Source organism: Variovorax sp. P1_G12, from assembly GCF_056405555.1.
In genome coordinates this window covers 1-222,089 of record NZ_JBFUBW010000008.1, presented here as the reverse complement: position 1 = coordinate 222,089, position 222,089 = coordinate 1, and the positions used below count along the sequence as shown (strand labels likewise).

The following is a 222,089-nucleotide window of genomic DNA, read 5'->3' as shown; positions in this document are numbered from 1 at the left end:
GCTCGCCGATCTCGCGCGCGGCGAGCCGCACCGCCTTGTCGAGCAGCACCGGATCGGACAGGGTGCGCAGGGTGAAGCTGGTGCGGTCGGAGCCGGCGCCGGCGTCGAAGCTGGCGCCGAGGTCGGCCCAGGCCTCGCCCAGCGCATTCTGGTCCAGTGCCGGTTCATTGACCCCTTGGGGCGGCCCGGCGGCGGGACTCCCATGGGCCCGAATGCCCTTCTCGACCATCGCCGCGGTCACCGAGGCCAGACCGGCTTGGGCCGGCGGGTCGCGCCGGCCGCCGGCGTCGAAGTCGACCTGGACGTCGACGATCGGCAGGGCGTTGGTGGCGGCCAGGTAGACCTTGGCGCCGCTGGGCAGGCTCCAGTGCTGGATCGGGATGGCGGCCTGGGCGGCGGCGCCGAAGAAGATGGCGGCGCCGGCCAGCAAGGTGCGCAGGGCGAAGTCTCGGGAATCGAACATGGACATGCAGCCTTCTTTCAACGCAGCTCGCCCGCAGGCGCTGCAAAACCGCGCGGCCGGCGGTTCGGTTCGGGCGGCAGGGGCCGCAGGGTGGCGGCCGTCATCTGGTCGTCGCCGAAGTACTTCGCCGCCACCGCCTGCACCTGCTCGGCCGTGACCGCCTGGAGCCGGGCGATGATCCGTTCGCTGGCGTCCAGCGGCAGGCCCTGCACCCAGTTGCTGCCGAGCTCGCGCGCCTGCGCCATCACCGAATCGAGCTTGTAGGTTTCGCTGGCCACCCACTGGGTCTTGACGCGGGCGAGTTCGGCCGCGCCGACGCCTTGGCGCGCCACCTTCGCGACCTCCGCGCGCAGCGCGGCCTCCACCGCCTCGGGGGTCTTGCCCGCCGCCGGGACGCCGTCGAGCACGAACAGCTGCGGCCCGCGGCCGACGAAGCCCCCGTAGGCACCGGCCGAATCGGCCACGCGGTCCGGCCCCTGCGTCAGCGCGCGGTCGAGCCGCGCGCCGGGATAGCCGTCGAGCAGGGCCGACAGCACCACCAGCGCATAGGCGTCGCTTTCCGCGGCGCTGTCGAAGGTGTCGCCGGTCCCGATCTGCGGCGTGCGAAACGCCAGCGACACGTAGGCCTGCTCGGCCGGCGCCTTGAATTCGACGCGGCGCACGCCGCGCTGCGCGGGCTCGGTGCGCGGCTTGCGCTGCGGCACGGCACGCGCCGGGATCGAGCCGTAGTACTTCTCGGCCAGGGCTCGCACCTTGGCGACATCGACGTCGCCCGCGACGACGATCGCCGCGTTGGATGGAACGTACCAGGCCTGGAAGAAAGCGCGGGCGTCGGCCGGCGTCATCGACTCCAGGTCGCTCATCCAGCCGACCACCGGACGGTGGTACGGCGAGGCGGTGAAGATCGCGGCGTTCTGCTGCTCGCCGAGCAGCGCGCGCGGCTGGTCGTCGGTGCGCATGCGGCGCTCCTCCTTGACGACCTCGATCTCGCGCTTGAACTCGTCGTCGGGCCACTGGTTGCTGGCGAAGCGGTCGGATTCCAGCTTCATGACCTGCTCCAGCTGCTCCGCCGGGATCTGCTGGTAGTAGCCGGTGTAGTCGCGGGTGGTGAAGGCGTTCTCGCGCCCGCCCAACGCGGCCACGCGGCGCGAGAACTCGCCGGGCTTCAGGTTCTTGCTGCCCTTGAACATCATGTGCTCGAGCACGTGCGCGACGCCCGAGGTGCCGTCGACCTCGTCCATCGATCCGACCCGGACCCAGAGCATCTGGACCGCGGTCGGGGCCCGCCGGTCGGGCTTGACGATCAGGGTCATGCCATTGGAGAGCGTGAACTGCTGGGCCGGGACCGGCGCTGTGGCGGCGGTCGCAGTGGTGGCGGGATCGGCAGGCGCGGGGGCGTTCTGGGCCAGGGCGGGCAGGCCAGCCAGCGCCATCAGCACCGAAGCCAGCACCGCACCCGACGCAGCGCGGCGTGGCAAGGGGTGTTTCATAGAATGGCTCGGATTGTAAAAAGCGCCCAATGTTCAGTTTCTTCAAGAAAAAACCTGCGGCCGAGAGCCCGGCGCCGGTTCCCGAGCCTGCGGCCCCGCCGGCCGAAATGCCTGCGGCAGCCCCGAAATCGGTCTTTTCGCCCTCCAGCTGGTTCGGCGGCAAGCCGGCGGCTGCGCCGGCACCCGTGGCGGCACCTGCACCTGCACCTGCGCCTTCGCCTTCGCCTTCGCCTGCACCTGCAGCGGCACCCGTGACCGCGCCAGCGCCGACGCCAACGCCGATGGCCCCCGCCCCTGCACCGGTGGAAGTGCCGGCCCCCCCCCCTCCTCCCGCATCGGCGCCGCTTCCGGCGCCGGCCCCGACACCTGCGCCCCCGCCCGAGCGCAGCGGCTGGCTCGGCAAGCTGCGCAATGGCCTGCGCAAGACCGGCAACAGCATCACCGCCGCCTTCGTCAACGCGCAGATCGACGATGCGCTCTACGAGGAACTGGAGGAGGCGCTGCTGATGGCCGATACCGGCGTCAAGGCCACCGAGCACCTGCTTGAGGACCTGCGCCGCCGCGTCAAGAGCCAGATGGCGACCGACGCCGCGCAGGTCAAGCTGCTGCTGGCCGACGCGATCACCGACCTGCTGCGGCCGCTCGAGAAATCGCTGGTGATCGGCGAGCACACGCCGACCGTGATCATGGTCGCCGGCGTCAATGGCGCCGGCAAGACCACCTCGATCGGCAAGCTCACCAAGCACCTGGCCAACGAAGGTGCCTCGGTGCTGCTGGCCGCGGCCGACACGTTCCGGGCCGCGGCGCGCGAGCAATTGCTGGTCTGGGCCGACCGCAACACGGTCGAGATCGTGAGCCAGGAAGGCGGCGACCCGGCCGCCGTGAGCTTCGACGCGGTCAACGCCGGCAAGGCGCGCGGCAAGGACGTGGTGCTGGTCGACACCGCCGGCCGGCTGCCGACCCAGATCCACCTGATGGACGAACTCAAGAAGATCAAGCGGGTCGTCAACCGGGCCGACCCCACGGCGCCGCACGAGGTCCTGCTGGTGATCGACGGCAACACCGGCCAGAACGCGCTGGCGCAGGTCAAGTCCTTCGACGAGGCGCTGGGCCTGACCGGGCTGGTCGTGACCAAGCTCGACGGCACCGCCAAGGGCGGCGTGCTGTGCGCGATCGCGCGCGAACGGCCGATCCCGGTCTATTTCATCGGCGTCGGCGAGAAGCTCGAGGACCTGGAAACCTTCGACGCCCGCGAATTCGCCCAGGCATTGCTCGGATAGCGCGCCAGCGGCCTTCGGTGGCGGCCAGCCTGGTCTATTACGCGACGCTGCGCTCCCCGGCCTTCCTCGCGACCATGCTGGTCGGCACGGTCGCCCTGCTGGCGCTGGTGCACGCGATGGGCGATCTTGTTTTGCCGGTGTCCGCCGTCATCTTCGTGGTGGCCTGGATCTTCCAGTTCATCGGCCACAAGATCGAAGGCCGGAAACCTTCCTTCTTCGAGGACATCCAATACCTCTGGGTCGGCCCGCTGTTCGTACTGTCCAGGCTTTTCGAGCGTCTCGGCCTCCGCTGGTAGGCCTGGAGGCTTGTGGCCCAGGCTATCGACCCCATAGAAAATAAGGGGGAACCCTTGCCTTAGCACTCCCTCTAACCGAGTGCTAATATGGCCATGAAAGAAGGAGTTTCCCGAATGACAACACTGTCTGGAGCCTCTGCCAACCAGCTCGCCGTCGCCAATCCCTGGTCGATGGTGCCGCCGCTGGGTAACTTGGACGCCTACATCTCGGCAGCCAACCGCCTGCCTTTGCTGACGCTCGAAGAGGAGCAGGGCTTCGCGCGCAAACTGCGCGACGACAACGACCTCGAAGCCGCCGGTGCGCTCATCTTGTCGCATCTGCGCCTTGTCGTCTCTATTTCCCGCCAATACCTGGGTTATGGCCTGCCGCACGGCGACCTGATCCAGGAAGGCAATGTCGGCCTCATGAAGGCCGTCAAGCGCTTCGATCCCGACCAGGGCGTCCGGCTGGTGAGCTACGCCATGCACTGGATCAAGGCCGAGATCCACGAGTACATCCTGAAGAACTGGCGCATGGTCAAGGTCGCGACGACCAAGGCCCAGCGCAAACTGTTCTTCAACCTGCGCTCGATGAAGCAGGGTTTCAAGGCCGATTCGGCCGCCGCCGACGGTGGCACCCACCGCGAGACGCTGAGCCCGGACGAGGTTTCGCAGATGGCCACGCGGCTGAACGTGAAGCCCGAGGAAGTGCTCGAGATGGAAACCCGGCTCTCGGGCGGCGACGTGCTGCTCGATCCGAGCCCGTCCGACGACGGCGACGACGGCTTCGGCCCGATCGCCTATCTGGCCGACGCCACGCAGGAGCCAACCGCACAGCTCGAATCGCGGCAGCGCGACCGGCTGTCGACCGACGGCATCTCGACCGCGCTGGAAGCCCTGGACGAGCGCAGCCGCCGCATCGTCGAGGAGCGCTGGCTCAAGGTCAACGACGACGGCTCGGGCGGAATGACGCTGCACGACCTGGCTGCGGTCTACGGCGTGAGCGCCGAGCGCATTCGCCAGATCGAGGTGGCAGCGATGAAGAAAATGAAGAAGGCCTTGGCCGAATACGCCTGAAGCGCCCTTCTCCCTCGCATCAAGCCCGGCCCCGTGCCGGGCTTTTCTTTTTCAGGCCGCCTCGGGCGCCCGCTTCGCCAGCGTCCTCGACGCCCGACGCACGATGTAGCCGGTTTCGGCCGAGTCGCTCTCGGCCAGCCAACGGTCGCAGGTGGCTTCGACCCAGTCCGGTTGCGTGCGGCTCGCGTCGTTGAGCCAGTTGGCGACCGAGTTCTGGACATAGCGGCTGGGGTCCGACCTGAGCGGCTCCAGCAGCGGCAGGCCGAGCCAGGGCTCGGCCTTGAGGCGCTCGATCTGGGCGCACCAGACGCCGCGCGGCCGAGTCAGTTCGCTGGCGAAGCGGCGAATGTTCGGGTCCGGGTCCGCCGTCCAGGGCTGCAACCGCTCCAGGGCCTCGTCGAGCGAGCGGATGGTCGCGTCGCGCACCGCCATCCACGCCATCTCGCGCACGCCGAAATGCGGATCGGCCGCAAAGCGCCGGGTGGCCTCCAGTTGCCCGGCCAGCGACAGGCCCGACATCGGGATCCACTGCGTCGCCCAGCAACGCGCCACGTCGCTCGGATGGGTGGCCAGCCGATGGGCCACCGCGTCGCGCTCGGGATGCGCGGCCGTGAGGTCGTAGAGCGCCCGCGCGATGTGGCCGTGGCGCTGCATCGGCTTGAAGGCTGCCAGCATTGCGAAGGTGTCGCCCAGGCGTTCGCTGGCCGCATCGAGCCCGATCTGCGCGGCCACGCTGCGCGCCAGCCTCGGCAGCTCCAGCGCCATGAATTCGTTGAGATTGACGGTCTCGAGCAGGCCGTCGTTGAGTGCCTCCAGCACCTCGGGCGGGATCAGCGCCATGCGGAAGGCGCCCTTGCGCTGCAGCAAGTGATCGACCGAGGCCACGGCGCTCAGGACTTGAGCAGGGCCTGGAGGTCCGCCACCATCGGCGCCACGCCGGCGCCATAGCGCGCGTAGAGCCGCAGCCGGCCCTGCGGGTCGTAGACGAAGCTGGCCGCCGAGTGGTCCATCGAATAGCTCGTCGGGGTCTTGCCGTCGACCTTCTTGAAGTAGACCTTGAAGTCCTTCGCGAGCGCCGCGAGCTGGTCGGGCGTCGGGATCAAGGCGACGAAGGAAGGGTCGAAGGCGCCCATGTAGGCCTTCATCACTTCCGGCGTGTCGCGCGCCGGGTCCACGGTGACGAACAGCACCTGCAGCTTGTCGCCATTGGCACCCAATTGCTGCTTGACCTGCGCCATCTCGCTCATGGTGGTCGGGCAGACATCCGGGCACTGGGCATAGCCGAAGAACAGCACCACCGCCTTGCCCTTGAAGTCGGCCAGCGTGCGAGTCTTGCCGTCGGCATCGGCCAGCGAGAAATCCCTGGCGTAGTCGGCGCCCGTGATATCGATCGCATGGAAGCTGGGCTTGGCTTCGGAGCAACCCGCGAGCTGGACGCCCGCGAACGCGGCGACGCCGGTCCAGGCCAGGGTTTGGAGCAATTGCCGCTTGTTCATGGGTTCGATCATCGGAGGTAGTGGTCGACCAGCAGCGCGGCGAACAGCACGCTCAGGTGGATCAGCGAAAAGCGGAAGGTCTTGCGTGCGAGCGCGTCGGAATAGTGGCGCCACAGCGCGAAGGCATAGCCGGTGAAGCCGATGCTGACGCCGATCGCGACCACCAGGTAGAGCCAGCCGCTCATGCCGTAGATGAAGGGCATCAGGCAGGCAGCGAACAGGATGAAGGTGTAGAGCAGCACCTGAAGCCGCGTGAACTCATTGCCGTGGGTCACGGGCAGCATCGGCAGTCCCGCCTTGCGGTAGTCCTCGACCCGGTAGAGGGCCAGGGCCCAGAAGTGCGGCGGCGTCCACAGGAAGATGATCAGGAACAGGATCAGCGCCTCGGGGCCGACGTCGCCGGTCATCGCGGCCCAGCCCAGGACCGGCGGCATCGCGCCCGAGGCGCCGCCGATCACGATGTTCTGCGGCGTCAGCGGCTTCAGGATCACGGTGTAGATCACCGCGTAGCCGACGAAGGTCGCGAAGGTCAGCCACATGGTCAGCGGGTTGACCGTGAACCACAGCAGGGCCGAGCCCGCCGCGCACAGCGCCGCCGAGAAGCTCAGCGCCTGCCGGTCGCTGAGCTGGCCGCGGGCCGTCGGCCGCCAGGCGGTGCGCTTCATCTTGGCATCGATGCCCTTCTCGACCAGGCAATTGAAGGCCGCCGCCGCACCGGCGACCAGCCAGATGCCGAGGCAGGCCAGCGCGCCCTGCTGCAGGTCGGCCAAGGTCGGCACGCCGGGGACCGCGAGCACCATGCCGATCAGGGCACAGAAGACGATCAGTTGCACCACGCGCGGCTTCGTCAGCGCATAGAACTGGCGCAGCACGCTGGCGGTGGTCGGGACGGGAACAGACACGGGGGCGCTCATCGGGCCACCTCCATTTTGGGAACACGGGCGCCGGCGCCGGCCGCACTGCGGGCGCCCTCGCGACGGCTTTCGCACAAGGTCCAGGTCAGCACCACCGCGAGCGCCGCGGCGCCGCCGGTGTGCAGCAGTGCCGCCGCGAGCGGCCAACCGAGCAGCACGTTGCCGAGGCCGCTGGCGAGTTGCAGCAGCGCCAGCACAGCGAGCCAGCGCGCCTGGGCGCGCAGCGGCTCGATGCGATACAGACGCCAGGCCAGCAGGCCGATGGCGGCGAACACGAGGTAGGCCATCAGGCGGTGCGCGTAGTGGATGGCGGTGAGCGCGGCAAAGTCGATCGGGGCGCCGGCGGTGGTCTCGCCGAGATGGCGCCAGATCTCGAAGCCCTGGGCGAAGTCCATGGGCGGCCACCAGCTGCCCTGGCAGGTCGGGAACTGGGTGCAGGCCAGCACGGCATAGTTGGTGCTGACCCAGCCGCCCAGGGCGATCTGCAGGCCCAGCAGCGCGGTGGTGGCGATCAGCAGCGTGCGCAACGCCGACGGCAGGGCCGTGGGCAGGCGCTGCAGCGCCGCCTGCTGGTAGCGCACGGCCTGGATGCAGAGCAGCGCCAGCAGCGCCACGGCGCCCAGCAGGTGCAGCGTGACGATGGCGGGGAAGAGCTTCCAGGTCACGGTCATCGCGCCGAAGGCACCCTGCAGGCAGACCCAGGCCAGCGTGGCGGCGGGCCACCAGGCGCTCAGCGCGCGCTCGCCGCGGTGGTCGGGCAGGCGCTGCCGCCGGCGTGCGACCCAGGTCGCGATCGCCAGCACCAGGATCAGGAAGCCGACCCCGGTGGCCAGGTAGCGATGGACCATCTCGACCCAGGCCTTGCTGTGGGTCACCGGCCCGGTCGGCTGCGCGGCTTGCGCCATCGCGATGTCGTGGCGCGCGCCGAGCGGGCTGGCGTTGCCGTAGCAGCCGGGCCAGTCGGGGCAGCCCAGGCCCGAGTCGCTCAGCCGGGTGAAGGCGCCGAACAGCGTCAGGTCGAAGGTCAGGAACAAGGCGAGCACGGTCAAGGCATGCAGCCGGCGCGCGGCACCGGCGCCCGCGTTGCGCCGCCAGACCCAGATCAAGGGCCCCAGGGCCAGCAGCACGCCGACCGCCAGCAGCCAGGCGATCGGCTTGAGGTCGTAGAGCGAGGTCGTGTCCATGGCGGGATCAGCGGCCTGCGTCGTCCCAGGACGAGGAGGCGCGCAGCAGCCGGTCGAGGTCGCGCTTGCCGCGGCTGGCGCCGGCGGCGTCCATGCGGGCCGGAAAGCGCATCATCAGGTTGCCCAGCGGGTCCACCACGAAGAGGTGTTCCGCCGGCGCGTGGCCCGCGCTCGCGGGCAGCCACTTCGCGATCTCGGCGGCCGGCAGGCGCAGCACGGTCGCGCCGCGCAGGCCGTTGGCCAGGCGTTCGGGCAGCGGTTGCGCATCGCTGACCAGCCAGACGCGGTCGAGCCGGTCTTTTTCGCGCCCCAGGCTCTCGCGCAGTTGGCGCTGCAGATAGAGCTGCTGTTCGCACAGGGCGTCACAGGCCGCATCGGCCACGGTCAGCAGCAGCCACTGGCCCTTGAGCGACGGCAGCCGGACCGTCTTGCCGTCCGGCTGCGTGCCCTCGATGTTCGGCAGCGGCCGCTGCGGATCGATCAGCTCGCCGTAGACGCTGCGGCCCTCGGGACGCACCACGTAGTAGGTGAAATAGGAGGCGACCACCGGTGCCGCGCAGCACAGCAGCACGAAGATCATCTTCCAGCGGCCCTGGACCGTGCGCCGGCCTTCGGCGCCCGCGAGCGCCTGGCGCGGCGACGGCATCGAGTGGACGGTCAGGCCGAGCGGCTCGTCAGCCACGGCGGGCAAGGCGTGCGCGGCGGAAGGGGGCGATGAATTGAAACCAGACATAGAGGAATACCACGAGGGCCGAGAGGCCGAACCACTGGAATGCATAACCGTAGTGCTTTTCGACACCCAGCGCAGGGGCCGGCCAGTCGCGCTGCAAGCCCTCGGACGCCGAGCCGGTCTGCTGCAGGGAGACATCGGTCCGCAGGGGCAGACCGGTTTCGGCGCGGAACGCTTCAAGACCGAGATTCTGCCGGATGAGCGAAGACCCCGCGGGCGCTGGCGTCGTCGCGGCGGAATCGGCCTTGCCCAGTTCCAGCAGATGAGCCGGCGGCGGCGCGATCCTGGCGGTCACTTCGACCAGGCCGGCCGGCGTCTCGATCGCCTCGAGCCGGGTCCGGTCGGTGAAGTTGCGCTGGATCCAGCCGCGCTGGATCAGCAGGGTCTGGTCGCTGCCTTCGAGCGCGAAGGGCGTCAGCACGTAGAAGCCGGGCACGCCATGCATCTGGCGGTTGTCGAGGTAGACCGTGTGCGGCGCCAGCCAGAGTCCGTGCAGCCGAACCGGCCGGTGCATCTGGGCGGCCGCATCGCCGAGCGCCAGGAAGGCCTCCTGGTCGAGCGGCGGCAGGTTGTTCTGGGCGTCGATCTCGGCCTGCAGCGCTTCTTTCTGCGCCGCCCGCGACAGCTGCCAGCGACCCAGCGAGACCGTGGCCGCGAGGGTCAGCAAGGCGACAGCGGTGACGAGCCAGAAGCGGCCGGTGCGCGGGCCGCGAACCGTGTCCGGGACATCCGCGTTCAAGGCCGCGGGCGGCGCCGACGGCCGATAATGTGGGTCATGAAATACCTTGTCGCCCTCGCCTTCCTGGGCATCCTGGGCAGTCTCGCGGTGGCGCTGTTCTTCATGTTGAGGGACGGGCGCGAGGGCCGCGCCAAGAGCAGCGGCATGGCGCGCGCGCTCACGGTTCGGATCGGACTTTCGGTCGTTTTGTTCCTCTGCGTCCTGCTGGCGTGGAAATTCGGCTACATCCAGCCGGGGGGCCTCCCGATCGGCAAGTAGGTGATGCTCGTTCCACGAAATCCATGAAAAAAGCGCCTCGCGGCGCTTTCTTTTTTTGCCGTCGCTGAAGCTCAAAGCCAATAGACCAGGAAGTACAGGCCGAGCCACACGACGTCGACGAAGTGCCAGTACCAGGCGGCGCCCTCGAAACCGAAGTGCCGCTCGGGCGTGAAGTGGCCGCTGCGCAGGCGCAGCGTGATGAAGAACAGCATCAGCATGCCGATGAACACGTGCAGACCGTGGAAGCCCGTGAGCATGAAGAAGGTCGATCCGTAGGCGCCGGAGCTGAGCTTGAGGTTCAGCTCGGTGTAGAGGTGGTAGTACTCGTAGCCCTGGACGCTCAGGAAGCTGAAGCCCAGCAGCACGGTCAGCCACATGAAGCGAATGGTCTGCGCACGATGGCCGGCACGCAGCGCGTGGTGGGCGATCGTCAGCGTGACGCCGGAGCTCAGCAGCAGCGCGGTGTTGATGGTCGGCAGCCAGAACGGGCCGACGGTCTGGAAGGGCTCGACGATGCCGGCCGGCGAACCGGTCACGCCGACCGCCGCCGTGGGCCACACGGCCTTGAAGTCGGGCCACAGCAGCGCGTTGTCGAGGCTGCCCAGCGCGGGCAGCGCATGCGTGCGCGCCCACCACAGTGCGGTGAAGAAGGCGCCGAAGAACATCACTTCGGAGAAGATGAACCAGCTCATGCTCCAGCGGAACGAGAGGTCGACCTTGTGGCCGTACAGGCCGCCTTCGCTTTCGCGGATCGAGGCGCTGAACCAGACGTAGAGCGTGCCGAGCCAGACGATCATGCCCGCCAGCAGCGACCAGGCGCCCCACTGGTGGCCATTGATCCATTGGGCCGCGCCCAGGATGACGAAGAGCAGGCCGGTCGCGGCCATGACCGGGTAGGCCGATGGCCCGGGCACGAAGTAGTAGGGCGTGGTGCCGTGGGTGGTTGAGCTCATATCAGATCCTGGCTTTCTTCTCTCGATTCGAATTCTGTGGGATGTGTGTGTTCAGGTTGCGGCCACCCAGCGCACCAGCAGGATCAGCCCGGTCACGAACAGTGCGACGGCGACGAAGGCGACCGCGATGATGTGCAGCGGATTGAGCTTGGCGAGGTCGTCCTGGTAGCCGCTCTTCTTGCGGACACCGAAGAACGACCAGCAGACGGCCTTCACCGTCCGCCACAGCGACCCCTTGTGCGCGACATCCGAGGCGCTCACGAGCGCGGCTCCATGACGACGGCGCCATTGGCCGCCACCGGTGCCGGCGGGGTCTTGCCGCCGACCTCGAAGAAGGTGTAGGACAGCGTGATGGTCTTCACGTCCTTGGAGATCTTGGGATCGATCACGAACGCCACCGGCCACTGCTTCTTCTCGCCGGCGTCGAGCGTGTACTGGTTGAAGCAGAAGCACTCGAGCTTGTTGAAGTAGGGCGCGGCCTGCTGCGGCGCGTAGCTCGGGATCGCCTGCGCCGCCATGCGGCGGTTCTGCACGTTCTGGAACTCGTACATCACGGTGTTGAGCTGGCCCGGATGGACCTCCATCGAACGCTGCGCGGGCTTGAAATCCCAGAGGCCGCGCACGTTGGCGTCGAACTCGACCGTGATGGTGCGGCTCATGTCGACCTGGGTGTTGTCGGGCACGCGAACCTTGTCGCCGCCGGTCGCACCGCCCGGGACCTGCAGCTCGGACAGGGCCAGGATGTTGATGCCGGTCATCTCGCAGATGGCGCGGTACATGGGCACCAGCCCATAGCCGAAGGCGAACATGCCGGCCGCGACGACGGCCAGCTTGCCGACCATGCGGACGTTCTCGCGGCGGATGCGTTGGCCGATGCCCATACTGCCCTTAGCGGCCTATCCAGACCATGCGGACAATGAAGCCGATGAAGAACAGCACGGCAATGGAGGCCAGCGTGAGCCCCATGCGGCGGTTGTTCCTCTTCTGTTCGGGTGTCATGAGGCGCTCGAGGTTCAGCCGATCACGCGGGTGGCGGTCGCGTCCAGCTTGGGCGGGGTCTCGAAGGTGTGGAACGGCGCCGGCGACGGCACTTCCCACTCGAGGCCTTCGGCGGCTTCCCACGGCTTCTGCGGGGCCTTCTCGCCCTTGCCCATCATCGTCGGCAGGACGATGAAGAAGAAGAAATAGACCTGCGCGAGACCGAAGGCGAAAGCGCCGACGCTGGCCACCGCATTGAAGTCGGCGAACTGCATCGGGTAGTCGGCATAGCGGCGCGGCATGCCCGCCAGGCCCAGGAAGTGCATCGGGAAGAAGGTGATGTTGAAGGAGATCAGCGACCACCAGAAGTGGACCTTGCCGCGGGTCTCGTTGTACATCACGCCGGTCCACTTGGGCGCCCAGTAGTAGTAGCCCGCGAACATCGCGTACAGCGAGCCGGCCACCAGCACGTAGTGGAAGTGGGCGACGACGTAGTAGGTGTCCTGCAGCTGGGTGTCGATCGGCGCGACCGCCAGGATCAGGCCGGTGAAGCCGCCCATGGTGAACACGAAGATGAAGCCGACCGCGAACAGCATCGGCGTCTCGAAGGTCATCGAGCCCTGCCACATGGTGGCGACCCAGTTGAAGATCTTCACGGCCGTCGGCACCGCGATCAGCATGGTCGCGTACATGAAGAACAGCTGGCCGGTGAGCGGCATGCCGGTCGTGAACATGTGGTGCGCCCAGACGATGAACGACAGGATCGCGATCGACGAGGTGGCGTACACCATCGAAGCGTAGCCGAACAGCTTCTTGCGCGAGAAGGCCGGGACGATCTGGCTGATGATGCCGAAGGCCGGCAAGATCATGATGTAGACCTCGGGGTGGCCGAAGAACCAGAAGATGTGCTGGTACATCACCGGGTCGCCGCCGCCGGCGGGGTTGAAGAAGCTGGTGCCGAAGTGGCGGTCGGTCAGCGTCATCGTGATGGCGCCGGCGAGCACCGGCATCACGGCGATCAGCAGGTAGGCGGTGATGAGCCAGGTCCAGCAGAACATCGGCATCTTCATCAGCGTCATGCCCGGGGCGCGCATGTTGAGGATGGTCACGATGATGTTGATCGAGCCCATGATCGACGAGGCGCCCATGATGTGCATCGCGAAGATGCCGGCGTCCATCGAGGGGCCCATCTGCAGCGTCAGCGGCGCGTAGAGCGTCCAGCCCGCGGCGGGTGCGCCGCCGGGCATGAAGAACGAACCGACCAGCATCAGCGCCGCCGGGATCAGCAGCCAGAAGCTGAAGTTGTTCATGCGCGCGAACGCCATGTCGGAGGCGCCGATCTGCAGCGGGATCATCCAGTTCGCGAAGCCCACGAAGGCCGGCATGATGGCGCCGAACACCATGATCAGGCCGTGCATGGTGGTGAACTGGTTGAACAGTTCGGGGTTCACCAGTTGCAGGCCGGGCTGGAACAGCTCGGCGCGGATCAGCAGTGCGAGCACGCCGCCGACCATCAGCATGGTGAACGAGAACAGCAGGTACAGCGTACCGATGTCCTTGTGGTTGGTCGCGAACACCCAGCGACGCCAGCCGGCCGGTGCGCCGTGGTGGTCATCGTGATGGTGGTCGTCGTGACCGTGTGCGTGGCCGTGGGGGTCGAGGACTGCGCTCATCTTGGTATTCCTTGCAAACTCTTCGTCGTGGGCGCCGGCTTATTGCTTGGCGCGCTCGGCCAGCACTTCGGACGGCTGCACCAACTGACCCGTCTTGTTCGACCAGCTGTTCTTGGTGAAGCTCACCACGGCTGCGATGTCGGTGTCGCTCAGCTGCTTCCAGGCCGGCATGGCGCCGCTGTTCTGCCCGAAGAGCACCACATGAACCTGCTTCTGGTGATCGGCGTCGAGCACGGTCGGCGAGCCGTCGAGGGCCTTGATCGGGCCGGCGCCACGGCCGTTGGCCTGGTGGCAGGCCGCGCAGTTGGCGGCGTAGACCTTCTCGCCGCGCGCCAGCAGTTCGGGCAGGGTCCAGACCTTGGTCGGATCGTCCTGCTTGGCCGCGGCTTCCTTGCGCTTGCCGTCGACCCAGGCGGTGTAGTCGGCCGCCGCGAGCACCTTCACGTGGATCGGCATGTAGGCGTGTTCCTTGCCGCAGAGCTCCTGGCACTGGCCGTAGTAGTCGCCGACCTTGTCGGCCCGGAACCAGGTGTCGCGCACGAAACCGGGGATCGCGTCCTGCTTGACGCCGAGCTGCGGCACCGCGAAGGCGTGGATCACGTCGTTGGCGGTGGTGATGATGCGCACCTTGGCGTTGACCGGCACCACCAGCGGGTTGTCGACCTTGAACAGGTAGTCGTCAGGAATGTCGCCCTTGGCGCCGGCGTTGGACATGGCGCGCTGCGAGCTGTCGAGCGTCGAGATGAAGGAAAGGCCCTCGCCTTCGCCCTTCAGGTAGTCGTAGCCCCACTTCCACTGGTAGCCGGTGGTCTTGATCGTGAGATCGGAATTGGTGGTGTCCTTCTGGGCCACCAGCACCTTGGTCGCCGGCAGCGCCATCAGGATCACGATGAGGAAGGGCACGATGGTCCAGATCACCTCGACCACCACCGATTCATGGAAGTTGGCCGACTTGTGGCCAACCGACTTGCGGTGCTTCCAGATCGAATAGAACATGACCGCGAACACGGCCACGAAGATGACCGTGCACAGCACCATCATCACGTTGTGCAGGAAGTGCTGCTCTTGCGAGATCTTGGTGACGCCCAGGGGCAGGTTCAACTGGCGCACCGACGGGCCGCCGGGCAGGTCGTTGACCGCGTGTGCCGCGCCGCTGAAAGCCGCGCCGGCCGCCAGCAGCAGATTCGCCGGCCAGATCTTGTTGCGCCAATTGCTCTTCATCGTGTTCACTTCTTCATTTCCTGTTAACCCCACCGGTCCCCACGGTGCGACACCGCGCTCGCCCCCTCAGGCGCTGCGCAATGCCATGCGAATCTCGCGCGCCAGCGCCGCACGCAACTCCGGGCGCACATAGCGCCCCACCCTGACCGAACGACCCTGACCCGAAACCTCGATCAGCGAACGATCGCTGTCCTGCGGCTCGACCCGCACCTGGTGCGGCAAGAATTCCGTGCGCTCATAGTGCCCACCGTTCTCGAGCTCGACCACCAGCCTGCCGCCCTGCAAGGCGATCTTCTCGCCGTCGGTCGCATGCCGCGCATAGAGCACGAACGCAAACCCGACCGCGGCGAGTTCGAGCCATGCGAACGGCAGCACGAGCCGCGCGCCGTTCAGCCAGAAGACCGTCCCGATACCGAGCGACACCACGCTGAGCGACGCATAGAGCCAGCCGAGCTGGCTCGGCGTGACCGAGCAGTTGCGCTTCAGGAACCAGTGGATGCTCTGGCCAGAAACAGTGGCAAAACGAAACACGGAATTCGACACGGGCGAGTTCTGCAAATCGGTGCGTCGATGCGCTGCCAAACAGGGGTCGGACAGGCCTCGATCACGGGACAATACCCGGGAGTTCACGCAGCGCCGGATTGTAGCGGGTCGGCCGGGGCAGACTCAGTTGCTTACACGACCGCGCTGGAGCATGGAACGCATTTCGCGCAAGGAAACTGCACTTTCTGCAGACAGCGCGACCCGCGGCGCGGGTTTGAAGGCGTGGCCGTAGATGATCTCGAAGGTCAGCGCGATCCGCCCGCCGCCGTCCTCGGCCGGCGCGAGTTCGGGCAGGGACGCGCCCAGGGCACGCCGCCAGGCCTTGCCGCGCAGCGCCGGGAAACGACTCGGATGCAGGTTGCGCCCCAGCGTGCGCAGCTCGGCCAGGGCGGCATCGGCGCTGGCCCAGGTGAGCACGATGCGCTCCATGTCCATCACCGGCTCCGCGAAACCGGCGCCGACCAGCATGTCGCCCCAGTCGTGCATGTCGGTGAACTCGTGGCTGGCGGGCGGCCAGCCGAGCTGCCGGTGCAGGGCGCGCAACTCGCGCAGGGTATCGGGCCCGAAGCAGGAGAACATCAGGAAGCCGTCGGTCGCAACCAGCCGGTGCCAGCGCGCGATCAGCGCCTGCGGATCGGCCGCCATGTGCAGCGCCATGTTGGCCCAGAGCAGGTCGACGCCGTCTTCCGGCGGCGCCTCGAAGCTGGGCTGGGCGCCTTGCCAGCGCCGCGCGGTCCACCACGGCGCGGTCAGCGACCGGGCCGTCGCGGCGGCCAGCGCGGGCCGGGGCTCGATCACGAAGGGTGCGGCGTCGCGGTAGCGGCGGGCGACCAGGGCATGCGCTTCGAGGCCGCCGCGCAGGGGCGCCCAGTCGGCCCAGTGGCGCGGCCGCGCCTTGATCCACTGCAGACGGTCCTCCATGCGACGACCGATTTCCTCGTGCAGCCAGGGCGATTCCGAAGCCGGCGCGAGCCGGCTCCAACGGTCGGCCGCCGTGGCATCGATGGTCGGCGGGCGCTGTGCGGGGTCGGTGGGCATGGGCCGCTCAGTATATTGAGGGATGTTCAAGCCCTGGACCGGACGGCCTTTCTCGTCGTTGCTTGCCCGCCTGCCGAGCGAGTGCGTGGTCTGTCGCGCCTGGCCCGCGGAGCCGGTGTGCGAGGCCTGCGTCGCGCGCTTCGCGCCGCCGGTCCCCCGCTGCCGGACCTGCGCGCTGCCGGTCGCGTCGGGAACCGCGCTGTGCGGCGACTGCCTGCTGCACCCGCCGCCGCTCGACGCCTGCCTGGCCGCCTGCGCCTATGCCTGGCCGTGGCCGGAATGCATTGCCGAATTCAAGTTCCGCGGCGACGCGGGGCGCGCCGCGCCGCTGGCCACCCTGCTGCGCAACGCGCCCTGGGTCGAGCCGGCGCTCGAACGGGCCGACCTGCTGCTTCCGATGCCGCTGGCGCCTGGCCGGCTGCGCGAACGCGGCTTCAACCAGGCGCACGAACTGGCGCGGCGGCTGGACGCGGCCAAATGCGACCCCGGCCTGCTCCTGCGCACGCGCGAGACGCCGCCGCAAAGCGGTCTCGATCGCAAGCAGAGGCTGCGCAGCCTGCGCGACGCCTTCGCCGTGGAGCCGTTGCGCGCCGCGGCGCTGCATGGTCGGCGCCTGGTCCTGGTCGACGACGTGATGACCAGCGGCGCCTCGCTGTTCACGGCGGCCCGCGTGCTGCGCGCGGGCGGCGCCGCCCACATCACGGCGATCGTGCTGGCCCGCACGGACCCACCCGAGTAATGTGCCCCCACGCTCCCCCACTTCGTGTGGGCCGCTGCCCCCCAAGGGGGCCGCAGGCCGCCTTGGGGCGGCCCGGCGCCGGCCTGAGCGCTGGCTGGGTGCAACCGACAATCGCGCCATGTTCCATATCGTCCTCGTCGAACCCGAGATTCCGCCGAACACCGGCAACGTGATCCGCCTGGCCGCCAACACCGGCTGCACCCTGCACCTGGTCGAACCGCTGGGTTTTTCGATGGACGACCGCCTGCTGCGGCGCGCCGGGCTGGACTATCACGAGTACGCGACGCTGTTGCGCCATGCCAATTGGCAAGCGCTTCTCGATAGCCAGCAGCCACCGGCCGACCGGATGTTCGCACTCACGACGCGCGGCACGCGCCGGGTGCACGACGTGGCTTTCCGCCCCGGCGACTGGCTGGTGTTCGGTTCGGAAACGCGCGGACTGGCGCCCGAACTGCGCGAGAGTTTCGCGCCCCCGCAGCGGCTGCGCCTGCCGATGCGCGAAGGCCAGCGCAGCCTCAACCTGTCGAACGCCGTCGCGGTGACCGTCTTCGAGGCCTGGCGCCAAAACAGCTTCGGCTAGCGGGACCGGCGCAGCCCGGTCCCCCTTCGTGAAACACCGCGGAACTGGCTTTGCCAGGCCGCTGGTGTTGCCCCCGGTAGGGGGTGGGCGGGCTACACGAAGTGAGCCCAACCTGGGGGCGAGCTACCTATACCGTCTGACCACCGACTCGGCGACGCAGGCCGGCTTCGGCGAGCCATCGAGCTCGATGGTCGTCTCCCAGGTCATCTGCAGCCCGTCGTTGGGGATCGGCTCCGAGCTCAGCAGCTTCATGCGGCCGCGCACCCGGCCGCCGACCGGCACCGGCGACATGAAGCGCACGCGGTTCAGGCCGTAGTTCACGCCCATGCGCGATTCGGCGACCTCGAAGGCCGTCTCATAGAAGCGCGGCAGCAGCGACAGGGTCAGGAAACCATGCGCGATCGGTCCGCCGAACGGGCCGGCCTTGGCGCGCTCGACGTCCACGTGGATCCACTGGTGGTCGCCGGTCGCCTCGGCGAACTGGTTGACCTGGGCCTGCGTGATGGTGATCCAGTCGCTCACGGCGACTTCCTGGCCGACGCACGCGGCGAGATCCTGAAGGGTCTGGAAGGTCTTTTTCATCGTTTCACTTTAGCGGCGCGCGGGCGCTGCTCCTGTCCACGTCGTGACATGGGGGCTCGGGGTAAACACGGGCTCAGGCGTCCAGCCATTGGGTGATCGGCTGCCATTGCTCGAGGTCGCGCTGCACCCGACCCGGCGCGATGTCGAACAGCGTGAGCCCACGGGCCGCGAGCTGGACGTAGTTCTGGGTGTCGCGCAGCTCGCCGAGCACCGGCACGTCGAGTCTGGCGACGAACTCGCGCAACCGGTCAGCGGCCAGGGTGCGGGCGTCGACCCGCATGCCCACCAGGGCGATCTCCGCCTTGGCCGCATGGCGGTTCGCGAGCAGCTTGTCGAGGAAGTCCCGCGTGGCGTAGATGTCGAAGATGCTGGGCTGCAACGGCACCAGCACCTTGTCGGCCAGCGCCAGCACCTCCTTGAAGCGCGATCCGTGCAGCCCGGCCGGGGTATCGATGACGGCATGGGTGGTACCGCGCGGCGGCCGCACCACGCTGCCATCCTCCGACGCTTCCCAGCTGCGGATCTCGCGCGCCTCGGGAGCGCGCAGCCCGAGCCAGAGCCGCGACGACTGCTGGCGATCGATGTCGCCCAGCATCACCGGGTGTCCGCGACTGGCGAAATAGCCCGCGATATGGGTGGCGAGCGTGGATTTTCCGACTCCGCCCTTGGGATTGGCGACCAGGACTACCGGCATATGAAGCTCCGACAGGCTGAACAAAGGCGCCATGGTAGCCGCGCGCGGGGCGCGCCGGAGTGCGCTAATGTTCGCGCCATGTCGACTTCAACGAACAACAACAGCTCGGCGCGGATCTACGTGATCGCCGCCCATCCGCACTGGCGCGAATCGCGCGTCAACCGCCAGTTGCTGAAAGCGGCCCAGGCCACGCCCGGGGTCGAGGTGAACGACCTCTACAACAGCTATCCCGACTACGCCATCAACATCAAGGCCGAGCAGGCCCGCCTGGCCCGCGCCGACCTGGTGGTGCTGCTGCATCCGATCCAGTGGTACTCGATGCCGGCGCTGCAGAAGCTCTGGATCGACGAGGTGCTCGACTACGGCTGGGCCTACGGCACCGGCGGCCAGGCGCTGCAGGGCAAGGACTGCTGGCTGGTCGCCACCACCGGCGGGCCCGAGGGCAGCTACCACCCACAGAGCTACAACCGCTACTTCTTCGACGCCTTCCTGCCGCCCTACGAGCAGACCGCCGCGCTGTGCGGCATGCGCTTCCTGCCGCCGCTGCTGTTCCATGGCGCGCGCCGTGCGTCGGAGGGCGAACTGGCGGCGCACGTCGAGGTCTTCAAGCAGCGGCTCCAGAGCTACCCCGACTGGCCGGAACTCGAGGAGCTCGACGCCTGCATCAGCTGCCCGGTGCCCGAAACCGACCGGCCGGCCGGCCACGAGGAGGCCTGAGCATGGAGCACGCACCGGCCTGGCTCGTCAACTCGCTGATCTATCTGGGCGCTGCCGTGCTCGTGGTGCCGCTGTCGAAGGCCCTGGGGCTGGGCTCGATCATCGGCTACCTGGTGGCCGGCATCGCGATCGGGCCCTGGGGCCTGGGCCTGGTCACCAACGTCGAGGACATCCTGCATTTCGCCGAATTCGGCGTCGTCCTGATGCTGTTCCTGGTCGGCCTCGAACTGGAGCCCAAACGCCTCTGGAGCCTGCGCCGGCCGATCTTCGGCTGGGGCTCGGCCCAGGTCCTGGGCTGCGCCGCGGTGCTGTTCCTGGCCGGCTGGGCCGCCGGCGCGAGCTGGCGCGTGTCGCTGGTGGCGGCGCTCGGGCTGGCACTGTCGTCGACCGCGATCGCGCTGCAGGTGTTCGGCGAGCGCAACCTGCTCCTGACGCCGAGCGGCCAGGCCGGCTTCTCGATCCTGCTGTTCCAGGACGTCGCGGCGATCCCGATCCTGGCGCTGCTGCCGCTGCTGGCCGTCGGCTCCGACGCCGGACCGGCCATGACCGGATGGGACCGGACGCTCGAGGGGCTCAAGATCGTGGGCGTGATCGCCGCCATCGTGGTCGGCGGCCGGCTCGCCTTGCGACCGCTGCTGCGCTGGATCGCGCGCAGCAACACGCCCGAGATCTTCACCGCCACCTCGCTGCTGCTGGTGGTGGCGATCGCCGCGCTGATGCAGTTCATCGGCCTGTCGATGGCGCTCGGCGCCTTCCTGGCCGGCGTGCTGCTGGCCGAAAGCGAGTACCGGCGCGAGCTCGAGACCGACATCGAGCCCTTCAAGGGGCTGCTGCTCGGCCTCTTCTTCATCGCGGTCGGCATGAGCATCGACTTCGGCGTGCTGCTCGAGCGGCCCGGCCTCATGGCGCTGGTGGTGATCGGCTTCCTGCTGATCAAGTTCGGCGTCATCTACGCCCTGGCCAAGGCGATGGCGGTGCCCTACCAGCAGCGGCCGGTGTTCACGCTGCTGCTGGCGCAGGGTGGCGAGTTCGCCTTCGTGGTGTTCCAGGCCGCCGGGCCCAACGTGCTTCCGCATGGCGTGGCCTCCTTCCTGATCGCCGCGGTGGCGCTCTCGATGCTGGTCTCGCCGCTGTTGCTGGTGGTGATCGACAAGTGGGTGCTGCCGCGCTACAGCGCGCATGCGCCGACCACGATGGAGGAGATCTCCGAGCAGCAGGATGCCAAGGTGGTGATCTGCGGCTTCGGCCGCTATGGCCAGATCATGGGCCGCATGCTGTTTGCGCAGAACCTCGATGTCACGGTGCTCGACCACGACCCCGACACCATCGAGAGCCTGCGCGAGTTCGGCTTCCGGGTCTTCTACGGCGACGCCACGCGGCTGGACCTGCTGCGCACCGCCGGCGCCGGCACCGCCAAGGTGCTGGTGGTGGCGGTCGACGACATGGAGCAGTCGCTGAAGATCGTCGACCTGGCACAGGAGCATTTCCCGCAGGCCCGGCTGGTGGTGCGCGCGCGCAACATCACGCACCTCTACCAGTTGCTCGATCGCAAGGTGGAGTTCATCGAACGCGAGGTCTTCGAGTCGTCATTGCGCAGCGCGCGCTCGGTGCTCGAGGTGCTGGGCTGGCCGGCGCACGAGGCGCGCGAGACCGCGATGCGCTTCCGCTTCCGGAACATCCAGTTGATGCACGAAACCTACCCGCACTACAAGGGCGACCGGGCCAAGCTGATCGCGGTCGCGAAGAAGGGCCGGCAGCAGTTCCAGGAACAGATGGCTCGCGAGCGCGAGGAGCGGCGCCGGCGCTCCTGGGACCCGGAGAGAACCGAACAGGAACAGCTCCCCTGAGCCCGGGCGGGGCTACTGGTCGAGCTTCAGCAGCCGCACCGCGTTGCCCTTCAGGATGCCTGGCATCACCTCGGGCTTGAAGCCGGCGTCCTCGAAATCCTTGAGCCAGCGGTCGGGCGTGATCAGCGGATAGTCGCTCGCGAACAGCACGCGGTCCTTCAGCAGCGTGTTGGCGTATTGCACCAGCTGCTTCGGAAAGTACTTGGGGCTCCAGCCCGACAGGTCGATCCAGACGTTGGGCTTGTGGGTCGCCACGCTGAGCGCCTCGTCCTGCCACGGGAAGCTCGGGTGCGCCATCACGATCTGCATGTCAGGGAAGTCGATCGCGACGTCGTCCAGGTGCATCGGGTTGCTGTACTCGAGCCTGAGGCCGCCGCCGCAGCGCATGCCCGAGCCGATGCCGCTGTGGCCGGTGTGGAAGACGGCGGGCAGCGCGTATTCGGCGATCACCTCGTAGATCGGCCAGGCCATCTTGTCGTACGGGTGGTAGCCCTGCACCGTGGGGTGGAACTTGAAGCCCTTGACGCCGTATTCCTCGATCAGGCGGCGGGCTTCGCGCGCGCCCATCTTGCCCTTGTGCGGGTCGATGCTGGCGAAGGCGATCATGATGTCCGAGTTCTTCTGCGCGGCCTCGGCGATCTCCTCGTTCGGAATGCGGCGACGGCCCATGTTCGACTCGGCGTCGACCATGAACATCACCAGCCCGATCTTGCGCTCGCGGTAGTAGTCGACGCTCTCCTGGATGGTCGGGCGGCGGCCCGACTTGAAGTACTTGTCGGCGGCGCGGTCGTACTCCTCGCCGTAGTTGTCGAAGGGATTCCAGCAGCTCACCTCGGCGTGCGTGTGAGTGTCGATCGCGATCAGGTTCTGGTGGTCCATGGGGGTTGTCTCCGAACGGTTTGCAGCCTAGGGTAAATCCTTACGCCGCACACCATCATGCGGCTTGAATTGATTATTTTTCATAACCATAATCGATCGTACTCCGGAATGCAATCATGACCTCCACCGACCTCCATCTCGACATCCAGGACGACATCGCCATCATCCGCCTCGCGCGCGGCGCCAAGCGCAACGCGCTGTCCGACGGGCTGATCCTGGCGCTGCGCGACGCCTTCGAAAAACTCCCCGCCACCGTGCGCGCCGCGGTGATCGATGGCGAGGGCCCGCACTTCTGTGCCGGCCTGGACCTCTCCGAACTCCAGGAGCGCGACGCCGGCCAGGGCCTGCAGCATTCGCGCATGTGGCATGCGGCGCTCGAGTTCGTGCAGCACGGCCCGGTGCCGGTGATCGCGGCGCTGCACGGCGCGGTGGTCGGCGGCGGGCTCGAGCTGGCGAGCGCCTGCCACATCCGCGTGGCCGACAGCACCACCTTCTACGCGCTGCCCGAGGGCTCGCGCGGCATCTTCGTCGGCGGCGGCGGTTCGGTGCGGATCCCCAAGCTGATCGGCGCCGCCCGCATGACGGACATGATGATGACCGGCCGGGTCTACAACGCCGAGGATGGCGAGCGCGCCGGTTTCGCCCAGTACCTGGTGCCCGAAGGCACGGCCTTCGACAAGGCGCTGGAACTGGCCAAGCGCGTGGCGACCAATGCGCCGCTGACCAACTACGCGCTGATGCACGCGCTGCCGCGCATCGCCGAGCAGCCGGCCGACCACGGCTTCTTCACCGAAGCCCTGATGGCCGGCATCGCGCAGAGCGCGCCCGAGGCCAAGGAGCGCGTGCGCGCCTTCCTGGACGGCAAGGCGGCCAAGGTCCAGAAGAGCTGAGACAAACCGAGGATTTCCCATGCAAGCCCCCCGTCCGACGCTCCAGACGCCAAGCTACCGCCCCGTCACCTTCGGCGTGCGCCGCGTCAACGTGCGCGACGGCGCGGCGGGCGTGCGCTACCTCGAGGCGGCCGAGCCGCTCCAGAGCTACGCCGAGCGCATCACCGATCGCTTCATGCACTGGGCCGAAACGGCACCCGACCGCAGCTTCATGGCACGGCGCGAACAACTGCCCGACGGCAGCACCGGCGAGTGGCAGCACCTGAGTTACGCCCGGGCGCTGCAGGACGCACGCCGCATCGGCCAGGCGCTGCTCAACCGCGGCCTCGACGCCGAGCGGCCGGTCATGATCCTGAGCGAGAACAGCCTCGAGCATGCCCAGCTGGCGCTCGGCTGCATCTACGCCGGCGTTCCATACTGCCCGGCCTCGCCCGCCTACTCGACCGTCAGCCAGGACTACGAGAAGCTGCGCCACATCGTCGACACGCTGACCCCCGGCCTGGTGTTCGCGAGCGATGCCGCGCGCTTCGGCCGCGCCATCGCCGCGGTGGTTCCGGCCGATGTCGAGGTGGTGCTGCAGCGCGGCCACGGCGGCGCCGGCGACCCGGGCACGCCCGCGCCCGAGCTGGCCGGCCGCGCCCTCACCTCCTTCGACAGCCTGCTCGCCACGCCCGCCACCCACGCGGTCGACGCCGCCATGGCGGCCACCGGGCCGGACACCATCACCAAGTTCCTGTTCACCTCGGGCTCGACCAAGATGCCCAAGGCGGTGGTCAACACCCAGCGCATGTGGTGCGCCAACCAGGTGCAGATCGCGCAGTCGATGCCGGCCCTGGCGGAGGAGCCGCCGGTGCTGGTCGACTGGCTGCCGTGGAACCACACCTTCGGCAGCAACCACAACGTCGGCATCACGATCTACCACGGCGGCACGCTCTACATCGACGACGGCAAGCCGACGCCGGCGCTGATGGGCGAGACGCTGCGCAACCTGCGCGAGATCGCGCCGACCGTGTACTTCAACGTGCCGACCGGCTTCGAGGCCATCGCGCAGGCCATGCAGACCGATGCGCTGCTGCGCAAAACGCTGCTGTCGCGCGTGCGCATGTTCTTCTACTCCGGCGCCGCGCTGGCGCAGCCGATCTGGGACCTGCTGCACCAGATCCAGGAAGCCGAGATCGGCGAGCGCATCGTGATGGCGACCGGCCTCGGCATGACCGAGTCGGGCCCCTCGGCGATGTTCATCAACAGCCCGGACGTGCGCGCCGGCGACGTCGGCGTGCCGACGCCCGGCATGACGCTCAAGCTGATCGATGTCGACGGCAAGGTCGAGGTGCGCTACCGCGGCCCCAACGTCACGCCAGGCTACTGGCGCTCGCCGGAAGCCACGCGCGAGGCCTTCGACGAAGAGGGCTTCCTGTGCACCGGCGATGCCGTGCGATGGATCGACGACGCCGACATCCACCGCGGCCTGCGCTTCGACGGCCGCATTGCCGAGGACTTCAAGCTCGCCACCGGGACCTTCGTGAGCGTCGGCCCGCTGCGCGCGAAGATCAACACCGCCGGCGCCCCCTACGTGCACGACGCGGTGCTGACCGGCATCAACCTGAAGGAAGTCGGCGCGCTGATCTTCCCGACCCCGGCGCTGCGGACGCTGGCCGGCCTGGCGCCCGACGCGACCCTGCAGCAGGTGGCCGAGAGCGCGCCGGTGCAAACCTGGCTGCAGCATCTGCTGGACACGCTCGCGGCCGCCAGCACCGGCAGCGCCAATCGCATCGCGCGCGCCCACATCATTGCCGAGCCGCCCTCGATCGACAAGGGCGAAGTGACCGACAAGGGCTCGATCAACCAGCGCGCCGTGCTCAAGCACCGCGCCGCGCTGGCCGACGCCCTGCATGCCGGGACGCTGCCCTTCACGCTCAAGCCCCACTGAGACCCAACCCACAAGGAGACGAAGCATGAACATCCAGGGACAAGCCGCACTCGTGACCGGCGGCGCATCCGGCCTCGGCGAAGCCACGGCGCGCGAGCTCGCGCGGCTCGGCGCCAAGGTCGCGGTGCTCGACGTCAATGCCGGCCTGGCGGAGAAGGTCGCCGCCGACATCGGCGGCGTCGCCTGCATCTGCGACATCACCGACACCGACAGCGTCAACGCCGCGCTCGACAAGGCCGAGGCCGCGCACGGCCCGGCCCGCATCCTCATGAACGTGGCCGGCATCGGCAGCGCCAAGCGGATCGTCGGCAAGGACGGCCAGGCCGCGCCGCTCGAGGACTTCGTGCGGGTGGTCCACATCAACCTGATCGGCGCCTACAACGTCAGCCGCCTCTATGCGGCGCGCTGCGCCAGGCTGGCTCCGAACGAAGGCGGCGAACGCGGCGTGATGCTGTTCACCGCCTCGGTCGCGGCCTTCGACGGCCAGGTCGGCCAGCAGGCCTACAGCGCCTCGAAGGGCGGGCTGGTGGGCATGACGCTGCCGATGGCGCGCGACCTCGCGCAGCACGGCATCCGCGTCTGCACGATCGCGCCGGGCCTGTTCGCGACGCCGCTGCTGAAGACCCTGCCGGAGCCGATCCAGCAGTCGCTCGCCGCCTCGATCCCGTTCCCGCCGCGCCTGGGCGATCCGGCGGAGTTCGCCGCCCTGGCCTGCCACATCGTCACCAACGGCCACCTCAACGGCGAGGTGATCCGCCTCGACGGCGCCCTGCGCATGGCGCCGCGCTGAGCCGCCCACCACCCCGTTTTCCCGTTCGCCCTTCCTGGAGACACGTCATGAACATCAAGAAAAGCATCCTCGCCGCCGCCCTGGCCGCCGGCCTCTTCGGCGCCGCCCATGCCGACCTCACGGTCGGCGTCGTGCTGCCGCTGACCGGCCCGGCCTCGGGCCTGGGCATCCCGGTCAAGAACCAGATCGCGCTGTGGCCCAAGACCATCGCCGGCGAGAACCTCAAGGTCGTGGTGCTCGACGATGCCACCGACCCGACCACGGGCGTCAAGGACACGCAGCGCCTGGTGACCGAGGACAAGGTCGACGTCATCATCGGCTCGGCCGCGACGCCGGTGGCGATCCCGATGGCCGACGTGGCGGCGGAATCGGGCACGGTGCAGCTCGCCGCCTCGCCGGCTGGACTGCCGCCCGGCAAGGACAAGTGGACCTTCCGGCTGCCGCAGTCCAACGACGTCATGGCCTATGCCGTGGTCCAGCACATGAAGTCGCAGAAGGTCAAGACCATCGGCTTCCTCGGCTACACCGACGCCTACGGCGAACTCTGGCTCAAGGCGCTGACCGCCGAGGCCGAGAAGAACGGCATGAAGGTGGTCGCCACCGAGCGCTTCGGCCGGGCCGACACCAGCGTCACCGCCCAGGTGCTCAAGCTCACCTCGGCCAACCCCGACGCGATCCTGATCGTCGCCTCCGGCAGCGGCGCCGGCATGCCGCAGAAGGCGGTGATGGAGCGCGGCTTCAAGGGCAAGGTCTACCAGACGCACGCCGCCGCCACGCAGGACCTGATGCGCACCGCCGGCAAGGATGCCGAAGGCACCTTCGTCGTCTCGGGCCCGGCCACCGTGGCCGAGCAGCTGCCCGACGCCCACCCGTCGAAGCAGGCGGCGGTGGCGTTCGTGCAGCAGTACGAGAAGGCCTACGGCCCGGCCTCGCGCAACCAGTTCGCCGGCCACGGCGCCGATGCGCTGACGGTGCTCGAGAAGGCGGTGCCGATCGCCCTCAAGAAGGGCAAGCCCGGCACGCCGGAATTCCGCGCCGCGCTGCGCGACGCCATGGAGACCATGGGCCGCACCGTGCTCGCGCACGGCGTGCTGAACTGGACGCCCGACAACCACTGGGGCTACACCAACGAGACCGGCGTCATGCTGAAGGTCGTCAACGGCCAGTTCAAGGTCGAGCAGCCGCAGTAAACGCGCAACGCAGCCAGCGCCGAAGCCCCGCCATGGATTTCTCAATCGCCAGCATCCTGACGCTGGACGGACTCACGAACGGGGCGATCTACGCGCTGCTGGGCATGGGTATCGTGCTCGTGTTCACGGTCACCCGCGTCATCTTCATTCCGCAGGGCGAGTTCGTCGCCTACGGCGCGCTCACGCTCGCCATCTTCCAGACCGGCAAGGTGCCCGGCACGGTCTGGCTGCTGCTGATTCTGGCGGCCGTCGCCGCGCTCATGGAGCTCGTCGGCACCTGGCGCCACCGCGGCCGGGCCGGGCCGGCCCTGGTGGCCGCCGCGCGCATGTTCGTGCTGCCGGCTGTCGTCTGCGCCGTCTCGGCGTGGGCGGCACCGCGCAATCTGCCGCTGGCCGTCCAGGCCTTTCTCACGCTGTGCATCGTCACGGCGTTCGGGCCGCTGGTCTACCGCGTTGCCTACCAGTCGCTCGCCGGCGCCAGTTCGCTGGTGCTGCTGATCGTCTCGGTCGGCGTGCATTTCGCCATGACCGGGCTCGGCCTGCTGTTCTTCGGGGCCGAGGGCTTTCGCAACCCGTCGTTCTGGGACGACCGGTTCTCGGTCGGCCCGCTGAACGTCAACGGGCAGGCCGTGATCATCTTCCTCGCCTCCGCGGCGCTGATCGTGATGCTGTGGCTCTACTTCGAGCGCACCCTCTACGGCAAGGCCCTGCGGGCGACGGCCGTGAACCGGCTCGGTGCGCGACTGATGGGCATCTCCACCCAGGCGGCCGGGCAGCTCACCTTCGCGATGGCGGCGCTGATCGGCGCGCTGTCGGGCCTGCTGATCGGGCCGACCACCACGATCTTCTACGACTCCGGCTTCCTGATCGGCCTCAAGGGCTTCGTCGCCGGCGTGATCGGCGGCCTCGCGAGCTATCCGGGCGCGCTGCTCGGCGCGCTGGCGGTCGGCGTGATCGAGTCCTTCGGCTCGTTCTGGGCCAGCTCGTTCAAGGAAGTGATCGTGTTCACCATCATCCTGCCGGTGCTGCTGTGGCGCTCGCTCACCAGCGCCCACACGGACGAGGAACACTGAAATGAAACACCCCCCGAAGCGCCTGCGGCGCCTCCCCCCTCAAGGGGGGCGATACCGGCGGCCCGGCAAAGCCGGTTCCGCGGTATCCCTGGCATTTGGCTGCGCCGGTTTCACGCGTCGCGGGTCACGCGATCACGTGGTGGAGCACTGACATGGACGCCATCCTGAATCCCGCGGCCGCCACGCGGCCCGCCAGGAGCCGCTTGCGTACCTGGGGCCCGCTGGCGCTGGTCGCGCTGCTGGTCGCCCTGCCGCTGCTGCCGCTGCCCAACTTCTGGATCATCCAGCTCAACTACATCGGCATCTACACGCTGCCGGTGCTGGGGCTGGTGCTGCTCACCGGCGTCGGCGGGCTGACCTCCTTCGGCCAGGCGGCGTTCGTGGGCATCGGCGCCTACACCACCGCCTACCTGAGCGTGAACTTCGGCTTCTCGCCGTGGCTCACGCTGTTCGTCGGCCTGGCGCTGACCGGCATCAGCGCCGCGATCATCGGCGGCATCACGCTGCGCATGTCGGGACACTACCTGCCGCTCGCCACCATCGCCTGGGCGCTGGCGCTCTACTACCTGATGGGCAACCTCGAGGCGCTGGGCAAGTACGACGGCATCCTGGGCGTCAAGGGACTCACGCTGTTCGGCCTGGAAGTCGGCCAGCAGCGGGTGTTCTATGCGGTGGTCTGGACCTTCTCGCTGGTCGCCTGCTTCGCGGTGATCCGCCTGCTCGATTCGCGCAGCGGCCGGGCCATCCGGTCCCTCGCCGGCGGCTCGCAGATGGCCGAGGCGATGGGCGTGAACACGCTGCGCTTCAAGGTCGGCATCTTCGTGCTGGCGGCGCTGCTGGCTTCGCTCTCGGGCTGGCTCTTCGCGCATTTCCAGCGCACCGTGAACCCTTCGCCCTTCGGCCTCAAGATGGGCATCGAGTACCTCTTCATGGTGGTGCTCGGGGGCGCGGCCCACGTCTGGGGCGCGATCGCCGGCGCCGGCGTCGTCAAGCTGCTCGAAGACCAGCTGCAGGTGCTGCTGCCCAGGCTGATCGGCACCAGCGGCAGCTATGAGCTGATCGTCTTCGGCATCCTGATCGTGCTGGTGCTCAAGTACCTGCCCGACGGCCTGTGGGACTTCATCGACCGCCGGCTGCCGCGCCCGCAGCGCCCGGTCGACTGGCGCGATGCGGCCGACCTGCCGGCGCGCGCCAAGCCGGCCGCCGGCGAGGTGGTGCTCGACGTGCAGGCGATCCGCAAGACCTTCGGCGGCCTGGTGGCGGTCAATGACATCAGCTTCCAGACCCGGGCCGGCCAGGTGGTCGGCCTGATCGGACCCAACGGCGCCGGCAAGTCGACCACCTTCAATCTCGTCACCGGCGTGCTCGGCCTGAGCGGCGGCGCCGTGCGATTTCGCGGCGAGGCGATCGGCGGCCTGTCCTCGCGCGCCATCGCCGAGCGCGGCGTCTCGCGCACCTTCCAGCACGTGAAGATGGTGCCCGACATGACGGTGCTCGAGAACGTCGCACTCGGCGCCCACCTGCGCGGCCGCAAGGGCGCGATCGCGGCCATGCTCCACACCGACCGCGCCGAGGAGCGCGAGCTGCTGCGCGAGGCCGAGCGCCAGCTGCAGCGCGTGGGCATGGGCGAATGGATGCACGAGCTGGCCGGCAACCTGGCGATGGGCCAGCAGCGCCTGCTGGAAATCGCGCGCGCCCTGTGCGCCGACCCGGCCCTGCTGCTGCTCGACGAGCCGGCCGCCGGCCTGCGCCATAAGGAGAAGAAGGCACTCGCCGACGTGTTGCGCAGCCTGCGCGCATCGGGCATGAGCATCCTGCTGGTTGAACACGACATGGACCTGGTGATGGACATCTGCGACCGCATCGTGGTGATGGAATTCGGCACCCACCTGATGGAGGGCACGCCGGCCGAGGTGCAGCAAAGCCCGAAGGTGCGCGCCGCCTACCTTGGGACCGAACACTAGGATGAAACACCCCCGAAGCGCCTGCGGCGCCTCCCCCTCAAGGGGGCGATACCAGCGGCCCGGCAAAGCCGGTTCCGCGGTATCCCTGGCATTTGGCCGCGCCGGTTTCATGCGTCGCGGGTCACGCGATCGCTTGTTGGAACACTGACATGAGTACTCCCCTTCTCCGAATCCACGACCTGCGCGCCGGCTACGGCCGCGCCGAGGTGCTGCACGGCATCGACCTGCAGGCGGGCGAAGGCAGCGTCGTGACCGTGATCGGCCCCAACGGCGCCGGCAAGTCGACCCTGCTCAACGCCCTCATGGGCGTGCTGCCCGCCAAGGGAACCATCGAATTCCGCGGCCAGCCGATCGGCGGCCTGTCGCTCGAGGAGCGCGTGATGCTGGGCATCGCGCTGGTGCCCGAGAAGCGCGAGCTGTTCGCCACCATGCCGGTCGAAGACAACCTGGTGCTCGGCGCGTTCCGGCAGGTGCGACTGCGCAACCGCGAATGGCGCGACCAGATCGAGCAGGTCTACGCGCTCTTCCCGCGCCTGAAGGAACGCCGGGCGCAGCTGGCCGGCACGCTGTCGGGCGGCGAGCGCCAGATGCTGGCGGTCGGCCGCGCACTGATGTCGCGGCCCACGCTCCTGATGCTCGACGAGCCCAGCCTCGGACTCGCGCCCCTGGTCGTGCAGGAGATCTTCCGCACCGTCAGCGCGCTGCGCGCCACCGGCGTGACGATCCTGCTGGTCGAGCAGAACGCGCGCGCGGCCCTCGAGGTCGCCGACCACGGCTACGTGCTCGAGATGGGCAGCGTCAGCGCCGAAGGCGAGGCCCGCGCGCTCGCGGGCGACTCGCGCGTCATCGACACCTACCTGGGAGCGGCCCGGGCCTGAGCGACTGCAAGCAGGAGACACGATGAAGACCACCCCACGCAGCCATCTCCGACTCGGCGCCGTGGCGCTGGCCGGCGCTGCCCTGCTCGCCGCCTGCGCCGGCGGCGGCCGGACGGCACCGACCCCTCCGCTCGCCGCGGCCCGGCCCGGCACGCTGCTGTCATGCGGCGCGCTCGCGGCCAGCGAAGCGCCACCGGGCACGGTGTACACCCAGGCCGTGGCGGTGCCGGCCGGCACGGTCGCGCTGGGCAACGCCAGCGTGCCGGTTCCGGCCCACTGCCTGGTCCAGGGCCGCATGAACGAGCGCATCGGACCGGTCGACGGCAAGCGCTACGCGATCGGCTTCGAGATGCGGCTTCCGGTGGCCTGGAACGGCCGCTTCTTCTACCAGGCCAACGGTGGCCTCGATGGCGTGGTCGTGCCGGCGGTCGGCGGCATCGGCGGCGGTGCGCCCGTGACGAACGCCCTGCAACTGGGCTTCGCGGTCATCAGCTCCGATGCCGGCCATGCCGGCTCGCTCGGCCCCGCCTTCGGCCTCGATCCGCAGGCGCGGCTCGACTACGGCTACAACGCGGTCGCGCAGCTCACGCCGATGGCCAAGAACCTGATCAACCAGGCCTACGGCCGCGGCCCCGACCGGTCCTATTTCGGCGGCTGCTCGAACGGCGGCCGGCACGCGATGGTGGCCGCCGCACGCGCATCCAGCCAGTACGACGGCATCCTCGCGGGCGATCCCGGCTACAACCTGCCGCGCGCCGCGGTGGCGCAGCTCTATGGCGCCCAGCAGTACGCCAAGGTGGCGACCGCGACCACGCCCGCCGGCCTGCCAGACCTGCAAAGCGCGTTCACGCCGGCCGAGTTGCAGCGGGTGTCCGAGCGCGTGCTGGCGCGCTGCGATGCGCTCGACGGCCTGGCGGACGGCATCGTTTCCGACGTCAAGGCCTGCCAGACGCGCTTCGACCTGCAGCGCGACGTGCCGACCTGCACCGGCGCGCGCGACGGCCAATGCCTGACGGCCGCGCAGAAGAGCGCCCTTGGCAACGTGTTCACGGGTGCGCGCAACAGCGCCGGCAAGCCGATCTACAGCAGCTTCCCCTTCGACGCCGGGATCGGCGGCAGCAACTGGCGCGAATGGAAGTTCTCGAGCGCCCAGACCCGGGACCCGGGCGCCGTGGGCTTCATCTTCACATCGCCGCCGCTGGCCACAAGGCCGGGCGGGCTCGCCTTCGCGCTCGGCTTCGACATGGACCGGGACGCGCCGCTGATCGACGCCACCGACCCCGTCTACCGCCAATCGGCGATGGCCTTCATGGCACCGCCCGACGCCTCGAAGCTGACGGCCCTTCGCGAGCGCGGCGGCAAGCTGATCGTCTACCACGGCACCAGCGACCCGGTGTTCTCGTCCGACGACACCGCCGCCTGGTACGAGCGGCTGCAGGCGAGCCATGGCGGCGACGCCTCGGCGTTCGCGCGCTACTTCCCGGTTCCGGGCATGAACCATTGCGCGGGCGGCCCCGCCACGGACCAGTTCGACATGCTGAGCGCGCTGGTCGACTGGGTCGAGCGAGGCCAGGCGCCCGCGTCCGTGGTGGCTAGCGCGCGCGGCCCCGGCACGGCGAGCGTCAACCCCGAAGTGCCGGCCAGCTGGTCGGCGCGGCGCACGCGTCCGCTGTGCCCCTACCCCCAAGTCGCGGTCTACACCGGCGGCGATGCCGAATCCGCGGCCAGCTTCGCCTGCCGCGCGTCCTGAGATACCCCTGACGATGAACTACCGACCCCGCCCCGACGACGTGCGCGCCATCCTGGACACGGTGCTCGGCAGCGTGCCGCGCCTGAGCGCGCTGCCTGCGTTCGCCGAATTCGACCAGGCCCTGCAGGCGCAGGTGCTCGACGAGGCCGGCAAGTTCGTCGCCGAGGTCATCGCGCCGCTGAACCGCAGCGGCGACGAGGTCGGATGCCGCCTTGTCGATGGCAGCGTCCTCACGCCGCCTGGTTTTCGCGAGGCCTACCGGGCCTTCGTCGACGGCGGCTGGCCCGCGCTCGCCGCCGCACCCGAGGACGGCGGCCAGGGCCTGCCGGCGGTGCTCGAGGCCGTCCTGTTCGAATGGCTCAGCGCCGCCAACCACGGCCTCACGATGGCCCCGGGGCTGCTGCATGGCGCCTACGAGTGCCTCAAGCACCACGGCAGCGAAGACCTGAAGCAGCGCTACCTGTCGAAGATCGCGACCGGCGAATGGCTGGCTACCATGTGCCTGACCGAAGCCCATGCCGGCAGCGACCTGGGCCAGGTGCGCACTCGCGCGGCGCCGCAAGCCGACGGCAGCTTCCGCGTCGCCGGCGGCAAGATCTTCATCTCGGGCGGCGAGCACGACCTCACGGACAACATCGTGCACCTGGTGCTGTGCCGGATGCCCGATGCACCGGCCGGTCCCAAGGGGCTTTCTCTGGTTCTGGTACCCAAGCGGTTGCCCGACGGGTCTCGCAATGCGGTGCACTGCGAGCGCATCGAGGAAAAGATGGGCCTGCACGGCAGCTCGACCTGCGTGATGCGCTTCGACGATGCCACCGGCTGGCTGATCGGCGAGCCGAACCGGGGGCTGGCGGCGATGTTCGTGATGATGAATGCGGCCCGGCTGCATGTGGCGCTGCAGGGCATCGGCCTGCTCGACGCCGCCTGGCAAAAGGCCGACGCCTACGCCCATGAACGGCGCCAGATGCGGGCACCCGGCCCGGCACCGGCGAGCCGGGGCAGCGAGGCCGCCGACCTGGTGGCCGAGCATCCGGCGATTCGCCGCATCCTCGACACGCAGCGCGCCTGGATCGACGGCGCCCGCGTGATCGCCTACCGCACGGCGATGCAACTCGACGTCGCGCGCCACGACAGCGATCCAAAGGCGCGGGATCGCGCGCAGCGCTGGTGCGCGCTGGTCACGCCGGTGCTCAAGGCGGCCTGCACGCAGCAGGCTTTCCACGGCGCCAGCGAGTGCCTGCAAGTCTTCGGCGGCCATGGCTATGTGCGCGAATGGGGCATCGAGCAGGTGGTGCGCGACTCGCGCGTGACGATGATCTACGAGGGCACCAATGAAATCCAGGCGATCGACCTGCTGGTGCGCAAGGTGCTGGCCGATGGCGGCGCCGGCATGTCGGGCCTCTTGATCGAGCTGCGCGACGAGCTCGACGCCGCGCGCGACATCGATGCCGACGTGCAGCGCCGCCTGGCGCAGTTGCGCTACCTGACGACCACCGTCGCCATGGCTTCGCAGGCCAACGCCGCCCTCCCCTTCGAGGTCGCCGACGACTACCTGCGGGTGGTCATGCTCGCGCTGCTGGCCTGGGCCTGGGCGCGCATCGGGCGCACCTCGCCCGACCCCGCCCGCGGGTCGGCCCCCGAAGCGGCCTTCCGCCGCTGGGTGCTGCCGGAGTTCGAGATGCGGCTCGGCATCGTCAAGCGGGCCTGCGAGGCACAACAGGCTTCTGCCTGAGTCACACACGACGGGCCGCCGAGCAGTTACCCTCGCGCCATGGCACTCCTGCACAAGAAAACCCCCTCGGCCGTGCACCACCACCCGGCGCCGCGGTCCGATCGTCTCGATACGCGGGTGCTCGAAACCTTCGTCGGCTACAACGCGCGCCGCGCGTGGCTGATCGTCAGCCAGGTCTTTGCCGAGCGCATGGCGGTCTACGGGCTCAAGCAGGTGGACTTCTCGGTGCTGTCGCTGCTCGCGCACAACCCGGGCGCAACGTCGCGCCAGCTGTGCTCGACCCTCGACATCCTGCCGCCCAACCTGGTGAGCCTGATTGCCGCCATGGACGCTCGCGGATTGATCGAGCGCCGGCCCCATCCGCATGACGGCCGCGCCATCGGCCTGTACCTGACGCCGGCCGGAGAGCAACTGGTGCGCGAGGCCGAACAGACCGTGATGCAGCTCGAAGCCGATACCAGCGCCCGCCTCACGGCGCGCGAGCGCGAGACGCTGATCCGGCTGCTGCAGAAGGTGTACCACCAGGCGCCGGGTGCCCCCGCGGAGGCCGACGGCAGGGCAAAGGCTAGAAGCGCTCCGTGAACGGCATGCCGCCGGCGCCGCGGCTCACCAGAACTTCCACCAGGGTCCCCGCATCGGCGAAGAGGCGGGCGTCAGGAGCTGCAGGCCCGAGTCGCGAATGCGGCGCCGCTGCTCGGCTTCAAGCGCCTGGGCCATGCGGTGGGCCAGCTGGTCGCCCTGCATCGCACGCATGCGCCACTCCGTCGCGAGGCTCTGGAGCTCCTGATCCTGCAAGGTCGCGGGCGACATCGGGGTTTCGGACATGCCGAAATTCTGCCCACGGCCGATCGCGGCGGCAACGTAGAGCTTTGACTTACATCGCCATCCGGCTTCAGGCCGGCGCCGGGCCGCCCCGGGGGCATCGACCCCACGAAGTGAGCGAGCGTGGGGGCCAGGCCGGCGCCGGGCCGCCCCAAGGCGGCCTGCGGCCCCCTCGGGGGGCAGCGACCCACACGAAGTGGGGGAGCGTGGGGGCTCGCTAACCCAGAAAACCATCCCAGCTCAGCTTGAGCCCGGTCAGCAGCATGCCGAGATAGACGAAGCGGTAGAACCAGACCGGGTCGATGCGGCGCGCGATGCGAATGCCCACCCACACGCCCAGTGGCGCGATCGGCAGCAACACCAGCGAGGTCGCCATGTTGCGCCAGTCCAGCAGCCCGAGCCAGGCATAGGGCACCCACTTGCTCAGGTTCACGACGAAGAAAAAGTAGGCCATGGTCGCCGTATAGGCCACGGGCCCGAGCCGCAGCGGAATCACGTAGGCGCTGACCGGCGGCCCGCCCGCATGGGCGATGAAGCTGGTGAACCCGCTGAGGGTGGTCAGCACGGCACCGCCCGCCCTGGAGGGCGGCGGATCGCCCGGACGCGGCGGGAACAGCAGGCGCTGGGCGAGAAAGAGCAGCGTGAAGACGCCGACGATGCCAGCCACCTTGTCCGCCGGCAGCGCCTTGAAAAGAAGGGCGCCGATCACCGTGCCCGCCAGGCCATACGGAATCAGGAAGCGCAGCAGCCGGCGATCGAAGTCGCGGCGGAAGGCGGCGAGGCCCAGCAGGTCCATCAGCAGCAGCACCGGCATCAGGATGGCAGCCGCCTGCGGCACGCTCACCACCAGGGCCATGAAGGGGACCGCGAGGGAGCCGAAGCCGGCGCCGAAGCCGCTCTTGCTGACGCCGAGCAGCAGCACGGCTGGAACGGCGACCGCATAGAAATGCAGGTCGGTGATGATCGGGAGATTCAAGGCGGGGGAACTGGGGGTGCGTGAGCGCTACATTGTCCACGCCGCATCCCAACGTCCGCCATGATCATCCTCGACGCCGACCAGACCCGTGCCCAGCTGAATTTCGAGCGCCTCGTCCCGGCCCTGCGCGCGGCCTTCGCGAGCGAGGCGACGGTGCCGCCGCGCCACGTCCATGCGGTGGCGGCCGGCGCCGACCGCGGCACCGTGCTGATCATGCCGGCGTGGAGCGAGGCCGGCTTCCTCGGCATCAAGACCATCAACATCTTTCCGGGCAACAGCGCGCGCGGCCTGCCCGGGCTGCATGCGACCTATGTGCTCTACGACGCCCACACGGGCGTGCCGCTGGCGCAGCTGGACGGCAACGAGATCACGGCCCACCGGACCGCCGCCGCTTCGACGCTGGGCGCATGCTTCCTCGCCCGCGAAGAAGCGTCGACGCTGCTGGTGCTCGGCACCGGGCGCGTGGCACGCCTGCTGCCGGCGGCTCATGCGAGCGTGCGGCCGATCCGCGAGATCCGCTGCTGGAACCATCGCCCCGAAGGCGCGCAGGCGCTGGCCGCCGAATGGCGGCAACAGGGCTGGAACGCGCAGGCGGTCGGCGATCTCGCGGCGGCGGTCGCGGCCGCCGACATCGTCTGTTGCGCCACGCTCGCGACCGCGCCGCTGGTGCGCGGCGAATGGCTGGCGCCGGGCTCCCATCTGGACCTGATCGGCAGCTTCACGCCGGCGATGAAAGAAGCAGATGCAGCCTGCTTCGCCGGCGCCCGCGTGTACGTCGACACCGACGAGGCGCCGACCAAGGCCGGCGACCTGCTCGACGCCATCGCCGCGGGTGCGGTGTCGCTGGAGACGATCCAGGGGACACTGGCACAGCTCTGCCAGGGCGAACGGCAAGGCCGCCGCTCCCCTGGCGAGCGCACGGTCTTCAAGGCCGTCGGCAGCGCGCTCGAGGACCTGGCGGCCGCGACCCTCGTCTGGCGTGCCTGCGCCGGCTAGTCGAGGCTGGCGCCCGACTCCTTCACGACCTTGCCCCACTTCACCGTCTCGCTCTCGATGAAGGCCGCAAACTGCTCCGGCTTCTCGCCATGGGGCTCGGCGCCCTGCTCGGCCAGCTTCTTCTTCACTTCCGGGTCGGCCAGGGCCTTGAGGATGGATGCATTGAGCTTGGCGACCACCGGTGCCGGTGTGCCGGCCGGCGCCAGCAAGCCGAACCACGAGGTGGCCTCGTAGCCCGGCACGCCGGCCTCGGCGATGGTCGGCACGTCGGGCAGCGCCGGCGAGCGCTTGGCCGTGGTCACCGCGAGGGCTCGGAGCTTGCCGCCCTTCACGTGCGGAATGGCGGAAGGCATGTTGTCGAACATCACCGAGATCTGCCCGCCCAGCAGATCCGACACCGCAGGCGCGCTGCCGCGGTACGGCACGTGCTGCATGTCGACGCCGGCCATCTGCTTGAAGAGCTCGCCCGACAGGTGGATGGAGCTGCCATTGCCCGATGAGCCGAAGTTGATCTTGCCCGGGTTGGCCTTGGCGAAGGCGATCATTTCCTTCACGCTCTTGAACGGCTGCGACGGATTGGCCACCAGCAGGTTCGGCACCATGGCCACGCGCGAAAGCGGCGCGAAGTCCTTGATCGGATCGAAGGGCATCTTCCGGTAGAGGCTCTGGTTGATGGCGTGCGTGCCGACGGTGCCCATGAACAGCGTGTAGCCATCGGCCGGGGCCCGCGCCGCGGCCTGGCCGCCAATGTTGCCGCCGGCACCGGCGCGGTTGTCCACCACCACCGTCTGGCCGAGGTCGCGCCCCATGTACTGGCCGATCACGCGAGCCAGGATGTCGGTGGTGCCGCCGGCCGAGAAGGGCACGATGATCGTGATGGGCTTGGCGGGAAACTGGGCCTGCGCCGAAGCGGCGAAGGGCGCCAGCGACACGGCTGCGGCTGCAGCGGCGAGGACGAAGGTGCGGCGCTTCGGCGCGGCGTGGGAAGGGAAACGTGACATGGAAAGCCTGGGAGAAAGTTGAATCGAAAAGGACGGCATTCGGATCAGACCGGTGCGACGCCCAGCGTGGTGCCGCCGCAGACGTAGAGCACCTGGCCGGTGACGAATCCGTTGTCGGGCGAAAGGAAGAACATCGCGGCTCGGGCCACGTCGTCCGCCGTACCCAGGCGCTTCACCACGATGCTGTCGATGATGCGCCGGGTCTGCGGCGCCCCTTCGGGGTTGCTCTGGCGAAAAAGTTCCGTCGCGATCGGGCCCGGCGCGACCGCATTGACGGTGATGCCGTCGCCGCCGAGTTCCATCGCCAGCGTCCGCGTGAGGCCGATCAGTCCGGCCTTGGTGGCCGAGTACACGATGCGCTCGGGCTTGCCCAGCGCCGCACGGGACGACACGTTCACGATCCGGCCTCGGCCCGATGCGCGCAGCGCCGGCAGCGCCGCCTGGATCAGGATCATGCTGGCCTTGAAATGCAGGCCGACGACGTAGTCGAGGTCGGCCATGGTCGCGCTGTCGATCGTGCCGGGGCGCGTGGCGCCGGCGTTGTTGACCAGCGCCGTGACGGCGTAGGTCGACGTGATCCTCTGCGCGATCGCCTGCGTATCCCCTTCCTGCGTCAGATCGGCCTGGAAGGAGACGAGATTCTCGTGGCTCCAGTCAGGCTTCTTGTGGTCGAGATTGACGACGGTGCGTCCTTGCGCGAGCAATGCTTCGCAGGTGGCCCGGCCAATGCCGGAGCTGCCGCCCGTGACCAGGGCGACTTCTTGTTGACTCATCTTGCTTTCCAGATTTCAAGGCGGGCCGCAGGGGCGCGGCCCGCGGGGGAACGCGCTCAGACGCGTTCGAGGATCAGCGCGATGCCCTGGCCGACGCCGATGCACATCGTGCACAGCGCATAGCGCCCGCCGCCCTTGTGCAGCTGGTTCACCGCGGTGGTGGCCAGTCGCGCCCCGCTGGCACCCAGCGGATGGCCGAGCGCGATCGCGCCGCCGTTGATGTTGACGCGCGCATCGTCGTCCTTCAGGCCCAGCAGGCGCAGCACGGCCAGGCCCTGGGCGGCGAAGGCCTCGTTGAGTTCGATCACGTCGATCTGGTCGAGCTTCAGGCCGGTGAGCTTCAGCACCTTCTCGGTCGCCGGCGCCGGACCGATGCCCATGACGCGCGGCGGCACGCCCGCCACCGCCATGCCGACCACGCGCGCGCGCGGCGTCAGGCCGTGCTTGGCCGCGCTGGCCTCGTCGGCCAGCAGCAGGGCGACCGCGCCGTCGTTGACGCCGCTGGCATTGCCGGCGGTGACGGTGCCGTCGGGGCGCACCACGCCCTTGAGCTTGGCCAGCGCCTCGAGGCTGGTGTCGCGCGGATGCTCGTCCTTGTCGACGATGATCGGGTCGCCCTTCTTCTGCGCCACGCTCACCGGCACGATCTCGGCATCGAAGAAGCCGGACTTCTGCGCCGCCACGGCGCGCTGCTGCGAAGCGAGCGCCATGCGGTCCTGCGCCTCGCGCTCGATCTTGTAGTCGGTGGCGACGTTCTCGGCGGTCTCGGGCATCGAGTCGACGCCGTACTGCGCCTTCATGAGCTTGTTGACGAAACGCCAGCCGATGGTGGTGTCGTAGACCGCGTTGTTGCGGCTGAAGGCGCTCTCGGCCTTGGGCATCACGAAGGGCGCGCGGCTCATGCTCTCGACGCCGCCCGCGATCATCAGGCCGGACTCGCCGGCCTTGATGGCGCGCGCCGCCGTGCCGAGCGCATCGAGCCCCGAGCCGCACAGGCGGTTGATGGTTCCGCCGCCGACTTCGAGCGGCAGGCCGGCGAGCAGCGCGGCCATGCGCGCGACGTTGCGGTTGTCCTCGCCGGCCTGGTTGGCGCAGCCGTAGAGCACGTCACTGACCGCCTGCCAGTCGACGTTCTTGTTGCGTGCCATCAGCGCCCGCAGCGGCACCGCGCCGAGGTCGTCGGTGCGCACACTGGACAACGAACCGCCGTAGCGGCCGAAGGGCGTGCGCACGGCGTCGCAGATGAAGGCTTGATTGCTCATGGTGAAGTCTCCTGTGGTTCAGATGGCGATCGGCAGGCCGACCAGTTGTTCCAGTTCCGCGTGGCCGAGGCCCTCGACCTTGTCGATCAGCTTCAGGCCCGAGGGCGTGCATTCGAGGGTAGCAAGGTCGGAATACACCCGCTTCACGCAACCGAGGCCGGTCAGCGGATAGCTGCATTGCGCGACGATCTTGCTCTCGCCCTTCTTGGTCAGGAGATCCATCATGACCCAGGTCTGCCTGGCGCCGATGGCCAGATCCATGGCGCCGCCGACCGCGGGGATGGCGCCTTCCTCGCCGGTGCTCCAGTTCGCGAGGTCGCCGGTGGCCGAGACCTGGAAGGCGCCGAGGACGCAGATGTCGAGGTGGCCGCCGCGCATCATCGCGAAGCTGTCGGCGTGGTGGAAGAAGGCACCGCCCGGCAGCAGCGTCACGGGCTGCTTGCCGGCGTTGATCAGGTCGTAGTCCTCCGCGCCCGCCGCGGGTGCGGGACCCATGCCGAGGATGCCGTTCTCGCTGTGCAGGATGACCTCGCGGCCGGCCGGCAGGTGGTTCGCGACCAGCGTCGGCTGGCCGATGCCGAGGTTGACGACGGCGCCGTCGAAGATGTCCTGCGCCACGCGCGCGGCGAGTTGGTCCTTGGTGCGGCGTTGGTAGCTTGCGGTGGGGATGCTCATGGTCATGCTGCCTTCTTGAAACCGCCGGCCTGCGTGGCGACGCGCTCGACCTTGACGACATGGTGGACGAACACGCCGGGCGTCACGACCGCCTCGGGGTCGAGCGCGCCGAGTTCGACGACCTCGTGCACGGTCGCGATGGTCTTCTTCGACGCCATGGCCATCACCGGCCCGAAGTTGCGCGCCGCCTTGCGGTAGACCAGGTTGCCCCAGCGGTCGCCCTGCTCGGCCTTGATCAGCGCCACGTCGCCGTAGATCGGGTACTCCAGCACGTAGGGCTTGCCGTCGATCTCGCGCGTCTCGCGGCCTTCGGCCAACTGCGTGCCGTAGCCCGTCGGGCAGAAGAAGGCGCCGATGCCTGCACCCGCGGCGCGGATGCGCTCGGCCAGATTGCCCTGCGGCACCAGTTCGAGTTCGAGTTGGCCGCAGCGGTAGAGGCCGTCGAACACCTGGCTGTCGGCCTGGCGCGGAAAGCTGCAGATGATCTTGCGCACGCGGCCGGCCTTGAGCAGCGCGGCCAGGCCGGTCTCGCCGTTGCCCGCGTTGTTGTTGACCACGGTGAGGTCACGGGCGCCCTGCTCGATCAGGCCGTCGATCAGTTCGATGGGAATGCCGGCAGTGCCGAAGCCGCCGATCAGCACCGTGGCGCCGTCCTTGATGCCGGCCATGGCATCGGCGACCGAGCGTGCGATCTTGTTGATCATGGAATCTGTCTCCTGGAAGGGGAAGAAGCCGAACGCCTTGCCTCGCGATTTGTCGGCGGGTGCGCGGAATTTGTTCGCATGTCGAACAGTTGTTCGTATAATGAATTCTAAGGACGATACCACGCCATGGCAACCCAGCAGACACAACCCGTTGCACCCGCGCCCGGCGACAGCTACGTGCAGTCCTTCGCGCGCGGGCTGCAGGTGATCCGCTCGTTCAGCGCCGGCGCGCCGCGCCAGACGCTCAGCGAGGTGGCGGCCGCCAGCGGTCTCACGCGCGCCGGCGCGCGCCGCATCCTGCTCACGCTGCAGACGCTGGGTTATGTGACGAGCGACGGCAAGCATTTCGGCCTGACGCCGCGCATCCTCGACCTGGGCTTCGCCTACCTGTCGTCGATGCCGATCTGGAACCGGGCCGAGCCGGTCATGGAGGCCTTGGTGCGGCAGGTGCAGGAGTCGTGCTCCGCCGCGGTACTCGACGCCACCGACATCGTCTACGTGATGCGGGTGCCGACCCACAAGATCATGCGCATCAACCTGGGCGTCGGTTCGCGCCTGCCGGCCTATTGCACCTCGATGGGGCGGCTGCTGCTGGCCGACCTCGACGAAGAAGAACGCCATGCGCGGCTCGCGGCCTCGACCCGCGAGGCCTTCACCAAGCACACGCTGACCGACATCGACGCCTTGCTCGCCAAGGTGGCGCAGGCGCGGCGGCAAGGCTGGTGCCTGGTCAACCAGGAACTGGAAGAAGGGCTGGTCTCGATCGCCGCGCCGATCGTCGATCGTGCGGGCCGCACCGTGGCCGCGCTCAACATCAGCGGCCAGGCCAACCGCACCAGCGCCAAGGTGATGCAGGACACGATGCTGCCGGCACTGCTGGCCTCGGCGCGGGAGATCTCGCGCCTGCTGTAGGCCCTAGCCGCCCTTGCTCTCTGCCTGCCGCTGCAACTGCGCGCGCACGTAGTCCACATGCTGGCGCAGCGTGTAGACCCGGTCCGTGAAATCGAGCGGGAACTTGGTCCGGACGACCTCGTCCTCGATCCGGTCGAGCTTCGCCCGGGCCTCCAGCCGCTCCTGGTCATCGAGCTTGCGCGAGGCCAGGTCCTGCTCGAGGAACTTCAGTTCGCCGTAGCGGCGGTACAGCACGCTCTGGCGGCGCCAGGCGATGAGTTCGGGCAGCACGCGGACCAACGGCAGCAGGATCGCCGCCAGCGGCACCAGCAGCAGCAGCAGGCGCTGCACATAGTTCGCGGCCCAGAAGGGCAGGTAGCTCTGCAGGAACGGCCGGCCATTCTTGAAGTAGCGCTCGGCTTCGGACGCGAGCGGGAAATCGGTGCCGATGGGACTCGGGAAATCGCCGGGCCGGTCGATGATGCTGGGCTGCCGGTGCACCTGCCGCGCCGCCTCGAGCAGCAGGTAGGCCAGCGCCGGATGCAGTTCGTCGCGCACCACCAGGTTGGCGGTGGTGGCAAGCAGGTGGATGTCCTGGGGCGGCAGGTCGCGCCTCGGATCGACCGAGCCGCGCTTGAGGGTCACGGGCTGGAAGTACGGAAAGCGCCGCGCCAGGCCATCCACATGGTCTAGCGAAGCCAGCCGCACGCGGTCGTCCGCGAGCAGCTTCTGCACCGCCGGGGCCTGCGCCGCGGCGATGATGATCGCGGCATCGACCTGGCGGCCGGCGAGCAGGTCCGCCGCCGCCATGCCGCCTTCGCTCACGAAGGTCGTGCCCTGCGGGCCGTTGGGGACCACGCCGTAAGCCGCCAGCAGTTCGGTCGCGACCTTGTGGTTGCCGCTGCCCGGGACACCGATGGCGATGCGCCTGCCGGCCAGGGGTCCCAGCCCCTTTGTCAGGTCGAGGGTGTGGGTGAAGATCCAGACCGGTTCGAAGGCGACGGTGGCCAGCGAGCGCAACGGCGTCGACTCGGGCGGGGCGTCGGGATCCTGCGCCAGCAGGCCGATGCCGCCCTGCACGAAGCCGACGGACACCGTGCCGTCGTTGAGCCGCTGCAGATTCTCGACGCCGCCGCTCGACGTGCGCAGGTCGAGCCGTATGCCGTTGGCGCGCAGGATCTCCTGATAGCGCTCGCCGAAGTGGTGGTAGGCGCCGTCGGCCGGGCCGGTGCTCATCACGAGCGATCGCGGCGGCGCCGGGCTGACGTAGCGCACGACCGCCCAGCCCAGGGCGGTGAGGACGGCGACCCCCAGGATCCAGTACAGCAAGCGGCGGCGGGAGGGCAGGACGAACGGTGCGGGTGACTTCATGCCGGGTGCCGGAGGCTGGGTTGGGGAGCCTGATTCTGGCCGCATTCCGGCCGGCCGCGCCGACCCTCAGGCCGGCGGCTTGATCGCGCTGTACTCGGAGAAGATGCCGAGTTCGGTGTGCCGCTTCACCCCTTCGAAGCCGGCGGCACGCAGCGCCGCCAGCACCGACTCCGGCGCGATGCAGGCTTCGATCGTGTCCCAGTAGTAGCGCCAGAGTTCGGCCGTGTCATGGCCCTGTGCCACCACGCGGGCGATCAACGGCACCACGCCGCGCATGTAGGCCTTCAGCACGGCCGTGCCGGTTCGCCCCGCAGGCTTGCTGATCTCGAGCACCAGCAGCCGGCCGCCCGGCCGCAGCACCCGGAAGAACTCGGCGAAGGCGGCGTTCACGTCGGCGATGTGGCGCAGCGCATAGCCCATGCTGATGAAGTCGCTGCTGGCGTCGGGCCGCGGCAGCGCCTCGGCCCGGCCGCGAACCAGTTCGACACCGGGCAGCGTGACCTGCCCCATCATCCCGGGGCTGGGGTCGACCCCCACCAGCAACCCGCGCGGGCCGATCAGCGTGAGCGCCTCGCGCGCGACCAGCCCGGTGCCGATGCCGACGTCGAGCACCTGCGCGCCGGCCACCAGACCGGCCCGCTCCAGCGCCTTGCGCCGATACCACGGCCCCGAGCCGAGCGCGAGCACCCGCTCGATGCGGTCGTAGTCGGGCGCGGTGTCGTCGAAGATGCGGAGCAGGAACTGCTGGTGCTCGGCCTCGTCCCCGTAGTAGGCGGGCAGCGGCGTGTGCGGCGCGAGCGCCTCGGTCGGAGGGGGCGACGGGCTGTGGCTTTGCATCGGCGATTATGGCCACAGCTCAGGGGTTCGTGGCGGGCTCCAGCACGAAGTCGAAGGCCAGCGTGTGAAACGGCCGGGTCTGCAGGCTGCCGTCCGGCGCGGTGCCGCCCTCGGGGTGCGATGCGAAGTCGCCGATCAGCGAGCTGCGCACGCCGAAGACCGCGTCACTGTCGAGGTAGCGATCGCCATCGCGAAACACGTGCGTGATCAGCGTCTCGTAGCCCGGCGCCTCGATCATGAAATGAACGTGTGCGGGCCGCCAGGGATGGCGCCTGGTCACCCGCAGCATCGCGCCCACCGGACCGTCGGTCGGAATCGGATAGGCCACCGGCATCACGCCGCGGAACCACAGCCGGCCCTCGGCATCGGTGCGGAAGACGGCCCGGCCCTGCGGCCGGTCCAGCCCAGCCCGCTGCACGTCGTAGAAACCCTCGGCGTCGGCCTCCCAGACATCGACCTCGGCATCGGCGACGGGCTCGCCGTCGCGGCCGCGCACGGTGGCCTGCACGAACAGCGGCTCGCCCTTGGCGCCACCCGAGATGTCGTCGCCGAGCGCGAGACGCGGCGCCCCCTGTACATGGAAGGGGCCGAACACGGTCGCTTCGGTGGCCTGCGCGCTCTTCGCATGATTGAGCGCCACCGTGAGCATCGACAGGCCCAGCGTGTCCGACAGCAGGATGAACTCCTGCCGCTTGTCGCTGCACTTCTGACCCGTCGCGGTCAGGAACTCGATGCCGGCCGCCCACTCGGCTTCGGTCAGTTTCACCTCGCGCGCGAAGTCGTGCAGGTGGCGCACCAGCGCCGAGAGCACCTCCTTGAGCCGCGGGTCTTCGCAGCCCGCCATGCGGTCGAGCACGGCGGCAGTGATGGTGTGTTCATTGATGTTTCGCATGGGGATGGAGCTCCAGTTCGGGGGGACGTGCGGCGGGCAGCGAGCGCTTCGGGGCCACCGGGTGCGCCGACAGCCGGCGCTGCGTGGGAAACAGCGACCAGCCCCAGCGCTGCTGGGCGAAACCCCACAGGCCCTGCTTGAAGAAGATGGTGACCAGGATCGCGAGCAGGCCGAGCCCGAGCAGATACCAGGTGCCGTAGTCGCTCAGAAACTTGTTGAGCGCCCAGAAGATCAGGGCGCCGAGCATCGGTCCTTCGATGCGGCCGATGCCGCCGATCACCACCATGAAGATCGCGAACGCCGTCCAGTTGACACTGAAGGCCGCGTCGGGGCTGATGCGCAGGTTGCCCACGAAGTACAGCGCGCCCGCCAGGCCGGCGCCGAAGGCCGCGACCACGTACACCGCGAGCTTCATGCGCACGACCGGGATCCCCTGCGACTCCGCCGCGACCTCGTTGTCGCGGATCGCCAGCAGCGCCAGCCCGCGCTTGCTGCGCAGGAACAGGTAGACCAGCGCGATCGCCGCCACCACGCAGGCCAGCGCCATCCAGTAGGTGACGCTCTCGCGCGTCGCGCGCTCGATGCCGCGCAGGGCCGTGAGCGTGGTGCCCGAGCCGCCGCCGACCGCCGACACGTTGGCGAAGCTCAGCCGGAACACTTCGGCGATCACCCAGGTGCCGATGGCGAAGTAGCCGCCCGAGAGGCGGAAGGCGACGAAGGACACCGGCACCGCGATCACGCCCGCCGCCAGTGCGCCCAACGGAATCGCGAGGAAGGGATTCAGCCCCGCGAAGTTGCCGAGCATCAGCATCACGTAGCCGCCGAAGCCGAAGAAGGCCTGCTGCCCGATGCTCACCATGCCGCCGTAGCCCGCCAGCAGGTTCCACATCATCGCGAAGATGAAGTAGCAGGCGATCTCGACGAATTCGCGCATCCAGCTCGACTCGCCCCAGAACGGCAGGCTGGCCGCCAGCACCACCAGCGCGCCCGCAGCCCACAGCGCCGAGCGGCTCGCAGGGGTGCTGCGCACCACGTCGAAAGTCTTGTTCGTCATGACCGGTTCCATGGTTGCGGGCCTCAGCCACGCGTCTTGGGGAAAAGGCCTTGCGGCCGCAGCACGAGCACCCCCAGGAAGACCAGGTGGCCCATCCAGATGCCCCAGCCCGGATCGAGCCGGAAGCCGATCTGCTGCGTGATGCCGAGGATCATCGCGCCGGCCAGCGTGCCCCAGAACGAGCCCATGCCGCCGATGATCACCGCCTCGAAGGCAAACAGCAGCAGGAGCGGCCCGTCCGATGGCGACACCGTGGTACGCATGCCCTGCAGCGCACCGGCGATCGCGATCAGCACGAAGGCGATGCCGGTGGCCAGCGCGTAGACCTGGTTCGCCTTGAGCCCCATCAGCTCGGCGATCTCGCGATCGTCCGAGACGGCGCGGAAGGTCCGGCCCAGCGGCGTGCGCGCGAACATCCATTGCATCGCCGCCGTGGCCGCCAGCGCGACGGCCAGCACGACCAGCGGAAGCACGCCGACCGCCAGCGAATCGGTGAGCTGCAGCGACCGGGTGGCCAGCGGACCGATCTCGAGGGCGCGCGGATCGGCCGAGAACAGCTCCAGCAGAAGGTTCTGGATCACGATCGAAAGGCCGAAGGTCACGACCAGCGAGGGCAGCGGATCCTTGCCCAGCGTGCGGTTGAGCACGTGGCGCTGCAGCAGGTAGCCGAAGCCGAACGCGATCGGCAGCACCGCCAGCACCACCCAGATCGGCGCGCTGCCGGTCAGCGAGACGCCGGCGATGGCGGCGAAGGCCGCCAGGATGATGAAGTCGCCCTGCGCGACATTGGTCAGGCGCATCACGCCGAACATCAGCGACAGGCCGAGCGCGAACAGCGTGTAGAGGCCGCCGAGCAGCAGGCCCTGGATCAGGGTCTCGATCATGGCGCGGCCGCCTCCGCGTGCGTCTCGAGGCCGAAGTACGCCTGCGAGATCTGCTCGCGCGTGAGCTCGCGGGAGCGCCCGGTCAGCGACACCCGCCCCTCCTGCAGGCAGTACACGCGCTGCGAGACCTGCTGGGCCATGCCCACGTCCTGCTCGACGATCACGACCGTCATGCCCTCGGACGTGATGCGCGGCATGGCGGCATAGATCTCGCGGATCACGATCGGCGCCAGGCCCAGCGAGAGCTCGTCGCACAGCAGCACCTCGGGGTTGCTCATGAGGGCGCGGCCCAGCGCCACCATCTGCTGCTGGCCGCCCGACAGCGCCATCGCGGGCTCGCGCCGCTTCTGCGCAAGGATCGGGAACATCTCGTACAGCCGCTGCAGGTTCCAGGGGCCGGCACGGCCGCTCGCAGCGCCCATCAACAGGTTCTCCTCGACGCTGAGGCTGGCGAACAGGCGCCGGCCCTCGGGCACCATCGCCAGGCCGTGCCGCACGATCTCGCCGGGCGGCAACCCGCCGATCGCCTCGCCCTTGAACCGGATCGCCTCGCGCGGCGCGCGCACCAGGCCGGTCAGGCACTTCAGGAAGGTCGACTTGCCGGCCCCGTTGGCGCCGATGATCGCCAGCAGCTCGCCGGGGTGCAGCTCGAAGTCGATGCCGAACAGGGCCTGGGCATCGCCGTAGAAAGCCTGGAGGCCCTCGGCGCAAAGCAGTGCCGTCATATCTCCATCCCCATGTACACCCGCCGCACTTCGGGATCGTTCATCACCGCGCGCGGGCCGCCCTCGGCCAGCTTCTGCCCGAAGTTGATGACGAACAGCCGGTCGGCCAGCGACAGCAGCGCATGCACCACGTGCTCGATCCAGATCATCGTGACGCCGCGCGCCTTGATCTGCTGCAACTCCTCGACCAGCTGGCGCGCCTCGGGCTCGGTCAGCCCGCCCGCGATCTCGTCGAGCAGCAGCAGCTTCGGCCGCGTGGCGAGCGCGCGGGCCAGTTCGAGGCGCTTGCGGTCGAGCAGGGTGAGGCCACCGGCCGGCTGGTTCGCCCGCGCCATCAGCCCGGTCTGCGCGAGGACTTCGTGCGCGGTCTGCCAGGCTTCCTGCTCGCGCTCCTGCGCGCCGAAGCAGGCCGCGGTCACCAGGTTCTCGAACACGCTCATGTGGCCGAAGGGCTGCGGCACCTGGTAGCTGCGGCCGATGCCCGCGTGGCAGCGCTGGTGCGGCTTGAGCGTGGTCACGTCGCGCCCCTCGTACTCCACCCTGCCCGCATCCACCCGCACGTCGCCCGAGATCAGGTTGAACAGCGTGGTCTTGCCGGCGCCGTTCGGCCCGAGGATGCCCAGGGTCTCGCCCTCGGTCACCGCGAGCGTGATGCCGTCGGTGACCTTGAGCGCGCCGTAGGACTTGCTGACGGCGTGAAGCGCGAGCAGGGTCATCGCGTTCAGCCCGGCATCGGCCTGAGCGCGCCACCGACGGGGATGTCCGGCGCGGCCTCGTTGCTCACGATGGTGAGCTCGTACTTGTACTCCTTGCCTTTGCCCCATTGGCCCAGCACCAGCGGCGTCTTGCTGACGTTCTTGAAGGGACCCTGGCCGCCCCACTTGACCGGCCCGACCACGGTCGCGAGCGACGTCGCGGCCACCGCATCGCGCACATCCGGCGCCTTGGACGACTTGGCCCGCGACAGCGCGTCTGCGGCCACCTCGAACAGGGCATGCGCAAAGCCGATCGGCTGCGTCCACTGCTTCTTCGCGCCGGTCTCGTAGGCCTCGGCCAGTGCCTTCGCGCTCTGCTTCGTCAGGCTCGAGGTGAAGGGATGCGAAGGGCTCCACCAGACTTCGGTCGACAGGCCGTCGCCGAGTTCGCCCAGCGCATCGATGGCGCCCGGGAACAGCAGCGCCTTGCCGAGCGTGATGATCTTCGGCCTGAAGCCCTGCTGCCGCGCCTGCGTCAGGAAGGTCTTGGCATCGGGCGGGATCACGACGCCGGTGACGATCTCCACGCCGTCCTTCTTGAAGGCCGCGATCTGGGCGCTGAAGTCCTGCGTGCCGTTCTGGAAGCGGCCCGGGTCGACCAGCGTGAAACCCATCTGCGAGAGCGGCTTCGGGAAGCCGAGTTCCTTGTCGCCCCAGGCGTTGCCGTCGCCGTCGTTGGGGAAGAGGCCGCCGACCTTCTTGTTGGTCGGGATCGTCTTCCAGCCGTTGGTGAAGTTCGCGATCACGTCTTCCAGGCCCCAGAACAGGTGGTAGGTCCACGCGAAGCCCTTGGCCGGATCGCCCTTGCGGCCGAAGAACCAGGGCTGCCATGGCACCACGCTGGAGATGCAGGGCACCTCGTTGAGCTCGCAGGCGTCGCTCACCGGATTGGCGGTCTCGGGCGTGCCGGCGGTGAGCACCAGCGCGACCTTGTCCTTGAGGATCAGGTCATTGGCGACTTCGCCCGCGCGGTTCGGGTTCGACTGGCTGTCCTTCAGCACGATCTGCACCGCGTATTTCTTGCCGCCGACGCCGATGCCGTCCTTGAAGGCGATCTTCATCTGGTCGATGACCCACTTGTCCGCTTCGCCGAACGGCGCGAGCGGGCCGGTCTGCGGCGACACGTAGCCGATCTTGAGCGTGTCGGCCGCGAAGACCCGCGGCGCGGCGCCGGCGGCGGCCAGTGCGGCCGCGGCCTGGGTGAACTGCCTGCGATTGAATGTCATGGTTGTCTCCTTTTCTTTCTCTTCCTGCACAAGGAATCGCCGGCAGCGTCAGCCGGGCGGGTCGCCGTCGAACGCGCGTTGGAGCAGCGCGCGGATCGCGTCGCGCGCGGCCGGCCCGAAGGGCCTCGGGTTCCAGTAGGGGTTGCTCACCGCAAGATCGGCCGCACGGTCGAGGTCCTCGGCGCGCATGCCGATGTCCCTGAGCGCAACGGGTGCCGCGTTGTCGCGTGCGAGCGCGTAGAGCCCCTGCGCCGCGGAAGCGGTGCCTAGCGCGCGCGCGATGCGCTCCATCGCACGCGGCGCCGCCTCGGCATTGAAGGCGATGGCATGCGGCAGCACCACGGTGTGCACCTCGGCATGCGGCAGGTTGAAGCTGCCGCCCAGCGTGTGGCAGAGCTTGTGGTGCAGCGCCATGCCGACGCCGCCGAGCACGCTGCCGCAGAGCCAGGCGCCATAGAGCGCGTCGGCGCGCGCCTCGATGTCCCCGGGCTGCCGCCGGATCGCCGGCAGGGCGCGCGCGATCGCGGCGATGCCTTCCTGTGCCATCAGGTCCATCACCGGGTTGCTGTCCTGCGCATAGAGCCCCTCGGCCGCATGCGCGATCGCATTGATGCCGCTGGTCACGCTGAGGCCCGCGGGCAGGCCGCGCGACAGCTCGGGGTCGTAGATCACGGTGCGCGGCAGCACCCGCGGGTCCTTGCCGGTCTTCTTGAGGCCGGCTTCGGTGAGGCCGTAGATCGGCGTCATCTCGCTGCCGGCGTAGGTGGTCGGGATCGCAAGGATCGGCAAGCCCGAATCGAGCGCGATGGCCTTGCCCAGCCCGGTGGTCGAGCCGCCGCCGATGGCCACGGCGCAGTCGGCACCCAGCCGCCGCGCGACCTCGCGGGCTTCGCGCGCGGTCTCGATCGGCACGTGCATCACGGCGCGGTCGAAGATGCCGGCCGCCCGCACGCCGAGCATGTCGGCCACGCGCTCGGCCTGTCCGCGCTGCCCCGGCGTCGAGAGCACGAGCGCGCGCCGCGCGCCCAGCGCCTCGATCTCGCGCGCCAGGTGCCGCAGCGAGCCGGCACCGAACACGACGCGCTGGGGATGGCTGGTGTAGACGAAGTCACGCATGGTGTTCAGCGCACGAAGTGCGGTGGAATCTGGGCGTCGATGTTCACCCACACGCTCTTGACCTGCGTGTACTCGCGCATCGCATCGAAGCCCATTTCGCGCCCATAGCCGCTCTGGCCGACACCGCCGAAGGGCGAGCCGGGGTTCACGCGCTTGTAGCTGTTGATCCAGACCATGCCCGCGTGCAGGTCGCGCGCGACGCGGTGGGCCCGCTGCAGGTCGCGGGTCCACAGGCCGCTGCCCAGGCCGTAATCGGTGCCGTTGGCGATCTCCATCGCCTCCTCGTCGTTCTTGAAGGTGAGCACCGTGACGAAGGGACCGAACACCTCTTCCTGCGCGACACGGTCGCGAAACGACTTCGCGCGCACCACCGTCGGCTCGACATAGCAGCCGCGCGCCAGGTCGCCGCCCGGCGACCGGCCGCCCGCCAGCACTTCGCCGCCCTCGCCCTTGGCCACCTCGACATAGCTCAGCACGCGCTCGCGGTGCTGCGCGCTCGTGAGCGGGCCCATCTCGGTCGCGTCGTCGATCGGGTTGCCGAGCCTGATCGACTGCGCCAGCGGGATGAACTGCTCGAGGAAGGCGTCGGCGATCTTCTCGTGCAGCATCAGCCGCGAGCCCGCGATGCAGGCCTGCCCCTGGTTGTGGAAGATGGCCCAGGCGCTGCCGTTGACGGCGGCCGGCAGGAAGGCGTCCTCGAACACGATGTTGGGCCCCTTGCCGCCGAGCTCGAGCTGCACCTTTTTGAGGTTGCCGGCGCTGGCCTGCACCACGCGCCGGCCGGTCGCGGTGCTGCCGGTGAAGGCGATCTTCGCGATCTCGGGGTGCTCGGCGATGTACTGGCCCACGACGCTGCCGAGGCCGGGCACCATGTTGACCACGCCGTCGGGCATGCCGGCCTCGGCCATGAGCTCGACGATCCTGAGCGAGCTCAGCGGCGTGATCTCGGCCGGCTTCATCACGATGCAATTGCCGGCCGCGAGCGCGGGCCCCATCTTCCAGCTCGTGAACATCAGCGGGAAGTTCCACGGCACCACCTGGCCGACGATGCCGACCGGCTCGCGCAGCGTGTAGTTGAGGAAGCCGGCCTCGACGGGAATCGTCTCGCCCTGGAACTTGTCGGCCATGCCGCCGAAGTAGCGGAAGCAGGCCGCGGTGCGCGGCACGTCGAGCTTGCGCGAATCACGGATCGGGTGCCCGGTGTCGAGCGACTCGAGGCGGGCCAGATCCTCGGTGTTGGCCTCGATGAGATCGGCGAGCTTGAGCAGGATGCGGCCGCGGTCGGCTGCCGCCATGCGGCTCCAGGCCGGAAAGGCACGCTTCGCCGCGGCCACCGCGCGGTCGACGTCGGCCTTGCCCGCCAGCGCCACGTCGGCGATGGTCGAGTTGTCGTGCGGGTTCAGCGTGGCGAGCGTCTCGCCCGACTCCGCGTCGACGAAGCGGCCGTCGATGAAGAGCTGGTGGCGGATGGGCGTCTTCAGGCCGGCGGCCTGCTGGATGTCTGCGAGGGTCATATGAGGATCTCCAGCTTTGACTGCAAGTTCAGGAACACCGCGGAACCGGCTTTGCCGGGCCGCTGGTGTTGCCCCCTGGAAGGGGGTGGGCGGCTACACGAAGTGAGCCAACCTGGGGGGGTGTCATTTCAGCCATGGGTAGCGGGCGGTGTCCTTGCCGGCGTAGTCCGGGTCGAGGTAGATGAAGCAGCGCTGAATCAGGAAGTCGCGGATCTCGAAGACGTCGCACCAGCGGCCTGCGCCCCACTCGGGCACGCCGGCGCGCCACGGGCCGTCGGCGTGCTCGCCGAAGCTCGTGCCTTCGCAGGCGAACAGATCGGTGCCCGTGAAGATCCAGTTGAAGCCCGCGTAGTCGTGCCGGATGGACTTGCCGCGGCTACCCACGTCGCCGAACAGCTTGCCGATCTGTTCCTTGCCGTTCGCCAGGCCCCATTTGGGGAAGTACACCTGCGCGTCATCCGCGAACAGGTCGAGGATCGAGCCGCCGGTGGAGGTGACGCCGCCGTTGTCGTAGGCCTTGAGGTATTCGAGCGCCACCGACTTGCGTTGCTCGTCGGTCATGGTTTGACGGGTGAGTGCCATGGTGTGTCTCCTTCTTCGCCTGAAGCGGTGCGGGCCGTGCGCGGCGCGACGCCGCACCGGCACGGGGCCGGTCGCGGCTTGCCACACGCGTCGTCTCCTCGTGGCGAGGGCTGCGCGGCCTCCCGCGCAGCCTTCGCCCATGTCCTAGAACTGAACCGGGATCTCGGGGCTCTCGCCCTTCTGGATCTCGTAGACCAGGCTGGGCGAGCCGTTCTCCCAGACCAGCAGCATCGAGCGCTTGGGGCTGAAGCCCTGATGGCGGCAATAGGCGGGCATCGCGGCCATGTCGCCGGCCTTCATGATCACGCGCGCCATCGGCCGGCCGGTGTTCTTGTCGCCGCAGTCCCAGTGGATCTCGTCGGTCATCTGGAAGAACCACTCGACGCGGTCGTTGCCGTGGATGATCGGCAGGATGTGCTCCTCGGTGGTCGGGCACATGTAGCTGTGTTTGACGACCGAAGTGAAGCTCGGATTCCACGTCACCTGCGAGCGGCTCAGGAAGCCGAACAGGTTGAAGGCATGCACGTCGTTCTCGAAGCCGGGCTCGGGATGCAGCTCGGGCTCGCCCTGCGGCACGTCGGCGAAGGCGCGGTTGATCGGCGCGCCGCGCGCGTCGCTGCGCAGGTCGAGGTCGCCCTTCAGGCCGACGCAGCGGGTCGCCAGCTCGCGCGCCCGGGTGATCTTGGCCGTGTTGTTGCCCTTCTTGCGGCCGTAGGGCGAGCCGGTCTCTTGCGGCGCTGCGAACGGGTCGAAGCTCTCGTTGGTCCAGTCGTCGAGCATGGCCTCGAAGGTGGCGCGGATCTGCGCGGTCGGGAAGTTCTCGAGCAGGTCGATGCCGGCCTCCTTCATCGTGCCGTTGAAGCTGCCGGCATAGAGGTCGACCGACTGGTAGTGGTTGACGGTGCCGATCACGTCGTCGAAGTTGACCCAGCCGTAGAAGAAGCCCCAGGCGACGTCGCGCATCAGGGCGCGCAGGTAGTTGCCGACGTCCAGCGTGTGGCTCATCGGCCGGCCGTCGCGGGTCTTCCAGGTGATGTGGGCGAAATACTCGTCGCGCCGGAAGCCGAAGCTGCCGAGCGAAAAATCCTTGTAGCCGAGCGTGGCGTCGGGTTGCGACGCGATGACCTTGGCGAGTTCTGCGGGTGCGTTCATGGCGGTGCTCCTCGGCGGCTCAATGCGACTGGCAGATGTCTGCCCACTTCTCGACGGAAAGATCGCCCTTGCAGGTCTGCAGCACGATCACGCCGGGCGCGCCGGCGGTGCGGAACTGGTAGGCCGTGTTCTTCGGCAGCAGGCCCTGGTGGCCGCGCGAGAGCTTCATCCAGCCCATCTTCGGGCCCTTGGGTTCACCCTTCACGAGCACGGCGCCGTTCTTCTCTGCGTCGGCCACGGTCTGGCTGGCGTCGAGCTGGACCAGGTGCACCTCGACCTCGCCATCCATCACCAGCGCGAACTCGTCGTGCGCGCTGGTGTACCAGGGCGACGTGCCTTCGGCGCGCAGCGTCTCCAGCACGTAGATCTGGTTCTGGCCGAACACCACCTTCTCGTAGGGACTGCTCTTGCTCGCAATCTCGAAGCAGTTGGAAAACGCATAGTGGCGCACGTCGTCGGCGATCGGCTCGACGTGGCCCTTCTCGAAGTGCTGGAGGGACCCGAAGCGGGTCTGGTAGGCAGCGGTCATGGTGTGTCTCCTGAAGTGCCAAACAGTGCAGCGATGGACTGCGATGAATGGACTGTAGGAAACGGCGGGCCGCTCCGGTAGGCCTCAAATGCGGGCCGCATTGTTCGGCGATTCCGGTCAATGCGCAGGGTTTACCCGCGATCGCCTAGCCGTCGGCGATCAGTCCCGGCGGCAGCATCCCTCGCTCGATCATCGCGGCGTCCCAGGGCGGCACCTTCGCGAAGGCCGCCGTGATGTGCTCGATGAAGAGTCGGAGCTTGAACGCGTTGCGCGAGGTGCCCGCATAGACCGCGCTCAAGGAGAACGAGGACAGCTGGTGCTCCGGCAGCACGACCTGCAGGTCGCCGCGCAGGATGGCGTCGCCCGCCACCAGCGTCGGCAGGCAGACGATGCCGGCGTGCTCCAGCGCGTACTCGCGCAGCAGGTGGACGCTGTTGGTGAGCAAGGCGGCGCTCATGTAGATCGTCACCTGTTCGCCGCCATGGTGAAAGGTCCAGCGGTCGCGTGTCGGGTAGCCCGAATAGAGGCCCAGCGCGTGCTTGTGCAGGTCGCGCGGGCTCTGGGGCATGCCGTGCGCGGCCAGGTACTCGGGCGTGGCGCAGAACACGCGGCGCACCGGGAACAGCGGCCTCGACACCAGTTCGGTGGAAGCCGCCGGGAAGATCTGCAGCGCGCAATCCACGCCCGCCTTGACCGGATCCACCACCGCATCGCTCACGATCAGCTCCAGATGGATGTCCGGAAAGCTGACCTGGAAGGCGCGCAGCAGCGCCGCGAAGTGGCCGAGCACGAAGCCGGTGAGCGCATGGATGCGCAGCGTGCCGGTGGGCCCGGCCCTGGCGTCGCGCATCTGGTCCATGATGTCGTTGGCCCGGCCGACCAGCTCGGTGCAGTCGCGCAGGAAGGCCTGGCCGACGTCGCTGAGCCGCACCACGCGCGTGCTGCGGTGGAACAGCGGCGCGCCGACATGGTCCTCGAGCTGCTTCACGCGGCTGGTGACCACCGACTTGGACACCCGCATCTGCCGCGCGGCCTCGGCGAAGCTCTGGGTCTGCGCGACGCGAACGAATGTCTCTATGTTTTCGAGGCGGTCCATGGCTCAGCAATGTAGCGGCCCGGCGCCGCCTGTGGGGCCGGTGCTAATCTTGGCGGATGTTCAATCCCTCCCAAGAGGAAGTGCGTCGCTTCTTTTGCGACGTCTTCGCCAAGAGCCGCCGCGGCGAGCCGATGGAAGCGCTCGAGATCATCGCCAGCCGCTGGATCGACGAGCACCCCGAATACCACGCCGACCTGGCCGACGCCGACGCCGCGGTGGCGCGCGTCTACGACGGCAAGGACGGGCGCGAGAACCCCTTCCTGCACCTGTCGATGCACCTGTCGATCAGCGAGCAGTGCTCGATCGACCAGCCGCGCGGCATCCGCCAGGCGGTCGAACTGCTGGCAGCGCGCCGCGACTCGCTGCTCGACGCCCACCACGAAGCGATGGAGTGCCTGGGCCAGATGATGTGGGAGAGCCAGCGCGCCGGCCGCCCGCCCGACGGCGAGGCCTACGTGGCCTGCGTGCAGCGCCGCGCCACGCGGGACTAGTGGTGCCCCCACGCTCCCCCACTGCGTGTGGGTCGCGGCCCCCCGAGGGGGCCGCAGGCCGCCTTGGGGCGGCCCGGCGCCGGCCTGGATGACCCCCACGCTCCCCCACTGCGTGTGGGTCGTTGCCCCCGAGGCCCACGTGCGGCCGCGCCAGAAAGCACAAAGCCCGCAGCAAGCGGGCTTTGTCTGGGGCGCAGCGCCGTTCAGTCGGCGTGGTGGAAGCGCGACTCCGGCACCGTCTTCAGTTCGCCGGGCAGCGAGCTGATGTAGGCGGCGAGTTCCTTGATCTCGGGGTTGGTGTACTTCTTGGCCTGTCCGCTCATCACGCCGTTCGAACGGCCGAGCTGGGCATGGTTCTGCGCCTTGTACGACTTGAGCGCCACATAGAGGTAGTCGGCGTACTGGCCCGCGAGCTTCGGCACGGTGCCGTCGTTGGGCGTGTTGAAGTTGGCGCCATGGCACTTGGTGCAGGCGTTGTCCTTGTCGCGCGAGATCAGGGCCTGGACCTTGTCGCTGGGCGCCTTGGCGGTGGCCGGCGGCGCGTCGCCCTCCTTCAGGCCGAGCTGGCCGTAGTAGGCGCCGAGGTCGGCCATGTCCTGCTCGCTCAGCGAGTCGGCGATGGCGCGCATGGTCGGGTGCTTGCGCTCGCCGCCCTTGTACTGCGTGAGCGCGGAGACGATGTAGCTGGAACTCTGGCCCGCGATCATCGGCACCTTGTGGATCTCGGGAAAGCTCGCCTGGTAGCCGATGATGCCGTGGCAGCCCACGCACATCGCAGTCTTCTTGGCCCCGGCTTCAGCATTGCCGGTGATCTTCTGGGCCTGGGCCGAGACCGTCACGCAGGCGACAGCCAGGGCAAACATCGTGGTCAACAACTTGTTCATTTTGCGCGCACAATCTCGTGGAGAAACTTGTTTCAAATCAACATTTGATTATATGGGGGCTCCTCGCGGCCCCCGCGGACGAAGAATCGATGTTGTGTTCTTTCAACCACCCTCCGCACCACGCCATTCCATGAAATTCAAGGGTTCAGACAACTACGTTGCCACTCAGGATCTGATGCTCGCGGTCAATGCCGCCATCACGCTCAAACGTCCCCTGCTCGTCAAGGGCGAGCCCGGCACCGGCAAGACGATGCTGGCCGAGGAAGTGGCCCAGGCCCTCAACCTGCCGCTGCTGCAGTGGCACATCAAGTCGACCACCAAGGCGCAGCAGGGTCTGTACGAATACGACGCCGTGAGCCGGCTGCGCGATTCGCAGCTCGGCGACGAGCGCGTGAAGGACATCCACAACTACATCGTCAAGGGCGTGCTGTGGCAGGCCTTCACTGCGGACGAACCGGTGGCGCTCCTGATCGACGAGATCGACAAGGCCGACATCGAATTCCCGAACGATCTCTTGCGCGAGATCGACCGCATGGAGTTCTACTGCTACGAGACGCGCGAGCTGATCCGCGCCAAGCACCGGCCGGTGGTGTTCATCACCTCGAACAACGAGAAAGAGCTGCCCGACGCCTTCCTGCGCCGCTGCTTCTTCCATTACATCAAGTTCCCCGACGCGGAAACGATGAAGAGCATCGTCGCGGTGCACTTCCCGGGCCTCAAGCAGGAACTCCTGACCGCGGCCATGAAGACCTTCTACGACGTGCGCAACCTGCCCGGTCTCAAGAAGAAGCCCTCGACCTCCGAACTGCTCGACTGGCTCAAGCTGCTGGTGGCCGAGGACATTCCGCTGGAGGCGCTGCAGAGCAAGGACGACAAGGTCGCGGTGCCGCCGCTGGTCGGCGCGCTGCTCAAGAACGAGCAGGACGTGACCTTGTTCGAGAAGCTCGTGTTCATGCAGCGCAACAACCGATGAACGCTGGAAAGCACCCGACCAGGCAGTTGATGCTGTTCGGCGTGGCGCAGGCGGTGCTGTTCGTCGCCGGCGCGCTGCTCGGCCGCTGGATCGGTCTGCTGCTGGGCCTCGACGCCTTCGGCCCCGGTGGCTACACCAATAACGCGATCTTCGGCATCCTGCTGATCGGCCTCGGCGGTGGCGCCGGTGCCCAACTCGCGCGCGCCTGGTACGTGCGCAAGTACGGCAACCCCAGGAGTTGAGGATGGCATTCGTCGAGCCTGCCACGTTGCGGTCGCGCGGCATCGCGCTGGTGCCGCTGTCGCTGGCCCACGAGGACGGCCTGCGCGCAGCGGCCGCCGACGGCGAGCTCTGGAACCTCCGAGTGACCTCGGTGCCCGAGCCCGAGGACACGCGCGGCTACATCGTGGCGGCGCTGAAGATGCGCGAGGACGGCAACCGCTTCGCCTTCGCCGTCACCGACGAAGCCAGCGGCACGGTGCTCGGCAGCACCAGTTTCCACGACATCCTGCCCGCAGTGAAACGGGTCGAGATCGGCTACACCTGGTATGCGAAGCGCTGCCAGCGCACGCACGTCAACACCACCTGCAAGCTCTTGATGCTCACGCATGCCTTCGACGCCCTGGGATGCCATGTGGTGGGCTGGCGCACCGACAACTTCAACCATGCCTCGCAGCGCGCAATCGAGCGGCTCGGCGCCCGCAGGGACGGCGTGATCCGCGGCCATGCGATGCGCCGCGACGGCACCATCCGCGACACCGTGATGTACAGCCTGCGCTCGGGCGAATGGCCCGAAGTGCGGGCGCAGTTGCTCTACCTGCTGGACAAGCCCCGAACCCCTGCTTCCGACCGGGAGTGATTCGCCATGCTGATCGACTTTTTCTACACCCTGCGTTCGGCCAAGCTGCCGGTATCGGTCAAGGAATACCTGACGCTGCTGGAGGCGCTGCAGGCCGACGTGGTCGGCCCGAATTCCGACGGCGCCTTCGGCCTCGACGACTTCTACTACCTCTCGCGCACCGCGCTGGTGAAGGACGAGAAGCACTACGACAAATTCGACCGCGCCTTCGCCGCCTACTTCAAGGGCGTCGAGATGCTGGCCGACTTCACCAAGGAAGTGCCGCTCGACTGGCTGCGCAAGACGCTCGAGCGCGAGTTCACGGCCGAGGAAAAGGCCAAGATCGAGAAGATGGGCTGGGACGAGCTCATGGAGACCCTCAAGAAGCGCTTCGAAGAGCAGAAGGAGCGCCACGAGGGCGGCAACAAGTGGATCGGCACCGGCGGCACCTCGCCCTTCGGCCACGGCGGCTACAACCCGCAGGGCGTGCGCATCGGCGGCGCCGGCAAGAACAAGAGCGCGGTCAAGGTCTGGGACCAGCGCGCCTACAAGGACTACGACGACAGCCAGGAACTCGGCACCCGCAACATCAAGATCGCCCTCAGGCGCCTGCGCAAGTTCGCGCGCGAGGGCCACGAGGAAGAGCTGGACCTGGACGACACCATCCGCTCGACCGCGGCGAATGCGGGCTACCTCGACATCAAGATGGTGCCGGAGCGGCACAACAACGTGAAGGTGCTGCTGCTGATGGACGTCGGCGGCACGATGGACGAGCACATCCAGCGCGTCGAGGAGCTGTTCTCGGCCGTCAAGACCGAGTTCAAGCACCTGGAGTTCTATTACTTCCACAACTGCGTCTACGACTTCATGTGGAAGAACAACCGCCGCCGCTTCTCCGAGAAGTTCGCGACCTGGGACATCATCCGCAAGTACAACAAGGACTACAAGCTGATCTTCGTCGGCGACGCGACCATGAGCCCGTACGAAATCCTTCAGCCGGGCGGCAGCGTCGAATACAACAACGAAGAGGCCGGTGCCGAGTGGATGCAGCGGCTGACCCACGCCTTCCCGAAGTTCGCCTGGATCAACCCCGAACCTCAGGGCGTCTGGCAGTACCGCCAGAGCATCGCCGTGATGCAGCAGCTGGTGTCCCACCGCATGTACCCGTTGACGCTGCGCGGCCTCGAGGACGCCATGCGGCTGCTCTCGAAGTAGCACACTCCGGGCCGGGCTGCCGCGGCAGCGCCAACAGACATGTAAAAAAAGTGCAGGCGTCGAATCTTTACGTTACAGTTAAAACTTAAAGATTCAAAAAACGTCCACCCCACATTTCGGAGGGGATCATGTCTGCCTTGCTGTCGCATCACGTCGACATCCCGGTTCATGCGAAACCGATACCGGTGGTGTCGCTGGCTCCCCTGCTGGGGCCGCGAGAAGACTATCTCTGCATCCGGGGAGTGCGTCTGCCGCTGGCCGAGCTCGTCGACCACACGCTTTTTTCTGCCGCGCGACGCGACAGCCTGCGCCAGCAGATGCGCGACGCCAAGCCATTTCCGCACCTGGTCCTGGACGGCATCTTTCATCCGCTGTTGCTCGATCTCGTGGCCGAAGAATTCGACCTGCTGCCGCGGGAGAACTGGGTCGACATCAAGAGCAGATACGAACTGCTTCGGCGTTCAGGGTTCAATGTCCAGCTGGGCCCGGCCTCGCAACTCTATTTCGACCTCATCAATTCGGGCTGGTTCAGCGAATGGCTGTCCTCGATCAGCGGCGTGCCCTATCTGCTGCCCGATCCCAAGCTGTTCGGCGGCGGGCTGCACGAGAGCCGGACCGGAGCCACCTTCGCCATCCATCGGGACTTCAATCGCCATCCCCACCTGGGTCTGAAGAACGAGATGGTCTTCATCACCTACCTCAACAAGGGCTGGGATCCCGCCTGGGGCTCGGCGCTGGAACTCTGGGACAAGAACAAGAAGCGCTGCGTCAGCAACGTGCAACCCGAATTCGGCCGCACGATCGTGCTGCCGCACGGCCCTGCCAGCTACCACGGCCATACCCAGCCGCTGCAGGCGCCCGACGGACGCCCGCGCCGCTCGGTGGCGGCCTATTACTACAGCAGCCCGCTCGCCGGCAAGCAGCACGGCGTCGAAGCCGGCACCGTCTTCATGCAGAGGTACCGGGTCGACCAGGCCAAGGCCATCGCCCGGATGCTCATGCCGCCGCTGCTGTGGTCGCTGGCGCGAAAGGCCGTTCGGCGCTGAGCGAAGGCGGCCTTCAGGGCGCCTGGAGCCCTTGAGCATGCTGTCAGAATCGCCGCATGCTTTGGGTGGTCCGATCGTATGCGCCGGCGTGGTTGCCGGCGTTGTTGTTTGCAGCCGTTCTCTTTTTGCCAGGTTGCAGTCTGTTGCCCCAGAAGGACGCAGCAGAATCGGACGCGACCGCCAGCCCCGTGGCGAGCGAACGCCGGGCCGCCGGCGATGCCTTCACGGTCGACGTCCAGGCGCCGAAGATGGTGCGCGACTACCTCGAGCGCCATCTGGAGATCCAGCGCTTTCGCGAGGTCGACGATCTCGGCGCCATCGAGATCTCGCGGCTGATGGTCGCCGCCGAAGCCAATGCGCGGGAGCTGCTCAACACCCTCGGCTATTTCACGCCGACGCTCACGCTCGAACTCCGGGAGACGCCCGGCGGCAAGGCGCCGCGGGAGGTGAGGATCACGGTCGAGCCCGGCCCGATCACGCACGTGAGCAACGTCCAGATCGGCTTCAGCGGGCCGATCGCGGAGGACCCCGCCTCCGAGTCGCAGCGCGATGCGATTCGAACCGGCTGGGCGCTGCGCGCAGGCCAGCCGTTCAACCAGCAGGCCTGGGACAACGCCAAGGCCGCGGCCTTGCGCAGCCTGACGGCCAGGCGCTATCCCACGGGCAGCATTCTCACGAGCCAGGCCGACATCGACGCCGACCGCAGCGAGGCAAAGCTCAGCGCGACCTACGCCTCCGGCCCGGCCTTTCGCTTCGGGCCGCTGGTGGTGAACGGCAGCCAGCGCTACCCCGCCGACGACGTGCGCCGGCTCGCGCGCGTGCCCACCGGCGCCGACTACGACCAGCAGCAGTTGCTCGACGCCCAGCAACGGCTGGCGAGCAGCGGCTACTTCAACTCGGTGTTCCTCACGATCGACACCCAATCCGACCCACTCGCGGCGCCCGTGATCGCCCAGGTGCGCGAGGCGCCGCTGCAGCGGGTGGTGCTGGGCGTCGGCTTCACCACCGACAGCGGCGCTCGCCTGTCGATCGACCACTCGCACAACGACATGCCGCTGCTCGGCTGGCGCGCCGTGTCGAAGCTCACGCTCGACCGCGACACGCAATCGCTGGGCACCGAGTGGAGCGCGATCCCTGACGACAGCGGCTGGCGCTCCTTTTCGTCGGCGCTGCTGAAGAGCGAGGTGTCGGGCAGCTTCACGGTCGACAGCGGGCGTCTGCGGGGCGGCCGCAGCAAGGCCGGCGACCACATCGACCGCAGCGCCTTCCTGCAATACGACTATGCGCAGAACCACGGTTTCAATCCACCGCCATCGGCCTCGGCACTGAGCCTCAACTGGGGCTGGACCGGCCGCTATTTCGACAACGCGGCGGCACCGACGAGCGGCCAGGGCGTTGCGCTCGAACTGGCCGCCGGCTACACGCTGAGCGGCGAGCAACTGCCCTTCGCGCGCACCTACGTGCGCTGGACCGGCTTCATTCCGGCCGGCACGGTGAGCAACGCCGACCGAACCCAGACCCGCAGTGCCCGCGTCCAGCTGCGCGCCGAAGCCGGCGCGGTGAACGCCGCGGACCGCGCCCAGATTCCGTCGACCCTGAACTTCCTCACCGGCGGCGACACCACGGTGCGCGGCTACGGCTACCGTTCGATCGGCGCCGTCAAGCCCGACGGCCAGGTCATCGCCGGGCGCTACCTCGGCGTGGCGAGCGTCGAGTGGCAACGGCCCTTCGTCTACGACGGCCAACTGACCGCCTGGGACAGCGCCGTGTTCGTCGATGTCGGCGCAGTGGCCGACCGGCCCGCCGAAATGGCAGCGAAGGTGGGGGTGGGCGTCGGCGCACGCTGGGCCAGCCCGATCGGGCCGGTGCAGATGGATCTGGCCTACGGCATCCAGGTGCACGAATTCCGGCTCCACCTGCGTCTGGGCTTCACGTTCTAGATGCCAACTCGCCTGCTTCATGACGACTGACCACCACACGGCAACCATGCCCGCACCGGCGGTGCGGCGCTCGCGCGGCCAGCGCGCCTTGCGCGCGCTGGCGTGGGGGGTCACCGGGCTGGTGGTGCTGGTGCTTCTGCTGGGCGCAGGGGCCTGGTGGTGGCTGGGGTCGGACCAGTCGCTGGCCTTCGCATTGGCGCGCACGGCACGCTACCTGCCGGCCGGTCAGTCGCTGGAGAGCCGAGAGGTGACCGGATCGTTGCGCGCCGGCGGGCGCATCGGCTGGCTGCGCTGGGAGAGCGAAAGCCTCGCCGTCGAGGTCAGGGATGCCCGCATCGGCTGGCAGCTGGCGCCGTTGCTGCGGCGCCGGGTGCAGCTCGGCGAGGTGCACGCGGCGCAGGTGGTGATCGAGCGTCGCACCCCAGCCGAGAGCACGCCGGTGGAGCCGATCGAACAGCTCGTTCTGCCGGTGACGGTGGACCTGCCTTTCAAGATCGACGAACTGCGCTGGGCCGGCCCCCCTGCCCTGCAGGCGACCCAGCTCGAAGGCAGCTACCGCTACGCCGACGCACACCACCAGCTCGAGATCGCCGGCGTCGACATCGCCGACGGCCACTACGACGCACAGCTTCGCCTGCAGGGGCCGGCGCCGATGGCGATCGACGCCACGCTGAACGGCCGGGTGCGCGCGCCGCTCGCGCAAGACCGCAGCATCGACGTCCGGGCCGAGGCGAGCGTCAAGGGCGCGCTGGCCGGTGCGGATGCGCGCCTTGCGGTGGCCGCCGAACTCCACCCCGTCGAGGAAGGCGGGGAAAAGCCGATGCAGGCGCGGCTACAGGCCAACCTGGCACCCTGGCAGCCGCAGCCCGTGATCGACGCCAAGGCCGCGTTGCAGAACGTCGACCTGGGGCGCCTCTGGCCGGAAGCACCCGCCACGCTGCTGAGTGGCGAGATCGAGGCCGGTCCCGACGCCACGGCCACGGGCGGCGCGCAGGCCTGGCAGGCCAGCGCGCAGATCCGCAACGCGTTGCCGGGTCCCTGGGACGAGGCGAAGCTGCCGGTCGAGCAGCTCGATGCCCGCGCCCGGTTCGACGGCAGCACCTGGACACTGCCGCAGGCGAGCCTGCGCGCCGGTGGCGGCCGCATCGAGGCCGAAGGCAGCTGGAGCCCCGCGCCGGCCCCCTGGCAGGCGAAGGCCACCGTGCGGGGCGTGAAGCCCGGCGCGCTCCACACCCGGCTCGATGGCGCGCCGGTGAGCGGCCGCATCCAGGCCGAGCAGGCCGGCCAAGCGCTGCAGTTCGACCTCGCGCTGCAGGCCGAGGGCGGCGCCGGCGCCGCAGGCGACCTGCAGGGCCTGCGGCTGGAGCGCGCGCTCGCCAAGGGCCAGTGGCAAGACCAGGTGCTCGACCTGCGCAGCCTGCGCATCGAGGCCCAGCGCGCCAGCGTCGAAGGCCGGCTGCAACTGCGCGTCGACGAAGAGGCCGCCAGCGGCAGGCTGAACCTGGTCGTGCCGGGCGCCACGGCGCTGGTCGATGGCCGCATCGCGCCGGCCACGGGCGGCGGCGAAGTCCAGGCCCGGGTCGAGGACGCGGCCGCGCTGCAGCACTGGATCGAAGCGCTGCCCGAACTCGAGGGCCTGTTCGCCGGCGCGGCGCTGCAAGGCAACGCCCGGCTCGACGCCAGCTGGCGCGGGGGCTGGCAGGCGATCCAGCGACGGCTGCAGAGCGCCGGCGAACCGGCCCCGCGCGGCGCGGCCGAGCCGACGCTGCAGGCCACGCTGACCGTCCCCGAGCTCGAACTGAAGCTGCCGCCGCCCGAGACCGGCACCCCCCGCGACCCGGTCAACGTGAGCGGTGTGCGCGCCGAGCTGTCGGGCAGTCTGTCCCAGGCGACGCTGGCCCTGAAGGGCGAAGCCACCAGCGGCAGCCGCAAGCTCACGCTCGACACCCGCGCCAGCGGTGGCATCGAACGCAGGAACCAGTGGAATGCGACGCTGGCCAGCGTGCGGGTCCAGGCGCTCGACAGCGCGCGTCCCGACGCCAAGCCGTGGGTACTGGAACTCGCCAGCCCGGTCAGCGCCAAGGTGCGCACCGTCCCGGGCGACAGCCCGAGGCTCGACGTGGAAGCCTCCGCGGCGGCCGCGACGCTCAAGGGCCCGGTGCCCGGCACGGTGAAGATCGACTGGCAGCCGCTGCGCTTCAGCCGCACCGGCAGCGAGGCGCTGCGCGCCTACCGCCTGCAGTCCAGGGGCCGGTTGCAGGGCTTGCCGATGGCCTGGGCGGAGCTGCTGGGCAACGGCGACACGCTGGCGCAGGTCGGCTTCAGCGGCGACCTGCTGTTCAACGGCGAGTGGGACATCGACGCCGGCGACACGCTGCGCGCGAAGGCCCGCCTGATGCGCGAGAGCGGCGACCTCCGGGTCCAGGCCGGCGAAGCCGCGCTGGTCACGCGCATCCACAGCCATGGGACGGGAACGGCCAGCGAACGCACCATGGATGCCGCCGCCGGCCCCGGCACCAGCACGCCGGCCGGCCTGCGCCGCGCCGAGCTCACGCTGGACGCCGAAGGCGACACCGTGCGCGCCAACCTGGCCTGGGACAGCGAACGGGCCGGCGAGATCCGGGTCGAGGCGAGCACGCGGGTGCAGCAGCGCCAGGGCGGCTGGCAGTGGGGCGACGACGCGCCGCTCGCGGGACGGGTCACGGCGAAGATGCCGAACCTGGGCGTCTGGTCGATGCTGGCGCCGCCAGGCTGGCGGATGGCGGGCACGCTGGAAGCCGACGCCACGCTCGCGGGCAGCCGCCGCGACCCGCGCTGGAACGGCACCCTGGGGGCCGACCAGCTGGCGCTGCGGGCGCTGGTCGAGGGGCTGGACCTGCGCGACGGCCGGCTCCGGGCCACGCTCGCGGGCAACCGGGTCGAGATCAGCGAATTCACCCTCAAGGGCGGCACCGGGGCCCAGACGCGCATCCCTGGCCAGAGCGGGAACCTCAGCACCGCGGCCAGCGAGGCCGCGCGCGACGGCGGCACAATCTCGGCGCGCGGCGAACTGGCCTGGGGCGCCGCGCCGGCCGCCGGCGCCGGAACCGGCATCCGCATGTCGGTCCAGGCCCAGTTGCGCGCCCTGCGCGTGCTGGTGCGCGCCGATCGCCAGGTCACGCTGTCGGGCGACCTGCAGGCCCGGCTCACGGACGGGCAGTTCACGGTGCGCGGCGATCTGAAGACCGACCGCGCCGTCATCATCCTGCCCGACCAGACCGCGCCCGGCCTGGGCAGCGACGTGGTGATCCGCTCGGCGGCGATCGATCGGGAAGCCGCGGCGCAGGCGCAGCGCCGGGCGGCCGAAAACCAGACGGAAGTCGCCCGGGCCCAGACCGCGAAACCGCCGGACATCGCGGTGAAGTTCGATCTCGGCACCGATTTCGCCGTCCAGGGCCGCGGCATCACGACCCGGCTGGAGGGCCGGCTCGACATCCGCAGCACCGCGTTGAACGCCCCGCCGCGCATCACCGGCGAGATCCGCACCGTCGCCGGCCAGTACCGCGCCTACGGGCAGGCGCTCAACATCGAGACCGGTGTGGCACGCTTCAACGGCCCCTTCGACAACCCGCAGCTCGACATCCTCGCGATCCGGCCGAACATCTCGCAGCGCGCCGGCGTCGCGATCACCGGCACCGCGCAGTCGCCCCGCGTGCGCCTCTATTCGGAGCCCCAGCTGTCGGACCAGGAGACCCTCACCTGGCTGGTGCTGGGACGCGCCTCGGCCACCAGCGGCGGCGAGTCGGTGCTGCTGCAGCAGGCCGCGCTGGCGCTGCTCGGCGGCCTCGGCGGCGGCAGCGGCAGCGGACTGGCGAGCCGCTTCGGCCTCGACGAGATCGGCTTCAAGGGCCCGGGCAGCGGCGGCGACGTGCGCGATTCCGCGGTCACCGTGGGCAAGCGCGTCGCGCGGGACTTCTACATCACCTACGAGCACAGCCTCGGCGGGACGCTGGGCTCGCTGTTCATCTTCTACGACCTGACGCGGCGGCTCACGCTGCGGGCGCAGGCGGGACAGCAGAGCGCGATCGACCTCATCTACACCGTGCAGTTCGACTAGATGTTGCTCGCCCCCAGGTTGCCCCGCACTGCGTGTCGGGGCACCCCCCTGCCGGGGGCAACACCAGTGGCCCGGCAAAGCCGGTTCCACGGTGGCACTGTTGCTCGCCCCCAAGTTGCCCGCACTTCGTGTCGGGCGCCCACCCCCTGCCGGGGGCAACACCAGTGGCCCGGCAAAGCCGGTTCCACGGTGTTTCACCCACGGGCCTGGCTACGCCGGCCGTCGAACGGAGGGACGGCGGGGCGAACTGGTAAAGTTCGGTCGCTCTGGTCCTCGTAGTTCAATGGATAGAACGGGGTCCTCCTAAGACTCAGATACAGGTTCGATTCCTGTCGAGGGCACCAGGCAATATCGCAACGGCTTGCGGCCGTTGTTCAGCTTCCGATCAGGCAGCCCCGCCGTTTGATGTAACAATAATGTGTTACATATCGGAGAGCTGGGGACGCATGCCGAAACTAATTCTGATGAAGGGTCCCGCCAGGACCAAGCAGGTTGCCCTGTTCACGGGGGAAACCACCATCGGTCGGGCTTCGACCAACGACATTGCGCTCGACTCGATGCAGGTGAGCCGGCGACACGCCGTCGTCACGATGGACGGTCCGTTCGCAACGATCCACGACCTCGGCAGCCGCAACGGCGTTTACGTCAACAGCGTCAAAGTGCAGTCGTTCGTCCTGGCCAGCGGCGACGAAGTCTCGATCGGTACTTTCAAGCTCCGCTTCCTCTCGCACGGCGACGAATCCTCCGAAGTCGACGCCATGCGCCTCATGACGACCCCGGAACTTCTGGCGGACCTCGACCGCAGTCGCGAAACCTCGCTGGCCCGGGCCTGACCGGATCCCCGGCATCGAGGGCCCGCAGGACTACGGAGCGGCGGCGCAGCCCGCGAGCGTGAAGACGCGCTCGCCCATACCAAGGCTCGCAAGGCGCTGACGCCGCTGCAAGCCGGTTCCGGCCGGAGCTAGGGCGCCAACGGCGCGCTCGGCGCCATGCCCCGTTCCGGCGCCCGGTGGCGGATCAGTTCGGCGTGCCGCCCTGCGGGTTCACCTTGCGGTTCGGATGACGGGCGTTGCGCGTGGCTTCGCGCTTCTGGCCCGCGGCGGCGGACTTGCCGGTGCCGATCGCACCGCCCTCGGGCGTGTTCAGGGTGTCGCCGCCCACGGGCTTGATGTTGCCCTGCGGCCGGGCGTCGACCTTGGCTTCGGCGCGCTCCTGGGGCTTGCTGTTCATGATCGGAGCACTTTCCGACGAGGCGCCCTTGGGGGCTTGCGCGTGGGCGCCCGCGGCGAAGAGGCCGGCGATCATGATGGCGAGAATTTTGCTCATGGGGTTCCTCAGAGAGTTTTTCGAGTGAAAGCCTCCTGCAGGGGGCAGGAAGGCCAGCGGCAGCATAAGGCCATGATCGCTTGATGGATATAAGCACTTGGTGCAAATCGCCCATGAAATCCCCCTCAAACAACAACTCGCGCGGGAGGCCACGCGACTGACTTTTGGCGAAAGCACTAGCTCAGTTCGCGGCGCAGCGCCTGGACGTCGGTGTGCAAGGTCTTCGCCCAGACGCGGCGATCGCGGCCCAGCGATGACTGGGGCTCGCCGAATCGCACGATCGCCAGCAGCGGCGGCGCCTTCAGCGTGGCCCACAGCGAGCTCACCAGGTTGTCGTCGCCGATGTAGCGCGGCGCATGGCTGGTTTCGCCGCTGGTCGCATCGGCAAAGCGCAGCGCGGCCGGCTGCACCGGCGCGCCGGCCGAGATCGCCGCCTGCAGCAGGTTGGCGTGGAAGGGCAGCAGGCCGCCGCCGTCGCTGGTGGTGCCCTCGGGAAAGACGGCGATCACATCGCCTGCGCGCAGCGCCTCGGTCATGTGATGCACCACGCGCACCGCATCGCGCCGGCGCTCGCGCTCGATGTAGAGCGTGCCGGCGCCGGTCGACAGGGTGCCGATCAGCGGCCATTGGCCCACCCCTGCCTTGGAAACGAAGCGCACATGGCGCGCCGCATGGATCGCCAGGATGTCCAGCCAGGACAGATGGTTCGACACCACCAGCACCGGCCCCTGCGTGGGCGGTGTGCCCAGCACCGTGAGGCGGACGCCCATCAGGTTCAGCATGCGCTCGGCCCATTGCTGGACATGCTGTTCGCGCTCCGCGGGCGAAAGCCGGGGAAACCGGATCCGGATGGTCCACCAGCCGGCCAACGCGTGCGCGATCGCGCGCAGCAGCTTCAAGCTGGCGGACAGGCCGTGCATCAGCCGTGCACCACCCGCCCGCCAACGAGCGTGAAACGGGCTCGGCCGCGCATCGCGTAGTCGCCGAAGGGCGTGTGCTTGCCCTGGCTCTTGAGCGTCTCGGGCCGCACCAGCCACTCGTGCGTCGGGTCGACCACGCAGAGGTCGGCCGCACCTCCCGCGGCCAGCCGGCCCACGCCTTCGGCGTTCAGCAGCCGCGCCGGCGCGGCGCTCACGACCTCGATCGCGCGCCGCAGACCGGCGCCGCTCTGCTCACCCCACAGCAGCGCCAGAGGCAGCAGCAGCTCGAGACCGGTCGCGCCGGGCTCGCTTTCGGCGAAGGGCAGCGTCTTGGCATCGGCTTCCACCGGCGTGTGGTCGGACACCAGCGCGTCGATGGTGCCGTCGGCCAGTCCGGCCGACAGCGCGTCGCGGTCGCGCTGCTGGCGCAGCGGCGGGTTGAGGCGCGCGCGGCTGTCGAAGAAACCGATGTCGGTGTCGGCCAGATGCAGCGAATTGATGCTGACGTCGCAGCTGATCGGCAGGCCCTCGGCCTTGGCCGCGCGCACCTGCGCGACCCCGGCCGCGCTCGACAGGCGGCACAGGTGCACCCGGGCGCCGGTGCTGCGCATCAGCTCGACGATGGTGAAGATGGCGATGGTCTCGGCCGCGACCGACACGCCCGACAGCCCGAGGCGCGTCGCCAGCGGCCCGCTGGCGGCGACGCCGCGGCCGAGGTCGCGGTCCTGCGGCCGCAGCCACACCGTGTAGCCGAAGGTGCTCGCGTACTGCAGCGCACGCTGCAGCACCTGCGTGTTGCCCAGCGGCACCTCGGCCTGGCCGAAGCCGATGCAGCCGGCCTCGGTCAGCTCGGCCATCTCGGTCAGCACCTCGCCGGCCAGCCCGCGCGTCAGCGCACCGAGCGGGAACAGGCGCGCGCGCTGCATCTTCTCGGCCCGGAACTTGAGCATCTCGACCAGCCCCGGCTCGTCGAGCACCGGGTCGGTGTCGGGCGGGCAGACCAGGCTGGTGACGCCGCCGGCAACGGCCGCGCCCATCTCGCTCTCGAGCATGCCTTCGTGCTCGTAGCCGGGCTCGCGCAGCCGCGCCGCCAGGTCGACCAGGCCGGGCACGACGAGGCAGCCCTGGGCGTCGAGCGTGCGCTCGGGCCGGAACTCGGGCGAGACATCGCCGATGGCCTGCACGACGCCGTCGGCAATCGCGATGTCGGCCTGGCGGTCGAGGTTCGAAGCCGGGTCCACCACGCGCCCGTTGACGATAAGAATATTCATGTTGGTTCTCTACTCAGCGACGGGAAATGGCGGGGGAGCGGCGTAGCGAGCGGCCCGAGGTCGCGTCGCGCAGCGCCCGTACACGCGTACGGCGAGCAGCGCAGGCGCGAGATCGGGGCGCGCAGTAGCCGAGCACCCGCCATTTCATGCTTCGTTACCTGCGACGATGCTCATGACCGCCATTCGCACGGCGATGCCGAAAGTGACTTGCGGCAGGATCACGCTCTGGCGGCCGTCGACCACCGCCGAGTCGATCTCGACGCCGCGGTTGATCGGTCCCGGGTGCATCACGATCGCATCCGGCTTGGCGAGCTGCAGCTTCTCGGGCGTCAGGCCGAAGGTCTTGAAGAACTCCTGCGACGAAGGCAGCAGCGCCCCGCTCATGCGCTCGTTCTGCAGCCGCAGCATGATGATCACGTCGCAGTCCTTGATGCCTTCCTCGAGCGTGTGGCACACGCGCACGCCCATCTGCGCCATGTCCGACGGCACCAGGGTCTTGGGGCCGACCACGCGCACCTCGGCGCAGCCCAGCGTGGTGAGCCCGTGGATGTCGGAGCGCGCCACGCGCGAATGCAGCACATCGCCGACGATCGCCACCGTCAGGTTGGAGAAGTCCTTCTTGTAGTGGCGGATCGTGTACATGTCGAGCAGGCCCTGCGTCGGGTGCGCATGCCGCCCGTCGCCCGCGTTCACCACGTGCACGTGCGGCGCCACGTGCTGGGCGATCAGGTAGGGCGCGCCCGACTCGCTGTGGCGCACCACGAACAGGTCGGCGGCCATCGCGCTCAGGTTGGCGATGGTGTCGAGCAGCGACTCGCCCTTGGTCGCCGAGGAGCGCGCGATGTCGAGATTGATCACGTCGGCCGACAGCCGCTTGGCCGCGATCTCGAAGGTGGTGCGGGTGCGCGTCGAGTTCTCGAAGAACAGGTTGAACACGCTCTTGCCGCGCAACAGCGGCACCTTCTTGACCTCGCGGTCGCTGACGCTCGTGAAGTTGGCCGCGGTGTCGAGGATGTGGGTGACGATGTCCTTGGGCAGGCCCTCGATCGACAGCAGGTGGATCAGCTCGCCGTTCTTGTTGAGTTGGGGGTTGCGTTTGTAGAGCATCAGGCCTCCCCCCGGGCCGCCCCAAGGGAGGCCTGCGCCCCCTCGGGGGGCAGCGAATACACGAAGTGATGAGCGTGGGGGTGGTTCATTTGCTTTCTTCTACCTTGAACGCGAAGGCGCCGCTGTCGCTGCGGGCCAGGGCCAGCAACTGCGTCGCAGGCAGCGCCAGCTTCTGCGCCGCGAAATCGGCCGCCACTGGCAGCTGGCGGCCGCCGCGGTCGATCAGCACCGCCAGCCGCACGCAGGCCGGGCGGCCGAAGTCGAACAGCTCGTTGAGCACCGCGCGGATGGTGCGGCCGGTGTAGAGCACGTCGTCGAGCAGCAGCACGTCGGCGCCGTTGACGTCGAAGGGCAGCGTGGTCTGGGCGCTGGCGGCCAGGCCGCGGCGGGCGAAATCGTCGCGGTGCATGGCCGAGGAGATGATGCCGGGCGTGCCGGCCAGGCCCAGGTCCTTCTGCAGCCGCTCGACCAGCCAGGCGCCGCCCGAGGTGATGCCGACCAGCCGGGTGTCCGGGCGCATGAGGGGTTGGACGCCGCGCAGCAGCTCGACATAGAGCGCTTCGGCGTCGGGGATTGCGTTCACGGGAGACTCCTCAGGAACTGTTCAAGGATGATGCAGGCCGACGCGGCATCGGCGTCGCGCGCGCCGCCGGCCAGCGCCTCGGTGGTGCTGTAGCGCTCATCGACCTCGTACACCGGCAGATGGAAGCGGCCATGGAGCTGCCGGGCGAAACGCTGGGCGGCGCGGGTGTTGTCGTGCGGTGCGCCGTCGGGGTGGAAGGGCACGCCGACCACCAGCGCGTCGGGCTGCCATTCGCGGATCCGGGCTTCGACCTGCGCGAAGCGGGCATCGCCCTCGGCCTTGATGGTGGCCTGCGGCGTGGCCGTGCGCAGCAGCCGGTTGCCGCTCGCGACGCCGGTGCGCTTCTGGCCGTAGTCGAAGGCCAGGAAGCTTTGGAAATGGGAGGGGACGGACAGAGCAGGAACAGCGCGGTCAGGCATCGCCGGAACGCTCATGCGTGCCCCGCATCGGGCGACAGCGTCCAGGCCTCCAGGCCCAGCAGCGACAAGGCCTTGTCGTAGCGCTGCTCGACCGGCGTGTCGAAGATCACGGCCGGGTCGGCGCCCACCGTGAGCCAGCTGTTCTCGGCCAGCTCGGATTCGAGCTGGCCCTCGCCCCAGGCCGCGTAGCCGAGCGAGACCAGCACCTTGCGCGGGCCGGCGCCGGTGGCCATCGCTTCCAGCACGTCCTTGGAGGTGGTCATCTCGAGGCCGCCCGGGATCGTCATGGTCGAGGCGTAGACCGACTCGTTGGGCTTGTCGGCGTCCGCGAACACCGGCTCGTGCAGCACGAAGCCGCGCTCGGTCTGCACCGGGCCGCCCTGGAACACGGGCGCGTTGCCGAGCTCGGGGCGCGACAGGTGCAGCTCGATCTTCTCGAACAGCACCTTGAGGTTGATGTCGCTGGGCTTGTTGATCACCAGGCCCAGGGCGCCGCGCTCGCTGTGCTCGCACAGGTAGACCACGCTGCGGCTGAATGCCTTGTCTTCCAGACCCGGCATCGCAATCAGGAAATGATGCGTGAGGTTCATGGGGGCAGAATCGAAGGCCATGCCGCCGATTTTACTGGCCGTCGACAAAATCTATCCCAGGGGCCTCATGTGGTTTAGGCGCGATCTGCGCGTGGACGACAACGCGGCGCTCTACCAGGCCCTGCGGGCCTGCCGGCAGGTGGTCTGCGTGTTCGTTTTCGACCGCGCGATCCTCGACCCCCTGCCCCGCGCCGACCGGCGCGTGGAATTCATCCGCGAGTCCCTGGTGGAGCTGCAGGCGGAGCTCGAGGCGCTGGGCGGCGGGCTGATCGTGCGCCACGCGGCGGCCGAGGACGAGATCGCGCAACTGGCGCGCAGCCTGGAAGCGCAGGCGGTGTTCGCAAACCGCGACGACGAACCCGGCGCACTCGACCGCGACGCCAGGGTGCTGGGCGCGCTGGCCAACGCCGGCGTGGCTTTCCACACCTACAAGGACCAGGCCATCTTCGAGCGCGACGAGCTGCTGGCGCAGGCCGGGCAGCCCTACACCGTCTTCACGCCCTACAAGCGCGCCTGGCTGGCCAAGGTCGACGCCTTCTATCTCAAGCCGTATCCGGTTCGCAGCCACGCCGAGGCGCTGGCGCCGCCGCCCCACGCGCTGCGCGCGCCGGTGCCGACGCTGGCCGCGCTGGGCTTCGAGAAGACCAACCTGTCCGGACTCGAGATCCCGACCGGCAGCCAGGGCGGCGCCGCGCTGCTGGGCGACTTCCTGCAGCGCATCGACCGCTACGACACGGCGCGCGACTTCCCCTCGGTGCGCGGCCCGAGCTACCTCGGCGTCCATCTGCGCTTCGGCACCGTCTCGATCCGCCAGCTCGCAGGCCTGGCATACCCGCTGTCGCAGCAGGGCAATGGCGGCGCGGCGACCTGGCTCGGCGAGTTGATCTGGCGCGACTTCTATTTCCAGATCCTGGCCCACCACCCGCGCGTGGCCGAAGGCGGCGAATCGCACAGCTTCCGGCCCGAGTACGACAAGATCCAATGGCACCATGGCAAGCACGCCGACCAGCTGTTCGACGCCTGGTGCCAGGGCCGCACCGGCTATCCGCTGGTCGATGCCGCGATGGCGCAGATCAACCAGACCGGCTACATGCACAACCGGCTGCGCATGGTGGTCGCGAGCTTTCTCTGCAAGGACCTGGGGCTGGATTGGCGGCGCGGCGAGCGCTATTTCGCCCTGCACCTGAACGACTTCGAGCTGGCCTCGAACAACGGCGGCTGGCAATGGGCAAGCTCGAGCGGCTGCGACGCCCAGCCCTATTTCCGGATCTTCAACCCGGTCACGCAGAGCGAACGCTTCGACCCCGAGGGTAAGTTCATCCGCCGCTACGTGCCGCAGCTCGCGAAGCTGTCGGACGGCGCGCTCCATGCACCCTGGACCGCCAAACCGGTCGAACTGCTGGCGGCGGGCGTCGAACTCGGCGTGAACTACCCGAAGCCGGTGGTCGACCACGCCGAGGCGCGCGAGCGCACGCTGCAGCGCTATGGAGTGGTGCGGCAGGCGGAGCGCGCGGCGGGAAACGGTCGGCTCCGGTCATAGGGCAGGCGCCCGGCGAGCCCGCAGCTGCTCGCCGACTTCCATCCCTCGAGTGATTGTCCAGAGCCCGCTTGCTGCGGGCTTTGTGCTTTTGGAGCGCCCGGGCTGTGCGGCCCCACGCCTTGCCATTCACGCAAGCCCCCATCCATCAAGCTGATGGAAACCCTGAGAAGATATTTCAAATATCTTTCTAATATATTAACAACTCACTTCGCCCTCTCACCATTTGCAGGAGCACCGCAATGAACCATCCCCGCTGGCAAGGCATCTTCCCTGCCGTCACCACCAAGTTCCACGCCGACGAGCGCATCGATGCCGAAGGCACCGCGAAGCACATCGACTTCCAGATCCGCAACGGCGTCCACGGCATCGTCACCTGCGGCTCCCTGGGCGAAGCCAGCACCCTGACGCTCGAGGAAAAGCTGGACGTCGCGAGGATCGCGCTGGACGCGAGCGATGGCCGCGTGCCGGTGCTGGCCAACGTCTCCGAGACCAGCACGCGCGAAGCGCTGCGCTACATCGACGGCGCCAACAAGCTCGGCGTGGCCGGCTTCATGGTGATGCCCTCGGTCATCTACGTGGCCGACGCGCGCGAAGCCATGCTGAACGTGCGCACCATGGCCAACGCAGCGCAAAAACCGGTGATGGTCTACAACAACCCGATCGCCTACCGGGTCGACCTGTTGCCCGCGCACATGGCCGAACTGGCCGACTGCGAATGGATCGTCGCCATCAAGGAAAGCTGTGGCGACACCCGCCGCATCACCGACCTGCGCAATCTGCTGGGCGACCGCTACCAGTTGTTCCTCGGCGTCGACGACCTGGCCTTCGAAGGCCTGGCGCTGGGCTGCGATGGCCTGCTGGCGGGCGTCGGTTGCACCTTCCCGCGCGAAACCGTGGCGCTCTACGATTTGATGAAGGCGGGCCGGTTTGCCGAAGCGCTCAAGCTGTACCAGTGGATGACGCCGATGCTGCACCTGGACGTCTCGACCAAGCTGGTGCAAAACCTCAAGCTGATCGACCTGCTGGCCGGTGTCGGCACCGAGCACATGCGCCGCCCGCGCCTGCCGCTGGTCGGCGAAGAGCGGGCATTCATCGAAAAGGTCGTGAGGCAAGCGCTCGCGACCCGGCCGCCCGAATACCGATCGGTCAGCTGAATCCGTTCCAAGCCGCCCATTCACCGCCTCCCAACCAAGGAAAAAGCATGAAGACCGTCGCACACACGATTCCGCTTCTCGGCCTCGCCTTACTCGCCCTCGCGGGTCCCGCGCAGGCCCAGGAGCAGGTGGTCAAGATCGGCCACAGCGGTCCGCTGTCGGGCCCCAACGCCTATGCGGGCAAGGACAACGAAAACGGCGCGCGTCTCGCCATCGAGGAGCTCAACGCGAAGAAGATCGTGGTCGGCGGCAAGACGCTGAAGTTCGAGCTGCATTCCGAGGACGACCAGTGCGACGCCAAGACCGGCGTCAGCGTCGCGCAGAAGTTCGCGGACGAGGGCATCAAGTTCGTCATGGGGCCCTACTGTTCAGGCGTGGCCATTCCTGCTTCGCGGGTCTACAGCGACGGGGGGGTGCTGCTGTCCACCGTGGGCACCAACCCCAAGGTGACGCAGGGCGGCTACAAGAACCTCTACCGCATCATCGCGAGCGACAACCAGATCGGCTCCGCCATGGCGGTCTATGCGGCCAAGGTGCTCAAGGTGAAGACGGTGGGCGTGATCGACGACCGCACCGCGTTCGGCCAGGGCCTGGCGGAGGAGTTCACCAAGGAGGCGAAGGCGCAGGGCCTCACCATGGTGCGGCAGGAGTTCACCACCGACAAGGCGGTCGACTTCACCGCCATCCTGACCAACCTGAAGGCCAGGCAGCCCGAAGCGATCTTCTTCGGCGGCTACGCACCGCAGGGCGCACCCATGGCGCGCCAGATGAAGCAGCTCGGGATCGCCGCGAAGCTGCTCGGCGGCGACACGCTGTGCAGTCCGGAGATGGGCAAGCTGGGCGGCGATGCGGTCAACGACGCCGTCTTCTGCGCCCAGGGCGGCTCGATCCTCGAGAAGGCAGTGAGCGGCCCGGCCTTCAAGGCGAAGTTCAAGAAGCGCTTCAATGTCGATGCCGACGCCTATGCGGCCTCGTACTACGACCAGCTCATGTTCATCGGCGAATCCATGCAGAAGGCCAACTCGGTCGACCCCGACAAGGTAGGCGCGGAACTTTACAAGGCGACCTACAAAGGCGTGGCTGCCAGCTACAGCTACGACGACAAGGGCAACCTGAAGCAGGCGCCCATCACGGTGTTCACCTTCAGGAACGCCGCGCCGGTGCCGCTCGACAGCTACTGAGGAGCACGGCCATGCAACGCATCCAGGTCATCGACTCACACACGGGCGGCGAGCCCACCCGGCTGGTCATCGGCGGGTTTCCCGATCTCGGCGGCGGCAGCATGGCCGAACGCCGCGCGCTGCTGGCCGGCGCGCACGACGCGTGGCGCTGCGCCACGGTGCTGGAACCGCGCGGCAGCGACGTCGTGGTCGGCGCGCTGCTGTGCGAACCCGTGGCATCCGATGCCGCGGCGGGCGTGATCTTCTTCAACAACGCAGGCTATCTCGGCATGTGCGGGCACGGCCTCATCGGCCTGGTCGCGAGCCTGGCCCACATGGGCCGCATCGGCGCCGGCAGCCACCGCATCGAGACCCCGGTGGGCACGGTGACGGCAACGCTGCACGAGGACGGCCAGGTCAGCGTGCGCAACGTCGCCGCCTACCGGCACCTGCATCAGGTCGCGGTGGCCGTGCCGGGCCATGGCATGGTGCATGGCGACGTGGCCTGGGGCGGCAACTGGTTCTTCCTGGCGAGCGATCATGGGCAGCGCGTGGCGAGCGACAACCTGGCCGCGCTCACCAGCTATGCGTCGGCCCTGCGTCATGCACTGGCGGCGCTGGGCATCCAGGGTGCCGATGGGGCGGAGATCGACCACATCGAGCTGTTCGCCGACGACGACCAGGGCGCAGACAGCCGCAACTTCGTGCTCTGCCCCGGCCTGGCCTATGACCGCTCGCCGTGCGGCACGGGCACGAGCGCCAAGATCGCCTGCCTCGCAGCCGTCGGAAAGCTGGCACCAGGCGAAGTCTGGCGCCAGGCCAGCGTGATCGGCAGTCGCTTCGAGGCCAGCTACGAACTGGCCGATGGGCGGGTCGTTCCGACCCTTCGCGGCCGCGCCCACATCAGCGCCGAAGCCACGCTCCTGATCGAGGACGACGACCCCTTCGGCTGGGGCATCCGCCCCTGAAGCATCGCAGATGAAAGCCGACGACGTTCTCGTGATTGGCGCCGGCATCGTGGGCGCGGCCTGTGCCCATGCGCTGGCTCAGGCCGGCCTTCAGGTGAGAGTGGTCGATGCCGGCCTGGGCGGAGCGACGGGCGCCGGCATGGGGCACCTGGTGCTGATGGACGACAACCCGGCCGAACTCGCGCTCTGCCGGCACTCGCTCGCGCTGTGGCATGCGCTGGCGCCGCGGATGGGCAGCGACTGCGCGTTCACGCGCTGCGGCACGCTCTGGCTGGCCGCCAACGACGACGAGATGGCGGCCGCCGAGGACAAGCGCGCGCGCCTTGCCGATCACGGCATCGGCTGCCGCCTGCTGGGGGCCGACGCGCTGGCCGCGGCCGAGCCCGCGCTGCGCTCCGGTCTGACGGGCGCACTCGAGGTGCCCGGCGACAGCATCGTCTATGCGCCCAACGCAGCGCGCTGGCTGCTCGCGCACACCGACGGCCGCGTCGAGGTCGAACGCGCCGAGGTGGTGGCGATCGAAGAGGACGGCGTCCGGCTCGCCGACGGCAGCCGCCGCCATGCGCCCCACATCCTGCTGGCCAACGGCATCCAGGCCACCACGCTGTGTCCGGAACTGCCGATCAGGCCCAAGAAGGGCCACCTGCTGATCACCGACCGCTACCCCGGCACCGTGCACCACCAACTGGTCGAACTGGGCTATGTGACGAGCGCGCACCACAGCGACGGACCCTCGGTCGCGTTCAACCTGCAACCCCGACCAACCGGCCAGTTGCTGTTGGGCTCCTCGCGCCAGTTCGACACCACAGACCCTGCCGTGGAAGCGGCCATGCTGGCGCAGATGCTGCAGCGCGCACTGGGCTACATGCCGGGCCTGGCGGAACTCAACGCGATTCGCGCCTGGACCGGGCTGCGCGCCGCCACGCCCGACGGACTGCCGCTGCTGGGCCGGCATCCCCGGCATGACAGGCTCTGGCTGGCCGTCGGCCATGAAGGCCTGGGCGTCACCACGGCCACCGGCAGCGCCGATCTGCTGGCCGCCCTCATGACCGGAGGCACGCCGGCTTTCGACCCCGCGCCCTACGCCCCGACGCGCTTCCTGGAGGCCGCATGAGGACAACCGCGCCGGCCATGCTGGCCCTGCACATCGATGGCTGGCCGGTGTCCGTTCCCGCGGGCAGTTCGGTCGCCTCGGCACTGCGCATCGCCGACGCCTGCGGCCTGGGAACCGCGCGCCATTCGGTGCGGGGCGAGGCCCGTGCGCCTTTCTGCGGCATGGGCATCTGCCAGGAATGCCGGGTCGACATCGATGGCCGGCGACGCCTGGCCTGCCAGACCGCTTGTGCCGAGGGCATGCGGGTGGAGACGCTGCGATGAAACCCACCCCCGTTGCCGGCTCACTTCGTGTAGCCGCCTCCCCCTCAAGGGGGCAACACCAGCGGCCCGGCGGAGCCGGTTCCGCGGTGTTCCTGGCCTCTGGCTGCGCCGGTTTCATGCGTCGCGGGTCACGCGATCGCATGGTGGAAAATTGATGAGCGCGCTGACCGAGCACTGCGACGTTCTGATCATCGGCGCAGGGCCGGCCGGCATGGCCGCGGCCGTGGCCGCTGCGCCCAGCGGCGCCCGCATCGTGGTGGTCGACGACAACCCGGCGCCGGGCGGCCAGATCTGGCGCGACGGACCCGGCGCGCACCTGCCTGCGGCCGCCGTGAAATGGCGCGATGCGGTCTCCCGTTGCGCCCACGTGCGGATCTGCAGCGGGACGCGCATCGTCGCCGCGACCGGTCCGAACGAACTGTTGCTGGAGGATGCGCAACGCGGCTGGCGGCTGCGATGGAAGAAGCTCATCCTGTGCACCGGCGCCCGCGAATTGCTGCTGCCGTTTCCGGGCTGGACGCTTCCCGGCGTCACCGGTGCGGGCGCGCTGCAGGCCCTCATCAAGTCCGGCTTGCCCGTGGCGGGCGAGCGCATCGTGGTGGCCGGCAGCGGTCCGCTGCTGCTGGCCGCCGCAGCCGCCGCACGCCAGGCCGGCGCGCAGGTCGTGCGCATTGCCGAACAAGCCGGCTTCGCAGCGGTCGCCGGGTTCGCGCTGCGGCTGGCCGGCTGGCCGGGCAAGTTCGCGCAGGCCTTGCCCCTGGTCGACCCGCAGTACCGAACCGGCGCGCAGGTCGTCGCGGCCCTGGGCAGCGGCCGGGTCAGCGCAGCGCGCATCCAGCGCGGCGGCCGCCAGACGGACATGGCCTGCGAACGCATCGCCTGCGGCTTCGGTCTGGTGCCGAACACGGAGCTCGGCCGGGCGCTGGGCTGCGCCATGGCGCCGGTCGCAGGCGGCATGCAGGCGCTGGCCGTCGATGGCATGCAGCAGTGCTCGGTGGCCGACATCTACGCGGCGGGCGAGTGCACCGGCATCGGCGGCAGCGAGCGCGCGCTGGTGCAGGGCGCGATCGCCGGTCACGCGGCCGTCGGCCATGCCGCCGCGGCGCAAGCCTGCGGGCCCGAACGCGCGCGCTGGAACGCCTTCGCCGCGCAGTTGCAGCGCAGCTTTGCGCTGTCCCCCGCACTCAGGCGGCTACCCGCGCCCGACACCCTCGTGTGCCGCTGTGAAGACGTGCCGTATGCGGCACTGGCGCCCTGCGCCGGCTGGACCGAGGCCAAGCTGCACAGTCGCTGCGGCATGGGCGCATGCCAGGGCCGTGTCTGTGGTGCGGCGGCGCAGATTCTCTTCGGCTGGACAGCGCCCGAACCGCGCCCCCCGTTCTCGCCGGCCCGCATTGCGACGCTGGCGGGCATTTCGAATTCCCATTCCGACTGAACACGCCATGCCCAGCCTGCAGGCCTCACCCGGGTTGGGCGGACAATTCCCCGCAAACTTCCACAGCACGCCGCCTCCGACCATGCCCCTCGCCTTGAAATCGTCCCAAGCGACCGCACCCAAGCGGCGCGCGGCGGATTTGGCCTATGACGCCATCGAGACGCTGATCTCGACACTGCAACTCGAGCCCGGCAGCCCAGTGGTCGAAGCCGACATCGCCGACTCCACGGGTCTCGGCCGCACCCCGGTGCGCGAAGCGCTGCTGCGCATGATCTCGATCGGCCTCATCGTGCAGCAGCCCCGACGCGGACTGCTGGTCTCCCAGATCGTTCTGGCGGACCATCTCGACGTGGTCCAGACACGCAGGGTGCTCGAAAACCTGATCGCCGCCTGCTCGGCGCGCCGCGCCACCGTCGTCCAGCGCAAGGAAATCGTGCGCTGCGCCGAGCGAATGGTGAAAGCGGCCGCGCGCGGCAACCTCGACGACTACATGCTGGCCGACCAGGAACTCGACCAAGCCAATCATCGGGCGAGCCACAACGACTCCGCGGTCAAGGCCGTCGTGCCGTTGATCGTCCAGTGCCGGCGCTTCTGGTATGCCTACCAGCATGAAGGCGACATCACCGAAGGCGCGAACGCGCACATGGAGCTTGCGCAGGGGATCGCGACCTGCGACGAAGCGGCGGCGGTCGCCGGCGCCAATCGGCTGATGGACTACCTGGAGCGATTCGCGCGCCGGGTGATCGACAAGTAGCGCGCCGATTTCCTTGGCTTGACGATGCTCCAGTTCAGAGCAAGCCCATCGATGCCCTGTTGGTCGACCGCCGCCGAATTCGATCATCAATTGACCAATCACACTCACTGACCCGTCAGCCGAAAGCGAAAACGCCTGAACAACTCCGTCTCTCCAGACCGGCAGCCGCGTAGCCGGAGGGCATAGCTGATCAGTGCGTGATTGAGCATATAGAGCCGGCTACCCTCCGCTACGCCGTTTGGGGAAAGGTTGCCCACGATCCACTCCATGGCTGATTGGCCGTCGTAGCGGGCTCGCGGCGCGAAGAGACGATCTGCACTGCCGATTTCGCCGTGCATGTTCAATGCATAGGCGAACGGATAGGGGCGACTGGCGCATTCCATGTCATTGCGGGTCATATCGGCAAAGGCATCGACATGCCGCTCCAGCATCTCGTCGGGGATCAGGTCCGTCCGTCCAGTGACGACGGCGGTCTCGATCAGATACGAGTACGCGATTCCATGCAGGAAGAAGTTCTTGCTCGGATCGATTTGCCGCCACTGCCCCACGAAATTTGTCACAAAGTCGTTAAAGTCCGGCAGTTCGTCGTGCAGTTGACCCAGGTTGTGTAGTGCCACGATGTAGTACAGCCCCATGTGGGTGCGTTCAACTTGGCCTATGACAGCCAGGAGTTGCCTTGCTTCCGCGAGCCAGTCTTTGCGGTATGCGAGGTACTCTCGCCGCCCGGATATGGCGATGGCGTTCAGCATCGTGAGGAGCGGGTAGATTTTCGGAAACGCCGGTGACATTGCCTGGGGAAACGCGGGCGGGTTGTTCAACTCGTCGGCCCGGTCCAGACAGTCCAGCACCTCGCGCATGTAGTCCCGGTCACCATCGAACATCAATGCGTCATACCCAAGCAATGAAATCGCCGAAAACAGTATCGATCCACCGCGCCCGCGGAAGAACGGCGCCGGGATCCGCTCCAGCACGTTCAGCGCTTCGCAAATGTAATTGCGCTTGCCCGCGACCAGCCGCTCCTGCTCGCCGGCTTGGCCAAAGGCGATGAACACGGCGGCAAAGGCAGAAAGCTTCTCGTATTCGCCGTGGCGACCGGCATTCTCATCCTTGATCTGGTTCGGCTGGATCTCGTCCAGCATGGCGAGCAGCTCGCCCGGAAAGTCCAGCTTGTCATTGTTCAGCAGCGCCGGATTGAGACCGAGCTTGGCAAAGGCGTCGATAAGAATGCAACCGGCCATGAGGCGCCAGTAGGGATTCGCCTCCGCCCGCACGGCTTGCAGCAAGGGGGTGAGGCTGGACTCGACTGCCACGCTGGCGACATCGCTGGCTGGATCGACCACGATCAGGATCTGCTCGGTCAGCAAGCGCGCGAACAGCGTATAAGCGTTGGAGGCCGGGACCTTTTCTGTCAGCAGCCCGAAGGCATGGCGAATGTGCCCCGCAACGGCCGCATCGTACTCGACCGGATACTGCCCCAGGCCGATGCCGCGCACGATGCGGCTCCACGGGGTGGTAATAATGCGGGATTCATTGGATAGATCGTTCAGCCCGAACACGGGCGAAAACAGCGAAGTACTGACCATGCGCGCCTCTTTTTTTGTGGTTGTTTGTGTGTAATGAACGGCTGTGTCGCGGCTAAGAGCCTGCGGCGCGTCCCCCCCCCCGGGGCGGGGGTGCCCCTCAAATAGGCGAGCCCCGCAACCCCAGCCATCTCGGGGCTTGTGCGGCGCTCCCGAAGGCGGAAAGGGTGGCGCTCCAGCTTGGTGAAGACTCGGCGCCCCTCTGCGCTTTTTTGGGCTCATCAGGTCGTAGTCGTTTCCCGTTTCAGCGGAGCATCGGGATGCTCCCCGTGCAAGCGCGCAGCCACGTGCCCGGGAGGGTTCGGAACCAGATGCGGCAGTGGCGGAACCGGCACGCCGAGGAATTCCGTGCGCCGACCCTCCAGCATGTCTAGTGCCCAGTTCAACCATTTGACGCCTTCGCAATAGATCGCGATCGGCCGGCGTTGCGTCTGCCAAGTGTCGTGTAGCGCCCCGTCCAATTCAGTCTGAAAGTGAAAGGGCGGCATCGCGGCAAAGTGGGTGCCCATGACGAAGACGAAGCGGATCAACCAATAGGGGTCATCCTGCAGGTAGGGGGAAGTCGGGTCATCGAGCGCATACACCGAGGTCATGACTGGTCCGAAATAGTCTTCTATTCCTTGCGGCGGCGCGGTGCGGTCCACCGTCCCGCGCCGCTCTGCCAAGTCATTGACGCGGTAGGCGTTCTGAAACGGGTTCTGTTCATTGAAGGTAATGGTGATTTCCGGCGCTTGCCCTTCTTCGGGCTGAACCTGCAGCTCGAAATGCTCATAATGAATTTCGTCGTAGTGGGCGAGGCTGTTGTGCCAAGGCTTGTTGTCATACATGGCGTCATCCAGCGTATTACCGCCCTCGCTTTTGAAACCGATGGCGCGTGGATCGAGGAATTTGATTCCCAGAGATTCGGCTGTGATGTTCTTCAAAGCGGCATTTATTTCCGCTTCCTGCGCGCCAGTTTCGATCAATTTCTGCACTTGCAGCAGAGGCTGAACATCCACTATTTTGATATTTTCCGTATTCGCGTCTCCCATCACGAGCGAATGAAATCGCGGCTCCAGAATTTCGAGAAACTCCGGATGAGTGCGAAATTTTTTTACGATGGCGAGCAAATTTGAATAACTACGACCATTGATAGTGATCCACTCGGAATCGAGGAAATTCCGGTCGAAGGTGCCGGGTGCGGTACGCCGGCACAAGCCGAGGCGATCCTCTATTTTTCTGAAATATGAGATATCCAGCGTGTTGCCTGGCGCTGGGGCGCGCTTCACGGAATGCACGTGCTGCGCCAGGAAGCGATAGATCTGCTCGTAGAGGCGAGCGATGACCGCCGGCGGCGGTGAATGCTCCTCGATGAAACGGCTGACCTCCTTACCAGAAATGAAGCTCATTTCATAGATGACTTCTTTGTGGGTGGTCTTGCCATCCCTTTGCAAGTGGGCGGGGATGGGAATGTCCCGCTCCAGCACGGAGTACACCTCAGGGAAGTATTGCCGCAACGAATCCGGCAACGCTTGTAGGTACTCGGCCTGCTTCTTGGCCTTGGCGAAGGGCGGCAACATCACTCCTTCGCCTTCCTGATCCCAATGTGCCGCGATCAGCGCCTCGCTCAGAATCTTGCGTACAACAATCTCGCGCCGGATTCGCATCGCTTCAGAACTGATGGACATGGTCATCCCATTGCCTCCCTTGTGAGGAATATCGTCATGGATTCGCTACCGCCCTTGCCGAAACCCACAATCCGCTCACCGACGTTGACATAGGTGTAAACAGTACTGCTGAGAAGTCGGCGGCTTCGGGCGTAGCGCAGCACTTTTTCGTTGTCGGCGGTCAGGGTCGAGATGCACAGCGCCTCAAAGGTGTCGAGGGCGGAGTTCTCTCGCCTTCCGAGATCGACCGGAGAAAGCACGGAGATGACATTCGATTTGTGGGGCGCTGCGCTCACCCGGCCCGGCAGCAAAGCAGATCCCAGCGAAATGACTTGGCAGTTTCCATTGAGATGTAAATGGTGCACTTCGGCTTCCCCGCCCTCGCGGCGCAGCACGCCGCGGGTAGCGGCCTCCAGCGTCTTTCTGTCATAAACCGGCATGCCTTCTCGCGAAATGACGGGAACTGCTGGTTTCACGAGCGAGGCGATCAGCTGCTCCAATGCGGCCTGCATGCCGTTGCCACCCGCCCCGTCCCGGAGCCAAGCACAGTACAGTTCCACGATTTCCGCCAGCGACGTTGCGCCCGATGCCGCCAAAGCGATCAACCAGCCCATGAGGTCGATTCCTTGAAGGAAATAGTCGCGCTGGGCAAAGATGGCCGGGCGGTAGTGGCGCAAAACATGGAAGAGCGCGTATTGGTAGACGATGTGGCTTATAGCCAATTGCTCGACCGTGAGCGTGCCGCCCCCCGGCAACGCTGCGGCCACGGCATCTTCGATGCGGAGTTTGTGCGCAACCTGAGCGTAGATGTCGCGCGCCAGTGGTTGCGTATCCAACAAGAGCAATGTATGGCGGGAGAGCTCCGCCAGCTTCAGATCGGCAAGCGGTCCGAAATGGAACACCACCAGTTCCGGGTGCTCGATGTTGCGCACGCTCTGGTCGGTAACGCCACCCGTGCCGTCGATGACCTTGAGCTCAGCATAGACTTGACCGAGCCGTTCCTGGCCGCCGATGATCTTTTTCTTCAGATGCGCCTGCAGGATCAATTCACCTTGGTGAACGTCGATGCTTTCCCGGTGAAGCCAGGTGTGCTGAAAAATCTCTAGAAATCGGTAAAAGGCGAGCGACCGCTGGCGCTCAATTCGGAGCATCTCTTTGGTAATGACGCGGCTCATGCTGCGATACAGGTAGCGCTCGCAGAAAGGACTGGTGGCAGCTAGCCGGAACAGATCTCGCAGCACGTTGTAGTGCCGGGCGGTCATGCGACTATCCGGGTTGTGCAGATTCGCAATCTCGGCCAACAGATTTTCAAGCAGCGTCACCGCGCGCAGCAGCAGACCAGTCTCCTCCGGTGCTCCGGTACAAGCCATCACCGGGATCTCGGTGTTGTTGTCGGTCAGCAATTTCACGGATTTGCCGCCCAAGCCCAGTTCCAAGACGAGATCCGGGTTGAGGCTTGCCAGGGTCTCCACGGTGGTCCGGGAAGTCATGATTTCGTCTGTCATGGCCAGCACGGCGCTACGCACTTCGACGGCGCTGGTGAGCAAACCAGCCCCGTGGTTGGAAATCACCGGGGTGTGCGGCTCCTTGAAGACGATGCCATTTTCATCAATGAAGCGTTCCAGCGCGCGGCGAACACAACGCAAACGGCTGGAGTGAGCCAAGAAAGTGGTCGGTGATTTCAACTCCTCCGTCTGCACGGCGGGGAAGTTTTTCATGAATAGATTAAAGGCGGGCTTGATACCGGAGCGGACGTAGATATTCGTTTGCCTCCACGAGTACAACTTGTGCACTTCTACGTCCATCTGGGGATAGAACATCCCGATCCCCTTCAGGGCCTTAGCCAGATCGGCGGGATCTCCCTTGAGCGCCACAACATGGAACGGCTCTGGCACCAGCGCGATTCCTTGCAAATATTCGGGCAAATAAGCAGCGACGGTCCGGGCAAACGGTTCGTCGCCGCGAACGCCTTCGGCCGCCTGTACCAGTAATGGCACGAACGCCCGCGAAATCTTGATGCCGTCGCCGCATGAGAGTGCGCCACTCGCAACCGCGGCGGCAATGATGCCGAAGCTTTCGCCGGTATACGCCATGAAGCTCAGCGGCACCGCGCACTGCTCCGCCGCAGCCCTCAGCCAAGCCTCCAGTGCCAAGTTGTGCACCAGAAATGCGGCGCCAATGAATCCCTGTCGCTCAAAACGGCCTTCAGGAAGATTTTCCCGGACTAGCACCAGCTGGCCGAGTCGTCCAGCGCAGCCGAGTGCCTGCGCGGCTTCCGAATAGATTTTCAACACGCCAGGCATTTTGCAATTCAACAGGGTCCGGTCCAGATTCCGGTATGCATCCCGACTACCAAGCCCCGGGAAGAAACCAACGATGCGACTCCCAAATGTTTTTACGGGGAAGGCTCTTGCCATCGATTTTGTATTCACGCATTGGCCCCTTTTCAAGTATTAGGCGACGGCATCGAAATATCGCCATATTCAACGATCTGATCCGATATTGAATTTTTCAGCACTGCAGCCCCACGCAGAGCCACGTTTGCCAGCAACAAGAGGTTGCTGCCACATGTACAGAAACATTTCAAGGAATCATCCGGGTTGCCAGGCCGCCAAAGGCGTCCTGTGCATCCAGCGTGATGTTCGTTTCACGCCGCCGTCGACGCACACGCCATGGGTTTCGCCCGCGATCCCGCTAAAAGGACCAGCAGCCCCACAAAGCTGAGCGCTGCGCCTGCCCACAGCGGCGAGGCATACCCGAAGCCTGCCTGCAGGGCCATCCCGCCCAGCCACGCGCCAAGCGCATTGCCGACGTTGAAGGCGGCGATGTTAGTGCCGGAGGCCATGGTGGGCGCATCGCTAGCGAACTTCATGATCCGCAGCATCAACCCCGGCGCAGTTGCAAGCCCGATGGACCCCATTAACAGGAGCGAGACGATCGTCATGATCTTGTTTTGCGCAGTCAGCGCAAACATGATGAGTACAGCAGTGAGCAAGGCCAGGAACACGCTTAGCGAGGCGTTCAGGGCCTTGTCCGCGGCCTTGCCGCCGACAATGTTTCCTACAAATGTCCCGATGCCGAACAGCACCAGCAGCCACGGTACGGCAGCGTTTGCGAAGCCGCTGACCTTGGTCACGGTGAAGGCGATGTAGGTGAAGCCGCCGATCACCCCGCCAAAGGCAAAGATGCTGACCGCCGCGGAAATCCATACCTGCGGCCGACCGAACACCGCGAGTTCACTGCGCAGGCTGGTGTTGGCAGGCGCCGGGAGCCTCGGCACCAGCAGCCGGATGCCGAGCATGGTGACGATGCCGATAAGCGCGAGGGCCCAGAACGTCGACCGCCAGCCGAGTTGCAGACCGAGGAACGTGCCAAGTGGAACGCCGAGTACGTTCGACACGGTGAGGCCCGCAAACATCAGTGAGATGGCGCTGGCCTTCTTGTTGACTTCGACCATGTCGGAGGCGACGACCGCACCGACACTGAAGAAGGCCCCATGGCAGAGTGCTGCCACGATCCGCCCCATGAGCAGTGTTTCGTAGTTCGAAGCCAGTGCGCAAATCAGATTGCCGGCGATGAACAACCCCATCAGCATGAGCAACGCGCGCCGGCGATCGAACCGGGCTATCAAGGCGGTGAGGACGAGCGCGCCAATCGCTACGCTTAGCGCATAGCCGGACACCAGATAGCCGGCCACCTGCTCGGTGACGCCAAAATCAACAGTCACCTGGGGCAGCAGCCCGACAATACCGAACTCAGTAAGCCCTATACCGAAGGCCCCCAGAGCGAGGGCAATAAGTCCAATTGGCATGTAAGCCTTCCTAATTAAATTTAAATGCAACTATTTGCGGAATTGTGATTCGTTTACCGCTTTTGTTATCAGTCTGCGTTCTAAACGCCTTGCCCCCACTGTCTCCATGACCGTTCTGTTGCATCCGCGCACAGCATTTGCCCCTACAGCCAGAGAGCGCTGCTTTAAACTGTTCTATAAATTCGAAAATTAAAGCGCAGGCAATACTAAATCCACAGGCAACCTTAAATGTGCAAGCTATGAATATCACAGTGCCGAAAAATGGATAAATCGGACGTGACCCTGGATCGCATGCGCACATTCGTGCGCGTGGCCGAGCGCGGCAGTCTGTCAGCGGTAGCGCGGGAACTGGGGGTCGGCCAATCGACGATCACGCGGCATCTGCGTGAGCTTGAAGAGGCGGTGGGCGTGCCTTTGCTCAGCCGGACCACTCGGCGCGTAACACCGACTGAAGAGGGCAGCCACTACTACGCCAGCAGCGTGCAGATCCTGAGGCTGGTGGACCAGGCCGGTGGGGAGGCGCGCAGGATGCGCGAAGCGCCGTCCGGCACGATCCGCATCTCGTGCACGGCCGCATTCGGCGTCTTGCATCTCAGCAGGCTGATCTTCGCCTTTCAAGAGCGCTATCGCGACATCTCCGTCGATCTCAGCCTGACTGACGAGCGCATCGACCTTATCCAGGGAGGGGTCGATATCGCGCTACGCCTGGGCCCGCTGAGCGACAGTTGCATGAAGCATCGCTCGCTCGGCCAGAGCCGGCGCTTGCTGGTCGCGGCCCCGGGCTACCTGGCCGCCCACGGCACGCCGGTTGTGCCGCAGGATCTGGCCGGCCATGGGGGTATCCGAATGTCAAACGTCGCCGGCAGCGACACGCTCACCTTGTTGGGAGCAGACAGCCAACGCCACGTGGTGCCGCTTGGCGGGCGTTTGCGGGTCGATCACGGGCTGGCCGCCCGCGAGGCCTTGGCGGCCGGGAGGGGCATTGGCGCCGCCCATGAGTGGCTGGTCGGCGACCTGCTGGCTGCAGGGCAACTCGAGGTCATCCTGCCGGACTATTCGTTGCAGCCCGTGCCGTTGAACATCTTGATCGTGCCAGAGCGATCCGGCATTTCCCGCGTGCGGCTGCTGGTTGACTTTCTGGCCAGGAAGATCTGCGACGTCCCGGGGATCGGAACGGCACAATCGACGTAGCCGCCGGCGAGAGCCGAGCCGAGTGCACCCTTTTCAGCATCGCCGCAGGCCTTTTGGCCGCTCAGGCCGCCAGCACCGCCGGCAGTTCCACCCCGGTGTAGCTGCGCACCAGCCGCAGCAGCTCGTCTTCCGAATACGGCTTGCCGAGGTAGTGGTTGACGCCCAGCGCGCGCGCGTGATCGTGGTGCTTCTCGGCGATCCGCGAGGTGATCATGATGATCGGCAGGTCGGCCAGCGACTGGTCGGCGCGGATGTTGCGCGCCAGGTCGAAGCCGTCCATGCGCGGCATCTCGATGTCCGACAGGACGACCGCCGGCCGCTCCTGCTGCAGCCGCTCGAGCGCCTGCAGGCCGTCGGCCGCCAGCGCCACACGGTAGCCCTCGCGCTGCAGCAGGCGCTGCGTGACGCGCCGAACCGTGATCGAATCATCCACCACCAGCACCAGGGGCACCTGCGGCGCCACCGCCGGCAGCGAGGCCGCGGGCTGCGCGCCGCGCGCTGCGGGCTGGCGGCGCGCGGCGGCCTGGTACTCGCGCGCCTGCTCGCCGTGCACCGCAGCGAGGGCCACGGGGTTATAGATCAACGCCACCGCGCCCGAGGCCAGCACCGAGATGGCAGCCATGCCGGGCAGCCGCGACAGCTGCGGTCCGAGGTTCTTGACCACCACTTCCTGGTTGCCCAGGACTTCGTCCACGTGCAAGGCGACGCGCTGGGCGGCGCTTCGCACGATGACGATCGTGTTGGCCTTGGACGGCGCGCGCTCGCTGCGCGCGGAGGACTGCAGCAGCGCTCCGGCCCAGTAGAACGGCACCTGCTCGCCGCCGAAGGCGTAGCGCTGTTCGAGGTAGGCGGACTCGAGGTCCGAGGCGCTGGCGCGCAACACCAGCTCGACCAGGTTGGAGGGCACGCCGACCGAGGTGCCGCCGGCGCGCAGCATGACCACGTGCGTCACCGCGGTGGTCAGCGGCAGCACCAGCTTGAAGACCGTGCCCTGGCCAGCCTGGCTGTGGATCTCGATGCGGCCGCCGAGCGCGGCGACTTCGGCCCGCACCACGTCCATGCCGATGCCGCGACCGGCCAGTTCGGACACCTGCTCGGCGGTCGAGAAGCCGGGCTGGAAGATCAGCTCGGCCGCATCCGCGTCGCTGATCGGCTGCCCTTCGGCGACCAGCCCGAGCGCGCGCGCGCGGGCCGCGATGCGCGCATGGTTGAGGCCGGCGCCGTCGTCGCGGAAGCTCACCGAGACGTCGTTGCCTTCATGGTGCAGCTCGATGACGATCAGGCCGCTGGCGTCCTTGCCGGCCTTCTCGCGCGCCGCCGCGTCCTCGATGCCGTGTGCCACGCAATTGCGCAGCAGGTGCTCGAAGGCGGGTGTCATGCGGTCCAGCACGCCGCGGTCCATTTCGATCGAACCGCCGGTGATGTCCAGGCGCACCTGCTTGCCGGTCTCCTTGGAGGCCTGGCGGACCACGCGGTACAGCCGCTCGGAGATGCCTTCGAATTCCACCATGCGCGTGCGCAGCAGTCCGCGCTGAAGCTCGCGGGTCTGGCGCGCCTGGGCGCTCAGGTCGTCTTCGGTCGCCTGCACGGTCTTCTGGAGCGTGCGCTGCACGGTCGCCACGTCGTTGACCGACTCGGCCATCATGCGGGTCAGTTCCTGCACCCGCGTGAAGCGGTCGAACTCGAGCGGGTCGAAGCCCTGCTGCGAATCCTTGGCCTGGGCCAGGCGCGACTGCATCTGGCTCTCGGCCTGGACCTCGATGTCGCGCAGTTGCTGGCGCAGGCGATCCAGGTTGCCGGTCAGGTCGCCGAGCGAGCTGCGCAGCTGGCCCAGCTCGGCCTCGAGCCGCGAGCGCGTGATGATGACCTCGCCGGCCTGCGCCACGAGGCGGTCGAGCAGGTGGGTGCGGATGCGCACCGCCTGGCTCGAGACTGCGCGCAGCGGCGTGAGGGCCGATGGCGATGGCATCGCCACCGTGCCGCGCGCAACGGCGGACTCGGCGGCGGCCTCCGGCAGCGCGTCGCGGACGAGCGCAGCCGCGGCCGACACCGATTCCGCGGGCTTCGCGGGGGCCGGCGGCGCCACCGCGCGCTGCACCAGCTCGGTCTGGATCGCATCGTCGGCGGCGCGCAGCGCATCGAAGGTCGCCTGCAGCGCATCGAAGCGCGTCATCAGCCGTTCGATGGACGAACGCTCGCCACCCGCGGCGCCGAGCGATTCGATCTCGGACTCCATGCGGTGCGCGCGCTCGCCCAGGCGCATCGCGCCGGCCAGCCGGGCGCTGCCCTTGAGGGTGTGCAGGGTGCGCAGCGTGGACGCGCGCGGCGCCATGTCGTCGGGACGCTGGGCCCATTCGCGCAGCGCGGCGCCGAGCTGCGGCAGCAACTCGGCGGCCTCTTCCTCGAAGATCGGGAACAGGTCGACGTCGACCGCATCGGCCATGTCGACGGCATCCTCGGAGTCGTCGAGCGCGACGTCCGCCATGCCGTCGCGCACCAGGTGCGGATAGACCGGCCGCGCGTCAGTCGCCTCGGCCGGCAGCACGGAGGCGGCGACTTCGCGCAGCGCCCGCAGCGTGCCTTCGGCCGGATCCTTGAGGACGCCGGCCGCGAACTGATGCAGCAGGCGCCGCAGTTCCTCGGCCGCGCCGACCAGCACCGTGCCTTGCTGGGGCGTGCCGCGGCCCTGCATCTGCAGGTGCTGCAGCGCGGCCTCGAGCAGGCGCGCCATGCCCGACAGGCTCTGGAATCCCACCGTCGCCGAACTGCCGGCCAGCGAATGCGCCAGCCCGATCGTCGAGTCGGACACCCGCTGGTGCGATTCGAGCGCCCATTCACCGACCTCGGTGGCCAGTTGCCGCGACCATTCGTCGGCTTCGTTGAGATAGACGTTGTAGAGCGCAATGCCGATGCGCAGCGGCCCGATGACCTTGACCTGCTCCTCGGCGCTCGGCAGTGACGGGCGTTCGGGCTCGATCTCGGCCGGCGGCGCGGTCGCCGCCGCCACCGATGGCGCGGCGGCCTCGGGCGGCAGCTCTTCCTCGGCGGCTTCCGCCACCGGCGCCAACGCCAGCGGTTCGACCACGGGTTCGGGCTCGAGGCTGATGGCCGGCGGCGGCGGCTCGGCCTGCGCTTCGGGCTCCAGGCTCAAGGCGAAGGACAGCTCGGGCTCGGGGACGGGCTCTGGCTCTGGCTCTGGCGCAGGGACGAAAACCGGGGACTCGAAGCCCTTGGGAGCTTCGGCTTCGGCTTCGGCTTCAGCGTCGGCTTCCGGCTCGGGCCGCGGGCTGCTCGCGAGGGGCTCGAGCGAGGTATGGACGGTCTCGAGGAAATCGACCTCCTCGAGTTCGCCCAGGTCCGCCGGCGCTTCCGGTGCGGGGCCGCCATCGAAATCGAGAAAATCCGTCGAGGCGAAATCGTTCGGGGTGCGTGGCGCCTCCTCGTCCCTGGAGGGCTCGATCAGGCCCGGCCACACGGTGGCGGCTTCGGCGGACGGCGTCGCTGCGGCCGGCTCTTCGGTCGGCGGCAGATCGGACGCGACAGGCCCGAGGTCCAGATCGGGGAGCTCCAGATCGGGAAGCTCCGGCAACGCTTCGGGCGCGGCGGCGGGCGGCGCCTCGGCCAGCGATTCGGCGGCGATGTGGCGGGCGGCCGCGACCAGTGCGCCGGCATCGGCCACGCGGGCGGGCGCCACCAGCGGTTCCCCCGTGCGCAAGGCCTCGGCCACGCTGCGAAACGGCGCCGAGTGCCAGCTGTGCGGCTGGTTGGCTGCAATGGCCTCGACCCATTTCGCGAAATCCGTCAGCGCACTGCGCGTGCCGGCAACCAGTTCCGGCGTCGCGGGGCGCTGGTCGGCCAGCCAGGTGTTGAGAACCTGCTCGAAGGACCAGGCGGCTTCGCCGAAATCCATCAGCCCGACCATGCGCGAGCTGCCCTTGAGCGTGTGGAAGGCGCGCCGCAGCACGGTCAGCTCACCATCGTCGTCCGGACGGGCGCTGAGCGCAGACACCGCGGCCAGGCCGTTGTGCAGCACTTCGCGCGCCTCGTCGAGGAAGATGTTCTGGAGGTCGTCCTCCTCGAGTTCGGTGACCTCGGTGTCGGGCAGCATGCCTTCCAGCGGCGCCGGACCGGTGATCTTCGAGGTCCAGCTGGCGGTCGCGCGGCTGAACTCCTCGATCGGCGAAGGTGGCGGCTTGCGGCTGGCCGGCGCGGCGAGCGCCGCCAGCTTGGCTGCGATCTGCGCATCCACCTCCTCGACGCTCAAGACGGCTTCGGTCACGGCAACCGGGCCGGACGCCGCGGCGAAGGACGCCGGGGCTGCCGCTTCCGACGTACTGCCCTCGGTTCCTTGCCGCCCCATCAGCGGCTTGAGCTCGCCCAATTCCGCATCGAACACGAACAGCCGCTTCGCCAGCGCCGGCTGGTAGCTCAGCATGTCGATCAGGAAACCGAGCGCGCCCAGGTTGTTGCCAAGCGAGTCGAAGGCCCGGATCTCGTCGGCCGGCGATTCCTCGGCCAGCAGCTGATCGACGTTCTCGCGCATGCGCTGCACGGTCTGCGCCGCCTGGTCGAGGCCGAGCACCGAGAACACGCCGCGCATCTGCAGCAGCTGGCTCGGCACGGTGCGCAGCAGGCCCTTTTCGGTCGGCCTGCGGAAGAACTGATCGAGCGACTTCTCGAGTTCGCCCAGGTGGCTGCGCAGCTCGCCGACCACGGTGCCCATGGTCTGGCGATCGCTGACGCGGCGGTAGAGCTCCTCCATCCAGGGCTCGAGCGGCTCGGAGCGGCCGCCGTCGCGGGCCCGCTCGATGCGGCCCGCCAGCTGCACGGTGCGCGCGGTAAGTTGGCGGTCGTGCGGATCGAGGTCCTCGAAGGCGGCCTCGAGGTACAGCACCGAAGTCGCGACTTCCATCGCCAGCTCGGTCGCCGGCGGCTGGCCCGACCCCATCGAGGCCTCGACCGCATTGTTGAGCGCCTGCACCATCGGTGCGCTGGGCGGATGCAGCTTCTGGAGCGATTCGCCGAGCTGCGCGAAGGTGTCGGCGACCTGCCGCGTGCGGCTGGTGTCGCCGCCCGACAGCGCCGACCACATCTCTTTCGCGGCCTCGATGCGCTTGCGCGCCTGCGCCAGCACCAGCGGGTCGAAGCGGCCGAACTGCTCGATCGTGTAGTCGACCGACTGTTCGTTGGCGACGCCCCAGGCGACGCGCACCGCGCGCAGGGTGGCGGCCTCGTCGCGCGGGCCGGGCGCGGCCTGCGCGCAGAAGAACAGCAGGTCCTGGCCCAGGCGATCGGACACGGTGTTGTCGCCGCGTGCCAGGGTGGCGTATTGCAGCAGCACGCGCGAAGCGGCGCGCTTCACATGCGAGTCGGTCGGTATCAGCGCCAGCGCCAGGGCCTCGAAGAAGCCGGCGGCCAGGGTCCAGAAGCTCGCGACCCGCGGCATCGACGCGCCGCGCCCGAGCCCGAGGCACAGCGCCTGGAGCCGGCGGGCGGCGTGGTCGTCGCCGCTCTTGACGACCTTGAGCACCTCGCGGTCGAGCTTGGAGCGCACCGCCGGGTCATAGACCAGCGCAGACTGGGTCGGCGCCGGCTTGATCTCGACCCAGCGCCAGGTCATGCTCCAGAGGTCGGCCGGATGCACCCGTTCGTTGCCGACCAGCTCGAGCACCTCGCGGTACTGCGGGAACAGCGCCACCGACGACACCACCTTGCCGGCGATCATCGCGTTGAGGAAGTCGGCCACCGCGAAGCCCGCGCGATCGATCTTCTCGACCGCGCTCTCGTTGCAGCGCAGCGGCTCCGTGACGAAGCTCTGGACCGCGAACTCCATCGCGCCCAGCACCAGGGCCGGCGCCGTGTGGCCCACCATCTGGAGCGCACCGACGGCCTGGTGCAGATGCTGGCGCGTCAGGCGCAGCGGCGCGGTGTCGATCTCCGTGCCCGGCGCGGCGGCGGCGGCCTCGCGGGCGAAGCGCCGCAGCGTCTTGCCGACTCCGTCGAGCGACTTCTGGATCTCTCCCAGGACCCAGGCCAGCGGCCCGAGATCCTCGGTGGCCGGCGCGTTGCCGGCGGTGTGGGCGACGGTGGGGCTTTGGATCGACACGTTGGGCGCTCGGCGTTCAGGCAATCTTGAAACGAGACACGGACTGACGCAGTTCCTCGGCCATGTGCGAGAGCTCGCGAACCTGCTGCGCGGTGGTCCGCGTGCCCTCGCCGGTCTGCTCCGTCACGGCGAAGATGTGCTGGATGTTCGCGGCCACCACGTTGGCCGAATCGGCTTCGCGGGAGGCGGACTGCGAAATCTGCTCGATCAGTTCGGCCAGCCGGCGCGACACGCGGTCGATCTCCGACAGCGCGGTGCCGGCGTTGTCGGACAGCTTCGCGCCCTCCACCACGCCCTGCGTGGAACGCTCCATGGCGCCCACCGCATCCTGGGTGTCGGTCTGAATGGCCTTCACGAGCGCCGAGATCTGGCGCGTGGCGTCGGCCGAGCGTTCGGCCAGGCGCTGCACTTCTTCCGCCACCACCGAGAAGCCGCGACCGGCTTCGCCGGCCGAGGCGGCCTGGATGGCGGCGTTGAGCGCCAGCACGTTGGTCTGTTCGGTAATGTCCGAGATCAGCTCGGTGATTTCGCCGATCTCCTGCGAGGACTCGCCCAGGCGCTTGATGCGCTTGGAGGTCTCCTGGATCTGGTCGCGGATCGAGTTCATGCCGCCGATCGCGTTCTGCACCGCCTGCAGGCCCGACGAAGCGGCTTGCAGCGATTGCCGCGCCACCGTGGCCGATTCCTGCGCCTGCGAGGACACGCCGTTGATTCGCTCGGCCATGGTCAGCACCGACTGGCCGGTCTCGCGGATCTCGCGCAGCTGTTCGGTCGAGGCCGCCAGCAGTTCGGTCGAGGTGCTTTCCACCTGAGAGGTGGTCTGCGCCACGCGGGTCGCCGTGTTCTGCACGTTGCCCACCAGCAGGCGAAGCTCTTCCACCGTGTAGTTCACCGAGTCGGCGATGGCGCCGGTGATGTCCTCGGTCACCGTGGCTTCCTGCGTCAGGTCGCCTTCGGCCACCGTCTGCAGTTCGTTCATCAAACGCAGAATGGCGGCCTGGTTGGCAGCGTTGACGCGGCTCGCGTCCTCGCTCACGCGCTCGGCCTCGACCCGATCGCGCTCCGCCGCGGCGGCACGCTCGCGGCCTTCGCGCACCTGCACGAAACCGATCGCGCCGGCCAGCGCCAGGGCGGCCAGCGACAGCACGAACAGCATCACCACCGTGCCGGCGCCGAGGCCGGTGCGGGCCGAGAGCTTTTCCTGCAGGTCGCCGAGCGCGGTGCGCAGCGGTTCGCTGTCGGCCAGGATGGCGGCTTGCGCCTCGCGCGCCGCCACCAGGCCCTGCAGATTGCCCAGGATGGCGCCGGCTTGGGTACGGGTCGATTCGTAGGTCTTCAGGATGGCTTCGAGCTGCTGGCGCGTCTGCGCGTCGCGCGTGCCCGGCAGGCGCTGCTGCGGGCTGCCGTCGAGCAGGCCGCGGGTGATTTCCTGGAAGCTGTTCAGGTCCTTGCCGAGCAGGAACACGGCGTCCGGGCTCACGCCCTCGACCGTCAGGAACTCGTTGGCCGACTTGCCGATGCGCTGCGTCAGCATCACCAGCTGGCCGGCGGCGGAGATTTCCGGGATGGTCGCGTTCTGCTGCATCTTCAGGGAAGCCACGGTCTCGGCCATCTCGAGCAGGTCCGAGGACTGGCGATTGATGTCGCGCAGCGCGGTGCCGACCTGGGTCAGGATCTTCTGCTGGGCGAGCACGGCCTTGGCATTCTTGTCGGCCCGCTCGACCAGCGGGCCGATCTTGCCGAGCTCGGCGTCGTACTGGCTGCCCGCGCGCTCCAGCTTGAGGGCATCGTCGCCGTGGGTCAGGCCCTGCACGCGGCGGGTCAGGTCGTCCGCGCTGTCGCGCACTTCGACGAAGGCGGCGACGTTGCCGACCAGCGCCTGCGACACCGACTTGGCGAGTCGCTGCGACTGCATCAGCGACTGGCCGGTGGCCGCCACCTGCTGCGCCAGGCGTTCAGCACGCAGGATGGCGGAGCCGGCGACCAGCAGCAGCAGCAGCACCACGCCCGCCAGCGCCAGCGCGAGGATCCGCTGCTGGCGCGCCGGGCTGGATCGCCGCGAGCGCCTCGATCGGGTCGCGCCCGGCGGCGGCACGGCGCCGGAACCGTCGGCCGGTGGCACCTCCCCCGCGCTCTGCAGCGCGGCATCGGCCGCCGCCGGCGAGGCCTCGGGCTCCGGCACGGCATCGCGGCGCACCGGCTCGGCCCTGTCGTCGCCCGTCTGCACGGTTTCGATGCTGTCCAGCGACAGGGTGGCTGCGCTGTCGGCGCCCACGGTGACGCTGTGGCCGCCTTGGGGCAGGAGTTTCTTGAACTTGTCGGCGATCGAGCTCACGGTCGGTCCTTCAGGTTGTAGTCGGTGCTCGGCAGGCCGCTCAGGCGCCGATACTCAAAAACTGGGGTTGCTGCGAAAGCGCCTGCAGGTTGATTTCCTGCCAGCGCCCTCCGGCGGCGTCGGTGTACGAATTCCCGAACCAGGGCGGCGCGTCGCCCTGCGGCGCCTCCGAGGCGACGAAGGCTTCCACGCCGCGCAGTCCGACCAGGCGGTCGATCAGCAAGGCGCAGTTGACTTCCAGCATTTCGTTGAGCGCCACCAGCCGCGATTGCGCGCGGGCGGCGTCGTTCACCACGGGTGCCGTGACGGCGCCGCCGGCGAAGCTCGACAGCTGGACCACGCCGTAGAGGCCGCCGCGCAGGTTGGCCACGCCCAGGAACCAGGGCGCGGTGTAGGGCACGGACTGCGGGGCCACCCAGGGAAAGATCTCGCCGGCGTGGCCGAGCGGGAACAGATAGTTCGATTCGCCCGCCTCCACGGCAAGCCAGGAGGCGGACACGTCCGAGGTGCGCGCCGCCTGCAGGCGGCTGGCGAGCCGGGACTGGAAAGCGCGGAGAGCGTCGCGGTTGGCCATGGGCGGCAGGGAGCTCGATCAGGCCAGGGCGCTGATCTTGGCCATCAGCTCGGCGGCGTTCACCGGCTTGACGATGTAGTCGCGGGCACCCTGGCGCATGCCCCACACGCGATCGGTTTCCTGGTTCTTGCTGGTGCACAGGATGATCGGCACGGCCGCGTACTGCGGATTGCGGGCGATGGCGCGCGTGAGCTGGAAGCCGTTCTGCCCCGGCATCACGACATCCATCAGGATCAGGTCGGGCTGCTCCTCTTCGAGCCGGCGCATCGCGTCATCCGCGTTCTCCGCCGTCTTGACCGAGAAGCCGTTCTTCTGGAGCAGGTCGGTCAGGAACACGAGTTCGGTCTTGGAATCGTCGACCACGAGCACTTTGCGAATCGCCATTACTGCGTTTCCTGGACGAGACCGAACTGCTGCACGGCGTGGAGCAGCTGGTCCTTGGTGAAGGGTTTGGTGAGGTAGTCCTGGGAGCCGACCATACGGCCGCGCGCCTTGTCGAAGACGCCGTCCTTCGAGGACAGCATCACGACCGGGACATTGGAAAAGGTGGCGTTGCGCTTGATGATGGCGCACGTCTGATAACCGTCGAGCCGCGGCATCAGGATGTCGCAGAAGATCAGATGGGGCTTGTGGTCGTTGACCTTGGACAGCGCATCGAAGCCGTCCTCGGCGAGCAGGACTTCATGGCCGCCCTGCTTCAGGAAGATCTCGGCGCTGCGCCGAATGGTGTTGCTGTCGTCGATGACAAGCACCTTGTAACCAGATCCATTCGCGCTCATTCGAACCGCTCCTCGTGTGACACCCGGGTGTAACTGCGCCCCCTCGGGAGCGCAAGAAGCGCGGCCCTATGCCATGCTTCAGATCTCAACCATTTCGAAGTCTTCCTTGCGCGCCCCGCACTCCGGACAGGTCCAGTTCATCGGAACATCGGCCCAGGCCGTACCGGCCGCAATACCATCCTCTGGCACGCCCACCGATTCGTCATAGATCCACCCACAAATCAGGCACATCCAGGTTTTCGTATTCATCGCAGCTTAAGGTCCCTGTTCATCAAATGCAACGATCGTATCCAAACGTATCAACTATTCACGTGACAAGCGTCTCAGATATGCCACCATCTGGTGAGCCCTGATTCGAGTATGAAAACTTACTTACTACCACCAGAGCACGATCGCAAAATCAGCGATCTTACCGACCCCTCGGACGAAGAGAGCGCGGCGGAAGCTGATTTGAATCCGCCCTGTGTGCTGGTCTTCAATGCGAGCGATCCGAGCGGCGCGGGCGGCCTGAGCGGCGACGCGCTCGCCATGGCCTCGGTCGGCGCCCACATGCTGGCGGTGGTCACCGGCGCCTACGCGCGCGACACGGCGGAGATCTTCGACCATTTCAGCTTCGACGAAGAGGCCGTCGCCGAGCAGGCGCGCTCGATCCTCGAGGACGTGGAGGTGCAGCTGATCAAGGTCGGATTCGTCGGCTCGCCCGAGAACCTCAGCACGGTGGCCGAGACCGCGACCGACTATCCCGAGGTGCCCGTGGTGGCCTACATGCCGAACCTCTCGTGGTGGGAGGACAGCCAGATCGAGGCCTACCTCGACGCCTTTCGCGAACTGGTGCTGCCGCAGACCACGGTGCTGGTGGGCAACCACAGCACGCTCTGGCGCTGGCTCCTGCCCGACTGGAGCGGCGAGCGGCCGCCGACGGCGCGCGACATCGCCAAGGCGGCGAGCGAGTACGGCGTGCCCTACACGCTGGTCACCGGGCTGGTGCTGCCCGACCAGTTCATCGACAACGTGCTGGCCTCGCCGCAGTCGGTGCTCGCGAGCGAGAAATACGAGCGGCTCGATGCCGTGTTCGCGGGCGCCGGCGACACCCTGTCGGCCGCGCTGTCGGCGTTGCTCGCGAGCGGCACCGATCTGGTCGCCGCCACCAGCGAGGCCCTGAGCTACATGGACCGCTGCCTCGACGCGGGCTTTCGCCCCGGCATGGGCCACGTGCTGCCCGATCGGCTGTTCTGGGCCCAGCCGGAGGACGACGACGACGACAATGACGACCTCGCGTCGCCGACCGACTTCGCCCTTCCTCCCCATGACACTCGACACTAGCTCGCCCCCAGGTTGGGCTCACTGCGTGTAGCCCGCCCACCCCCTGCCGGGGGCAACACCAGCGGCCCGGCGGAGCCGGTTCCGCGGTGTTTCACGAAGGGCGGCCGGGCTGCGCCGGCCGCGCAGGACCTGATCGCACATGAACAATGAACGCAAACGCAATGAACGCCACTGACCAGAACGAGATCCTCTTCGAGCGCGCGCGCGCCGTCATTCCCGGGGGCGTCAATTCGCCCGTGCGGGCCTTCAAGGCCGTCGGCGGTACGCCGCGCTTCGTGAAGCGCGCGCAGGGCGCCTACTTCTGGGATGCCGACGACAAGCGCTACATCGACTACATCGGTTCCTGGGGGCCGATGATCCTCGGCCATGGCCACCCGGCGGTGGTCGAGGCGGTGCAGCGCGCCGTCACCGAGGGCTTTTCCTTCGGCGCCCCGACCGAGCGCGAGATCGAACTCGCCGAAGCCATCCTCGCGCTGGTGCCCTCGATGGAGATGGTGCGCCTCGTGAGCTCGGGCACCGAGGCCGCGATGAGCGCGCTGCGCCTGGCCCGCGGCGCCACCGGCCGCAAATACATCATCAAGTTCGAGGGCTGCTACCACGGCCACGCCGACGCGCTGCTGGTCAAGGCCGGCTCGGGCCTGGCGACCTTCGGCAATCCGACCTCGGCCGGCGTGCCACCCGAAGTGGTGCAGCACACGCTGGTGCTCGAGTACAACAATCTCGCGCAGCTCGAGGAAGCCTTCGCGCTGCACGGCCACGAGATCGCCTGCCTGATGATCGAGGCGATCGCCGGCAACATGAACTTCGTGCGCGCCAGCGCGGCCTTCGCCAAGCGCTGCCGCGAGCTGTGCACGCAGTACGGCGCGCTGCTGGTGTTCGATGAGGTGATGACCGGATTCCGCGTCGGCCTGCGAGGCGCCCAGGACGTGCTCGGCGTCACGCCCGATCTGACGGTGCTCGGCAAGGTGATCGGCGGCGGCATGCCGCTGGCGGCCTTCGGCGGACCGCGCGCGATCATGGAACAACTCGCGCCGATGGGGCCGGTGTACCAGGCCGGGACGCTCTCGGGCAATCCGGTGGCGACCGCCTGCGGCCTTGCGACCCTCCACGAAATCGCCAAGCCGGGCTTCTACGAAGCCTTGTCGAGGAAGACACGCTCGCTGGTCGAAGGGCTGAAGGCCGCGGCAGCCGCTGAAGGCGTGCCGTTCAGCGTCGACAGCGAAGGCGGCATGTTCGGCTTTTTCCTGCTCGACGCGCTGCCGCAGAACTACACGGCCGTGATGAAGAGCGACGGCGCAAAGTTCAACCAACTGTTCCATGGCCTGCTGGACCGTGGGGTGTACATCGCGCCGGCGCTCTACGAGGCGGGCTTCGTGAGCGCCGCGCACAGCGAGGACGACATCGCCGCCACCATCGAGGCGGCACGCCAGATCTTCAAGACGCTGTAGGCGCCGTGAAGCTGCCTTCGCTCCTGGCAGGCGCGAGCCTGCTCCTGCCCGCCCTGGCCTGCGCCCAGGTCGATATCAGCCAGGTCTGGATCAACCCGGGCTTCTATTCGCTGCATTTCGATCGCAACAAGGGGCTGGAAGACGCCAACCCCGGCATCGGCATCGAGTGGCCGATCGACAAGACCTTTTCGCTGACGGCCGGCGCCTTCCGCAACAGCGACCGTGACCGCTCGCACTACATCGGCCTTTACGTGATGCCCTTCGAATTCCACGGCGTGAAGCTCGGCGCCGTGGTGGGCGGCTTCGACGGCTACCAGATGACCAACAACGGTGGCTGGTTCCCGGCGCTGATCCCGACCGCGGCGATCGAGGGCAGGCACTGGGGACTGAACATCGCGATCATCCCCAGCATCAAGGACAAGCTCTACGGCGCGATCAGCTTCCAGCTGAAGTACCGCTTTTCGGAATAGGCTCGCCCCCAGGTCGGGCTCACTTCGTGTAGCCCTCCCACCCCCTACCGGGGGCAACACCAGCGGCCCAGCAAAGCCGGTTCCGCGGTGTTTCACCAACGGGCCTGGCTGCGCCGGCCAACAGCAACCCGGCGCGGTGTTGTTCCACGGCGGCGCGCAGCGCCCGCCTGTGGGTGGGCAGTCGCGGAACCGGCTCCGCCGGGCCGCGGACTGCGCCCCCGGTAGGGGGTGGGCGGCTACACGAAGTGAGCCAACCTGGGGGCGAGCTGACTAATGCCGGAAGTGGCGCACGCCCGATAGCACCATCACCACGCCGCGCTCGTCGGCGGCGTCGATCACTTCCTGGTCGCGCATCGAGCCGCCCGGCTGGATGACCGAGGTGGCGCCGGCGTCGACCACCACGTCGAGGCCGTCGCGGAACGGGAAGAAGGCGTCGCTCGCGACCGCGGTGCCGGCCAGCGACAGGTTCGCGTGCTGGGCCTTGATGCTGGCGATGCGCGCCGAGTCGAGCCGGCTCATCTGGCCGGCGCCGACGCCCATGGTCATGCCGTCGGCACAGAACACGATCGCATTGCTCTTGACGAACTTGGCGACCTTCCAGGCGAACAGCAGGTCCTGCAGCTGCTGCGGCGTCGGCTGCTTCTTGCTCACGACCTTGAGCTCGTCGATGGACAGCTCGCGGTTGTCGGCGGTCTGCATCAGCAGGCCCGAGCCGATGCGCTTGACGTCGACCGCGTTGCGGCCGTTGTCCCAGTCGGTCTTGCCGCCCGGCGGCAGCGCGATCTCGAGGATGCGCACGTTGACCTTGCTCTTGAACACCTCCAGCGCTTCGGCCGAATAGCCCGGCGCCATCAGCACTTCGACGAACTGCTTGCTGACCGCTTCGGCGGCGGCACGGTCCATCGGCCGGTTGAAGGCAATGATGCCGCCGAAGGCCGAGGTCGGATCGGTCTTGAAGGCCTTGCTATAGGCCTCGAGCGGGTCTTTCCCGGTGGCAACGCCGCAGGGGTTCGCATGTTTCACGATCACGCAGGCCGGCGTGTCGAAGCTCTTCACGCATTCCCACGCCGCATCGGCGTCCGCGATGTTGTTGTAGCTGAGCTCCTTGCCCTGCAGCTGCTTGGCCGTCACCAGCGAGCCCGGCGCCGGATACAGGTCGCGGTAGAACGCGGCCTGCTGGTGCGGGTTCTCGCCGTAGCGCAGGTCCTGCAGCTTGACGAAGCGGCCGTTGCTCTGGGCCGGGAACAGCGCATGGGCGCCGTCTTCCTGGATGCGCGAGAGATAGTCGCTGATCGCTCCGTCGTACTGGCTGATGCGGTTGAACGCGGCCACCGAGAAAGCAAACTTGGTCTTGTCGCTGAGCTTGCCGTCGGCCTTGAGTTCGGCCAGCGCGGGGCCGTACTGCGACGCATCGGTCAGCACGCCGACGTCCTTCCAGTTCTTGGCCGCGCTGCGCACCATCGCGGGGCCGCCGATGTCGATGTTCTCGATTGCATCCTCGAGCGTGCAGCCGGGCTTGGCGACCGTGGCCTCGAACGGATAGAGGTTGACCACCAGCAGGTCGATGGTGGCGATGCCGTGCTCCTTCAACGCCGCCATGTGCGCCGGCAGGTCGCGCCGCGCCAGCAGGCCGCCGTGCACCTTGGGGTGCAGGGTCTTGACGCGGCCGTCGAGCATCTCGGGGAAGCCGGTGTGGTCGGCCACTTCGGTCACGGGCAGGCCGGCATCGGCCAGCAGCTTGGCGGTGCCGCCGGTGGACAGCAGCTTGACGCCCAGCGCGTGCAGCGCCTGGGCGAATTCGAGGATGCCGGTCTTGTCGGATACGGAGATCAGTGCGTTCATCAGGATTACTTCAACAGTTTGTGTTCGACCAGCTTCTTGCGCAGCGTGTTTCGGTTGAGGCCGAGCCATTGCGCGGCCTTGGATTGGTTGCCCTCGGCGCGTGTCATCACGACGTCGAGCAGGGGTTTCTCGACGACCCGCACCAGCATCTCGTACATGCCGTCGGGTTCGGTGCCGCGCAGGTCGCGGAAATAGCTGTCCAGGCTGCTGCGTACGCAGTCTTCGATGTGTTTCTTGCTCATGGCCTTCTCTTCTTCTCCTCGTTCTCAGCCTTCTCTCATGTTCGCTTCGGCGTCATGCGATCGCGTCGGCCGACTGCGCATCAAGCGGTTCGAGCGTGTCGTCCGCCGAGGCCGGCGGAATGCGGTCCATGCGTTGCGCCAGCGCGTCGAAGAATGCGGCCACCGCGCGCAGTTGCGCATCGCAGTCCTCGATCAGGTTCATCTCGCTGCGGAACGCCTCGCCGCCCGGCAGTGCCCGCACATACCAGCCGATGTGCTTGCGCGCCGTGCGCACGCCGCTGTAGTCGCCGTAGAGCGCGTAGTGCTGCTGCAGGTGGTCCAGCATCAGGCGCCGCACCTCGGCCACCAGCGGCGGCGCCAGGTGCGTGCCGGTCGCCAGGAAGTGCGCGATCTCGCGAAAGATCCACGGCCGGCCCTGCGCCGCGCGCCCGACCATCACCGCATCGGCCCCGGTCGCCGCCAGCACGTCGCGCGCCTTCTCGGGCGATGCGATGTCGCCGTTGGCGACCACCGGGATGCGCACGGCAGCCTTGACCGCGGCGATGGTGTCGTATTCGGCCTGGCCCTTGTAGCCCTGCTCGCGCGTGCGGCCGTGCACCGTGAGCATCTGCACGCCGGCCGCCTCGAAGCGCCGTGCCAGCGTCACCGCGTTGCGACGGTCTTCGCTCCAGCCGGTGCGCATCTTGAGCGTCACCGGCACCCGGTGCGGCAGCGCGGCACGCACCACGGCTTCGACGATCTCGAGCGCCAGCGGTTCGTCGCGCATCAGCGCCGACCCGGCCCACTTGTTGCAGACCTTCTTGGCCGGGCAGCCCATGTTGATGTCGATGATCTGCGCGCCGCGGTCGATGTTGTATTCGGCGGCCTCGGACATCATGGCCGCGTCGGTGCCTGCGATCTGCACCGAAATGGGGCCGGGCTCGCCCTCGTGATTGGCCCGCCGCGAGGTCTTCAGCGTGCCCCACAGTTCCTTGCGCGAAGTGACCATCTCGCTCACTGCATAGCCGGCGCCGAGTTCGCGGCACAGCATGCGGAACGGCCGGTCCGTGACACCCGCCATGGGGGCGACGAACAGGCTGTTGTCCAGCGCGATGTGGCCGATCTGCAGGGTCATGGGGGAAATTGGCACGCGCCGGGCTGCTGAAAAATGAGGCACGATTGTAGCGGCGCGCCGATCCTTCGGCTGAAACGATTTGCACTCCCGCATCCATCGGCGAAGGTACCCATCAGTGATCTTGCCGATGCCCGGGCCGGTCTGGTTCCTATACTTCGCGCACACATGCAAGCCTGGCTCGACTCCCTCCTTGCGCTTCTGGCGCTTCCGCAATACGGGCTCAGCACGGTGTTCATTGCCGCCTTCGTGTCGGCAACGCTGCTGCCGGTGGGTTCAGAGCCGGTGCTGTTCGGGCTGCTCAAGCTCAATCCCGACATGTTCTGGTCGGCCATCGCGGTCGCCACCGCCGGCAACACCCTGGGCGGGATCGTCGACTGGTGGATGGGCTACGGCGCCCACAAGGTGGCCGACAAGTATTCGCACTCCAAGCACCATCTGCGCGTGCTGGGGTGGCTGGAGCGGCTCGGGCCCAAGGCCTGCCTGCTGGCCTGGCTGCCGGTCGTCGGCGACCCGCTGTGCGCGGTCGCCGGCTGGCTCAAGCTGTCGTTCTGGCCCTGCGTCTTCTACATGGCCATCGGCAAGTTCGCCCGCTACGTCACGATGACGGTGGCGCTGCTCTATATCTGGCCGAACTGAGCGTCCCCACGGCCGTCACGGTTTCAGCTCAGTGCTCCACCACGCGATCACGTGACCCGCGACGCATGAAACCGGCGCAGCCAAATGCCGGGGATACCGCGGAACCGGCTTTGCCGGGCCGCTGGCATCGCCCCCCTTGAGGGGGCTGAGGTCCGCGGCTCCAAGCCTGCCTGCGCAGGCTTGGACGGACCCGAAGAGCCGCTGCCTCTGGCAGTGACTCGGGACGCCGCAGGCGCTTCGGGGGGTGTTTCATGCTAGCAGCCCGTAGGGGCCGCCGCGCTCCAGCGCGCGCTGGTAGGCCGGCCGCGCATGGATGCGCTCGAGCCAGGCCATCAGCTTCGGCCGCGAAGCATCGAGCCCGCCACGGGCCCGGGCGGCTTCCACCGGGAAGCTCATCTGGATGTCGGCGCCGGTGAACGCATCGCCCGCGAACCACGCGCTCCTGCCGAGTTCCCCTTCCATGAAGTCGAGGTGGGTCTTGAGGTTCGGCAGGATGAATGCGGTCCGGGCCTTGTCTGCAATGGCCCGGGCGATCGGCCTGGCGAAGAAAGGCATCTTCGACTTCTCGACCCGATCGAACATCAGCTTGAGCAGCAGCGGGGGCATGGCCGAGCCTTCCGCGTAGTGCAGCCAGTAGCGATAGCGCAAGGCTTCGGGGCTGCCGGCCGCGGGTGCGAGGCGGCCCTTGCCCTCGCGCTCGATCAGGGTCTCGATGATCGCGCCGGATTCGGCCAGCGTCAGACCTTCATCGGTGGTCACCACCGGCGACTTGCCCAGCGGATGCACCGCCTTGAGCGTGGGCGGCGCGAGCATCGTCTTCGGATCGCGCTGGTAGCGCACCACTTCGTAGGGGAGTTCGAGTTCCTCGAGCAGCCAGAGCACGCGCTGCGAGCGCGAGTTCTCGAGGTGGTGGACCGTGATCATGGCGCGGGTTCAGGAGCTGAACAGGAAGTTCATCACGTCGCCATCCTTGACGACGTATTCCTTGCCTTCCGCGCGCATCTTGCCCGCGTCCTTGGCGCCCTGCTCGCCCTTGTAGGCGATGAAGTCGTTGTAGGCGATGGTCTGGGCGCGGATGTAGCCCTTCTCGAAATCGGTGTGGATCACGCCGGCAGCCTGGGGGCCGGTATCGCCGGTGTGGATGGTCCAGGCGCGCACTTCCTTGACGCCGGCCGTGAAGTAGGTCTGCAGGCCCAGCAGCGTGTAGGCGGCGCGGATCAGGCGGTTCAGGCCCGGCTCCTCCTGACCGATCTCGGCCAGGAACATCTTGCGGTCCTCGTCGTCCATGTCGGCCAGCTCGGCCTCGATCTTGGCGCAGATGGCCACCACCGGCGCGTTCTGCGCCGCGGCGTATTCGCGCAGGCGATCGAGGAAAGGGTTGTTCTCGAAGCCGTCTTCGGCGACGTTGCCGACGAACATCGCGGGCTTGGCGGTGATCAGCGAGAACTGCTTGACCAGCGGCTTGTCTTCCTTGCTGAACTCGATCGAGCGCACCGGCTTGTTCTCGTTCAGCGAAGCCTGGCACTTCTCGAGCAGCGCCACCAGCTTGATGGCTTCCTTGTCGCCCGAACGCGCGGTCTTGGTGTGACGATGCAGCGCCTTCTCGACCGTCGACAGGTCGGCCAGGCAGAGCTCGGTCTGGATCACCTCGATGTCGGAAATCGGATCGACCTTGCCGGCCACGTGGATCACGTTGTCGTCCTCGAAGCAGCGCACCACGTTGACGATCGCGTCGGTCTCGCGGATGTGGGCCAGGAACTGGTTGCCCAGGCCTTCGCCCTGGCTGGCACCGGCCACCAGGCCCGCGATGTCGACGAACTCGACGATCGCAGGCACCACGCGCTCGGGCTTGACGATCTCGCTCAAGGCGTCGAGCCGTGGATCCGGCACCTCGACCACGCCCACATTGGGCTCGATGGTGCAGAAGGGATAGTTCTCGGCCGCGATGCCTGCCTTGGTCAAGGCATTGAAGAGAGTGGACTTGCCGACGTTGGGCAGGCCGACGATGCCGCACTGGAGGCTCATGGCGGGTGCTTTCAGAATGCTGGGGGGAACCGGGTATTTTAGGCGCCCGGCGCACCAGGCCGGCGCCGGGCCGCCCCCAAGGCGGCCTGCGGCCCCCTTCGGGGGGCAGCGAGTACACGCAGTGACGCAGCGTTGGGGGCTACGTTTTTCACTCGAAACGCAGGTTGGCGCCTACCGGCTGGCCGACTCTGAGGGCATGTTCGACCCCCTGCAGCACGATCGCGTTCATGCCGAAAGTGATGGCCCCGTCGACCCGCGGATCGGCGCGGTAGGTGCGCAGCATGTCGCCCACCTCGGGGCTGCTGACCGCGCTCTGCGGGTCGATGTCCGGGATCGGACAGCGCGCGCAGGGCTTGACCGGACGCATCAGGACCTCGCCCTCGGCGGTGGCGACGTGCATCGTGTCGACCCGGTCCTCGTCGTGCGCCTGGATGCCGGCCAGCACGATGTTGGGACGAAAGCGCTCGATACCGACGGCCGCATGGCCGGCGGCGACCAGCTTTGCATTCAGCTCCGCGAGCGAGCCCTCACTCGCCACCAGCAGCGGGAATCCGTCGGCGAACTGGTTCGGGGCCTCGACGCCCCCGGTCCATTTCAGGCTCGACAGCCGCTGCTGCTCGGGGTCGAACCTCACCATGCGCAATTGCCGCGGCCGGCCCGGTTCCGACAGGAAGTCGCTGAACCACTGGGCCGCGATATCGCCCATGTCGTAGGCCGCCACCTCGTCCTTCCAGACCTTGACGCGGGCCGGCTGCTCGACCCGGTCGAAGGCGATGTGCAGCGCCAGCATGCCCGGCGCCCGCAGCACCATCTCGGTGTGCTTGAGCTGCGGCCGGATCAGCGCCATGCGGGGAAGCTCGCGCTGACTCACGAATTCGCCCGCGGCGTCGACCACCATCCAGGCGCGGTCGAACTCCAGCCCGGTCTCGATCAGCAGGGCCTCGTCGAGTTCGACGCCGGCGCAGGACTTGACCGGATAGACGAACAGGCGGGCGATGGTGGCTTGGAGGTCGAAATCGGAGGCGTTCACGGTCGGGTCCTTGTGGCTGACCGAAGATTGTGCGGCACCGGCCAGCCGCCCCCTCTGGGGGTGGCGATCGACACGAAGTAGCGAAGCCACATCCTTACAATGGCCCGATGGCCCTTCCCCCCGAAGTTTGCATTCGCGGCGCCGGCATCGTCGGCCGTACGCTGGCGCTCTTGCTGGCGCGCGAGAGAGTGCGCGTGGCGCTGGTGGCGCCGGCCGCGGCGCCGGCCGGACCGGACGTGCGCGCCTACGCGCTCAACGCCGCCTCGAAGTCCCTGCTCGAATCGCTGCGCGCCTGGCCCGAGTCGGCGCATGCCACGCCGGTGCGCGAGATGGTGGTGCACGGCGACGAAGGCGGGCGGGTGCAGTTCTCCGCCTTGCGCCAGAAGGTCGATGCGCTGGCCTGGATCGTCGACGTGCCCGCGCTCGAACGGCAACTGGGTGACGCCGTGCGCTTCCAGTCCCGGATCGAGGTCGTGACCGCACCCGTGCCGGCAGCGCTGACGGTCGTCTGCGAAGGCCGCATCAGCACCACCCGCGAGGCGCTCGGCGTCGGCTACGAAGTCACGCGCTACGCCCAGCACGCGATCGCGGCCCGGCTCGAGGCCGATCAGCCGCACGACGGCACCGCGCGCCAGTGGTTCAACGACAAGGGCGAGGTGCTGGCACTGCTGCCGCTGGGCGATACGCCCCGCTCGCTCGCCCTCGTCTGGTCGGTCGACCAGTTCCGGGCACCGACCCTGCTCGCGCAGTCGGACGACGCGTTCAACGCCTCCCTGCGCGAGGCCAGCCACAATGCGCTGGGCGCGCTCAGGCTCGCCAGCGAACGCGCCGCCTGGCCGCTGCAGCGTGCCATCGCCGACCGCTGGACCGGCGCCTTCGGCGACGGCTCGGCCTGGGCCCTGGCGGGCGATGCCGCCCATACGGTGCATCCGCTGGCCGGCCAGGGACTCAACCTCGGCCTGGCCGACGTCGCCGCGCTGGCCGAGCTGATCCGCACCCGCGACTACTGGCGCAGCGTGGGCGACGCCCGGCTGCTGCGCCGCTACGAACGTGAACGCCGCACCGCCGTGCTGTCGATGAGCCTCGCCACCGACGGCCTTCAGCAACTCTTCGCCCACAGCGCCGACCCCCTGCCGACGCTGCGCAACTGGGGCATGCGCGGCTTCGACCGCACACGGCTCATCAAGAACTGGATCGCGCGCCAGGCCATGGGCCTGCGTTGAATCCCCGGAACACCACCATGAAGCATCCCCTGCGTCCCCTCTTCGCCGCGCTGGCGGTCCTCGCATTCGGCTCGGCACTGACCGCGACGGCCGGCGAAGCCGAGATCCGCAAGAACCTGGCCGCGCGCATTCCGCAGTTCGCCAAGGTCGACGAGGTCACGAAGGCGCCGATCCCCGGCCTCTATGAAGTGCGGGTCAACGGCTTCGAGATCTTCTACACCGACGAGCAAGGCAACTACCTGCTGCAGGGCAACCTGATCGACGTCAAGGAGCGCCGCAACCTGACCGAGGAACGGGTCGAGAAGCTCAGCCAGGTGGCCTTCGACAAACTGCCGATGAAGGACGCCATCAAGATCGTGCGCGGCAACGGCAAGCGCCGGCTGGCGGTGTTCGCGGACCCGAACTGCGGCTACTGCAAGCAGTTCGAGCGCGACCTGACCAAGGTCGACAACGTCACGATCCAGCTCTTCCTCTATCCGGTGCTGGGACCCGATTCGGTCGTCAAGTCGCGCAACATCTGGTGCGCCAAGGACAAGGGGAAAACCTGGGACGACTGGATGCAGCGGGGCGTCGCGCCCGCGGCCGCCGAGTGCGACACCGCCGCGCTCACGCGCAACCGCGAATTCGGCCAGAAGTACAACATCACCGGCACGCCGACGCTGATCTTCAGCGACGGCACGCGCACCCCGGGCGCGATCCCGGCCGCGCAGGTCGAGAAACAGCTCTCCGCCCTCAATTGATGGCCACGCCGGCCATCCACTGCCGCGTCGAGTGCGCGGACCGCAAGGCGCACCTGTTCGCGGTCACGCTGACCATCGCGGCGCCCGCCGAGCTGCAGCGCGTGGCGCTCGCGGCCTGGATCCCGGGCAGCTATCTGCTGCGCGAGTTCTCGAAGAACCTGCAGCAGCTGCGGGCGCTTCAGGGGCGGCGCAAGCTGGCCGTGCGGCAACACGACAAGTGCACCTGGGACATCGCCTGCACGCCCGGCAAGCCGCTGGTGCTGCGCTACGAGGTCTGTGCCTACGACAACTCGGTGCGCACCGCCTGGCTGGACGCCGATCGCGGCTTCTTCAACGGCACCAGCCTGTGCCTGCAGGTCGAGGGCCAGGTCGACGCGCCGCACGCCCTCGAAGTGGTGGCGCCGCCTCTGATCGCCGACGGCGCGCGCTGGTCCTGCGCCACCGCGCTGCAGCCGACCAAGGTCGACCGCCAGGGCTTCGGCAGCTACCTGGCCGCCAGCTACGACGAACTGGCCGACAGCCCGGTCGAGATGGGGCCGTTCTGGAGCGAGGAATTCGAGGTCTGCGGCGTGCCGCACCGCTTCGTGGTCGCCGGCGCGCCGGCCTCCTTCGACGGCGAGCGGCTGATTGCCGACACGCGCGCCATCTGCGAGGCGCAGATGCGCTTCTGGCACGGCGACAAGGTCGGCAAGCGCGGCGGGCCGAAGCCGCCGCACGACCGCTACGTGTTCATGCTCAACGCGGTCGACGACGGCTATGGCGGGCTCGAGCACCGCCGCTCGACGGTGCTGATCTGCACCCGGCGCGACCTGCCGCAACTCGGCGCCAGGAAGCAGTCCGAGGGCTACACCACGCTGCTCGGCCTGGTCAGCCACGAGTACTTCCACACCTGGAACGTGAAGCGGCTGCGGCCCGCCGAATTCGCGCGCTACGACTACGGGCGCGAGAACTACACGCAGTTGCTGTGGCTGTTCGAGGGCTTCACCAGCTACTACGACGACCTGCTGCTGCGCCGGGCCGGCTGCATCGACGACGCCGCCTACCTTCGGCTCATCAACAAGACCATCAACCAGGTGCTGCAGACGCCGGGCCGGCGGGTGCAATCGGTGGCCGAGGCCAGCTTCGACGCCTGGATCAAGTACTACCGCCAAGACGAGCAGACGCCCAACTCGACGGTGAGCTACTACACCAAGGGCGCGCTGGTCGCTATGTGCTTCGACCTCACGCTGCGCAGCGAGGGCAAGGGCTCGCTCGACGACGTGATGCGCCTGCTGTGGAAAGAGAGCGACGGCGGCCCGATCGCCGAAGCCGATGTCGCCGCCGCGCTCGAGGCGGTCGGCGGGCGATCGTTCGCCAGGGAAATTGCGAGCTGGGTCCATTCGACCGACGAACTGCCCTTGTCCGACCTGCTGCGCCTGCACGGTGTGGCGGCGCTCGACGATCCGGCCCAGCGCGCGCAGGAACTCGGCCTGCGCGTCGCCGAGACCGGCGGCAGCGTGCAGGTCAAGGTGGTGCTGCGCGGCGGTGCCGCCGAACAGGCGGGCTTCTCGGCCAACGACGAATGGATCGGCATCGAGCTGCCCGCGGCCAAGGGCCGGCCGGCCCAGGCCTGGCGCCTGGCGCGGCTCGACGATCTCGCGCTCTACCTCGGCCCGCTGCGAAAGGCGACGGCCCTCGTGGCGCGCGATCGCCGCCTGCTGCGCCTGCCGCTGAGCCTGCCCGCCAACGTCACGACCTGGCGCCTGTTCGCCCAGGATCCGGCGAAGATGGCGGCCTGGCTGCATCCGCGATAGCCGGCACACCACCCCACCATTTGTTCGTTCCAAGGAGACACGCATGAGCTACGAGAACATCGAAGTGCGCATAGAGGCCGAGAAAGTCGGCATCGTCACGCTGAACCGCCCGAAGGCGCTGAACGCCCTCAACGATGCGCTGATGACCGAGCTGGGCCAGGCGCTCAAGGCCTTCGACGCCGATCCGGCGATCGGCTGCATCATCCTGACCGGCAGCGAGCGGGCCTTCGCGGCCGGGGCCGACATCGCGGCGATGGCGAAGTACAGCTTCCTCGATGTGTACAAGGGCGACTACATCACGCGCAACTGGGAAACGATCCGCCAGATCCGCAAGCCGGTGATCGCCGCCGTGAGCGGCTTCGCGCTGGGCGGCGGCTGCGAGCTCGCGATGATGTGCGACTTCATCATCGCGGCCGACAACGCGAAGTTCGGCCAGCCCGAGATCAAGATCGGCGTGATCCCGGGCGCCGGCGGCACCCAGCGCCTGCCGCGCGCGGTGGGCAAGTCGAAGGCCATGGACATGGCCCTGACCGCCCGCATGATGGACGTGACCGAAGCCGAGCGCGCCGGACTGGTGAGCCGCATCGTGCCTTACGAAAGGCTCGCCGAGGAGGCGCTCGGCGCCGCGCTGGTGATCGCGAACTTCTCGCAGGTCGCGGTGATGGCGGCCAAGGAATCGGTCAACCGGGCCTTCGAGAGCGGCCTGTCCGATGGCGTGATGTTCGAGCGCCGGCTGTTCCACGCGCTGTTCGCCACCGCCGACCAGAAGGAAGGCATGGACGCCTTCCTGGCCAAGCGCACGCCTGACTTCAAGCACGAATAGATAGGGCCCCCACGCTCCCTCACTTCGTGTGGTCGCTGCCCCCCGAGGGGGCCGCAGGCCGCCTTGGGGCGGCCCGGCGCCGGCCTGGGGCCCCCACGCCCCCTCGGACTTCGCCGCGTGGCGGCCCGGCGTCGGCCTGGAGACTCTTCCTAGGGATTGCGCGGCGGCGCTGCCACGGATCCGGCGGGCACCGCGTCCGGGGGCTGCACAGCGACCCGCAGCGCCTCGCGCAAGGCCGCCAGCGCCGGCGCCGGCGGCACGCCCGTGGCGGCCGGTGTGCGGCCCTCGCGCCAGCGCACCTGAGACCCGGCGACCTCGAACACCGCCAGCACCTCGCCGCTGCGCTCCAGCGTGACCCGCCACTCGGGTGCGCCGGCCAGCGGTCGAGGCCCGACCGCCGACAGCGCGGCCGATCCCAGCAAGGCATTCAATTCGCGCGCTTCGGCCCGCGGCAGGCTCCGGCTCTCGCCGCCGCGCCGGCTGATCGTGATGCGGTTCCACGTCGACAGCGCCACGAAGGTGGGCGGCTCGGTCTCGTCGGTGCGAACCGCCGGCGGCGCTTTCCGGGCCGCGTCCGGCGCGGTGGGTGCGACGGGTGCGGTGGGTGCGACGGGTGCGGCCCTGGGTACCACCGGGGCGGCCGGCGCACGATCGACGGCGGCGGGCGCTTGCGCGATCGCCTCGGGCTCCTTGCGTGATCGGGCCGGCGGCAGTTCCTGCGGCGCCAGGCGCGCGGCACTGTCGGCCGCGGGCGGCGCTTCCGGGCGCGCAGGGGCAGCGGGTGCCGGCGGCGGCGACGGCGCAGCGACGGACTCGGCCGATGACGCCGCCGAACCGGCATCGGGCCGGGCGGGCGCAGCGCTCGGCGCGGGCACCGGCGGCGAAGGCGCGCTTATCGGCGCTTCGGGATCGAGTCCTGACCGGGGCACCGGTTCGCGCTGCCAGAGCAGGGCCGCCAGCACCGCCAGCAGCACGGTCGCGAAGACCGCGCGCCAGGGCATGCGGTTGCGCTTGGCCTCCGCTCCGCCGTGGTCCGCGGCACGGCGCCACCACGGGCGGGCCGCTCGTTCCAGTTCGGCCGCATCGGTGTCCGGGTCGGTCGCGCCGATGGCATCGTGCGCCCTCCTCAGGATCGCCTTGCGCAGCCGCCAGTCGGGCACGGCACTGTGGTCGGGCGCATGCGCGAGCGCGCGCCGCAGGTGCTCGTCGCGCAGATCATCGGTTTCGTCCGGCATCGGGTTCATGCGCGCCGCCCCAGCACCGACAGGTAGCGCTCCATGCAGCCGCGCAGCTTCTTCAACCCGTAGCGCAGGCGGCTGCGGACCGTTTCGAAGCCGATGTCCAGGGTGGCGGCCATCGCCTCCACCGTGAAGCCGTCTTCGTGGTGCAGCAGGAAGGCGGCGCGCTGGTCGTCCGGCAGTTCGTCGAGGCAGGCCAGCAGGCGCCTCCCGGCGGCGCGCCAGAACGCCAGCTCCTCGGCCGACGGGTGCGCGGCATCGCCGACCGCGGCGCTGTCGCGCAGCAAGCCGCGGCTGAAGAGCTGCGCGGCCTCGAGGCCGTCGCCGTCCTCGTCGTGGGCATAGAAGGCGACCTCGCGGCCGCTCATGCGCAGCCGGTCCATCGCGACGTTGTGCGCGATCGTGAAAGCCCAGGTGCGCCAGGTGGCCCCCCGCGGCGAAAAGCTGTCTCGCGCGGCGACGATCCGCATCCAGGTCTCCTGGAACACCTCGTCCGTTTCGGCCGCAAGCCGCATGCCCAGCAGCCGCCGGACAAAGCGGTACAGCGCGCTTTCGTGGCGCGCGTAGAGCACGTCGAAGGCGCTGGTGTCGCCGCCGGCATAGGCCAGCATCAACTGGTCGTCCGGCATGGCATCGAGGGCGTCGGAAATCGCGGCGGGCGAAAGCATCGGCAGATTCTCACCTCACCTTCTACGGACCGGACCGTCGCCTGGAGTTGTCAGCCGTTCGAGTGAGCGACGAACTCGCGAAACTTCCGCGGGGCGGCTGAAGGCGGTTTTGAACAGGCTATAATCCTGGGCTCGGCTCTTTAGCTCAGTCGGTTAGAGCGATGGAATCATAATCCACAGGTCCGCGGTTCGAGTCCGTGAAGAGCCACCAAAAATCAAGAAGGCCCCGTGAGTCAACGACTTGCGGGGCTTTTCTTTTTCAACGCCCGGATGCCTGTTCCTTCGGACGCCAGCCGCTGAGAAACTCTGCCAGCTTGTTCTCGGGCTGCCAGGTGACGACGACCGGCGTCGGCGCTGGCACCAAGGTCGTCGAGGCATCGCCTGACGCCGCGGTCCGGGTGCCGCCCTCGCAGCCGGTCAACGACGCCGCCAGGATCACGAGGCCAGGGAGTACACGCCCGCATGTCTTTTTCACAGTCTTCTCCTCGGTTGCTCCGAGGCGAGTGTAAGCTTTTGTAGCTACAAAGTTCTACTTTCAAGCTTGCGCCGAGACGGGCTCGAAGGCAGGGGCCTCCGCCCGGGCGAGGACTTCCTGCAGGATCGCCGGCAACTCGAACATCGCGCGGTTCTGCACCTTGCGCGTCGCCGCCTGGTAGCGGTCCAGTTGGCCGGTCAGTTCATCGACCGCCTGCGCCACCCGGGCGAAGCTGCTGCAGACCAGCCCCACGCCCTGCTCGCGCACCCACTGGGCGTTGTAGCGTTCCTGCGGCAGCGTCCAGCGGTTGCGGACCACGATCACCGGCAACTGCATCTGCACCGCCTCGCTCAGGCTGCCCGGGCCGGGCTTGCCGATGAAGAAGTCCGCCAGGCGCATGTAGTGGGCGATGTCGGGCGTGAATTCCAGCACCAGCCGGGGCGCCCGCGCCGGCAACGCGCGCAGCGCCCGCGCGAGCGCGGCGTTGTGGCCGCAGGCGAGGATGAGCGGGGTCTCGGGCAGGCGCTTCGCGATCCCGAGCATCGCCTTCGAGCCCTGGCCGCCGAACAGCACGATGCCGGTCGGCCGATCCGCATCGAGCCCCAGCCGGCGGCGTTCGGCGGCGCGGTCGATCGTGGGCAGCGCATGGAAGGCCGCGCGCATCAGCATGCCCGAGCTGGCGTGGATCCGTTCGTCCGCATAGCCGGCCGAGCGCGCCTGCTGGACCGCCTTCGGCGAGCCGCAGACCAGGTGCTGGTCCAGCCCCTTCTCGATCCAGAAATGCGGCGGGTGATCGGCCAGGTCGGTCAGCACGGTCACGTAGGGAACGCCCGGCAGCGTCGAGGCCAGCGACTCGCACAGCGCGCGGTTGAAGTTCGGGATCAGCGACACGACCATGTCCGGCTCGGTCGCCAGCCAGTACTGCTGCAACGGCCGGACCAGCGCCGCATGGCTCCATCGGATCATGCCCTGGAGCAGCTTGAGTTCCTGCGCCAGTCCCAGCGTCCAGCCGCGTGCGAGCCGCTTGTTGTAGACGTCCTCGGGGTCCATGCCGGTCAGCTTGCGGAAGCTGTCTCTGGGGTCCAGCACCTCGCGCAGATTGACCCGCCGCACGGTCCACGGCAGGCCGGCGCGCTGGATCGCGGCCTCCAGCGCCAGCGCCGAGGCGCGGTGTCCGCCGCCGGCGTTGAAGTAGACCAGGTCGACGGTCCGGGCGCCGGCCATCCCGGTCATGCGTGCACCGGCGCACGCCGCGAAGCCGCAGTGCCGACACCGGACCGGGCCGGCAGCTGTCCGGACCAGTGCAGGATCTCGAGCGAGCCGTCGGCGTGTTCGGCCAGCGCGGTCAGGCTCTCGACCCAGTCGCCGTCATTGGCATAGAGGATGCCGTCGATGTCCCGGAGTTCTGCGTGGTGGATATGGCCGCAGACCACGCCCTGCACGCCGCGCCGGCGGGCCTCGCGCGCCACCGCGCTCTCGAAGTCGCCGACGTAGCTGACCGCCCGCTTGACCTTCTGCTTGAGGTACTTGGACAGCGACCAGTAGGGCAGCCCCATGCGTGCACGCAGCGAGTTGAGATGCCGGTTCAGCTTGAGGGTGAACTCGTACAGCGAATCTCCCACGTGGGCCAGCCACTTGGCGCACTGGATCACGCCGTCGAACAGGTCGCCGTGCATGACCCACAGCTTGCGGCCGTCGGCGGTCTCGTGGATCCATTCCTCCGCGACGTCGATGCCGCCGAAGTTGTGGTGCAGGTACTTGCGCGCGAACTCGTCGTGGTTGCCCGGGATGAAGATCACCCGCGTGCCCTTGCGCGCCTTGCGCAGCAGCTTCTGGATCACATCGTTGTGCGCCTGCGGCCAGTACCAGTGGCGGCGCAGCTGCCAGCCGTCGATGATGTCGCCGACCAGGAACAGGGTCTCGCACTCGGTGTGCTTGAGGAAATCGAGCAGCGCCCGCGCCTGGCAGCCGGGCGTGCCCAGGTGCAGATCGGAGATCCACAGGGTGCGGTAGCGCTGTGGCGGCCGTGTGACTTCGTCATCGGCCACGGCACCAGCCGGACCGGTCGTATCGCGCCATGCGCGAAGAAAGGCGTCGTCGCGTTGCATGGAAGGGCACGATCGCAGCCGCGCGTGACGCGCCGGTGGCGCCGCGGTGACGCGTCCGTGACAGGGGAAGCCTGGGGGTGATTCGCCTTTCGTGCCGCCGAGAATCGCTGTCATGCGACCTGGCCAGATCATCGTTCTCGCGACCCCTGTCTTCTTCCTGCTGATCGGGATCGAGTTCCTGGTCGGCTGGCTGCGCGCGCGGCGCGGCACCGGCCAGGACACCTACCGCCTGCCCGACACGCTCAACAGCATCGGCCTGGGCATGCTGAGCCAGATCAGCGCGGCCCTCACCGGACTGCTGCGCATCGGCATCTACACCGCCTGCTGGTCGGCCTTCGCGCTGTTCCCCGACGAGGATTTCTGGATGCGCTGGTACGGCTGGCTGGCGGCGCTGGTCTTCTACGACTTCTGCTACTACTGGCTGCACCGCTTCGGCCACGAAAGCGCGGTGCTGTGGGCGGCGCACGTGGTGCACCACCAGAGCCAGCACTACAACCTTTCGACCGCGCTGCGCCAGACCTCCAGCGGCGCGCTGTTCGGCTGGATCTTCTACCTGCCGATGGCCATTGCCGGCGTGCCTCCGCTGGTCTTCGGCGTGGTCGCGCTGGTCGACCTGCTCTACCAGTTCTGGGTCCACACCGAGCAGGTCGGCAGGCTGGGCTGGTTCGACCGCTGGTTCTGCTCGCCCTCCAACCACCGGGTGCACCATGCGGTCAACGACCGCTACGTCGACCGCAACTACGGCGGCGTGCTGATCGTCTGGGACCGGCTGTTCGGCACTTTCAAGGAAGAGGACGAGCCCTGCGTCTACGGCACCCGGAGCCCGCTGCGCAGCTGGGATCCGGTGTGGGCCAACGCCGAAGTCTATTGGTCGCTGGCGCGCGACAGCTGGCGCACCCGGCGCTGGAGCGACAAGCTGCGCCTGTGGCTCAAGCCACCGGGCTGGCGTCCGGCCGACCTCGCGGCCAGCGACCCGAAGCCGCCCTTCGACATCCGCCAGGTGCAGCGCTACGAGCCGCCGGCCTCGCGCGGCGTGCAGGCCTTCGCGGCGCTGCAGTTCGTCCTGCTGCTGGGCGGCGCCACCGCCTTCCTGTGGTTCTCGGACGCGCTCGCATTCACCACCTCGCTGGTGTGGCTCGGCGCCCTGACCGCCGGGCTCTGGGCCACGGGCGCGGTGCTGCAGGGCCGGCTGCCGGTGATCGGCGTGCTGTTCGTCGACGCCGCCGCGCTGGCGACCGCGAGCGGCGCGCTCGGGCTCTCGGGTCTTCACGTCGTCTTCAAGCCGCTGGCGCTCGCGATCCTGATCGTTTTCGCCGTGACCCGCGCACGCACCAGCGCCATGCCGGGCCGCTTCGCCCTGCTGCTGATCGCGGGCCTGGCGGCCTCGCTGGCCGGCGATGTGCTGCTGATGTGGCCGAGCCTCTTCGTCCCGGGCCTGGTGGCCTTCCTGCTCGCTCACCTCGCGTACATCGCGCTGTTCGCCGAAGGCGTGGGGCTCTTTCCGCGCCCGCGCGCGCTGGCTGCCACGCTGGCGATCGGCGCCTTGATGTACGCCTTCCTGTGGTGGGGCGGCCTGCCCGCCGGCCTGCGGATTCCGGTCGGCGTCTATGTCATGGTGATCGCCTGCATGGCGGCCCAGGCCCTCGGTCGCGCGGCCGTTCTGGGCGATGCGTGCGCGCGGCAGGTGGCGCTGGGTGCCTGCCTCTTCATGGTGAGCGACGCGCTGCTGGCGACCAATCGATTCGTCCAGCCGCTGCCGGTGGCCTCGCTGTGGGTGCTGGCGAGCTACTACGCGGCGCAGTGGTTGATCGCGTCGAACGCACGTCCGCGCTGAGAGCCCCACGAGGGGCGGTCCGCTGCCGGCCCGAGGCGACACGCCTCAGGTACCGAACATGTCCCCATCCCGCTGCGGCGGCGCCACCCCCAGGTGCCGGTACGCGGCCAGCGTCGCGATGCGCCCGCGCGGGGTGCGCTGCAGATAGCCCTGCTGGATCAGGTAGGGCTCGATCACGTCCTCGATGGTGCCGGACTCCTCGCCGATGCTGGCGGCGATGTTGTCGAGCCCGACCGGCCCGCCGTCGAAGCGATGGATCACGGCCTCGAGCAGCTTGCGGTCCATCAGGTCGAAGCCCTGCGGATCGACGTCGAGCATCGCCAGCGCCTTGTGCGCGACGTCGACGGTGATGCGGCCGTCGCTCTTCACCTGCGCGTAGTCGCGCACCCGGCGCAGCAGCCGGTTGGCGATGCGCGGGGTGCCGCGCGAACGGCGCGCAATCTCGAGGCCACCGGCATCGTCCATCGGCACGCCCAGCAGGCCGGCGCTGCGCCGCACGATGCGGGCCAGTTCTTCGGCCGTATAGAACTCGAGCCGCGCGACGATGCCGAAGCGGTCGCGCAGCGGATTGGTCAGCATGCCGGCGCGCGTGGTGGCGCCGACCAGCGTGAAAGGCTGCAGGTCGAGCTTGATGCTGCGCGCAGCCGGCCCCTCGCCGATCATGATGTCGATCTGGTAGTCCTCCAGCGCGGGATAGAGGATTTCCTCGACCACGGGCGAGAGCCGGTGGATCTCGTCGATGAAGAGCACGTCGTTGCGCTCGAGGTTGGTCAGGAGCGCCGCCAGGTCCTTCGGCTTCTCGAGCACCGGGCCCGAGGTCTGGCGCAGGTTGACGCCGAGTTCGGCCGCGATGATGTGCGACAGCGTGGTCTTGCCGAGCCCCGGCGGGCCGAACAGCAGCACGTGGTCGAGCGCCTCGGCGCGATGGCGCGCCGCGCCGATGAAGATCTCGAGCTGCTCGCGCACCTTGGCCTGGCCGACGTATTCGTCGAGCAGCTTGGGCCGCAGCGCCCGCTCGATGGCTTCCTCATTGGGCGAGGCGGGCGCGGCGGAGACCACGCGTTGCGGGGCCGGGGCGAAGTCGTCGGTCTGGATGGTCATGGGGCGATAGGCTGAAGGAACAGTTTAGTCGGCCGAACGGCCGCTCAAGGATCCGCCGCGGTTCGCCGAAGGGGTCCGCTCGTGCAGAATGCGCGACCAGGAGGGATCCCCCAGCGTGTCGATCTATGAATTGAAACCGAGGTTTCAGGCTTTGCTGCGGCCGCTGGTCGGGCGCCTGCACGCCGCCGGCGCGACGGCCAACCAGGTCACGGTCGCCGCCTGCGTGGTCTCGGTGGCGCTCGGGCTCTGGCTCTTCTTCGCCGCCCCGCCTGCATCCGCCTTCGCGCTGGTCCCGCTCTGGATGCTGCTGCGCATGGCCTTCAACGCCGTCGATGGCATGCTGGCGCGCGAGCACGGCCAGCGAAGCGCTCTCGGGGCCTTCCTCAACGAGCTGACCGACGTGGTCTCCGACGCCGCGCTCTATCTTCCCTTCGCCCTGGTCGCGCCCTTCAGCCCGTTCTGGGTCGGCACCGTCATCGTGCTGGCGGGCCTGAGCGAGTTCGCCGGCGCCCTGGGCCCGACCGTCGGCGCCTCGCGCCGCTACGACGGCCCGCTGGGCAAGAGCGATCGCGCCTTCGTCTTCGGCGCGCTCGGGCTCTACGTCGCGCTGGGCCTGCCGCTGCCGGCCTGGACCGCATGGCTCATGCCGCTGCTCGCCCTGGGCGTTGCGTGGACCATCGGCAACCGCATCCGCCGCGCCCTCGCCGAAGCCGGCGCCCCACCCAGCCCCTGATACAGGAAACCGAATGACCGACCCGCGCGTGCCCCGAGAAGAACAATTCAGCACACACGACGGCGTCTCGCTGTTCTACCGCCACTGGCCAGCCACCGGCACCACGCGGCGCGGCGCGATCGTGCTGTTCCACCGCGGCCACGAGCACGGCGCCCGCATGGCGCACCTGGTCGACGAGCTGGCGCTGCCGGACTTCGACTTCTTTGCCTGGGATGCGCGCGGCCATGGCAAGTCGCCCGGGCAGCGCGGCTACAGCCCGAGCTTCGCGACCTCGGTGCGCGACGTGCAGACCTTCATCGAGCACATCGGCAGCGCGCACGGCGTCGCGCCCCAGGACATCCACGTGATCGCACAGAGCGTGGGCGCCGTGCTGGTCGCGACCTGGGCGCACGACTACGCGCCCCAGGTGCGGGGCCTCACGCTGGCCTCGCCGGCCTTCAAGGTCAAGCTCTACGTGCCCTTCGCGCGCGCCGGCCTCGGGCTGATGCACAAGCTGCGCGGCCTGTTCTTCGTCAACAGCTACGTGAAGGCGAAGTTCCTCACGCACGACCCGGAACGCATCGCGAGCTACGAAAGCGATCCGCTGATCTCGCGGCCGATCGCCGTGAACATTCTGCTGGGGCTCTACGAGGCGGCCGACCGCGTGGTCGCGGACGCCAATGCGATCACGCTGCCGGTGCAGCTGCTGATTTCCGGCGCCGACTGGGTGGTGCATCACAAGCCGCAGCACCGCTTCTTCGAGCGCCTCGGCAGCGCCGTGAAGACGAAGATGGAACTGCCCGGCTTCTTCCACGACACCCTCGGCGAGAAAGAGCGGGCGCCCGCGGTGCGCGCCATCCGCGAGTTCGTGCTGCAGCTGTTCGACGCTCCGCCGCCGCCGGTGGACCTGCGCGCGGCGCACCTGCACGGCAACACGGCGGACGAGTCGCGCGCGCTGGCCAGGCCCCTGTCGCCGCTGTCGCCGCGCGGCGCGTACTGGGCGTTCACGCGCGCGAGCCTGCGCTTCGGCGGACTGCTGTCGCGCGGCGTGAAGCTGGGACACGACACCGGCTTCGACTCGGGCAGCACGCTCGACTACGTCTACCGCAACGAAGCCCGCGGCGCCGGGCCGCTCGGCCGCTCGATCGACCGGACCTACCTCGATTCGATCGGCTGGCGCGGCATCCGGCAGCGCAAGCTCCATGTGGAGGAACTGCTGCGCGAAGCGATGGAACGGCTGGCGAAGGAACAGCGCGAGGTGCGCGTGATGGACATCGCGGCCGGCCATGGCCGCTACGTGCTCGACGCGGTGTCGACCAGCCCGGTCAAGGCGAGCTCGATCCTGCTGCGCGACTACAGCGACATCAACGTGCGCGACGGCCGTGCGCTGATCGCCGAGAAAGGCCTGGAAGGCACGGCGCAGTTCGTGCAGGCCGACGCCTTCGACCGCGCCAGCCTCGCCGGCGTGCGGCCGCGGCCCACGCTGGCCGTGGTGTCGGGACTCTACGAACTCTTTCCCGACAACGACCTGGTGGCCCGCTCGCTGGCCGGTGTCGGCGACGCGGTCGAGGACGCCGGCTATCTGGTCTACACCGGCCAGCCCTGGCATCCGCAGCTCGAGATGATCGCCCGGGCGCTCACCAGCCACCGGCAGGGCGAGGCCTGGGTGATGCGCCGCCGCACGCAGGCCGAAATGGACCAGCTGGTCGCACAGGCGGGCTTCCGCAAGATCGCCCAGCGGGTCGACGAATGGGGCATCTTCACGGTGTCGCTGGCCGTGCGCGCGGCCCCATGAAACCGGGCACCAGGCCCCGCCTGTGGAAGCGCGCCGCCGCGTGGCTGGCGCTGCTGGGCCCGCTCTTCTATATCAGCTACGGTTTCGCCAACTGGTGGGCCGCGACACGCGCCCATGTCCCCGCGCTGGTCTTCGAATGGGAACGCGGCACGCCCTTCTGGCCGTGGACGATCTTCCCGTACTGGACCATCAACGCCTTCTACGCGCTCTCGCTCTTCCTCGCCCAGGACCGCCACACGCTGGACCGGCATGCGGCGCGGCTGCTCACGGCCCAGGCGGTCGCGGTGAGCTGCTTCGTGCTGTGGCCGCTGCATTTCAGCTTCGGGCAGCCCGCGGTCGAGGGCGCGCCGGCCTTCCTGTTCAATGCGCTGCGCGGCTTCGACCAGCCCTTCAACCAGGCCCCCTCGCTGCACATCGCGCTGGCCGTGATCCTGTGGGACTGGTACCGCCGCCTGATCCATGCGCGCTGGGCGCGCGCCGTGCTGCACCTGTGGGCCTTCGCGATCTCCGCCTCGGTGCTGACGACCTGGCAGCATCACTTCATCGACATCCCGACCGGCGCGCTGCTGGGCCTGCTGTGCGTCTGGCTGTGGCCGCTGGAGCGCGTGGTCGCGCTGCCGCGCGCGTGGCGGCTGGCGCGCGATCCGCAGCGCTGGAAGCTCGCGGGCTTCTACGCCGCCGGCGCCCTGCTGTGCCTGGCGATCGCGCTCGGCCTGCACGGCACCGCGCTGTGGCTCGGCTGGGCGGCCCTGTCGCTGGCGCTGGTGGCGCTCAACTATGCGGGCCTGGGCGCGCGCGGGTTCTGCATGGACCGGCACGGCCGCATGCACTGGGCCGCCCGCTGGCTGTTTGCGCCCTACCGGCTCGGCGCCGCCCTCAACGCCTGGCTCTGGACGCGGCGGCTGCCGGCATCGGCCGAAGTGGCGCCCGGATTGCGCCTGGGGCGCCTGCCGACCCTGGCCGAATGGCGCGCCGCCGGCGAGCCGCGGCTCGTGAGCCTGTGCGCCGAACTGCAGTTGCCGCCGGTGCCGCATGCGCGCTGCGTGCCGATGCTGGACCTGGCCGTGCCCTCCGTCCCGCAGCTGCGGCGGGCGGTCGCGGTGATCGAGGGACAGCGCCGCGGCGGCCAGTCGGTATGGGTCTGCTGCGCGCTCGGCTTCTCGCGCAGCGCGGCCTCGGTGGTCGGGTGGCTCGGACTGCACGGGGCCGAGGGCACGCTCGCCGGTGCGCACGAAACGGTGCGCCGGGCGCGACCGCAGATCGTGCTGCGCGCCGGCTGGCTGGCGCGGCTCGAAGAGCTGCCCACCTTGGGAGATCCGCGCCATGAATGAGAGCGACCGCGCCCTGTGCGTCGCCACCGCCGGCCTGCTGCGCGCGAGCGGCGCGATCGCCTTCTGGGGTCTCGCGCTCGCGGCGATCGCCGGCGTGGTGCTGTCGCTGACCGGGCGCTCGCTGCCGGCTGCGGCCTGGGCGTCTTACGCCCTGGTTGGCCTGCTCGGCCTGCCGGAACGCTACCTGGCCTTGCGCCTGCGCCTCGACGCCACGCTGTTCGAGGGGCTCGCCGGCGGCGCCATCGCCAACCTGCCCGCGCTCGATGGCGCACTCGAGAAGCTGGGCCTGCGGCGCGCCGCCGACGCCACCCGCCCGCTCGCCGAGCGCGTCCTCGGAACCCGGCAGTTGATGCAGCGCCACGGCATCGTGGTGGCCACGCAGACCGTCGTCTTCATCCTGGCGCTCGTCCTGCTGGACTGAGCCCTGCCCCCAAGAATCCCTAGGAGTTCCCATGAGTCCTTCCCCTTCCGGGGGCCTGCGCAGGCTCGCCGCCATCGCCTCGGCCTGGCTGATCGTGGTCTTCGCGCGGCTTCTGACCGGCGTGCGCGCCATCTGGGCCGGCAGCACACCCCTGGCCGAGCAGACCCTCTACTTCGCCAACCACACGAGCCATGGCGACTTCGTGCTGCTGTGGGCCACGCTGCCGCCCGATCTGCGCGCCCTCACGCGGCCGGTCGCGGGGCAGGACTACTGGGAGGCATCGGCGCTGCGCCGCTTCATCGGCCAGGACGTGTTCAACGCCCTGATGATCCGCCGGGACGGCTCCGCGGCGAGCGGCACCACGGCCAACCCGGTCGAGCAGATGACCGAGGCGCTGCGCTCCGGCGACTCGCTGATCATGTTCCCCGAAGGCACCCGCAACACCGGCGACGAGACGCTGCTGCCGCTCAAGAGCGGGCTCTACCACCTGGCACGCGCCTTTCCGCAGGTGCGGCTGGTGCCGGTGTGGATCGAGAACCTCAAGCGCGTGCTGCCCAAGGGCACGCTGGTGCCGATCCCGCTGGCCTGCACCGTGCGCTATGGCACGCCGCTGCGCCTGGCGGACGGCGAGGACAAGGCCGCCTTCATCGCCCGGGCCCGCGCCTCGATGCTCGACCTGCGCCCCGAATACGACAAAGCGGAAGACCCGGCACCATGACCTTCTCTGTCTCTTCCCACACCACGCTGATGCTGTTCGGCGGCGTCGCGGGCGTTCTGCTGCTGGCCTCGGCCATCGGCGCGCTGCTCAAGTGGCGGGTCGCGCACGGCGAGCCGCATTCGGTGATCGACAACCTGAATTCGCGCGTCAACGCCTGGTGGGTGATGGTCGCCGTGATCGGCCTCGCCTTCGCCTTCGGCAAGGGCGGCGTGATCGTGCTGTTCTACCTGATCTCCTTCTATGCGCTGCGCGAGTTCATGAGCCTGGCCTACACGCGGCGCGGCGACCACCATGCGATCGCGGCGGCCTTCTTCATCGTGCTGCCGGTGCAGTACCTGCTGATCTGGATCGACTGGTACGGGCTCTACGCGATCTTCATCCCGGTCTACGCCTTCCTCGTGCTGCCGATCCTCGCCGCGGTCGGCGGCGACACCAAGCGATTCCTGGAGCGCACGTCCAAGGTGCAATGGGGCCTGATGGTCTGCGTGTTCTGCATCAGCCACGTGCCGGCGCTGCTGACGCTGCAGATTCCCGGCTTCGAGGGCCGCAACCTGCTGCTGATCGCCTTCCTCGTGATCGTGGTGCAGGGCAGCGACGTGCTGCAGTACGTCTGGGGCAAGCTCTTCGGCAAGCGCAAGGTGGCGCCGGAGCTGTCGCCGTCGAAGACCTGGGAAGGCCTGGTCGGCGGCGTGCTCAGCGCCACCGCGCTGGGCGCGGCGCTGTACTGGGCCACGCCCTTCAACCCCTGGCAGGCCGCGCTGATGGCGCTCACCGTGTGCGTCATGGGTTTCTTCGGCGGCCTCGTGATGTCCGCGATCAAGCGCGACCGCGGCGTGAAGGACTGGGGCACCATGATCGAAGGCCACGGCGGCATGCTGGACCGGCTCGACTCGGTGGTCTTCGCCGCGCCCGTGTACTTCCACGCGCTGCGCTACTGGTGGGTGCCCTGAAGGCGCGGTACGCGGCGCGCTATTTCGCCAGCGCCCGCAGCGCCAGCTTGATCCCCTCGCCCACCGCCACGTCCTTCGGCAGCGCCTTGAGCGAGGCCGCGGCCTCCTTGTCGCTGTAGCCGAGCGCGACCAGCGCCTGCAGGATGTCGGCCTGCGCGTCGGTGGCGGCATGCGCGGGCACCGCGATGTCCGCGCCCAGCTTGCCCTTGAGCTCGAGCAGCAGCCGCTCGGCGGTCTTCTTGCCGATGCCCGGAATCTTCACCAGCCGGCCGGCCTCCTGCAGCGTGATCGCCTGCGCCAGCTCGCCCACGCTCAGCCCGCTCAGCACGCCCAGCGCCATGCGCGGCCCCACGCCCGAGATCTTGATCAGGAGCCGGAACGCCGCGCGTTCCTGCGCCGTGCCGAAGCCGTAGAGGACCTGCGCATCCTCGCGCACCACGAAGTGCGTCAGCAGCGACACCCGCTCGCCGGCGCCCGGCAGGTTGTAGAAGGTGCTCATCGGCACATCGACCTCGTAGCCGACGCCGTTGCAGTCCACCACCACCTGCGGCGGATTGCGTTCGGCCAGGATGCCGGTGAGTTTGCCTATCATGGGTGCCCTTTTCGCTTTTGAAATGAAATCCGCGTGATTCTGCGACACACCTTCGCCCCGCCCAACAACACGCGCCTCGGCCACCTCTGCGGCCCGCTCGACGCGAACCTGCGGCGCATCGAGGAAGCCCTCAACGTCAAGATCGCGCACCGGCACGAGCAGTTCAAGATCGACGGCCCCAAGTTCAACGCCCAGCGCGCCCTCGAGGTGCTGCAGGCGCTCTACGAAATCGCGCAGCGAGTCATCGATCCCGCCGTGGTCCAGCTCACCCTGGCCAGCGACGGCGAGATGGCCGAGGCCGAGGACGGCGCCATCCTGCTGGCCACGCGGCGCACCGACCTGCGCGCGCGCACGCCGAATCAGAGCGTCTACCTGGACAACATCGCCAACCACGACATCACGCTGGGCATCGGCCCGGCCGGCACCGGCAAGACCTACCTCGCCGTGGCCTGCGCGGTCGACGCACTGGAGCGCAGCGCGGTGCAGCGCATCGTGCTGACCCGGCCCGCGGTCGAGGCCGGCGAACGGCTCGGCTTCCTGCCCGGCGACCTGACGCAGAAGGTCGATCCCTACCTGCGACCGCTGTACGACGCGCTCTACGACCTGATGGGCTTCGACCGCGTGCAGAAGGCCTTCGAGCGCAACGCGCTGGAGATCGCGCCGCTGGCCTTCATGCGCGGGCGCACGCTCAACAACGCCTTCGTGATCCTCGACGAGGCGCAGAACACCACGGTCGAGCAGATGAAGATGTTCCTGACCCGCATCGGCTTCGGCGCCAAGGCGGTGGTGACCGGCGACGTGAGCCAGATCGACCTGCCGAAGACGCAGCCGAGCGGACTGATCGACGCCGAGCGGGTGCTCAAGCGCGTCAACGGCATCGCCATCACGCGCTTCACGAGCGCCGACGTGGTGCGGCACCCGCTGGTCGCGCGCATCGTCGATGCCTACGACAACTCGCGCAAGCGCACAACCGCACGCTGACATGGCTCTCTCAGACCTCTCACTGTCGCTGCAGTTCGCCCGCTTCAAGGGCGTCGAGCGCCATCGCGCCGCACTGCCGCGCCACAGTGTCACCCGCTGGATCCGCCACGCGCTCGATGCCGACGGCGAGATCACGGTGCGCATCGTCGATACCGACGAAGGCCAGCAACTCAACCGCGAGTTCCGGGGCAAGGACTACGCGACCAACGTGCTGACCTTCGACTACGCGCAGTCCCCGGTCGTGATGGCCGACCTGGTGCTCTGCGCGCCGGTGGTGGCGCGCGAGGCGAAGGAGCAGCGCAAGACGCTGGCCGCGCACTACGCCCACCTGCTGGTGCACGGCACGCTGCATGCGCAAGGCTGGGACCACGAGACCAGCGAGGCGGACGCCGAAGCCATGGAAGCCCACGAGATCGAGATCCTCGCGCGCCTCGGGATCCGCAACCCGTATTGACTCGGCCCGGCGCCGGCTACTGCATCTGCAGCGGGATGGTCACCGGACCGTCGTTCACCAGGTGCACCTGCATGTCGGCGCCGAACTCTCCGGTCGCCACCACCGGATGCGCATCGCGCGCCCGGGCCACGAAGTACTCGTAGAGCCGCCGCCCTTCGTCGGGCGGTGCGGCCTGCGTGAAGCTCGGGCGATTGCCGCCGCTCGCGTCGGCGGCCAGCGTGAACTGGCTCACCACCAGCAGGCCGCCGCCGATGTCCTGCAGGCTGCGGTTCATCTTGCCGGCATCGTCGGCGAAGATCCGCAGCTTCAGGATCTTCGCCAGCAGGCGGTCGGCCAGCAGATCGCCATCGCCGCGTTCGGCGCACAAGAGCACCAGCAGTCCGGCGTCGATGGCGCCGACCGTGCGGCCCGCGATCTCGACCCGGGCGCCGGCCACGCGCTGCAGCAGCGCCTTCATGGTGTCGCTTCCTTCTGCGTGGCGCGCGCCATCGCCAGCGCGAAGGTCGCACTCGCCAGGTTGACGAACGACTCCATGGCGTCCGAGATCAGCCCCATGGAGTTGGTCACGTAGCCTGCAGCGCCCTTGAGAAGGATCGTGACCACGGCGACCGCGATCGACGCCCGGAGCAGTTGGGCAGGACTCAGCGAGGCGAATTTCAAGGGATGAAAAGTAACTGAAAAGCAAAGTGCGAACAATGGCGCAGACGCGGCGCCGCCGGATTATCGCGGTCCGCCCACCCTCGCGTACCATCGACCGCAACGTCCCCAATCGTTGCGGAAGTGTGTTCGTGAACAAAAAATCAACCCTGGTCCTGTGCGGCTTCGCCCTTGCCGTCTCCGGCGCGGCGGCCCAGACAAGTGCAGGCGGCACCCCTTCGGCCGAAGCGACCAAGCCCGCCGTGGCGGTCGAGGAACGCGCCGGCATCGTGAAATCCGTGCGCGGTGACGTCCAGCTGCTCAGTGCCGATGGCAAGCCGCGGGCCGCGAGTGCCGGCGACGCCGTGGCGCCCATCGACCGCCTCCAGACCGGTGCCGACTCGGGCGCCAGCGTGGTGCTGCGCGACGGCACGACACTGGTGGTCGGTCCGTCGTCGCGGGTCGACCTCAAGCAGTTCCATTTCGACTCGACCACGCAGGACGGCGGCATGCTGGTCTCGCTGCTGCGCGGGACCCTGCGGATGGTCACCGGACTCATTGGCAGGAGCCACCCCGATGCCGTGCGCGTCGAGACGCAAACCGCGGTGATCGGCATCCGCGGCACCGATTTCATCGTCGAGGCGGATCCGCAGCCGTGACCGTCCGCCGTCTCCTCCCTCTTCTCGTCGTTGTTTCTTCCCTCCTGCTCGCGGCCTGCTCCTCGCCGGGTACCCGCGTGGTGCTGCTGCCCCAGGCCGACGGCCAGCCGTCCGCCGTGGTGGTGCGCACCGAGGACGGCGAAGAGACGCTGTCCCAACCCTACGAACGCGCGACCGCCAAGCAGGGCGCCCACGGCGCGCCGACGATCGACAAGGTCGATCCTGAGCGCCTGAAGCAGGACAACAAGATGCTCTTCGACCTGATGCCACCGCCGGCGCAGAGCTACACCGTGTATTTCGAAGCCGGCGGCATCGTGCTGACCGCGGCGTCGCAGATCGCCATGAACGAGGCCCTGGCGACCGCCCTGGCGCGCAGCGGCGGCGAGATCGTGGTCACCGGCCACACCGACACCGTCGGCCCCCTGGCGCTCAACGACAACCTGTCGCTCACCCGCGCCCTGGAAGTTCGGCAGCTCTTCCTCGTTCGCGACTTCCCGTCGAACCGTATCGAAGCCGTGGGCCGCGGCGAACGCGAGCTCGCGGTGCGCACGGCCGATGACGTCGACGAGCCGCGCAACCGCCGGGTGACCATCGAAGTCAGGTAGTTGCTCGCCCCCAGGTCGGGCTCACTTCGTGTAGCCCTCCCACCCCCTACCGGGGGCAACACCAGCGGCCCGGCGAAGCCGGTTCCGCGGTGTTTCACCAATAGGGGCCGGGCTGCGCCGGCCCCTGTCCGGTGGGTCAGGTCAGGGTGACTTTGGCGAATTTGCGCTTGCCGACCTGGACGACGTAGGTGCCCTGCGGCAGCTTGAGCGCCTTGTCGCTGATCACCGTCGAGTCGACGCGGACGCCGCCGCCGTCGATCAGGCGGTTGCCCTCGGAGGTCGAAGGAGCGAGGCCGGCCTGCTTGAGCAGCTGGGCGATGCCCAGCGGGGCGCCGGCCAGCGCGACTTCCGGGATCTCGTCGGGAACGCCGCCCTTGCTGCGGTTGATGAAGTCCTGCTCGGCGGCCTCGGCCGCCGCGGCGCTGTGGAAGCGGGCGGTGATCTCCTTGGCCAGAGCCACCTTGGCATCCTTCGGATTGCGCCCGCCGTCGATTTCGGCCTTGAGGGCGGCGATCTCCGCCAGCGACTTGAAGCTCAGCAGCGTGTACCAGCGCCACATCAGGGTGTCGGAAATCGACAGCACCTTGGCGAACATGGTGTTCGGCTCCTCGCTGATGCCGATGTAGTTGTTCTTGCTCTTCGACATCTTCTCGACGCCGTCGAGCCCTTCCAGCAGTGGCATAGTGAGTATGCACTGCGGCTCTTGCCCGTATTCCTGCTGAAGGTGTCGTCCGACCAGCAGATTGAACTTCTGGTCGGTGCCGCCGAGCTCGAGGTCCGACTTGAGCGCCACCGAGTCATAGCCCTGCATCAGCGGATAGAGGAACTCGTGCACCGAGATCGACTGGCCGGCCTTGAAACGCTTGTTGAAGTCGTCGCGCTCCATCATCCGCGCCACGGTGTACTTGGCCGCGAGCTGGATCATCCCGCGGGCGCCCAGCGGGTCGCTCCACTCGGAGTTGTAACGGATCTCGGTCTTCGAGGGGTCGAGTACGAGACTCGCCTGTTTGTAGTAGGTCTGGGCGTTGGCCTCGATCTGCTCGCGGGTCAGCGGCGGCCGGGTGCTGTTGCGTCCCGAGGGATCGCCGATGGTGGTGGTGAAGTCGCCGATCAGGAAAATCACGGTGTGGCCGAGATCCTGCAGCTGGCGCATCTTGTTGAGCACCACCGTGTGGCCGATATGGATGTCCGGCGCCGTCGGATCCAGGCCCAGCTTGATGCGCAGCGGCGCGCCGGTCGCCTCGGACCGCTGGAGCTTGCGCACCCACTCGTCCTGGGGAAGCAGCTCGTCGGTTCCACGGAGCGAAATTTCGAGGGCCTGTCCTACGCCTTCAGACAGACTTGTGCTTGTAACAAAACCGGGGTTCATTGGGCTTTTTGCCTGTTTTAACTATGGCCGAAGCTATACTCAGCCCGACTTTTCCAAGCGCCGGATTCTAAGCGGCGCTGTGAACGCACCGTCCTGCCGCCCGTTCGACACGGTCCTTGCAGTACGGATTTGCAGAACCTGAGCTGGAATTCGAAGTTTGATCAACGGCATTCTTGCCGCCGAGGAGCTGATTGCTTCGCGCGTGGCTCACACATTTCGGACCTACCCCAAGCAGATCACGGCTGCGATCGCCGCGTTGCTGCTGTCCGCCGGCGGCGGTGCCTTCGCCGTCGCCTCCCTCGGCCCGGATGCGGCCGAGCTCCCCGTCAAGCAGGTCTTCGAGGCCGTCGCGCCGGCCACCTCCTTTGCCGACCAGCTCGAGGCGCTGGACGCCCACAGCTTCACCCTGTTCCGGACCGAAATCACCCGCTCGAGCGACACCGCCGAGGCGCTGCTGCAGCGCCTGGGTCTCGCCGATCCGGACGCGGCCGCCTTCGTCCGCGGCAATGCCGAAGCGCGCGCCGCGCTGCTGAGCCGGCCCGGCCGCACCGTGACCGCCGAGGCAACGCAGGAGAACGCGCTGAAGAAGCTCAGCGCCCGCTGGATTCCCGACGGCGATGGCGGCTTCAAGCGGATGGTGGTCGAAAAGACCCCCACGGGCTTCAGGGCCCGCACCGAAGCCGACGTCCTGGCGCCGGGCACCCGGCTCGCCAGCGGCGTCGTCCGCACCTCCCTGTTCGCAGCCACGGACGACGCCCGCATCCCCGATGCGGTCGCCAGCCAGCTGGCCGACATCTTTTCCGGCGACGTCGACTTCCGCTCGCTGCGCAAGGGCGACCGCTTCGCGGTGGTCTACGAGACCCTCGACGCCGACGGCCAGGCGCTGCGCACCGGGCGCGTGCTGTCGGCCGAGTTCGAGAGCAACGGCAAGCTCTATCAGGCGCTGTGGTTCCAGGAGCCCGGCCAGAAGGGCGGCTACTACCGCCCCAACGGCGACAGCCTGCGCCGCGCCTTCCTGAGCTCGCCGGTCGAGTTCTCGCGCGTGACCAGCGGCTTCGCGATGCGCTTGCACCCGATCCTGAACAGCTGGCGGCAGCACCACGGCATCGACTTCGCGGCCCCCACCGGCACCACGGTGCGCGCGGTCGGCGACGGCACGGTCGAGTTCGCCGGCACGCAGAGCGGCTACGGCAACATCGTCATTCTGAAGCACCGCAACAAGCAGGAAACCGCTTACGCACACCTGAGCCGCATCGACGTCAAGGTCGGCCAGAGCGTCAGCCAGAGCCAGGCCGTCGGTGCCGTGGGCTCGACCGGCTGGGCCACCGGCCCGCACCTGCATTTCGAGTTCCGGGTGAACGGCGAATACCACGACCCGGCCACGATCGCTCAGCAGGACGGCGGCGTTCCGATCACCGCAGCCTCTCGTCCCGCCTTCGAGCGGCTCGCCATCGCCACGCGCACCGAGCTGTCGGCCGCGTTCTCGGTCGTCCAGGCCAGCGCGGACTGACGCGCGGCGGCCAGTCCCCGTCCCCACGCTCCCGCAACCCATGGCTGAACTTTTCATCGGCCTGATGTCGGGGACTTCGCTGGACGGCGTCGACGGCGTCCTGGCGGACTTCTCGAACGACGGCATCGCCGTCCAGGGCTACGCAGCCGCACCCTTCCCCATGGGCTTGCGCGCCGAACTGATGGCGCTCAATACCCCCGGCAACAACGAGTTGCACCGCGCCGCCCTTGCCGGCAACGGGCTGGCACGGGTCTATGCCCGCGTGGCGAAGCAGTTGCTGGAGGATGCCGGCCTGCCGGCCGACGCCGTCACCGCGATCGGCGCCCACGGCCAGACGGTCCGGCACCGGCCCGGCGAGTTCGACGAGGTCGGCTACACCCTGCAGATCAACAACCCTTCGCTGATCGCCGAGCTCAGCGGCATCCGGGTGGTGGCCGATTTCCGCAGCCGCGACCTGGCGGCCGGCGGCCAGGGCGCGCCGCTGGTGCCGGGCTTCCACCGGGCCCTGTTCGCCCGCGACGACCAGGCGGTGGCGGTGCTGAACCTCGGCGGCATCTCGAACCTGAGCCTGTTGCCGGCCGGCAGCGGCACCGTGCTCGGCTTCGACTGCGGACCGGGCAACGCGCTGATCGACCACTGGTGCCAGACCCACATCGGCCAGCCCTACGACGCCGGCGGCCAGTGGGCCGCCAGCGGCCAGGTGCTGCCGGAGCTGCTCTCGCGCCTTCTGGCCGAGGCCTATTTCGCCAAGGCGCCGCCCAAGAGCACGGGCCGCGACCTGTTCAATCCCAATTGGCTGGCCGCGCACCTGGGCACCTCGAAAGCCGATCCCGCCGATGTGCAGGCCACGCTGGCCGAGCTGACGGCCAGTACCTGCGCGGCCCACCTGCAGCGCTACGGCGCCGACAGCCGGACGCTGATCGTGTGCGGCGGCGGTGCGCTCAACCTGCATCTGCTGGCACGGCTGCGGGCCCTGCTGCCGACCGTGGAGGTGGTGTCGTCCGCCGAGCGCGGATTGCCGCCGCAGGAAGTCGAAGCCGCCGCCTTCGCCTGGCTGGCGCGCGCCACGCTGCAGGGCCAACCCGGCAATCTCGCCAGCGTGACCGGCGCCCGCGGCGCCCGGGTGCTCGGCGCCATCTACCCCTGAGGTTGGCTCGCCCCCAGGTTGGGCTCACTGCGTGTAGCCCGCCCACCCCCTACCGGGGGCAACACCGGCGGCCCGGCAAAGCCGGTTCCGCGGTGTTTCACCGGCGGGCCTGGCTGCGCCGGCCAAGTCCCTGGGTTTGCCGGGTGCGCACGGTGCGATCGTTCGGGGGGCGGGCAGCAAAAAGCCGCCCGGAGGCGGCTTCGTGAGGCATGCGCCTGAAGGACGTCAGGCCGAGAAGCTCGATCCGCAGCCGCAGGTGCTGGTGGCGTTCGGGTTCTTGATGACGAACTGGGCGCCCTGCAGGTCTTCCTTGTAGTCGATCTCGGCGCCGAGCAGGTACTGATAGCTCATGGCGTCGATCAGGAGCGACACACCGTTCTTGGTCATGGTGGTGTCGTCTTCGTTGGTGATCTCGTCGAAGGTGAACCCGTACTGGAAGCCCGAGCAGCCGCCGCCCTGCACGAACACGCGCAGCTTGAGGTCGGGATTGCCTTCTTCGGCGATCAGGTCGGCGACCTTGGCGGCCGCGCTGTCGGTGAAGACGATCGGCTCGGGCATCATGGCCGGGGTCTGGATGGTTTCTGCAACGGCGCTCATTGTGAGAGGACTCCTGTGGGGCCGAATACTGCGGCCGATCGACGAATGCTACTTCAATCAACAAAAAACCGCCCGAAGGCGGTTTCTTGTCATTGCGAGCGGTAAGCCCAAAACGCCTTTTATTAGCGCTTCGAGAACTGCTTGCGACGGCGTGCGGAATGCAGGCCGACCTTCTTACGTTCGACTTCACGCGCATCGCGCGTCACGAAGCCGGCCTGGCTCAGCACCGGCTTGAGGGTCGCGTCATAGTCGATCAGCGCACGGGTGATGCCGTGGCGCGCCGCGCCGGCCTGACCCGATTCACCGCCGCCTGCGACGTTGATCATGATGTCGAAGGCTTCGACGTTGTTCGTCAAAAACAGCGGCTGCTTGGCGATCATGATGGAGGTTTCCCGGCCGAAATAAGCCTGGATGTCCTTGCCATTGACCGTGATCTTGCCGGTGCCCTTTTTCATGAACACGCGGGCGACGCTCGATTTGCGACGGCCGGTGCCATTGTTCCATTCACCAATCATTCTCAAGGCTCCTTACAGTTCCAGCACTTTGGGCTGTTGGGCGGTGTGCGGGTGCTCTGCACCGCCGTACACCTTGAGTTTCTTGATCATCGCGTAGCCGAGCGGGCCCTTGGGCAGCATGCCCTTGACGGCTTTTTCCAGGGCGCGGCCCGGGAACTTGGCTTGCATGTCGCGGAAGTTGGTGGCACTGATGCCGCCCGGGTAGCCCGAGTGGCGGTAGTACACCTTGTCGATCGGCTTGGCGCCGGTGACGCGCAGCTGGGCTGCGTTGATGATGACGATGAAGTCACCGGTATCGACGTGAGGCGTGTAAATGGCCTTGTGTTTGCCGCGCAAACGGAGAGCAACTTCGCTGGCTACTCGTCCGAGGACCTTGTCGGTCGCGTCAATCACAAACCACTCGTGCGTCACGTCAGCGGGCTTGGCGCTGAACGTTTTGGTCATGAGTTTTCTCTTTCGAGGGTTTGACGGGCCCCACGTGAGCCCGCGAACGTCTGGCCCTTTTCCACGGTCGGCGTTCCTCTGGCGGGAATCTCTTAGGTGGGTTGCCGGTTCCCGCGCAAGCGGGTTCCTGTCTTCGCCGCGGGGCCACAAAGGCGCTGCGAAGCCCTCCATTATACGAAGAATCATCTTTGAGGCGCAATCAGGACCCAGATCGGGCGGCCAGACCGTTACCATCCAGGGATGTTTAGCTACCGCCACGCCTTCCATGCCGGCAACCACGCCGACGTGCTCAAGCACACGGTGCTGATTGCCACCCTCGAGCATCTGCTCGAAAAAGAAGCGGCGCTGACCGTGGTCGACACCCACGCCGGTGCCGGCCTCTACCGCCTCGATGGAGACTACGCCGGCACCAGCGGCGAAGCGGCCGAGGGCATCCTGCGGCTGCTGGCGCCCGCCAAGGCCGCACCGGCACCCGTGCCCGGCGCAGCACCGGCCAGGAAAACGTCGAAGAAGCCCACCGCCGAGGCGGAGGCCCCGCTCGCGGACGCCCTGGCGCGCTACCTCGAGGTGATCAGCGACTTCAACCCCAAGGGCGGCGCCAAGATCTATCCGGGCTCGCCCTTCATCGTGCATCACCTGCTGCGCGAGCACGACAAGCTCAAGCTGTTCGAGCTGCACCCGACCGACGCCCGCACCCTCGACGCCAATATCGCCCAGCTCGAGGCCGGCCGCCAGATCGCGGTGCTGCGCGACGACGGTTTCGGCAGCGCCACCAAGTTCCTGCCGCCGCCTTCACGCCGCGCCCTGGTGCTGTGCGACCCGAGCTACGAGATCAAGAGCGACTACGCCCGGGTGCTCGACTTCGTGGCCGAGGCACTCAAGCGTTTTGCGACCGGCACCTACGCCGTCTGGTACCCGATCATCCCGCGGCCGGAAGCGCACGACCTGCCGCGCCGGCTCAAGACCATGGCGACCAAGGCCGGCAAGTCGTGGCTGCACGCCACGCTGACGGTCAAGTCGAGCAAGATCACGACCGATGCGACAGGCGTCACGCACCGGCCGGGCCTGCCCGCCAGCGGCATGTTCCTGATCAATCCGCCCTACACGCTGAAACCGCTGCTGGCGGCCGCCCTGCCCCAGATGGCCGAGCGGCTGGCGCAGGACCGGAACGCCACCTTCTCGCTCGACAGCGGCGGGTAGCTGTTGCTCGCCCCCAGGTTGGGCTCACTGCGTGCAGCCCGCCCACCCCCGGCCGGGGGCAACACCAGCGGACTGGCAAAGCCAGATCCGCGGTGTTTCTGTTGCTCGCCCCCAGGTTGGGCTCACTGCGTGTAGCCCGCCCACCCCCGGCCGGGGGCAACACCAGCGGACTGGCAAAGCCAGATCCGCGGTGTTTCACCAACGGGCCTGGCTGCGCCGGCCGAAGCAAATTAACGGCGCTTGCGGGGCGCGACTTGTCGTGTCGGCCTGCTGGGTGCGGGATCCTGGGCGGCCTGGAGGGGCACCTCCGCCGGTCCGACCTCGGTGCCGCCGCAGCGGTCGGTCTCCTGGTCCGCGATCGACAGCGCCACCGTCTTGATGCCCATCCCGAGCATGCCGATGGCCTCGGCCGCGGCACGGCTCAGGTCGATGATGCGGCCCGAGGCGTAGGGCCCGCGATCATTGACGCGCACCAGCACCTCGCGCCCGTTGACCAGGCTGCGCACGCACACGCGCGTGTTGAAGGGCAGCGTCTTGTGCGCCGCGGTGAACGCAGTCATGTCGAAGCGCTCGCCGCTGGCGGTCTTCCGCTGGTGGAACTGGATGCCGTACCAGGAAGCGCCGCCGCGCTCGAAGACCTCGCGCCCGCCCTCGTCGCCCGGAATGCCGTCGTCGGGCCCCAGTTCGCCGCGGCCCGATACAGCGAGGTCGTAGCGCACCGACGGCACCGCGGAGCGCGGCGGCGCGCCCGGCGGCAGGGCCGGCTGCTTCGCCAGCGGTCGCAGGCGACCCTGCGGCGCGTCGCCTGCCGCATCGCCCTGCGACGCCGGCTGCACCGCGCAGGCCGCGAGCAGCCCGGCCGCGAGCAGCGCCGCCAGGCCGCTGCGCAAACTCATGCAGCCCAGCCCAGCCGCTGCAGCACACCGAGCGTGGCCACCGACTGGTTCATCGTGTAGAAATGCAGCGCGGGCGCGCCGCCGGCGCGCAGGCGTTCGCACAAGGCCGCGACAACGTCGAGGCCGAAGGCCTTGATCGATGCCGTGTCGTCGCCGAAGCTCTGCAGCCGCAGGCGGATCCAGCGCGGGATCTCGGCGCCGCAGGCATCGGAGAAGCGCATCAGCTGCGTCGAGCTCGTGATCGGCATGATGCCCGGCACGATCGGCGTCGATAGCCCCAGCGCGCGTGCCTCGTCGACGAAGCGCCAGTAGGCCTCGGCACTGAAGAAATACTGCGTGATGGCCGAATCGGCGCCCGCGTGCACCTTGGCCGCGAAGGCCTGCAGGTCGGCCTCGGGCGAGCGCGCCTGCGGATGCACTTCGGGATAGCAGGCCACCTCGATGTGGAAATCGCGGCCGGTTTCTGCGCGGATGAAGGCGACGAGATCGCTCGCGTAGTGGAACTCGCCGCCCACGCCATAGCCGCTCGGCAGGTCGCCGCGCAAGGCGACCAGGCGCTTGACGCCCATCGCCTTCAGCTCGGCCAGCTGCTCGCGGACCGTCGCCTTGGTCGCGCCGATGCAGGAGAAATGGCAGGCCGCTTCCACGCCTTCGGCCAGGATCTCGCGCACCGCGCCGAAAGTGCCTTCGTGCGTGGAGCCGCCGGCACCGTAGGTGACGGAGCAGAACTCGGGCTCTTGCGCGTAGAGCTGCTGCCGCACGGCGCGCAGCTTGACTGCGCCCTCGGGCGTCTTGGTCGGGAAGAACTCAAAGCTCAGCGGAAGGCGCACGGCCGGCTCCTGGTTGGCCGTCCGCATGAACAGCATGGATGAAGAACTCGTGGTTGCCGTCGCCGCCCTCGATCGGGCTGTCGAGCCAACGCACGACGCGCAGGCCGAGTGCCGCGCAGGTATCGCGCAAGCGCTGCTCGACCACGGCGTACAGCGCGGGCTCGCGCACGATGCCGCCCTTGCCGACCTGGCCCGGCTGCAGTTCGAACTGCGGCTTGACGAGCATCAGCATGTCGCCATCGGGCGCCAGCAGCGGCACCAGCGCGGGCAACACCAGCGTGAGTGAAATGAAGGAGAGATCGCCGACGATCAGGCCGAAGCTCCGGTCGGCAGTCTCCTCATCAGGGGATTCGGATGCCCAGGCATCCGCCGTCAGCGTGCGGGCGTTGACGCCCTCGACCGCGGTCACGCGCGCATCGTCGCGCACGCGCGCATGCAGTTGGCCGTGGCCGACGTCGACGCCCACCACATGCTCGGCGCCTTGCTGCAGCAGGCAGTCGGTGAAGCCGCCGGTCGACTGGCCCACATCGAGGCAACGCCGGCCGCGCGGGTCGATGCCGGTGGCGGCCAGCGCGCCTTCCAGCTTGAGGCCGCCGCGCGAGACGTAGCGGGCCTCGGCGGCATCGAGCAGTTCGAGCTCGGCCGCTTCGGGGATTTCGTCGCGGTTCTTCCCCACGACGCGCCAGTCGGCACCGTCACGCCAGCGCAAGCCGCCGGCGATCAGGCGGACGGCCTGCGAGCGCGAAGCGGCGAGGCCGCGTTCGACGAGTAGCTGATCGGCACGCAAGACGTGGGACTCAGTAGCGGTAGGTGTCGGGCTTGTACGGGCCGTTCTTGTCGACGCCGATGTACGCTGCCTGCGCATCCGTCAGTTCGGTCAGCATCGCTCCGACCTTCTTGAGGTGCAGGCGAGCGACCTTCTCGTCCAGGTGCTTGGGCAGCACGTAGACCTTGCCGGCCTGGTAGGCGTCGGGCTTGGTGAACAGCTCGATCTGGGCGATGGTCTGGTTCGCGAACGACGACGACATCACGAAGCTCGGGTGGCCCGTGCCGCAGCCGAGGTTCACGAGGCGACCCTTGGCCAGCAGGATGATCTTCTTGCCGTCCGGGAAGGTGATGTGGTCGACCTGCGGCTTGATCTCTTCCCACTCGTACTTCTCGATCGAGGCGACGTCGATCTCGTTGTCGAAGTGGCCGATGTTGCAGACGATGGCCTGGTCCTTCATCTTCGCCATCGTGTCGTGCGTGATGACGTCCTTGTTGCCGGTGGTCGTCACGAAGATGTCGGCCTTGTCGGCGGCGTACTCCATGGTCACGACCTTGTAGCCTTCCATCGCCGCCTGCAGGGCGTTGATGGGGTCGATCTCGGTCACCCACACCTGCGCGCTCAGGGCGCGCAGGGCCTGGGCCGAGCCCTTGCCCACGTCGCCGTAGCCGGCCACGCAGGCCACCTTGCCGGCGATCATCACGTCGGTCGCGCGCTTGATGCCGTCGACCAGCGATTCGCGGCAGCCGTAGAGGTTGTCGAACTTGCTCTTGGTGACCGAGTCGTTGACGTTGATGGCGCGGAACAGCAGCGTGCCCTTGGCCGACATCTCGTTCAGGCGGTGCACGCCGGTGGTGGTTTCCTCGGTCACGCCGATGATCTCGGCCGACTTGCGGGTGTACCAGGTCGAATCGACCGCCAGCTTGGCCTTGATGGCCGCATACAGGATGCGCTCTTCCTCGCTGGTCGGGTTGGCCAGCACGCTCTGGTCCTTCTCGGCGCGCTGGCCCAGGTGCATCAGCAGCGTGGCATCGCCGCCGTCGTCGAGGATCATGTTCGGGCCTTCGCCGGCCGAGCCCTTGGGGCCGAATTCGAAGATGCGATGGGTGTAGTCCCAGTAGTCTTCCAGCGACTCGCCCTTGATCGCGAACACCGGCGTGCCGGCCGCGGCGATGGCGGCGGCGGCGTGGTCCTGGGTCGAGAAGATGTTGCACGAGGCCCAGCGCACGGTGGCGCCGAGCGCCTGCAGCGTCTCGATCAGCACGGCGGTCTGGATCGTCATGTGCAGCGAGCCGGTGATGCGCGCGCCCTTGAGCGCCTGGCCCTTGGCGAACTCTTCGCGAATCGCCATCAGGCCGGGCATCTCGGTTTCGGCGATCCGGATTTCCTTGCGGCCCCAGGCGGCAAGGGAGAGGTCGGCGATCGCCTGGTCGACGGTGGAAACGGGGGACGGTTTGAGAACTGCGCTCATGTTGGCTCCAAAGCAAGCTTGAAAGATGCCACTGCGATCGGGGAATGGACTCACCGCGAGAACAGCGGGTGAGCGTGGTTGCGATGATGGTCCGAGCCTCACGCCTGTCGGCGCTGCAACGCTCCTCGGAACGGCGTATTTTAACGCGCGGCGCCGGCCGGCCGCCAGCAGCGCTTTTCGGATCGGCCTAGACTGCGGATCCTCCCACCCCCAACAATCGCCCCACCCGGCCGATCCTCATGTCCAAAGCCAAGATCCTTGCCACTTCGTTCGTGATGGCCGCGACGGCCACGCTGTCCTTGCCGGCTCCGGCGCAGGCCCCGGCCGCGGCCGCGGAGCCCACCGTGCGCGTGCGCGGCGTCATCGCGCACGTCGACGCGAATTCGCTGACGGTCAAGGACCGCAGCGGCGAGATCGTCACCCTGGTGCGGCCCGCCAGCATGCGCGTGCTCGAAGTGCTCCCGCTCGACATGGCCGCCATCAAGCCCGACAGCTTCGTCGGCGCGGGTTCGCTGCCGCAGCCCGACGGCACCCAGCGCGCGGTCGAGGTACTCGTGTTTCCGGAAGCCATGCGCGGCACCGGCGAAGGCTTCCGCCCCTGGGACTACATGCCCGACGGGACGATGACCAATGCCACCGTCTCCGCGCTCTCGGCGGCGCCGGCGGCGGTTCCGGGCGGCAAGAAGCTGGTGCTCAAGTACAAGGACGGCGAGAAGACCGTCATCGTCCCGCGCGGCACGCCGATCGTCACCTTCAAGCCGGCCCAGGACGACCAGGCGGCGCTGGTGGTCCAGGGCGCGATGGTCACGGTGACCGCCCAGGTGAAGGACGGCAAGCCGACCGCCTCGAGCATGCTGGTGGGCCGCAAAGGCTTCTCACCCCCGATGTGAGCGCCCGAACGGTAAAATCGTGGGTTTTGCCTCCAGCAGCCCGCGCCCGTGAGCGCGCACCGCGTTCACCCCCATGACCTTCGCCTCCGAAACCAAACGCCGCCGCACCTTCGCGATCATCTCCCACCCGGACGCCGGCAAGACCACGCTGACCGAGAAGCTGCTGCTGTTCTCGGGCGCGATCCAGATCGCCGGCTCGGTGAAGGCGCGCAAGGCCTCGCGCCACGCGACCTCCGACTGGATGGAGATCGAGAAGCAGCGCGGCATCTCGGTCGCCTCGTCGGTGATGCAGATGAGCTACCGCGACCACGTCATCAACCTGCTCGACACGCCGGGCCACAAGGACTTCTCCGAAGACACCTACCGTGTGCTGACCGCGGTCGATTCGGCCCTGATGGTGATCGACGCGGCCAACGGCGTGGAAGCACAGACCCGGCGGCTGATCGAGGTCTGCCGCCAGCGCGACACGCCGATCATCACCTTCGTCAACAAGATGGACCGCGAGGTGCGCGAGCCGCTCGAACTGCTCGACGAGATCGAGCGCGAACTCGGCATGCCCTGCGTGCCGATGACCTGGCCGGTGGGCCAGGGCAAGAGCTTCGGCGGCATCATCAACCTGCGCACGAAGGCGATGACGGTGTTCGAGTCGGGCCAGGAAAAGCTGCCGCAGGACTTCGAAACGATTCCGCTGACCGACCGCGACGCGCTGCACAAGCGCTTCGGCCGCGAGTTCGACCACGCAGTGGAAAGCATGGAACTGGCCACCGGCGCCTCGCCCACCTGGGACCGCGAGGCCTTCCTGTCCGGCAAGCAGACGCCGGTGTTCTTCGGCTCCGGCGTCAACAACTTCGGCGTGATGGAAGTGCTCGACGCGCTGGTCGACCTGGCGCCGCCGCCGCAGCCGCGCATCAGCACCACGATGGTCAACCGGCAGCCGGTGGTCAAGGAGATCCGGCCCGAGCACAAGGACTTCGCGGGCGTGGTGTTCAAGGTGCAGGCCAACATGGACGCCAACCACCGCGACCGCATCGCCTTCGTCCGCATGGCCTCGGGGCGCTACACGCCGGGCATGAAGCTCAAGGTGCAGCGCACCGCGAAGGAACTGCGCCCGACCAGCGTCGTGACCTTCATGAGCCAGCGGCGCGAAGCGGTCGAGGAGGCCTACGCCGGCGACATCGTCGGCTTCACGACCCACGGCGGCGTGCAGCTCGGCGACACCATCACCGACGGCGCCTCGCTGCAGTTCACCGGCCTGCCCTTCTTCGCGCCCGAGCTGTTCATGACCGTGATCCTCAGGAACCCGCTGCGCACCAAGCAGCTGCAGCAGGGCCTGGCCCAGCTCGGCGAAGAGGGCGCGATCCAGGTGTTCCGCCCCGAGGTCGGCGGCCCGATGCTGCTGGGCGCGGTCGGGCAGCTGCAGTTCGAAGTGGTGCAGCACCGCCTGAAGACCGAGTACGACGCCGACGTCCGGCTCGAGGGCTGCCAGTACACCGGCGCGCGCTGGATCACGGCCGACACCCCGGCCGAGCTGCGCGCCTTCGTCGATGCCTATCCGGCGCGGATGGCGCTCGACGCGGCCAACACGCTGGCCTACCTGTGCACCTCGCCCTACGACGTGCGGCTGGCGCAGGAGCGCTTTCCGAAGATCCACTTCCATCCCCTGCGCGAGCACGCGGGACTGGCGCTGCAGACCGCCTCCTGAAATGAAACACCCCCGAAGCGCCTGCGGCGCTGCCCCCTCAAGGGGGCGATACCAGCGGCCTGGCAAAGCCAGATCCGCGGTATCTCTGGGCTTGGCCGCGCCGGTTTCATGCGTCGCGAGTCACGCGATCGCGTGGTGAAGAACTGAGATGACTCCTCTGACTGAGTGGCCGCTGGCGGCGCGGCGCGCGCTGGTCGGCGTCTTCACCGACATCGACGACACGCTGACGACCGAAGGCGCGATCAGCGCCGATGCGCTGGCAGCGCTGGCCGACCTGCGCGCAGCCGGCCTGCATCGGGTGGCGATCACCGGCCGCCCGGTGGGCTGGAGCGAACCCTTCGCGAGCGCCTGGCCGGTGGATGCGATCGTGGCCGAGAACGGCGCCGTCGCGCTGCTGCCCGCGCCCCAGGGCGGCCTCGAGAAGCGCTACCAGCAGGACGCGCCCACGCGTGAGCGCAATTTCGCGCGCATGCAGGCCGTGCTGGCCCGCATCGAGCGCGAGATCCCCGGCGCCCGGCGCGCCACCGACTCGCCGGGCCGCGAATGCGACATCGCGATCGACCACAGCGAATTCACGCAACTCGGCGATGCGCAGATCGCCGCTGTCGTCGCGCTGATGCGCAGCGAGGGCATGCACGCCACCGTCAGCAGCATCCACGTCAACGGCTGGTACGGCGAGCACAACAAGCTGGCCGGCGCCCGCTGGATCGTGCGCGAGCTCTGGGGCCGCCGGCTCGACGACGAGATGCAGCGCTGGGCCTACGTCGGCGATTCGACCAACGACGCGCTGATGTTCGAGCATTTCGAGCACAGCATCGGCGTGGCGAACGTCCGCCGGTTCGAGGCCGCCCTGTCGCACCTGCCGAGCTACGTCGCCGAGCGCGAGCGCGGCGCCGGCTTCGCCGAGGTGGCGGCCGCGATACTCAAGGCACGGTGAAGGCGACCGGCCTGGCGCGTGCGACGACGTTCCCGGCCGCGGTGTTGCTCAGGAGCTCGAGCCGGGCGCTGTAGCTGCCCTTGGGCGGGTTGAGCCACACCTCGGTCTGCCCGCCGTCGAGGTCGATGATTTCCGCCTTCTGGCCCGGACGCTCCAGCACCAGCCGGAAGTGGCCGGTGTCGGGCACCTTGGGCGCTGCGTTCGACACGTTCAGGCCGCTGGCATGGAACTGCACGCGCAGCGGCAACTGCACCGTGCTGCGATCGGCGGGACTCAGCAGTTCGATGCGCGGCTCGCCCAGCAGGCTGGCCGGCGTGACACCCTTGTTCTGCTTGCTGACCGTGAACCTGAGCGGCTTGCTATAGACGAAATACGGGATGTGTCCCTGGTCCGCCAGCACCAGCCGCATCGTGTAGGTGCCCGGCGGCAGGTCGACCACGGTCTCCATCTGGCCCTTCCCGAAGTGGATGTAGTGCTCGGTGAAGGGCAGCGGCTTGGTGAAGTCGAGCGGCAGCGGCTGGTTGATCAGCAGGTGGTGGTGGCCGGCCGTGCCCGCGGTCCTGCCGGCCGGGACAATGCCGCGCATCGAAAGGCCGAAGCGCGCGACGAAGGGCGCCTCGGTCGTGGCGCCGTCCTTCAGGTTCGTGAAATAGGCCTCGGGCGACCAGTTGGGCGGCGGCACCACCCAGGGATGGACGACCAGATCGGCACTGTCGGCCGCCGGTTGTGGCGCGGGTGCCTGAGGCGATTGCGCCCAAGCCCCGCCCGCCAGCAGCAGGAGCCAGGCCGCCGCTGCCACCATTCCCGCCCGCGTCCCGTGACGAATTCGACCGCGCATGCCTGCTCCTCCTGTGGTTGCCGGATTGTGTATCAGGAAGTTCTAGATTGTTAGAACTTAAGACGGACCAAACGTGACAAAAGGCCGCTAGCAGTGCGAGACGGCCGCGTGCAGCGCGACAAGCATCCGCGCGCGCCCTGGCAAGGTCTTGATTTTCGATCTCGGAGGGTTCAGATTCAGCGTCAGGAGCCCTGCTCGATGCCTGCCGTACGCCGCGCCGTTGTCGATGGCCTGTTCTACCCCGCCGCGCCCGGAGCGCTGCGCAGGCAGGTCGCTGACCACCTGGCCGGCGTCGGCGCCGACGACGACCCGGCGCGCGGGCCCGCGAAGCTGCTGATCACCCCCCATGCGGGCTACGAGTACTGCGGCGCGGTGGCGGCGCACGCCTATGCCCTGCTCGGTCGGCGGCGCGAGCCGGCCATCCGCCGCGTGGTGCTGCTCGGCCCCGCGCATCACGTCTGGGTGAGCGGCCTGGCGGTCCCCGAGGCGGAAGCCTTCGAGACACCGCTGGGCGAGGTCGCGCTCGATGTCGCCGCGCTCGCCAGCCTCGGCGACCTGCCCCAGATGGTCCGCAACGACCGGGCCCACGAGCGCGAGCATTCGCTCGAGGTTCAACTGCCGTTCCTGCAGATGCTGCTCGGCAGCTTCACCCTGGTGCCGCTGGTCGTCAGCGACGCCAGTGCCGAATCGGTGGCGCAGGTGCTCGAGCGGCTGTGGGGCGGCGCGGAGACGCTGATCGTGATCAGCTCCGACCTGTCGCACTACCTTCCGTACGCGCAGGCGCAGGCCGTCGACCGTGCCACCGTGCAACGCATCCTGGCGCTCGATGCCGGGCTGGCGCCGCACCAGGCCTGCGGATCGGCGGCGATCAACGGCGCGCTGCTGGCCGCGCGCCGCCACGGCCTCGTGCCGCGCCTGCTCGACCTGCGCAACTCCGGCGACACCGCGGGCGGTCGTGACCGCGTCGTCGGCTACGGCGCGATCGCGTTCGAGGAGCGGCAATGACGAGCCTCGATGGGCCGAACGCGACGCCTGGGCGCTGGTGGCACCGGCTCGACGATGGGCGCATCCAATGCGACCTGTGTCCGCGCGACTGCCGGCTGCACGACGGCCAGCGCGGCATGTGCTTCGTGCGCCAGCGCGCCGGCGATGCGATGGTGCTCACCACCTACGGGCGCAGTTCGGGCTTCTGCATCGACCCGATCGAGAAGAAACCGCTCAACCACTTCTTCCCCGGCAGCAGCGTGTTCAGCTTCGGCACCGCGGGCTGCAACCTCGCGTGCAAGTTCTGCCAGAACTGGGACATCTCGAAGAGCCGCGAGATGGACCGGCTGCAGGACACGGCGTCACCCGGGCGAATCGCCGAGGCGGCCCGCGCGAGCGGCGCTTCGAGCGTGGCCTTCACCTACAACGACCCCGTGATCTTCGCCGAGTACGCGATGGACACCGCCGACGCCTGCCATGCGCTCGGCCTGCACAGCGTCGCGGTGACGGCGGGCTACATGCACGCCGCGCCCAGACGCGAGTTCTACGCCAAGATGGACGCGGCCAACGTCGACCTGAAGGCCTTCACCGAGCAGTTCTACTTCCAGCAGACCGGCGCCCACCTGGCGCCGGTGCTCGAGACGCTGCAGTACCTGCGGCACGAGACCGACTGCTGGTTCGAGATCACGACGCTGCTGATCCCGCAGCACAACGACAGCGACGCCGAGATCGACGCGATGACACGCTGGATTGCCGACCGGCTCGGGCCCGATGTGCCGCTGCACTTCACGGCCTTCCATCCGGACTACAAGATGATGGACGTGGTGCCGACGCCGCCCGCCACGCTGACGCGGGCCCGCACGATCGCGCTCGGCAACGGCCTGCACCACGTCTACACCGGCAACGTGCATGACGTCGAAGGCGGCACGACATTCTGTCCGGGCTGCCATGCAGCGCTGGTGCGGCGCGACTGGTATGTCGTGCTGGCCTGCGAGCTCGATGCGCATGGCGCCTGCCCGCATTGCGGCACGCCGATCGCGGGTCGCTTCGGGGCTTTCGGCGGCGGCTTCGGCCGGCGGCGGATTCCGGTGCAGCTGGCGGCGTAGCCCTTCAGTAGTGAGGCGGCAGCTCGTCGCGCAGGTTGCGCGCGGCGCCGGGGCCGCCCTCGGGGCTTTGCTGACGAAGCTGCGTGACCTGGAGGACCAGGCTGTCGATCTGCTCCTGTTGCCTGTAGATGACCAGGTTGAGCTGGTCCAGCAGGTCTTCGGTGAAGCTCGCCTTGATCTCCAGATCGGTCAGTCGGCGTTCCACATCGTGCGAGGTTTCCATGCCGCTATTGGACAGGAATTTTCCCAGCCGCCGGCAGGGCGCGTCAGAATGCCGCGCATGGACCTGACGATCCGCACCCTCCGCGCCGACGAGATGGCGCTCGTGATCGAGCTGGCGGCGCGCGAAGGCTGGAACCCCGGATTGCATGACGCCGCCTGCTTCCATGCGGCAGATCCCGGCGGCTTCCTTGTCGCCGAACACCGCGGCGAGGCGGTGGGCTGCATCTCTGCCGTGTCGTACGCAGGTCGCTTCGGCTTCATCGGGCTCTACATCGTGACGCCGGCGTGGCGCGGCAAGGGCGTCGGCATCCGCCTCTGGCGCGAAGGCATGGCCCGTCTCGCCGGCCAGGTGGTCGGGCTCGACGGCGTGCCGGCCCAGCAGGACAACTACCGCCGCAGCGGTTTCGCACTGGCCTGGAACAACGCCCGCTTCGCCGGTGTCGCCCGCAGTGGCGGCGAGACGCCGCCGCAGCAGATCATTCCCCTGGCCACCGTCGACTTCGCCGCGCTGTGCGCCGACGACCGCCGCGTCTTCCCGGCGCCGCGCGACGCCTTCCTGCGCGCCTGGATCGACATGCCCGATGCGACCGGACTGGCCTGGGTCGAGCAGGGCCGGCTGGTGGGCTGGGGGCTGATCCGGCGCTGCCGCGAAGGCCACAAGATCGCGCCGCTGGTGGCGGACGATCCGCACGTGGCGCACTCACTGCTGGCTGCGCTGTGCGCCACCGTGCCGGCCGGCGACACGGTCTACCTCGACGTCCCGCTGCCGAATGCCGAGGCGGTCGCGATGGCGCGGGCCGAAGGCATGCGCAGCGTGTTCGAGACCGCGCGCATGTACGCCGGCAGCGCGCCTCCCTGCGAGCTGCAGCGCCTGTACGGGGTCACCAGCTTCGAGCTCGGCTAGGGCCTGTTACTGAGGCTTGGCCAGCCCCAGCTTCTCGATCAACGCCTTCTCCCGCGCGAAGGTCGTCTGCGCGAACTTCGCGTAGTCCGCGGAGCTCATGTAGATCGGCAGCATGTCGTAGCGCCCCAGAGCGGCCACGTAGCTCGGCTCCTCCATCGCCTGCTTGAACGCGTCGTGCAGCTTCTTCACGACCTCGGGCGGCGTGCCCCTGGGCGCGCCGATGCCGAAGGGCGAGTTCTGCACGATGTCCATGCCGAGCTCCTTGAGTGTCGGCGCATCCGGGAATTTGGCGAGCCGCTTGTCACCCCAGGTGTTGAGCACGCGCAGCTTGCCCGACTCCACCAGCGGCGCGAAGCCGGTCGAGTCGGCGATCGCCATCAGGTGGTTGCCGAGCACCGCCTGCGCCAGATCGGCGCTGCCCTTGTAGGGCACGTGCTGCAGCTGGATGCCGAGCTGCTGCGCCATCAGTTCGGTCGTCAGGTGCGGGCTGGTCAGGTTGCCGGTCGAGCCGTAGGTGAGCTTGCCCGGGTTGGCCTTGGCATAGGCGACGAAGTCGTTCCAGGTCTTGAACGGGCTGTCGGCCGGGACCGCGATGCCGAAGGCGTAGCCGGTGACGTTGATCACGTAGCTGATGTCCTTGACCGGGTCCCAGTTGATCTTGGTGGTGTAGGGCAGGCGAAACACGCCGAGCGGAATCTGGCCGATGGTGTAGCCATCGGGCTGCGCGGTCTGCAGCGCCTGCGCGGGCAGCGTGCCGCCGGCGCCCGGCTTGTTGTCCACCACGATCGGCTGGCCGAGGATCTTCGATGCATTGTCGGCCAGCTGCCGCATCGTGATGTCCGTCGGGCCGCCCGCGGGGAAGGCAATGATCAGCTTGATCGGCCGGGCGGGAAAGGTCTGCGCATGCGCAGACGTGACGGCCGCGCCGAGCAGGGCGGCGCACAAAAGGGAACGACGAATCATGTGGCGGCCTCCGGTACAGGTTGAATGCCGCATTGGGCCGCATGGGGCACGCGCGGGACAAGCGGGTATCTCCCCGGTCCGTGTCGCCGCCGTGTCAGCGCCCTGGCTCAGCCCGCTCGTTGCCTGAATCCGTCGAGCACGTTGACCGCGTTCACGCCCACCTCCGCCACCGCGTAGCCGCCCTCGAAGACGAACACGCTGGGCAGGCCTGCGCGCGCGATGTCTTCGCCGATCCGCAGGTAGTCGGGCGTGGCGAGCGTGAAGCCGGCGACCGGATCGCCCGCGAAGGTGTCGAGCCCGAGCGAGACTACCAGCGCGCCGGGCTTGAAGTCCGCGAGGCCGCGCAGCGCGGTCGCCAGCGCTTCGCGCCAGGCCGCGAAACCGGTGCCGCGCGGCAGCGGCAGGTTGTGGTTGAAGCCCAGACCCTCGCCCGCGCCGCGCTCGTCGGCGTAGCCCAGGTAGTAGGGGTACTCGGTGTGCGGATCGCCATGCAGGCTGGTGAACTGGACGTCGGCGCGCTCGTAGAAGATGGCCTGCGTGCCGTTGCCGTGGTGGTAGTCGATGTCGAGCACCGCGACGCGGTCGACGCCGGCATCGCGCAGCGCCTGGGCCGCGATCGCCGCGTTGTTGAGGAAGCAGTAGCCGCCGAAGAAATCCGCGCCTGCGTGATGGCCCGGTGGCCGCGTGAGCGCGAAAGCCGCGCGCTCGCCTTGCAGCACGCGCGCCGCGGCGGTCAACGCGCAGCAGGCGCCCGCGCGTGCCGCGGTCCACGTGCCTGCGGTCAGCGGCGTGCCGGCGTCGTACGAGAACAGGCCCATGCGCGCAGGGAAGCTGGCCGGCAGCACGTCGGAGCGAAAGGTGCGGATCGGCCAGTACGAAGGCAGCGCGTCGCGGTCCGCATTGGCCGGGTCGAGTGCCACCCACTCGTTCCACGCATTCGACAGGAAATCGAGGTAGCGCGGCGCGTGGACGCGCGCGATCGTCGCGTCGTCGAAGACATCCGGCGCTTCGATGGGACCGAGCCCGCGCTGCTCCAGTTCCTGCAGCACATAGTCGGCACGCGCCGGAACCTCGAAGCACGGCACGAGTTCGCCGCGGAACATCTCGACCTTGCCGTGGTGAAGGGGGTGGCGGTCGTTGTAGATCGTGAGCATGGCGCTAGGGTAACGCGGAAGCGCGTGGGGGCGGGGGGCGGCGGCGGGCGGTAGGCCCCGGGCCGGCCGACGTCACCGGCCGCTTCGCGGCTGCCCTGCGCTGCTCGCGGTACGCGGGGTCTCGCTCAAACTCGCTTCGCTCAAACAGTCGCGAGCCCTGATCCGCGCACCGCTGCGCTGCTCGGCGGTGCCTCAACGGCCGGCCCGGGGCCTACCGCCCACCGCCGTGGACACGTTGGGGTTGCATTGCTTCGCTGGAAGCGAAGGGGGGCTCGCACACCCCCGAAGCCCGGCATGCGGTGCGGGACGGGCGATCCCCTCTGCGCCGCTGAGGAGCGCAGCTTCAGGCGGATAAGGGCCGCGCGTGTTTGAGCGAAGCGAGTTTCGCGCGGACCCCGCCTGAAGCGAGCACCGCAAGGCAGCCCGAAGGGCCGGCGCAGTGGGGTCGACTGGCCCGTACCGCATGCCGGGCGCCCCCAACGAGCGAACAAGCCGACGCAATCACGCTTCGCGCCGCTTCGGCTCCGGCTTCGACTCCGCTTCTCGCACCGGCAGCGTCAGCACCTCATGCCGTTCGCGCGAACGCGCCAGCACAGGTGCCAACGCAACGCCCGTGTGCGTGCCCAGCTTCACCACGTCTTCCGGCGGCGCGGCCGCCACCACGCGTCCACCTCCATTGCCGCCTTCGGGCCCGAGATCGATCAGCCAGTCGGCTTCGGCGATGACGTCGAGGTCGTGCTCGATCACGACCACGCTGTGGCCGCCGTTGACCAGCCGGTGCAGCACGTGGATCAGCTTCTCGACGTCGGCCATGTGCAGGCCGACCGTCGGCTCGTCGAGCACGTAGAGCGTGTGGGGCGCCTTGTTGCCGCGTCGCGTGACGTCGTCGCGCACCTTGCTGAGTTCGGTCACCAGCTTGATGCGCTGCGCCTCGCCACCCGACAGCGTCGGCGACGGCTGGCCCAGCGTCAGGTAGCCGAGCCCGACGTCCTTCAGCAGCTGCAGCGGATGGCTGATGTTCGGCATCGAGGCGAAGAACTCGACCGCCTCGTCGACTTCCATCTGCAGCACGTCGCCGATGCTCTTGCCGCGCCAGCTGACCGCCAGCGTCTCGGGGTTGAAGCGCGCGCCGTGGCAGACCTCGCACGCCACCTTCACATCCGGCAGGAAGCTCATCTCGATGGTGCGCACGCCCGCGCCGTCGCAGCCCGGGCAGCGGCCCTCGCCGGTGTTGAAGCTGAAGCGTGCAGGCCCATAGCCGCGCGCCTTGGCTTCGAGCGTGTCGGCGAACAGCTTGCGGATCGTGTCCCAGAAGCCGATGTAGGTCGCCGGGCAGCTGCGCGGCGTCTTGCCGATCGGGGTCTGGTCGACCTCGAGCACGCGGTCGATGGTCTCGTAGCCTTCGACCGCGCTGCATCCCACCCATTTCGGATGCTTGCCCGCGGCATCGGCGTCGCGTCCGGCCTTGGTCATGCGCTGCACCACCACCGCATACACGTTGGCCAGCAGCACGTCGCGCGCCAGGGTCGACTTGCCCGAGCCGCTGACGCCCGTGACCGCCACCAGCCGGTGCAGCGGCAGCGAGACCGTGACGTCCTTCAGGTTGTGCAGGTCGGCGCCGCGCACGCTGAGCCAGTCCGGCGCGCCGGGCTCGGGCGCCGGCACGTTGCGCCGGGCCTGCAGCGGGTGTTTGATCGCATCGCGCAGGTAGCGGCCGGTCTGCGAGTCGCCCGCGCCCTGGATGTCCGCGACGCTGCCTTCGGCCACCAGCCGGCCGCCGCGCTTGCCCGCGCTGGGACCGATGTCGATGATGTGGTCGGCACGCCGGATCGTGTCCTCGTCATGCTCGACCACCACCAGCGTGTTGCCCTTGTCGCCGAGCTTGTGCAGCGCGTCGAGCAGGATCTGGTTGTCCCGCGCATGCAGGCCGATGGTCGGCTCGTCGAGCACGTAGCACACGCCCTGCAGGTTGCTGCCGAGCTGGGCCGCGAGCCGGATGCGCTGGGCCTCTCCGCCGGAGAGGGTGGGCGCGCCGCGGTCGAGCGTGAGGTAGCCCAGTCCGACCTCTTCGAGGAATTCGAGCCGGCTCTTGATCTCGGGCACCAGGTCGCGCGCGATCTCGGCCTGGCGGCCGCTGAGCGCGATGTTCTCGAACCAGATGCGGATATCGGTCACGCTCATGCGCGCCAGCTCGGTGATGCCGATGCCACCGCCTTCGCCGAACAGCACGGCGCGCGCGGTCGCGTTGAGCCGCGTGCCCTCGCAGGTCGGGCATGCCACGTCGCCCACGTCTTCGGCCTCGGGCTCGGCGAAGGTCTGCTCGCGCCCCTTCTGGTCGTCGGCCATCACCGAGTCGTCGTAGACCTTGCGCTGCTCCTTGGTCAGCTTGACGCCGGTGCCCACGCAGTCGGGACACCAGCCATGCTTGCTGTTGTAGGAGAACAGGCGCGGGTCGAGTTCCGCGTAGCTGGTGCTGCAGACCGGGCAGGCGCGCAGGGTCGAGAAGACCTGGGTACGGCCGATGCCGGCGGTCGGTGCGCCGGCCATCATCGCGCCGCGCAGGCCGGTGAGTTCGCTCAGCACGTGCAGCACGCCCTTGCCATGCTCCAGCGCCCGGGTCAGGGCCTGGCGCAGCTCGGTCTCCCGCGCCGGCAGCACATCGAGGCTGGCCACCGGCAGCTCGATGCTGTGCTCCTTGAAGCGGTCGATGCGCGGGAAGCCCGTGGTCGGCAGGAATTCGCCATCGACCCGCAGATGGGTGAAGCCGCGCGGCCGGGCCCAGTCGGCCAACTCGGTGTAGACGCCCTTGCGGTTGCTCACCAGCGGCGCCAGCAGGCCGATGTGCTGGCCCTTGAAGTTCTTCAGCAGTTGCGCCGCGATGCTGTCGGGCGTCTGCGGCTGCACCGCCGCGCCGTCGTGGATGCAGTGCTGGATGCCGAGCTTGACGTACAAGAGGCGCAGGAAGTGCCACACCTCGGTGGTGGTGCCGACGGTGCTCTTGCGGCCTCCGCGCGACAGCCGCTGCTCGATCGCGACCGTGGGCGGAATGCCGTAGACCGCATCCACTTCCGGCCGTCCCGCGGGCTGCACGATGCTGCGCGCATAGGCGTTGAGCGATTCGAGATAGCGCCGCTGCCCTTCGTTGAACAGGATGTCGAAGGCCAGCGTGGACTTGCCCGAGCCGCTGACGCCGGTGACCACGCTGAACTTGCCGCGCGGGATGTCGACCGAGAGGTTCTTGAGGTTGTGCTCGCGCGCATTGACGATCTGGATCGCATCGCGGCCCGGCGCCGGCTGCACCCTCGCCGCGTAGCTGCGCGCGGCACGCTCCGCTACCTTGTAGGCACCCGGCCCGACCGCGAGTTCGTAGTCGGCCAGCGCCGCACCGGTCAGCGAGGCGGGGTTCTCGCGCACCTGCTCCGGCGTGCCGACCGCGACCACCTGGCCGCCGCCCTCGCCGCCTTCGGGCCCGAGGTCGATCAGCCAGTCGCTGGCGCGGATCACGTCGAGGTTGTGCTCGATCACGACCAGCGAATGGCCGGCGTCGAGCAGCTTGCGCAGCGCCCGCATCAGGCGCGCGATGTCGTCGAAGTGCAGCCCGGTGGTGGGCTCGTCGAACAGGAACAGCGTGCCCTTGCGCGCCAGCGGCTGCTTGCTGGCGCTGCCGCTCTTGGCGGCTTCGGCCAGGAAGCCCGCGAGCTTCAGGCGCTGCGCCTCGCCGCCGCTAAGCGTTGGCACGGGCTGGCCCAGCTTCACGTAGTCGAGGCCGACATCGACGATCGGCTGCAGCACGCGCTGCACCTCGCGGTCGTTGTCGAAGGCCGCGGCCGCTTCCGCCACCGTGAGGTCGAGCACGTCGGCCACGTTGAGGTTGCGGTCCGCGCGCTCGATCGTCACCTCGAGGATCTCGGGCCGGTAGCGCTTGCCGTCGCAGTCGGGGCAGCGCAGGTAGACGTCCGACAGGAACTGCATCTCGACATGCTCGAAGCCCGAGCCGCCGCAGGTCGGGCAGCGGCCGTCGCCGCTGTTGAAGCTGAACTTCGAGGCCGTGTAGCCGCGCTGCCGCGACAGCGCCGCCGTGGCGAAGATCTCGCGGATCGCATCCCAGGCGCCGACGTAGCTCGCAGGATTGGAGCGCGCCGTCTTGCCGATCGGCGACTGGTCGACGAAGACGACGTCGCTCAGGTGATCGGCGCCAAGCATGCGGTCGTGCGCGCCCGGGCTTTCGGTCGCCTTGCCGAAGTGGCGCATCAGCGCCGGCGCCAGCACGTCCTGCACCAGCGTCGACTTGCCCGAGCCGCTGACGCCGGTGATGCAGACCAGCCGCGAGAGCGGCAGCTCCACCGTGATGCCCTGCAGGTTGTGCTCGCGCACGCCCTCAAGAATGAGGCGCGGCGTGTTGTCGCTCACCATGCGCCGGAAGCCCATGCCGATCTGCTTGCGCCCGCCCAGGTACTGGCCGGTGAGCGTCTCGGCATCGCGCAGCGCATCGGTGCTGCCGTCGAACACGATCTGCCCGCCGCGCACGCCGGGGCCGGGCCCCATGTCGATCACGCGGTCGGCGGCCAGCATCACGGCCGGGTCGTGCTCGACCACCACCAGCGTGTTGCCGGCGTCGCGCAGCCGAAGCATCGCCTCGGTGATGCGGTTCATGTCGCGCGGATGCAGGCCGATGCTGGGCTCGTCGAGCACGAACAGCGTGTTGACCAGCGAGGTGCCGAGCGCCGTCGTGAGGTTGATGCGCTGCACCTCGCCGCCGCTCAGCGTGCGGCTCTGGCGGTCGAGCGTCAGGTAGCCGATGCCGACGTCGTGCAGGTAGCGCAGCCGCGTCGTGATCTCCTCGAACAGCAGCTTGAGCGCCTGCACGTCGCCTTCGCTCGCCGTGCTGCTGTTGCCGTGGCTTTCGATGCCGTCGAACAGGCGGCGCAGCCGCTCGATCGGCAGCAGCATCAGGTCATGCAGGCACAGGCCCGGCAAGGCCTCGAGCTGCTCGCGCGACCACTTGGCGCCGACCGGCATGAAGCGCTTCGCGGGGGCGAGCACCGCGTCGGCGTCCTCCTTGCTGCCGATGCGCCACAGCAGGCTCTCGAGCTTGAGCCGCGCACCGGCGCAGGTCGGGCACGGCGTATAGCTGCGGTACTTCGACAGCAGCACGCGGATGTGCATCTTGTAGGCCTTGCTCTCGAGGTAGGCGAAGAAGCGACGCACGCCATACCACTGCTGGTTCCACTTGCCCTTCCAGTTGGGCGAGCCCTCGATCACCCAGGCCTGCTGGTCGGGCGTGAGCTTGTTCCACGGCGTGTCGCGCGGGATGCCGGCCGCCTCGGCGTGGCGCATGAGGTCGTCCTGGGCCTCCTTCCAGGCGGGCGTCTGGATGGTCTTGATCGCGCCGGCGCGCAAGGTGAGCTTTTCGTTCGGGATCACGAGCCCGAGGTCGACGCCGATCACGCGGCCGAAGCCGCGGCAGGTCTCGCAGGCGCCGACGGCCGAATTGAACGAGAACATGGAGGGGATCGGGTCGGCGTAGCGGATGTCGCTCTCGGGGCAGTGCAGGCCGGTCGAAAACTTCCACATGTCCGGCGCTCCGCCCTCATCCGGAGCCAGCGCATACACCGTGAGCCGCCCGCTGCCGCGCTTCAGCGCCACCTCGATCGCCTCGACCACGCGCACACGCTCGGCCCCGGCGATGCGAAAGCGGTCGGCCACCACGTCGAGCACCTTGCGCGGACCGGTCGGCGTGGCGACCTCGCGCTCGGCCTGCACGCGCGTGAATCCGCTGGCGGAGAGCCACTGCGTCACCTCGTCGGCCGAAGTGCCGGCCGGCAGCTCGACCGGAAAGGTCAGCGCCACCCGCGGATCGCCGGCCGCCGCGGCCCGCGCCACCAGTTCGGCGTAGATCGAATCCGGCGAATCGTGCCGCACCGGCAAGGCCGTCTCGCGATCGAACAACTGGGCCGCGCGCGCGAACAGCAGCTTCAGGTGGTCGTTGAGCTCGGTCATCGTGCCGACCGTCGAGCGCGAGGATCGCACCGGATTGGTCTGGTCGATCGCGATGGCGGGCGGCACGCCCTCCACCTTGTCGACCGCCGGCTTGTCCATGCGGTCAAGGAACTGGCGCGCATAGGCCGAGAAGGTCTCGACATAGCGCCGCTGGCCTTCGGCATAGAGGGTGTCGAACACCAGGCTCGACTTGCCCGAGCCGCTCGGCCCGGTGACCACCGTCATCTCGCCGGTGCGGATGTCGAGGTCGAGGTTCTGGAGGTTGTGCTGCCGTGCACCGCGAATCCGGATGGAGCCCTGTGTCATGAATGCCTTGGGGGTGGGGCAGACATTCTAGGAACTCGGCCCGACCTTGGCTTGCTAAAGGACAACCGGATACAGGCGCCCCGAGTTGCCCCGGATTTCTGTGGAGGCTGTGCGTGGCGCCGGGACGGCCCCCGCGAAACGCAAAAACGGCGCGGCTTTCTGCTGGTTTGCCTGCAAATGAGGCATCCGCGATCACCACCCCTCGAAACAGATGGAGATCGGGAGATCGCCGACATTCTCGAAAATCGCAACAACCGGGCCATCCTGGAGCGATGGCGCGATCTGTCCCTACCGGATGGTTGGCTGGTCGCCGGCTGCCTGTTTCAAACGGTGTGGAACCAGCGCCATGCGCCGAACGGCCTTTCGCTGCTGTACGACGGCCTTTTGACGATGAACCCGCTGGTGCCGCATCGCGATCTGTTCCACGAGAAAGTCGCGTCGTATCGCGCGCGCTGGGCGTGGCTACAGATTCAGCCGGACCATCTTCAGCGCGACGCGCCCCTCACTGCATCAGCCGGATATTCGCGTCCTTGATGATCTTCGCGTAGATCTCCGAGTCCGTCCGCAGCACCTTCTGGAACTCCTCCGGCTTGCCGCCCGCCACCTGCAGGCCCAGCGACTCGATCTTGGCCGAGACATCGGGCAGGCGGAGGATGCGATTGATCTCTTCCGAGAGTTTGTGCACCAACGGTGCCGGGGTGCCAGCCGGCACGAACACGCCGAACCAGCCGTAGGGATCGAAAGAGTGATAACCCAGCTCGGCGAAGGTGGGCACATCCGGCAATCCGGGCATGCGCTGCGTGCCAGTCACCGCCAGGGGGCGCATGGACTTCAGGTGCGGCCGGGCGCTCGCGCTGTCGATGAAGGCCGAGGCGAGCTGACCGCCGACGAGGTTCGTGACCAGCGGCGCAGCGCCCTGGAATGGCACGTGGACCAGGTCGATGCCGGCCTGCATGTTGAGCAGCGCGCCCTGAATGTGCGCCGAGGTGCCGGCGCCGTAGCTGCCGAAGTTGTACTTGCCGGGGCTGGCCTTCACCATGGTGATGAAGTCCTGCAGGTGCTTCGCGGGCGAATCCAGCGGCACAGCGAACAGGCTCGGGCTGCGCGCGATCATCGCGACGGGTGCGAAGGCCTTCAGCGGATCGTAGGGAAGCTTCTCCATCAGCGGCGGCTGCTGGATCAGCGCGGTGATGCCGATGAGCAGCGTGTAGCCATCCGCCGGCGCCTTGGCGACAAACTGGTTGCCGATGGTGCCCCCGGCGCCGGGCCGGTTGTCCACCATCGCGGGCTGCCCCCAGGCTTCCTGCAGCTTTTGACCGATGGTGCGCGCCAGCGTGTCGGTGGCGCCGCCCGCGGGATAGGGCACGATCAACTTCAGCGGCTGGCTGGGGTAGGCTGTCTGTGCCAGCACTGGCGCGACCAGCAGGCACGCGAGGCCGGCGGCAACGCAGAGCCTTCGCATCATCGATGTCTTCATGGGCTTGTCTCCTTGATGAAAGATGGGAAAGTGAGCGCGCCGCCTCGGCACCGGATCGGGGGTGGTGCCGGGCAACGTCGTTTTTTTCAAAGCGCCTCGGCAGTGCCAAGGATCGCGGTCGCCTGGCTGGACAGCATCCCGCCGTTGCCGTGCGCGAGTGCGGTGCGCGCGCCGGCCACCTGGCGGTCGCCACCTTCGCCGCGCAACTGCCGCACGGCCTCGATGAGCGCGAAGATGCCGTACATGCCGGGATGCACGCAGGACAGGCCGCCGCCGTTCGTGTTGACCGGCAGCCTGCCGCCAGGCGCGATGGCGCCGTCGGCGACAAAGCGGCCTCCTTCGCCCTTGGGGCAGAAACCCAGGTCTTCGAGGAACAGCAGCGTGTTGATGGTGAAGGCGTCGTAGAGCTGCACCACGCCCATGTCCCCCGGCGCAAGCCCCGCCATGGCGAAGGCCTCGCGGCCCGACTGGCTGGCCGCCGTGACCGTGAGATCCGCCATCGAGGAGATCTGCCGGTTCCACACCGCCGTCGCATTGCCCAGCACGTAGACCGGCTTCTTCGGCAAGTCCCGGGCGCGCTCGGCGCTCACCAGCACATAGGCGCCGCCGCCATCGGTGACGAGGCAGCAGTCGCGCACCGTCAGCGGGTCCGAGATCATGCGTGATGCCATCACGTCCTCGCGCGTGAGCGGATCGCGCATGAAGGCTTCCGGGTTGAGCCGGGCCCAGGCACGGGCCGCCACCGCGATGTCGGCAAGCTGCTCGCGCGTGGTGCCGAACTCATGCATGTGGCGCGATGCCGCCAGCGCATAGGCGGACACCGGCAGCATCGGCTCGTAGGGATGCTCGTAGGGCTGCGGATCGAGAAAGCGGCGCGCCGCGACGATCTCGCGCCGTCCGAAGGCGGCGCTGCGTTGCGCGCTGCCGTAGCAGACCAGCACGGCGCTGCACTGGCCGGAACGGATCGCGTGCATCGCGGGCAGCAGGTGCGCGATGAAGCTGCTGCCGCCCAGCATGGTGCCGTCGATGTAGCGCGGGTTGAGGCCGAGGTACTCGACGACCGGCAAGGCCCACATCGCGGCGGAAGCGCTCGCGGTGCACAGTCCGTCGATGTCGGCCATGGTCAGGCCGGCATCGGCGACGGCCGCGCGCGCAGAGCGGGCCAGCAGTTCCATGTCCGTGAAGCCCGGCTGCTCGCCGCAACCGAAGGTTGCGACCCCGGCGATGGCGGCGCTGCCGCGCAGTGCCCGCAGTCCGGCGCTCATGACGCAGCTCCCTCGATGGCATCGAACAGCACGAGACCACGGCCGTCCTTCGATTGCACCCGTGCCTTGACGCGCTGGCCGATGCGCACTGCGCCGGGCGCGAGATTGTCGACACGGCTCATGAGCCGCACGCCCTCATCGAGCTCGATCAGGCTGACGTTGAGGTCGCCGCCGTCGGCCGGTTTGCGCCGCACGGCCGTCACGGCATGCACGGTGCCGAGGCCGGCGGGCGTCGTCCATTCGAGCGTCGTCCCGCCGCAGTGCGGGCAGTGCTCGCGCGGGTAGTACACATGGCGGCTGCAATCGGCGCAGCGCTGGATGAGGAAGCGGCCGGCATCCAGCTCGCCCTGGTGGAAAGCCTGCACGCCGGTGGTGGCGTCGATCGGGGTCTGGCTCACTGCGCTCGCTCCTTGTTCATGGGCCACTGGAAGGGCAGCGGCTGCTTGTCGAGAAAGCGGTTCACCGCATCGCGGTGCTCCGTGGTGCCGAAGGCCAACGCCTGCGCATTGGCCTCGGCGTCGAGCATGGCGGCCAGCGCGCCCGCGTCGCCCGTGGCGCGCTTCACGAGGCTCACGGCCAGCGGCGAGGCACCGGCGAAGCTGTCGGCCAGGGCCAACGCGCGCGGCACGAGCTGCGCGGGATCGTGCAGTTCCATCACGATGCCGAGTTCGCAGGCTTCGATGGCGCCGACCTCGCGCGCCGACAGCATCAGCTCCCGAGCCCGCTGGGCGCCCACCACGCGCGGCAGCGTGTAGAAGGCACCGCAATCGGGCACCAGGCCGAGCTTCAGGAAGGACATGCAGAAGCGCGCTCGCGGCGTCGCGAGCACGAAGTCGGCGGCCAGCGCCAGGCTGAAGCCGGCGCCATAGGCGGTGCCATCGACGGCCGCGATCACCGGCTTGTCCATCAGGATCAGGTCGCTGAACCAGCGCTGCGTGTCCTGCATGCGGGCGCGCCAGCCGGCGTTGCCGAGCTCGGCCTGCGCAATGCCGCGCAAGTCACCGCCCGAACAGAACTGCCCGCCGGCGCCGGTCAGCACCAGAGCGCGCACGTCGGAATCGCCGCGCGCCTGCGCGATGGCCCGGGCCAGGTCGTCTCGCAGTGCGGGGGTGAAAGCGTTGCGGTTGGACGGCGTGTCCAGCGTCAGCACGGCAGTGCTGCCCTGGCGCTCGTAGCGAATGGCCGTGAAATCGCTCATGATCGTTGCTCCTGGCCTGCGGCGCGGTGCGCTTCCTGCAACTCGCGCCAGAGGATCTTTCCGGTGCCGGACTTCGGCAGGCTGTCGATGAACTCCACCAGCCGGGGCGCCTTGTAGACCGCCATGTGGTCGCGGCACCATGCCACCACATCCTGCTCACTGACGTTCCCGCGCTGCTGCGGCTTCAGCACCACCAGCGCCTTGACGGTCTCGCCGCGCCTGTCGTCCGGCACCGCGATGACGCAGGCCTCGTGGATGGCCGGATGCTCGTACATCGCGTTCTCCACTTCGGTGGGCCACACCTTGTAGCCGGAGGCGTTGATCATCCGTTTGAGGCGGTCGCGCAGGAAGAAGTAGCCCTCCCCGTCCATCGAGGCCAGGTCCCCGGTGCGGAAGAAGCGCTGGCCGCCGATGTCGATGAAGGCGTCGCGATCCGCCGCCGGATTGCGCCAGTAGCCCTTCATCACCTGCGCGCCGCGCGTGACCAGCTCGCCGACTTCGCCGGGCGGCAGCTCCTCCAAGGTGACCGGATCGACGATGCGCGACTCCACGCCCTGCGTCGGCATGCCAAGGCACTGGCGCTTGCCGCGCGCGGGTGGATTGGCATGCAGGAAGGACGCTGTCTCCGTCAGGCCGTAGGCCTCGTTGTAGGTGAGCCCGTAGCGCTGCGAGAGCATGGCCGCGACCGCCTCGGGCATCGCGGCGCCGCCGCCGGACAGCAGGGCCAGGCTGGACAGATCGCGCCGCTGCGCCTCGGCATGCGAGAAGAGATCGATCACCATCGCCGGCGGCGCCGACCACGCGGTCACCGCGTGGCGCTCGATCAGGCGCGCCGCCATCGCGGGATCCCAGCGCGGCATCATCACCGCCGTCGCGCCCAGGAAGATCGTCAGGTTCATGCCGTTCTGCAGGCCCAGCATGTGGAAGAGCGGCGCGACGGCCAGCGTCACCGTCTCCACGTGCACCTGCTTCCACACGGCCGAAGCGGCCAGCGATGCCAGCAGCGTCGCATGCGTGTGCATGCAACCCTTGGCGAGGCCGGTCGTGCCGGATGTGTAGGGCAGCACGGCCAGATCGTCCGGCGCGGCGGGGAGTGCGTCGGGGACCAGGCCGAGCGCGACCGCCTGCTCGAAGCCATGCAGCGCCGCGTCGTCCAGGCGCATGCGCGGCGCCGTGACCCAGTCGGGCAGTTCGTCGCCATCCGCCTGCGCGCCAACGGCATCCGCGTAGGCGTGGACCAGCACCGCGCGCAGCGCGCCCTCGCCCTCGCCCAGCGTCAAGGTCGGGAGCAGGTCCTGCGCCGCGATCGCGACGCGGGCCCCACTGTCGGCGGCGTAGTGGCGCACCTCGGATGCCTTGCTCATGGGGTTCACCGGCACCACCACGGCACCCGCGCGCAGCACGGCGTAGAAGGCCGTGACGAACTGCGGGCAGTTCTGGCTCGCGAGCAGAACGCGATCGCCCGGCGCAACGCCCATGCGCTGCCGCAGGTAGGCGGCCAGCGCGTCGACACGCTCCCGCAACTGCGCATACGTGGTCGTCGCGCCGCAGTAGACGATGGCCGGCTTGTCCGGGTAGCGGCGCGCCGCCGTGTCCAGGTACTCCGGCAGCGTCGCGCGCGGCACGCGCAACTCCCGCGCGACGCCCTTGGGCCAGAAGCGCAAGTGAGGCGCGGCGCTCATTGGGCAACCTCCGTGCTTCGCACTTCGGTGCGAGCTTGCTTGGAGCGGTCCGGCGCGGGGCTCATTGGGCAACCTCCGTGCTTCGCACTTCGGTGCGAGCTTGCTTGGAGCGGTCCGGCGCGGCGCTCATGGCTTCTCCAGGGCCCGGGCGATGATCTCCTTCATCACCTCGTTGGCACCGCCATAGATGCGGCCGACGCGCACGTCGGCATAGAGGCGCGCGATGGGGTATTCGTTCATGAAGCCGTAGCCGCCGTGCAACTGCAGGCACTCGTCGACGATGCGGCAGCAGGCGTCGGTGGTCCACCACTTGGCCATCGCCGCGGTCGGCACGTCCAGCTCGCCCACCATCAGGCGGGCGATGCAGTCGTCGACGAAAGCGCGAGCCACCTGCGCCTGCGTCTCGCATTCGGCCAGCTTGAAGCGGGTGTTCTGCATCTTCAGCAGCGGCTGGCCGAAGACCTGGCGGTCGCGCACATAGGCCACGGTCTCGGCGATCGCGCGCTGCATGGTCGCCACCGCGCCGACCGCGATCAGCATGCGCTCGCGCGGCAATTGCTGCATGAGCTGCGCGAAGCCGCGGCCCTCCTCGCCACCCAGCAGGTTGTCGGCGCCGACGCGCACGTCGTCGAAGAACAGCTCGGTGGTGTCGAGCGTCTTCTGGCCCATCTTGTCCAGCAGCGGCCCGCGGCGGAAGCCCGGGGCGCCCTCGGTCTCCACCATCAGCAGCGAGATGCCTTTCGCGCCGCCGGCCGCATCGGTCTTGGCGGCCACGCAGACGAGGCCGGCATGCATGCCGTTGGTGATGAAGGTCTTGTTGCCGGTGATGCGCCAGGTGTCGCCATCGCGCCGCGCCTGCGTGCGGATGCGCTGCAGGTCGGTGCCCGCGCCGGGCTCGGTCATCGCGATGGCCGCCACGAGTTCGCCGGTCGCCATGCGGGGCAGCCAGCGGCGCTTCTGCTCCTCGGTGCCGTAGGCCAGCAGGTAGTGGGCGACGATGCCGCTGTGCACGTTGTTGCTGAAGCCCTGCGCCATCGCACGCATCTGCTCCTCGCAGATCACCGCCTCGTGCAGGAAGTTGCCGCCGCCGCCGCCGTATTCCTCCGGGATGCTGGCGCACAGCAGCCCGGCCGCGCCGGCCTTGGTCCAGATGTCGCGGTCCGCGTGGTGCTGCGCGCGCCAGCGAGTCTCGTTGGGAACGCACTCGCGCTCGAAGAAGCGACTTGCGCCGTCGCGCAACATCTCCAGCTCCGGCGTCATCCAGGCGCGGGTCGCGTTCACGGCCTTCCGCCTCCGCAGACCAGCACCTGTCCACTGACGTAGTTCGATTCCGGGATGCAGAACATGTAGACCGCACCGGCCGCTTCCTGCGGCGTGCCGCCGCGACCCAGCGGGATCAGGGCTTCGGCGTTCTTCAGGATCTGCGGATTGACGCCCACCTTGATCTTCCGGCCCTCGACGTCGATGCTGGCGCCGGCAGTGGCATCCGCTTCGGTCAGGCGTGTCTTGATCAGGCCGAAGGCGACGCTGTTGACGTTGACCTTGTAACGGCCCCATTCCTTGGCCATCGCCTTGGTCAGGCCGTTGATGCCGGCCTTGGCGGCCGCGTAATTGGCCTGGCCCGCGTTGCCGTACACGCCGGAGGTCGACGAGATGTTGACGACCTTGCGGAACACTTCGAGGCCTTCGTCGGCCTCGCGCCGTGCAGCCTCGCGGATGAAGCCCGACGCCGCGCGCAGGATGCGGAAGGGCGCGGTCAGGTGCACGGCCAGCATAGCCTCCCACTGCTCGTCAGTCATCTTCTGCACCACGTTGTCCCAGGTGTAGCCGGCGTTGTTGACGATGATGTCCAGGCCGCCGTAGGTGTCAATGGCCGTGCGCACGAAACGGTCTGCAAAGCCGCTTTCGGTGACGCTCCCGACGCAGGCCGTGGCGCTGCCGCCCGCGGCCACGACGTCGCTGACGGTCTGCCGGGCCGGTTCGGCGTCGAGGTCGTTGATCACGACGCGCACGCCTTCGCTGGCCAGCTTGAGCGCGATCTCGCGCCCGATGCCGCGGCCGGAGCCGGAGACCAGGGCGACCTTGCCTTCGAGTTTGCGGTTCATATGTGTCTCTCTCCTGTGGTCCGTGATGTCAGTCAGTTCCAGGCGACCAGCGCCTCGCCGCTCAGGCGGGTGGTGCCTTCCTGGTTGGCCGTCGCGATGTTCAGCCGCACGCAGCGCTGGCCTTCGCGTTCGAATTTCTCGGTGATCCTGCCGGTGCAGGTGATGTGCTCGCCCACGTGGCTGATGGAGGCGAAGCGCACGTCCAGCGACCGGATGGCCGATTGCGGAACCCAGTGCGTCAGCAGCCGCCCCAGCCAGGCGGCCGACAGCATGCCGTGCGCGAAGACGTCCGGCATGCCCGCGGAACGTGCGAAGTCGGTGTCGACGTGAATCGGGTTGTGGTCGCCGGAGGCGCCGCAGTACAGCGCGAGCGCGAGCCGGCTGATCGCCGGCAGCTCCAGCGCAGGCAGCGTGTCGCCCGGCTCCAGCGCGTTCCAATCCGGCAGGGTCGTGGTGGTCATGGGCAGGGTCTCGTTCATGTGTTGCGCACCACGGTCACGCAGCGCAGATCGGCCACCGGCTCGTCGCGCTGGTTGGTCACACGGGTCGTCCGCACGACGAATTCGAGCGCGCCGTTCTTCTTGTCGTAGATGTCGGCAATGCGCTGCTGGAAGGTCAGCGTGTCGCCGGCATAGGCCATCGCGTGGTAGGTGAAGCCCTGCTCGCCGTGCAGCAGGCTGCGGTAGTCCATGCCCAGCAGCTCGCGGATGGCGGCGGGATCGGGCGCCTCCATCTCCAGGCAGAACAGGAAGGTCGGCGGCACCGGCAGGCCGGGATGTCCCGCCGCGCGCGCGGCGGCTTCGTCGATGTAGACGGGATCGGTCTGGCCCGTGGCCTTGGCGAAGAAGCGCAGGCGGCCCTTTTCGACCTCCACCTGGAAAGGCGGGAGCGTGTGGCCGATGTGGCGGCGATCGATCATTGGTCTCAAGCTGCCTGATAGAGCGTGATGACGCAAGCGCCGCCGAGGCCCAGGTTGTGCTGCAGCGCAAGGCGCGCGCCTTCCACCTGCCGTTGCTCGGCCTGGCCGCGCAGTTGCCACACCAGTTCGGCGCATTGCGCGAGCCCGGTGGCGCCCAGCGGATGGCCCTTGGACAGCAAGCCGCCGGAAGGATTGGTCACCACGCGGCCGCCGTAGGTGTTGTCGCCCTCGACGATGAAGCGCTCCGCCGTGCCCTCGGGCGTGAGGCCCAGCGCCTCATAGGTGATCAGCTCGTTGGCGGTGAAGCAGTCGTGCAGTTCCACGACGTCCAGTTCCTCCGGGCCGATGCCCGCGTCGTCGTACACCTGCCGGGCCGCGGCGGCGGTCATGTCGTAGCCGACCAGCTTGCGCATGTCCTTGCTGTCGAAGGTGGTCGAGGTGTCGGTGGTCATCGCCTGCGCCGCGATCACGACGCGCATGTCCAGTCCGTGCTTCTTTGCGAAGTCGGCCGAGCAGACGATCGCCGCGGCCGCGCCGCAGGTGGGCGGGCAGCACTGGAAGCGCGTGAGCGGGTCGAACACGGGCGCCGAGCCCATCACCTCGTCCAGCGTCAGCGTCTGGCGGAACACCGCCAGCGGATTGCGCGCCGCATGCTGCCGCGCCTTCACCGCGATGCGGCCGAAGGTGTCGCGACGGATGCCGTGCTGCGCCATGTAGTCGCGGCCGGCGCCACCGAAGAACTGCGCCGCGCGGGGCGCCTCGGGGACGAAGCCCTGCTTCTGCGTCATCACGTCGGCGAATCGCGCCATGGGCGACGGCCGGTCGTCGTAGGCGCCCTTGAGCGCGCCGGGCTGCATCTGCTCGAAGCCGAGCGCGATGGCGCATTCGACCATCCCGCTTTCGACCGCCTGGCGCGCGAGGAACAATGCGCTGGACCCGGTGGAGCAGTTGTTGTTGAGATTGAAGACCGGAATGCCGGTCAGGCCGACGCCGTAGATGGCCGCCTGGCCGGCGGTCGAATCGCCGTAGACGTAGCCGACGTAGGCCTGTTGCACCAGGCTGTAGTCGACACCTGCGTCGTCGAGCGCGAGTTGCGCGGCGCGCGCACCCATCACGGTGTACGGGTCGCTGGCGCCTGGCTTGGTGAAGGGGATCATGCCCACGCCGATCACGTGGACGGGGCGATGCATACGCGTCATGGAAACTCCTGTGGGTGCTCGTTGCGATGGAATCAAGTCTCGGCCGGGGCCGGCGCTTCAACAATCGCGGATTGGGCCAAACCGATTGGCCTAAACGCTCACGCGGGATCGCGGAAGCGGAAGGTGCCCATCGCGCGCGCCGCCACCTCGCCGCTGGCGTCGGTGACGGTCGCCTCGCAGAAGCACACCGAGCGCCCGCCGCCCGTGGCACGCCCGTCCGCCAGCAGGCGCCCGCTGGTGGGCCGCATGAAGGCGATGTGCATGTCGACCGTGACGACCTCCCGGGCATAGGCCACGCGCGAGAGCGCGGCATGCGCCATCGCGCTGTCGAGCAGCGTCATCAGCACGCCGCCGTGGCCGCTGTCGTGGTTGTTCAGCAGTTCGGGGCGCAGTTCCAACGACACCACGGATTCGCCTGCGTCGGCGCGCTCGACACGCAGGCCGATGTGCTCGGAGAAAGGGACGTAGCGCTGCGGGCCGCTGCGCGGCTTGTCGCTTTCCTGCGTCGTCGTTCTGGCGAGATGCAGGCTCATGCCGTCTCCCGCTTCGATGCGGCAGCCGCCGCGGTGAAGTCGCGCGGGCCGGTCAACGCGAGTCCGCCGTCGACCGGAATGATCGCGCCGGTGATGTACGAGCCCCAGTCGCTCGCCAGCAGCATCGCCATGCGGCTGATGTCTTCGATGCGGCCCAGCCGCTTCAGCGGCACGCGCTGCGCCATCGCCTGCATCGTGTCGTCGGTGGGCGCGAGGCGCTTCAATCCCTCGGTGTCGGCGATCGGCCCGGGGACGATGGAGTTGATGCGGATGCCCTGCGAACCCCACTCCAGTGCGAGCACCTTCGTCAGCATGTCGACACCCGCCTTGGCCGCGCAGACGTGGGCCTGGAAGGGCGTGGGGATGAAAGCCTGCCCGGCGGAAATCTGCACCACGCACGCGCCCGGCTTGCGCAGGTGCGTGTGCGCCAGACGCGCCACGTTGAAGCTGCCCAGCAGGTCGATGTCGACCACCGTCTTGAAGGCGTTGGGCGACATGTCGAGCGCACCGGCGAGGAAGTTGCCCGCTGCGCCCGAGACCAGCACGTCGATGGGGCCGAAGCGTTCGGTGGCCTGCACGAAGGCGCGTTGCAGCGCCTCTGGCTGGCGCACATCCGCCGGAATGCCCATGGCCTCGGTCCCGAGGGATTCGAGCTGCTGCGCAGCCGTCGCCACCTTGTCGGGCGACCGGCTCAGCACCGTGATGCGCGCGCCGGCGCGGGCGAAGGCCTGCGCGATGCCGAAGTTGATGCCGCTGGAGCCGCCGGCCACGAACAGGTGGCGACCCTTGAAGTCGAAAGCTGAGAAGTCCATGGTGTTCATCACTCCGGTTTGAAGCCGAGTTCGCCCAGCATCCGGGCGTCGCGCTCGAACTGCGCCTTCGCGTAGGCGGCGTAGGCGTCGCCGTCGATCCACTTCGGCTGCATGTCGAACTGCTCGAGCTGGTTGAGGTAGGCCGGGTCGGCCGATGCCTTGCGAAAGGCCGCGGCCAGGCGCGCGGCGATCTTCGGGTCGAGGTTCTTCGGCGCCACGAGGCCGACGGGCGACGCGATGACGAGGTCGTGGCCGAGCTCCTTCACAGTCGGCACGCCGGGGTAGCGCTTCAGGCGCTCGGCAGTGAAGGTGGCCAGGAGCTTCACCTTGCCGCCTTGCACCTGCGGGCCGAAGCCGGGGTCGCCGTACACGTCGAGGTGGTGGCCGATCAGCGCCGTGAAGGCTTCGCCGCCGCCCTTGAAGGGCACCATGTTGAAGGTCGTGCCGTTCATGCGCGCGAGCCGCTCGCCATAGATTCGGTTGATGCTGGTGGCGCCCACGGTGCCCCAGCTGATCGCGCCGGGGCGCTTGCGCGCATCGGCGAGCAGTTCGTCGAGCGTCCTCCACGGTGCGTCGCTCGCCACCGCGACGCCGGTGGCCATGCCGAAGAGGCCGGCCAGGTAGGTGAAGTCGCGCAGCGGGTCCCAGTTGACCTTGTGCAGCAGCGGCGCGCGAATCACCGAGTTGTGCATCACGGCCAGCGTGTAGCCGTCGGATTCGTTCATCAGCGCCACCGAGCCCGGGCCGGTGATGCCGCCGGCGCCCGGCCTGTGCATCAGCACGATCGGTTGCCCGAGATCGCGCGAAGCCACGTCGGCCAGCGCGCGGAACATCGGATCGAAGGAGCCGCCCGCGGGGAAAGGCATCACCAGCGTGATCGGCTTGCTGGGGAACGGCTCGGCCGCGAAAGCGGCGCCTGCTGCCGCGGCGGCGCCGAGCGCGAGCAGCGCGCCGACGGCGGTGCGCCGCTGCAATGAACGGATGGGTGGTTTCATGTCGTCTCCTGGAGTTCGGGTTGGCGGTTCAAGAGACCTGCGGCAGCGGCAGGTAGCGGAAGGAACCCTGGGCCTGCGCGACGACGCGCCCGCCCGCATCCGTGACCGAGGCGCGGCACCACGCGACGCTCGCGTCGTGCTGCACGACTTCACCGTCCGCGGTGAGCCGGCCGCGGCCCGGTTCGATGAAGCTCGTGTTGAGATTGAGCGTGACAGCCGTGCGCGCGAAGTCGAACAGCGACACGGCGGCACTGGCCATGACCACATCGAGCAGCGTGACCACCACGCCGCCGTGCACCGCGCCGATGACGTTGCCGAGTTCCGGCCGCTCGTCGATGACGAGCCTGGCGCGGCCGGCCTCGGAGAACTCGCGGCGAGCCTCCAGAAGCCGCATGAAGGGCACTCGGCCGAACAGTTGGCGGCGGTCTTCGCCCGTGACCGGCGTCACGCGCGCACCCGTTCGCGCAGCACGTTCTTCAGCACCTTGCCGGCCGCCGACATCGGCAGCTCGCGCAGGAAGGTGATGGCGCGCGGACACTTGTAGCCCGCCAGGCGCTCGCGGCACCAGGCGCGGAGCTCGTCGGCGGCGGCCGTGGCGTCGTCGCGCATCACCACCGCCGCATGCACCGCCTCGCCCCAACGCGCATCGGGCACGCCGACCACCGCTGCCTGCACGACCTGGGGATGGCTGCGCAGGGCGGCCTCCACCTCCGCGCAGTACACGTTCTCGCCGCCGGTGATGATCATGTCCTTGAGGCGGTCGACGATGAAGAGATGGCCGTCGGGCAGCATGCGGCCCGCATCGCCGGTGTGCAGCCAGCCATCGCGCAAGGCCGAGGCGGTCGCTTCGGGCTGGCGCCAGTAGCCTTGCATGACCATCGGTCCTCGCACGAGGACCTCGCCCACTTCGCCGCGCGGCAGTTCGTGCCCGCCCTCGTCGGCGACGATGATCTCGGCGCCGAGGCCTGCGCGGCCGACGGCATTCAGCAGGCCGAGCGCACGCGCCTCCGGGCGGTGGTTCGCCGGCAGGTTGATGCACACGGCGCCCGCGGTTTCGGTGAGCCCGTAGGCCTGGAAGAACTCGGCATGCGTCCAAGCGGCCAGCGCGCGATCCAGAAGATCCGGCGGCATCGGGGCCGCACCGAAGGCAACGCGGTCCAGGCTGCGCACGCGCTCGGGTGTGAACGAGGGATCGTCGAGCAGCGACTGCAGCATGCTCGGCACGACGATGATGTCGCTGATGCGGTGCTCCTCGATCGCGTCGATCACCGCTGCGGGACGGAACTGCGCCATCGTCACGCAACTGCCGCCGACGATCATCTGGCCCACCAGGCGGCCCAGCCCGGCCACATGGAACAGCGGCGCCACCAGCAGCGACACCGAGTCCGGCGCGTTGTTGAGCTCTGCGCCCCGTGTCATCGACGCGGTCCAGAAGTTCGCGTGGCTGAGCATCACCCCCTTGGAACGGCCGGTGGTTCCGCCGGTGTAGAGGATGGCGGCCAACGCGTCGCCACCGGTGCGCGTGTCGGGCATCGGATCGAGGCCGGCGCCCTCTTCTTCCAACGCGTGCAGGCGCACCGGCGCGAGCCCGTCGGTGGGCGCGAGCGACGCCAGCGATTCATCGACGAGCAGCAGCGACGCTCCGCTGTCCTGCAGTGCGTACGCCAGTTCGGGCGTGCTCCAGCGGATGTTCAGCGGGCAGGCGACGGCGCCCAACCACCAGCACGTGAGCATGGCCCGCACCAGCAGGTCGCTGTTCGGCGCGAGCAGCGCGACGCGGTCGCCGGGATGGATGCCGCGCTTCGCCAACGCCGCGGCCAGACGGGCCACGCCGTCCACGACCTGCGCATGCGAATGGCGGCGCACCGTGGTGTCGCCGACGTGGGTGAGCGCCGTCCTGGCGGGGTTGCGCTGCAGCGCGCGATGCAAGCCTTGGGTGAGGTACATGCGGCACAGCTTAGGCCGCGACACCCCGCGGATGAATGGCGGGAAGCGCCAAAGGGCTTGGCGAAACCGCTCAGCGTTCCGGGCCGTGCGACAGGCGGTACTCGCCCGGGGCCACGCCGGTCCACTGCTTGAAGGCGCGATGGAAGGTGCTGGCTTCCGAGAAGCCGACGCGATTGGCGATATCGAGCAGCGGCAGCGGCGTGTGCAGCAGGTATTCGATGGCGGCATCGCGCCGCAGCTCGTCCTTGATCTGCTGGAAGCCGCGCCCTTCGTCCCGCAGCCGGCGGCGCAGCGTCTGCGGCGTCACCGCGAGTGCCTCGCCCACTTCTTCCAGCGAAGGCAGGTCATCGCCCAGCCGCTTGCGCAGCAGCCGGCGAATGCGCTCGGTGAGGCTGCTCGTGTCGCGGTACTTCACGATCAGGTTCGCGGGCGAACCGGCGAGGAATTCGCGCAGGCTCTGCGGCGATTGCACCACCGGCAGCGCCAGCCAGCCCGCATCGAAGGACAGGCCGACGTGAGGCTGGCCGTGGCGGACCGGCACCTGGTACACGCGCGATATGTCGGTGGCCGCCTGCTGCGCCGTGTAGTCGACCGCCAGCACCGGGATGCGGCGCGCCACCAGCCAGGAAAAGGCATTGAAGGCCATCAGCATGAAGGCCTTCTGCGCATAGTCCAGCCGCGCATCCGAGGCCCGCTGCAGCACGAACTGGACGTGCGCGCTGCCCTCGCGCAGCGACAGGCGCGGCACGAAGTCATGCAGGAACAGGTGGTACCAGGCGAAGCCTTCGCGCAGCGCCTCGCCGAGCGTGGCGCAGCGCACCAGCTGGCGCATGCACTGGCCGAAACTGCCGGGCGGCAGCGGATGGCTCAGCAGGCCCCACATCTCGTCGCGCAGCTCGCGCCGGAGGGCGCGGATCAGCATGGCGTACTGGCGCTGCGAGATGCGCGCCAGCGGCGACTCCAGCAGCGAGGCAGCGATGCCTGCCCGTGCCAGCACCGGGGCCACCTCGCGCTCGCGATGCCGCATCCCCATCAGGATGCTGTGGACTTGCTGGATCGCAATGGTGTGGTGGGTGAGCGTCATCGGTATCGGCAGCCGCAGGCCGGCCGATGATCAGCCGACGACTCCTGCGTCCCGGAGTATCGCCACGGCCGACGCGTCGAGTCCAGCCTGTCGCAGGATTTCGTCGGTGTGCTCGCCGGCGTGCGGTGCGGGCCGCGGCGCGGATGGCTCGAAGCCGGTCATCTTGAAGGGGCAGCCGAGTTGCACCGGCGCCGCACCGTCGGCAGCGACGCGCATGCCGCGCGCGCGGAAGTGGGCGTGCTCCAGCGCCTCGTCGACGCGCAGCACCGGCGTCACGCATCCGACGCCATCGCGAAACAGGCTGCGCCAGTGCGCGAGCGGCCGTGCGCCGAAGATGGCGGCCAGCTCCGCCCGCAGTGCCGCCTCGGTGGCCGGGTCGCCACTGCGATGCAGGGGCGCGAGGTCCGGGCGCTCCAGCGTGCGGCACAGGTCGTGCCAGAACTTCGGCTCCAGCGCGCCGACCGAGACCTCGCGGCCGTCCGCGGTGCGATAGAAGCCGTAGCAAGCGAGCGCACCGGTCAGCGCGCTGCCGCCGGTCCTCGGGACCTGGCCGTGCTCGTGCAGCGCGGCCAGCGGCAGCACCGCATGCGCGAGCACGCCGTCGGCCATGGCGATGTCCACGTGCCGCCCGCGGCCGGTGCGCGAGGCGTCGAACAGCGCTGCGAGGATGCCCGCCACCGCCGTCATGGTGCCGCCCAGCAGATCGGCCACGGGCAGGTTCGACAGGGCCGGGCCGGCGGCGTTGCCGATCTGGTCGGCGACGCCCGCGAGCGACGCATAGTTCAGGTCGTGCCCCGGCGTGTCGCGCAGCGGTCCGGTCTGGCCGAAGCCAGTGATGCTGCAATAGACGATGCGGGGATTGACGGCCGCCACTGCTTCGTAGCCGGCCCCCAACCGCTGCATCACGCCGGGCCTGAAGCCCTCGACCAGCACATCGGCCTCGCGGCACAGGCGCAGCAGCGTGGCAACGCCTTCAGCCTGCTTGAGGTCGATGCGGATCGCGCGCTTGCTGCGATTGACGAGCGCACGCACGGCCGGGCTCGCGTAGTCGCCGGCGCCGGTGTCCTCGATCTTGATGACGCTGGCGCCGAGGTCGGCGAGATGCATCGTGCCGAGGGGCCCCGGCAGCAGCCGGGTCAGGTCCAGCACGCGCACGCCTTCAAGCGGTGCGCCGGCGGGCGTGGTGGGTGGGGAGTCGATACGGGGTGTCGTCATGAGGCCCCAAATCTAGTCAGCGCGGCATGGCGCGGCAATGGCGGCAGCGGTCGCATCGATTGGCGAAAAGCGTCAGCGCCCGCGCCCGCGCGAAGAGTCCACGGCGCGGGCAGCACGCATCAGGCTTTTTTAGCGCCGCGGCCCGTCAGGCCCCGTTCCCACGCGCGCAGGCCCCGGCCCTACTTCGACGCTTCCCCCGCAGCCGGCGCAGTCGCAGGCGCGTGCATCGAGTCCCCGCCATGCTGCTCCCCCGACATATCCACCTTGTCCCCCGCCTTCATCAGCACGAACAACGCGACAGCCGCAAAGATGGCAAACCCAATCCCGATCTTCCACATGACCAATCTCCTGAACTGAAAAGAAAAAGGCCCCGCACCGCAAAGGCGCGAGGCCCACGAACGCCACCCACCCCATCCGGGGAATACCGCGGAACCGGCTTCGCCGGGCCGCAGGTATTGCCCCCTGCAAGGGGGTGGGCGTCTACACGAAGTGAAAAAGCCTGGGGGTGTGCCTAGTCATTTGCGTAGATGTCCACGTCCTTCGTCTCGCGGATGAAGATCGTGCCGACCACCAGCGTCATGGCGGCGATGATGATCGGGTACCAGAGGCCGTTGTACATGTTGCCGGTGCTGGCCACGATCGCGAAGGCGGTGGTCGGCAGCAGGCCGCCGAACCAGCCGTTGCCGATGTGGTAGGGCAGGCTCATCGAGGTGTAGCGGATGCGGGTCGGGAACAGTTCGACCAGCATGGCGGCGATCGGGCCGTAGACCATCGTCACCAGCAGCACCAGCCAGAACAGCAGCACCACGGTCATGACCTTGTTGATCTTGGCCGGGTCGGCCTTGGTCGGATAGCCCGCGGTCTTCAACTGTTCGGCCACGCTCTTCTTGAAAGCCGCGATCTCCTTGGCCGAACCCTCGTCGAACTTGTGGTTGACCACCTTGCCCTGGGGTGCCGTGATCGCCACCTCGCCGATCTTGACGACGGCGGGCGAGCCGGCCGGGCCGTCGGCGCGCTCGTAGCTCACCGAGTTCTGCACCAGGTAGCGCTTGGCGATGTCGCAGGAGCTGCTGAAGTCGATCTCGCGTGCCACCGGGTTGCCCTGGAACGAGCAGGAACTCGGATCGGCGGTCACGACGACGCCGGCCGTGGCCTGGGCCCGGGCGAGGTCCGGATTGGCGCTCTCGGTCAGCATCTTGAAGACCGGGAAGTAGGTCACCACGGCCAGCAGGCAGCCGGCCATGATGATCGGCTTGCGGCCGATCTTGTCGGACAGCGTGCCGAAGACGACGAAGAAAGGCGTGCCGATCAGCAGCGCGGCGGCGATCATCAGGTTGGCGGTGGTCGCATCGACCTTGAGCTGCTGCGTCAGGAAGAACAGCGCGTAGAACTGGCCCGAATACCAGACCACGGCCTGGCCGGCGGTGAGGCCGACCAGCGCCAGGATCACGATCTTCAGGTTCTTCCACTGGCCGAAGGATTCGGACAGCGGCGCCTTCGAGGTCTTGCCCTCGGCCTTCATCTTCTGGAACGCGGGAGACTCCGACAGCGACAGCCGGATCCAGACCGAGATGGCGAGCAGCAGGATCGACACGAGGAACGGAAGCCGCCAGGCCCAATCGGCGAAGGCGGCCTCGCCCACGCCTTCGCGCACACCCAGGATCACCAGCAGGCTCAGGAACAGGCCCAGCGTGGCGGTGGTCTGGATCCACGAGGTGTAGGCGCCGCGCTTGCCATGGGGCGAATGCTCGGCCACGTAGGTGGCTGCACCGCCGTACTCGCCGCCGAGCGCGAGGCCCTGCAGCATGCGCAACGCGATCAGGATCACCGGCGCCGCGACGCCGATGGTCGCGTAGCTGGGCAACAGGCCGACGATGAAGGTCGACAGGCCCATGATCAGGATGGTGACCAGGAAGGTGTACTTGCGGCCGATCATGTCGCCGAGCCGGCCGAACACGATGGCGCCGAAGGGGCGCACCAGGAAGCCGGCGGCAAAGGCCAGCAGCGCGAAGATGAAGGCCGCGCCGGCATCGAGGCCGCTGAAGAACTGGCGCGCGATCACGGGCGCCAGCGAGCCGTACAGATAGAAGTCGTACCACTCGAACACGGTCCCCAGCGACGAGGCGAAGATGACCTTCTTCTCCTCCTTGCTCATGGGCCGGGGAGCGTTTGACGCTCCTCGCGAATCTAGTGTGGCTGCCATGTCGTCTCCTGTAGAAATATCCGCCCACGGCGTGGGACGTGACGCATTCTTGGAGTGGCGACTGACCCGAGGCTGTCGCGAAACTGAACCGTCGCTGACGGTTTAAGGTCAAACCCGCGGCCGACGTTTCAGATCGCAGGAAATCTACCGATTGCTGCGCAGCAGCATGGGCCGCTGGTCGGCGGCGTCCCAGTCCGGGCCGTCGAACCAGGCCTCGCCGTGCAGGCAGGCGCGCAGCATCGCCAGACCGTCGAAGCCCCAGAACAGGCGGCCGTCGACCTCGAAGGCCGGCACCCCGAACACGCCGCGCGCGATCGCTTCGTCGGTGTTGGTCTTGAGCTGTGCCTTGACTTCGTCGCTGCCCGTTTCGCGCAGCAGCCGCAGCGACGCTGCGAGCGCAGCCAGGCGCGCGGGGTCGCCGGGCTCCTCGCCCGTGCGCCAGACGTCCCGGAACACGGTCTCGGCCGCATGGCGATTGATGTCTGCATCGGTGCTGGTCGCCAGCGCCAGCCGCAGGTGCGGCAACGGGTTGTAGGGATGCGTGGCGGGCATCCGGATCGGAATGCCGTGCGCCTGGCCCAGCCACAGCACATGGCGGTAGGTCCAGCTGCGCTTCGCCGGGATCTCGGCCGGCCCGAGCTGGCCGTGGTGCTTGAGCAGCGCGCCGAGCAGCACCGGCCGGTAGGCGACGCTGTAGCTCAGGCCCTCGAGCGCCTGCGGCAGATGCTCGAACGCGAGATAGGCATAGGGCGAGATGAAATCGAGATGGAAGGTGATGTGCTTCATGGCGTGTCTCCGTCGGCCGGCCCGAAGCCGGCTCCGGCGCGCAATTCGATGGCGCGCCAGACGCCGCGCTTGCCCGCATCGTCCATGCGGCTCCAGGCGGCGATCTCCGGCAGCGTGCGCAGGCAGCCTTCGCAGAAGCCGCTGGCCGGGTCCATGCGGCAGATCGAGATGCACGGCGACGGCAGGTCACGGGCCATGGCACATGCGGCCGCTGCGCGCTCGGGCAACGACGCCAGCGTGTCGGTGCTCACCAGGAAGCCTCCGTGCTGCGCACTGCGGCGTGCGCCTGCTTGGAGCGGCCCGGCGCTGCGCTCACACCACGTCCGCGACCGGCGCGCCGGTCAGGCCTTCGAGGTCCTTCGGACGCAGGCGCACCACCGCATGCGGATGGCCCGCCGCGGCCCAGACGTCCTCGAAGCGGAACAGCTCGCGGTCGATCAGCATGACCGGTGCCGTGGCATGCGCGAAGGGCGAGACGCCGCCGATCGAGAAACCGGTGCGCGACTTGACGAAGTCGGCATCGGCGCGGCCCAGCTTGCCGACCAGGGCCTCGACCTTCTTCTCGTCCACGCGCTTGTCGCCCGAGGTCACGACCAGCACCGCGCTGTCGTCGGACTTGCGGCGGAACACGATGCTCTTGGCGATCTGGCCGACGGCGATGCCCAGCGCATCGGCCGCCTGCTGCGCGGTGCGCGCGGCGTCGTCGAGCATCTGCGGCGCGTGGGGATGGCCCTTGTCCTGCAGCAGGCGGGCGACGCGCTGCACGCCCTCCGGCAAGGAAGTCAGTTCGGCACCGCACATCACCGGCCCCCACGCTTGCCACTGCGTGTGCTGCGCTGCCCCCCGAGGGGGCCTTCGCGTCTTGGGAGCGGCCCGGCGACGCTCATGCGGACCTCTTCGTGCGGATCGCCTTCGAGGCGCGCGAATTCGGCTCGCGCCCGAGCGCTTCGCTGATGTAGACGCCGGCGTCGATCAGCAGGTCGAGGTCGATGCCGGTCTCGATGCCCATGCCGTGCAGCATGTAGACCACGTCCTCGGTCGCGACGTTGCCGGTCGCGCCCTTGGCATACGGGCAGCCGCCGAGCCCGGCGGAAGAGGTGTCGTACTGCCAGACGCCCATCTCCAGGCTGGCCAGCGTGTTGCCCAGCGCCTGGCCGTAGGTGTCGTGGTAGTGGCCCGAGATGTCGTCGATGCCGTAGTGCTTGAGGGTCGCCTCGATGGCGCGCTGCACCTTCAGCGGCGTGCCGACGCCGATGGTGTCGGCCACGCCCACGTGCTGCACGCCGATCTCCTTCATGAGGCCGGCCAGCAGCTCGACGCGCGAGGGCGCGATCTCGCCCTCGTAGGGGCAGCCCACGGCGCAAGACATCGCGCCGCGCACGTAGATGCCGTGCTCGCGCGCCGCCGCGACCACCGGCCGGAAGCGCTCGATGCTCTCGGCGATCGAGCAGTTGATGTTGCGCTGGCTGAAGGCCTCGCTGGCGGCGCCGAAGACCACGATCTCGTCGGGCCATTCGGCGCGCGGCGCGGCGATGGCGGCCTCGAAGCCCTTCATGTTCGGCGTCAGCACCGAGTAGCGCACGCCGGGCTTGCGCCGGATGCCGTGCATGACTTCGGCGTTGTCGGCCATCTGCGGCACCCACTTGGGCGAGACGAAGCTGGTGACCTCGATCTCCCTGACGCCGGCCTCCTGCAGGCGGTGCACGAGGCCGATCTTGATCTCGGCCGACACCGGTTGCTTCTCGTTCTGGAGGCCGTCGCGCGGGCCGACGTCGACGATCTTGACTCTGGAGGGAAGTTTCATGGGGCGCTCGTGGTCGATGAAGAAGATGCAGCCGCTATTTTCTACCGCATCCGACCCGTTGAGGACCGAGCAGGAATTGCTGCGCGATTTCTGGGTCTATCCCGCCATGTCTCAGTAGGACTTGGGCAGGCCCAGGGCCTTTTCGGCAATGAAGTTGAGGATCATCTGCGGGCTGACCGGCGCGATGCGCGGAATGTAGCTCTCGCGCAGCAGGCGCTCGACATGGTATTCCTTCGCGTAGCCCATCCCGCCGAGCGTGAGGATGGCGTTCTGGCAGGCATCGTGCGCGGCTTCGGCCGCCAGGTATTTGGCCGTGTTGGCCTCGATGCCGCAAGGCTCGCCGGCGTCGTACAGCGCGGCCGCCTTGAAGACCATCAGGTCGGCCGCCTCCACGTTGGCCCAGGCGCGCGCGAGCGGATGGGCCACGCCCTGGTTCTGGCCAATCGGCCGGCCGAACACCACCCGCTCCCTGGCGTACTGCGCCGCGATGCGCAGCGCCGCGCGGCCCAGGCCCACGGCTTCGGCCGCGATCAGGATGCGCTCGGGATTCAGGCCGTGCAGGATGTACTCGAAGCCCCTGCCCTCTTCGCCGATGCGGTCGGCCTCGGGCACTTCGAGCCCGTCGATGAACAGCATGTTGGAGTCGACCGCGGCGCGGCCGAGCTTGTGGATCTCGCGCACCTCGACCCGGCTGCGGTCCAGTGCGGTGTAGAACAGCGTCAGGCCCTGGGTCGGCTTCTTCACTTCTTCGAGCGGCGTGGTGCGCGCCAGGATCAACATCCGGTCGGCGACCTGCGCGGTCGAGATCCAGATCTTGCGGCCATGCATCAGATAGCCGCCATCGGCTTGCCGCAGGGCCTGGGTCTTGAGTCGCGTGGTGTCGAGGCCGGCGTCGGGCTCGGTGACCGCGAAGCAGGCCTTCTGCTCACCCGAAATCAGCGGCGGCAGGAAGCGCTGGCGCTGCGCTTCGCTGCCGAACACCACCACCGGGTTGAGTCCGAAGATGTTCATGTGGATCGCCGAGGCGCCCGACATGCCGGCGCCCGAGGCGCTGATGGCGCGCATCATCAGCGCCGCCTCGGTGATGCCCAGTCCGGCCCCGCCCTGCGCCTCGGGCATCGCGATGCCGAGCCAGCCGCTGGCGGCCACGGCGCGGTGGAATTCATGCGGGAAGGTGGCGCTGTCGTCATGCTCGCGCCAGTAGTCGGCGGGGAAGTCCTGGCACAGCCGTTCGATGGCCGCCACCAGCGCGCGCTGGTCGTCGTTCAGAGAGAAGTTCATGTCGGGTTTTCGGTGGGATGAGGACTGCTCGCGCCTGCGGCCGTTGTGTTTTCTGCGCTCATTCGGGCTGGATGCCCGCGGCCTGGATCAGCTTCTTCCACTTGCCCAGCTCGGCCACCGTGAAGCTGCCCAGCTCCTCGGGCGTGCTGCCGAAGGCGTCGAAGCCGAGCTTGCCGACGCGCTCGCGAAAGGCCGCACTGTTGGCCATGCCGGCCAGCGCCTGGTTGAGCTTCGCGACGATCTCCTTCGGCATGCCGGCCGGCCCATAGACGCCGTTCCAGGAGGTGATGTCGAAGCCCTTGAGCTCGGGCGTGTCGGCCAGCGGCGGCAGCTCGGGGAACAGCTTCGTGCGCTCCTGCGTCGTGACCGCGATGGCGCGCATGCGGCCGGCGTTGACCGTCGCGAGGCCGGCCGCGAGGTCGACCACCATCATCGACACCTGCCCGCCGATCAGGTCGGCGATGGCCGGCGGCGTGCTCTTGTAAGGCACGTGCAGCATCGGGATGCCACTCATGCGCGACAGCGTGGCGCCGCTCACGATGCCGGTGCTGTTGCCGCTGGCGTAGCTGAGTTTGCCCGGATTCGCGCGGCCCCAGGCCAGCAGTTCTTCCACGCTCTTGACGGGCAGATCGTTGTTGACCACCAGCATGAACGGCAGGTTGCCCATGCGGCTGACCGGCGTGAAGTCCTTGACCGGGTCGTAGGGCAGGCGCTTGAACAGGCTCGGGTTGGCCGAGTGCGTGGTGTTGGTCGTCATGAACAGCGTGTAGCCATCGGGCGCTGCCTTGGCCACCGCCTCGGCCGCGATCACGCCGTTCGCGCCGGCCCGGTTGTCGACGATCACGGAGCCCTTGAGCGCCTCGCCGAGCAGCTGCGCCGTGATGCGCGCCACCGCGTCGGTGCCGCTGCCGGCCGCGAACGGCACCACCAGCCAGATCGGCTGCTTCGGGTAGCTGGCCTCCTGCGCGAAGGCCCATGGCACCGCGACGCCCAGGCCGGCCCCGGCGCCGAGGGCGACGAAGCGGCGGCGAGCGTGCCTTGCCGAGTCCTGGTCGATCGTCTGCATGCCGGTCTCCGGTCGGCCTCAGGGCGTCGCCTTGAAGTTGCTGTCCTTCACGAGCCGCGCCCAGCGCGCCGAGTCTTCGGTGATGGTGGCGGCGAACTGCTCGGGGCTGCCGCCGACCGGCTCGTAGTCGATCCGCGCCAACTGCTCGCGGACCTCGGGCAGCGCCAGGATCCGGACCACTTCGGCGTGCAGGCGCTGGACGATCGCCGGCGGCGTGCCGGCCGGGGCCAGCAAGCCGGCCCACGAGCTGAAGTTCATGCCCTCGACGCCGGCCTCCTGCATCGTCGGCACCTGCGGCAGCGTCGGCGAGCGCTGCGGCGACAGCACGGCCAGCGGGCGCAGCTTGCCGGCACGGATCATCTGCACCGCATTGAAAGGGTCGATCGTCATGTCGACCTCGCCGGCCACCACGGCCTGCATCTGCGGCCCGGTGCCCTTGTACGGCACGTTGACCATGCCGGGCACGCCGATGCTGGCCTTGAACTGCTCGCCGATCAATCCGATCATGCTGCTGCCGGCCGAGAAGCTCATCGGCCGCGTGCCTGTGCGGGCCAGCGCGATGAACTCCTGCAGCGTCGAGGCCGGCACCGAGGGATGCACCACCATCACGAGGCCGATGTTGCTGATCAGGCTGATCGGCGCAAAGCTGGCGAGGGGTTCATAGGGCGCCTTGTAGAGCACCGGGCTCAGCACCTGGGCGCCGGCCGTGTTCAGCAGCAGGGTGTAGCCGTCGGGCGCGGCGCGCGCGACCAGGTCGGTGCCGATGATGCCGTTGGCGCCCGGCTTGTTGTCGATCACCACCGGCTGCTTGAGCCCTTCGGACAATTTCTGCGACAGCATGCGCGCCACGATGTCGGTGGCACCGCCCGGCGAGAACGGCACCACCAGGCGGATCGATCGGCTCGGATAGGCCTCGCTGCCCCAGGCGGCCGGGCCGGCCAGGCAACCCAGCACGGCCAGGCCCAGCATCAGCCGGCGCCGTGAAATGCTCTTTTTCATGTGGACTCCCCCCTGAAAAGACCGCAGCGGGCGGTCACCGTGTCCTTGACGGCTGCGTGGCGGCGTCGCGGTGCGGGTCCTCGATCGAGCGGCAGGCGGCACGCAGCATCGCGGCGATCTCTTCGATGCGCGGCTCCACGCGGTAGCGCGGGCCGGCGACGGACACCGCATAGGCCTGGCCGCCGATGTGCACCGGCCAGGCAATGCCCGCGAGGTCGGGAATGCTCTCGCCCAGGTTGCCGTACCAGCCACGGGCGGCCGAGCCTTCTATTTCCTTGGCGAGGGCCGCGGCGGAACTCAGCGTCGAGTCGGTGAGGCGCGCGAGCTTCATGCCTTTCAGGGTCTTGCTGCGCGCTTCGGCGGACAGGGTGGACAGCAGCGCGCGGCCCAGCGAGTTCGCATAGGCCGCCCGGGTCTCGCCGGCCGCGGCCGTGTAGCGGATGCTCTGCGGCGCCTCGACCACTTCGAGATAGACCACCTGCCCGCCCTCGCGCAGCTTGCCGAACACCACCGTCTCGCGCGCCGCGTCGCGCAGTTCCTGCAGGGCCGGCTTGACGCGGTCGAGCACCGGGTCGTGCGCCGAGATCACCTGTGCCATCGCCAGCAACCGGCTGGTCGGGTAGTAGCCCTGGCGCCGCCCCGTCTCGTAGACGTAGCCGCGCTCCTCGAGGGTGCGGATCAATCCCAGGCAGGATGACACGGGCATGTCCAGAAGGCGCGCCATCTCGGACAGCGCGAGCGGCTGCTTCTCCTGCGCGAAGGCCTCGATGATCTCGATCACACGCCATGCCGTCTTCACACTCATGAATTTATTTTCATGTATGAGAAAGATCAACGCAGCAGGGTTTGTCCGGAGCGGACCCGGTCACACCGGCAATGCGACCGCATGACGAGCGGCGAACGACTCACATTGAAAGCGAGCGCCTTCGGCTAACATCCAAACCGACCGGCCGTCATCTTTCCTGGCCTGCACGAGGACGTCGAATTGGCTACCGAGAACGCTTTCGCCGAGCTGGGCTTGGCATCCGACGCGACCGGGAGCGAGGTCAAGGCGGCATGGCGCCGGTTGGTTTCGCAATGGCATCCGGACCGCAACGACGACGCCGACGCCGTCGCGAAGATGCAGCGCATCAACCAGGCCTTCGAGGAAATCCGCCGCGCCGGGCTGCTTCGCACAGCAAGCAGCGGAGTCGACGAAGATGAGCCCCCGAAGCACGAACCCGCATCGGGCCGGCCGCGCCGCCCGATCAGCCGCAAGGTCAAGCTCACGCTCGAGGAAGCGGCGATCGGCTGCATCAAGGTGCTGCGCGGCAAGGTGACCGAGATTTGTTCCACCTGCGCGGGTGCCGGACACCGGGTGCTCGGCGGCCATTGCGCGCATTGCGGCGGCTCGGGCGCGATTCCCAAGCGCTCTTTCTTCGGTTGGCCCGGCGGCGTGACCGAATGCGAGGCCTGCCTGGGCGGCGGGATCGCGAGGCAGCTGTGCCCGGCATGCGAAGGCGCCGGCAAAACGGCGGCGCGCAGCTACCAGGTCAACGTGCGCATTCCGAGCGGCGTGCGCCACGGCGATCTGCTGCATGTCGGCGGCGGACACGCGCGCAAGAACCTGCCGCCCGCCGATCTGGAAATCCGCGTCGAAGTGGCGCCGCACGCGTTCTTCCAGCTCGATGACGACGGCACCATCCGCTGCGAGGTCCCAGTCGACGGCTTCGCCTGGATTGCCAACCGGCCGATCCAGGTGCCGACCGTCACCGGCTTGCAAGCGCTGCAGCTCCAGCGCGACCGGCTGTCGTACCGCCTCGACGGCCAGGGCTTTCCGATCGAGCGCCGAGGAGCGCGCGGCGACCAGTGGATCACGGTGCTGCCGATCTTTCCGGACACGCTCAGCACCGACCAGGAGATCCTGCTCGACCAGTTGCTGGCCACCAGCGCCCACGCCCTGGACGACCGACTGCGCAACTGGAGCCGGGGCATGAAGGCCTGGGAACGCGGCCTGTCGGGACGCCGCCGCTGACCTGCGGCGCCATGCGCGGCAGCTTCAAGGAGCCGCAGCGAAGCTCCCGAAGCCGGCTCAGTAGCCGCGCTCGACGTCCACCACACCCGCGATCGGCGCACCCTGCTCCATCGCCCGGATCTTGCCGGCGATCTGCGCGATCGAAGCGTCGCGCTCGGTGCGTGCCGACCCATGCGGCGTCACCGTGATCTTCGGATGGCTCCAGAACGGATGCCCGGCCGGCAACGGCTCGACCTCGAAGACATCGAGCGTGGCGCCGGCGAGCTGGCCGCTGTCGAGCAGCGGGATCAGGTCGTCGTCGACCAGGTGGGCGCCACGCGCCACGTTGATCAGGTAGCCGCCGGGCCGCCCGCCATTGAGCTTCGAGAGCGTCTCGCGATTCAGGATGCCGCGCGTCCCGGGGGTCAGCGGCAGCAGGTTCACGAGCACGCGGCTGGCGCCGAGGAAGGCATCCAATTCAGCATCGCCGGCGAAGCAGCGCACGCCGTCGGTGTGCTTGGGTGAACGGCTCCAGCCGTTGACCGGAAACTCGAACTGCGCCACCGCCTTGGCCACGCGTTCGCCGAGCACACCGAGCCCCATCACGCCGACCGCGAAGTCGCTGCGCTCGCGCGGCTTGCGGTAGCTCCAGCGGCCCGCGCGGGCCTCGGCCTCGTAGGCGTCGAACTCGCGGAAATGCCGGATCAGCGCATGGCAGACGTACTCGGCCATCTGCACCGACATGCCGGCGTCGTCGAGCCGGACCACTTTCGTCTGCGGCGCCACCTTGAGCTTGAGCAGCGCGTCGACACCGGCGCCGATGTTGAACAGCCCGCGCAGGCCCGGCTGCTCGTCGAGGAACTGCTGCGGCGGCGTCCAGACCACGGCATGGTCGGCGGGCGCGGCGCCCGGCGCCCAGTTCTCCACCTCGGCTTCGGGCAGAGCGGCGCGGAGGCCCTCGATCCAGGGATCAGGGCGGTTGTCGGTCAGGCAGACGGTGATTCGAATGGGGGAGGTCATTCCCGAAGCTTAAGCCGCGATGCGCAACAACTCTGCCCCCTCCGTGACCTGGTCGCCCGGCACATACAGCAGCTCCTCGACCGTCCCATCGGCCGGCGCCGCGATCGTGTGCTCCATCTTCATCGCCTCCATCACGGCCAGCGGCTGGCCGCGGCTGACCTTGTCGCCGGCCTTGACCGCGAAGGACACCACCTTGCCGGGCATCGGCGCCGTGAGGCGCCCGCCCTCGGCATGCGTCTCGCCGGCATGGGCCAGCCGGTCGATGGCGACGATCCTGGTCGCGCCCTGCGCGCCGAACACATAGGCCGTGGCCTCGTCCGGGTAGACGTTGAGCGTGTGGCGCCGGCCATCGAACTGCAGTTCGAGCTCGCCCGACGGAAAGCTGCCGATCACCAGCGGGCCCGAGACCTCGCCGACCTGCAGCGAGAGCGCGCCATCGTGCAGGTAGCGCAGCGTGGCGCTCTTGGGCTCGCCGCGGAACTCGAACTCGAAGGGCCGCACCGCGACGCCGTGCGATTGCCAGCCGTCGCGGCGGCTGAACGGATCGGCGCTGGCCGTCGCCGCCTCGGCCAGCAGCGTGCGCGCGATCGATGCCGCGGCCGCCAGCGGCAGGCCCAGCGGTTCCTGGTCGAACAGCACCGCGCGCTCGCGCTCGATCAGCGCGGTGTCGAGCTTCGCATGCGCGAACGAGTCGGTGCGCAGGATGCCGCGCAGGAACTGCACGTTGGTCGCAACGCCCACGATGTGGGTCTGCGCCAGCGCCAGGTCGAGCCGCGCCAGGGCTTCCTCGCGCGTGGCACCGTGCACGATCAGCTTGGCGATCATCGAGTCGTAGAAGGGCGAGATCACGTCGCCCTCGCGCACGCCGTCGTCGATGCGCACGCGGCTGCGCTGGAAGGCGGTGGCCTGCGGCTTGCGATAGACCCGCAGGGTGCCGGTGGCGGGCAGGAAGTTGTTGTCCGGGTTCTCGGCGCAGATCCGCGCCTCGATCGCATGGCCATGGATCTGCAATTGGTCCTGCTTCAGCGGCAGTGCTTCGCCCGAGGCCACGCGCAGCTGCCATTCGACCAGGTCCAGGCCGGTGATGGCCTCGGTCACGGGATGCTCCACCTGCAGCCGGGTGTTCATCTCCATGAAGAAGAAATTCATCTCGCCGTTCGAACGCTGCTCGACGATGAATTCCACCGTGCCGGCGCCGACGTAGTTCACCGCCCGCGCCGCGGCCACCGCGGCCTCGCCCATCTGCTTGCGCATGGCTTCCGTCATGCCGGGTGCGGGCGCCTCCTCCAGCACCTTCTGGTGCCGCCGCTGCACCGAGCAGTCGCGCTCGAACAGGTAGACGTAGTTGCCGTGCGTGTCGCCGAACACCTGGATCTCGATGTGGCGCGGCCGCTGCACGTACTTCTCGATCAGCACCGCGTCGTCGCCGAAGCTGTTGATCGCCTCGCGCCGGCAGGAGGCCAGCGCGGCGGCGAAATCGCCCGTCTTCTCGACCACGCGCATCCCCTTGCCGCCGCCGCCCGCGCTGGCCTTGATCAGCACCGGATAGCCGATGCTGTCGGCCTCGCGCTGCAGCAGCGCCGGGTCCTGGTCGCTGCCGTGGTAGCCGGGCACCAGCGGCACGCCGGCCTTCTCCATCAGCTGCTTCGACTCCGCCTTCAGCCCCATCGCCTTGATCGCCGACGGCGGCGGGCCGACGAAGACCAGGCCGGCATCGGCGCAGGCCTGCGCAAATTCCTCGTTCTCGCTCAGGAAGCCGTAGCCCGGATGCACCGCCTCGGCGCCCGTGGCCTTGGCGGCCTCGAGGATCTTCTCCCAGCGCAGGTAGCTCTCCTTGGGCGCGCTGCCGCCGAGGTACACCGATTCGTCGCAGGCCCGCACGTGGTTGGCGTGGGCGTCGGCGTCGGAATACACGGCGACCGTGCGGATGGCCATGCGGCGCGCAGTCGCGGCCACCCGGCAGGCAATTTCACCGCGGTTGGCGATGAGGATCTTCTTAAACATGGTGCGTCTCCGCGGTGAAATCGCCTTCGCACGCTTCGCGTGCCATGCAATGTGGCTGCGCCGCTGCGCCGCTTCGCGGCTGGTCGCCCCGGTTGGCGATCAGGATCTTGTTAAACATTCGATGAGTCTCCAGGAGGGTTCTTCTTGAGCTGGAAGGCGGGCACCACGCCGGGGTCGGCCCGACCGCTGAAGATGCGCGCCACGCGGCCGAACAAGGATTTGAGGAAGCGCCAGCTCTTTCGGATCAGCCAGACGCTGAGCACCAGCACGACGATGAAGAGAAGGCCGAACACCAGCGGATGCGCGACCGCCAGCCAGAGGCCGGCCGGCACCATCGTGTCCTCGACCAGCGAGGCGCCGACATTGCTGAAGGGTTCGGGCGAGGTGTTGATCGCGGCCCGGGTGGTCGCCTTGGCCGCATGCGCCGTGGCCGCGAAGCCGCCGCCGAGCAGGGCCGCCACCAGCGCCATCGCCGCGTGATCGGCGCCGAACACGCCGGCCGCGAGCGCGGCCCCCGCGGGAATGCGGATCGCGGTGTGGACCATGTCCCAGATCGAATCGAGGCCCGGAATCTTGTCGGCGAAGAACTCGACGAAGACCATGAAGCCGCTGGCCGCGATCACGACCGGATGCGCCAGCAGCTGAAGGCCGCTCGGCAGCGGCAGCCACCCGAGGTAGCCGGCCAATCCGGTCAGCAGCACGACCAGATAGAGCCGCACGCCGCTGGCCCAGCCCAGCGCGGCGGCCAGTGCGAGCAGTTGCGGCATGTCGAGCGAGGTCATGAGACGATCCGTATCAACCGTTCAACCACGAAGGCTTGCGCTTTTGCAGGAACGACTGGACACCCTCGCGGCCTTCCTCACTCGCGCGGATGTCGGCGATGCCCTGCACGGTCTTCGCCACCAGCGCATCGTCGATCTCGCGTCCCGCCACGTCGGCGATCAGGGTCTTGCAGGCGCGCACCGCGGCCGGGCTGGCGCTGGTGAGCGCCTTGACGACCTCGGCGACCTTGGCATCGAGCGCATCGGCCGCCACCACCTCGTGCACGAGACCGATGCGATGCGCCTCGGCCGCCGCGAAGCGCTCGGCCGTGAGGAACCAGCGCTGCGCCGCGCGGGTGCCCATCGCGCGCAGCACGTAGGGGCTGATGGTCGCCGGCACCAGGCCGATCCTGACCTCGCTCAGGCAGAACCAGGCGGTGTCGACGCTGACCGCGATGTCGCAGGCCGCGACCAGCCCCATGCCACCGGCATAGACATCGCCCTGCACGCGCGCGAGGGTGGGCTTGGGGCATTCAGCGATGGTGCGCAGCATCGCCGCCAGCTTGCCCGCGTCGGCGATGTTCTCGTCGCGCGTGTAGTCGGCCATGCGCCGCATCCAGTTCAGGTTGGCGCCCGCACAGAAGGCCGGGCCGTTCGCGCCGAGCACGACGGCCCTGACCTGCGGCGAAGCGCCGGCTTCGGTGAAGGCCTGCGTCAGCTCGGCGATCACGACGTCGTCGAAGGCATTGCGCGCATCGGGCTGGTCGAGCCAGATGCGCGCGATCGCGCCCTCGATCGACAGGCCGAGCTTGGTGAAGGACGTGCTCATGTCGTTCTCGCTTCCTGTTGCAGCAGATAGACCCAGTCCAGCTCGGCCCCGGGTTGGACCATCGCGGTCAGCGCGGCGGTGAGCTGGCCGCGGTGATGGGTCGCATGGTTGAAGACATGGCCGAGCGCCGGCGCGAACGGAATGCGCACCTCCTCGCCATTGTTGCGCGTATAGGCCAGATCGCCATCGAAGCGCTCCGGCGCCAGGCTCGAGAGCCAGGGGCTCCAGCGCGTGACGGCCTCGCCAAGCGCCTCGCAGACCTCGCCGCGGCCCGTGTGCAGTTCGGTGTCGAGCGGCAGGCGCAGCGACTTGCCTTCGGCGAAGCGCGCGAACCAGATCGTGTCGGTCAGCAGCAGGTGGTTGACCGTGCGGTGCACCGAGCGAAAGTAGAGGCCGCAGTCGCGGTGCCAGTCCGCATCGGACAGGCCCGCGAGGTTCGAAGCGATCAGCTTCTGCGTGGCCCAGACGTGGTAGCGCGCGAGGCTGGAGAAGTAGTTCGGCAACGTCATGGCGCTCACATGCGGAAGATGCCGAACTTCGGCTCGGGGATCGGCGCATTGCGCGACGCAGCCAGGCCCAGCGCCAGCACGCGGCGGGTGTCGGCCGGGTCGATGATGCCGTCGTCCCACAGCCGCGCGGTGGCGTAGTAGGGATGGCCCTGGACCTCGTACTGCTGGCGGATCGGCGACTTGAAGGCTTCTTCCTCCTCCGCGCTCCACTGCCCGCCCTTGGCCTCGATGCCGTCGCGCTTGACGGTGGCGAGCACGCTCGCGGCCTGCTCGCCGCCCATCACGCTGATGCGCGCGTTGGGCCACATCCAGAGAAAGCGCGGCGAGTACGCGCGCCCGCACATGCCGTAGTTGCCGGCGCCGAAGCTGCCGCCGATGATGATGGTGAACTTGGGCACGTTGGCCGTGGCCACCGCGGTCACCATCTTGGCGCCGTGGCGCGCGATGCCCTCGTTCTCGTACTTGCGACCGACCATGAAGCCCGTGATGTTCTGCAGGAACACCAGCGGCGTCTTGCGCTGGCAGCACAGCTCGATGAAGTGGGCGCCCTTCTGCGCCGACTCGCTGAAGAGAATGCCGTTGTTGGCGACGATGCCCACCGGCATGCCCTCGATCTCGGCGAAGCCGCAGACCAGCGTGCTGCCGAAGCGCGACTTGAACTCGTGGAACTCGCTGCCGTCGACGACGCGGGCGATGATCTCGCGGACGTCGAAGGGCTTGCGGGTGTCGACCGGGATCACGCCATACAGTTCCTCCGCAGGGTAGACGGGGGCGCTGACCACGGAAGGACCGGGCGCCTGCGCCCGGTTGTCGCCTAGATTCTTCACCGCCGCGCGCGCCAGCGCCAGCGCATGGAGGTCGTTCTGCGCCAGGTGATCGGCCACGCCCGACAGCCGCGTATGGACGTCGCCGCCGCCCAGGTCCTCGGCGGTGACGACCTCGCCGGTGGCCGCCTTCACCAGCGGCGGGCCGCCCAGGAAGATGGTGCCCTGGTTCTTGACGATGATGCTTTCGTCGCTCATCGCCGGCACGTAGGCGCCGCCGGCGGTGCAGGAACCCATCACGACCGCGATCTGGGCGATGCCCTGCGCGCTCATCTGGGCCTGGTTGTAGAAGATGCGGCCGAAGTGGTCGCGGTCCGGAAACACCTCGTCCTGGTTCGGCAGGTTGGCGCCGCCGGAGTCGACCAGGTAGATGCAGGGCAGGCGATTCTGCTCGGCGATCTCCTGCGCGCGCAGGTGCTTCTTGACCGTGACCGGGTAGTAGGTGCCGCCCTTCACCGTGGCGTCGTTGCAGACGATCATGCAGTCGACGCCGCTGACCCGGCCGATGCCCGCGATCAGGCCCGCGCCCGGCGCCGCGCCGTGGTACATCGCATGCGCGGCGAGCGGGGCCACTTCGAGAAAGGGCGTGCCCGGGTCGAGCAGTTGCGCCACGCGGTCGCGCGGCAGCAGCTTGCCGCGCGCCGTGTGCTTGCTGCGCGCGGCCTCGCCGCCGCCGGCCTCGACCTTGGCGAACTGCGCGTGCAGGTCGTCGACCAGTGCGCGCATGGCGCTGGCATTGGCCTGGAATTCCGCCGAGCGGGCATTGAGTTTCGTGTCCAGCTTCATGCGGTCTTGTCCTCGTCCAGTCCCAGTTGGTGCTTCATTGCTTCGCGAATCTTGAACTTCTGGATCTTGCCCGTGACCGTCATCGGAAACTCGGTCACGAACTCGATGTACCTCGGCACCTTGTAGTGCGCGATCTGCCCCTTGCAGAACTCGCGCACCTCGTCGGCGCTCAGGCTCTGGCCCGGCTTGGCGATGATCCAGGCGCAGAGCTCCTCGCCGTATTTCCTGTCGGGCAGGCCGACCACCTGCACGTCCTGCACCTTGGGGTGGCGGTACAGGAACTCCTCGATCTCGCGCGGGTAGATGTTCTCGCCGCCGCGGATCACCAGGTCCTTGATGCGGCCGACGATGTTGACGTAGCCCTCGGCGTCCATGGTGGCGAGGTCGCCGGTGTGCATCCAGCCGTCTGCATCGATGGCTTCGCGAGTCTTCTCCTCGTCTTCCCAGTAGCCGTGCATGACCGAGTAGCCGCGCGTGCAGAACTCGCCCGTCTCGCCCGGCGCGACGATCTCGCCCGTCACCGGATCGATGACCTTGATTTCCAGGTGCGGCTGCACCATGCCGACGGTGGACACGCGCTTGGCGAGCGGCGTGTCGGTCGAGCTCTGGCAGCTCACCGGACTGGTCTCGGTCATGCCGTAGGCGATGGTGATGTCGCGCAGGTGCATCTGGTCGACCACCCGCTTCATGACCTCGGTCGGACACGGCGATCCGGCCATGATGCCGGTGCGCAAGGTCGAGAAGTCGAACTCCTTGAAGCGCGGGTGGTCGAGTTCGGCGATGAACATGGTCGGCACGCCGTGCAGCCCGGTGCATTTCTCGGCCTGCACCGTCCGCATCACCGCCAGCGGGTCGAAGCCGTCGTTCGGGTAGACGATGGTCGCGCCGTGCGTGAGGCAGGCCAGGTTGCCCAGCACCATGCCGAAGCAGTGGTAGAGCGGCACCGGGATGCAGAGGCGATCGACCGGCGTGAGCTTCATGCACTCGCCGATGAAGAAGCCGTTGTTCAGGATGTTGCGGTGCGTCAGCGTGGCGCCCTTCGGGAAGCCGGTGGTGCCGCTGGTGAACTGGATGTTGATCGGGTCGGTGGCCTTGAGCGTCTTCGCGATCGCGTCGACCTGCGGGTCGTCGGCGCGGCCGCTGTCGTGCAGCGCCGAGAAGCGCAGCAGCCCCGGCAGCTCGCCTTCTTCGCCGGCCGCATCGATCCAGGCCACCGTGCGCAGGTGCGGCAGCCGGGCGGCCTTCAGTGCGCCGGGCGCCGCCGCAGCCAGCTCGGGCGCCAGCTCGCGCAGCATGCCGACGTAGTCGCTGGTCTTGAAGCTCTTCATCGTCACCAGCGCCTTGCACGCGACCTTGTTGAGCGCGTACTCGAGCTCCGAGGTGCGATAGGCCGGGTTGATGTTGACCAGGATGATGCCGACCTTGGCGGTGGCCAGCTGCATCAGCACCCAGGGCGCATTGTTGTGCGACCAGATGCCGACGCGGTCGCCGGGCGCCAGCCCCAGCCCGAGCAGGGCGCTGGCCAGCCGGTTGACCTCGCGCTGCAGTTCGCGGTAGCTGTAGCGCTTGCCCTCGTGCACGCTGACCAACGCCTCGTGGTCGCCCTGCCGCGCGGCCATGTCGTCGAAGAAGTCGCCGAGGGTCTGTTCGATCAACGTCACGTCGGTGGCGCCCTGCGCCAGGCTGCGCGTCAAGGTCATGGCAACTCCTTCAGGCGGTTTCGGCGAACAGCTCGCGGCCGATCAGCATGCGCCGGATCTCGCTGGTGCCGGCGCCGATCTCGTACAGCTTGGCGTCGCGCCACAGCCGGCCGACCGGAAACTCATTGGTGTAGCCCACGCCGCCCAGCGCCTGGATCGCCTCGCCGGCCATCCAGGTCGCCTTCTCGGCCGAATAGAGGATCGCGCCGGCCGCATCCTTGCGGAAGGTGCGCGCATGGTCGCTGCGGTCGCAGGCCTTGCCGACGGCATAGACGTAGGCGCGCGTGGCCTGCCAGGTCGAATACATGTCGGCCAGCTTGCCCTGCATCAACTGGAACTCGCCGATGCTCTGGCCGAACTGCTGGCGCTCGTGGACGAAGGGCAGCACCGCGTCCATGCAGGCCGCCATGATGCCCAGCGGACCGCCCGACAGCACGGCGCGCTCGAAGTCGAGGCCGCTCATCAGCACCTTGGCGCCCAGGCCCTCGCCGCCCAGCACGTTCTCCTCCGGCACCTCGCAGTTGTCGAAGTAGAGCGGGAAGGTGTTGGAGCCACGCATGCCGAGCTTGTCGAGCTTGGTGCCGGCCGAGAAGCCCTTGAAGCCCTTCTCGACGATGAAGGCGGTCATGCCGCGGGCGCCCATCTCGGGCTCGGTCTTGGCGTAGATCACCAGCGTGTCGGCGTCGCCGCCGTTGGTGATCCACATCTTGCCGCCGTTGAGCACGTAGCGGTCGCCCTTCTTCTCGGCGCGCAGCTTCATGCTCACCACGTCGGAGCCGGCATTGGGTTCGCTCATCGCCAGTGCGCCCACGTGCTCGCCGCTCACCAGCTTGGGCAGGTACTTCTTCTTCTGCGCCGCGCTGCCGTTGCGGTGGATCTGGTTGACGCAGAGATTGGAGTGTGCGCCGTAGGAAAGCCCGACCGAGGCCGAAGCGCGCGAGACTTCTTCCATCGCGACGATGTGCGCGAGGTAGCCGAGCTCGGTGCCGCCGTACTCTTCCTTGACGGTCATGCCGTGCAGGCCGAGGTCGCCGAGCTTCTTCCAGAGGTCGGCCGGGAACTGGTTGTCGCGGTCGATGTCCGCCGCACGCGGTGCAATCTCGTCGGCGGCGAAGTTCTGGATCGCGTCGCGCAGGGAATCGATGGTGTCGCCCAGGTCGAAGTTCAGGCCGGGATCGTGCATGGTTTGTCTCCTTGGTCGGTCGGGCCCGCGCGCAACTGTCGCGCGGAAAGGCGCAGCTTACGCCGTGTGCCGGTGCATTTGGCGCCACAATGGTTGCAAATCGCGCCACCTCGACCGCACGCCAGCATGCCTTCGTCACCGCTCCAGAGTACCCGCCGCGCGGCCACGCCGATGGCCTTCGTGCGAGCGATCGTGCGGGGCTACGAGCGCTATGGCGTCGACCCTTCGGCGGCCTTGGCCGAGGCACAGATCGCGCCGCATGAAGTCGCCGATCCGGCCGCCCGCGTGACCGCGGCGCAATTCGAGGCGCTGTCCGGCTTCGCGATGCAGCAGCTCGACGACGAGGCGCTCGGCTGGTTCCAGCGCAAGCTGCCCTGGGGCAGCTACGGCATGCTGTGCCGGGCGTCGCTGGGCGCGCCCGACCTGGGCGTGGCGATCAAGCGCTGGTGCCGGCACCTGCGGCTGCTGACCGACGACATCACGCTCGACCTCTCGCTGGCCGGCGGCGTGGCGACGGTGTCGATCACCGAGCACCGGTCGCTGGGCGACTTGCGCGAGTTCTGCCTGGTGTCGAACCTGCGCTTCCTCCATGGCTACGCCTGCTGGGCCATCGATTCGCGGGTGTCGCTCGGCGCCACCACCTTTCCGTTCGAGGCGCCGCCGCACCGCGAGGCCTATCCCCTGATGTTCGGCGGCAGCCTGCGCTTCGGGGCCGCCAAGGCCGGCTACAGCTTCGACCCCCGCTACCTGGCGCTGCCGCTGCGGCGCGACGAGGCGGCGCTGCGCACCATGCTGCGGCGAGCCCTGCCGCTCACGGTGCTGCAATACCGCCGCGACCGACTGCTCGGGCAGCGGGTGCGCGAACTGTTGCGCAGCCGCGCCGCCGAAGCCGCCACCGCCGACGCCCTGGCGGCCCTGCTGAACCTGTCGAGCCGCACCCTGCACCGCCAGCTGATGGAAGAGGGCCTGTCGCTGCAGGCGCTCAAGGACGAGATCCGGCACGAAACGGCGGCCGACCAGTTGCGGCGGACCGACCGCCCGATCAAGCAGATCGCGCTGGCGGTCGGATTTCGCAATGAGAAAAGCTTCTCTCGCGCATTCCGGGGCTGGGCCGGCGTCGCCCCCGGCACGTTCCGGCGGCACGGCCTGCCGCCGCGCAGCGGGGCCGGGAATCCGTGAAATAGTGCGCCCGGGAAGGCCAGAAAGGGCAGCGTCCGACGCGCAGGCGGCCCGCCGCAGCCTACGATCGCCGCATGCAGCAGATTCCAGACACCGACAGCTCGGCTTTCGCCGACCTGATGGACTTCATCGCCACCTCGGGGCGGACCCGCAACCAGGGCTTCGTGACCGAAAACGCGGACCCGCTGGTGTCGCACATGTGGGCCGACCGGGCCCAGGCGATGACGCTCTCGCTCACCACGATGGCCAAGGCCTCGCTGCCGCGCGGCAACGCCTGAGCCTTCAGTCCTGGGCCGCGCCCAGCGATCTCTTCAATGCCCGGAATTCGGGCGAGCGCTGCAGCACGCTGCGCCCCGCCGCGATCAGCCGCGTCACCTCTTCATCGGTGATCGAGAACGCGGTCGGCACCTGCAGCAGCCGCTGACGCAGCTCGCCATCCGCGGCATCGCGCAGGTTGACCTGCACCACGTGGATCTCGGCGTCGGGCGCGAAGGCATCCGAAGCTTCGGGGCTGCGTGACTTGAGGTCTTCACGCCATTGGCGCGCGGTGTCGAGCAGGAACTCCTGTGTTTCCAGGGTCGCGCGCGCGCCGGCACCGAACAGCAGGGTGTCGGCCACCGCCCGGAAACCCGGCACGGTATCGCTCTGGTCGATGTTGTTGGCCGGGTCGCGCGCCGAATTGACGCTGATGACCACCAGCTTGCGCACGCTGCCGCGCGGAATTCCGACTTCCTCGAAGCTCTCGCGCAAGCCGCCGCCGACCAGCGCGCGGTCGAGCAGCCGCCGCACCGCGAGGTTGTCGGCCACGCCCCCATCGACCAGGTGGATGAAGGGCCGGCTCTGGGCGTCGAGGTAGCTGTTGGCCTGCATGCGGAACATGCGGGCCCGGTAGTTGCCGCCGCCCCGGACGGCCAGCCGCGGCACGATGCCGCGCTCGCGGCAGACCTGCGAATGGTTCTTCAGCGTCAGCGGACTCAGCAGGATCGGCACCGCCGACGAGGCCGCGACCGCGAAGGACAACGGCACGCTCTGCAGGTCCGAGCAGATCAGCGCGAACTGGTCGGCGGTGAACTCGAAGGGCGTGCCCAGCGACATGTCGGTGGCGGCGATCACCAGTTGCGGGTGGCGCGGGCTGCTCTCGACGTCGGCGTAGGTCTTGCCCTCGTAGATCTCGTCGAGCCGGCGCATCAGCAGATGGCTGCGCCCGTACCACGGCGAGGTCAGGTCGTACAGGCTGCGCGGCCTCAGCGCCTGCAGGATCAGGCTGTTCTGGAAATTCTGGCGCAGGAAATCGCGTTCGAAATCGGGCAGTTTCTCGGCGCCGAAGGCCGCATAGTAGGCCGCGAGGATGCTGCCGCCCGAGACGCCGCTGATCACGTCGGTGGCGTCGAGCAGGTCGCTGTGCCGGCCGTTCAGATCGAACGTGGTGCGTCGCAGCTCGGCCAGTACGCCATAGCCGAACGCAGCGGCGCGCGCACCGCCGCCGGACAGCGTGACGGCCACCAGGATCGTCGGATCCCGGCCCGACTCCGGCGCCATGATGACGGACAGCGACGGCGGCCGGTCGGCCAGGGGGTCGTTGAGCCACGGCCTCAGCGATGAACAGCCCGCCACGCAGGCAGCGATCAGCAGACCACAGAGCGCGCGCAGGCCGTGCATCGGGGGGTCAGGCGAACGCGGGGCGCCAGTCGGCCAGCAGCGACGGCAGTTGTTCCATGTCCGTGAAGACATGCGCCACGCCGACGGCACGCAGCGCTTCGGGCCCGCTGTGGCCCAGGTCGGTCGGGCTGTAGCCGAACACGGTGGCGCCGGCAGCGATGCCGGCCATCGCCCCGGTCACCGTGTCCTCGACCACGGCGCAGCGCGCCGGGTCGATGCCGAGCGCGGCCGCGGCGGCCAGGTAGACGTCGGGGGCGGGCTTGGAACGCGGGGTTTCGTGGCCGCTGAAGATGCGGCCCTCGAAGCAATCGAGCAGCCCGATCTTCTCGAGCTGCAATTCCACCTTGTGGCGATCGGCCCCTGAAGCGCAGGCGATGCGGCCGTCCAGCGCCGCATGCAGGGCGCGCACGGCCAGCGCGGCGTTGGGAATGGCCAGCAGGTCGCGCTCGAGCGCCTCGTTGCGGCGGCCGCGAAAGCCGTGCAGCCACTCGGGCGTGATCGCGAAGCCGGTGTTCGCCTCGATCAGCGCGGCCTCGTCCTTGACCGCCTTGCCGGTGAAGATGCGCATCGACTCCTCGGTACTGAGCTTCCAGCCGAGTTCGCCCAGCATCTCGGCGAGCACGCGGTTGGTGATGGGTTCGGAGTCGACCAGGACGCCGTCGCAGTCGAACAGGACGGCGTCGAAGGGTGGAGCTTTCATGGGAGCGATCGTAACAACGTCGCCCCCACAGAGGCATGACGACTCAGTGCTTCACCAGGCGTTCGCGTGACCTGCGTCGCATGAAACCGGCGCAGACCAATGCCAGGGATACCGCGGAACCGGCTTTGCCGGGCCACTGGTATCGCCCCCCTTGAGGGGGGGAGGCGCCGCAGGCGCTTCGGGGGATGTTTCATTTCAGGCCGGCTGGATCGGAATGTAGATCTCGCCGCCGGCCGCCTTGAACTCGGCCGACTTGCCGGCCATGCCATCCTCGACCGCATCGCCGGCCTCGATGCCGCGCTGGGCGGCGTACTCGCGCACCTCCTGCGTGATCTTCATCGAGCAGAACTTCGGGCCGCACATCGAGCAGAAGTGCGCCACCTTGCTGCTGTCCTTGGGCAAGGTCTCGTCGTGGAACTCGCGCGCGGTGTCGGGGTCCAGGCCGAGGTTGAACTGGTCCTGCCAGCGGAACTCGAAGCGCGCCTTGGACAGCGCGTCGTCGCGCGAGCGCGCTCCCGGGTGCCCCTTGGCCACGTCGGCCGCATGGGCCGCGATCTTGTACGCGATGATGCCCTGCTTGACGTCGTCGCGGTCCGGCAGGCCCAGGTGCTCCTTGGGCGTCACGTAGCACAGCATCGCGGTGCCGGCCCAGCCGATCATCGCGGCGCCGATCGCGCTGGCGATGTGGTCGTAGCCCGGCGCGATGTCGATCGTCAGCGGGCCCAGCGTGTAGAACGGCGCCTCGTGGCAGTGCTTGAGCTGCTCGTCCATGTTGGCCTGGATCAGGTGCATCGGCACATGGCCCGGGCCTTCGATCATGGTCTGGACGTCGTGCTTCCAGGCGATCTGCGTCAGCTCGCCCAGCGTGCGCAGTTCGGCGAACTGGGCCTCGTCGTTGGCGTCCGAGGCGCAGCCGGGGCGCAGGCCGTCGCCGAGCGAGAAGCTCACGTCGTAGGCCTTCATGATCTCGCAGATGTCCTCGAAGTGCGTGTACAGGAAGCTCTCCCTGTGGTGCGAGATGCACCACTTGGCCATGATCGAGCCGCCGCGCGAGACGATGCCGGTGCGCCGGTCGGCCGTGAGGTGGATGAAGGGCAGCCGCAGCCCCGCATGGATCGTGAAGTAGTCGACGCCCTGCTCGGCCTGCTCGATCAGCGTGTCGCGGTAGATCTCCCAGGTCAGGTCTTCCGCCACGCCGCCGACCTTCTCCAGCGCCTGGTAGATCGGCACCGTGCCGATCGGCACCGGGCTGTTGCGCACGATCCAGTCGCGCGTGGTGTGAATGTTGCGGCCGGTGGAGAGGTCCATCACGTTGTCGGCGCCCCAGCGGATCGCCCAGACCAGCTTCTCGACCTCTTCCTCGATGCTCGAGGTGACGGCCGAGTTGCCGATGTTGGCGTTGATCTTGACCTTGAAGTTGCGCCCGATCGCCATCGGCTCGACTTCCGGGTGGTTGATGTTGGCCGGGATGATGGCGCGGCCGCGCGCCACCTCCTCGCGCACGAATTCGGGCGTGATGATCTTCGGGATGCGGGCGCCCATCGGGTTGCCGGCCAGCCGCTTCTCGCGCGCCTCGTCGGCCATGTACTCGGCCATCCATTCGCGGCGGCCGTTCTCGCGCAGCGCCACGTACTCCATCTCGGGCGTGACGATGCCGCGCCGCGCGTAGTGCATCTGCGTCACGTTGGCGCCGGACTTCGCACGCCGCGGCGTGCGCTGCAGTGCGGCGGCGCCGGCGCGCAGTTCGGCGATGCGCCGGGCGTCGCGGTCCGCGTGCGTCGCGCCGTCGTCAAGCGCCAGGTGCAGCCGGCCTTCGTAGCTCTCGGTGTCGCCGCGCTCGGCGATCCAGGCGTCGCGCACGCCAGGCAACCCGCGACGCACATCGATGTCGGCGGCCGGATCGGTGTACGGGCCGGAAGTGTCGTAGAGCGAAACCTGTTCGCCGTTGGACAGAGCAACCTCGCGCACCGGCACCCGCAGGTCGGGCCGGCCGCCGGCGATGACGCCCTTGGTCGAGGCGGGAAAGGGCTCGCGCGTGAGCGTGAGGAGGGAGGCGAACTTGTCGTGGGCATTCATGCGGGGCACTCCGGGTTGTGGATCAACGGGTGCTCCGCGATGCCTCCTTGCGGCACCGCTCGTTCAGGGACGAGAGGGCGCCGGGGAGTCGCAGCTCTTCTTACGCTGGTATGAACCAGATCAAGTTCGCGGGTTTGGCCGCTTGGCCATCTCAGCACGCGTCTGCGTGCACCCCGGAGCGGGGCCGATTCTAGGCCGCCTGCGGCCGCAGGATCAAGCGGTTCGTGCAACCGCCAGCGGAACGACCACCCGCTTCGGCTCGGCGGCGCCGGACGCGTCGGCCGCAGTCATCGCCACCCAGGCGTCCAGCCCGCCCGCCAGCACGCGCACCCGCGGCTGGCCGGCGGCCATCAGCACGCGCGCCGCCGCGATCGCCGAGGCGTCGTCGGGGCAGTCGCAGAAAACCACCAGCTCGCGCCCATCGGCAAAGGTGTCCAGCCGCTTCGGCAACTGCTTGAGCCCGATGCCGATGGCGCCGGGGATCGCCCGCGCATCGAGGGCGCGCGCCTCGTCGGAGCGCACATCGATCACCGTCAGCCCGGCGCCCGCCGCCAGGGCTTCGCGCAAGGCCTCGACCTGGATGTGCTCGATGTCGTCGGCCTGCTGCTGCGCCAGCCGGCGTTGGCGATAGCGCCAGCCGATGAATGCCGCCAGCGCCAGCACGCCGAGCACCAGTGCGGTCAGGCCGATGTTGGAGATCACGGTCAGCACGTCCTGGATCGCGGCGTGGAAGATCCGGCCGACGAACAGGAAGGCCAGCGTCCAGATCAGCGCCGCCACGGTTTCATAGGACAGGAAGCGCAGGTTCGACATGCCGAGCGCACCCGCCATCGGCGGCGCCACCACCGACACCCCCGGCACGAACTTGGCTGCGATCAGCGACAGTCCGCCCCAGCGGCCGAGGATCGATTCGCTGCGCCTGACGCAGGAGTCGGGCGACAGCGAGATGCGGCAGAGCAGTCGCATCACGCGGTAGCCCCAGCGGCGTCCGGCCAGGAACCAGACGCCATCGCCGAGGATGTTGCCGAGCACTGCCGCCACCACCACCGCGACGAAGGACACCTGCCCGCCGACCGTCAGCCCGCCGGCGACGATCAGGAAGGGCACCGCCGGCACCGGCGCGCCGAGGCGCGTCGCCAGCGTGGCGGCGAAGACCAGGGCGGCGCCCTGGCTGGCAAGGAGTGCGACAAAGTCGTTCATGGCTTTCGGGACGTTGACAGTCGATGAGATGCTGCGCTGTTACTGGCCCTGCGTCGGAGGACGCTCGGCGGGAGCCGGCCCGGCAACCTGGGTCGCCAGGGCGCCGCGCAGGTCCAGGTCCGAGAAATAGGCGAGGCCGTGGCCGTGCGTGTTGTCGGCGTCGGCCGAGACGGCGACCGCCGTCACGTCGGGCAGGAGGTCGCCGGCCTCGTCGCCGAAGGCGCGCTTGTAGTCGGTCAGCAGGTTGCGCCGTTCGGCGATCCAGCTGCCCGGCTTGGGCGCCGCGCCCGATTCGAGCACGACCATGCGGATGCGCTTCGTGAACGCGTTGTCGAACGCGTTGCCCTTGGCTTCCTTGTTGTCCCAGACGTAACACAGGGTCTCGGTCGGCACCGCCTCGCCGGTCGCGCGGCGCGCCAGCGACAGACGGGTGCGCTCGCCGACGGACAGCCGGTCGGCCGGAAAATCGAAGAAGACGCAGACCTTGGCGGCGCCATCGTCACCCGAGCGCGTGCGCAGGTCGGCGCCCTCGACGAACGCCTCGACCCGCCAGCGCCAGGCCAGCGTGGCCTGACTGTTGAGCTCCACCCTGACGGGGTGGACCAGATTGCCGTAGGAGCCATTGGCGTCGACCTTGAGCACGCGCTGGCCCTCGAGTTGCTCGACCTCGAACCGGGTCGGAACCTTGTTGGGCAAGGTGGTGAAGTGCCACGGCGCCGGCGCCTGGGCGCCGGTCGCGCTCGAGAAGGGCGTGAGCACGGACTTGTCTTGCGCGCGCGCGTGCGGCGCGGCCATCCAGAGCAGCGCGGCCAGGGCCGGCAGGGCCATCGCGGTGCACGGCCGCCGCCAGTCTCCCGTGCGAAGAAGCGTCCTGCTGCCCATGATTCACCTCTTGGCCCCGTGGCCCGTTGAACGCGCTCGCGCTGCGCTTTCGGCGCAGCGCTCACAAGCTGCGAAGTGTGGAGCAGGAGCGGCGCGAGATAAATAGCCCAAAAGGAATTGGTCTGTCTCCCTGCGGGACACAATCCGCCTCGGACGCTATGAAATCCATAGCAAACATCCAAGGCTGCGCAACAGTCAGCGGCTGTTTCTGACTGAATCAGTCAGTGACGGTCGCCGTCGAGGTAGTACCAACGATTTTGCAGCGCGTCGTCCTCCTGGCGGACGAAACGGCTGCGCTCGTGCAGCCGGGTCGCCACGCCGGCGCTGCTGCGCTGGCGGGCGACGAACTCGACTTCTGCATGGTCGGCGTCCAGCACGGAGCGCGAGCGCACGTCGAGGCCGAGCCATTTCACGCCGGCTTCGAAGTCCAGGCTGGCCGGGCGCGTCGAGGGATGCCAGGTCGCGAGCAGGTAGTCGGCCCTTTCGAGCACGAAGGCCGTGTAGCGCGAGCGCATGAGCGACTCGGCGTCGGGTGCCGGCGTGTGGCCGAAATCGTCGATGTAGCGCCCGCAGCACTGGGCGAAAACCAGTGGCAGCTCTCGCCGGTCACGACGCCCGCAAGGACAGGGAACACGGGCGGGGCTGGGGGAGGATGCGGACATTGAGGGAGGCGTGAAAGGGGGAAGTTCCAGGGCGTATTGTGCAGACCCCCGGAAATCGCCCCCGGACGCCGCGGCGGGCTCAGGCCAGGGCGCGCTGGATCAACAGCTTCTGGATGTCCGAAGTGCCCTCGTAGATCTGGCACACGCGGACGTCGCGGTAGATGCGCTCGAGCGGAAAATCGTTGACGTAGCCATAGCCGCCCAGCGTCTGGATCGCCGCGCTGCAGACGCGCTCGGCCATCTCGCTGGCGAACAGCTTGGCCATGGCGGCTTCCTTGAGGCAGGGCCGCCCGGCATCGCGCAGGCTGGCCGCATGCCAGATCAGCTGGCGCGCGGCTTCGAGCTGGGTCGCGCAATCGGCCAGCCTGAAGCCCACCGCCTGCTGGTCGAAGATGCTGGCGCCGAAGGCCTGGCGCTCCTTGGCGTAGGCCAGCGCCACCTCGAAGGCGCTGCGCGCCATGCCCACGCTCTGCGCCGCGATGCCGATGCGTCCGCCTTCCAGCGCGCCGAGCGCGATCTTGTAGCCCTCGCCCTCCTGGCCGATCAGGTTTTCAAGCGGAACGCGACAGCCGTCGAAGTTGATCTGCGCGGTATCGCTCGAATGCTGGCCCAGCTTGTCCTCGAGCCGCGCCACGGTGTAGCCGGGGGCATCGGTCGGCACGATGAAGGCGCTCATGCCGCGCTTGCCCGCACCCTTGTCGGTGACCGCGATCACGATCGCCACCTGGCCGTTCCTGCCGCTGGTGATGAACTGCTTGACGCCGTCGATCACCCAGCCGCCGCCGTCCTTGCGCGCCGTGGTGCGCAGCGACGAGGCATCGCTGCCGGCCTGCGGCTCGGTCAGGCAGAAGGCTCCCAGCATGCGGCCCTGCGCCAACGGCTGCAGCCACTGCTTCTTCTGCTGCGCATTGCCGTAGCGCATCAGGATGGCGTTGACCGGACAGTTGGTCACGCTGATCGCGGTGCTGGTGCCGCCATCGCCGGCCGCGATCTCCTCGAGCACCAGCGCCAGCGTCAGGTAGTCCAGCCCGGCGCCGCCGTCTTCCTCGGGCACGCAGATGCCGTAGGCGCCGAGCGCCGCCAGGCCGGCATGGGCCTCCTTCGGAAAGCTGTGCTCGCGGTCCCACAGCGGTGCGTGGGGCCAGAGCTCGGCCTGGGCAAAGGCGCGCACCGCATCGCGGATCGCTTCCTGGTCGGCGCTGAGCAGCATGGCGTGTTCCTTACTTCGATTGACCGAGGTCCATGATCAGCTTGCTGGCCATGTAGAGGCGGCGCGGGATCGCGCTGGTGTCGACGTACTCGGCCTTGTCGCTGTGATAGCCGAAGCCGGGCAGGCCCAGGCTCTCGATGACCGGCTTGCCCGCCAGCGCGGCGTAGGCCGCATCGGTGCCGCCGCCGGTGCGTTCGACGATGCCGAGTTCGCCGCCGGCTTCCTTGTAGTAGGCCACGGCCTTGTCGACCAGCTTGCGGCCACCCTCGCCCGCGTTGAAGGCCGGACGCCCGCGCGTGATGAGCACCTTGACCTCGGCGTCGGGCAGCTTCTTCTGCTGGGCCTTGGCCTCGAGCGTCTTCATCGCGGCCTCGAAGTCCTCGTTCTTCGCATAGCGCACATCGGCGTTCAGCGTGGCGCTGGCCGGAATGATGTTGGAGACCGCGCCGGCCTTGGCGATGGTCCAGTTGAAGCGCAGCCCCTTGGCCTTGTCGTCGATGTCCATGGTGCGCAGCACCAGGTCGGACGCCTCGACCAGGGCATTCACGCCGAGCTCGGGTGCGGCGCCCGCATGCGAGGCCTTGCCCGTGATGTTGACCTGCACGTAGGCGATGCCCGAAGTGCCCAGCGACAGGTCTTCCTTGCCGGCGCCGGTCGGCTCGAACGAGAGCACGTAGTCGGCCTTGGCCGCCTCTTCCTGGATCAGGTCGCGCGAGCCGAAGGAGCCCTTTTCCTCGTCGGTGTTGAACAGCACCGTGATGCTGCCGAAGTCCTCGAAGCCGCGCGCCTTGAGCAGCTTGAGCGCATGCAGGATGACCGCGTTGCCGCCCTTGTCGTCGGCGATGCCGGGGCCGTAAGCCTTGTCGCCCTCGACCTTGAACGGCGCCTTGGCGAGGATGCCCTTGAGGTAGACGGTGTCCATGTGCGAGAGCAGGAGCAGGTTCTTGCCGCCCTTGCCCTTGAGCGTGCCGACGATGTTGTCGCCGACCACGAGGCCGGCCGACTTGCTGCGCGTGACCGTGAAGCCCAGCGACTTGAGCTGCGCCTCGAGGTAGTTGCCGGCCGACGCGAGGCCCTCGGCGTCGCCGGTGCCAGTCTCGATGTTGACCAGCGCCTCGAGCGTCTTGATGACGGCGGGCTTCTCGGCGGTAGCGGCGGCGAACAGGGCCTGGTCGCGCGTCTGGCTCCAGGCGGCGGGTGCCATGAAAGCGGTGGCGAGCAGCGCGGCCAGCGCGCTGCGGGGGAAAGCCGAATGAATCAAAGACAACTCCAATGGGGACAATATTTCGATTCTAGGCAGCGCCTCACAGCAGCTCGATCGCCACCGCCGTGCCTTCGCCGCCGCCGATGCACAGCGTCGCAACGCCGCGCTTCTTGCCGCGCTGCTGCAGCGCATGGATCAGCGTGACCATGATGCGCGCGCCGCTGGCGCCGATCGGATGGCCCAGCGCGCAGGCGCCGCCATGCACGTTGACGATGTCGTGCGACACCGAGAGCTCGTGCATCAGCGCCATCGGCACCACGGCGAAGGCTTCGTTGACTTCCCAGAGGTCGACGTCCTTCACGGTCCAGCCGGTCTTCTTGAACAGCTTGGCGACCGCGCCCACCGGCGCGGTGGAGAACCACTCGGGCTGCTGCGCGTGGGTGGCATGGGCGACGATGCGGGCGATCGGCTTCGCACCGTACTTCTTCGCGCTGCCCTCGGTCATCATGACCAGCGCCGCGGCGCCGTCGTTGATCGACGAGCTCGATGCCGCGGTGATGGTGCCGCCGTCCTTCTTGAACGCCGGCTTGAGCGTCGGGATCTTGTCGAGCTTGACCTTGCCCGGGCCTTCGTCGATCTCGATCACGGTGTCGCCGCCGCGGCCCTTGACCGTGACCGCCGCGATCTCGGCCTTGAAGGCACCCGACGAGGTCGCGGCCTTGGCGCGCTCGACGCTGGCGATCGCGAAGGCGTCCTGCTGTTCGCGCGTGAACTTGTACTTGGCGGCGCAGTCCTCGCCGAAGGTGCCCATCGAGCGGCCCGGCTGGTAGGCGTCCTCGAGGCCGTCGAGCATCATGTGGTCGAAGATGCGGTCGTGGCCCATGCGGTAGCCGCCGCGGCCCTTGAGCATCAGGTAGGGGGCGTTGGTCATGCTCTCCATGCCGCCGGCCACCATCACCTCGTGCGTGCCCGCCAGCAGCATGTCGTGCGCCAGCATCGCGGCCTTCATGGCCGAGCCGCACATCTTGCTGAGCGTGACTGCGCCCGCGCTGTCGGGCAGGCCGCCCTTGTAGGCCGCCTGGCGCGCCGGCGCCTGACCCTGGCCGGCCATCAGGCAGTTGCCGAACAGCACCTCGCCGACGCTGTCGGCGGGGATCCCTGCGCGCTCGACGGCCGCCTTGATGGCGACGCCGCCCAGGTCGTGCGCCGAGAGGGAAGAAAAGTCGCCCTGGAAGCCGCCCATCGGGGTGCGGGCGGCGCCGACGATCACGATCGATTCGCTCATTTGAATTGCTCCTTAAACAGACAGTTCATACAAAAATCCTCGCAGGTCTCACGCCCCTTGCGACTGGCGCCCCAGGCCAGAAACACCGCGGATCCGGCTTCGCCGGGCCGCCGGTGTTGCCCCCGGCCGGGGGTGGGCGGGCTACACGAAGTGAGCCCAACCTGGGGGCGAGCTAAAAATACGGCGCGTGGCCGTCGTGCTTGAAGCGCTGCGCTTCATCGTAAGGAAACACATCGAGCATTTGCCCGGCCTGGATCCGCTGCTTGTGGCTCTGCCAGAAGGCGGCGTCGAGCAGGTCGGCGTGGTGGGCCATGAAGGCCTCGCGCACCGCGGGGTTGCCCAGCAGGAAGGGCTCGAAGGTCTCGGGGAAGACGTCCTTCGGGCCGACCGAATACCAGACCTCGCCGCTCATCTCGTCCTCCTCGTTGCGCGGCGTCGGCACCTTGCGGAAATTGCAGTCGGTGAGGTATTCGATCTCGTCATAGTCGTAGAACACCACCTTGCCGCCGCGCGTGACGCCGAAGTTCTTCCACAGCATGTCGCCCGGGAAGATGTTCGCCGCCACCATGTCCTTGATCGCATTGCCGTACTCGATCACCGCGTGCTCCAGCTGCTTGCCCGCCCGCTTGGCATGCTCGGGCTGCTCGAGCAGGTCGAAGGACTCCTGCAGGAAGATGTTCAGCGGGATCATGCGGCGCTCGATATAGACGTGCTTGACCACCACCTCCATCTCCCCGTTGCCGTCGCGGTCGCCGATCTCGAGCTGGCTCGGGGCGAACTTGCGGATCTCCTCGATCAGCTCGGGTTCGAAGCGGTCGAGCGGAAAACCGACATCGCTGTACTCGAGCGTGTCGGCCATCCGGCCCACGCGGTCGTGCTGCTTCACCAGCATGTACTTGCTCTTGATCTGCTCGCGCGTCGTCTCCTTCTGCGGTGGATAGAAGTCCTTGATGACCTTGAACACGTAGGGGAACGACGGCAGGTCGAACACCAGCATCACCATGCCCTTGATGCCCGGCGCGATGCGGAACTTGTCGGTCGAGTAGATCAGGTGGTACAGGAAGTCGCGGTAGAACAGCGTCTTGCCCTGCTTGGCGAGCCCGAGCGCGTTGTAAATCTCGGCCCGCGGCTTGCGCGGCATCAGCGAGCGCAGGAACTGAACATAGGCCGACGGCACCTCCATGTCGACCATGAAGTAGGCGCGCGCGAAGCTGAACAGCATCTGCAGATCGTCCTCGCCGAACAGCGCCGCGTCGACATAGAACTTGCCCGCGGCGTCGTGCAGGATCGGCAGCGCGAACGGCAGCTCGACGAAGCCGTTGTTGACCTTGCCGACCACATAGGCGCCCTTGTTGCGGTAGAACAGGCCCGACAGCACCTGCAGCTGGAAGTTGGCGCGCAGCTTGATCTGGTGGAAGCGCCCGAGGATCGCGGCCGCCACCCGCTCGGCATCGCGGCGGCGGTCGGCATAGCCGCCCTGCAGCGCGTAGTCCTCGAGCATCCGCTCGACCGTGTCGGCCAGCGTTTCGCGCTCCGGGTAGTAGGCGCGGTAGGTGGGCGCGTCGCGCGGCTCGATGTATTCGGTGCTGATCGCCGGCCGCACGAAGATGAAGTCGTTCTGGAAGTAGGCGCGGTGCAGGATCTTGGTGGTGACCGAGTTGAAGAAGCTCTCGGCCAGTTCCGGCTGGTGGTGGTCGACCAGGAGGCCGATGAAGTGCAGCTTGATCTGGTGCCAGACGTCCATCGGCTGCTCGCCGGCCTTGAACTCCTTCTCGAGCCGGGCCACCGCCTCGCTGACCCGCAGGTCGTAGAACTCGATGCGCTCGCGCTGCGCGCGCTGCTGGCCATGCCAGTCGGCGGTCTCGAAGCGATGCTTGGCGCGCGCCGACTCGGCCCGGAAGAGCCGGTAGTGCCGATCGAAGCCGTCGCGCATCGCACGCGCGATGTCATAGGCGAGCGGCGAATCGAGGCGCTGCGGAAACATGGTTCAGTCGGCCAGGCCGATCGCATCCGGCAGGCTGGGGGTGCTCTCCGACGGCTTGCTCCACTTGTAGCGGATTCGCTGCACCGCGGCGCGGTACTGCGTCTCGAGCGGCTTGGAGCCGTCGATGGTCATGCCCAGGTCCTGCAGCAGGCCGTCGTTGACGCCGAAGGCCCAGCCATGGATGGTCACCTCCTGGCCGCGGCTCCAGGCGTCGACCATCACCGTGCTGACGCTGACGTTGACGACCTGCTCGGCCACGTTGAGCTCGCACAGCGCATCGGCGCGCACGGCTTCGGGCAGGCTTTCGAGCATCACGCGGTGCCGGTCGCGCACGTCCTGGATGTGGCGGATCCAGTTGTCGGCGATACCGATGCGCGCGCCCTCGAGCGCCGCCTGCACGCCCGAGCAGCCGTAGTGGCCGACCACCATGATGTGCCGCACCTTGAGCCGCTCGACGGCGAACTGGATGGCCGACAGCGCGTTGAGGTCGGAGTGCACCACGATGTTGGCCACGTTGCGATGCACGAAGACCTCGCCCGGCTCGAGGCCGGTGATCTGGTTCGCGGGCACCCGGCTGTCGGAGCAGCCGATCCACATGTACTTGGGCGTCTGCTGCTTCACCAGGCTGGTGAAGAAGCCGGGGCGATCGCGCTCCATGCGTGCCGACCAGGCGCGGTTGTGGGCGAAAAGGTCCTCGAGGGGGTCGGGTGTGTTGTCCATGTGTCGTCGGTGGTGTGTGGTGGGGTGCTGGAGCGGTCGCTCAGCGCGTCTTCGGCTTCGCGGTGCGCGCCAGCGCGGCGCGCGCCTTCTTTTCCTGGGCGCGGACTTCCGCCAGGTTGGCCTGCAGCTCGACCAGCTGGCTTTCGAGCTGCTCGCGGTGCCCGCCGAGCACGCCCAGAAAGCGCTCGAGCTGCACCGCGGTGTCGCGCGGACTGTCGTACATGTCGAGTATCTCGCGGGCCTCGGTCAGCTTCAGGCCGAGCCGCTTGGCGCGCAGCGTGAGCGTGAGGCGGGCGCGGTCGCGCGAGGTGTAGATGCGCTGCAGCCCGTCGCGACGCGGCGCCAGCAATCCCATGTCCTCATAGAAGCGGATCGCCCGCGTGGTGAGGTCGAACTCCTTGGCGAGCTCGCCGATGGTGAAGGTCTGCGAAGGCATGTGGGGGCCGGAAAGCGTGTGCGACAGCAGGTTCGAGCGGCTCTGCATACAATGATGGGTCAAAGCCATGACGTTTACGTTAACGTCAATCGTACATGAACATCCTCGAACGCGAACTCCACTACCCCCTCGGCGACACCCTGCCGGCCCCCGGCGAGACCCTCGAAGTGGCGCCCGGCGTCCGCTGGATCCGCATGGCGCTGCCCTTCGCGCTCGACCACATCAACCTCTGGCTGCTGCGCGACACCCTCGACGGCGTCGAGGGCTGGACCGTGGTCGACTGCTGCATCGCGCACGATGCCGCGCGCGCGCAGTGGGAGCAGATCTTCGAGACGCAGCTGCAGGGGCTGCCGATCCTGCGCGTCATCGTGACCCACATGCACCCCGACCACATCGGCCTCGCGCACTGGCTGTGCGATCGCTGGAAGGCGCCGCTGTGGATCAGCTCGACCGACTACCACGTGGCGCGCGTGCTCACCTCCGCCGGCGACACGCTGGCCGGCGGCGACGCGGCGGCCGACTTCTTCGCCTCGCACGGGCTCACCGACGCCGAGTCGGTCGCCAAGATCCGGTCGCGCACCAGCTACTACGCCAACATGGTGCCCTCGGTGCCCGCGAACTTCGTGCGCATGATGGACGGCGACACGGTCGACATCGGCGGCCGCGGCTGGCGCTGCATCAGCGGCTACGGCCACGCGCCGGAACACATCGCGCTGTACTGCGAGGAAGTCAACGCGCTGCTGGGCGGCGACATGATGCTGCCGCGCATCTCGACCAACGTGAGCGTGCATGCCGGCGAGCCCGAGGCCAATTCGCTGCGTCTCTTCCTCGACAGCATCGAGCGCTTCAAGGCGCTGCCGGTCGACGCGCTGGGCCTGCCCTCGCACGGCAAGCCGTTCACCGGCATCCACCGCCGTGTCGAGCAGCTCAAGGAGCACCATCGCGACCGCCTGGCCGAACTGCTGGAGGCCTGCACCGCGCGGCCGCACAGCGCGGTCGAGGGCCTGCCGATCCTGTTCAAGCGCGAGCTCGACCTGCACCAGATGACCTTCGCGATGGGCGAGACCGTGGCCCACCTGCACCTGCTGTGGTTCTCGGGGCAGATACAGCGCCGGCTGGGCGAGGACGGCATCTACCGGTTCGGCGCCTTCTCGTGACGACATTGAGCCGCCTGCGCGCGGGCGAACTGGCCGGAGCGCAGCGGCTCGACCTGTCTGCCGGTCTGAGCGAGTTTCCGCGCGAGATCTTCGATCTGGCGGACTCGCTCGAGGTGCTCAATCTTTCGGGCAATGCGCTGAGCGCCCTGCCGGACGACCTGCACCGGCTGCACCGCCTGCGCGTGCTCTTTTGCTCCGACAACCAGTTCACCGAGTTGCCCGAGGCGGTCGGGCGATGCGGCCGGCTCGAGATGGTCGCCTTCAAGGCCAACCGCATCGAGCGGGTGCCCGCGTCCGCGTTGCCGCCTGCGCTGCGCTGGCTGATCCTCACGGACAACCGGATCGACGCGCTGCCGGACGCGCTCGGCCAGCGTACGCGGCTGCAGAAGCTGATGCTCGCGGGCAACCGGCTGCGGGCACTGCCGGAGTCGATGGCCGCCTGCCGCGCGCTCGAACTGCTGCGCATCTCGGCGAATCGCTTCGAGGCGCTGCCGGGCTGGCTCCTGTCGCTGCCGCGCCTGTCGTGGCTCGCCTTCGCGGGCAATCCCCTCGACGAAGCAGCCGAAGCGCAGGCGATGGATGCCCAGCCGACGCCGACCATCGACTGGCATCGGCTCTCGCTGAAGCAGCAACTCGGAGAAGGCGCCTCCGGCGTGATCCACCAGGCCGACTGGCTGCAGCCGGACGGCCGCCCTCGGCCGGTCGCGGTGAAGCTGTTCAAGGGCGCCGTGACCAGCGACGGCTGGCCGCACAGCGAGATGGCGGCCTGCATCGCGGCCGGAACGCATCCCGGCCTGATCCCGGTGCTGGGGCGGATCGAGAACCATCCGGCAGCGAGCGCCGGCCTGGTGCTCGAATTGGTCGACACGACCTTCCGCAACCTGGCCGGGCCGCCGAGCCTGCAATCCTGCACGCGCGACGTCTATGCCGACGACGCCCGCTGGCCGCCGGATACCGCGCTGCGCATGGCCCGGGGTATCGCCTCGGCCGTCGCCCGTCTGCACGCGCGCGGCATCCTCCACGGCGATCTCTACGGCCACAACATCCTCTGGAACGGCCAGGGCGACGGCCTGCTCGGCGACTTCGGAGCGGCTTCGTTCCTGCCGCGCGACGATGCCGCGCAGTCGCGGGCACTGCAGCGCATCGAGTCCCGCGCCTTTGGTTGCCTGATCGAAGAACTGCTCGATCGCTGTGCCCCGGCCGATGCGGCCACGCAGGCATTGCTGGCCGGCATCCGGTCGCGCTGTCTCGACGACGACCCCGCCGCGCGCCCGCTGTTCGCCGAGATCGCCGCCGCGCTGGCTGCGCAATGAACGCCCTGCCGCTGCCCGTGCGAGACGGCGTCGGCCCGAGCTGCGCCGCACTGCCCGTCGGCGACTGGCCCACGATCGCGGAGTTCCTGGTGCAGCGCTTCGCGGCGATTCCGCGCGCGACCTGGGAGGCCCGCATCGAGGCCGGCGACGTGGTCGACGAGCATGGCGTGCGCGTCACCCGCACGCGGCCTTACCAGCCGCGGCTGCGGGTCTACTACTACCGTGCGCTCGACTCGGAGCCCGTCGTCCCGTTCGACGAACAGGTCCTGTACCGCGACGCGCACCTGCTGGTGGTCGACAAGCCGCACTTCCTGCCGGTCACGCCGGTCGGCAAGTACGTGCAGCAGAGCCTGCTGGTGCGCCTCAAGCGCAAGCTGGGCCTCGAACACCTGGCGCCGCTGCACCGGATCGACCGCGAAACCGCGGGCATCGTGCTGTTCTCGGTGTTGCCGGCCAGCCGTGGCCCCTACAGCGCGCTGTTCGCCGATCGCGCCATCCACAAGCGCTACGAGGCGATCGTTCCCTGGCAGCCCGGCGGCGCGCTGCCGGCCACGCGCCGCAGCCGGCTCGCGCCCGACGACCATTTCATGCGCATGACCGAGGTCGCCGGCGAGCCCAACGCCGAGACGCACTTCGAGCTGCTGGAAGCGCACGACGGCTGGGCGCGGCTGGGCCTGTCGCCGGTCACCGGCCGCCGGCACCAGCTGCGGGTGCATTGCGCCGCGCTCGGCATGCCGATCCGGAACGACGCGATCTACCCGGCGCTCCTGCCCGAAGGCAGCGACGACTTCGACCGCCCGCTGCAGCTGCTGGCCCGCGAAGTCGCCTTCCTGGATCCGCTGACCGGCGCCGAACGGCGCTTTGCGAGCCTGCGCTCCCTGGCCTGGCCAATGGCCTGAGCTGGCACCAAGGTGACGCCGTCCGGCGGCCCTGCGCACTAAGCTCCGGCAAGCCGCTCGGCCGGCGAAACGCACCGCATACCCAGGAGACACACCGCATGGACACCACCCGACTCTTCTCGCTCGAAGGGCGCACCGCACTCATCACCGGCGGCTCGCGCGGCATCGGCCGCATGATCGCCGAGGGCTTTCTGGCGCAGGGCGCCCGCGTCTACATCTCGGCGCGCAAGGCCGCGGCCTGCGACCAGACCGCGAAGGAGCTTTCGGCCTTCGGCCACTGCGTCTCGCTGCCGGCCGACGTCTCCACGCTGCAGGGCGCGCAGGGGCTGGTCGACGCCTATGCGAAGCACGAAGGCGCGCTCGACATCCTGGTCAACAACGCCGGCGCAGCCTGGGGCGCCCCCTATGACGAGTTCCCCGAAAGCGGCTGGGACAAGGTGGTCGACCTGAACCTCAAGACGCCCTTCTTCCTGACCCAGGCGCTGACGCCGATGCTCCGGAAGGCGGCCACCGACCACCTGGCCAAGGTCATCAACATCGCCTCGATCGACGGCATCTCGGTCAATCCGCAGGAAACCTATTCGTACGCGGCGAGCAAGGCCGGGCTGATCCAGCTGACGCGCCGGATGGCGCTGCGGCTCGCGCAGGACCGCATCGTGGTCAGCGCGATCGCGCCGGGCGCCTTCGCGTCCGACATGAACAAGGACGCGCGCGATCACGGCGAAGAGGTGAAAGAGCGCATCCCGGCCGGCCGCATCGGCGCGCCGGAAGACATGGCAGGCGCCGCGATCTACCTGGCTTCGCGCGCTGGCGACTACGTGATGGGCTCGACGCTGGTGGTCGACGGCGGCGTGACGCACGCGAGGTAGCAGACCCCCACGCTCCCCCACTTCGTGTGGGTCGCTGCCCCCCGAGGGGGAGTCAGCAGGCCGCCCGTCTGCGCGAAGCGCGGACTTCGCCGCGCTGGCGGCCCGGCGCCGGCCTGGATGGCCCCCACGCTCCTCACTTCGTGTGTCGCTGCCCCCCGAGGGGGCCGCAGGCCGCCTTGGGGCGGCCCGGCGCCGGCCTGAGCGCATCTACCAGCGCGGCACCGGCTCGTCCTTGAGCTGCCTGCGCAACTGCTGGTAGTCGGGCAGCACGCTTTCCACGGTCTCCCAGAAGCGCGGGCTGTGGTCCATCACGCGCAGGTGGCTCAGTTCGTGGGCGACCACATAGTCGATCACCGACATCCGGAAGTGCACCAGTCGCCAGTGCAGGCGAATGGCGCCGTCGGCGCTGGCGCTGCCCCAGCGCGTGGAGGCGTTCGACAGCGACAGCTTGTGCCAGGCGACGCCCAGGCGCGGCGCGAAATGGTCGAGCCGCTCGATGAAGATGCGGCGCGCCTGGCGCATCAGCCAGGCCTGGGCGGCATCGCGGATCTGCGCTGCGCTCGCGTTCCTCGCCAGCGCCAGGCGCAGGACAGGAGCCTCGCCGCCGTGGCCGGCACCGGCGTCGAGCACCGCGCCGACGCCATCGAAGGCGTGATGCGGATCGAGCCGCACGCTCACCTGCTGGCCGAGGAAAGGAAAGACGACACCGTCCGCCCACTCGATGCGCGCCGACTCCAGCCGCGCGTGGCGCTGCTGCGTCTCGGCCAGCTTGCGCAGGATCCAGTCGCCCTTCTCCTTCACCGCGGCATCGACGTCGCGCAGCGCCACCCAGCGCGGCGCCCGCACCGACAGGCCTTCGGCCCCGACCACGAAGCCGATGGTGCGGCGCTTGCCGCGCGTGAACTCGTAGGCCACGCGGGCGTCGGCCAGCAGGATCTCGCGCGTGGCACGCGGGTGGATGAAGCTCGCCGGACTCAGCGCGTCGGCCAGCGGGATCGCCGGCACGCGCGGTCCCTCGGTCGGCGGCGGACTCGGCTCGGCCGCAGGCGCGTCGAACAGATCGAGCGTGAACTGCAACAGGCCGCGCATGGTCGGGATCTCAGGCAGCGGTGGATGCGGCGGCGGCGGCCGGCGCATAGGCCTCGGGATCGAGCCGGCGCATCTCGGCCTCGATCCACGCCTCGACCTCGCGCATCAGCTCGTCGGGCTTGCGGCCGACACTCGAAATGGCCGGCCCGATCGAGACGTCGACCACGCCCGGGCGCTTGATGAAGGCCTTGCGCGGCCAGACCTTGGCCGAAGTCACGGCGATCGGGACCACCGGCACGCCGGTCTCGCAGGCGAGCCGCGAGCCGCCGTTCTTGTAGTTGCCCTTCTGGCCGCGCGGGATGCGCGTGCCTTCGGGAAACATGATGATCCAGATGCCCTGTTCGAGCAGCTTGCGGCCCTGCGCCACGACCTTGTTGAAGGCCTGCGTCTTCTGGCTGCGATCGATGTGGATCATGTCGAGGCGGGCCATGGCCCAGCCGAAGAACGGCACGTAGATCAGTTCCTTCTTGAACACGTAGGCCAGCGGATGCGGCATCAGCGTGGGCATCAGGAAGGTCTCGTAAGTCGACTGGTGCTTCACCAGCAGCACGCAACCCGCGAGCTTGTCGGTCGGCAGGTTCTCCATGCCGGAGACGCGGGTGCGGATGCCGAGCAGCACCCGTGCGCCGCCGATGGCCCAACCGAGCCAGGTCGCGGCCATCCAGTACAGCGGGATGCCGCGCTTCCAGAGCGAGCTGACGCACATGATGATCCCCCACGGGATCACGGTGACGAGCATCCACAGCGCGTGGATGACGGAACGGACGAAATCCATCAGACAGCTACTTTCAGCGTGGCGCGCTCTTCACGCTCCAGCAGGAAATCGACAAAGGCCGCGAGGTCCTCGTGGACCTGGGTGTTCGGCGGGTACTCGGGGGGCAGCGGCACGCCGCGCAGAGCCTGGCCCATGCCGGTCAGCAGCAGGTGCGGCTCGCAGCCCGCGGCCGCGCCGGCCTGCAGGTCGCGCAGGCTGTCGCCCGCGGTCGGCACGTGGGACAGATCGACGCCGTAGCGCTCGCCGATCTGCAGGAACAGGCCGGGCTTGGGCTTGCGGCAGTCGCAGCCCTCGTCGGGGCTGTGCGGGCAATAGAACACGGCATCCACCCGGCCACCCACGGCCGCCAGCATCTTGTGCATCTTGGCGTGCATCGCATTGAGCGAGACGACATCGAACAGCCCGCGCCCGAGGCCCGACTGGTTCGAGGCGATGACCACGTGCCAGCCCGCATGGTTGAGCCGCGCCACGGCCTCCAGCGCGCCCGGCAGCGGCGTCCACTCGATGTCGCTCTTGACGAAGTCCTCGCGGTGCGCGTTGAGCGTGCCGTTGCGGTCGAGGATGACGAGTTTCATGGTGTCTCTTTTCAGGCGGCCAGCCGTTCGAGCTGCGCCACCCGGTTCATCGCGGCGTGCAGCAGCATCAGCAGCCCGAGGCGGTTGAGACGCAGGTCGGCCTGCTCGGCATTGACCATCACGCCGTCGAAGAAGGCATCGACCGGCTCGCGCAGCGCGGCCAGCGTCTGCAGCGAGGCGGTGTAGTCGCCCTTGTCGAACTGCGCGTCCGCGACCGGCACCACCTGCCGCATCGCGGCATGCAGCGCCTTCTCGGCCGGCTCCTGCAGCAGCAGCTCGCTGACGTGCGCATCGGCCTCGGGCGATTTCTTGAGGATGTTGCCGATGCGCTTGTTGGCCGCGGCCAGCGCGGGCGCCTCGGGCAGCGCGGCGAAGGTGCGGACAGCGTCGAGACGCCTCGGGATCGTCGCCCACGCCCCCAGCTTGCGCACATAGACGGCCGCGTCGATCTCGACCGCCGAATAGCCTTCGTCCTTGAAGTAGCTCTTGAGACGCTCGATGAGGAACTCATCGAGTTCGACACTCCGGTCCTCCAGAAGGCCCGGCGCAAAGACACCGAACGCCTGTCGCGTGAGCTCATGGAACTGCAGCGGCAACGAACGCTCGATGAGCATGCGCACCACACCCAGGGCATGACGCCGCAGCGCGAACGGGTCACGATCGCCCGTGGGCAGGTTTCCAATGCCAAACATGCCGACCAGCGTTTCGAGCTTGTCGGCAAGCGCAACGGCGACGCCCACCATGTCGCGCGGCAAAGCGTCCCCGGCGAAACGAGGCTTGTAATGGTCCTCGATGGCATCGGCAACCGTCGCATCGAGCCCGTCGTGCAGCGCGTAGTAGCGGCCCATCGTGCCTTGCAGCTCGGGGAATTCGCCAACCATGTCCGTCACGAGGTCGGCCTTGGCGAGTTGTGCCGCCTGCACAGCATGCGCGGCCAGCTTGGTGTCGCCGGACGCAGCGCCCAACTGCTCGCCGATGAGGTGGGCGATCTGCATCACCCGCCGCACCCGCTCGCCCTGGGTGCCGAGCTTGTTGTGATAGACCACCTTGGCCAGCGCCTCGACCCGCGAGGCCAGCGACTTCTTGCGGTCCTGGTCGAAGAAGAACTTGGCGTCGGCCAGCCGCGGGCGCACCACGCGCTCGTTGCCGCCGACGACCGCGCTGGCGTCGTCGGGGCGGATGTTGCTGACCACCAGGAACTTGTTGGTGAGCTTGCCCGCCGCGTCGAGCAGCGGGAAGTACTTCTGGTTGGCCTTCATCGTGAGGATCAGGCATTCCTGGGGCACGTCGAGGAACTCGCGCTCGAACTCGCACACCAGCACGTTGGGCCGCTCGACCAGGGCCGTGACCTCGTCCAGCAGTGCGTCGTCATGGATCGCCTGCGTGCCGCCACCGACCTTCACGGCCGCTTCGGCGAGCTGCCGCGCGATCTCGTGGCGGCGGGCCTCGAAGCCGGGGATGACGGCGCCCTGTTCGCTCATCTGGCCGGCATAGCTGTTGGCGTCGCGCAGTTCGATCGGATCGACCGCGGCCTCGAAACGGTGGCCATGCGTCTGCCGACCGGCCGTGAGTCCGAGCGCTCCGACCGGCACGATCGCGTCGCCGTGCAGCGCCACCAGGCCATGGGCCGGCCGCACGAAGCTCACGCTGCTCCAGCCCGGCAGCTCGCAATTCGTCTCGAGCTGGTAGCTCATGACCTTGGGGATCGGCAGCTTCGCGATCGCCTCGGCCAGCGCCTTCTGCAGGCCTTCGGCCAGCGTTGCGCCCTTGGCGATGCTCTGGAAGAACAGCGCCTCGGCCTTGCCGTCCATCGCGCGCTGCAGCCCCGGCACCGCGCTGGCATCGGCGCCCAGCGCCGCCAGCCGCTTGAGCAACGCGGGCGTGGCCTGGCCCGCGCCATCGAGGCCCACCGTCACGGGCATGAGCTTCTGCGACACCGCCTTGTCGGCGGCCTGCGCCAGCACGTCGGTCAGGTGGGCGGCCAGCCGCCGCGGCGAGGCATAGGCCGTGAGCACCGAGCCGGCATCCGCCAGGCCCAGGGCGACCAGTTGGTCGCGCAGTTGCGAGGCAAAGGCGTCGCCGAGCTTCTTCAGCGCCTTCGGCGGCAGTTCCTCGACGAACAGTTCGACGAGCAGGTTGTTCTTGGTGGTCATATCGCTCAGGCCGCCTTCTTCGTCATCTGTGCGACCCACTCGCGCGGCGCCATAGGGAATCCGAGCCGCTCGCGGCTCTCGTAGTAGCTTTGCGCGACGCTGCGCGCGAGATTGCGGATGCGGCCGATGTAGGCCGCGCGCTCGGTCACGCTGATCGCGCCGCGCGCGTCCAGCAGGTTGAAGCTGTGGGCCGCCTTGAGCACCTGCTCGTAGGCCGGCAGCGCGAGTTGCGCCTCCATCAGCACCTTGGCCTGCTTTTCATGCGCGGCGAAGGCCGTGAACAGGAACTCGGCGTCGCTGTGCTCGAAGTTGTAGGTCGACTGCTCGACCTCGTTCTGCTTGAAGACGTCGCCGTAGCTCAGGCCCTCGGTCCACTTCAGGTTGTAGACGTTGTCCACGCCCTGCAGGTACATCGCCAGGCGCTCCAGCCCGTAGGTGATCTCGCCGGTGATCGGGCGGCAGTCGATGCCGCCGACCTGCTGGAAGTAGGTGAACTGCGTCACCTCCATCCCGTTGAGCCAGACCTCCCAGCCCAGGCCCCAGGCGCCGAGCGTGGGGTTCTCCCAGTCGTCCTCGACGAAGCGGATGTCGTTCTTCCTAAGGTCGAAGCCGAGCGCCTCGAGCGAGCCCAGGTAGAGCTCCAGGATGTTGCTCGGTGCCGGCTTCAGCACCACCTGGTACTGGTAGTAGTGCTGCAGCCGGTTCGGGTTCTCGCCATAGCGGCCGTCCTTGGGACGGCGGCTCGGCTGCACGTAGGCGGCCTTCCAGGGCTCGGGGCCGAGCGCGCGCAGGAAAGTGGCGGTGTGCGAGGTGCCGGCGCCGACCTCCATGTCGTAGGGCTGCAGGAGCGCGCAGCCCTGGGCATCCCAGTAGGCTTGGAGCTTGAGAATGATTTGTTGGAAAGTCAGCATGTTGAGCCTGGTGGCCGCAAGGAAGCGAAACGCCCCCGACGCGGCGAACCGGCCATTTTAAGAGCCAGAACCGCACCCCACGAGCCGCCCCGCGCCAGCCGGGGCGCGTTCCGGAAATACCGCGGATCCGGCTCAGCCGGTCCGCCGGTATTGCCCCCCGGCAGGGGGGTGGGCGGCTACACGCAGTGAGCCAACCTGGGGGGCGAGTCAATACTCCCAGAAAATCCGCTGCAGTTCCTTCGTATCCTTGGTCTTGGTGAGGGCCACCATCGCCAGGATCCGCGCCTTCTGCGGCCGCAGGTCGTGCGCCACCACCCAGTCGTACTTGTCGTCCGGCTGCTCGGCATTGCGGATCACGAAGCCGTCCGGCACCCGCGAGCTGCGGATCACCAGGACGCCATCGGCGCGCAACTTCTGCAGGACCGGCACGATGCGATCAGCCACCGAGCCGTTGCCGGTGCCGGCATGAACGAGCGCCTTGATGCCGCTCTTGGCCAGCGCGTCGATGGCCGTCGGCGGCACGCTCTGGTAGCCATAGGCGATCTCGACCGGCGGCAATGCATCGATCTTGTCGATGTCGAACTCCGACTGCATCGTGTGGCGCTTGGCCGGGAGGCGGAACCAGTAGTTGCGGCCCTCGACGATCATCCCGAGCGGTCCCCATTGGCTCTTGAATGCCTCGGTCTTGACGTTGACCGTCTTGTTGACGTCACGCCCGGTATGGATCTCGTCGTTCATCGTCACGAGCACGCCCTTGCCGGCGGCATCCCTGCTGGCCGCCACGTTGACCGCGTCGTACAGGTTCAGCGCGCCGTCGGCCGACAGCGCGGTGCCCGGGCGCATCGAGCCGACCACGATGATCGGCTTGGGGGTGTGCACCGTGAGCGTCAGGAAGTAGGCGGTTTCCTCGATCGTGTCGGTCCCGTGCGTGATCACGATGCCGTCGACATCGGCCTGCTTCGAGAGCGCCGAGACGCGCTTGGCGAGGACCAGCAGGTTGTCGTTGGTCAGGCTTTCGGAAGCGACCTGGAACACCTGCTCGCCACGGACGTTGGCCACCTTCGACAGTTCGGGCAGCCCCGCGATCAGCTTGTCGACCGGCACCTTGGCCGCCGAATAAGTGGCGCTGTTGGCGGCCGTGGCGCCGGCGCCGGCGATGGTGCCGCCGGTCGCGAGGATCACCACGTTGGGCAGGCCCTGGGCATGCGCGAGGGCGCCGGCGACGAGCAGCGCGGCGGCGGCCGCGAAGGCTCGGGTTCGAGAGGCGAGGGTCATGGCAGCTCCTTCGAATGTGGACGAGACGAAAGGAACGTTAGCGGAAAGCACACCGGCGCGGCAAGCGCCGCGCGAGCCACCCTCGCGGGCCGGCCAGGAAGGCCTGCGCTCAGGCGATGTAGAGCCGGTCGGAATCCAGACGCCGCAGTGCCGACAGTTCGCGCACGCTCGGTGCCTCGGTGGTCGCGATGTGCTTGTCGTGCAGCAGCGTGAAGCCGGTGTTGTCCTGCACCTGCTCCAGGGTGACGCCCGGGTGCAGCGCGACGATCTTCATGTGCCTGGTCTTGTCGTCGAAGCCGAAGATGCCCAGGTCGGTCACCACCCGGAACATGCCGCCGGCCAGCAGGCCGCGGTCGCGGCGGCTGCTGCCGCCGTCGAGGAAGCCCGGGCTGGTGACGAAATCCACCTTGTCGACGAAGCGCCGGCGCTCATGGCGCATGGCGACGATCATGTTCGTCAGGCTCGAGATG

Annotated in this window: 212 protein-coding genes, 2 tRNA genes, 2 pseudogenes and 2 riboswitches (1 of these 218 running past the window's edge); of the genes and pseudogenes, 76 read left to right on the top strand and 140 right to left on the bottom strand. The window is 68.5% G+C overall.

What is annotated here, in order from left to right; all coding sequences use genetic code 11:
• Positions 1–463, bottom strand: partial view of a M16 family metallopeptidase gene (locus AC1D2O_RS11850; protein WP_478157047.1) — the 5' portion only. It extends 911 nt beyond the left edge of the window; only the first 463 of its 1,374 coding nucleotides appear in the window; it begins with the start codon at positions 461–463; its stop codon lies beyond the left edge, outside the window.
• A gap of 17 nt (positions 464–480) precedes the next feature.
• A complete protein-coding gene (locus tag AC1D2O_RS11845; RefSeq protein ID WP_478086565.1) occupies positions 481–1,953 on the bottom strand; it encodes a M16 family metallopeptidase in 1,473 nt (490 codons plus the stop codon).
• A gap of 29 nt (positions 1,954–1,982) precedes the next feature.
• Between AC1D2O_RS11845 and ftsY the strand changes: the two genes are divergently transcribed.
• The 3 genes and pseudogenes from ftsY to rpoH all read left to right on the top strand — a co-directional run bounded on the left by ftsY (position 1,983) and on the right by rpoH (position 4,585).
• Entirely contained in the window at positions 1,983–3,233 is a 1,251-nt protein-coding gene (gene ftsY / locus AC1D2O_RS11840; protein ID WP_478086567.1) for a signal recognition particle-docking protein FtsY, read from the top strand.
• 17 nt (positions 3,234–3,250) lie between these two features.
• A pseudogene (locus tag AC1D2O_RS11835) lies at positions 3,251–3,529 on the top strand (Mpo1-like protein); the annotation flags it as partial.
• 114 nt (positions 3,530–3,643) lie between these two features.
• The gene (rpoH, locus tag AC1D2O_RS11830; protein ID WP_478086568.1) at positions 3,644–4,585 is read left to right on the top strand and encodes an RNA polymerase sigma factor RpoH; all 942 of its coding nucleotides are present in this window, start codon (positions 3,644–3,646) and stop codon (positions 4,583–4,585) included.
• A 51-nt stretch (positions 4,586–4,636) separates the two neighbouring features.
• On the opposite strand, the gene AC1D2O_RS11825 is transcribed toward rpoH, so the two are convergent.
• Genes AC1D2O_RS11825 through AC1D2O_RS11800 form a run of 6 tightly spaced genes read right to left on the bottom strand, consistent with a single transcriptional unit; the run spans position 4,637 to position 9,648 of the window.
• Complete coding sequence (locus AC1D2O_RS11825) at positions 4,637–5,470, bottom strand: DNA alkylation repair protein (RefSeq protein ID WP_478157045.1); 834 nt, start codon at positions 5,468–5,470, stop codon at positions 4,637–4,639.
• Between the two features lie 5 nt (positions 5,471–5,475).
• A complete protein-coding gene (locus AC1D2O_RS11820) occupies positions 5,476–6,081 on the bottom strand; it encodes an SCO family protein (RefSeq protein ID WP_478086571.1) in 606 nt (201 codons plus the stop codon).
• A gap of 8 nt (positions 6,082–6,089) precedes the next feature.
• Positions 6,090–6,995, bottom strand: a complete 906-nt coding sequence (gene cyoE / locus AC1D2O_RS11815; RefSeq protein WP_478086572.1) for a heme o synthase — start codon at positions 6,993–6,995, stop codon at positions 6,090–6,092.
• Complete coding sequence (locus AC1D2O_RS11810) at positions 6,992–8,179, bottom strand: COX15/CtaA family protein (protein WP_478086574.1); 1,188 nt, start codon at positions 8,177–8,179, stop codon at positions 6,992–6,994. The genes cyoE and AC1D2O_RS11810 overlap by 4 nt, the downstream gene beginning before the upstream one ends.
• 7 nt (positions 8,180–8,186) lie before the next feature.
• Positions 8,187–8,912: an SCO family protein gene (locus AC1D2O_RS11805; RefSeq protein WP_478086575.1), complete on the bottom strand. Its 726-nt coding sequence runs from the start codon at positions 8,910–8,912 to the stop codon at positions 8,187–8,189.
• A complete protein-coding gene (locus tag AC1D2O_RS11800; RefSeq protein WP_478086577.1) occupies positions 8,854–9,648 on the bottom strand; it encodes an SURF1 family protein in 795 nt (264 codons plus the stop codon). Before AC1D2O_RS11800 ends, AC1D2O_RS11805 begins: the two co-directional genes overlap by 59 nt.
• A 36-nt stretch (positions 9,649–9,684) precedes the next feature.
• Between AC1D2O_RS11800 and AC1D2O_RS11795 the strand changes: the two genes are divergently transcribed.
• Complete coding sequence (locus tag AC1D2O_RS11795) at positions 9,685–9,906, top strand: twin transmembrane helix small protein (protein ID WP_478086578.1); 222 nt, start codon at positions 9,685–9,687, stop codon at positions 9,904–9,906.
• Positions 9,907–9,977: 71 nt separating this feature from the next.
• On the opposite strand, the gene AC1D2O_RS11790 is transcribed toward AC1D2O_RS11795, so the two are convergent.
• The 8 genes from AC1D2O_RS11790 to AC1D2O_RS11755 all read right to left on the bottom strand — a co-directional run bounded on the left by AC1D2O_RS11790 (position 9,978) and on the right by AC1D2O_RS11755 (position 16,312).
• Positions 9,978–10,859, bottom strand: a complete 882-nt coding sequence (locus tag AC1D2O_RS11790; RefSeq protein ID WP_478086579.1) for a cytochrome c oxidase subunit 3 — start codon at positions 10,857–10,859, stop codon at positions 9,978–9,980.
• Positions 10,860–10,910: 51 nt separating this feature from the next.
• Positions 10,911–11,120, bottom strand: a complete 210-nt coding sequence (locus AC1D2O_RS11785) for a DUF2970 domain-containing protein (RefSeq protein WP_478086580.1) — start codon at positions 11,118–11,120, stop codon at positions 10,911–10,913.
• A complete protein-coding gene (locus tag AC1D2O_RS11780) occupies positions 11,117–11,740 on the bottom strand; it encodes a cytochrome c oxidase assembly protein (protein WP_478086582.1) in 624 nt (207 codons plus the stop codon). The genes AC1D2O_RS11785 and AC1D2O_RS11780 overlap by 4 nt, the downstream gene beginning before the upstream one ends.
• A 7-nt stretch (positions 11,741–11,747) precedes the next feature.
• Positions 11,748–11,858: a cytochrome oxidase small assembly protein gene (locus tag AC1D2O_RS11775; RefSeq protein WP_286539281.1), complete on the bottom strand. Its 111-nt coding sequence runs from the start codon at positions 11,856–11,858 to the stop codon at positions 11,748–11,750.
• A gap of 14 nt (positions 11,859–11,872) precedes the next feature.
• On the bottom strand, positions 11,873–13,510 hold the full coding sequence (ctaD, locus tag AC1D2O_RS11770; protein WP_478157043.1) for a cytochrome c oxidase subunit I: 1,638 nt from the start codon (positions 13,508–13,510) through the stop codon (positions 11,873–11,875).
• A gap of 39 nt (positions 13,511–13,549) precedes the next feature.
• Positions 13,550–14,731, bottom strand: coding sequence for a cytochrome c oxidase subunit II (coxB, locus tag AC1D2O_RS11765; protein ID WP_478090080.1), 1,182 nt, complete (start codon positions 14,729–14,731; stop codon positions 13,550–13,552).
• A 66-nt stretch (positions 14,732–14,797) separates the two neighbouring features.
• Entirely contained in the window at positions 14,798–15,274 is a 477-nt protein-coding gene (locus tag AC1D2O_RS11760) for a DUF2244 domain-containing protein (protein ID WP_478090090.1), read from the bottom strand.
• A 123-nt stretch (positions 15,275–15,397) separates the two neighbouring features.
• Positions 15,398–16,312 carry a biotin synthase gene (locus tag AC1D2O_RS11755; RefSeq protein WP_478090081.1) on the bottom strand — a complete coding sequence of 305 codons (915 nt, stop codon included), beginning with the start codon at positions 16,310–16,312 and terminating at the stop codon, positions 15,398–15,400.
• A 22-nt stretch (positions 16,313–16,334) separates the two neighbouring features.
• On the opposite strand from AC1D2O_RS11755, the gene AC1D2O_RS11750 reads away from it, so the two are divergent.
• Together AC1D2O_RS11750 and AC1D2O_RS11745 are read left to right on the top strand one after the other, a co-directional pair.
• A complete protein-coding gene (locus AC1D2O_RS11750) occupies positions 16,335–17,051 on the top strand; it encodes a ComF family protein (RefSeq protein WP_478090082.1) in 717 nt (238 codons plus the stop codon).
• Positions 17,052–17,169: 118 nt separating this feature from the next.
• Positions 17,170–17,631, top strand: a complete 462-nt coding sequence (locus AC1D2O_RS11745; RefSeq protein WP_442283728.1) for a tRNA (cytidine(34)-2'-O)-methyltransferase — start codon at positions 17,170–17,172, stop codon at positions 17,629–17,631.
• A gap of 123 nt (positions 17,632–17,754) precedes the next feature.
• Here AC1D2O_RS11745 and AC1D2O_RS11740 read toward each other — a convergent pair whose 3' ends face one another.
• Both AC1D2O_RS11740 and AC1D2O_RS11735 read right to left on the bottom strand, forming a co-directional pair.
• Entirely contained in the window at positions 17,755–18,213 is a 459-nt protein-coding gene (locus tag AC1D2O_RS11740; RefSeq protein WP_478090083.1) for a MaoC family dehydratase, read from the bottom strand.
• A gap of 73 nt (positions 18,214–18,286) precedes the next feature.
• On the bottom strand, positions 18,287–18,907 hold the full coding sequence (locus AC1D2O_RS11735; RefSeq protein WP_478090084.1) for a ParA family protein: 621 nt from the start codon (positions 18,905–18,907) through the stop codon (positions 18,287–18,289).
• A 78-nt stretch (positions 18,908–18,985) separates the two neighbouring features.
• On the opposite strand from AC1D2O_RS11735, the gene kefF reads away from it, so the two are divergent.
• Together kefF and kefC are read left to right on the top strand one after the other, a co-directional pair.
• Positions 18,986–19,624, top strand: a complete 639-nt coding sequence (kefF, locus tag AC1D2O_RS11730) for a glutathione-regulated potassium-efflux system oxidoreductase KefF (protein ID WP_478090085.1) — start codon at positions 18,986–18,988, stop codon at positions 19,622–19,624.
• 2 nt (positions 19,625–19,626) lie between these two features.
• On the top strand, positions 19,627–21,471 hold the full coding sequence (kefC, locus tag AC1D2O_RS11725; protein WP_478090086.1) for a glutathione-regulated potassium-efflux system protein KefC: 1,845 nt from the start codon (positions 19,627–19,629) through the stop codon (positions 21,469–21,471).
• A 12-nt stretch (positions 21,472–21,483) separates the two neighbouring features.
• Here kefC and AC1D2O_RS11720 read toward each other — a convergent pair whose 3' ends face one another.
• Positions 21,484–22,350 (bottom strand): amidohydrolase family protein, encoded by an 867-nt coding sequence (locus tag AC1D2O_RS11720; RefSeq protein ID WP_478090087.1) that lies wholly within the window; start codon positions 22,348–22,350, stop codon positions 21,484–21,486.
• A 116-nt stretch (positions 22,351–22,466) separates the two neighbouring features.
• Here AC1D2O_RS11720 and AC1D2O_RS11715 point away from each other — a divergent pair, with 116 nt between their 5' ends.
• From AC1D2O_RS11715 to AC1D2O_RS11670, 10 genes are all read left to right on the top strand, one after another.
• Positions 22,467–23,240, top strand: a complete 774-nt coding sequence (locus tag AC1D2O_RS11715) for a crotonase/enoyl-CoA hydratase family protein (protein ID WP_478090088.1) — start codon at positions 22,467–22,469, stop codon at positions 23,238–23,240.
• 19 nt (positions 23,241–23,259) lie between these two features.
• Positions 23,260–25,170 (top strand): feruloyl-CoA synthase, encoded by a 1,911-nt coding sequence (locus AC1D2O_RS11710; protein WP_478157041.1) that lies wholly within the window; start codon positions 23,260–23,262, stop codon positions 25,168–25,170.
• A 25-nt stretch (positions 25,171–25,195) separates the two neighbouring features.
• Entirely contained in the window at positions 25,196–25,960 is a 765-nt protein-coding gene (locus AC1D2O_RS11705) for an SDR family NAD(P)-dependent oxidoreductase (protein WP_478090646.1), read from the top strand.
• Positions 25,961–26,007: 47 nt separating this feature from the next.
• Positions 26,008–27,150, top strand: a complete 1,143-nt coding sequence (locus tag AC1D2O_RS11700) for an ABC transporter substrate-binding protein (protein WP_478090647.1) — start codon at positions 26,008–26,010, stop codon at positions 27,148–27,150.
• A 32-nt stretch (positions 27,151–27,182) separates the two neighbouring features.
• The gene (locus AC1D2O_RS11695; protein WP_478090648.1) at positions 27,183–28,223 is read left to right on the top strand and encodes a branched-chain amino acid ABC transporter permease; all 1,041 of its coding nucleotides are present in this window, start codon (positions 27,183–27,185) and stop codon (positions 28,221–28,223) included.
• A gap of 152 nt (positions 28,224–28,375) precedes the next feature.
• Entirely contained in the window at positions 28,376–30,187 is a 1,812-nt protein-coding gene (locus tag AC1D2O_RS11690; protein WP_478157039.1) for a branched-chain amino acid ABC transporter ATP-binding protein/permease, read from the top strand.
• 149 nt (positions 30,188–30,336) lie between these two features.
• Complete coding sequence (locus AC1D2O_RS11685; RefSeq protein ID WP_478157037.1) at positions 30,337–31,065, top strand: ABC transporter ATP-binding protein; 729 nt, start codon at positions 30,337–30,339, stop codon at positions 31,063–31,065.
• Between the two features lie 22 nt (positions 31,066–31,087).
• The gene (locus tag AC1D2O_RS11680) at positions 31,088–32,815 is read left to right on the top strand and encodes a tannase/feruloyl esterase family alpha/beta hydrolase (RefSeq protein WP_478090651.1); all 1,728 of its coding nucleotides are present in this window, start codon (positions 31,088–31,090) and stop codon (positions 32,813–32,815) included.
• Between the two features lie 13 nt (positions 32,816–32,828).
• Entirely contained in the window at positions 32,829–34,547 is a 1,719-nt protein-coding gene (locus AC1D2O_RS11675; RefSeq protein WP_478090652.1) for an acyl-CoA dehydrogenase family protein, read from the top strand.
• Positions 34,548–34,586: 39 nt separating this feature from the next.
• Positions 34,587–35,129, top strand: coding sequence for a MarR family winged helix-turn-helix transcriptional regulator (locus AC1D2O_RS11670; protein WP_478090653.1), 543 nt, complete (start codon positions 34,587–34,589; stop codon positions 35,127–35,129).
• A gap of 24 nt (positions 35,130–35,153) precedes the next feature.
• Here AC1D2O_RS11670 and AC1D2O_RS11665 read toward each other — a convergent pair whose 3' ends face one another.
• Both AC1D2O_RS11665 and AC1D2O_RS11660 read right to left on the bottom strand, forming a co-directional pair.
• The gene (locus tag AC1D2O_RS11665; RefSeq protein ID WP_478090655.1) at positions 35,154–35,372 is read right to left on the bottom strand and encodes a hypothetical protein; all 219 of its coding nucleotides are present in this window, start codon (positions 35,370–35,372) and stop codon (positions 35,154–35,156) included.
• 214 nt (positions 35,373–35,586) lie between these two features.
• Positions 35,587–36,345: a sulfite exporter TauE/SafE family protein gene (locus AC1D2O_RS11660; RefSeq protein ID WP_478157035.1), complete on the bottom strand. Its 759-nt coding sequence runs from the start codon at positions 36,343–36,345 to the stop codon at positions 35,587–35,589.
• Positions 36,346–36,405: 60 nt separating this feature from the next.
• Between AC1D2O_RS11660 and lhpI the strand changes: the two genes are divergently transcribed.
• Positions 36,406–37,341 carry a bifunctional Delta(1)-pyrroline-2-carboxylate/Delta(1)-piperideine-2-carboxylate reductase gene (lhpI, locus tag AC1D2O_RS11655; RefSeq protein WP_478157033.1) on the top strand — a complete coding sequence of 312 codons (936 nt, stop codon included), beginning with the start codon at positions 36,406–36,408 and terminating at the stop codon, positions 37,339–37,341.
• Here the strand turns inward: lhpI and AC1D2O_RS11650 are convergent.
• From AC1D2O_RS11650 to AC1D2O_RS11630, 5 genes are read right to left on the bottom strand one after another with little or no spacing between them, the layout of a single operon-like run.
• Positions 37,338–38,342: a Bug family tripartite tricarboxylate transporter substrate binding protein gene (locus tag AC1D2O_RS11650; RefSeq protein WP_478091393.1), complete on the bottom strand. Its 1,005-nt coding sequence runs from the start codon at positions 38,340–38,342 to the stop codon at positions 37,338–37,340. The genes lhpI and AC1D2O_RS11650 overlap by 4 nt on opposite strands.
• Positions 38,343–38,386: 44 nt before the next feature.
• Positions 38,387–39,115 (bottom strand): SDR family NAD(P)-dependent oxidoreductase, encoded by a 729-nt coding sequence (locus AC1D2O_RS11645; RefSeq protein WP_478091391.1) that lies wholly within the window; start codon positions 39,113–39,115, stop codon positions 38,387–38,389.
• A gap of 56 nt (positions 39,116–39,171) precedes the next feature.
• Complete coding sequence (pcaF, locus tag AC1D2O_RS11640) at positions 39,172–40,377, bottom strand: 3-oxoadipyl-CoA thiolase (RefSeq protein ID WP_478157031.1); 1,206 nt, start codon at positions 40,375–40,377, stop codon at positions 39,172–39,174.
• 18 nt (positions 40,378–40,395) lie between these two features.
• Positions 40,396–41,058, bottom strand: coding sequence for a 3-oxoacid CoA-transferase subunit B (locus tag AC1D2O_RS11635; RefSeq protein ID WP_478091387.1), 663 nt, complete (start codon positions 41,056–41,058; stop codon positions 40,396–40,398).
• On the bottom strand, positions 41,055–41,756 hold the full coding sequence (locus AC1D2O_RS11630; RefSeq protein ID WP_478091386.1) for a 3-oxoacid CoA-transferase subunit A: 702 nt from the start codon (positions 41,754–41,756) through the stop codon (positions 41,055–41,057). The genes AC1D2O_RS11635 and AC1D2O_RS11630 overlap by 4 nt, the downstream gene beginning before the upstream one ends.
• Positions 41,757–41,882: 126 nt before the next feature.
• On the opposite strand from AC1D2O_RS11630, the gene AC1D2O_RS11625 reads away from it, so the two are divergent.
• A complete protein-coding gene (locus AC1D2O_RS11625) occupies positions 41,883–42,668 on the top strand; it encodes an IclR family transcriptional regulator (protein ID WP_478091384.1) in 786 nt (261 codons plus the stop codon).
• A gap of 3 nt (positions 42,669–42,671) precedes the next feature.
• Here AC1D2O_RS11625 and AC1D2O_RS11620 read toward each other — a convergent pair whose 3' ends face one another.
• The 14 genes from AC1D2O_RS11620 to AC1D2O_RS11555 form a co-directional block, all read right to left on the bottom strand.
• Positions 42,672–44,018, bottom strand: a complete 1,347-nt coding sequence (locus tag AC1D2O_RS11620) for a TAXI family TRAP transporter solute-binding subunit (protein WP_478157030.1) — start codon at positions 44,016–44,018, stop codon at positions 42,672–42,674.
• 66 nt (positions 44,019–44,084) lie between these two features.
• Positions 44,085–44,855: a class I SAM-dependent methyltransferase gene (locus tag AC1D2O_RS11615; RefSeq protein ID WP_478157028.1), complete on the bottom strand. Its 771-nt coding sequence runs from the start codon at positions 44,853–44,855 to the stop codon at positions 44,085–44,087.
• A gap of 19 nt (positions 44,856–44,874) precedes the next feature.
• Complete coding sequence (locus AC1D2O_RS11610; protein WP_478089319.1) at positions 44,875–45,747, bottom strand: intradiol ring-cleavage dioxygenase; 873 nt, start codon at positions 45,745–45,747, stop codon at positions 44,875–44,877.
• Complete coding sequence (locus AC1D2O_RS11605) at positions 45,731–46,801, bottom strand: branched-chain amino acid ABC transporter permease (protein ID WP_478089320.1); 1,071 nt, start codon at positions 46,799–46,801, stop codon at positions 45,731–45,733. The genes AC1D2O_RS11610 and AC1D2O_RS11605 overlap by 17 nt, the downstream gene beginning before the upstream one ends.
• Before the next feature lie 23 nt (positions 46,802–46,824).
• Positions 46,825–47,685, bottom strand: a complete 861-nt coding sequence (locus AC1D2O_RS11600) for a branched-chain amino acid ABC transporter permease (protein WP_478157026.1) — start codon at positions 47,683–47,685, stop codon at positions 46,825–46,827.
• The gene (locus AC1D2O_RS11595) at positions 47,682–48,410 is read right to left on the bottom strand and encodes an ABC transporter ATP-binding protein (protein WP_478089322.1); all 729 of its coding nucleotides are present in this window, start codon (positions 48,408–48,410) and stop codon (positions 47,682–47,684) included. Before AC1D2O_RS11595 ends, AC1D2O_RS11600 begins: the two co-directional genes overlap by 4 nt.
• Complete coding sequence (locus AC1D2O_RS11590; RefSeq protein ID WP_478089323.1) at positions 48,407–49,126, bottom strand: ABC transporter ATP-binding protein; 720 nt, start codon at positions 49,124–49,126, stop codon at positions 48,407–48,409. The genes AC1D2O_RS11595 and AC1D2O_RS11590 overlap by 4 nt, the downstream gene beginning before the upstream one ends.
• Before the next feature lie 5 nt (positions 49,127–49,131).
• Positions 49,132–50,391, bottom strand: a complete 1,260-nt coding sequence (locus tag AC1D2O_RS11585; protein ID WP_478157024.1) for an ABC transporter substrate-binding protein — start codon at positions 50,389–50,391, stop codon at positions 49,132–49,134.
• Positions 50,392–50,439: 48 nt separating this feature from the next.
• The gene (locus AC1D2O_RS11580; RefSeq protein ID WP_478089325.1) at positions 50,440–51,507 is read right to left on the bottom strand and encodes a maleylacetate reductase; all 1,068 of its coding nucleotides are present in this window, start codon (positions 51,505–51,507) and stop codon (positions 50,440–50,442) included.
• A 5-nt stretch (positions 51,508–51,512) separates the two neighbouring features.
• On the bottom strand, positions 51,513–52,976 hold the full coding sequence (locus AC1D2O_RS11575) for an aldehyde dehydrogenase family protein (RefSeq protein WP_478089336.1): 1,464 nt from the start codon (positions 52,974–52,976) through the stop codon (positions 51,513–51,515).
• A gap of 168 nt (positions 52,977–53,144) precedes the next feature.
• Positions 53,145–53,603 (bottom strand): nuclear transport factor 2 family protein, encoded by a 459-nt coding sequence (locus tag AC1D2O_RS11570; protein ID WP_478089326.1) that lies wholly within the window; start codon positions 53,601–53,603, stop codon positions 53,145–53,147.
• A gap of 144 nt (positions 53,604–53,747) precedes the next feature.
• Positions 53,748–54,755, bottom strand: coding sequence for a hydroxyquinol 1,2-dioxygenase (locus AC1D2O_RS11565; RefSeq protein WP_478157022.1), 1,008 nt, complete (start codon positions 54,753–54,755; stop codon positions 53,748–53,750).
• A gap of 19 nt (positions 54,756–54,774) precedes the next feature.
• Positions 54,775–55,284: a cupin domain-containing protein gene (locus AC1D2O_RS11560; protein ID WP_478089328.1), complete on the bottom strand. Its 510-nt coding sequence runs from the start codon at positions 55,282–55,284 to the stop codon at positions 54,775–54,777.
• A 145-nt stretch (positions 55,285–55,429) separates the two neighbouring features.
• Positions 55,430–56,380 carry a LysR family transcriptional regulator gene (locus AC1D2O_RS11555; RefSeq protein WP_478157020.1) on the bottom strand — a complete coding sequence of 317 codons (951 nt, stop codon included), beginning with the start codon at positions 56,378–56,380 and terminating at the stop codon, positions 55,430–55,432.
• 56 nt (positions 56,381–56,436) lie between these two features.
• On the opposite strand from AC1D2O_RS11555, the gene AC1D2O_RS11550 reads away from it, so the two are divergent.
• Positions 56,437–56,871 carry a DUF1841 family protein gene (locus tag AC1D2O_RS11550; RefSeq protein ID WP_478089330.1) on the top strand — a complete coding sequence of 145 codons (435 nt, stop codon included), beginning with the start codon at positions 56,437–56,439 and terminating at the stop codon, positions 56,869–56,871.
• A 203-nt stretch (positions 56,872–57,074) separates the two neighbouring features.
• On the opposite strand, the gene AC1D2O_RS11545 is transcribed toward AC1D2O_RS11550, so the two are convergent.
• On the bottom strand, positions 57,075–57,755 hold the full coding sequence (locus tag AC1D2O_RS11545; protein ID WP_478089331.1) for a c-type cytochrome: 681 nt from the start codon (positions 57,753–57,755) through the stop codon (positions 57,075–57,077).
• A gap of 130 nt (positions 57,756–57,885) precedes the next feature.
• Between AC1D2O_RS11545 and AC1D2O_RS11540 the strand changes: the two genes are divergently transcribed.
• The 9 genes from AC1D2O_RS11540 (at position 57,886) to AC1D2O_RS11500 (ending at position 68,696) form a co-directional block, all read left to right on the top strand.
• Entirely contained in the window at positions 57,886–58,728 is an 843-nt protein-coding gene (locus AC1D2O_RS11540; protein WP_478089332.1) for an AAA family ATPase, read from the top strand.
• The gene (locus AC1D2O_RS11535; RefSeq protein ID WP_478157018.1) at positions 58,725–58,970 is read left to right on the top strand and encodes a hypothetical protein; all 246 of its coding nucleotides are present in this window, start codon (positions 58,725–58,727) and stop codon (positions 58,968–58,970) included. The genes AC1D2O_RS11540 and AC1D2O_RS11535 overlap by 4 nt, the downstream gene beginning before the upstream one ends.
• Before the next feature lie 2 nt (positions 58,971–58,972).
• Positions 58,973–59,587 carry a GNAT family N-acetyltransferase gene (locus AC1D2O_RS11530; RefSeq protein WP_478157016.1) on the top strand — a complete coding sequence of 205 codons (615 nt, stop codon included), beginning with the start codon at positions 58,973–58,975 and terminating at the stop codon, positions 59,585–59,587.
• A 6-nt stretch (positions 59,588–59,593) separates the two neighbouring features.
• Positions 59,594–60,781 carry a vWA domain-containing protein gene (locus tag AC1D2O_RS11525; RefSeq protein ID WP_478157014.1) on the top strand — a complete coding sequence of 396 codons (1,188 nt, stop codon included), beginning with the start codon at positions 59,594–59,596 and terminating at the stop codon, positions 60,779–60,781.
• 128 nt (positions 60,782–60,909) lie between these two features.
• Positions 60,910–61,827: a 2OG-Fe(II) oxygenase gene (locus tag AC1D2O_RS11520; protein ID WP_478090105.1), complete on the top strand. Its 918-nt coding sequence runs from the start codon at positions 60,910–60,912 to the stop codon at positions 61,825–61,827.
• A gap of 56 nt (positions 61,828–61,883) precedes the next feature.
• Positions 61,884–63,767, top strand: a complete 1,884-nt coding sequence (locus tag AC1D2O_RS11515) for an autotransporter assembly complex protein TamA (RefSeq protein WP_478090106.1) — start codon at positions 61,884–61,886, stop codon at positions 63,765–63,767.
• Between the two features lie 19 nt (positions 63,768–63,786).
• A complete protein-coding gene (locus tag AC1D2O_RS11510) occupies positions 63,787–67,863 on the top strand; it encodes a translocation/assembly module TamB domain-containing protein (RefSeq protein ID WP_478090107.1) in 4,077 nt (1,358 codons plus the stop codon).
• 269 nt (positions 67,864–68,132) lie between these two features.
• Positions 68,133–68,207: transfer RNA gene (locus AC1D2O_RS11505), tRNA-Arg, on the top strand.
• A gap of 120 nt (positions 68,208–68,327) precedes the next feature.
• The gene (locus tag AC1D2O_RS11500; protein WP_478090108.1) at positions 68,328–68,696 is read left to right on the top strand and encodes an FHA domain-containing protein; all 369 of its coding nucleotides are present in this window, start codon (positions 68,328–68,330) and stop codon (positions 68,694–68,696) included.
• Positions 68,697–68,880: 184 nt separating this feature from the next.
• Here the strand turns inward: AC1D2O_RS11500 and AC1D2O_RS11495 are convergent, their stop codons facing one another.
• From AC1D2O_RS11495 to AC1D2O_RS11465, 7 genes are all read right to left on the bottom strand, one after another.
• On the bottom strand, positions 68,881–69,189 hold the full coding sequence (locus AC1D2O_RS11495; protein ID WP_478090109.1) for a cell envelope biogenesis protein TolA: 309 nt from the start codon (positions 69,187–69,189) through the stop codon (positions 68,881–68,883).
• 176 nt (positions 69,190–69,365) lie between these two features.
• On the bottom strand, positions 69,366–70,109 hold the full coding sequence (locus tag AC1D2O_RS11490) for a lysophospholipid acyltransferase family protein (protein ID WP_478090110.1): 744 nt from the start codon (positions 70,107–70,109) through the stop codon (positions 69,366–69,368).
• Positions 70,109–71,380 carry a dihydroorotase gene (locus tag AC1D2O_RS11485; RefSeq protein WP_478090111.1) on the bottom strand — a complete coding sequence of 424 codons (1,272 nt, stop codon included), beginning with the start codon at positions 71,378–71,380 and terminating at the stop codon, positions 70,109–70,111. The genes AC1D2O_RS11490 and AC1D2O_RS11485 overlap by 1 nt, the downstream gene beginning before the upstream one ends.
• 144 nt (positions 71,381–71,524) lie before the next feature.
• Positions 71,525–72,487 carry an aspartate carbamoyltransferase catalytic subunit gene (locus tag AC1D2O_RS11480; RefSeq protein ID WP_286370034.1) on the bottom strand — a complete coding sequence of 321 codons (963 nt, stop codon included), beginning with the start codon at positions 72,485–72,487 and terminating at the stop codon, positions 71,525–71,527.
• An 85-nt stretch (positions 72,488–72,572) separates the two neighbouring features.
• Positions 72,573–73,070 (bottom strand): bifunctional pyr operon transcriptional regulator/uracil phosphoribosyltransferase PyrR, encoded by a 498-nt coding sequence (pyrR, locus tag AC1D2O_RS11475; RefSeq protein ID WP_478157012.1) that lies wholly within the window; start codon positions 73,068–73,070, stop codon positions 72,573–72,575.
• Positions 73,067–73,489, bottom strand: a complete 423-nt coding sequence (gene ruvX, locus AC1D2O_RS11470) for a Holliday junction resolvase RuvX (protein ID WP_478090384.1) — start codon at positions 73,487–73,489, stop codon at positions 73,067–73,069. Before ruvX ends, pyrR begins: the two co-directional genes overlap by 4 nt.
• 11 nt (positions 73,490–73,500) lie before the next feature.
• Positions 73,501–74,100: a YqgE/AlgH family protein gene (locus AC1D2O_RS11465; protein ID WP_478090385.1), complete on the bottom strand. Its 600-nt coding sequence runs from the start codon at positions 74,098–74,100 to the stop codon at positions 73,501–73,503.
• On the opposite strand from AC1D2O_RS11465, the gene AC1D2O_RS11460 reads away from it, so the two are divergent.
• From AC1D2O_RS11460 to AC1D2O_RS11425, 8 genes are all read left to right on the top strand, one after another.
• A complete protein-coding gene (locus AC1D2O_RS11460) occupies positions 74,099–75,619 on the top strand; it encodes a cryptochrome/photolyase family protein (RefSeq protein ID WP_478090386.1) in 1,521 nt (506 codons plus the stop codon). The two genes, AC1D2O_RS11465 and AC1D2O_RS11460, sit on opposite strands and share 2 nt — an antisense overlap.
• 239 nt (positions 75,620–75,858) lie before the next feature.
• Positions 75,859–76,773, top strand: coding sequence for a dihydrodipicolinate synthase family protein (locus AC1D2O_RS11455; protein WP_478090387.1), 915 nt, complete (start codon positions 75,859–75,861; stop codon positions 76,771–76,773).
• 47 nt (positions 76,774–76,820) lie between these two features.
• Positions 76,821–77,954, top strand: coding sequence for a branched-chain amino acid ABC transporter substrate-binding protein (locus tag AC1D2O_RS11450; RefSeq protein WP_478090388.1), 1,134 nt, complete (start codon positions 76,821–76,823; stop codon positions 77,952–77,954).
• An 11-nt stretch (positions 77,955–77,965) separates the two neighbouring features.
• The gene (locus tag AC1D2O_RS11445; protein WP_478090389.1) at positions 77,966–78,901 is read left to right on the top strand and encodes a 4-hydroxyproline epimerase; all 936 of its coding nucleotides are present in this window, start codon (positions 77,966–77,968) and stop codon (positions 78,899–78,901) included.
• Between the two features lie 10 nt (positions 78,902–78,911).
• Complete coding sequence (locus AC1D2O_RS11440; protein ID WP_478157010.1) at positions 78,912–80,015, top strand: NAD(P)/FAD-dependent oxidoreductase; 1,104 nt, start codon at positions 78,912–78,914, stop codon at positions 80,013–80,015.
• Positions 80,012–80,278, top strand: coding sequence for a (2Fe-2S)-binding protein (locus tag AC1D2O_RS11435; RefSeq protein ID WP_478090391.1), 267 nt, complete (start codon positions 80,012–80,014; stop codon positions 80,276–80,278). Before AC1D2O_RS11440 ends, AC1D2O_RS11435 begins: the two co-directional genes overlap by 4 nt.
• 154 nt (positions 80,279–80,432) lie before the next feature.
• Positions 80,433–81,713 carry an FAD-dependent oxidoreductase gene (locus tag AC1D2O_RS11430; RefSeq protein ID WP_478157008.1) on the top strand — a complete coding sequence of 427 codons (1,281 nt, stop codon included), beginning with the start codon at positions 80,433–80,435 and terminating at the stop codon, positions 81,711–81,713.
• An 82-nt stretch (positions 81,714–81,795) separates the two neighbouring features.
• Positions 81,796–82,467 carry a GntR family transcriptional regulator gene (locus AC1D2O_RS11425; protein WP_478090393.1) on the top strand — a complete coding sequence of 224 codons (672 nt, stop codon included), beginning with the start codon at positions 81,796–81,798 and terminating at the stop codon, positions 82,465–82,467.
• 104 nt (positions 82,468–82,571) lie between these two features.
• Here the strand turns inward: AC1D2O_RS11425 and AC1D2O_RS11420 are convergent, their stop codons facing one another.
• From AC1D2O_RS11420 to AC1D2O_RS11405, 4 genes are all read right to left on the bottom strand, one after another.
• Entirely contained in the window at positions 82,572–84,050 is a 1,479-nt protein-coding gene (locus AC1D2O_RS11420; RefSeq protein WP_478090394.1) for a hypothetical protein, read from the bottom strand.
• A 218-nt stretch (positions 84,051–84,268) separates the two neighbouring features.
• The gene (locus tag AC1D2O_RS11415) at positions 84,269–85,720 is read right to left on the bottom strand and encodes a hypothetical protein (protein WP_478157006.1); all 1,452 of its coding nucleotides are present in this window, start codon (positions 85,718–85,720) and stop codon (positions 84,269–84,271) included.
• Positions 85,717–88,125 carry a hypothetical protein gene (locus AC1D2O_RS11410; protein ID WP_478157004.1) on the bottom strand — a complete coding sequence of 803 codons (2,409 nt, stop codon included), beginning with the start codon at positions 88,123–88,125 and terminating at the stop codon, positions 85,717–85,719. The genes AC1D2O_RS11415 and AC1D2O_RS11410 overlap by 4 nt, the downstream gene beginning before the upstream one ends.
• A gap of 215 nt (positions 88,126–88,340) precedes the next feature.
• Complete coding sequence (locus tag AC1D2O_RS11405) at positions 88,341–89,504, bottom strand: MFS transporter (protein WP_478157002.1); 1,164 nt, start codon at positions 89,502–89,504, stop codon at positions 88,341–88,343.
• A gap of 261 nt (positions 89,505–89,765) precedes the next feature.
• Here AC1D2O_RS11405 and AC1D2O_RS11400 point away from each other — a divergent pair, with 261 nt between their 5' ends.
• Positions 89,766–90,695: a LysR family transcriptional regulator gene (locus tag AC1D2O_RS11400; RefSeq protein WP_478157000.1), complete on the top strand. Its 930-nt coding sequence runs from the start codon at positions 89,766–89,768 to the stop codon at positions 90,693–90,695.
• A gap of 61 nt (positions 90,696–90,756) precedes the next feature.
• On the opposite strand, the gene AC1D2O_RS11395 is transcribed toward AC1D2O_RS11400, so the two are convergent.
• The 6 genes from AC1D2O_RS11395 to AC1D2O_RS11370 all read right to left on the bottom strand — a co-directional run bounded on the left by AC1D2O_RS11395 (position 90,757) and on the right by AC1D2O_RS11370 (position 100,738).
• On the bottom strand, positions 90,757–96,801 hold the full coding sequence (locus AC1D2O_RS11395; RefSeq protein WP_478156999.1) for a hybrid sensor histidine kinase/response regulator: 6,045 nt from the start codon (positions 96,799–96,801) through the stop codon (positions 90,757–90,759).
• A gap of 16 nt (positions 96,802–96,817) precedes the next feature.
• A complete protein-coding gene (locus AC1D2O_RS11390; RefSeq protein WP_478093487.1) occupies positions 96,818–99,127 on the bottom strand; it encodes a methyl-accepting chemotaxis protein in 2,310 nt (769 codons plus the stop codon).
• A gap of 49 nt (positions 99,128–99,176) precedes the next feature.
• Positions 99,177–99,710 (bottom strand): chemotaxis protein CheW, encoded by a 534-nt coding sequence (locus AC1D2O_RS11385; RefSeq protein WP_478093484.1) that lies wholly within the window; start codon positions 99,708–99,710, stop codon positions 99,177–99,179.
• 18 nt (positions 99,711–99,728) lie between these two features.
• Positions 99,729–100,094 carry a response regulator transcription factor gene (locus AC1D2O_RS11380; RefSeq protein WP_028249487.1) on the bottom strand — a complete coding sequence of 122 codons (366 nt, stop codon included), beginning with the start codon at positions 100,092–100,094 and terminating at the stop codon, positions 99,729–99,731.
• On the bottom strand, positions 100,094–100,489 hold the full coding sequence (locus AC1D2O_RS11375) for a response regulator (protein ID WP_442283671.1): 396 nt from the start codon (positions 100,487–100,489) through the stop codon (positions 100,094–100,096). Before AC1D2O_RS11375 ends, AC1D2O_RS11380 begins: the two co-directional genes overlap by 1 nt.
• 78 nt (positions 100,490–100,567) lie before the next feature.
• Complete coding sequence (locus AC1D2O_RS11370; RefSeq protein ID WP_081781356.1) at positions 100,568–100,738, bottom strand: rubredoxin; 171 nt, start codon at positions 100,736–100,738, stop codon at positions 100,568–100,570.
• A gap of 111 nt (positions 100,739–100,849) precedes the next feature.
• On the opposite strand from AC1D2O_RS11370, the gene thiD reads away from it, so the two are divergent.
• The 3 genes from thiD to AC1D2O_RS11355 all read left to right on the top strand — a co-directional run bounded on the left by thiD (position 100,850) and on the right by AC1D2O_RS11355 (position 103,730).
• On the top strand, positions 100,850–101,812 hold the full coding sequence (gene thiD / locus AC1D2O_RS11365; RefSeq protein WP_478089348.1) for a bifunctional hydroxymethylpyrimidine kinase/phosphomethylpyrimidine kinase: 963 nt from the start codon (positions 100,850–100,852) through the stop codon (positions 101,810–101,812).
• A 161-nt stretch (positions 101,813–101,973) separates the two neighbouring features.
• Positions 101,974–103,260, top strand: a complete 1,287-nt coding sequence (gene hemL, locus AC1D2O_RS11360) for a glutamate-1-semialdehyde 2,1-aminomutase (RefSeq protein ID WP_478089347.1) — start codon at positions 101,974–101,976, stop codon at positions 103,258–103,260.
• Positions 103,261–103,265: 5 nt separating this feature from the next.
• A complete protein-coding gene (locus AC1D2O_RS11355) occupies positions 103,266–103,730 on the top strand; it encodes a hypothetical protein (protein WP_478089346.1) in 465 nt (154 codons plus the stop codon).
• 270 nt (positions 103,731–104,000) lie between these two features.
• Here AC1D2O_RS11355 and purH read toward each other — a convergent pair whose 3' ends face one another.
• Genes purH through dusB form a run of 3 tightly spaced genes read right to left on the bottom strand, consistent with a single transcriptional unit; the run spans position 104,001 to position 106,928 of the window.
• Positions 104,001–105,578: a bifunctional phosphoribosylaminoimidazolecarboxamide formyltransferase/IMP cyclohydrolase gene (gene purH / locus AC1D2O_RS11350; RefSeq protein ID WP_478157054.1), complete on the bottom strand. Its 1,578-nt coding sequence runs from the start codon at positions 105,576–105,578 to the stop codon at positions 104,001–104,003.
• Complete coding sequence (locus AC1D2O_RS11345; RefSeq protein ID WP_028249493.1) at positions 105,578–105,814, bottom strand: Fis family transcriptional regulator; 237 nt, start codon at positions 105,812–105,814, stop codon at positions 105,578–105,580. Before AC1D2O_RS11345 ends, purH begins: the two co-directional genes overlap by 1 nt.
• A 52-nt stretch (positions 105,815–105,866) precedes the next feature.
• Positions 105,867–106,928 carry a tRNA dihydrouridine synthase DusB gene (gene dusB / locus AC1D2O_RS11340; RefSeq protein WP_478089345.1) on the bottom strand — a complete coding sequence of 354 codons (1,062 nt, stop codon included), beginning with the start codon at positions 106,926–106,928 and terminating at the stop codon, positions 105,867–105,869.
• A gap of 165 nt (positions 106,929–107,093) precedes the next feature.
• Here dusB and AC1D2O_RS11335 point away from each other — a divergent pair, with 165 nt between their 5' ends.
• A complete protein-coding gene (locus AC1D2O_RS11335; RefSeq protein WP_478089344.1) occupies positions 107,094–107,564 on the top strand; it encodes a YqaA family protein in 471 nt (156 codons plus the stop codon).
• A 249-nt stretch (positions 107,565–107,813) separates the two neighbouring features.
• Here the strand turns inward: AC1D2O_RS11335 and AC1D2O_RS11330 are convergent, their stop codons facing one another.
• The 3 genes from AC1D2O_RS11330 to AC1D2O_RS11320 form a co-directional block, all read right to left on the bottom strand.
• Positions 107,814–108,488, bottom strand: a complete 675-nt coding sequence (locus AC1D2O_RS11330) for a glutathione S-transferase (RefSeq protein ID WP_478089343.1) — start codon at positions 108,486–108,488, stop codon at positions 107,814–107,816.
• 9 nt (positions 108,489–108,497) lie between these two features.
• Positions 108,498–109,589, bottom strand: coding sequence for a redox-regulated ATPase YchF (ychF, locus tag AC1D2O_RS11325; protein WP_478089342.1), 1,092 nt, complete (start codon positions 109,587–109,589; stop codon positions 108,498–108,500).
• 148 nt (positions 109,590–109,737) lie between these two features.
• Positions 109,738–110,619 carry an MOSC domain-containing protein gene (locus AC1D2O_RS11320; protein ID WP_478089341.1) on the bottom strand — a complete coding sequence of 294 codons (882 nt, stop codon included), beginning with the start codon at positions 110,617–110,619 and terminating at the stop codon, positions 109,738–109,740.
• Positions 110,620–110,726: 107 nt separating this feature from the next.
• Here AC1D2O_RS11320 and AC1D2O_RS11315 point away from each other — a divergent pair, with 107 nt between their 5' ends.
• The 4 genes from AC1D2O_RS11315 to AC1D2O_RS11300 are packed head-to-tail and all read left to right on the top strand — an operon-like array spanning position 110,727 to position 115,198.
• Complete coding sequence (locus AC1D2O_RS11315; RefSeq protein WP_478089340.1) at positions 110,727–111,842, top strand: FAD-dependent monooxygenase; 1,116 nt, start codon at positions 110,727–110,729, stop codon at positions 111,840–111,842.
• A 17-nt stretch (positions 111,843–111,859) separates the two neighbouring features.
• On the top strand, positions 111,860–112,582 hold the full coding sequence (locus AC1D2O_RS11310; protein ID WP_478089339.1) for a DsbC family protein: 723 nt from the start codon (positions 111,860–111,862) through the stop codon (positions 112,580–112,582).
• On the top strand, positions 112,582–114,375 hold the full coding sequence (locus AC1D2O_RS11305; RefSeq protein WP_478089338.1) for a M61 family metallopeptidase: 1,794 nt from the start codon (positions 112,582–112,584) through the stop codon (positions 114,373–114,375). Before AC1D2O_RS11310 ends, AC1D2O_RS11305 begins: the two co-directional genes overlap by 1 nt.
• A 43-nt stretch (positions 114,376–114,418) precedes the next feature.
• The gene (locus tag AC1D2O_RS11300; protein WP_478089337.1) at positions 114,419–115,198 is read left to right on the top strand and encodes an enoyl-CoA hydratase; all 780 of its coding nucleotides are present in this window, start codon (positions 114,419–114,421) and stop codon (positions 115,196–115,198) included.
• A 149-nt stretch (positions 115,199–115,347) separates the two neighbouring features.
• Here AC1D2O_RS11300 and AC1D2O_RS11295 read toward each other — a convergent pair whose 3' ends face one another.
• Together AC1D2O_RS11295 and AC1D2O_RS11290 are read right to left on the bottom strand one after the other, a co-directional pair.
• Positions 115,348–116,442, bottom strand: coding sequence for a hypothetical protein (locus AC1D2O_RS11295; protein ID WP_478156996.1), 1,095 nt, complete (start codon positions 116,440–116,442; stop codon positions 115,348–115,350).
• Positions 116,439–117,104: a sigma-70 family RNA polymerase sigma factor gene (locus AC1D2O_RS11290; RefSeq protein WP_478090993.1), complete on the bottom strand. Its 666-nt coding sequence runs from the start codon at positions 117,102–117,104 to the stop codon at positions 116,439–116,441. The genes AC1D2O_RS11295 and AC1D2O_RS11290 overlap by 4 nt, the downstream gene beginning before the upstream one ends.
• A gap of 134 nt (positions 117,105–117,238) precedes the next feature.
• On the opposite strand from AC1D2O_RS11290, the gene AC1D2O_RS11285 reads away from it, so the two are divergent.
• A tRNA-Met gene (locus AC1D2O_RS11285) sits at positions 117,239–117,315 on the top strand.
• Between the two features lie 48 nt (positions 117,316–117,363).
• Here AC1D2O_RS11285 and AC1D2O_RS11280 read toward each other — a convergent pair.
• From AC1D2O_RS11280 to AC1D2O_RS11270, 3 genes are read right to left on the bottom strand one after another with little or no spacing between them, the layout of a single operon-like run.
• Entirely contained in the window at positions 117,364–117,579 is a 216-nt protein-coding gene (locus tag AC1D2O_RS11280) for a hypothetical protein (protein ID WP_478090992.1), read from the bottom strand.
• Between the two features lie 60 nt (positions 117,580–117,639).
• Positions 117,640–118,812 carry a glycosyltransferase gene (locus AC1D2O_RS11275; protein WP_478156995.1) on the bottom strand — a complete coding sequence of 391 codons (1,173 nt, stop codon included), beginning with the start codon at positions 118,810–118,812 and terminating at the stop codon, positions 117,640–117,642.
• On the bottom strand, positions 118,809–119,687 hold the full coding sequence (locus AC1D2O_RS11270; protein ID WP_478156993.1) for a UDP-2,3-diacylglucosamine diphosphatase: 879 nt from the start codon (positions 119,685–119,687) through the stop codon (positions 118,809–118,811). The genes AC1D2O_RS11275 and AC1D2O_RS11270 overlap by 4 nt, the downstream gene beginning before the upstream one ends.
• Before the next feature lie 112 nt (positions 119,688–119,799).
• Between AC1D2O_RS11270 and AC1D2O_RS11265 the strand changes: the two genes are divergently transcribed.
• A complete protein-coding gene (locus tag AC1D2O_RS11265; protein ID WP_478156991.1) occupies positions 119,800–121,521 on the top strand; it encodes a lysoplasmalogenase family protein in 1,722 nt (573 codons plus the stop codon).
• Between the two features lie 45 nt (positions 121,522–121,566).
• Here the strand turns inward: AC1D2O_RS11265 and ruvB are convergent, their stop codons facing one another.
• Complete coding sequence (gene ruvB, locus AC1D2O_RS11260; protein ID WP_478090986.1) at positions 121,567–122,622, bottom strand: Holliday junction branch migration DNA helicase RuvB; 1,056 nt, start codon at positions 122,620–122,622, stop codon at positions 121,567–121,569.
• A 115-nt stretch (positions 122,623–122,737) separates the two neighbouring features.
• Here ruvB and AC1D2O_RS11255 point away from each other — a divergent pair, with 115 nt between their 5' ends.
• The 6 genes from AC1D2O_RS11255 to AC1D2O_RS11230 are packed head-to-tail and all read left to right on the top strand — an operon-like array spanning position 122,738 to position 128,549.
• Positions 122,738–123,355, top strand: coding sequence for a CDP-alcohol phosphatidyltransferase family protein (locus tag AC1D2O_RS11255; RefSeq protein WP_478090985.1), 618 nt, complete (start codon positions 122,738–122,740; stop codon positions 123,353–123,355).
• 13 nt (positions 123,356–123,368) lie between these two features.
• Positions 123,369–125,129: a bifunctional alpha/beta hydrolase/class I SAM-dependent methyltransferase gene (locus tag AC1D2O_RS11250; RefSeq protein WP_478090982.1), complete on the top strand. Its 1,761-nt coding sequence runs from the start codon at positions 123,369–123,371 to the stop codon at positions 125,127–125,129.
• Positions 125,126–126,460 carry a phosphatase PAP2/dual specificity phosphatase family protein gene (locus tag AC1D2O_RS11245; protein WP_478156989.1) on the top strand — a complete coding sequence of 445 codons (1,335 nt, stop codon included), beginning with the start codon at positions 125,126–125,128 and terminating at the stop codon, positions 126,458–126,460. Before AC1D2O_RS11250 ends, AC1D2O_RS11245 begins: the two co-directional genes overlap by 4 nt.
• Positions 126,453–126,881, top strand: coding sequence for a hypothetical protein (locus AC1D2O_RS11240; RefSeq protein ID WP_478092195.1), 429 nt, complete (start codon positions 126,453–126,455; stop codon positions 126,879–126,881). The genes AC1D2O_RS11245 and AC1D2O_RS11240 overlap by 8 nt, the downstream gene beginning before the upstream one ends.
• A gap of 31 nt (positions 126,882–126,912) precedes the next feature.
• Positions 126,913–127,599, top strand: a complete 687-nt coding sequence (locus tag AC1D2O_RS11235) for a lysophospholipid acyltransferase family protein (RefSeq protein ID WP_478092193.1) — start codon at positions 126,913–126,915, stop codon at positions 127,597–127,599.
• Complete coding sequence (locus tag AC1D2O_RS11230; protein ID WP_478156987.1) at positions 127,596–128,549, top strand: phosphatidate cytidylyltransferase; 954 nt, start codon at positions 127,596–127,598, stop codon at positions 128,547–128,549. The genes AC1D2O_RS11235 and AC1D2O_RS11230 overlap by 4 nt, the downstream gene beginning before the upstream one ends.
• 19 nt (positions 128,550–128,568) lie before the next feature.
• Here AC1D2O_RS11230 and ruvA read toward each other — a convergent pair whose 3' ends face one another.
• Entirely contained in the window at positions 128,569–129,141 is a 573-nt protein-coding gene (gene ruvA / locus AC1D2O_RS11225; RefSeq protein WP_478092190.1) for a Holliday junction branch migration protein RuvA, read from the bottom strand.
• 33 nt (positions 129,142–129,174) lie between these two features.
• Between ruvA and AC1D2O_RS11220 the strand changes: the two genes are divergently transcribed.
• On the top strand, positions 129,175–130,122 hold the full coding sequence (locus AC1D2O_RS11220; RefSeq protein WP_478092189.1) for a PhoH family protein: 948 nt from the start codon (positions 129,175–129,177) through the stop codon (positions 130,120–130,122).
• Position 130,123: 1 nt separating this feature from the next.
• The gene (gene ybeY, locus AC1D2O_RS11215; RefSeq protein ID WP_478092188.1) at positions 130,124–130,576 is read left to right on the top strand and encodes an rRNA maturation RNase YbeY; all 453 of its coding nucleotides are present in this window, start codon (positions 130,124–130,126) and stop codon (positions 130,574–130,576) included.
• Between the two features lie 16 nt (positions 130,577–130,592).
• Here the strand turns inward: ybeY and dtd are convergent, their stop codons facing one another.
• On the bottom strand, positions 130,593–131,033 hold the full coding sequence (gene dtd, locus AC1D2O_RS11210; protein WP_478092186.1) for a D-aminoacyl-tRNA deacylase: 441 nt from the start codon (positions 131,031–131,033) through the stop codon (positions 130,593–130,595).
• A 5-nt stretch (positions 131,034–131,038) separates the two neighbouring features.
• Positions 131,039–131,236, bottom strand: a pseudogene (locus AC1D2O_RS11205) (cation efflux transmembrane domain-containing protein); the annotation flags it as partial.
• Positions 131,237–131,364: 128 nt separating this feature from the next.
• Here AC1D2O_RS11205 and AC1D2O_RS11200 point away from each other — a divergent pair.
• Together AC1D2O_RS11200 and AC1D2O_RS11195 are read left to right on the top strand one after the other, a co-directional pair.
• Positions 131,365–131,871 carry a FecR family protein gene (locus AC1D2O_RS11200; protein ID WP_478092185.1) on the top strand — a complete coding sequence of 169 codons (507 nt, stop codon included), beginning with the start codon at positions 131,365–131,367 and terminating at the stop codon, positions 131,869–131,871.
• Positions 131,868–132,476, top strand: a complete 609-nt coding sequence (locus AC1D2O_RS11195) for an OmpA family protein (protein ID WP_478092183.1) — start codon at positions 131,868–131,870, stop codon at positions 132,474–132,476. The genes AC1D2O_RS11200 and AC1D2O_RS11195 overlap by 4 nt, the downstream gene beginning before the upstream one ends.
• Positions 132,477–132,612: 136 nt before the next feature.
• On the opposite strand, the gene tyrS is transcribed toward AC1D2O_RS11195, so the two are convergent.
• Positions 132,613–133,845, bottom strand: coding sequence for a tyrosine--tRNA ligase (gene tyrS / locus AC1D2O_RS11190; protein ID WP_478092344.1), 1,233 nt, complete (start codon positions 133,843–133,845; stop codon positions 132,613–132,615).
• A 157-nt stretch (positions 133,846–134,002) separates the two neighbouring features.
• On the opposite strand from tyrS, the gene AC1D2O_RS11185 reads away from it, so the two are divergent.
• Both AC1D2O_RS11185 and AC1D2O_RS11180 read left to right on the top strand, forming a co-directional pair.
• Positions 134,003–135,355, top strand: coding sequence for a peptidoglycan DD-metalloendopeptidase family protein (locus tag AC1D2O_RS11185; RefSeq protein WP_478092346.1), 1,353 nt, complete (start codon positions 134,003–134,005; stop codon positions 135,353–135,355).
• Positions 135,356–135,395: 40 nt separating this feature from the next.
• Entirely contained in the window at positions 135,396–136,502 is a 1,107-nt protein-coding gene (locus tag AC1D2O_RS11180; protein ID WP_478092347.1) for an anhydro-N-acetylmuramic acid kinase, read from the top strand.
• Positions 136,503–136,727: 225 nt separating this feature from the next.
• Here AC1D2O_RS11180 and erpA read toward each other — a convergent pair whose 3' ends face one another.
• From erpA to rplM, 3 genes are all read right to left on the bottom strand, one after another.
• Complete coding sequence (gene erpA / locus AC1D2O_RS11175; RefSeq protein ID WP_442283613.1) at positions 136,728–137,099, bottom strand: iron-sulfur cluster insertion protein ErpA; 372 nt, start codon at positions 137,097–137,099, stop codon at positions 136,728–136,730.
• A 122-nt stretch (positions 137,100–137,221) separates the two neighbouring features.
• Positions 137,222–137,614, bottom strand: a complete 393-nt coding sequence (rpsI, locus tag AC1D2O_RS11170) for a 30S ribosomal protein S9 (protein ID WP_162569459.1) — start codon at positions 137,612–137,614, stop codon at positions 137,222–137,224.
• Positions 137,615–137,626: 12 nt separating this feature from the next.
• A complete protein-coding gene (gene rplM, locus AC1D2O_RS11165) occupies positions 137,627–138,058 on the bottom strand; it encodes a 50S ribosomal protein L13 (protein WP_158723893.1) in 432 nt (143 codons plus the stop codon).
• A 240-nt stretch (positions 138,059–138,298) separates the two neighbouring features.
• On the opposite strand from rplM, the gene AC1D2O_RS11160 reads away from it, so the two are divergent.
• Complete coding sequence (locus tag AC1D2O_RS11160; protein ID WP_478092351.1) at positions 138,299–139,258, top strand: 23S rRNA (adenine(2030)-N(6))-methyltransferase RlmJ; 960 nt, start codon at positions 138,299–138,301, stop codon at positions 139,256–139,258.
• A gap of 230 nt (positions 139,259–139,488) precedes the next feature.
• On the opposite strand, the gene AC1D2O_RS11155 is transcribed toward AC1D2O_RS11160, so the two are convergent.
• From AC1D2O_RS11155 to ahcY, 4 genes are read right to left on the bottom strand one after another with little or no spacing between them, the layout of a single operon-like run.
• On the bottom strand, positions 139,489–140,154 hold the full coding sequence (locus tag AC1D2O_RS11155; RefSeq protein WP_478091758.1) for a septal ring lytic transglycosylase RlpA family protein: 666 nt from the start codon (positions 140,152–140,154) through the stop codon (positions 139,489–139,491).
• Positions 140,151–141,011: a methylenetetrahydrofolate reductase [NAD(P)H] gene (gene metF / locus AC1D2O_RS11150; protein ID WP_478157053.1), complete on the bottom strand. Its 861-nt coding sequence runs from the start codon at positions 141,009–141,011 to the stop codon at positions 140,151–140,153. Before metF ends, AC1D2O_RS11155 begins: the two co-directional genes overlap by 4 nt.
• Positions 140,962–141,771, bottom strand: coding sequence for a TlyA family RNA methyltransferase (locus AC1D2O_RS11145; protein ID WP_478091762.1), 810 nt, complete (start codon positions 141,769–141,771; stop codon positions 140,962–140,964). Before AC1D2O_RS11145 ends, metF begins: the two co-directional genes overlap by 50 nt.
• 10 nt (positions 141,772–141,781) lie before the next feature.
• A complete protein-coding gene (ahcY, locus tag AC1D2O_RS11140; protein ID WP_478091763.1) occupies positions 141,782–143,221 on the bottom strand; it encodes an adenosylhomocysteinase in 1,440 nt (479 codons plus the stop codon).
• Positions 143,222–143,284: 63 nt separating this feature from the next.
• Positions 143,285–143,354, bottom strand: a riboswitch (S-adenosyl-L-homocysteine riboswitch).
• Between the two features lie 106 nt (positions 143,355–143,460).
• Here ahcY and AC1D2O_RS11135 point away from each other — a divergent pair.
• From AC1D2O_RS11135 to AC1D2O_RS11125, 3 genes are all read left to right on the top strand, one after another.
• On the top strand, positions 143,461–144,111 hold the full coding sequence (locus AC1D2O_RS11135) for a hypothetical protein (RefSeq protein ID WP_478156985.1): 651 nt from the start codon (positions 143,461–143,463) through the stop codon (positions 144,109–144,111).
• Between the two features lie 73 nt (positions 144,112–144,184).
• Positions 144,185–145,813 (top strand): peptide chain release factor 3, encoded by a 1,629-nt coding sequence (locus AC1D2O_RS11130; protein WP_478156984.1) that lies wholly within the window; start codon positions 144,185–144,187, stop codon positions 145,811–145,813.
• Positions 145,814–145,961: 148 nt separating this feature from the next.
• Entirely contained in the window at positions 145,962–146,750 is a 789-nt protein-coding gene (locus tag AC1D2O_RS11125) for an HAD-IIB family hydrolase (protein ID WP_478091767.1), read from the top strand.
• Here the strand turns inward: AC1D2O_RS11125 and AC1D2O_RS11120 are convergent.
• Positions 146,737–147,588 carry a DUF4399 domain-containing protein gene (locus AC1D2O_RS11120; protein WP_478156982.1) on the bottom strand — a complete coding sequence of 284 codons (852 nt, stop codon included), beginning with the start codon at positions 147,586–147,588 and terminating at the stop codon, positions 146,737–146,739. The two genes, AC1D2O_RS11125 and AC1D2O_RS11120, sit on opposite strands and share 14 nt — an antisense overlap.
• A 198-nt stretch (positions 147,589–147,786) precedes the next feature.
• Here AC1D2O_RS11120 and amrB point away from each other — a divergent pair, with 198 nt between their 5' ends.
• Together amrB and amrS are read left to right on the top strand one after the other, a co-directional pair.
• Complete coding sequence (gene amrB / locus AC1D2O_RS11115) at positions 147,787–148,593, top strand: AmmeMemoRadiSam system protein B (RefSeq protein WP_478092893.1); 807 nt, start codon at positions 147,787–147,789, stop codon at positions 148,591–148,593.
• Complete coding sequence (gene amrS, locus AC1D2O_RS11110) at positions 148,590–149,678, top strand: AmmeMemoRadiSam system radical SAM enzyme (protein ID WP_478092895.1); 1,089 nt, start codon at positions 148,590–148,592, stop codon at positions 149,676–149,678. Before amrB ends, amrS begins: the two co-directional genes overlap by 4 nt.
• A gap of 4 nt (positions 149,679–149,682) precedes the next feature.
• On the opposite strand, the gene AC1D2O_RS11105 is transcribed toward amrS, so the two are convergent.
• Complete coding sequence (locus AC1D2O_RS11105) at positions 149,683–149,901, bottom strand: SlyX family protein (protein ID WP_478092897.1); 219 nt, start codon at positions 149,899–149,901, stop codon at positions 149,683–149,685.
• A 57-nt stretch (positions 149,902–149,958) separates the two neighbouring features.
• On the opposite strand from AC1D2O_RS11105, the gene AC1D2O_RS11100 reads away from it, so the two are divergent.
• Positions 149,959–150,804: a GNAT family N-acetyltransferase gene (locus AC1D2O_RS11100; protein ID WP_478092899.1), complete on the top strand. Its 846-nt coding sequence runs from the start codon at positions 149,959–149,961 to the stop codon at positions 150,802–150,804.
• Positions 150,805–150,810: 6 nt separating this feature from the next.
• Here AC1D2O_RS11100 and AC1D2O_RS11095 read toward each other — a convergent pair whose 3' ends face one another.
• The 3 genes from AC1D2O_RS11095 to uvrA all read right to left on the bottom strand — a co-directional run bounded on the left by AC1D2O_RS11095 (position 150,811) and on the right by uvrA (position 159,227).
• Positions 150,811–151,767 carry a tripartite tricarboxylate transporter substrate binding protein gene (locus tag AC1D2O_RS11095; protein WP_478092901.1) on the bottom strand — a complete coding sequence of 319 codons (957 nt, stop codon included), beginning with the start codon at positions 151,765–151,767 and terminating at the stop codon, positions 150,811–150,813.
• 107 nt (positions 151,768–151,874) lie between these two features.
• Positions 151,875–152,921: a histone deacetylase family protein gene (locus tag AC1D2O_RS11090; RefSeq protein ID WP_478092904.1), complete on the bottom strand. Its 1,047-nt coding sequence runs from the start codon at positions 152,919–152,921 to the stop codon at positions 151,875–151,877.
• Positions 152,922–153,422: 501 nt separating this feature from the next.
• Complete coding sequence (uvrA, locus tag AC1D2O_RS11085; RefSeq protein WP_478086264.1) at positions 153,423–159,227, bottom strand: excinuclease ABC subunit UvrA; 5,805 nt, start codon at positions 159,225–159,227, stop codon at positions 153,423–153,425.
• 51 nt (positions 159,228–159,278) lie between these two features.
• Here uvrA and AC1D2O_RS11080 point away from each other — a divergent pair, with 51 nt between their 5' ends.
• Complete coding sequence (locus AC1D2O_RS11080; RefSeq protein WP_478156980.1) at positions 159,279–159,761, top strand: nucleotidyltransferase family protein; 483 nt, start codon at positions 159,279–159,281, stop codon at positions 159,759–159,761.
• Here AC1D2O_RS11080 and AC1D2O_RS11075 read toward each other — a convergent pair.
• The 27 genes from AC1D2O_RS11075 to AC1D2O_RS10945 all read right to left on the bottom strand — a co-directional run bounded on the left by AC1D2O_RS11075 (position 159,730) and on the right by AC1D2O_RS10945 (position 184,602).
• Positions 159,730–160,704 (bottom strand): Bug family tripartite tricarboxylate transporter substrate binding protein, encoded by a 975-nt coding sequence (locus AC1D2O_RS11075; protein ID WP_478086268.1) that lies wholly within the window; start codon positions 160,702–160,704, stop codon positions 159,730–159,732. The genes AC1D2O_RS11080 and AC1D2O_RS11075 overlap by 32 nt on opposite strands.
• An 86-nt stretch (positions 160,705–160,790) precedes the next feature.
• Positions 160,791–161,969, bottom strand: a complete 1,179-nt coding sequence (locus AC1D2O_RS11070; protein WP_478086270.1) for a thiolase — start codon at positions 161,967–161,969, stop codon at positions 160,791–160,793.
• Positions 161,966–162,367, bottom strand: a complete 402-nt coding sequence (locus AC1D2O_RS11065; protein WP_478086272.1) for a Zn-ribbon domain-containing OB-fold protein — start codon at positions 162,365–162,367, stop codon at positions 161,966–161,968. Before AC1D2O_RS11065 ends, AC1D2O_RS11070 begins: the two co-directional genes overlap by 4 nt.
• Positions 162,364–163,167 (bottom strand): enoyl-CoA hydratase/isomerase family protein, encoded by an 804-nt coding sequence (locus AC1D2O_RS11060; RefSeq protein WP_478086274.1) that lies wholly within the window; start codon positions 163,165–163,167, stop codon positions 162,364–162,366. The genes AC1D2O_RS11065 and AC1D2O_RS11060 overlap by 4 nt, the downstream gene beginning before the upstream one ends.
• Complete coding sequence (locus AC1D2O_RS11055) at positions 163,164–164,849, bottom strand: long-chain-fatty-acid--CoA ligase (RefSeq protein WP_478086276.1); 1,686 nt, start codon at positions 164,847–164,849, stop codon at positions 163,164–163,166. Before AC1D2O_RS11055 ends, AC1D2O_RS11060 begins: the two co-directional genes overlap by 4 nt.
• A gap of 126 nt (positions 164,850–164,975) precedes the next feature.
• On the bottom strand, positions 164,976–166,109 hold the full coding sequence (locus AC1D2O_RS11050; protein ID WP_478086307.1) for an acyl-CoA dehydrogenase family protein: 1,134 nt from the start codon (positions 166,107–166,109) through the stop codon (positions 164,976–164,978).
• Between the two features lie 17 nt (positions 166,110–166,126).
• Positions 166,127–166,954 carry an SDR family NAD(P)-dependent oxidoreductase gene (locus tag AC1D2O_RS11045; protein ID WP_478086278.1) on the bottom strand — a complete coding sequence of 276 codons (828 nt, stop codon included), beginning with the start codon at positions 166,952–166,954 and terminating at the stop codon, positions 166,127–166,129.
• Between the two features lie 32 nt (positions 166,955–166,986).
• A complete protein-coding gene (locus AC1D2O_RS11040) occupies positions 166,987–167,415 on the bottom strand; it encodes a MaoC family dehydratase (RefSeq protein ID WP_478086280.1) in 429 nt (142 codons plus the stop codon).
• A gap of 14 nt (positions 167,416–167,429) precedes the next feature.
• A complete protein-coding gene (locus tag AC1D2O_RS11035; protein ID WP_478086281.1) occupies positions 167,430–167,873 on the bottom strand; it encodes a MaoC family dehydratase N-terminal domain-containing protein in 444 nt (147 codons plus the stop codon).
• Positions 167,874–167,878: 5 nt separating this feature from the next.
• Positions 167,879–169,063, bottom strand: a complete 1,185-nt coding sequence (locus AC1D2O_RS11030) for a lipid-transfer protein (protein WP_478086309.1) — start codon at positions 169,061–169,063, stop codon at positions 167,879–167,881.
• A gap of 107 nt (positions 169,064–169,170) precedes the next feature.
• On the bottom strand, positions 169,171–169,605 hold the full coding sequence (locus AC1D2O_RS11025) for a PaaI family thioesterase (RefSeq protein WP_478086283.1): 435 nt from the start codon (positions 169,603–169,605) through the stop codon (positions 169,171–169,173).
• Positions 169,602–170,417 carry an SDR family oxidoreductase gene (locus AC1D2O_RS11020; RefSeq protein ID WP_478156978.1) on the bottom strand — a complete coding sequence of 272 codons (816 nt, stop codon included), beginning with the start codon at positions 170,415–170,417 and terminating at the stop codon, positions 169,602–169,604. The genes AC1D2O_RS11025 and AC1D2O_RS11020 overlap by 4 nt, the downstream gene beginning before the upstream one ends.
• Positions 170,418–170,425: 8 nt before the next feature.
• Entirely contained in the window at positions 170,426–171,412 is a 987-nt protein-coding gene (locus AC1D2O_RS11015; RefSeq protein WP_478086285.1) for a tripartite tricarboxylate transporter substrate binding protein, read from the bottom strand.
• Positions 171,413–171,440: 28 nt separating this feature from the next.
• Positions 171,441–171,860, bottom strand: coding sequence for a PaaI family thioesterase (locus AC1D2O_RS11010; RefSeq protein WP_478086286.1), 420 nt, complete (start codon positions 171,858–171,860; stop codon positions 171,441–171,443).
• Positions 171,857–173,359 carry a class I adenylate-forming enzyme family protein gene (locus tag AC1D2O_RS11005; protein ID WP_478156976.1) on the bottom strand — a complete coding sequence of 501 codons (1,503 nt, stop codon included), beginning with the start codon at positions 173,357–173,359 and terminating at the stop codon, positions 171,857–171,859. Before AC1D2O_RS11005 ends, AC1D2O_RS11010 begins: the two co-directional genes overlap by 4 nt.
• A 70-nt stretch (positions 173,360–173,429) precedes the next feature.
• Positions 173,430–174,443 (bottom strand): AraC family transcriptional regulator, encoded by a 1,014-nt coding sequence (locus AC1D2O_RS11000; protein WP_478156974.1) that lies wholly within the window; start codon positions 174,441–174,443, stop codon positions 173,430–173,432.
• A gap of 30 nt (positions 174,444–174,473) precedes the next feature.
• The gene (locus AC1D2O_RS10995) at positions 174,474–175,658 is read right to left on the bottom strand and encodes a CaiB/BaiF CoA transferase family protein (RefSeq protein WP_478156972.1); all 1,185 of its coding nucleotides are present in this window, start codon (positions 175,656–175,658) and stop codon (positions 174,474–174,476) included.
• Positions 175,659–175,837: 179 nt separating this feature from the next.
• A complete protein-coding gene (locus AC1D2O_RS10990) occupies positions 175,838–175,996 on the bottom strand; it encodes a hypothetical protein (protein ID WP_478086292.1) in 159 nt (52 codons plus the stop codon).
• 173 nt (positions 175,997–176,169) lie between these two features.
• The gene (locus AC1D2O_RS10985) at positions 176,170–177,861 is read right to left on the bottom strand and encodes an MFS transporter (RefSeq protein WP_478156970.1); all 1,692 of its coding nucleotides are present in this window, start codon (positions 177,859–177,861) and stop codon (positions 176,170–176,172) included.
• Between the two features lie 144 nt (positions 177,862–178,005).
• Positions 178,006–178,647, bottom strand: a complete 642-nt coding sequence (locus AC1D2O_RS10980) for a 2-hydroxychromene-2-carboxylate isomerase (RefSeq protein ID WP_478086295.1) — start codon at positions 178,645–178,647, stop codon at positions 178,006–178,008.
• Positions 178,644–178,898, bottom strand: a complete 255-nt coding sequence (locus AC1D2O_RS10975; protein WP_478086296.1) for a DUF1289 domain-containing protein — start codon at positions 178,896–178,898, stop codon at positions 178,644–178,646. The genes AC1D2O_RS10980 and AC1D2O_RS10975 overlap by 4 nt, the downstream gene beginning before the upstream one ends.
• Before the next feature lie 61 nt (positions 178,899–178,959).
• On the bottom strand, positions 178,960–179,448 hold the full coding sequence (locus AC1D2O_RS10970) for a YbaK/EbsC family protein (RefSeq protein ID WP_478086297.1): 489 nt from the start codon (positions 179,446–179,448) through the stop codon (positions 178,960–178,962).
• Between the two features lie 82 nt (positions 179,449–179,530).
• The gene (locus AC1D2O_RS10965) at positions 179,531–180,451 is read right to left on the bottom strand and encodes a hydroxymethylglutaryl-CoA lyase (protein ID WP_478086299.1); all 921 of its coding nucleotides are present in this window, start codon (positions 180,449–180,451) and stop codon (positions 179,531–179,533) included.
• A 111-nt stretch (positions 180,452–180,562) separates the two neighbouring features.
• Positions 180,563–181,732: an acyl-CoA dehydrogenase family protein gene (locus AC1D2O_RS10960; RefSeq protein ID WP_478086300.1), complete on the bottom strand. Its 1,170-nt coding sequence runs from the start codon at positions 181,730–181,732 to the stop codon at positions 180,563–180,565.
• 58 nt (positions 181,733–181,790) lie between these two features.
• Entirely contained in the window at positions 181,791–182,798 is a 1,008-nt protein-coding gene (locus tag AC1D2O_RS10955) for a Bug family tripartite tricarboxylate transporter substrate binding protein (RefSeq protein WP_478086301.1), read from the bottom strand.
• An 18-nt stretch (positions 182,799–182,816) separates the two neighbouring features.
• A complete protein-coding gene (locus tag AC1D2O_RS10950; protein ID WP_478086302.1) occupies positions 182,817–183,797 on the bottom strand; it encodes a Bug family tripartite tricarboxylate transporter substrate binding protein in 981 nt (326 codons plus the stop codon).
• A 34-nt stretch (positions 183,798–183,831) separates the two neighbouring features.
• Positions 183,832–184,602, bottom strand: coding sequence for an IclR family transcriptional regulator (locus AC1D2O_RS10945; protein ID WP_478086304.1), 771 nt, complete (start codon positions 184,600–184,602; stop codon positions 183,832–183,834).
• A 180-nt stretch (positions 184,603–184,782) separates the two neighbouring features.
• Between AC1D2O_RS10945 and AC1D2O_RS10940 the strand changes: the two genes are divergently transcribed.
• Positions 184,783–185,811, top strand: coding sequence for a DnaJ C-terminal domain-containing protein (locus AC1D2O_RS10940; RefSeq protein WP_478086305.1), 1,029 nt, complete (start codon positions 184,783–184,785; stop codon positions 185,809–185,811).
• A 57-nt stretch (positions 185,812–185,868) separates the two neighbouring features.
• On the opposite strand, the gene AC1D2O_RS10935 is transcribed toward AC1D2O_RS10940, so the two are convergent.
• From AC1D2O_RS10935 to AC1D2O_RS10900, 8 genes are all read right to left on the bottom strand, one after another.
• Complete coding sequence (locus AC1D2O_RS10935; RefSeq protein WP_478086310.1) at positions 185,869–186,798, bottom strand: 2-hydroxyacid dehydrogenase; 930 nt, start codon at positions 186,796–186,798, stop codon at positions 185,869–185,871.
• A gap of 21 nt (positions 186,799–186,819) precedes the next feature.
• On the bottom strand, positions 186,820–188,814 hold the full coding sequence (locus tag AC1D2O_RS10930; RefSeq protein WP_478156968.1) for an acetyl/propionyl/methylcrotonyl-CoA carboxylase subunit alpha: 1,995 nt from the start codon (positions 188,812–188,814) through the stop codon (positions 186,820–186,822).
• 110 nt (positions 188,815–188,924) lie between these two features.
• Positions 188,925–189,596, bottom strand: a complete 672-nt coding sequence (locus AC1D2O_RS10925; RefSeq protein ID WP_478094990.1) for a DUF4126 domain-containing protein — start codon at positions 189,594–189,596, stop codon at positions 188,925–188,927.
• Between the two features lie 13 nt (positions 189,597–189,609).
• Complete coding sequence (locus AC1D2O_RS10920) at positions 189,610–190,404, bottom strand: enoyl-CoA hydratase/isomerase family protein (RefSeq protein WP_478156966.1); 795 nt, start codon at positions 190,402–190,404, stop codon at positions 189,610–189,612.
• Positions 190,401–190,913 carry a DinB family protein gene (locus tag AC1D2O_RS10915; protein WP_478089002.1) on the bottom strand — a complete coding sequence of 171 codons (513 nt, stop codon included), beginning with the start codon at positions 190,911–190,913 and terminating at the stop codon, positions 190,401–190,403. Before AC1D2O_RS10915 ends, AC1D2O_RS10920 begins: the two co-directional genes overlap by 4 nt.
• Positions 190,914–190,918: 5 nt before the next feature.
• A complete protein-coding gene (locus AC1D2O_RS10910; RefSeq protein ID WP_478156965.1) occupies positions 190,919–192,523 on the bottom strand; it encodes a carboxyl transferase domain-containing protein in 1,605 nt (534 codons plus the stop codon).
• Positions 192,520–194,223, bottom strand: coding sequence for an AMP-binding protein (locus AC1D2O_RS10905; protein ID WP_478089000.1), 1,704 nt, complete (start codon positions 194,221–194,223; stop codon positions 192,520–192,522). Before AC1D2O_RS10905 ends, AC1D2O_RS10910 begins: the two co-directional genes overlap by 4 nt.
• A gap of 10 nt (positions 194,224–194,233) precedes the next feature.
• Positions 194,234–195,406, bottom strand: coding sequence for an isovaleryl-CoA dehydrogenase (locus tag AC1D2O_RS10900; RefSeq protein WP_478156963.1), 1,173 nt, complete (start codon positions 195,404–195,406; stop codon positions 194,234–194,236).
• A gap of 126 nt (positions 195,407–195,532) precedes the next feature.
• On the opposite strand from AC1D2O_RS10900, the gene AC1D2O_RS10895 reads away from it, so the two are divergent.
• Both AC1D2O_RS10895 and AC1D2O_RS10890 read left to right on the top strand, forming a co-directional pair.
• Positions 195,533–196,585 carry an AraC family transcriptional regulator gene (locus tag AC1D2O_RS10895; protein WP_478088998.1) on the top strand — a complete coding sequence of 351 codons (1,053 nt, stop codon included), beginning with the start codon at positions 195,533–195,535 and terminating at the stop codon, positions 196,583–196,585.
• A 74-nt stretch (positions 196,586–196,659) separates the two neighbouring features.
• The gene (locus AC1D2O_RS10890; RefSeq protein WP_478088997.1) at positions 196,660–196,863 is read left to right on the top strand and encodes a hypothetical protein; all 204 of its coding nucleotides are present in this window, start codon (positions 196,660–196,662) and stop codon (positions 196,861–196,863) included.
• A gap of 4 nt (positions 196,864–196,867) precedes the next feature.
• Here the strand turns inward: AC1D2O_RS10890 and AC1D2O_RS10885 are convergent, their stop codons facing one another.
• The 12 genes from AC1D2O_RS10885 to AC1D2O_RS10830 all read right to left on the bottom strand — a co-directional run bounded on the left by AC1D2O_RS10885 (position 196,868) and on the right by AC1D2O_RS10830 (position 210,603).
• The gene (locus AC1D2O_RS10885) at positions 196,868–198,244 is read right to left on the bottom strand and encodes a patatin-like phospholipase family protein (RefSeq protein ID WP_478156961.1); all 1,377 of its coding nucleotides are present in this window, start codon (positions 198,242–198,244) and stop codon (positions 196,868–196,870) included.
• Positions 198,245–198,251: 7 nt separating this feature from the next.
• Positions 198,252–198,944 (bottom strand): HAD family hydrolase, encoded by a 693-nt coding sequence (locus AC1D2O_RS10880; protein ID WP_478088995.1) that lies wholly within the window; start codon positions 198,942–198,944, stop codon positions 198,252–198,254.
• 195 nt (positions 198,945–199,139) lie between these two features.
• The gene (gene thiC, locus AC1D2O_RS10875) at positions 199,140–201,020 is read right to left on the bottom strand and encodes a phosphomethylpyrimidine synthase ThiC (RefSeq protein WP_478088994.1); all 1,881 of its coding nucleotides are present in this window, start codon (positions 201,018–201,020) and stop codon (positions 199,140–199,142) included.
• An 80-nt stretch (positions 201,021–201,100) separates the two neighbouring features.
• Positions 201,101–201,206: riboswitch (TPP riboswitch) on the bottom strand.
• A 27-nt stretch (positions 201,207–201,233) separates the two neighbouring features.
• Positions 201,234–202,220, bottom strand: a complete 987-nt coding sequence (locus AC1D2O_RS10870; RefSeq protein ID WP_478156959.1) for a VTT domain-containing protein — start codon at positions 202,218–202,220, stop codon at positions 201,234–201,236.
• 39 nt (positions 202,221–202,259) lie between these two features.
• Positions 202,260–203,102, bottom strand: a complete 843-nt coding sequence (locus tag AC1D2O_RS10865) for a DUF3047 domain-containing protein (protein ID WP_478088992.1) — start codon at positions 203,100–203,102, stop codon at positions 202,260–202,262.
• Between the two features lie 221 nt (positions 203,103–203,323).
• Positions 203,324–203,764, bottom strand: coding sequence for a YchJ family protein (locus AC1D2O_RS10860; RefSeq protein ID WP_478088991.1), 441 nt, complete (start codon positions 203,762–203,764; stop codon positions 203,324–203,326).
• A 79-nt stretch (positions 203,765–203,843) separates the two neighbouring features.
• Positions 203,844–204,974: an acyl-CoA dehydrogenase family protein gene (locus tag AC1D2O_RS10855; protein WP_478088990.1), complete on the bottom strand. Its 1,131-nt coding sequence runs from the start codon at positions 204,972–204,974 to the stop codon at positions 203,844–203,846.
• A 10-nt stretch (positions 204,975–204,984) separates the two neighbouring features.
• On the bottom strand, positions 204,985–206,232 hold the full coding sequence (locus tag AC1D2O_RS10850; protein ID WP_478157051.1) for a glutamate carboxypeptidase: 1,248 nt from the start codon (positions 206,230–206,232) through the stop codon (positions 204,985–204,987).
• A 46-nt stretch (positions 206,233–206,278) separates the two neighbouring features.
• The gene (locus AC1D2O_RS10845) at positions 206,279–207,463 is read right to left on the bottom strand and encodes an acetyl-CoA C-acyltransferase (protein ID WP_478156957.1); all 1,185 of its coding nucleotides are present in this window, start codon (positions 207,461–207,463) and stop codon (positions 206,279–206,281) included.
• Between the two features lie 172 nt (positions 207,464–207,635).
• Positions 207,636–209,447 carry a bifunctional isocitrate dehydrogenase kinase/phosphatase gene (gene aceK / locus AC1D2O_RS10840; protein ID WP_478156955.1) on the bottom strand — a complete coding sequence of 604 codons (1,812 nt, stop codon included), beginning with the start codon at positions 209,445–209,447 and terminating at the stop codon, positions 207,636–207,638.
• Positions 209,448–209,450: 3 nt separating this feature from the next.
• Positions 209,451–210,167 carry a carbonate dehydratase gene (can, locus tag AC1D2O_RS10835; protein WP_478089999.1) on the bottom strand — a complete coding sequence of 239 codons (717 nt, stop codon included), beginning with the start codon at positions 210,165–210,167 and terminating at the stop codon, positions 209,451–209,453.
• Positions 210,168–210,207: 40 nt separating this feature from the next.
• On the bottom strand, positions 210,208–210,603 hold the full coding sequence (locus AC1D2O_RS10830; protein ID WP_478090001.1) for a MerR family transcriptional regulator: 396 nt from the start codon (positions 210,601–210,603) through the stop codon (positions 210,208–210,210).
• A gap of 95 nt (positions 210,604–210,698) precedes the next feature.
• Between AC1D2O_RS10830 and AC1D2O_RS10825 the strand changes: the two genes are divergently transcribed.
• The 4 genes from AC1D2O_RS10825 to AC1D2O_RS10810 all read left to right on the top strand — a co-directional run bounded on the left by AC1D2O_RS10825 (position 210,699) and on the right by AC1D2O_RS10810 (position 214,841).
• On the top strand, positions 210,699–211,760 hold the full coding sequence (locus tag AC1D2O_RS10825) for an MBL fold metallo-hydrolase (protein WP_478156953.1): 1,062 nt from the start codon (positions 210,699–210,701) through the stop codon (positions 211,758–211,760).
• On the top strand, positions 211,757–213,073 hold the full coding sequence (locus AC1D2O_RS10820; protein ID WP_478089997.1) for a leucine-rich repeat-containing protein kinase family protein: 1,317 nt from the start codon (positions 211,757–211,759) through the stop codon (positions 213,071–213,073). The genes AC1D2O_RS10825 and AC1D2O_RS10820 overlap by 4 nt, the downstream gene beginning before the upstream one ends.
• The gene (locus AC1D2O_RS10815) at positions 213,070–213,972 is read left to right on the top strand and encodes a pseudouridine synthase (RefSeq protein ID WP_478089996.1); all 903 of its coding nucleotides are present in this window, start codon (positions 213,070–213,072) and stop codon (positions 213,970–213,972) included. The genes AC1D2O_RS10820 and AC1D2O_RS10815 overlap by 4 nt, the downstream gene beginning before the upstream one ends.
• 98 nt (positions 213,973–214,070) lie before the next feature.
• Entirely contained in the window at positions 214,071–214,841 is a 771-nt protein-coding gene (locus AC1D2O_RS10810) for an SDR family oxidoreductase (protein ID WP_478089995.1), read from the top strand.
• 207 nt (positions 214,842–215,048) lie between these two features.
• Here AC1D2O_RS10810 and AC1D2O_RS10805 read toward each other — a convergent pair whose 3' ends face one another.
• From AC1D2O_RS10805 to AC1D2O_RS10775, 7 genes are all read right to left on the bottom strand, one after another.
• On the bottom strand, positions 215,049–215,930 hold the full coding sequence (locus AC1D2O_RS10805; protein WP_478089994.1) for a M48 family metallopeptidase: 882 nt from the start codon (positions 215,928–215,930) through the stop codon (positions 215,049–215,051).
• Positions 215,931–215,940: 10 nt separating this feature from the next.
• Positions 215,941–216,705, bottom strand: a complete 765-nt coding sequence (locus tag AC1D2O_RS10800) for a lysophospholipid acyltransferase family protein (protein WP_478089993.1) — start codon at positions 216,703–216,705, stop codon at positions 215,941–215,943.
• Positions 216,705–217,280 (bottom strand): D-glycero-beta-D-manno-heptose 1,7-bisphosphate 7-phosphatase, encoded by a 576-nt coding sequence (gene gmhB, locus AC1D2O_RS10795; protein ID WP_478089992.1) that lies wholly within the window; start codon positions 217,278–217,280, stop codon positions 216,705–216,707. Before gmhB ends, AC1D2O_RS10800 begins: the two co-directional genes overlap by 1 nt.
• A gap of 11 nt (positions 217,281–217,291) precedes the next feature.
• On the bottom strand, positions 217,292–219,433 hold the full coding sequence (glyS, locus tag AC1D2O_RS10790) for a glycine--tRNA ligase subunit beta (protein WP_478089991.1): 2,142 nt from the start codon (positions 219,431–219,433) through the stop codon (positions 217,292–217,294).
• 5 nt (positions 219,434–219,438) lie between these two features.
• Complete coding sequence (gene glyQ, locus AC1D2O_RS10785) at positions 219,439–220,344, bottom strand: glycine--tRNA ligase subunit alpha (protein ID WP_478089990.1); 906 nt, start codon at positions 220,342–220,344, stop codon at positions 219,439–219,441.
• 207 nt (positions 220,345–220,551) lie between these two features.
• Positions 220,552–221,619: a type II asparaginase gene (locus AC1D2O_RS10780; protein ID WP_478089989.1), complete on the bottom strand. Its 1,068-nt coding sequence runs from the start codon at positions 221,617–221,619 to the stop codon at positions 220,552–220,554.
• A 109-nt stretch (positions 221,620–221,728) separates the two neighbouring features.
• The coding region (locus tag AC1D2O_RS10775; protein ID WP_478156951.1) for a CoA-transferase at positions 221,729–222,089 on the bottom strand (361 nt) is incomplete at its 5' end.

What these genes read in the sequence shown, in the direction of transcription:
- AC1D2O_RS11135 (WP_478156985.1), top strand. Translation starts at nt 143,461, where the DNA reads ATGTCCAAAGCCAAGATCCTTGCCACTTCGTTCGTGATGGCCGCGACG.
- AC1D2O_RS11675 (WP_478090652.1), top strand. Translation starts at nt 32,829, where the DNA reads ATGAACTACCGACCCCGCCCCGACGACGTGCGCGCCATCCTGGACACG.
- AC1D2O_RS11035 (WP_478086281.1), bottom strand. Translation starts at nt 167,873, where the DNA reads ATGATCGATCGCCGCCACATCGGCCACACGCTCCCGCCTTTCCAGGTG.
- AC1D2O_RS11585 (WP_478157024.1), bottom strand. Translation starts at nt 50,391, where the DNA reads ATGACATTCAATCGCAGGCAGTTCACCCAGGCCGCGGCCGCACTGGCC.
- AC1D2O_RS11720 (WP_478090087.1), bottom strand. Translation starts at nt 22,350, where the DNA reads ATGGACCACCAGAACCTGATCGCGATCGACACTCACACGCACGCCGAG.
- AC1D2O_RS11020 (WP_478156978.1), bottom strand. Translation starts at nt 170,417, where the DNA reads ATGGACTTCTCAGCTTTCGACTTCAAGGGTCGCCACCTGTTCGTGGCC.
- AC1D2O_RS11420 (WP_478090394.1), bottom strand. Translation starts at nt 84,050, where the DNA reads ATGGTCAGTACTTCGCTGTTTTCGCCCGTGTTCGGGCTGAACGATCTA.
- AC1D2O_RS11690 (WP_478157039.1), top strand. Translation starts at nt 28,376, where the DNA reads ATGGACGCCATCCTGAATCCCGCGGCCGCCACGCGGCCCGCCAGGAGC.
- AC1D2O_RS11805 (WP_478086575.1), bottom strand. Translation starts at nt 8,912, where the DNA reads ATGTCTGGTTTCAATTCATCGCCCCCTTCCGCCGCGCACGCCTTGCCC.
- AC1D2O_RS10945 (WP_478086304.1), bottom strand. Translation starts at nt 184,602, where the DNA reads ATGAGTGTGAAGACGGCATGGCGTGTGATCGAGATCATCGAGGCCTTC.
- AC1D2O_RS11435 (WP_478090391.1), top strand. Translation starts at nt 80,012, where the DNA reads ATGAGGACAACCGCGCCGGCCATGCTGGCCCTGCACATCGATGGCTGG.
- AC1D2O_RS11295 (WP_478156996.1), bottom strand. Translation starts at nt 116,442, where the DNA reads ATGAACCCGATGCCGGACGAAACCGATGATCTGCGCGACGAGCACCTG.
- AC1D2O_RS11030 (WP_478086309.1), bottom strand. Translation starts at nt 169,063, where the DNA reads ATGCATCGCCCCGTCCACGTGATCGGCGTGGGCATGATCCCCTTCACC.
- AC1D2O_RS10870 (WP_478156959.1), bottom strand. Translation starts at nt 202,220, where the DNA reads ATGAACGACTTTGTCGCACTCCTTGCCAGCCAGGGCGCCGCCCTGGTC.
- AC1D2O_RS11750 (WP_478090082.1), top strand. Translation starts at nt 16,335, where the DNA reads ATGTTCAAGCCCTGGACCGGACGGCCTTTCTCGTCGTTGCTTGCCCGC.
- AC1D2O_RS11250 (WP_478090982.1), top strand. Translation starts at nt 123,369, where the DNA reads ATGACCGACCCGCGCGTGCCCCGAGAAGAACAATTCAGCACACACGAC.
- erpA (WP_442283613.1), bottom strand. Translation starts at nt 137,099, where the DNA reads ATGAGCGCCGTTGCAGAAACCATCCAGACCCCGGCCATGATGCCCGAG.
- AC1D2O_RS10845 (WP_478156957.1), bottom strand. Translation starts at nt 207,463, where the DNA reads ATGAGCGAATCGATCGTGATCGTCGGCGCCGCCCGCACCCCGATGGGC.
- AC1D2O_RS11055 (WP_478086276.1), bottom strand. Translation starts at nt 164,849, where the DNA reads ATGAGCGCCGCGCCTCACTTGCGCTTCTGGCCCAAGGGCGTCGCGCGG.
- AC1D2O_RS11415 (WP_478157006.1), bottom strand. Translation starts at nt 85,720, where the DNA reads ATGACCATGTCCATCAGTTCTGAAGCGATGCGAATCCGGCGCGAGATT.
- dtd (WP_478092186.1), bottom strand. Translation starts at nt 131,033, where the DNA reads ATGAAGGCGCTGCTGCAGCGCGTGGCCGGCGCCCGGGTCGAGATCGCG.
- AC1D2O_RS11580 (WP_478089325.1), bottom strand. Translation starts at nt 51,507, where the DNA reads ATGCGTGACTTCGTCTACACCAGCCATCCCCAGCGCGTCGTGTTCGGT.
- AC1D2O_RS11045 (WP_478086278.1), bottom strand. Translation starts at nt 166,954, where the DNA reads ATGAACCGCAAACTCGAAGGCAAGGTCGCCCTGGTCTCCGGCTCCGGC.
- AC1D2O_RS11455 (WP_478090387.1), top strand. Translation starts at nt 75,859, where the DNA reads ATGAACCATCCCCGCTGGCAAGGCATCTTCCCTGCCGTCACCACCAAG.
- ftsY (WP_478086567.1), top strand. Translation starts at nt 1,983, where the DNA reads ATGTTCAGTTTCTTCAAGAAAAAACCTGCGGCCGAGAGCCCGGCGCCG.
- AC1D2O_RS11630 (WP_478091386.1), bottom strand. Translation starts at nt 41,756, where the DNA reads ATGATCAACAAGATCGCACGCTCGGTCGCCGATGCCATGGCCGGCATC.
- AC1D2O_RS11385 (WP_478093484.1), bottom strand. Translation starts at nt 99,710, where the DNA reads ATGGCCAACCGCGACGCTCTCCGCGCTTTCCAGTCCCGGCTCGCCAGC.
- AC1D2O_RS11745 (WP_442283728.1), top strand. Translation starts at nt 17,170, where the DNA reads ATGTTCCATATCGTCCTCGTCGAACCCGAGATTCCGCCGAACACCGGC.
- AC1D2O_RS11120 (WP_478156982.1), bottom strand. Translation starts at nt 147,588, where the DNA reads ATGCGCGGTCGAATTCGTCACGGGACGCGGGCGGGAATGGTGGCAGCG.
- AC1D2O_RS11040 (WP_478086280.1), bottom strand. Translation starts at nt 167,415, where the DNA reads ATGACCACCACGACCCTGCCGGATTGGAACGCGCTGGAGCCGGGCGAC.
- AC1D2O_RS11180 (WP_478092347.1), top strand. Translation starts at nt 135,396, where the DNA reads ATGGCTGAACTTTTCATCGGCCTGATGTCGGGGACTTCGCTGGACGGC.
- AC1D2O_RS10915 (WP_478089002.1), bottom strand. Translation starts at nt 190,913, where the DNA reads ATGACGTTGCCGAACTACTTCTCCAGCCTCGCGCGCTACCACGTCTGG.
- AC1D2O_RS10860 (WP_478088991.1), bottom strand. Translation starts at nt 203,764, where the DNA reads ATGTCCGCATCCTCCCCCAGCCCCGCCCGTGTTCCCTGTCCTTGCGGG.
- AC1D2O_RS11590 (WP_478089323.1), bottom strand. Translation starts at nt 49,126, where the DNA reads ATGACCCTGCTCGCGCTTCACGCCGTCAGCAAGTCCTACGGCGCGCTC.
- AC1D2O_RS11705 (WP_478090646.1), top strand. Translation starts at nt 25,196, where the DNA reads ATGAACATCCAGGGACAAGCCGCACTCGTGACCGGCGGCGCATCCGGC.
- rpoH (WP_478086568.1), top strand. Translation starts at nt 3,644, where the DNA reads ATGACAACACTGTCTGGAGCCTCTGCCAACCAGCTCGCCGTCGCCAAT.
- lhpI (WP_478157033.1), top strand. Translation starts at nt 36,406, where the DNA reads ATGATCATCCTCGACGCCGACCAGACCCGTGCCCAGCTGAATTTCGAG.
- AC1D2O_RS11425 (WP_478090393.1), top strand. Translation starts at nt 81,796, where the DNA reads ATGCCCCTCGCCTTGAAATCGTCCCAAGCGACCGCACCCAAGCGGCGC.
- AC1D2O_RS10965 (WP_478086299.1), bottom strand. Translation starts at nt 180,451, where the DNA reads ATGAAACTTCCCTCCAGAGTCAAGATCGTCGACGTCGGCCCGCGCGAC.
- glyQ (WP_478089990.1), bottom strand. Translation starts at nt 220,344, where the DNA reads ATGCTGACTTTCCAACAAATCATTCTCAAGCTCCAAGCCTACTGGGAT.
- gmhB (WP_478089992.1), bottom strand. Translation starts at nt 217,280, where the DNA reads ATGAAACTCGTCATCCTCGACCGCAACGGCACGCTCAACGCGCACCGC.
- AC1D2O_RS11095 (WP_478092901.1), bottom strand. Translation starts at nt 151,767, where the DNA reads ATGATTCGTCGTTCCCTTTTGTGCGCCGCCCTGCTCGGCGCGGCCGTC.
- AC1D2O_RS10885 (WP_478156961.1), bottom strand. Translation starts at nt 198,244, where the DNA reads ATGCACGGCCTGCGCGCGCTCTGTGGTCTGCTGATCGCTGCCTGCGTG.
- AC1D2O_RS11370 (WP_081781356.1), bottom strand. Translation starts at nt 100,738, where the DNA reads ATGAATACGAAAACCTGGATGTGCCTGATTTGTGGGTGGATCTATGAC.
- AC1D2O_RS11545 (WP_478089331.1), bottom strand. Translation starts at nt 57,755, where the DNA reads ATGAACAAGTTGTTGACCACGATGTTTGCCCTGGCTGTCGCCTGCGTG.
- tyrS (WP_478092344.1), bottom strand. Translation starts at nt 133,845, where the DNA reads ATGAACCCCGGTTTTGTTACAAGCACAAGTCTGTCTGAAGGCGTAGGA.
- AC1D2O_RS10995 (WP_478156972.1), bottom strand. Translation starts at nt 175,658, where the DNA reads ATGACGACACCCCGTATCGACTCCCCACCCACCACGCCCGCCGGCGCA.
- AC1D2O_RS11300 (WP_478089337.1), top strand. Translation starts at nt 114,419, where the DNA reads ATGAGCTACGAGAACATCGAAGTGCGCATAGAGGCCGAGAAAGTCGGC.
- ahcY (WP_478091763.1), bottom strand. Translation starts at nt 143,221, where the DNA reads ATGAGCGCAGTTCTCAAACCGTCCCCCGTTTCCACCGTCGACCAGGCG.
- AC1D2O_RS11795 (WP_478086578.1), top strand. Translation starts at nt 9,685, where the DNA reads ATGAAATACCTTGTCGCCCTCGCCTTCCTGGGCATCCTGGGCAGTCTC.
- AC1D2O_RS10970 (WP_478086297.1), bottom strand. Translation starts at nt 179,448, where the DNA reads ATGTGCGGTGCCGAACTGACTTCCTTGCCGGAGGGCGTGCAGCGCGTC.
- AC1D2O_RS10985 (WP_478156970.1), bottom strand. Translation starts at nt 177,861, where the DNA reads ATGGCAGCCACACTAGATTCGCGAGGAGCGTCAAACGCTCCCCGGCCC.
- AC1D2O_RS11445 (WP_478090389.1), top strand. Translation starts at nt 77,966, where the DNA reads ATGCAACGCATCCAGGTCATCGACTCACACACGGGCGGCGAGCCCACC.
- AC1D2O_RS11845 (WP_478086565.1), bottom strand. Translation starts at nt 1,953, where the DNA reads ATGAAACACCCCTTGCCACGCCGCGCTGCGTCGGGTGCGGTGCTGGCT.
- AC1D2O_RS10830 (WP_478090001.1), bottom strand. Translation starts at nt 210,603, where the DNA reads ATGCCTTCGCAGACCTTCACCATCGGCGAGCTCGCCAAGGAGTTCGAC.
- AC1D2O_RS10865 (WP_478088992.1), bottom strand. Translation starts at nt 203,102, where the DNA reads ATGGGCAGCAGGACGCTTCTTCGCACGGGAGACTGGCGGCGGCCGTGC.
- cyoE (WP_478086572.1), bottom strand. Translation starts at nt 6,995, where the DNA reads ATGAGCGCCCCCGTGTCTGTTCCCGTCCCGACCACCGCCAGCGTGCTG.
- AC1D2O_RS11290 (WP_478090993.1), bottom strand. Translation starts at nt 117,104, where the DNA reads ATGCTTTCGCCCGCCGCGATTTCCGACGCCCTCGATGCCATGCCGGAC.
- ruvX (WP_478090384.1), bottom strand. Translation starts at nt 73,489, where the DNA reads ATGCCTGACCGCGCTGTTCCTGCTCTGTCCGTCCCCTCCCATTTCCAA.
- amrS (WP_478092895.1), top strand. Translation starts at nt 148,590, where the DNA reads ATGACGAGCCTCGATGGGCCGAACGCGACGCCTGGGCGCTGGTGGCAC.
- AC1D2O_RS11685 (WP_478157037.1), top strand. Translation starts at nt 30,337, where the DNA reads ATGAGTACTCCCCTTCTCCGAATCCACGACCTGCGCGCCGGCTACGGC.
- AC1D2O_RS11130 (WP_478156984.1), top strand. Translation starts at nt 144,185, where the DNA reads ATGACCTTCGCCTCCGAAACCAAACGCCGCCGCACCTTCGCGATCATC.
- AC1D2O_RS10920 (WP_478156966.1), bottom strand. Translation starts at nt 190,404, where the DNA reads ATGAGCACGTCCTTCACCAAGCTCGGCCTGTCGATCGAGGGCGCGATC.
- thiC (WP_478088994.1), bottom strand. Translation starts at nt 201,020, where the DNA reads ATGAATGCCCACGACAAGTTCGCCTCCCTCCTCACGCTCACGCGCGAG.
- AC1D2O_RS10955 (WP_478086301.1), bottom strand. Translation starts at nt 182,798, where the DNA reads ATGCAGACGATCGACCAGGACTCGGCAAGGCACGCTCGCCGCCGCTTC.
- AC1D2O_RS11540 (WP_478089332.1), top strand. Translation starts at nt 57,886, where the DNA reads ATGAAATTCAAGGGTTCAGACAACTACGTTGCCACTCAGGATCTGATG.
- AC1D2O_RS11380 (WP_028249487.1), bottom strand. Translation starts at nt 100,094, where the DNA reads ATGGCGATTCGCAAAGTGCTCGTGGTCGACGATTCCAAGACCGAACTC.
- uvrA (WP_478086264.1), bottom strand. Translation starts at nt 159,227, where the DNA reads ATGACACAGGGCTCCATCCGGATTCGCGGTGCACGGCAGCACAACCTC.
- AC1D2O_RS11680 (WP_478090651.1), top strand. Translation starts at nt 31,088, where the DNA reads ATGAAGACCACCCCACGCAGCCATCTCCGACTCGGCGCCGTGGCGCTG.
- AC1D2O_RS11060 (WP_478086274.1), bottom strand. Translation starts at nt 163,167, where the DNA reads ATGAGCGATTTCACGGCCATTCGCTACGAGCGCCAGGGCAGCACTGCC.
- AC1D2O_RS10800 (WP_478089993.1), bottom strand. Translation starts at nt 216,705, where the DNA reads ATGGATTTCGTCCGTTCCGTCATCCACGCGCTGTGGATGCTCGTCACC.
- AC1D2O_RS11780 (WP_478086582.1), bottom strand. Translation starts at nt 11,740, where the DNA reads ATGGGCATCGGCCAACGCATCCGCCGCGAGAACGTCCGCATGGTCGGC.
- AC1D2O_RS11600 (WP_478157026.1), bottom strand. Translation starts at nt 47,685, where the DNA reads ATGATCGAGACCCTGATCCAGGGCCTGCTGCTCGGCGGCCTCTACACG.
- AC1D2O_RS11565 (WP_478157022.1), bottom strand. Translation starts at nt 54,755, where the DNA reads ATGAACGCACCCGCAGAACTCGCCAAGGTCATCGCGTCGCAACCCGAC.
- AC1D2O_RS11400 (WP_478157000.1), top strand. Translation starts at nt 89,766, where the DNA reads ATGGATAAATCGGACGTGACCCTGGATCGCATGCGCACATTCGTGCGC.
- AC1D2O_RS10905 (WP_478089000.1), bottom strand. Translation starts at nt 194,223, where the DNA reads ATGACCTTGACGCGCAGCCTGGCGCAGGGCGCCACCGACGTGACGTTG.
- kefF (WP_478090085.1), top strand. Translation starts at nt 18,986, where the DNA reads ATGTCGACTTCAACGAACAACAACAGCTCGGCGCGGATCTACGTGATC.
- AC1D2O_RS11105 (WP_478092897.1), bottom strand. Translation starts at nt 149,901, where the DNA reads ATGGAAACCTCGCACGATGTGGAACGCCGACTGACCGATCTGGAGATC.
- AC1D2O_RS11755 (WP_478090081.1), bottom strand. Translation starts at nt 16,312, where the DNA reads ATGCCCACCGACCCCGCACAGCGCCCGCCGACCATCGATGCCACGGCG.
- can (WP_478089999.1), bottom strand. Translation starts at nt 210,167, where the DNA reads ATGGACAACACACCCGACCCCCTCGAGGACCTTTTCGCCCACAACCGC.
- AC1D2O_RS11810 (WP_478086574.1), bottom strand. Translation starts at nt 8,179, where the DNA reads ATGGACACGACCTCGCTCTACGACCTCAAGCCGATCGCCTGGCTGCTG.
- AC1D2O_RS11650 (WP_478091393.1), bottom strand. Translation starts at nt 38,342, where the DNA reads ATGTCACGTTTCCCTTCCCACGCCGCGCCGAAGCGCCGCACCTTCGTC.
- AC1D2O_RS11265 (WP_478156991.1), top strand. Translation starts at nt 119,800, where the DNA reads ATGCGACCTGGCCAGATCATCGTTCTCGCGACCCCTGTCTTCTTCCTG.
- AC1D2O_RS11605 (WP_478089320.1), bottom strand. Translation starts at nt 46,801, where the DNA reads ATGACGAACAAGACTTTCGACGTGGTGCGCAGCACCCCTGCGAGCCGC.
- AC1D2O_RS11430 (WP_478157008.1), top strand. Translation starts at nt 80,433, where the DNA reads ATGAGCGCGCTGACCGAGCACTGCGACGTTCTGATCATCGGCGCAGGG.
- AC1D2O_RS11240 (WP_478092195.1), top strand. Translation starts at nt 126,453, where the DNA reads ATGAATGAGAGCGACCGCGCCCTGTGCGTCGCCACCGCCGGCCTGCTG.
- AC1D2O_RS11460 (WP_478090386.1), top strand. Translation starts at nt 74,099, where the DNA reads ATGCCGCCGATTTTACTGGCCGTCGACAAAATCTATCCCAGGGGCCTC.
- AC1D2O_RS11535 (WP_478157018.1), top strand. Translation starts at nt 58,725, where the DNA reads ATGAACGCTGGAAAGCACCCGACCAGGCAGTTGATGCTGTTCGGCGTG.
- AC1D2O_RS11495 (WP_478090109.1), bottom strand. Translation starts at nt 69,189, where the DNA reads ATGAGCAAAATTCTCGCCATCATGATCGCCGGCCTCTTCGCCGCGGGC.
- AC1D2O_RS11790 (WP_478086579.1), bottom strand. Translation starts at nt 10,859, where the DNA reads ATGAGCTCAACCACCCACGGCACCACGCCCTACTACTTCGTGCCCGGG.
- AC1D2O_RS11740 (WP_478090083.1), bottom strand. Translation starts at nt 18,213, where the DNA reads ATGAAAAAGACCTTCCAGACCCTTCAGGATCTCGCCGCGTGCGTCGGC.
- AC1D2O_RS11230 (WP_478156987.1), top strand. Translation starts at nt 127,596, where the DNA reads ATGACCTTCTCTGTCTCTTCCCACACCACGCTGATGCTGTTCGGCGGC.
- AC1D2O_RS11160 (WP_478092351.1), top strand. Translation starts at nt 138,299, where the DNA reads ATGTTTAGCTACCGCCACGCCTTCCATGCCGGCAACCACGCCGACGTG.
- AC1D2O_RS11670 (WP_478090653.1), top strand. Translation starts at nt 34,587, where the DNA reads ATGGCACTCCTGCACAAGAAAACCCCCTCGGCCGTGCACCACCACCCG.
- AC1D2O_RS11485 (WP_478090111.1), bottom strand. Translation starts at nt 71,380, where the DNA reads ATGAATATTCTTATCGTCAACGGGCGCGTGGTGGACCCGGCTTCGAAC.
- AC1D2O_RS11155 (WP_478091758.1), bottom strand. Translation starts at nt 140,154, where the DNA reads ATGAGTTTGCGCAGCGGCCTGGCGGCGCTGCTCGCGGCCGGGCTGCTC.
- AC1D2O_RS11530 (WP_478157016.1), top strand. Translation starts at nt 58,973, where the DNA reads ATGGCATTCGTCGAGCCTGCCACGTTGCGGTCGCGCGGCATCGCGCTG.
- AC1D2O_RS11665 (WP_478090655.1), bottom strand. Translation starts at nt 35,372, where the DNA reads ATGTCCGAAACCCCGATGTCGCCCGCGACCTTGCAGGATCAGGAGCTC.
- AC1D2O_RS11775 (WP_286539281.1), bottom strand. Translation starts at nt 11,858, where the DNA reads ATGACACCCGAACAGAAGAGGAACAACCGCCGCATGGGGCTCACGCTG.
- AC1D2O_RS11310 (WP_478089339.1), top strand. Translation starts at nt 111,860, where the DNA reads ATGAAGCATCCCCTGCGTCCCCTCTTCGCCGCGCTGGCGGTCCTCGCA.
- AC1D2O_RS11625 (WP_478091384.1), top strand. Translation starts at nt 41,883, where the DNA reads ATGGCAACCCAGCAGACACAACCCGTTGCACCCGCGCCCGGCGACAGC.
- AC1D2O_RS11560 (WP_478089328.1), bottom strand. Translation starts at nt 55,284, where the DNA reads ATGACCGCTGCCTACCAGACCCGCTTCGGGTCCCTCCAGCACTTCGAG.
- AC1D2O_RS11075 (WP_478086268.1), bottom strand. Translation starts at nt 160,704, where the DNA reads ATGAAGACATCGATGATGCGAAGGCTCTGCGTTGCCGCCGGCCTCGCG.
- AC1D2O_RS11635 (WP_478091387.1), bottom strand. Translation starts at nt 41,058, where the DNA reads ATGACCATGAGCATCCCCACCGCAAGCTACCAACGCCGCACCAAGGAC.
- AC1D2O_RS10960 (WP_478086300.1), bottom strand. Translation starts at nt 181,732, where the DNA reads ATGAACTTCTCTCTGAACGACGACCAGCGCGCGCTGGTGGCGGCCATC.
- AC1D2O_RS11480 (WP_286370034.1), bottom strand. Translation starts at nt 72,487, where the DNA reads ATGCTCTACAAACGCAACCCCCAACTCAACAAGAACGGCGAGCTGATC.
- AC1D2O_RS11305 (WP_478089338.1), top strand. Translation starts at nt 112,582, where the DNA reads ATGGCCACGCCGGCCATCCACTGCCGCGTCGAGTGCGCGGACCGCAAG.
- AC1D2O_RS11515 (WP_478090106.1), top strand. Translation starts at nt 61,884, where the DNA reads ATGCTTTGGGTGGTCCGATCGTATGCGCCGGCGTGGTTGCCGGCGTTG.
- amrB (WP_478092893.1), top strand. Translation starts at nt 147,787, where the DNA reads ATGCCTGCCGTACGCCGCGCCGTTGTCGATGGCCTGTTCTACCCCGCC.
- dusB (WP_478089345.1), bottom strand. Translation starts at nt 106,928, where the DNA reads ATGACCCTGCAGATCGGCCACATCGCGCTGGACAACAGCCTGTTCGTC.
- AC1D2O_RS11345 (WP_028249493.1), bottom strand. Translation starts at nt 105,814, where the DNA reads ATGAGCAAGAAACACATCGAAGACTGCGTACGCAGCAGCCTGGACAGC.
- AC1D2O_RS11500 (WP_478090108.1), top strand. Translation starts at nt 68,328, where the DNA reads ATGAAGGGTCCCGCCAGGACCAAGCAGGTTGCCCTGTTCACGGGGGAA.
- AC1D2O_RS11315 (WP_478089340.1), top strand. Translation starts at nt 110,727, where the DNA reads ATGGCCCTTCCCCCCGAAGTTTGCATTCGCGGCGCCGGCATCGTCGGC.
- AC1D2O_RS11025 (WP_478086283.1), bottom strand. Translation starts at nt 169,605, where the DNA reads ATGAGCCTGCATCTCGCCAGAACGACGACGCAGGAAAGCGACAAGCCG.
- AC1D2O_RS10890 (WP_478088997.1), top strand. Translation starts at nt 196,660, where the DNA reads ATGCAGCAGATTCCAGACACCGACAGCTCGGCTTTCGCCGACCTGATG.
- hemL (WP_478089347.1), top strand. Translation starts at nt 101,974, where the DNA reads ATGAACGCCACTGACCAGAACGAGATCCTCTTCGAGCGCGCGCGCGCC.
- AC1D2O_RS10815 (WP_478089996.1), top strand. Translation starts at nt 213,070, where the DNA reads ATGAACGCCCTGCCGCTGCCCGTGCGAGACGGCGTCGGCCCGAGCTGC.
- AC1D2O_RS11070 (WP_478086270.1), bottom strand. Translation starts at nt 161,969, where the DNA reads ATGAGCGCCGGACTGCGGGCACTGCGCGGCAGCGCCGCCATCGCCGGG.
- AC1D2O_RS10990 (WP_478086292.1), bottom strand. Translation starts at nt 175,996, where the DNA reads ATGTGGAAGATCGGGATTGGGTTTGCCATCTTTGCGGCTGTCGCGTTG.
- metF (WP_478157053.1), bottom strand. Translation starts at nt 141,011, where the DNA reads ATGCGGACGGCCAACCAGGAGCCGGCCGTGCGCCTTCCGCTGAGCTTT.
- AC1D2O_RS11235 (WP_478092193.1), top strand. Translation starts at nt 126,913, where the DNA reads ATGAGTCCTTCCCCTTCCGGGGGCCTGCGCAGGCTCGCCGCCATCGCC.
- AC1D2O_RS10980 (WP_478086295.1), bottom strand. Translation starts at nt 178,647, where the DNA reads ATGAAGCACATCACCTTCCATCTCGATTTCATCTCGCCCTATGCCTAT.
- AC1D2O_RS10825 (WP_478156953.1), top strand. Translation starts at nt 210,699, where the DNA reads ATGAACATCCTCGAACGCGAACTCCACTACCCCCTCGGCGACACCCTG.
- AC1D2O_RS11375 (WP_442283671.1), bottom strand. Translation starts at nt 100,489, where the DNA reads ATGAGCGCGAATGGATCTGGTTACAAGGTGCTTGTCATCGACGACAGC.
- AC1D2O_RS11570 (WP_478089326.1), bottom strand. Translation starts at nt 53,603, where the DNA reads ATGGCACTCACCCGTCAAACCATGACCGACGAGCAACGCAAGTCGGTG.
- AC1D2O_RS11595 (WP_478089322.1), bottom strand. Translation starts at nt 48,410, where the DNA reads ATGACGGCACTGCTTTGCGCCGAGGGCCTCCAGGCTTTCTACGGCGAT.
- AC1D2O_RS10780 (WP_478089989.1), bottom strand. Translation starts at nt 221,619, where the DNA reads ATGACCCTCGCCTCTCGAACCCGAGCCTTCGCGGCCGCCGCCGCGCTG.
- kefC (WP_478090086.1), top strand. Translation starts at nt 19,627, where the DNA reads ATGGAGCACGCACCGGCCTGGCTCGTCAACTCGCTGATCTATCTGGGC.
- AC1D2O_RS11005 (WP_478156976.1), bottom strand. Translation starts at nt 173,359, where the DNA reads ATGTACCTCACCCAAGGCTTGCATCGCGCGCTGCAGCGCAACCCCGCC.
- AC1D2O_RS11275 (WP_478156995.1), bottom strand. Translation starts at nt 118,812, where the DNA reads ATGACCGGGATGGCCGGCGCCCGGACCGTCGACCTGGTCTACTTCAAC.
- AC1D2O_RS10810 (WP_478089995.1), top strand. Translation starts at nt 214,071, where the DNA reads ATGGACACCACCCGACTCTTCTCGCTCGAAGGGCGCACCGCACTCATC.
- AC1D2O_RS11820 (WP_478086571.1), bottom strand. Translation starts at nt 6,081, where the DNA reads ATGAACAAGCGGCAATTGCTCCAAACCCTGGCCTGGACCGGCGTCGCC.
- AC1D2O_RS10900 (WP_478156963.1), bottom strand. Translation starts at nt 195,406, where the DNA reads ATGCACGATCCCGGCCTGAACTTCGACCTGGGCGACACCATCGATTCC.
- AC1D2O_RS11620 (WP_478157030.1), bottom strand. Translation starts at nt 44,018, where the DNA reads ATGAAGTCACCCGCACCGTTCGTCCTGCCCTCCCGCCGCCGCTTGCTG.
- AC1D2O_RS11510 (WP_478090107.1), top strand. Translation starts at nt 63,787, where the DNA reads ATGACGACTGACCACCACACGGCAACCATGCCCGCACCGGCGGTGCGG.
- AC1D2O_RS11695 (WP_478090648.1), top strand. Translation starts at nt 27,183, where the DNA reads ATGGATTTCTCAATCGCCAGCATCCTGACGCTGGACGGACTCACGAAC.
- ruvB (WP_478090986.1), bottom strand. Translation starts at nt 122,622, where the DNA reads ATGACCATCCAGACCGACGACTTCGCCCCGGCCCCGCAACGCGTGGTC.
- AC1D2O_RS11550 (WP_478089330.1), top strand. Translation starts at nt 56,437, where the DNA reads ATGTTCAATCCCTCCCAAGAGGAAGTGCGTCGCTTCTTTTGCGACGTC.
- AC1D2O_RS11245 (WP_478156989.1), top strand. Translation starts at nt 125,126, where the DNA reads ATGAAACCGGGCACCAGGCCCCGCCTGTGGAAGCGCGCCGCCGCGTGG.
- AC1D2O_RS11715 (WP_478090088.1), top strand. Translation starts at nt 22,467, where the DNA reads ATGACCTCCACCGACCTCCATCTCGACATCCAGGACGACATCGCCATC.
- AC1D2O_RS11735 (WP_478090084.1), bottom strand. Translation starts at nt 18,907, where the DNA reads ATGCCGGTAGTCCTGGTCGCCAATCCCAAGGGCGGAGTCGGAAAATCC.
- AC1D2O_RS11450 (WP_478090388.1), top strand. Translation starts at nt 76,821, where the DNA reads ATGAAGACCGTCGCACACACGATTCCGCTTCTCGGCCTCGCCTTACTC.
- AC1D2O_RS11335 (WP_478089344.1), top strand. Translation starts at nt 107,094, where the DNA reads ATGCAAGCCTGGCTCGACTCCCTCCTTGCGCTTCTGGCGCTTCCGCAA.
- AC1D2O_RS11700 (WP_478090647.1), top strand. Translation starts at nt 26,008, where the DNA reads ATGAACATCAAGAAAAGCATCCTCGCCGCCGCCCTGGCCGCCGGCCTC.
- AC1D2O_RS11440 (WP_478157010.1), top strand. Translation starts at nt 78,912, where the DNA reads ATGAAAGCCGACGACGTTCTCGTGATTGGCGCCGGCATCGTGGGCGCG.
- AC1D2O_RS11015 (WP_478086285.1), bottom strand. Translation starts at nt 171,412, where the DNA reads ATGAAACCACCCATCCGTTCATTGCAGCGGCGCACCGCCGTCGGCGCG.
- AC1D2O_RS11525 (WP_478157014.1), top strand. Translation starts at nt 59,594, where the DNA reads ATGCTGATCGACTTTTTCTACACCCTGCGTTCGGCCAAGCTGCCGGTA.
- AC1D2O_RS10950 (WP_478086302.1), bottom strand. Translation starts at nt 183,797, where the DNA reads ATGAAAAAGAGCATTTCACGGCGCCGGCTGATGCTGGGCCTGGCCGTG.
- AC1D2O_RS11000 (WP_478156974.1), bottom strand. Translation starts at nt 174,443, where the DNA reads ATGACGCTCACCCACCACACCATTGCGATCCAGCAAGTCCACAGCATC.
- AC1D2O_RS11270 (WP_478156993.1), bottom strand. Translation starts at nt 119,687, where the DNA reads ATGCAACGCGACGACGCCTTTCTTCGCGCATGGCGCGATACGACCGGT.
- thiD (WP_478089348.1), top strand. Translation starts at nt 100,850, where the DNA reads ATGAAAACTTACTTACTACCACCAGAGCACGATCGCAAAATCAGCGAT.
- ybeY (WP_478092188.1), top strand. Translation starts at nt 130,124, where the DNA reads ATGGCTCTCTCAGACCTCTCACTGTCGCTGCAGTTCGCCCGCTTCAAG.
- AC1D2O_RS11615 (WP_478157028.1), bottom strand. Translation starts at nt 44,855, where the DNA reads ATGCAAAGCCACAGCCCGTCGCCCCCTCCGACCGAGGCGCTCGCGCCG.
- AC1D2O_RS11555 (WP_478157020.1), bottom strand. Translation starts at nt 56,380, where the DNA reads ATGGACCGCCTCGAAAACATAGAGACATTCGTTCGCGTCGCGCAGACC.
- AC1D2O_RS11100 (WP_478092899.1), top strand. Translation starts at nt 149,959, where the DNA reads ATGGACCTGACGATCCGCACCCTCCGCGCCGACGAGATGGCGCTCGTG.
- AC1D2O_RS11465 (WP_478090385.1), bottom strand. Translation starts at nt 74,100, where the DNA reads ATGGCCTTCGATTCTGCCCCCATGAACCTCACGCATCATTTCCTGATT.
- AC1D2O_RS10930 (WP_478156968.1), bottom strand. Translation starts at nt 188,814, where the DNA reads ATGTTTAAGAAGATCCTCATCGCCAACCGCGGTGAAATTGCCTGCCGG.
- ctaD (WP_478157043.1), bottom strand. Translation starts at nt 13,510, where the DNA reads ATGAGCGCAGTCCTCGACCCCCACGGCCACGCACACGGTCACGACGAC.
- rplM (WP_158723893.1), bottom strand. Translation starts at nt 138,058, where the DNA reads ATGACCAAAACGTTCAGCGCCAAGCCCGCTGACGTGACGCACGAGTGG.
- AC1D2O_RS10880 (WP_478088995.1), bottom strand. Translation starts at nt 198,944, where the DNA reads ATGAAAGCTCCACCCTTCGACGCCGTCCTGTTCGACTGCGACGGCGTC.
- AC1D2O_RS11645 (WP_478091391.1), bottom strand. Translation starts at nt 39,115, where the DNA reads ATGAGTCAACAAGAAGTCGCCCTGGTCACGGGCGGCAGCTCCGGCATT.
- AC1D2O_RS10805 (WP_478089994.1), bottom strand. Translation starts at nt 215,930, where the DNA reads ATGCGCGGCCTGTTGCAGTTCACGCTCGATCTGTTCGACGCGCCTGCG.
- AC1D2O_RS10895 (WP_478088998.1), top strand. Translation starts at nt 195,533, where the DNA reads ATGCCTTCGTCACCGCTCCAGAGTACCCGCCGCGCGGCCACGCCGATG.
- aceK (WP_478156955.1), bottom strand. Translation starts at nt 209,447, where the DNA reads ATGTTTCCGCAGCGCCTCGATTCGCCGCTCGCCTATGACATCGCGCGT.
- AC1D2O_RS11050 (WP_478086307.1), bottom strand. Translation starts at nt 166,109, where the DNA reads ATGACGCCGGAGCTGGAGATGTTGCGCGACGGCGCAAGTCGCTTCTTC.
- AC1D2O_RS11090 (WP_478092904.1), bottom strand. Translation starts at nt 152,921, where the DNA reads ATGCTCACGATCTACAACGACCGCCACCCCCTTCACCACGGCAAGGTC.
- coxB (WP_478090080.1), bottom strand. Translation starts at nt 14,731, where the DNA reads ATGAAGAGCAATTGGCGCAACAAGATCTGGCCGGCGAATCTGCTGCTG.
- AC1D2O_RS11710 (WP_478157041.1), top strand. Translation starts at nt 23,260, where the DNA reads ATGCAAGCCCCCCGTCCGACGCTCCAGACGCCAAGCTACCGCCCCGTC.
- AC1D2O_RS10855 (WP_478088990.1), bottom strand. Translation starts at nt 204,974, where the DNA reads ATGCTGCTCAGCGCCGACCAGGAAGCGATCCGCGATGCGGTGCGCGCC.
- AC1D2O_RS11125 (WP_478091767.1), top strand. Translation starts at nt 145,962, where the DNA reads ATGACTCCTCTGACTGAGTGGCCGCTGGCGGCGCGGCGCGCGCTGGTC.
- pcaF (WP_478157031.1), bottom strand. Translation starts at nt 40,377, where the DNA reads ATGAGCAATCAAGCCTTCATCTGCGACGCCGTGCGCACGCCCTTCGGC.
- AC1D2O_RS10910 (WP_478156965.1), bottom strand. Translation starts at nt 192,523, where the DNA reads ATGAAGCTGGACACGAAACTCAATGCCCGCTCGGCGGAATTCCAGGCC.
- AC1D2O_RS11610 (WP_478089319.1), bottom strand. Translation starts at nt 45,747, where the DNA reads ATGCGAAACATCAATGAACACACCATCACTGCCGCCGTGCTCGACCGC.
- AC1D2O_RS10925 (WP_478094990.1), bottom strand. Translation starts at nt 189,596, where the DNA reads ATGACCTCGCTCGACATGCCGCAACTGCTCGCACTGGCCGCCGCGCTG.
- AC1D2O_RS11405 (WP_478157002.1), bottom strand. Translation starts at nt 89,504, where the DNA reads ATGCCAATTGGACTTATTGCCCTCGCTCTGGGGGCCTTCGGTATAGGG.
- ruvA (WP_478092190.1), bottom strand. Translation starts at nt 129,141, where the DNA reads ATGATAGGCAAACTCACCGGCATCCTGGCCGAACGCAATCCGCCGCAG.
- AC1D2O_RS11520 (WP_478090105.1), top strand. Translation starts at nt 60,910, where the DNA reads ATGTCTGCCTTGCTGTCGCATCACGTCGACATCCCGGTTCATGCGAAA.
- AC1D2O_RS11490 (WP_478090110.1), bottom strand. Translation starts at nt 70,109, where the DNA reads ATGCACGGCCTGTCCGCCAGCTTGAAGCTGCTGCGCGCGATCGCGCAC.
- AC1D2O_RS11330 (WP_478089343.1), bottom strand. Translation starts at nt 108,488, where the DNA reads ATGATCACGGTCCACCACCTCGAGAACTCGCGCTCGCAGCGCGTGCTC.
- rpsI (WP_162569459.1), bottom strand. Translation starts at nt 137,614, where the DNA reads ATGATTGGTGAATGGAACAATGGCACCGGCCGTCGCAAATCGAGCGTC.
- ychF (WP_478089342.1), bottom strand. Translation starts at nt 109,589, where the DNA reads ATGAGCCTCCAGTGCGGCATCGTCGGCCTGCCCAACGTCGGCAAGTCC.
- glyS (WP_478089991.1), bottom strand. Translation starts at nt 219,433, where the DNA reads ATGACCACCAAGAACAACCTGCTCGTCGAACTGTTCGTCGAGGAACTG.